The sequence below is a fragment of the Ancylobacter sp. Lp-2 genome (assembly GCF_020523795.1).
GTDB lineage: Bacteria > Pseudomonadota > Alphaproteobacteria > Rhizobiales > Xanthobacteraceae > Ancylobacter.
In genome coordinates, this window is the sequence record NZ_JAJALI010000007.1 from 56,905 (window position 1) to 285,301 (window position 228,397).

197 protein-coding genes, 1 tRNA gene, 1 other RNA gene and 1 pseudogene are annotated in these 228,397 nt (G+C 67.1%); 104 read left to right on the forward strand and 96 right to left on the reverse strand.

Features of this window, described 5'->3' with window-relative positions:
* Window positions 1–287: 287 nt before the first annotated feature.
* The 4 genes from LGR54_RS17470 to LGR54_RS17485 all read right to left on the reverse strand — a co-directional run bounded on the left by LGR54_RS17470 (window position 288) and on the right by LGR54_RS17485 (window position 5,205).
* Window positions 288–575, reverse strand: coding sequence for a hypothetical protein (locus tag LGR54_RS17470; protein ID WP_230363264.1), 288 nt, complete (start codon window positions 573–575; stop codon window positions 288–290).
* A gap of 65 nt (window positions 576–640) precedes the next feature.
* The gene (locus LGR54_RS17475) at window positions 641–2,323 is read right to left on the reverse strand and encodes a thiamine pyrophosphate-binding protein (protein ID WP_230363265.1); all 1,683 of its coding nucleotides are present in this window, start codon (window positions 2,321–2,323) and stop codon (window positions 641–643) included.
* A 66-nt stretch (window positions 2,324–2,389) separates the two neighbouring features.
* The gene (locus LGR54_RS17480) at window positions 2,390–3,430 is read right to left on the reverse strand and encodes a ketopantoate reductase family protein (RefSeq protein ID WP_230363266.1); all 1,041 of its coding nucleotides are present in this window, start codon (window positions 3,428–3,430) and stop codon (window positions 2,390–2,392) included.
* A 98-nt stretch (window positions 3,431–3,528) separates the two neighbouring features.
* Window positions 3,529–5,205, reverse strand: coding sequence for a thiamine pyrophosphate-binding protein (locus LGR54_RS17485; RefSeq protein ID WP_230363267.1), 1,677 nt, complete (start codon window positions 5,203–5,205; stop codon window positions 3,529–3,531).
* A 163-nt stretch (window positions 5,206–5,368) separates the two neighbouring features.
* Between LGR54_RS17485 and LGR54_RS17490 the strand changes: the two genes are divergently transcribed.
* The gene (locus LGR54_RS17490; protein WP_230363268.1) at window positions 5,369–6,439 is read left to right on the forward strand and encodes a Gfo/Idh/MocA family protein; all 1,071 of its coding nucleotides are present in this window, start codon (window positions 5,369–5,371) and stop codon (window positions 6,437–6,439) included.
* Between the two features lie 90 nt (window positions 6,440–6,529).
* Here LGR54_RS17490 and LGR54_RS17495 read toward each other — a convergent pair whose 3' ends face one another.
* The gene (locus LGR54_RS17495) at window positions 6,530–7,354 is read right to left on the reverse strand and encodes a TetR/AcrR family transcriptional regulator (protein ID WP_230363269.1); all 825 of its coding nucleotides are present in this window, start codon (window positions 7,352–7,354) and stop codon (window positions 6,530–6,532) included.
* Between the two features lie 321 nt (window positions 7,355–7,675).
* On the opposite strand from LGR54_RS17495, the gene LGR54_RS17500 reads away from it, so the two are divergent.
* Window positions 7,676–8,734: an ABC transporter substrate-binding protein gene (locus LGR54_RS17500; RefSeq protein WP_230363270.1), complete on the forward strand. Its 1,059-nt coding sequence runs from the start codon at window positions 7,676–7,678 to the stop codon at window positions 8,732–8,734.
* Here the strand turns inward: LGR54_RS17500 and LGR54_RS17505 are convergent.
* Both LGR54_RS17505 and LGR54_RS17510 read right to left on the reverse strand, forming a co-directional pair.
* Window positions 8,723–8,992, reverse strand: coding sequence for a hypothetical protein (locus LGR54_RS17505; RefSeq protein ID WP_230363271.1), 270 nt, complete (start codon window positions 8,990–8,992; stop codon window positions 8,723–8,725). The two genes, LGR54_RS17500 and LGR54_RS17505, sit on opposite strands and share 12 nt — an antisense overlap.
* A 369-nt stretch (window positions 8,993–9,361) precedes the next feature.
* Window positions 9,362–10,792: a DUF1254 domain-containing protein gene (locus tag LGR54_RS17510; protein WP_230363272.1), complete on the reverse strand. Its 1,431-nt coding sequence runs from the start codon at window positions 10,790–10,792 to the stop codon at window positions 9,362–9,364.
* A gap of 331 nt (window positions 10,793–11,123) precedes the next feature.
* Here LGR54_RS17510 and LGR54_RS17515 point away from each other — a divergent pair, with 331 nt between their 5' ends.
* Complete coding sequence (locus LGR54_RS17515; RefSeq protein WP_230363273.1) at window positions 11,124–12,170, forward strand: AraC family transcriptional regulator; 1,047 nt, start codon at window positions 11,124–11,126, stop codon at window positions 12,168–12,170.
* Between the two features lie 325 nt (window positions 12,171–12,495).
* Here LGR54_RS17515 and LGR54_RS17520 read toward each other — a convergent pair whose 3' ends face one another.
* From LGR54_RS17520 to LGR54_RS17540, 5 genes are all read right to left on the reverse strand, one after another.
* On the reverse strand, window positions 12,496–13,383 hold the full coding sequence (locus tag LGR54_RS17520) for a lytic transglycosylase domain-containing protein (protein WP_230363274.1): 888 nt from the start codon (window positions 13,381–13,383) through the stop codon (window positions 12,496–12,498).
* Between the two features lie 511 nt (window positions 13,384–13,894).
* The gene (locus LGR54_RS17525) at window positions 13,895–15,547 is read right to left on the reverse strand and encodes an OFA family MFS transporter (RefSeq protein ID WP_230363275.1); all 1,653 of its coding nucleotides are present in this window, start codon (window positions 15,545–15,547) and stop codon (window positions 13,895–13,897) included.
* A 192-nt stretch (window positions 15,548–15,739) separates the two neighbouring features.
* Window positions 15,740–17,761 carry a cache domain-containing protein gene (locus tag LGR54_RS17530; protein ID WP_230363276.1) on the reverse strand — a complete coding sequence of 674 codons (2,022 nt, stop codon included), beginning with the start codon at window positions 17,759–17,761 and terminating at the stop codon, window positions 15,740–15,742.
* The gene (locus LGR54_RS17535) at window positions 17,745–19,139 is read right to left on the reverse strand and encodes a sigma-54 dependent transcriptional regulator (protein ID WP_230363277.1); all 1,395 of its coding nucleotides are present in this window, start codon (window positions 19,137–19,139) and stop codon (window positions 17,745–17,747) included. The genes LGR54_RS17530 and LGR54_RS17535 overlap by 17 nt, the downstream gene beginning before the upstream one ends.
* A 393-nt stretch (window positions 19,140–19,532) precedes the next feature.
* Entirely contained in the window at window positions 19,533–19,844 is a 312-nt protein-coding gene (locus tag LGR54_RS17540) for a Hint domain-containing protein (protein WP_255607680.1), read from the reverse strand.
* Between the two features lie 1,369 nt (window positions 19,845–21,213).
* Between LGR54_RS17540 and LGR54_RS17545 the strand changes: the two genes are divergently transcribed.
* Window positions 21,214–21,651, forward strand: a complete 438-nt coding sequence (locus tag LGR54_RS17545) for a DUF1810 domain-containing protein (RefSeq protein WP_230363279.1) — start codon at window positions 21,214–21,216, stop codon at window positions 21,649–21,651.
* Window positions 21,652–21,823: 172 nt separating this feature from the next.
* Here the strand turns inward: LGR54_RS17545 and LGR54_RS17550 are convergent, their stop codons facing one another.
* The 3 genes from LGR54_RS17550 to LGR54_RS17560 all read right to left on the reverse strand — a co-directional run bounded on the left by LGR54_RS17550 (window position 21,824) and on the right by LGR54_RS17560 (window position 24,710).
* Window positions 21,824–23,050 carry a DUF2325 domain-containing protein gene (locus LGR54_RS17550; RefSeq protein WP_230363280.1) on the reverse strand — a complete coding sequence of 409 codons (1,227 nt, stop codon included), beginning with the start codon at window positions 23,048–23,050 and terminating at the stop codon, window positions 21,824–21,826.
* A 194-nt stretch (window positions 23,051–23,244) separates the two neighbouring features.
* A complete protein-coding gene (locus LGR54_RS17555) occupies window positions 23,245–23,727 on the reverse strand; it encodes a nucleoside deaminase (RefSeq protein WP_230363281.1) in 483 nt (160 codons plus the stop codon).
* Window positions 23,728–23,762: 35 nt separating this feature from the next.
* Window positions 23,763–24,710: an antibiotic biosynthesis monooxygenase gene (locus LGR54_RS17560; RefSeq protein ID WP_230363282.1), complete on the reverse strand. Its 948-nt coding sequence runs from the start codon at window positions 24,708–24,710 to the stop codon at window positions 23,763–23,765.
* A gap of 186 nt (window positions 24,711–24,896) precedes the next feature.
* Between LGR54_RS17560 and LGR54_RS17565 the strand changes: the two genes are divergently transcribed.
* From LGR54_RS17565 to LGR54_RS17595, 7 genes are all read left to right on the forward strand, one after another.
* A complete protein-coding gene (locus LGR54_RS17565; RefSeq protein WP_230363283.1) occupies window positions 24,897–25,397 on the forward strand; it encodes a DUF2478 domain-containing protein in 501 nt (166 codons plus the stop codon).
* Window positions 25,398–25,494: 97 nt separating this feature from the next.
* Entirely contained in the window at window positions 25,495–26,256 is a 762-nt protein-coding gene (locus tag LGR54_RS17570; RefSeq protein ID WP_230363284.1) for a glutamine amidotransferase, read from the forward strand.
* 82 nt (window positions 26,257–26,338) lie between these two features.
* A complete protein-coding gene (locus tag LGR54_RS17575; protein WP_230363285.1) occupies window positions 26,339–27,076 on the forward strand; it encodes a GntR family transcriptional regulator in 738 nt (245 codons plus the stop codon).
* Window positions 27,077–27,118: 42 nt separating this feature from the next.
* Window positions 27,119–28,429, forward strand: coding sequence for an LLM class flavin-dependent oxidoreductase (locus LGR54_RS17580; protein WP_230363286.1), 1,311 nt, complete (start codon window positions 27,119–27,121; stop codon window positions 28,427–28,429).
* 66 nt (window positions 28,430–28,495) lie between these two features.
* Complete coding sequence (locus LGR54_RS17585) at window positions 28,496–29,971, forward strand: aldehyde dehydrogenase family protein (protein ID WP_230363287.1); 1,476 nt, start codon at window positions 28,496–28,498, stop codon at window positions 29,969–29,971.
* Window positions 29,972–30,019: 48 nt separating this feature from the next.
* Entirely contained in the window at window positions 30,020–30,421 is a 402-nt protein-coding gene (locus tag LGR54_RS17590) for an NUDIX domain-containing protein (protein ID WP_230363288.1), read from the forward strand.
* Window positions 30,422–30,831: 410 nt separating this feature from the next.
* The gene (locus LGR54_RS17595) at window positions 30,832–33,816 is read left to right on the forward strand and encodes an outer membrane beta-barrel protein (protein ID WP_230363289.1); all 2,985 of its coding nucleotides are present in this window, start codon (window positions 30,832–30,834) and stop codon (window positions 33,814–33,816) included.
* Window positions 33,817–33,838: 22 nt separating this feature from the next.
* On the opposite strand, the gene LGR54_RS17600 is transcribed toward LGR54_RS17595, so the two are convergent.
* The 4 genes from LGR54_RS17600 to LGR54_RS17615 are packed head-to-tail and all read right to left on the reverse strand — an operon-like array spanning window position 33,839 to window position 39,006.
* Window positions 33,839–35,461, reverse strand: a complete 1,623-nt coding sequence (locus LGR54_RS17600) for an ABC transporter substrate-binding protein (protein ID WP_230363290.1) — start codon at window positions 35,459–35,461, stop codon at window positions 33,839–33,841.
* Window positions 35,462–35,480: 19 nt separating this feature from the next.
* Entirely contained in the window at window positions 35,481–37,133 is a 1,653-nt protein-coding gene (locus tag LGR54_RS17605; RefSeq protein ID WP_230363291.1) for an ABC transporter ATP-binding protein, read from the reverse strand.
* 1 nt (window position 37,134) lies between these two features.
* Window positions 37,135–37,995, reverse strand: coding sequence for an ABC transporter permease (locus tag LGR54_RS17610; protein ID WP_230363292.1), 861 nt, complete (start codon window positions 37,993–37,995; stop codon window positions 37,135–37,137).
* Between the two features lie 6 nt (window positions 37,996–38,001).
* A complete protein-coding gene (locus tag LGR54_RS17615) occupies window positions 38,002–39,006 on the reverse strand; it encodes an ABC transporter permease (RefSeq protein WP_230363293.1) in 1,005 nt (334 codons plus the stop codon).
* 181 nt (window positions 39,007–39,187) lie between these two features.
* Between LGR54_RS17615 and LGR54_RS26075 the strand changes: the two are divergent.
* Window positions 39,188–39,529, forward strand: a pseudogene (locus LGR54_RS26075) (ATP-binding cassette domain-containing protein); the annotation flags it as partial.
* A 222-nt stretch (window positions 39,530–39,751) separates the two neighbouring features.
* On the opposite strand, the gene LGR54_RS17620 reads toward LGR54_RS26075, so the two are convergent.
* Window positions 39,752–40,627: a phosphate/phosphite/phosphonate ABC transporter substrate-binding protein gene (locus LGR54_RS17620; RefSeq protein ID WP_230363294.1), complete on the reverse strand. Its 876-nt coding sequence runs from the start codon at window positions 40,625–40,627 to the stop codon at window positions 39,752–39,754.
* 35 nt (window positions 40,628–40,662) lie between these two features.
* A complete protein-coding gene (locus LGR54_RS17625; protein WP_230363295.1) occupies window positions 40,663–42,288 on the reverse strand; it encodes an ABC transporter substrate-binding protein in 1,626 nt (541 codons plus the stop codon).
* Window positions 42,289–42,427: 139 nt separating this feature from the next.
* On the opposite strand from LGR54_RS17625, the gene LGR54_RS17630 reads away from it, so the two are divergent.
* From LGR54_RS17630 to LGR54_RS17695, 14 genes are all read left to right on the forward strand, one after another.
* Window positions 42,428–43,390 carry an ABC transporter permease gene (locus tag LGR54_RS17630; protein WP_230363296.1) on the forward strand — a complete coding sequence of 321 codons (963 nt, stop codon included), beginning with the start codon at window positions 42,428–42,430 and terminating at the stop codon, window positions 43,388–43,390.
* Between the two features lie 3 nt (window positions 43,391–43,393).
* Window positions 43,394–44,290, forward strand: a complete 897-nt coding sequence (locus LGR54_RS17635; RefSeq protein WP_230363297.1) for an ABC transporter permease — start codon at window positions 43,394–43,396, stop codon at window positions 44,288–44,290.
* A gap of 10 nt (window positions 44,291–44,300) precedes the next feature.
* Complete coding sequence (locus tag LGR54_RS17640; protein WP_230363298.1) at window positions 44,301–45,962, forward strand: ABC transporter ATP-binding protein; 1,662 nt, start codon at window positions 44,301–44,303, stop codon at window positions 45,960–45,962.
* Window positions 45,959–46,840 (forward strand): hypothetical protein, encoded by an 882-nt coding sequence (locus tag LGR54_RS17645; RefSeq protein WP_230363299.1) that lies wholly within the window; start codon window positions 45,959–45,961, stop codon window positions 46,838–46,840. The genes LGR54_RS17640 and LGR54_RS17645 overlap by 4 nt, the downstream gene beginning before the upstream one ends.
* Window positions 46,837–48,168, forward strand: a complete 1,332-nt coding sequence (locus LGR54_RS17650; RefSeq protein WP_230363300.1) for an LLM class flavin-dependent oxidoreductase — start codon at window positions 46,837–46,839, stop codon at window positions 48,166–48,168. Before LGR54_RS17645 ends, LGR54_RS17650 begins: the two co-directional genes overlap by 4 nt.
* The gene (locus LGR54_RS17655; RefSeq protein WP_230363301.1) at window positions 48,168–49,394 is read left to right on the forward strand and encodes an acyl-CoA dehydrogenase family protein; all 1,227 of its coding nucleotides are present in this window, start codon (window positions 48,168–48,170) and stop codon (window positions 49,392–49,394) included. Before LGR54_RS17650 ends, LGR54_RS17655 begins: the two co-directional genes overlap by 1 nt.
* Window positions 49,391–50,368 (forward strand): amidohydrolase family protein, encoded by a 978-nt coding sequence (locus LGR54_RS17660; protein WP_230363302.1) that lies wholly within the window; start codon window positions 49,391–49,393, stop codon window positions 50,366–50,368. The genes LGR54_RS17655 and LGR54_RS17660 overlap by 4 nt, the downstream gene beginning before the upstream one ends.
* Before the next feature lie 5 nt (window positions 50,369–50,373).
* A complete protein-coding gene (locus LGR54_RS17665; protein ID WP_230363303.1) occupies window positions 50,374–51,612 on the forward strand; it encodes an acyl-CoA dehydrogenase family protein in 1,239 nt (412 codons plus the stop codon).
* Window positions 51,613–51,632: 20 nt separating this feature from the next.
* A complete protein-coding gene (locus LGR54_RS17670) occupies window positions 51,633–53,237 on the forward strand; it encodes an ABC transporter substrate-binding protein (protein ID WP_230363304.1) in 1,605 nt (534 codons plus the stop codon).
* A gap of 119 nt (window positions 53,238–53,356) precedes the next feature.
* Window positions 53,357–54,343, forward strand: a complete 987-nt coding sequence (epsC, locus tag LGR54_RS17675) for a serine O-acetyltransferase EpsC (protein WP_230363305.1) — start codon at window positions 53,357–53,359, stop codon at window positions 54,341–54,343.
* A 113-nt stretch (window positions 54,344–54,456) separates the two neighbouring features.
* Window positions 54,457–55,494 carry a PhnD/SsuA/transferrin family substrate-binding protein gene (locus LGR54_RS17680; protein ID WP_230363306.1) on the forward strand — a complete coding sequence of 346 codons (1,038 nt, stop codon included), beginning with the start codon at window positions 54,457–54,459 and terminating at the stop codon, window positions 55,492–55,494.
* 68 nt (window positions 55,495–55,562) lie between these two features.
* On the forward strand, window positions 55,563–56,435 hold the full coding sequence (locus LGR54_RS17685; RefSeq protein WP_230363307.1) for an ABC transporter permease: 873 nt from the start codon (window positions 55,563–55,565) through the stop codon (window positions 56,433–56,435).
* Window positions 56,432–57,184 carry an ABC transporter ATP-binding protein gene (locus LGR54_RS17690; protein ID WP_230363308.1) on the forward strand — a complete coding sequence of 251 codons (753 nt, stop codon included), beginning with the start codon at window positions 56,432–56,434 and terminating at the stop codon, window positions 57,182–57,184. The genes LGR54_RS17685 and LGR54_RS17690 overlap by 4 nt, the downstream gene beginning before the upstream one ends.
* 20 nt (window positions 57,185–57,204) lie before the next feature.
* On the forward strand, window positions 57,205–58,557 hold the full coding sequence (locus LGR54_RS17695; RefSeq protein WP_230363309.1) for an LLM class flavin-dependent oxidoreductase: 1,353 nt from the start codon (window positions 57,205–57,207) through the stop codon (window positions 58,555–58,557).
* A 669-nt stretch (window positions 58,558–59,226) separates the two neighbouring features.
* Here LGR54_RS17695 and LGR54_RS17700 read toward each other — a convergent pair.
* Window positions 59,227–60,213, reverse strand: coding sequence for an oxygenase MpaB family protein (locus LGR54_RS17700; RefSeq protein WP_230363310.1), 987 nt, complete (start codon window positions 60,211–60,213; stop codon window positions 59,227–59,229).
* A gap of 8 nt (window positions 60,214–60,221) precedes the next feature.
* Window positions 60,222–61,082: an AraC family transcriptional regulator gene (locus LGR54_RS17705; RefSeq protein ID WP_230363311.1), complete on the reverse strand. Its 861-nt coding sequence runs from the start codon at window positions 61,080–61,082 to the stop codon at window positions 60,222–60,224.
* 136 nt (window positions 61,083–61,218) lie between these two features.
* On the opposite strand from LGR54_RS17705, the gene LGR54_RS17710 reads away from it, so the two are divergent.
* Entirely contained in the window at window positions 61,219–62,784 is a 1,566-nt protein-coding gene (locus LGR54_RS17710; RefSeq protein ID WP_230363312.1) for a GMC oxidoreductase, read from the forward strand.
* Between the two features lie 22 nt (window positions 62,785–62,806).
* Window positions 62,807–63,655 carry a shikimate dehydrogenase gene (gene aroE / locus LGR54_RS17715; RefSeq protein WP_230363313.1) on the forward strand — a complete coding sequence of 283 codons (849 nt, stop codon included), beginning with the start codon at window positions 62,807–62,809 and terminating at the stop codon, window positions 63,653–63,655.
* 185 nt (window positions 63,656–63,840) lie between these two features.
* On the opposite strand, the gene LGR54_RS17720 is transcribed toward aroE, so the two are convergent.
* The 4 genes from LGR54_RS17720 to LGR54_RS17735 form a co-directional block, all read right to left on the reverse strand.
* A complete protein-coding gene (locus tag LGR54_RS17720) occupies window positions 63,841–64,068 on the reverse strand; it encodes a DUF1127 domain-containing protein (protein ID WP_230363314.1) in 228 nt (75 codons plus the stop codon).
* Window positions 64,069–64,360: 292 nt separating this feature from the next.
* Window positions 64,361–65,155, reverse strand: a complete 795-nt coding sequence (locus LGR54_RS17725; RefSeq protein WP_230363315.1) for an ATP-binding cassette domain-containing protein — start codon at window positions 65,153–65,155, stop codon at window positions 64,361–64,363.
* Window positions 65,156–65,187: 32 nt separating this feature from the next.
* The gene (locus tag LGR54_RS17730; RefSeq protein WP_230363316.1) at window positions 65,188–66,288 is read right to left on the reverse strand and encodes an ABC transporter permease; all 1,101 of its coding nucleotides are present in this window, start codon (window positions 66,286–66,288) and stop codon (window positions 65,188–65,190) included.
* A gap of 160 nt (window positions 66,289–66,448) precedes the next feature.
* On the reverse strand, window positions 66,449–67,498 hold the full coding sequence (locus LGR54_RS17735) for a sugar ABC transporter substrate-binding protein (protein WP_230363317.1): 1,050 nt from the start codon (window positions 67,496–67,498) through the stop codon (window positions 66,449–66,451).
* A 216-nt stretch (window positions 67,499–67,714) separates the two neighbouring features.
* Between LGR54_RS17735 and LGR54_RS17740 the strand changes: the two genes are divergently transcribed.
* The 3 genes from LGR54_RS17740 to LGR54_RS17750 are packed head-to-tail and all read left to right on the forward strand — an operon-like array spanning window position 67,715 to window position 70,392.
* Window positions 67,715–68,956: an ROK family transcriptional regulator gene (locus LGR54_RS17740; protein WP_230363318.1), complete on the forward strand. Its 1,242-nt coding sequence runs from the start codon at window positions 67,715–67,717 to the stop codon at window positions 68,954–68,956.
* A gap of 3 nt (window positions 68,957–68,959) precedes the next feature.
* Window positions 68,960–69,403, forward strand: coding sequence for an RbsD/FucU family protein (locus LGR54_RS17745; protein ID WP_230363319.1), 444 nt, complete (start codon window positions 68,960–68,962; stop codon window positions 69,401–69,403).
* Window positions 69,400–70,392, forward strand: a complete 993-nt coding sequence (locus LGR54_RS17750; RefSeq protein ID WP_230363320.1) for a PfkB family carbohydrate kinase — start codon at window positions 69,400–69,402, stop codon at window positions 70,390–70,392. Before LGR54_RS17745 ends, LGR54_RS17750 begins: the two co-directional genes overlap by 4 nt.
* Window positions 70,393–70,580: 188 nt before the next feature.
* Here LGR54_RS17750 and LGR54_RS17755 read toward each other — a convergent pair whose 3' ends face one another.
* The 8 genes from LGR54_RS17755 to LGR54_RS17785 form a co-directional block, all read right to left on the reverse strand.
* Window positions 70,581–71,840: an AGE family epimerase/isomerase gene (locus LGR54_RS17755; RefSeq protein ID WP_230363493.1), complete on the reverse strand. Its 1,260-nt coding sequence runs from the start codon at window positions 71,838–71,840 to the stop codon at window positions 70,581–70,583.
* A 320-nt stretch (window positions 71,841–72,160) separates the two neighbouring features.
* Window positions 72,161–73,663, reverse strand: coding sequence for an MFS transporter (locus LGR54_RS17760; RefSeq protein WP_230363321.1), 1,503 nt, complete (start codon window positions 73,661–73,663; stop codon window positions 72,161–72,163).
* A 187-nt stretch (window positions 73,664–73,850) separates the two neighbouring features.
* Complete coding sequence (locus tag LGR54_RS17765) at window positions 73,851–74,306, reverse strand: hypothetical protein (RefSeq protein ID WP_230363322.1); 456 nt, start codon at window positions 74,304–74,306, stop codon at window positions 73,851–73,853.
* 765 nt (window positions 74,307–75,071) lie between these two features.
* Window positions 75,072–83,621, reverse strand: coding sequence for a GH36-type glycosyl hydrolase domain-containing protein (locus LGR54_RS17770; protein ID WP_230363323.1), 8,550 nt, complete (start codon window positions 83,619–83,621; stop codon window positions 75,072–75,074).
* A 70-nt stretch (window positions 83,622–83,691) separates the two neighbouring features.
* Entirely contained in the window at window positions 83,692–84,060 is a 369-nt protein-coding gene (locus LGR54_RS17775; protein WP_230363324.1) for a hypothetical protein, read from the reverse strand.
* A 55-nt stretch (window positions 84,061–84,115) separates the two neighbouring features.
* Complete coding sequence (locus LGR54_RS17780) at window positions 84,116–84,340, reverse strand: hypothetical protein (RefSeq protein ID WP_230363325.1); 225 nt, start codon at window positions 84,338–84,340, stop codon at window positions 84,116–84,118.
* A gap of 9 nt (window positions 84,341–84,349) precedes the next feature.
* Entirely contained in the window at window positions 84,350–84,478 is a 129-nt protein-coding gene (locus LGR54_RS25790; protein ID WP_255607681.1) for a hypothetical protein, read from the reverse strand.
* Window positions 84,479–84,681: 203 nt separating this feature from the next.
* Window positions 84,682–84,894, reverse strand: a complete 213-nt coding sequence (locus tag LGR54_RS17785; RefSeq protein WP_214008484.1) for a cold-shock protein — start codon at window positions 84,892–84,894, stop codon at window positions 84,682–84,684.
* A gap of 338 nt (window positions 84,895–85,232) precedes the next feature.
* On the opposite strand from LGR54_RS17785, the gene LGR54_RS17790 reads away from it, so the two are divergent.
* Complete coding sequence (locus LGR54_RS17790) at window positions 85,233–86,096, forward strand: transglutaminase family protein (RefSeq protein ID WP_230363326.1); 864 nt, start codon at window positions 85,233–85,235, stop codon at window positions 86,094–86,096.
* A 23-nt stretch (window positions 86,097–86,119) separates the two neighbouring features.
* Here the strand turns inward: LGR54_RS17790 and LGR54_RS17795 are convergent, their stop codons facing one another.
* From LGR54_RS17795 to LGR54_RS17805, 3 genes are all read right to left on the reverse strand, one after another.
* Window positions 86,120–86,362: a BrnA antitoxin family protein gene (locus LGR54_RS17795; protein WP_230363327.1), complete on the reverse strand. Its 243-nt coding sequence runs from the start codon at window positions 86,360–86,362 to the stop codon at window positions 86,120–86,122.
* A gap of 63 nt (window positions 86,363–86,425) precedes the next feature.
* Entirely contained in the window at window positions 86,426–86,716 is a 291-nt protein-coding gene (locus LGR54_RS17800; RefSeq protein WP_230363328.1) for a DUF6481 family protein, read from the reverse strand.
* Between the two features lie 40 nt (window positions 86,717–86,756).
* Window positions 86,757–87,581: a transglutaminase family protein gene (locus LGR54_RS17805; protein ID WP_230363329.1), complete on the reverse strand. Its 825-nt coding sequence runs from the start codon at window positions 87,579–87,581 to the stop codon at window positions 86,757–86,759.
* Window positions 87,582–88,499: 918 nt separating this feature from the next.
* Here LGR54_RS17805 and LGR54_RS17815 point away from each other — a divergent pair.
* Genes LGR54_RS17815 through LGR54_RS17825 form a run of 3 tightly spaced genes read left to right on the forward strand, consistent with a single transcriptional unit; the run spans window position 88,500 to window position 92,328 of the window.
* The gene (locus tag LGR54_RS17815; protein WP_230363331.1) at window positions 88,500–88,889 is read left to right on the forward strand and encodes a hypothetical protein; all 390 of its coding nucleotides are present in this window, start codon (window positions 88,500–88,502) and stop codon (window positions 88,887–88,889) included.
* Complete coding sequence (locus LGR54_RS17820) at window positions 88,889–92,011, forward strand: hypothetical protein (RefSeq protein ID WP_230363332.1); 3,123 nt, start codon at window positions 88,889–88,891, stop codon at window positions 92,009–92,011. The genes LGR54_RS17815 and LGR54_RS17820 overlap by 1 nt, the downstream gene beginning before the upstream one ends.
* On the forward strand, window positions 92,008–92,328 hold the full coding sequence (locus tag LGR54_RS17825) for a hypothetical protein (protein WP_230363333.1): 321 nt from the start codon (window positions 92,008–92,010) through the stop codon (window positions 92,326–92,328). Before LGR54_RS17820 ends, LGR54_RS17825 begins: the two co-directional genes overlap by 4 nt.
* Window positions 92,329–92,603: 275 nt before the next feature.
* On the opposite strand, the gene LGR54_RS17830 is transcribed toward LGR54_RS17825, so the two are convergent.
* Complete coding sequence (locus tag LGR54_RS17830; RefSeq protein ID WP_214008995.1) at window positions 92,604–92,825, reverse strand: hypothetical protein; 222 nt, start codon at window positions 92,823–92,825, stop codon at window positions 92,604–92,606.
* 265 nt (window positions 92,826–93,090) lie between these two features.
* On the opposite strand from LGR54_RS17830, the gene LGR54_RS17835 reads away from it, so the two are divergent.
* On the forward strand, window positions 93,091–93,360 hold the full coding sequence (locus LGR54_RS17835) for a DUF982 domain-containing protein (protein ID WP_214008996.1): 270 nt from the start codon (window positions 93,091–93,093) through the stop codon (window positions 93,358–93,360).
* A 27-nt stretch (window positions 93,361–93,387) separates the two neighbouring features.
* On the opposite strand, the gene LGR54_RS17840 is transcribed toward LGR54_RS17835, so the two are convergent.
* Window positions 93,388–93,663, reverse strand: a complete 276-nt coding sequence (locus LGR54_RS17840) for a hypothetical protein (protein ID WP_214008997.1) — start codon at window positions 93,661–93,663, stop codon at window positions 93,388–93,390.
* 241 nt (window positions 93,664–93,904) lie between these two features.
* On the opposite strand from LGR54_RS17840, the gene LGR54_RS17845 reads away from it, so the two are divergent.
* A complete protein-coding gene (locus tag LGR54_RS17845) occupies window positions 93,905–94,201 on the forward strand; it encodes a hypothetical protein (RefSeq protein WP_214008998.1) in 297 nt (98 codons plus the stop codon).
* A gap of 55 nt (window positions 94,202–94,256) precedes the next feature.
* On the opposite strand, the gene LGR54_RS17850 is transcribed toward LGR54_RS17845, so the two are convergent.
* Window positions 94,257–94,412, reverse strand: a complete 156-nt coding sequence (locus tag LGR54_RS17850; protein WP_214008999.1) for a hypothetical protein — start codon at window positions 94,410–94,412, stop codon at window positions 94,257–94,259.
* Window positions 94,413–94,454: 42 nt separating this feature from the next.
* Window positions 94,455–94,670: a hypothetical protein gene (locus LGR54_RS17855; protein ID WP_214009000.1), complete on the reverse strand. Its 216-nt coding sequence runs from the start codon at window positions 94,668–94,670 to the stop codon at window positions 94,455–94,457.
* 814 nt (window positions 94,671–95,484) lie between these two features.
* Here LGR54_RS17855 and LGR54_RS17860 point away from each other — a divergent pair.
* Window positions 95,485–96,213, forward strand: a complete 729-nt coding sequence (locus LGR54_RS17860; protein WP_230363334.1) for a Crp/Fnr family transcriptional regulator — start codon at window positions 95,485–95,487, stop codon at window positions 96,211–96,213.
* 31 nt (window positions 96,214–96,244) lie between these two features.
* Here the strand turns inward: LGR54_RS17860 and LGR54_RS17865 are convergent, their stop codons facing one another.
* Window positions 96,245–96,430 carry a hypothetical protein gene (locus tag LGR54_RS17865; RefSeq protein WP_214009002.1) on the reverse strand — a complete coding sequence of 62 codons (186 nt, stop codon included), beginning with the start codon at window positions 96,428–96,430 and terminating at the stop codon, window positions 96,245–96,247.
* Window positions 96,431–96,538: 108 nt separating this feature from the next.
* Here LGR54_RS17865 and LGR54_RS17870 point away from each other — a divergent pair, with 108 nt between their 5' ends.
* The 3 genes from LGR54_RS17870 (at window position 96,539) to LGR54_RS17880 (ending at window position 99,430) form a co-directional block, all read left to right on the forward strand.
* Entirely contained in the window at window positions 96,539–97,033 is a 495-nt protein-coding gene (locus LGR54_RS17870) for a ferritin-like domain-containing protein (protein ID WP_214009003.1), read from the forward strand.
* A gap of 159 nt (window positions 97,034–97,192) precedes the next feature.
* Complete coding sequence (locus tag LGR54_RS17875) at window positions 97,193–98,116, forward strand: hypothetical protein (protein WP_230363335.1); 924 nt, start codon at window positions 97,193–97,195, stop codon at window positions 98,114–98,116.
* A gap of 150 nt (window positions 98,117–98,266) precedes the next feature.
* A complete protein-coding gene (locus LGR54_RS17880) occupies window positions 98,267–99,430 on the forward strand; it encodes a PHB depolymerase family esterase (protein ID WP_230363336.1) in 1,164 nt (387 codons plus the stop codon).
* 78 nt (window positions 99,431–99,508) lie between these two features.
* Here LGR54_RS17880 and LGR54_RS17885 read toward each other — a convergent pair whose 3' ends face one another.
* The 8 genes from LGR54_RS17885 to LGR54_RS17920 all read right to left on the reverse strand — a co-directional run bounded on the left by LGR54_RS17885 (window position 99,509) and on the right by LGR54_RS17920 (window position 106,713).
* On the reverse strand, window positions 99,509–100,336 hold the full coding sequence (locus tag LGR54_RS17885; protein WP_230363337.1) for a transglutaminase family protein: 828 nt from the start codon (window positions 100,334–100,336) through the stop codon (window positions 99,509–99,511).
* A gap of 564 nt (window positions 100,337–100,900) precedes the next feature.
* Window positions 100,901–101,794: an SDR family oxidoreductase gene (locus tag LGR54_RS17890; protein ID WP_230363338.1), complete on the reverse strand. Its 894-nt coding sequence runs from the start codon at window positions 101,792–101,794 to the stop codon at window positions 100,901–100,903.
* A gap of 43 nt (window positions 101,795–101,837) precedes the next feature.
* On the reverse strand, window positions 101,838–102,470 hold the full coding sequence (locus LGR54_RS17895; RefSeq protein ID WP_214006522.1) for a DUF6766 family protein: 633 nt from the start codon (window positions 102,468–102,470) through the stop codon (window positions 101,838–101,840).
* A gap of 108 nt (window positions 102,471–102,578) precedes the next feature.
* Window positions 102,579–104,690 (reverse strand): catalase, encoded by a 2,112-nt coding sequence (locus tag LGR54_RS17900; RefSeq protein ID WP_230363339.1) that lies wholly within the window; start codon window positions 104,688–104,690, stop codon window positions 102,579–102,581.
* A gap of 495 nt (window positions 104,691–105,185) precedes the next feature.
* Window positions 105,186–105,407 carry a hypothetical protein gene (locus LGR54_RS26080; protein ID WP_312893331.1) on the reverse strand — a complete coding sequence of 74 codons (222 nt, stop codon included), beginning with the start codon at window positions 105,405–105,407 and terminating at the stop codon, window positions 105,186–105,188.
* A 5-nt stretch (window positions 105,408–105,412) separates the two neighbouring features.
* Window positions 105,413–106,042: an arylesterase gene (locus LGR54_RS17910; protein WP_230363494.1), complete on the reverse strand. Its 630-nt coding sequence runs from the start codon at window positions 106,040–106,042 to the stop codon at window positions 105,413–105,415.
* A gap of 77 nt (window positions 106,043–106,119) precedes the next feature.
* Window positions 106,120–106,368, reverse strand: a complete 249-nt coding sequence (locus tag LGR54_RS17915) for a hypothetical protein (RefSeq protein WP_214010961.1) — start codon at window positions 106,366–106,368, stop codon at window positions 106,120–106,122.
* Window positions 106,369–106,446: 78 nt separating this feature from the next.
* Window positions 106,447–106,713: a hypothetical protein gene (locus LGR54_RS17920; RefSeq protein WP_214010962.1), complete on the reverse strand. Its 267-nt coding sequence runs from the start codon at window positions 106,711–106,713 to the stop codon at window positions 106,447–106,449.
* A 340-nt stretch (window positions 106,714–107,053) separates the two neighbouring features.
* Between LGR54_RS17920 and LGR54_RS17925 the strand changes: the two genes are divergently transcribed.
* On the forward strand, window positions 107,054–108,415 hold the full coding sequence (locus LGR54_RS17925; protein WP_214010963.1) for a GGDEF domain-containing protein: 1,362 nt from the start codon (window positions 107,054–107,056) through the stop codon (window positions 108,413–108,415).
* A 742-nt stretch (window positions 108,416–109,157) separates the two neighbouring features.
* On the opposite strand, the gene LGR54_RS17930 is transcribed toward LGR54_RS17925, so the two are convergent.
* From LGR54_RS17930 to LGR54_RS17940, 3 genes are all read right to left on the reverse strand, one after another.
* A complete protein-coding gene (locus LGR54_RS17930; RefSeq protein WP_214010964.1) occupies window positions 109,158–109,724 on the reverse strand; it encodes a hypothetical protein in 567 nt (188 codons plus the stop codon).
* Window positions 109,725–109,926: 202 nt separating this feature from the next.
* A tRNA-Ser gene (locus LGR54_RS17935) sits at window positions 109,927–110,016 on the reverse strand.
* Between the two features lie 114 nt (window positions 110,017–110,130).
* Window positions 110,131–110,523, reverse strand: coding sequence for a hypothetical protein (locus LGR54_RS17940; protein WP_230363340.1), 393 nt, complete (start codon window positions 110,521–110,523; stop codon window positions 110,131–110,133).
* A gap of 234 nt (window positions 110,524–110,757) precedes the next feature.
* Between LGR54_RS17940 and LGR54_RS17945 the strand changes: the two genes are divergently transcribed.
* The 6 genes from LGR54_RS17945 (at window position 110,758) to LGR54_RS17970 (ending at window position 123,875) form a co-directional block, all read left to right on the forward strand.
* A complete protein-coding gene (locus LGR54_RS17945) occupies window positions 110,758–111,981 on the forward strand; it encodes an efflux RND transporter periplasmic adaptor subunit (RefSeq protein ID WP_370638231.1) in 1,224 nt (407 codons plus the stop codon).
* A 79-nt stretch (window positions 111,982–112,060) separates the two neighbouring features.
* Window positions 112,061–115,255, forward strand: a complete 3,195-nt coding sequence (locus tag LGR54_RS17950; protein WP_230363342.1) for an efflux RND transporter permease subunit — start codon at window positions 112,061–112,063, stop codon at window positions 115,253–115,255.
* A 241-nt stretch (window positions 115,256–115,496) separates the two neighbouring features.
* On the forward strand, window positions 115,497–118,808 hold the full coding sequence (locus LGR54_RS17955) for a DUF2126 domain-containing protein (RefSeq protein ID WP_230363343.1): 3,312 nt from the start codon (window positions 115,497–115,499) through the stop codon (window positions 118,806–118,808).
* A 99-nt stretch (window positions 118,809–118,907) separates the two neighbouring features.
* Entirely contained in the window at window positions 118,908–121,421 is a 2,514-nt protein-coding gene (locus LGR54_RS17960; protein WP_230363344.1) for a circularly permuted type 2 ATP-grasp protein, read from the forward strand.
* A gap of 19 nt (window positions 121,422–121,440) precedes the next feature.
* Window positions 121,441–122,400 carry a transglutaminase family protein gene (locus LGR54_RS17965; RefSeq protein ID WP_230363345.1) on the forward strand — a complete coding sequence of 320 codons (960 nt, stop codon included), beginning with the start codon at window positions 121,441–121,443 and terminating at the stop codon, window positions 122,398–122,400.
* 119 nt (window positions 122,401–122,519) lie between these two features.
* A complete protein-coding gene (locus LGR54_RS17970; RefSeq protein ID WP_230363346.1) occupies window positions 122,520–123,875 on the forward strand; it encodes an MFS transporter in 1,356 nt (451 codons plus the stop codon).
* Between the two features lie 400 nt (window positions 123,876–124,275).
* Here the strand turns inward: LGR54_RS17970 and LGR54_RS17975 are convergent, their stop codons facing one another.
* Window positions 124,276–124,572: a hypothetical protein gene (locus LGR54_RS17975; RefSeq protein ID WP_230363347.1), complete on the reverse strand. Its 297-nt coding sequence runs from the start codon at window positions 124,570–124,572 to the stop codon at window positions 124,276–124,278.
* A 22-nt stretch (window positions 124,573–124,594) separates the two neighbouring features.
* On the opposite strand from LGR54_RS17975, the gene LGR54_RS17980 reads away from it, so the two are divergent.
* Window positions 124,595–125,326 carry a hypothetical protein gene (locus LGR54_RS17980; protein WP_230363348.1) on the forward strand — a complete coding sequence of 244 codons (732 nt, stop codon included), beginning with the start codon at window positions 124,595–124,597 and terminating at the stop codon, window positions 125,324–125,326.
* 142 nt (window positions 125,327–125,468) lie between these two features.
* Complete coding sequence (locus LGR54_RS17985) at window positions 125,469–126,539, forward strand: D-alanine--D-alanine ligase family protein (protein WP_230363349.1); 1,071 nt, start codon at window positions 125,469–125,471, stop codon at window positions 126,537–126,539.
* A gap of 102 nt (window positions 126,540–126,641) precedes the next feature.
* On the opposite strand, the gene recR is transcribed toward LGR54_RS17985, so the two are convergent.
* Complete coding sequence (gene recR / locus LGR54_RS17990; RefSeq protein WP_230363350.1) at window positions 126,642–127,256, reverse strand: recombination mediator RecR; 615 nt, start codon at window positions 127,254–127,256, stop codon at window positions 126,642–126,644.
* Window positions 127,257–127,455: 199 nt separating this feature from the next.
* Here recR and LGR54_RS17995 point away from each other — a divergent pair, with 199 nt between their 5' ends.
* Window positions 127,456–128,880: a sodium:proton antiporter gene (locus LGR54_RS17995; protein ID WP_230363351.1), complete on the forward strand. Its 1,425-nt coding sequence runs from the start codon at window positions 127,456–127,458 to the stop codon at window positions 128,878–128,880.
* A 6-nt stretch (window positions 128,881–128,886) separates the two neighbouring features.
* Here the strand turns inward: LGR54_RS17995 and LGR54_RS18000 are convergent, their stop codons facing one another.
* The 3 genes from LGR54_RS18000 to LGR54_RS18010 all read right to left on the reverse strand — a co-directional run bounded on the left by LGR54_RS18000 (window position 128,887) and on the right by LGR54_RS18010 (window position 131,997).
* On the reverse strand, window positions 128,887–129,435 hold the full coding sequence (locus tag LGR54_RS18000) for a DUF3016 domain-containing protein (RefSeq protein WP_230363352.1): 549 nt from the start codon (window positions 129,433–129,435) through the stop codon (window positions 128,887–128,889).
* 63 nt (window positions 129,436–129,498) lie between these two features.
* On the reverse strand, window positions 129,499–131,052 hold the full coding sequence (locus tag LGR54_RS18005) for a phosphoenolpyruvate carboxykinase (ATP) (protein ID WP_230363353.1): 1,554 nt from the start codon (window positions 131,050–131,052) through the stop codon (window positions 129,499–129,501).
* Between the two features lie 141 nt (window positions 131,053–131,193).
* Window positions 131,194–131,997, reverse strand: a complete 804-nt coding sequence (locus LGR54_RS18010) for a HugZ family protein (RefSeq protein WP_370638225.1) — start codon at window positions 131,995–131,997, stop codon at window positions 131,194–131,196.
* 278 nt (window positions 131,998–132,275) lie between these two features.
* Here LGR54_RS18010 and LGR54_RS18015 point away from each other — a divergent pair, with 278 nt between their 5' ends.
* From LGR54_RS18015 to ahcY, 6 genes are all read left to right on the forward strand, one after another.
* Window positions 132,276–132,974, forward strand: a complete 699-nt coding sequence (locus tag LGR54_RS18015; protein WP_213365125.1) for a response regulator transcription factor — start codon at window positions 132,276–132,278, stop codon at window positions 132,972–132,974.
* Between the two features lie 88 nt (window positions 132,975–133,062).
* Entirely contained in the window at window positions 133,063–134,889 is a 1,827-nt protein-coding gene (locus LGR54_RS18020; RefSeq protein ID WP_230363496.1) for a sensor histidine kinase, read from the forward strand.
* Window positions 134,890–134,909: 20 nt separating this feature from the next.
* Window positions 134,910–135,395, forward strand: coding sequence for an HPr kinase/phosphorylase (locus LGR54_RS18025; protein ID WP_230363354.1), 486 nt, complete (start codon window positions 134,910–134,912; stop codon window positions 135,393–135,395).
* 277 nt (window positions 135,396–135,672) lie between these two features.
* Window positions 135,673–136,074, forward strand: a complete 402-nt coding sequence (locus LGR54_RS18030) for a PTS sugar transporter subunit IIA (RefSeq protein ID WP_230363355.1) — start codon at window positions 135,673–135,675, stop codon at window positions 136,072–136,074.
* Between the two features lie 17 nt (window positions 136,075–136,091).
* Entirely contained in the window at window positions 136,092–136,379 is a 288-nt protein-coding gene (locus LGR54_RS18035) for an HPr family phosphocarrier protein (protein WP_370638226.1), read from the forward strand.
* 890 nt (window positions 136,380–137,269) lie between these two features.
* Window positions 137,270–138,676: an adenosylhomocysteinase gene (ahcY, locus tag LGR54_RS18040; protein WP_230363357.1), complete on the forward strand. Its 1,407-nt coding sequence runs from the start codon at window positions 137,270–137,272 to the stop codon at window positions 138,674–138,676.
* A gap of 97 nt (window positions 138,677–138,773) precedes the next feature.
* On the opposite strand, the gene LGR54_RS18045 is transcribed toward ahcY, so the two are convergent.
* On the reverse strand, window positions 138,774–139,271 hold the full coding sequence (locus tag LGR54_RS18045; RefSeq protein WP_230363358.1) for a GNAT family N-acetyltransferase: 498 nt from the start codon (window positions 139,269–139,271) through the stop codon (window positions 138,774–138,776).
* Between the two features lie 198 nt (window positions 139,272–139,469).
* Here LGR54_RS18045 and LGR54_RS18050 point away from each other — a divergent pair, with 198 nt between their 5' ends.
* Entirely contained in the window at window positions 139,470–139,796 is a 327-nt protein-coding gene (locus LGR54_RS18050; protein WP_230363359.1) for a hypothetical protein, read from the forward strand.
* Between the two features lie 51 nt (window positions 139,797–139,847).
* Here LGR54_RS18050 and LGR54_RS18055 read toward each other — a convergent pair whose 3' ends face one another.
* Window positions 139,848–140,621, reverse strand: a complete 774-nt coding sequence (locus tag LGR54_RS18055) for a ferredoxin--NADP reductase (RefSeq protein WP_214010983.1) — start codon at window positions 140,619–140,621, stop codon at window positions 139,848–139,850.
* A gap of 179 nt (window positions 140,622–140,800) precedes the next feature.
* Here LGR54_RS18055 and LGR54_RS18060 point away from each other — a divergent pair, with 179 nt between their 5' ends.
* The gene (locus LGR54_RS18060) at window positions 140,801–141,217 is read left to right on the forward strand and encodes a VOC family protein (protein WP_230363360.1); all 417 of its coding nucleotides are present in this window, start codon (window positions 140,801–140,803) and stop codon (window positions 141,215–141,217) included.
* Window positions 141,218–141,309: 92 nt separating this feature from the next.
* Here LGR54_RS18060 and LGR54_RS18065 read toward each other — a convergent pair whose 3' ends face one another.
* Complete coding sequence (locus LGR54_RS18065) at window positions 141,310–142,782, reverse strand: sensor domain-containing diguanylate cyclase (protein WP_230363361.1); 1,473 nt, start codon at window positions 142,780–142,782, stop codon at window positions 141,310–141,312.
* A 429-nt stretch (window positions 142,783–143,211) separates the two neighbouring features.
* Between LGR54_RS18065 and LGR54_RS18070 the strand changes: the two genes are divergently transcribed.
* Complete coding sequence (locus tag LGR54_RS18070; protein WP_230363362.1) at window positions 143,212–143,874, forward strand: exopolysaccharide biosynthesis protein; 663 nt, start codon at window positions 143,212–143,214, stop codon at window positions 143,872–143,874.
* Window positions 143,875–143,908: 34 nt separating this feature from the next.
* Here LGR54_RS18070 and LGR54_RS18075 read toward each other — a convergent pair whose 3' ends face one another.
* On the reverse strand, window positions 143,909–144,052 hold the full coding sequence (locus tag LGR54_RS18075) for a hypothetical protein (protein WP_230363363.1): 144 nt from the start codon (window positions 144,050–144,052) through the stop codon (window positions 143,909–143,911).
* Between the two features lie 696 nt (window positions 144,053–144,748).
* Here LGR54_RS18075 and LGR54_RS18080 point away from each other — a divergent pair.
* Window positions 144,749–145,039: a hypothetical protein gene (locus LGR54_RS18080; protein ID WP_230363364.1), complete on the forward strand. Its 291-nt coding sequence runs from the start codon at window positions 144,749–144,751 to the stop codon at window positions 145,037–145,039.
* A gap of 44 nt (window positions 145,040–145,083) precedes the next feature.
* Window positions 145,084–146,517 (forward strand): NADP-dependent phosphogluconate dehydrogenase, encoded by a 1,434-nt coding sequence (gene gndA, locus LGR54_RS18085; RefSeq protein WP_230363365.1) that lies wholly within the window; start codon window positions 145,084–145,086, stop codon window positions 146,515–146,517.
* 290 nt (window positions 146,518–146,807) lie between these two features.
* Here gndA and LGR54_RS18090 read toward each other — a convergent pair whose 3' ends face one another.
* The 4 genes from LGR54_RS18090 to LGR54_RS18105 form a co-directional block, all read right to left on the reverse strand.
* Window positions 146,808–147,503 (reverse strand): hypothetical protein, encoded by a 696-nt coding sequence (locus LGR54_RS18090; RefSeq protein WP_230363366.1) that lies wholly within the window; start codon window positions 147,501–147,503, stop codon window positions 146,808–146,810.
* A 53-nt stretch (window positions 147,504–147,556) separates the two neighbouring features.
* Entirely contained in the window at window positions 147,557–148,174 is a 618-nt protein-coding gene (locus LGR54_RS18095) for a hypothetical protein (RefSeq protein ID WP_230363367.1), read from the reverse strand.
* A 304-nt stretch (window positions 148,175–148,478) separates the two neighbouring features.
* Complete coding sequence (locus LGR54_RS18100; RefSeq protein ID WP_230363368.1) at window positions 148,479–149,813, reverse strand: NAD(P)H-dependent oxidoreductase; 1,335 nt, start codon at window positions 149,811–149,813, stop codon at window positions 148,479–148,481.
* A 96-nt stretch (window positions 149,814–149,909) separates the two neighbouring features.
* Complete coding sequence (locus LGR54_RS18105; RefSeq protein WP_230363369.1) at window positions 149,910–150,929, reverse strand: sugar-binding transcriptional regulator; 1,020 nt, start codon at window positions 150,927–150,929, stop codon at window positions 149,910–149,912.
* 197 nt (window positions 150,930–151,126) lie between these two features.
* Here LGR54_RS18105 and LGR54_RS18110 point away from each other — a divergent pair, with 197 nt between their 5' ends.
* Window positions 151,127–151,576, forward strand: coding sequence for a MarR family winged helix-turn-helix transcriptional regulator (locus tag LGR54_RS18110; RefSeq protein WP_230363370.1), 450 nt, complete (start codon window positions 151,127–151,129; stop codon window positions 151,574–151,576).
* Window positions 151,577–151,597: 21 nt separating this feature from the next.
* On the opposite strand, the gene LGR54_RS18115 is transcribed toward LGR54_RS18110, so the two are convergent.
* Window positions 151,598–152,557 carry a LysR family transcriptional regulator gene (locus LGR54_RS18115; RefSeq protein ID WP_230363371.1) on the reverse strand — a complete coding sequence of 320 codons (960 nt, stop codon included), beginning with the start codon at window positions 152,555–152,557 and terminating at the stop codon, window positions 151,598–151,600.
* A gap of 159 nt (window positions 152,558–152,716) precedes the next feature.
* Here LGR54_RS18115 and LGR54_RS18120 point away from each other — a divergent pair, with 159 nt between their 5' ends.
* From LGR54_RS18120 to moaB, 4 genes are all read left to right on the forward strand, one after another.
* Window positions 152,717–153,649, forward strand: a complete 933-nt coding sequence (locus LGR54_RS18120; protein ID WP_230363372.1) for a ring-cleaving dioxygenase — start codon at window positions 152,717–152,719, stop codon at window positions 153,647–153,649.
* Between the two features lie 77 nt (window positions 153,650–153,726).
* Window positions 153,727–154,392, forward strand: a complete 666-nt coding sequence (locus LGR54_RS18125) for an alpha/beta hydrolase (protein WP_255607682.1) — start codon at window positions 153,727–153,729, stop codon at window positions 154,390–154,392.
* A gap of 190 nt (window positions 154,393–154,582) precedes the next feature.
* Entirely contained in the window at window positions 154,583–155,485 is a 903-nt protein-coding gene (locus LGR54_RS18130) for a neutral zinc metallopeptidase (protein WP_230363373.1), read from the forward strand.
* Window positions 155,486–155,692: 207 nt separating this feature from the next.
* Window positions 155,693–156,253, forward strand: coding sequence for a molybdenum cofactor biosynthesis protein B (gene moaB / locus LGR54_RS18135; protein ID WP_230363374.1), 561 nt, complete (start codon window positions 155,693–155,695; stop codon window positions 156,251–156,253).
* A gap of 37 nt (window positions 156,254–156,290) precedes the next feature.
* Here the strand turns inward: moaB and LGR54_RS18140 are convergent, their stop codons facing one another.
* Window positions 156,291–156,881 (reverse strand): glycosyl transferase, encoded by a 591-nt coding sequence (locus LGR54_RS18140; protein ID WP_230363375.1) that lies wholly within the window; start codon window positions 156,879–156,881, stop codon window positions 156,291–156,293.
* A 198-nt stretch (window positions 156,882–157,079) separates the two neighbouring features.
* Here LGR54_RS18140 and LGR54_RS18145 point away from each other — a divergent pair, with 198 nt between their 5' ends.
* Together LGR54_RS18145 and LGR54_RS18150 are read left to right on the forward strand one after the other, a co-directional pair.
* Window positions 157,080–158,348 carry a PA0069 family radical SAM protein gene (locus LGR54_RS18145; RefSeq protein ID WP_230363376.1) on the forward strand — a complete coding sequence of 423 codons (1,269 nt, stop codon included), beginning with the start codon at window positions 157,080–157,082 and terminating at the stop codon, window positions 158,346–158,348.
* Window positions 158,349–158,933: 585 nt separating this feature from the next.
* Window positions 158,934–159,446, forward strand: a complete 513-nt coding sequence (locus LGR54_RS18150) for a VOC family protein (protein ID WP_230363377.1) — start codon at window positions 158,934–158,936, stop codon at window positions 159,444–159,446.
* A 742-nt stretch (window positions 159,447–160,188) separates the two neighbouring features.
* Here the strand turns inward: LGR54_RS18150 and LGR54_RS18155 are convergent.
* Together LGR54_RS18155 and LGR54_RS18160 are read right to left on the reverse strand one after the other, a co-directional pair.
* Window positions 160,189–160,875, reverse strand: a complete 687-nt coding sequence (locus LGR54_RS18155; protein WP_230363378.1) for a DsbA family protein — start codon at window positions 160,873–160,875, stop codon at window positions 160,189–160,191.
* Between the two features lie 139 nt (window positions 160,876–161,014).
* A complete protein-coding gene (locus LGR54_RS18160; protein WP_230363379.1) occupies window positions 161,015–161,506 on the reverse strand; it encodes a DUF721 domain-containing protein in 492 nt (163 codons plus the stop codon).
* A gap of 154 nt (window positions 161,507–161,660) precedes the next feature.
* On the opposite strand from LGR54_RS18160, the gene mutY reads away from it, so the two are divergent.
* A complete protein-coding gene (gene mutY, locus LGR54_RS18165) occupies window positions 161,661–162,785 on the forward strand; it encodes an A/G-specific adenine glycosylase (protein WP_230363380.1) in 1,125 nt (374 codons plus the stop codon).
* Window positions 162,786–162,870: 85 nt separating this feature from the next.
* Complete coding sequence (locus LGR54_RS18170; RefSeq protein ID WP_230363381.1) at window positions 162,871–163,059, forward strand: CsbD family protein; 189 nt, start codon at window positions 162,871–162,873, stop codon at window positions 163,057–163,059.
* A gap of 88 nt (window positions 163,060–163,147) precedes the next feature.
* Here the strand turns inward: LGR54_RS18170 and LGR54_RS18175 are convergent, their stop codons facing one another.
* Complete coding sequence (locus LGR54_RS18175) at window positions 163,148–163,753, reverse strand: glutathione S-transferase family protein (protein ID WP_230363382.1); 606 nt, start codon at window positions 163,751–163,753, stop codon at window positions 163,148–163,150.
* A 105-nt stretch (window positions 163,754–163,858) separates the two neighbouring features.
* On the reverse strand, window positions 163,859–165,052 hold the full coding sequence (locus LGR54_RS18180; protein ID WP_230363383.1) for a site-specific DNA-methyltransferase: 1,194 nt from the start codon (window positions 165,050–165,052) through the stop codon (window positions 163,859–163,861).
* A gap of 110 nt (window positions 165,053–165,162) precedes the next feature.
* Between LGR54_RS18180 and LGR54_RS18185 the strand changes: the two genes are divergently transcribed.
* A complete protein-coding gene (locus tag LGR54_RS18185) occupies window positions 165,163–166,212 on the forward strand; it encodes an FUSC family protein (protein ID WP_230363384.1) in 1,050 nt (349 codons plus the stop codon).
* A gap of 27 nt (window positions 166,213–166,239) precedes the next feature.
* On the opposite strand, the gene LGR54_RS18190 is transcribed toward LGR54_RS18185, so the two are convergent.
* The 3 genes from LGR54_RS18190 to LGR54_RS18200 form a co-directional block, all read right to left on the reverse strand.
* A complete protein-coding gene (locus tag LGR54_RS18190) occupies window positions 166,240–166,893 on the reverse strand; it encodes an isoprenylcysteine carboxylmethyltransferase family protein (RefSeq protein ID WP_230363385.1) in 654 nt (217 codons plus the stop codon).
* A gap of 56 nt (window positions 166,894–166,949) precedes the next feature.
* Complete coding sequence (locus tag LGR54_RS18195; RefSeq protein ID WP_230363386.1) at window positions 166,950–167,906, reverse strand: DMT family transporter; 957 nt, start codon at window positions 167,904–167,906, stop codon at window positions 166,950–166,952.
* Between the two features lie 144 nt (window positions 167,907–168,050).
* On the reverse strand, window positions 168,051–168,602 hold the full coding sequence (locus LGR54_RS18200; RefSeq protein ID WP_230363387.1) for an Lrp/AsnC family transcriptional regulator: 552 nt from the start codon (window positions 168,600–168,602) through the stop codon (window positions 168,051–168,053).
* Between the two features lie 256 nt (window positions 168,603–168,858).
* On the opposite strand from LGR54_RS18200, the gene smc reads away from it, so the two are divergent.
* The 6 genes from smc to LGR54_RS18230 all read left to right on the forward strand — a co-directional run bounded on the left by smc (window position 168,859) and on the right by LGR54_RS18230 (window position 175,505).
* Window positions 168,859–172,359: a chromosome segregation protein SMC gene (smc, locus tag LGR54_RS18205; RefSeq protein ID WP_230363388.1), complete on the forward strand. Its 3,501-nt coding sequence runs from the start codon at window positions 168,859–168,861 to the stop codon at window positions 172,357–172,359.
* Between the two features lie 271 nt (window positions 172,360–172,630).
* Window positions 172,631–173,011, forward strand: coding sequence for an AtpZ/AtpI family protein (locus tag LGR54_RS18210; RefSeq protein ID WP_230363389.1), 381 nt, complete (start codon window positions 172,631–172,633; stop codon window positions 173,009–173,011).
* Between the two features lie 255 nt (window positions 173,012–173,266).
* Window positions 173,267–174,025 carry a F0F1 ATP synthase subunit A gene (locus tag LGR54_RS18215; RefSeq protein WP_230363390.1) on the forward strand — a complete coding sequence of 253 codons (759 nt, stop codon included), beginning with the start codon at window positions 173,267–173,269 and terminating at the stop codon, window positions 174,023–174,025.
* A 65-nt stretch (window positions 174,026–174,090) separates the two neighbouring features.
* Complete coding sequence (locus tag LGR54_RS18220; RefSeq protein ID WP_029350478.1) at window positions 174,091–174,318, forward strand: F0F1 ATP synthase subunit C; 228 nt, start codon at window positions 174,091–174,093, stop codon at window positions 174,316–174,318.
* Window positions 174,319–174,392: 74 nt separating this feature from the next.
* Complete coding sequence (locus LGR54_RS18225) at window positions 174,393–175,016, forward strand: F0F1 ATP synthase subunit B (protein ID WP_230363391.1); 624 nt, start codon at window positions 174,393–174,395, stop codon at window positions 175,014–175,016.
* A gap of 6 nt (window positions 175,017–175,022) precedes the next feature.
* Window positions 175,023–175,505, forward strand: coding sequence for an ATP F0F1 synthase subunit B (locus LGR54_RS18230; RefSeq protein WP_230363392.1), 483 nt, complete (start codon window positions 175,023–175,025; stop codon window positions 175,503–175,505).
* 863 nt (window positions 175,506–176,368) lie between these two features.
* Here the strand turns inward: LGR54_RS18230 and LGR54_RS18235 are convergent.
* Both LGR54_RS18235 and LGR54_RS18240 read right to left on the reverse strand, forming a co-directional pair.
* The gene (locus LGR54_RS18235; RefSeq protein WP_230363393.1) at window positions 176,369–177,724 is read right to left on the reverse strand and encodes a cell wall hydrolase; all 1,356 of its coding nucleotides are present in this window, start codon (window positions 177,722–177,724) and stop codon (window positions 176,369–176,371) included.
* Window positions 177,725–177,848: 124 nt separating this feature from the next.
* Complete coding sequence (locus LGR54_RS18240) at window positions 177,849–178,832, reverse strand: L-threonylcarbamoyladenylate synthase (RefSeq protein ID WP_370638232.1); 984 nt, start codon at window positions 178,830–178,832, stop codon at window positions 177,849–177,851.
* Between the two features lie 306 nt (window positions 178,833–179,138).
* On the opposite strand from LGR54_RS18240, the gene LGR54_RS18245 reads away from it, so the two are divergent.
* The 3 genes from LGR54_RS18245 (at window position 179,139) to LGR54_RS18255 (ending at window position 180,911) form a co-directional block, all read left to right on the forward strand.
* Window positions 179,139–180,068, forward strand: coding sequence for a histone deacetylase family protein (locus tag LGR54_RS18245; RefSeq protein ID WP_230363394.1), 930 nt, complete (start codon window positions 179,139–179,141; stop codon window positions 180,066–180,068).
* A 61-nt stretch (window positions 180,069–180,129) separates the two neighbouring features.
* Entirely contained in the window at window positions 180,130–180,375 is a 246-nt protein-coding gene (locus tag LGR54_RS18250; RefSeq protein ID WP_230363395.1) for an exodeoxyribonuclease VII small subunit, read from the forward strand.
* Between the two features lie 23 nt (window positions 180,376–180,398).
* Complete coding sequence (locus tag LGR54_RS18255; protein ID WP_230363396.1) at window positions 180,399–180,911, forward strand: DUF1284 domain-containing protein; 513 nt, start codon at window positions 180,399–180,401, stop codon at window positions 180,909–180,911.
* Here LGR54_RS18255 and LGR54_RS18260 read toward each other — a convergent pair.
* Genes LGR54_RS18260 through LGR54_RS18270 form a run of 3 tightly spaced genes read right to left on the reverse strand, consistent with a single transcriptional unit; the run spans window position 180,877 to window position 183,068 of the window.
* A complete protein-coding gene (locus LGR54_RS18260; protein ID WP_230363397.1) occupies window positions 180,877–181,128 on the reverse strand; it encodes a DUF1272 domain-containing protein in 252 nt (83 codons plus the stop codon). The two genes, LGR54_RS18255 and LGR54_RS18260, sit on opposite strands and share 35 nt — an antisense overlap.
* Before the next feature lie 12 nt (window positions 181,129–181,140).
* Complete coding sequence (locus tag LGR54_RS18265) at window positions 181,141–181,728, reverse strand: protein-S-isoprenylcysteine O-methyltransferase (RefSeq protein WP_230363398.1); 588 nt, start codon at window positions 181,726–181,728, stop codon at window positions 181,141–181,143.
* Window positions 181,725–183,068: an alpha/beta fold hydrolase gene (locus LGR54_RS18270; protein WP_230363399.1), complete on the reverse strand. Its 1,344-nt coding sequence runs from the start codon at window positions 183,066–183,068 to the stop codon at window positions 181,725–181,727. The genes LGR54_RS18265 and LGR54_RS18270 overlap by 4 nt, the downstream gene beginning before the upstream one ends.
* A gap of 337 nt (window positions 183,069–183,405) precedes the next feature.
* Between LGR54_RS18270 and dxs the strand changes: the two genes are divergently transcribed.
* A complete protein-coding gene (gene dxs, locus LGR54_RS18275) occupies window positions 183,406–185,346 on the forward strand; it encodes a 1-deoxy-D-xylulose-5-phosphate synthase (protein ID WP_230363400.1) in 1,941 nt (646 codons plus the stop codon).
* Between the two features lie 78 nt (window positions 185,347–185,424).
* Window positions 185,425–186,177, forward strand: a complete 753-nt coding sequence (locus LGR54_RS18280) for a TlyA family RNA methyltransferase (protein ID WP_230363401.1) — start codon at window positions 185,425–185,427, stop codon at window positions 186,175–186,177.
* 35 nt (window positions 186,178–186,212) lie between these two features.
* Here LGR54_RS18280 and LGR54_RS18285 read toward each other — a convergent pair whose 3' ends face one another.
* Complete coding sequence (locus LGR54_RS18285; RefSeq protein WP_230363402.1) at window positions 186,213–186,749, reverse strand: DUF1097 domain-containing protein; 537 nt, start codon at window positions 186,747–186,749, stop codon at window positions 186,213–186,215.
* Window positions 186,750–186,952: 203 nt separating this feature from the next.
* Here LGR54_RS18285 and LGR54_RS18290 point away from each other — a divergent pair, with 203 nt between their 5' ends.
* The gene (locus tag LGR54_RS18290; protein ID WP_230363403.1) at window positions 186,953–188,212 is read left to right on the forward strand and encodes a class I SAM-dependent RNA methyltransferase; all 1,260 of its coding nucleotides are present in this window, start codon (window positions 186,953–186,955) and stop codon (window positions 188,210–188,212) included.
* Window positions 188,213–188,497: 285 nt separating this feature from the next.
* On the opposite strand, the gene LGR54_RS18295 is transcribed toward LGR54_RS18290, so the two are convergent.
* From LGR54_RS18295 to aroC, 3 genes are all read right to left on the reverse strand, one after another.
* Window positions 188,498–189,328 carry a DUF1194 domain-containing protein gene (locus LGR54_RS18295; protein WP_230363404.1) on the reverse strand — a complete coding sequence of 277 codons (831 nt, stop codon included), beginning with the start codon at window positions 189,326–189,328 and terminating at the stop codon, window positions 188,498–188,500.
* A 200-nt stretch (window positions 189,329–189,528) separates the two neighbouring features.
* Window positions 189,529–190,836, reverse strand: a complete 1,308-nt coding sequence (gene ribB / locus LGR54_RS18300) for a 3,4-dihydroxy-2-butanone-4-phosphate synthase (protein WP_230363405.1) — start codon at window positions 190,834–190,836, stop codon at window positions 189,529–189,531.
* 82 nt (window positions 190,837–190,918) lie between these two features.
* On the reverse strand, window positions 190,919–192,043 hold the full coding sequence (gene aroC / locus LGR54_RS18305) for a chorismate synthase (RefSeq protein WP_230363406.1): 1,125 nt from the start codon (window positions 192,041–192,043) through the stop codon (window positions 190,919–190,921).
* A gap of 167 nt (window positions 192,044–192,210) precedes the next feature.
* Between aroC and LGR54_RS18310 the strand changes: the two genes are divergently transcribed.
* Window positions 192,211–193,530, forward strand: a complete 1,320-nt coding sequence (locus tag LGR54_RS18310; RefSeq protein ID WP_230363407.1) for a hemolysin family protein — start codon at window positions 192,211–192,213, stop codon at window positions 193,528–193,530.
* Between the two features lie 170 nt (window positions 193,531–193,700).
* Here the strand turns inward: LGR54_RS18310 and LGR54_RS18315 are convergent, their stop codons facing one another.
* The 3 genes from LGR54_RS18315 to LGR54_RS18325 all read right to left on the reverse strand — a co-directional run bounded on the left by LGR54_RS18315 (window position 193,701) and on the right by LGR54_RS18325 (window position 196,904).
* Window positions 193,701–193,880: a hypothetical protein gene (locus LGR54_RS18315; RefSeq protein ID WP_230363408.1), complete on the reverse strand. Its 180-nt coding sequence runs from the start codon at window positions 193,878–193,880 to the stop codon at window positions 193,701–193,703.
* A gap of 293 nt (window positions 193,881–194,173) precedes the next feature.
* Complete coding sequence (gene hrpB / locus LGR54_RS18320) at window positions 194,174–196,654, reverse strand: ATP-dependent helicase HrpB (RefSeq protein WP_230363409.1); 2,481 nt, start codon at window positions 196,652–196,654, stop codon at window positions 194,174–194,176.
* A gap of 55 nt (window positions 196,655–196,709) precedes the next feature.
* On the reverse strand, window positions 196,710–196,904 hold the full coding sequence (locus tag LGR54_RS18325; protein ID WP_230363410.1) for a hypothetical protein: 195 nt from the start codon (window positions 196,902–196,904) through the stop codon (window positions 196,710–196,712).
* Window positions 196,905–196,951: 47 nt separating this feature from the next.
* On the opposite strand from LGR54_RS18325, the gene LGR54_RS18330 reads away from it, so the two are divergent.
* Complete coding sequence (locus tag LGR54_RS18330; protein WP_230363411.1) at window positions 196,952–197,164, forward strand: hypothetical protein; 213 nt, start codon at window positions 196,952–196,954, stop codon at window positions 197,162–197,164.
* Between the two features lie 129 nt (window positions 197,165–197,293).
* Here the strand turns inward: LGR54_RS18330 and LGR54_RS18335 are convergent, their stop codons facing one another.
* On the reverse strand, window positions 197,294–198,643 hold the full coding sequence (locus tag LGR54_RS18335) for an aspartate aminotransferase family protein (protein ID WP_230363412.1): 1,350 nt from the start codon (window positions 198,641–198,643) through the stop codon (window positions 197,294–197,296).
* Between the two features lie 258 nt (window positions 198,644–198,901).
* Here LGR54_RS18335 and LGR54_RS18340 point away from each other — a divergent pair, with 258 nt between their 5' ends.
* From LGR54_RS18340 to hisG, 7 genes are all read left to right on the forward strand, one after another.
* Window positions 198,902–200,875, forward strand: a complete 1,974-nt coding sequence (locus LGR54_RS18340) for a hypothetical protein (protein WP_230363413.1) — start codon at window positions 198,902–198,904, stop codon at window positions 200,873–200,875.
* An 88-nt stretch (window positions 200,876–200,963) separates the two neighbouring features.
* On the forward strand, window positions 200,964–202,085 hold the full coding sequence (locus LGR54_RS18345) for a TIGR03364 family FAD-dependent oxidoreductase (RefSeq protein ID WP_230363414.1): 1,122 nt from the start codon (window positions 200,964–200,966) through the stop codon (window positions 202,083–202,085).
* Between the two features lie 36 nt (window positions 202,086–202,121).
* The gene (gene phnX, locus LGR54_RS18350) at window positions 202,122–202,922 is read left to right on the forward strand and encodes a phosphonoacetaldehyde hydrolase (protein ID WP_230363415.1); all 801 of its coding nucleotides are present in this window, start codon (window positions 202,122–202,124) and stop codon (window positions 202,920–202,922) included.
* Between the two features lie 444 nt (window positions 202,923–203,366).
* Window positions 203,367–204,857 (forward strand): histidine--tRNA ligase, encoded by a 1,491-nt coding sequence (gene hisS / locus LGR54_RS18355; protein ID WP_230363416.1) that lies wholly within the window; start codon window positions 203,367–203,369, stop codon window positions 204,855–204,857.
* A gap of 13 nt (window positions 204,858–204,870) precedes the next feature.
* Complete coding sequence (locus LGR54_RS18360) at window positions 204,871–205,776, forward strand: NADP-dependent oxidoreductase (protein WP_230363417.1); 906 nt, start codon at window positions 204,871–204,873, stop codon at window positions 205,774–205,776.
* A gap of 652 nt (window positions 205,777–206,428) precedes the next feature.
* Window positions 206,429–207,547 (forward strand): ATP phosphoribosyltransferase regulatory subunit, encoded by a 1,119-nt coding sequence (locus LGR54_RS18365; protein WP_230363418.1) that lies wholly within the window; start codon window positions 206,429–206,431, stop codon window positions 207,545–207,547.
* Window positions 207,544–208,530: an ATP phosphoribosyltransferase gene (gene hisG / locus LGR54_RS18370; RefSeq protein WP_230363419.1), complete on the forward strand. Its 987-nt coding sequence runs from the start codon at window positions 207,544–207,546 to the stop codon at window positions 208,528–208,530. The genes LGR54_RS18365 and hisG overlap by 4 nt, the downstream gene beginning before the upstream one ends.
* A gap of 51 nt (window positions 208,531–208,581) precedes the next feature.
* On the opposite strand, the gene cysG is transcribed toward hisG, so the two are convergent.
* The 4 genes from cysG to LGR54_RS18390 form a co-directional block, all read right to left on the reverse strand.
* Complete coding sequence (gene cysG / locus LGR54_RS18375) at window positions 208,582–210,036, reverse strand: siroheme synthase CysG (protein WP_230363499.1); 1,455 nt, start codon at window positions 210,034–210,036, stop codon at window positions 208,582–208,584.
* Window positions 210,037–210,207: 171 nt separating this feature from the next.
* A complete protein-coding gene (locus LGR54_RS18380) occupies window positions 210,208–210,705 on the reverse strand; it encodes a TIGR00645 family protein (protein WP_230363420.1) in 498 nt (165 codons plus the stop codon).
* A gap of 252 nt (window positions 210,706–210,957) precedes the next feature.
* Window positions 210,958–211,611: a peptide-methionine (S)-S-oxide reductase MsrA gene (msrA, locus tag LGR54_RS18385; protein ID WP_230363421.1), complete on the reverse strand. Its 654-nt coding sequence runs from the start codon at window positions 211,609–211,611 to the stop codon at window positions 210,958–210,960.
* Between the two features lie 64 nt (window positions 211,612–211,675).
* Window positions 211,676–211,963, reverse strand: coding sequence for a hypothetical protein (locus LGR54_RS18390; RefSeq protein WP_230363422.1), 288 nt, complete (start codon window positions 211,961–211,963; stop codon window positions 211,676–211,678).
* 282 nt (window positions 211,964–212,245) lie between these two features.
* Here LGR54_RS18390 and ccoN point away from each other — a divergent pair, with 282 nt between their 5' ends.
* The 11 genes from ccoN (at window position 212,246) to LGR54_RS18445 (ending at window position 225,731) form a co-directional block, all read left to right on the forward strand.
* A complete protein-coding gene (gene ccoN, locus LGR54_RS18395; RefSeq protein WP_370638233.1) occupies window positions 212,246–213,931 on the forward strand; it encodes a cytochrome-c oxidase, cbb3-type subunit I in 1,686 nt (561 codons plus the stop codon).
* Window positions 213,932–213,943: 12 nt separating this feature from the next.
* Window positions 213,944–214,708 carry a cytochrome-c oxidase, cbb3-type subunit II gene (ccoO, locus tag LGR54_RS18400; protein WP_230363424.1) on the forward strand — a complete coding sequence of 255 codons (765 nt, stop codon included), beginning with the start codon at window positions 213,944–213,946 and terminating at the stop codon, window positions 214,706–214,708.
* Window positions 214,709–214,718: 10 nt separating this feature from the next.
* Window positions 214,719–214,874 carry a cbb3-type cytochrome c oxidase subunit 3 gene (locus LGR54_RS18405; protein WP_230363425.1) on the forward strand — a complete coding sequence of 52 codons (156 nt, stop codon included), beginning with the start codon at window positions 214,719–214,721 and terminating at the stop codon, window positions 214,872–214,874.
* A gap of 2 nt (window positions 214,875–214,876) precedes the next feature.
* Window positions 214,877–215,755 carry a cytochrome-c oxidase, cbb3-type subunit III gene (gene ccoP / locus LGR54_RS18410; protein ID WP_230363426.1) on the forward strand — a complete coding sequence of 293 codons (879 nt, stop codon included), beginning with the start codon at window positions 214,877–214,879 and terminating at the stop codon, window positions 215,753–215,755.
* Between the two features lie 337 nt (window positions 215,756–216,092).
* Complete coding sequence (gene ccoG / locus LGR54_RS18415; protein WP_230363427.1) at window positions 216,093–217,568, forward strand: cytochrome c oxidase accessory protein CcoG; 1,476 nt, start codon at window positions 216,093–216,095, stop codon at window positions 217,566–217,568.
* A 4-nt stretch (window positions 217,569–217,572) separates the two neighbouring features.
* Window positions 217,573–218,076, forward strand: a complete 504-nt coding sequence (locus LGR54_RS18420) for a FixH family protein (protein ID WP_230363428.1) — start codon at window positions 217,573–217,575, stop codon at window positions 218,074–218,076.
* Between the two features lie 10 nt (window positions 218,077–218,086).
* Window positions 218,087–220,336 carry a heavy metal translocating P-type ATPase gene (locus LGR54_RS18425; RefSeq protein ID WP_370638234.1) on the forward strand — a complete coding sequence of 750 codons (2,250 nt, stop codon included), beginning with the start codon at window positions 218,087–218,089 and terminating at the stop codon, window positions 220,334–220,336.
* Window positions 220,333–220,491, forward strand: coding sequence for a cbb3-type cytochrome oxidase assembly protein CcoS (gene ccoS / locus LGR54_RS18430; RefSeq protein ID WP_230363430.1), 159 nt, complete (start codon window positions 220,333–220,335; stop codon window positions 220,489–220,491). Before LGR54_RS18425 ends, ccoS begins: the two co-directional genes overlap by 4 nt.
* A gap of 74 nt (window positions 220,492–220,565) precedes the next feature.
* Window positions 220,566–221,630, forward strand: coding sequence for an MFS transporter (locus tag LGR54_RS18435; RefSeq protein ID WP_230363431.1), 1,065 nt, complete (start codon window positions 220,566–220,568; stop codon window positions 221,628–221,630).
* A gap of 82 nt (window positions 221,631–221,712) precedes the next feature.
* Window positions 221,713–225,126: an acyl-[ACP]--phospholipid O-acyltransferase gene (locus tag LGR54_RS18440; RefSeq protein ID WP_230363432.1), complete on the forward strand. Its 3,414-nt coding sequence runs from the start codon at window positions 221,713–221,715 to the stop codon at window positions 225,124–225,126.
* Window positions 225,127–225,128: 2 nt separating this feature from the next.
* Window positions 225,129–225,731 carry a TetR/AcrR family transcriptional regulator gene (locus tag LGR54_RS18445; RefSeq protein WP_230363433.1) on the forward strand — a complete coding sequence of 201 codons (603 nt, stop codon included), beginning with the start codon at window positions 225,129–225,131 and terminating at the stop codon, window positions 225,729–225,731.
* A 4-nt stretch (window positions 225,732–225,735) separates the two neighbouring features.
* Here the strand turns inward: LGR54_RS18445 and LGR54_RS18450 are convergent, their stop codons facing one another.
* From LGR54_RS18450 to ffs, 3 genes are all read right to left on the reverse strand, one after another.
* Window positions 225,736–226,056: a YbaB/EbfC family nucleoid-associated protein gene (locus LGR54_RS18450; protein WP_230363434.1), complete on the reverse strand. Its 321-nt coding sequence runs from the start codon at window positions 226,054–226,056 to the stop codon at window positions 225,736–225,738.
* A 54-nt stretch (window positions 226,057–226,110) separates the two neighbouring features.
* The gene (locus tag LGR54_RS18455) at window positions 226,111–228,102 is read right to left on the reverse strand and encodes a DNA polymerase III subunit gamma/tau (protein WP_370638227.1); all 1,992 of its coding nucleotides are present in this window, start codon (window positions 228,100–228,102) and stop codon (window positions 226,111–226,113) included.
* 194 nt (window positions 228,103–228,296) lie between these two features.
* Window positions 228,297–228,392, reverse strand: an RNA gene (gene ffs / locus LGR54_RS18460) — signal recognition particle sRNA small type.
* Window positions 228,393–228,397 lie beyond the last annotated feature (5 nt).

Genomic DNA, 228,397 nt, shown 5'->3' on the forward strand with positions numbered 1-228,397 from the left:
ACGTGCGAATGGCATCGTGGATGAAGGCTGCGCTCATCAGGTGTCCCCTCGGGTGACCCGTGCCGTTCCGGAGCGTGGAGAAGTCACCGCCGGGTTTGTCGTTCGGTGGCTCAATAAGTCCGGACAAATAGCGGCGTATCGCAGAAGAGGCGTAGGCGCTGGCGACGTCGCGCTCCGGCGAGGGGCCAGTGGAGGCGTCGATTGAAGGTCGGGATCGTGGAGTGGATGGACCCGGAGATGGGCAGCGAAGTCGATCGTGACGCCGCTGCTCATCGCCAAGTCCGGATTTATGAAGCGTGCGCTGGCGATGGCGATTGGGCGGCCCGGGGGGCACGCTGACGCATGGTGGTCAACAGGACGAGCGCGGCCTCGCGGCTGCGCTCCATCCGTTCGAAGCTCCGGCTGTCTATGCAGCCGCCCTTTCGACCGAAATAGACCGCCCAGGCGTCTTCCGAAACGGCGGGGCCGGGAAGCTCCGCCTCGACAAAACGAGCGGCATCGATGATGTCGTCCAGCGCAAATCCCGCGTGCGGGTCCTGGACGTCGTCATCGTAGTCGTCGCAATCCTCGCACATGGTTCCTCCCGTTCCTTTGCTTGTTGCAGAAAAGGTGGACACGGCTCGCCGCGACGTCAATACGCCTATCTCAGGCCGCGCGACACGAGCCTCTTCATGATCGGTGCGAGCACCTGATCGGATATGTGCACGTTCCACACCTCCGCCTGATCCTGATTTTCATAGGAAGCGAACAGTTCGGCGAGTTCGCCGGCGGAGGTGACGGTTCGTCCGCGCAGGCCGAATCCTTCTGCGATGGAGGCAAAATCGGTACGCCCGAAGACGGCCGAGCTTTCGTCGATGCCTTCGGCCCGGAGTTTATGGATCTCCGCGCCGTAGGCCCCGTCGTTCAGGACGCAGATCAGCAGCTTGATGCCCTGACGCTTGATGGTCTCGAGTTCCTGGATATGCATGATCAGGCTGCCGTCGCCTTCGATCAGGATCACGCGATCCGTCCCCTTCGCCACGGCTACGCCGATGGCGATCGAAAGGCCGTTGCCGATTGCACCGAACTCGCGAATGACGTGATAGTTTTCCGGCCGCCGGTTTTTCATCTGCGAATGAAAATAGGCGCAATGCCCGGTGCCGCTCACAATGTCCCAATCCTTGGGCAGGACGTCGTCGAGTTCCGAAATGAAGTCTCGCGGGTCCACCGTGCCGGCGACCTCGGGGTAGGCGTCGCGATGGGTTGAATACTCCTGGATGCGGGAGACGACATCGCCGGTGCGCGCGCGCGGCTCGTCGTCGGCGGCGTCGCCATCGCGATCTAGCTGCGCACAGATCGCCTCCGCCGCTTCGCGCGCGTCGGACCGGACATAGAGATCGGCCGAGGCCACGCCGTCTTTCAAGCCGACCGGATTTGCATCGATCTGGACGACAAAGGCATCGGGAAACAGGCTGCCCCCGTCCGCCGTGTAGGACGTCAGGCTCGCGCCGATGGCGATGACGAGATCCGCGCGGCCAAACTCCTCGCGTGCGGCCGGACCGGAGAAGCCGCCGGCGATGCCCAGATTGAAGGGATCGTCGTCGAACAGGCCGCGCGCCGGCAGTGTCGTGGACAGCAAGGCTCCGGAGCGCTGCGCAAGAGCGCGTACCGCATCGCCGGCATCCGAGGAAACGACGCCGCGTCCGGCAATGATGATGGGATGGCGGCTGGAGCGGATGCGCTCCACCACCTCCCCGACGGCCGCGGCGGCCGGGGGGAGGGGGTGAAGCCTTGGAAGGAAGTCCGTGGAGGGTCGATAGGCCTCCACCTGAACGCGCTGCTTCTGCAGGTCGAATGGTATTCCGAGGACGACGGGCTTGCGCTCGGTGCGCGCCTTGTAAAACGCTTCGCGCACGCTGGGGAGCAGGCGCCCGAGGCTGCGAGCCGAGATGTACTCGGCACCGGTGGCTAGAGCGAGCGGGGCCTGGTCCAGGCCCTGATTATACCATTTGGCGTTTTCGGGATTGACCGGCATTTCCCCGGTGAACAGCACCATCGGCACATGTGCGCGGGCGGCGGTCGTCAGGGCGGTCATCGTCTGGGTGAAGCCCGGCCCGAGCGTCACCGAGGCGACGCCGACCTCGCCGGTCGCGATGGCGTAGCCGATGGCCATGCCGCAGGCGCAATGTTCGTGGCGCGCATGGATGGTCTGCACGCCCTCCCGTTCCGAAAGGGCGATGGCCCAATGCATGTTGCCATCGCCCATGAGCGTGAAATGGGCGCGCACGCCTTCCGCATAATAGGCTCGGGCCAGTAGTTCATAGCCGGGAACATCGTTTCTCATTGCAGTCCATATCCTTGCGCGAGGGCGATACGGATGCCGGCCGCCGGCCGGCACGCAGGCGACAGGTCACGCGGACGCCAGCTCGACTCCTGCGAGTTCCAGAGCGAGGGCGAGATTCGACGGATCGGGTTTCAGCAGTCCGGCATGGATGCGGCGGGTCACCTCGACCATCGCCCTGTTGGCGGGGGTCGCGATTCCAAACCGCTCGCCCTGCTCGACGACGAGGCCGTTGATCATGTCCACTTCGCTGAGGCGCCCCTTCATGTGGTCCTGCAGCGTCGTGTTGGGGCCGCGTCCCGGCCCGATGTCGTGGTTGATCTTGTCGATCAGCTTGGTCAGCAGATTGTTGCTGCCTTCCATTTCCTGACGCGTGAGGCCGAAGATCGGCACGACGGCATGGCCGAGTTCGCTGCCGACGGCGAGCGCCTCCGAGCCCAGCTTCATCATCAACTCGTTCATGCCGGCGGGCTGGACGTCGTTCAGTTCTCCGCCGGTCATCGCCATCGTGCCCAAGGTCATCGAGTTGAGCACAAGCTTCATGTACTTGGCCGAGAGGATGTCCTCCACCATCTCGACCTTGCCCGCGTGGCGCAGCACCTCCGCCACGACCTGTTCGCGTCCGATGGTGGTGGGATGAAGGCTGCCCAGCCCGAACCATGTCCGGTCCGGCGCCGTGTTGCGCTTGATCTCTCCAGGCACGAAGCAGGCCGAGGAGAGCTCGACGGCACAGCCGAGCGTGCGTGACGGGCCCACAATGTCGGCGATCATCTGCGCCGTCATGCCGTTCTGGGCGCCGATCAGGAAGCCGTCATCGCTGAGATAGGGTTTGATCAGCTCGGCATGCCAGCGCGTGTCGTAGATCTTGGTGACCAGGAAGACGACGTCGAAACGCGTGCGCATCGACGCCAGATCGCACAGGTGATGCGCGGGCAATCGCGCCCGGAGCTCTCCCTGCCGCATCCTGATGTGGAGGCCGTTGGCGCGGATGGCCTCCACATGTGCCGGCCATTGATCGATCAGAACCACGTCGAGGCCGGCATTGGCCAGATCGGCGGCGAGACAGCTACCATTGGCGCCCGAGCCGAGCACCGCGATTTTCGTCGTCATCGCTTCCTCCCGCTAGTCGTCTGTTTTTGTTTTGCGTGCGAAGTTTTGTTTTGCGTGCGAAGTCATGACACAGCTTCGCCCGCCGATGCGACGGCTAATCAGATGATCGCCGCGGGAGCCACGGCCTCGAGGTCGGTCACGCAGTCGATGATGACCGGCCGGTTCGCCGCGAGCGCCTTCTCGAGGGCCGGGGCAAAATCAGCCGGTTTTTCCACCCGAAGGCCCAGTGCGCCCATGTTTTCCGCCAGCCGCGCGAAATTCACCTCGGTGAAGGTCCAGAGTTCGCGTGCCTTGTCGGTCTGCTTGCCGCCATAGGCCCGGTCGAAGCCCCGCATGGACTGGTTGCCCGAGCGATTATTATTGACCACGGTGACGCTGTTGATGCCCCAGCGCACCGCCGTCTCGATCTCGGCAATGTGGTACCAGAAGCCCGCATCGCCGGTGAAGGTCACCACCGGGCGGTCCGGATGCGCGCATTTGGCGCCGAGGCCGGCCGGGAAGGCCCATCCAAGGTGGCCGGCGCTGCGAATGTAGCTCTGCCGGGGGCTGCGCAGATCGAACATGCCGCCCATCCACATGCCGCCATGACCGGTGTCGACGACCACCACGGCGTCGTCCGGCATGTGCCGCGTGAGCTCGTCACAGATGCGTTCGGGACGAATCGGCATCGCATCGGAGCGCAACAGGCCATCATATTCGGCGCGCCACTCGCCCTTGGTCCGGGCGACATGCGCGATCCAGTCCTTGAGCCGTGCCGCGCTCCCCGCCTCGGCGAGGTCGAGCAGGGCCAGCAGCGCCATCTTCGCATCCGCCAGGACGGACGCCTGCAGCTTGTAGTTCCGGCCGAGGCTTTCCGGATTGATGTCGATCTGCACCGCCGGCGTGCCGAATTTCGGCACCTGCCAGAAGGCGGTGGTCATGCTGCCGGTCTCGCTGCCGATGTAACAGACGAGGTCCGCCTCCTTGACGACCCGGTTCGCCGCGCCGCGCGAATAGGTGCCGACCACGCCCACGGACAGCTCGTGCGTGCCGGGGATCGTGTCCTTGCCGTTCAGCGAGGTCGCCACGGGGATGCCGAGCTTCTCGGCGAGTGCGACGAGTTCGGCGGCGGCGCCTGAGGCGCACACGCCGCCGCCGGCCACGATCACCGGCCGCTCGGCGGCCTGCAGGGCCTGCAGGGCCTGCTTCACGGCTTGCGGATCGGGACGCGGGCGGAACGGCGGAACGGCCGCGAATTCCGGCTCCACATAGAGATCCGCGTCGAGTTCCTCCTGATCCACCTGGCCTTCATTGCCGCGAAATTGCAGATGAACCGGCCCCGGCGTGCCGCTGACTGCGGCGCGGAAAGCTTGCCGCAGCATATCGGGAATGCGCCGGGCATCGTCGATGGTGGCGTTGAGCTTGGTGACGGATTCGAAGGAGGGGATGTCGTCGACCTCCTGATACACCTTGCGAAACTTGGTCGCCGCATCCCGCCCGCCGGTCATCGCGATGACCGGGGCATGAGCGAGATAGGCATCGCGCAGCCCGGCAGCGAGGTTATGCGCACCGATGACCTGCGCCATGCAGATGGCGGGCCGGCGCGCCGCGCGCGCATAGCCATCCGCCATGTAGGCCGCCGAGGCCTCGCCATGAACGTGCAGCCGCTTGATGGAGGTACGGGATTCGAGCTCGGCCATGGTCCGGCGCAGGATGGCCGGCACCATGAAAATGTGGGTGATGCCGTATCCGTCCAGCATCTGCGCGAGGGCCTGTGCGCCTGTCAGCTTTGCCATTGGCCGGGCTTCTCCATGCGTTTCCGGGGTGGCGGTGCCCTTCCGATCTGATGCCGGATCTCAGCTTGCGGTCACCGCATGGGACGGATATAGATCGATCATTCGTTCGTTTGCAACGAATATTTCAAACGAATAACTCATTTTTGGTTCGGGAGGAGCCGCCATGCGTCGAAACCAACTGGGCGTGGCCATTGTCGGGGCGGGGCGCATGGGCGCGCTGCGGGCAGGAATGGCGGTGGCTCATCCGGCCGTCGGCTATGTCGCCGTGTCGGACATCAAGGAGGAGCGCGCCCGGGCCGTGTGCGACGGCACTGGCGCGGACCGGGCTTCGACGGACAATCACGACATCATCCGAGATGAGCGGGTGAACGCCGTGATCGTCTCGACCAGCGAACCGGAGCACGCCATCCCCGCCATCCAGGCGCTGGAACTCGGCAAGCCGGTTCTCGTCGAGAAGCCCATCGCGCTCACGGTGGCGGATGCCGACCGGATGATCGCCGCCTCGCGGCACAACGGAGCGAGCCTGCACGTCGCCTACAGCCTGCGGTTCAACCGCAGCTATCTCGTGGGCAAGCAGCATGTGCTGGACGGCAAGCTCGGGCAGATCGTCTCCGGTACCAGCCGGCTCTACAACACCAAGGCGCACGGCATCGAGATCATCAAGCGCTCGGCCGACGCGACCTTCGTCAAGGATGCGCTGACCTACCTGGTCGACCTGTTCGGCTGGTACATGGAAGATACCCAGCCGGTCGAGGTCATCGCGCGCGCGCATGGCGTCGCCTATCGCGCGCTCGGCTACGACGCCGACGAATCCACCTGGGCGATCGTCACCTACGCCAATGGGGCGATCATCAATTTCGGCGTCGGCTATGCGCTGCCGGCCAACTACCCCACCCATGGCCGGCTGGTTCGGGTCGAGATTCTCGGTGACAAGGGCGTGGCGTTCTTCGACCAGGATCACCAGGAGAACATCATCCATAGCGAGGAGGGCGTCACCCACGGCTATGTCGGCCACAAGATGGAGCATGGCCTGATGATTAGCAACGCCTCGGGCAACAAGGCGCTCGGAGGCTTCTGGGGGCCGCTGGGCGAGGAGACGCGCTCCTGGCTCGATCACCTGGCCACCGGTTCCCCGTGCCCGCATTCGACGGCGGAGCAGGCGCGCACGACGCTTCGGCTGACCGCCGCGATCGAGGAAGCCGCCCGGACGCGCGACGTGGTGTCTCTCGCCTGAAGGATGTCGCCGGGCAGGCGCCGGGCATGGATCCCGCCGGCGCCCCGCTTCGCGTCGGCGGGAAGGGGCGGTCCTGGCCGGGGAAGCGCGCTAGGAGGTGCGGGCCGGACGTCGGGTCTTGCTCGGCTTGGCAGCGCTCGACTTGGCTGCGCCCGATTTGGCCTCGTTCAACTTGGCCTTGCGCGGCTTGGCCGGGCTCGGCTCTCCCGCCGCGTTGGTTTCGACCGTGGGCTCCCGCAGCGGCGACGGCGCGGCAACCGGCGCCGCGTTGCACCCTTCGCGAAACACATTGGCGAAGATCGGCACGAGCCGGGCGAGCACTTCCTCGACATTACCCGGATCGCATTTGCCGCCGGACAGGGACTGGATGCGGCCGGAATCCGCCATCGTGTAGAACATCGAGCCGATCAAGAAATGGAACCGCCAGTAGAGTTCGAGTTCCGGCAAGTCGGGCAGGGCCTCGGCGATGGCCGCGATCACTTCCTGGCTGGACTCGTCGAACGTGTCGCGCAGTATCCGCCGTGTCGCCTCGTTCCGCTCCAGTGCGAGGCGGGCCCGCAGTCGCACGAAGGTGGCATTCTGCCGCCGTCCGGAGGAAAGCGCGGGGCGCAGAAAGGCCTCGAGCACGTCTTCCAGGACGGGGCGGCCGTCGGGCTCGCGGCGGACCTTGGCGAGGAGTTCCAGGCGCCACTGGACGATCGGCTGCGAGCTCCGGGAAAACAGCTCGGCGAGCAAGGCTTCCTTCGAGCCGAAATGATAGTGGATCGCCGCGAGATTGACCCCGGCATGGCTGGTCAGCTCGCGAAGGCTCACCGCCTGCACGCCGTGCTCGGCGAACAGGTCGCGCGCCGCATCGAGTATCCGTTCGCGTGTCGCCGCGCCGGGGGTGCTTGCCTGCTTGCGGACCGTTGCCATCCATCAATCTCTTGAAACAAACGTATGAATAATACTAACCCGCTCTCGCCACTCTGGTCAATGAGTTCGCGCTGCGGGGCCCGAGAGGTGCGCGGCTTCGCGCTCATGGCAGCGTCGAGGAAGCTGCTTGCTTCAAGGCGCTTCCGGTGAGGTCCAGACATTTCATGATTTACACGTTCGTTTAAATCATATACGAGAATATTATCAAGAAAAGGCCACCGGCTGCGCCAAATCCATCGCTTCTGAGCGAGCGCCGGTCAAGGCGGCATCGTGCCCATGTGTCTGTGGAAGCCGATGTCCGGACATCCTAGGGAGAAACCAATGGAAATTTCGTGTGCCGCGAAAACCGGTGCCTTGTCGTGCCTGGTGGCGCTTGTCGCGCTCGTGGGCTCTGTCTCGGGCAGTCAGGCGAAGATTGGCGAGACCGTCGAGGAAATCATCGCGCTGGCCAAGAAGGAGCCGCCGCTTCACATCGCGACGACCTGGCGCGGCGAGATCGTCGACGACACCAAGCGCGAGTTCAAGAAAAAGTATGGACTCGACTTCGAGCTCGAGTTCGTCAGCGGTCTCGACGATCGCGAGCGCATCCTCAACGAGGCCCTGTCTGGCCATGTCGCCACCGACCTCGTCAATGTCTCGGGTGAGCTTCGCGACAAGTTCATCAATTCCGGGACGATCGTGCCGGTGGAATGGGCCAAGCTCTTTCCCGAGATCGCTCCCACGGTGATCAGTCCGAAGGGCTATTTCCTCGGCACCGGCATGAACCAATTCGTCCTCGCCTATAATACGAAGCTGGTCCAGAAGGCCGATGCGCCGAAGGATTGGGAAGATTGCGCCGATCCCAAGTGGAAAGGAAAGGTTGGTGTCTATTCCCGTCCGCTCGCCTTTGTTCAGCAATATATCAAATGGGGTCCCGAAAAGGGCGACGCCTATCAAAAGGCCCTGAAGGCGAACGATCCCGTCTGGCTGTCGACCACAAATTCTGCCGTTTCATTGCTCGCCGCGGGCGAATATTCCATGCTCTGCGGTATCCAATACCATGCGATCAAGACCATCCTGCGAAGTGATCCCAATGCGCCGCTCGGCGTCGTCGTGCCCAAGCTGTTCCCCTTCCAGGTGGGAGAGGCGCTGGCGGTCATGAAGGGCGGTAAATCGCCGAATGCCGCCATCCTGCTCGCCGCCTACATGGCGACCGATGGGGCCAAGGCGTATGACGCTTTCGGCCAGAGCAATCCGTTGCAGCCGGGCACCGACGCGTATCAATATGTGAAGGCTGCGGGTGCCGAACCTTATTGGGCGGGCTGGGAATCGGACGGCGCTGCGCAAAGCAAGGCAAGCAAGGCCATCGTGACCGATTGGGGCTTCCCCTCAGGCCGCTAGCGGAAATCCGGACAGCACGCCTTCCGGCGATTCGTTCGGGCCGGCGTCGATTTCCTGATGCGGGACATAGGGCGGCACGACGAGGACGTCGCCCGGTTCCGCCTTGGTGAACATATCCAGCCGGTCGCGCCAGCGCATGCGGGCGCGGCCGCGCACCTCATAGATCCGGCTCTTCGGTTTGCCGTGGCGGTGCGTGCCGGCTCCGGCTCGGGTTGGATAGTCACCGTCCCGGTCCCTTCTCCGCGCCGGCGTGGGCATGGTTGAGGCACATGCCCAGCGCCTGGACGGTATCGTCGTCGAGCCGGGCGGTTCCTCGATGGCGCGGACGCCATCGTGCTTCCAGCGGTCCTCCGTGGGAGGGCTCGCCATGGCCGGATCCTGTGCTCATCCCAGCTTATGCCGCCGCTCTTCCACATGGGAGCCCGGGTGAGGCGTTATCGCCGACGGTATGTGTCGCGCCGGCCTCGATCGCGGCGCCGTTTGCCATTGGAAGAGCGTAGCTCAAGATAGGCGAGCGCGCGGGCGAGCACGAGAGTGCCGCTGCTCGCCCCCAGTGCCGCCGACCTCGCCAACGATGGCTTCTGTCGAGAGGACCGGCGCACCGAGATGCGCCGGGGAGCCGGTGGATCAGCCAGCCTTGGTGACGGCGGGAATGACCCAGGAACCGTCGAGGATCGAGGGCGTGTTCTCGTCCGGCCAGTACAGGCGCAGCATCAGGTTGAACCGATCCTTCGGCGCCGGCAGCCAATTGGCCTCCTTGCCGGCACCGGGGCTCTCGTTCTGGACGTAGATCACCAGCGAACCGTCCGCCTCGAGCTTGGGATTGGCCCGCATGCTCATCGAATAGCGGTCGATCGGGTTGGCGACGAAGAACATGCCGGCGTCGTACATGGTCAGCGACCAGAAGCCCTTCACCGGCGGCAGCTGGCCGGCCGCGAAGCGCAGTTCGTACTTGTTCGCGCCTCTATATTCGCGGCCGTCCTTGTCCTTCAGCGAGGTGGGGTAGACCGCGTCCTGCGGACGGTTGGCGCCGAGGCCGATGGCGGTGATCAGCGCGCGCTGGAGATAGTCGGTGCCATAGAGCCCGGTCTTGGTGGTGTAGCCCCAGCCATTGATGTGCTCGACGTCGCCGCCGCTGAACTTGAAGTGCAGCATGATGCGGTCGAAGGAGAGCTGCGGCAGCCGTTTCGCCCAGCGCGCATCGATCGCCTTGGCATCGAAGTCCTGGCCGGGCACGAGGCCGATCTGCTTGAACCGTTCAAGCGCCGGCGCATCCTTGGCCGAGGGCGGGTTGCTCTTGAGCAACTGCGCCAGCAGGGTGAAGTATTCCGCCGCGCTCAGCGCGTTCACCTGGTCGCGCACCGGGGTCTTCATGTCGATGTCGGCATCGACCTTGCCGGCGGGCGGCGTGTAGTCCTTGCCGAGCGCGCTCAGCGGGAACAGCTTGAACTGGTCCTGCAGGGCGTGGACGGCGGCGTAGTCCTCCGGCGTGCCGGTGCAGTAGATGCGGCCGAGCATCCAGACCATGCTGGTGGGCGACTTCAGCTGCACCATGCCGTCCGGCACCTTGCCGGACCAGCCGGGGCCGGTGACGAGATAGGTCTGCGCGCCGGTGCCGGTGGTGCGGGAGCCCGGCACCTGGAACACGTCGGTCCAGCCGTCCAGGAACGGCAGAAGGAAGTAGCGGCCCTTCATGTCGGGCACGCTGACCACCCAGGGCTCGTCGCCGACATCGAAGAAGGCGGTGGTGTAGAGCGTATCGGCGTTCGGGGCGGTCACGTCGCGGAACGAGGCGTCGGGATAGGCGCGCAGCTTGATCAGCGTGCCCATCGGCGCGCGGGTGCCTTCCGCCTGCGCGACATTGGTCATCACCCGGCGTGTCATCTCCATCGTGACCAGCGGGTAGCCGTAGACATAGGCATCCGACGCGACGTCGAAGCCTTCCGCTCCTTCGACGAGGTCAAGGATGGGGCCGTCCCAGGCAAGCGCACCACGCGCCGAGACGGCGGCGGCCAAGGCAGTCGTTCCCAGGAACAGGGCTCGGCGCGAAATACTCATGACATGCTTCCTTGATGGCATTTGGCGAAAGCCGGATTGTTCCGGTCGACCGGCGGCGCCCCGCGAGCCCGTCGATTGACCTTGCGTGATTTTGCTGGCGTCATCGACAGTGTTTCAACGGAGGGCGTTCAGCAGGCGGAGGGCAGAATTCGGGTCGGAAGGTCAGGCGTCGGCACTCGGCCCCCCGATGGATGACCTGGTGAGCTGGGGTGCAACTCGTGCATCGACTGTACTTTCACCGTCATGACGGACGAACGACCTTGCAGGATGGCGAAGGGATAACTTAAGGACATCGTCGTCGCTTGCCTTTTGGGGACAGGAACCATCAATTTTGAACAATATCCCGTCCCAACGCGTCGGCCCGGTAGCCGCGCTTCCCGGCCTGCTCTGCGAGCTGGGGGTCGAACCAGAAGAGGCCTTTGCCGGCTCGGGCATCGCTCCCGGCGAACTCGTCCCCGACGCCCGCTTTCCATTTCCCTCCATTGTCGGGCTGATCGAGCGTGCCGCCATGCTGGCGCGCTGTCCGCATCTGGGACTGCTGCTCGGGGCGCGAAACGATCACCGCGCCCTCGGCCCGATCGGCGAGATGATGGCCTGCGCGCCGACGCTGGGCGAGGCCTTCCGCGATTATGTCAGCCTGCAGATCGGCTATTCGCGCGGCGCGGTCGTCTATCTCCAGCGGGCTGGCGACGACTATTTCGTCGGCTACGGCCTTTATGACGCCGGTACCGACCCCAGCCGGCACGTGCATGATCTGGTCGTCGCCATCGGCTGCAACATGGCACGGGCGCTGACGAGCGGGCGCGCCCAGCCCTTGCGGGTGCTGGAATGCGTCGGCCCGCCGGCGAACCCGGCGCTCTACCGCAGCACGCTGAAGACGACGGTGGCGTTCGATCAGGAACAGACCGGCATCGTGCTGTCGGCGCGCGACATGGCGCTGCCCTTGCCCGGTGCCGATCCCGTTCGTCGGTTGCAGCTCCGGACCGCTATCCAGAAAGTGCTTCGCGGCGATCTCGACGATATCCCGGCCCAGGTGCGCCACACCCTGCGGCCTCGGCTGATGCTCGGGGAGGCCGATCGCGAGGCGGTGGCGGCGGAGATCGGTGTCGGGGCGCGCACGCTGGCCCGTCACCTCGCCCGCGCCGGCACCAGCTTCGAGGCCATCAAGGACGAGGTGCGCTTCACCGTGGCGCGCGAGCTTCTCGTCCTGACGCGGCTGCCTATCGGCCGCATCGCGGAAGTGCTCTCCTATTCTTCCCTCAGCTCTTTCGACCACGCCTTCCAGCGTTGGACGGGCGTCACGCCCTCGCAATGGCGCGCTGAGGATTGGTCGATGACCGGAAACGGCGCGGCCGGCGCGCCCAAGGGGCCGGCTTGATGGGGCGACCGGTACTGGCCGATATTGTCGTGTCGGCCCGGTTCATGCCCCCGTCCTGTGCACCCTTCTTCCGGTTTATCCTCGGCCCTCGCGGCCCGCAGCGACGAAGACGGCGTCAGCGGTCGCCATCGGACAGGCCGGACGCAGGTCGCAACGCGCCGCGCTCGGCTTCAGTCCGCGTGGACCATCGCGACGAAACGAGCCGCGACGTCGCGGCCGGTAGCGTTGTCGGAAATCAGCTTTTGGAAGGTCGCAAGCGATCACGGCGACAGTCATGGGACGCCGACGCGTTCCCCGTCGCTGGACGATGCGGCGCTCCGGCGGGCTATTGCTCGGCCGAAGCTGTCCGGATCAGCGAATTGAGCATGCCTTTGCGCTTGGCCTCGTAATAATAGCCACTGGCATAGAGCACCACCGCCCGTTTCTCGTCGCGGCCGGCGACCCGGTAAGCGTTGGCAAGATAGGCCACCGCGTAGGCCATGTTGACGTCGGCGTCGAGAAGGTCCCTCGGCGCGCCACGGAAGCCGAGAGCCCGCGCGGTATCGACGCGGATCTGCATCAAGCCCCAATAGGGGCCGTGGCGCTTGCTTTGGTCGAAATTGCTCTCACGCCAGGCCACGCGTCGCACCAGCCGCGCAGGGACATCGAAGCGCTCGGCATAGCGCACGATCAGCGCCTCGATGCGCGGAGGCGCGCGGTCAGAGGTGGCCCGGCCGGTGACGGGCTCGGGAGCGTCGTCGATGGGCCGCGCGGCATCCTCGGTGGGAGCGTTCGGGTCCTCGCTGGCGGCGTCGTCGCGCAACGACGTCGTCTCCGCCGGCGCGGTCTCCTCGGGCGCCGCTCCCGTCTGCGGAGCGTACGACATCGGTGCGCTGAGGCGCTTGGGCGGCAGGGGCACCAGCGACGCCATCACGATCCTGGGCATCTCGGCGAGGAGCTTCGGCGGCAGGGGGACGGCTGACGCGACCGAGGCGGGAGCCGACAGGGCGGAAGAGATCGCGGCGGAAGCGGTCGATGCGCCGGCTGGGGGCGCCGGTGGCGGGGCCGGGATCTCCCGCTGGAAGACCGCGACCTCGACGATCGCCTGCCCACGGGCAACGAACCTCCCGCCGAGCGGGGCCCCGTGCGGCGGATCGGTCAGCCATACGGCATAGGAGGGCGCAACAAGACCAGCGGAGTTGCGCGCGACAGGCGTCAGAAGCACGACCGGCATGGTCCCATTGAAAGACGGCCAGACGAGCTGAGACGGGGATGCGGATGGCTCCGCCGAGGGCGCATGAGGCGATGATGCCGGCTTGGGCTGGTCCGCAGCCCATACCCGCGAGACGCCGGAAAATGGGCTATAGACGACCGATCCCGCCAGCGCGATCGCCGCGACCGCAAGAGGCCTTCCGCCCATCCATCGCTGTATTGCTCGCCATTCCACGCCGCTGCGTAGCACAATTCGGCAAAGGTTGAAACGCGGCGCGCCCGCTTCCGGCCGGCGCGCGAGCGGCCGAGGGCAGGCCGCTTCGACATTTGCGACGTGAAAACCGGCACGCACACCCCGGTCGCCAATAATTTGCGGCCATCCGGATGCCCGTTTGGGCGCTTGTTTCGAGCCCCTGGGATGGCGGCATTGGGCGCCGCTCTGCGCGGGCTCTCTCGGCGGCGTGCTTCGCCGAACGCGCTCCCGACCTTGCAGGCGAGGCGGCGATCAAATGCCGCCGCCTCGCTCGCGTCGCTCAGAACAGCGCAGCGGTCTTCTGCAGTGTGATCCATACGCCGACCAGCAGCGGTACACCGACCGCCGTCCAGGCGAGAACCGCATTGAGGTCGAGGCCGCCGCGCCCGATGCCGAAGGATCCGCCGGCTGCCGCCTCCGATGTGGCGGACCTGGCTTGCAGCGCCTTCAACTCGGCGTCGCTCATATACCAGCGCGCCGCCACCGGCCGCACCAAGGTGTTGGCGACCAACCCGAGTGCGAGCATCCCGGCCAATATGTACATGGTGAAATCATAGACCTGATCGCGGGGCACGCCGGCGGCGATCTGGAACTCGCGAATGTAGTTGACCACCACAGGGCCGACGATGCCGGCCGTCGCCCAGGCGGTCAGCAGCCGTCCATGGATGGCACCGACGAACTGGGTGCCGAAGATATCGGCCAGATAGGCCGGCACTGTCGCGAAGCCACCGCCATACATGGAGATGATCACGCACAGAATGGCGACGAACAGCACCTGATTGCCGGAATGCGCCGCCGTCGGCGCGCTCAGATAGAGCAGGATGCCGACCAGGAAGAAGATATAGAAGGTGGTCTTGCGTCCGATCCGGTCGGAGGCCGATGCCCAGAAGAACCGGCCGCCGATATTGAACAGCGACAGCAGCCCGGCGAACCCTGCCGCGATCGCGGCGATGGAGGCCTTCTGGGCGGTGTCGAGATCGGCGAAGGAAAGCTCGGGGTGCCCGATGAGGCGGCCGCCGAAGATCTCCTGCAGCATCGGCGAGGCCATGCCGATGACACCGATGCCCGCCGAGACGTTGAGGCAGAGCACCAGCCAGATCAGCCAGAATTGCGGTGTCTTGTGAGCGTCGCGCAGATGCACGCTGTGCGCGGCGATCATCTTCGATTTTGCCGCGGGCGGCGTCCAGCCATCCGGGCGCCAGCCATTCGGCGGCACCCGGTAGCCGAAGGCTCCGGCCAGCATGAACACGATATAGATGGCGGCCATGACGAGGAATGTCTGCCAGACGCCGACCGAATGCGGGCCCTTGAAGGTGTTCATCAGCACATCGGCGATCGGCGCGCCCACCATGGCGCCGCCACCGAAACCCATGATCGCCATGCCGGTCGCCATGCCCCGGCGATCCGGAAACCACTTGATCAGCGTCGATACCGGGGAAATGTAGCCGAGCCCGAGGCCGATGCCTCCGATGACGCCGGCACCGAGCCACATCAGCCAGAGCTGATGGATGGCGACCCCCAGTGCGGCGATGGCGATGCCCCCGCTCCAACAGAAGGCCGCGACGACGCCCGCCTTGCGTGGCCCCGCCTTCTCCAGCCAGCCGCCCCACAAGGCCGCCGAGGATCCGAGCAGTACAAAGAACAGGGTGTAGATCCAGCCGAGATCCGAGACGCGCCAGTCGCAGCTCGTCGTGAAGAGTGCCGTGGCCAAGGACATGTCGGAACACGCCACCGGCTGGTCGATGCCGACCGCACGGGTCAGCGGCAGCCAGAAGACGCTGAAGCCATAGGCCATGCCGATGCACAGGTGGATCGCCAGGGCCGCCGGAGGTAGCAGCCAGCGATTGAAGCCGGCGCGGGCGACGATGCGTTCGCGCTCAAGCAGGCCTGGCCTCTCCGAGGCGTTTGGAAGGGTGTCGAATGTGGCCGTCATGGCGATTTCCTCTTCGGCGCAGCACATGTTTTTGGTTGGCGACAAAAGTTCAGCAACCAGCGTGCCAGAGGAAAAAGTCGTTATTTTTCAATGAATAAATAGTCGGAGCCGAGGTCGAGACGGACAATATGTCCCGGCCTCGGGACATATTGTCCGTCCCGGGTCGGCCTGCCTTCGTGGCAATCCGTCAGGCTAGCTCGCCTCTGGCAGGAACACCGTGAAGGTCGTTCCTTCGCCCGGAATGCTGCGGACGGCGATCTCGCCGCCCTGCCTGGTCACCAGCTTGCGGGTGATCGACAGCCCGAGGCCATTGCCCCGCCCGGCCTTGGTGGTGAAGAAGGGATCGAAGATCCGTGCCATGACCTCGGCCGTCATGCCGGTTCCGGTATCTTCGACATCGATACCGATCCCCTCGCGGTCCTCTCGCTCCATGTCGTAGGCGCGCAGCGTCAGCTCGCCACCATCGGGCATGGCGTGGATGGCGTTGACGATGAGATTGACCAGCACCTGCTGGAGTTCGGTGCGGTTCATCAGGACGAGGCGCGACGCCCGATCCTCGCACCTGACGGTGACGGCGCTGCGGTCGAGAAGATGGCGCACCAGCGGCAGGCAGTCGGCGATCACCTCGGCCGGGCCGTGGCGATCCGCCGCCCCGGCATATTCCTCCGGGCGAGCGAATTGCAGCAGGCGCCCGACGATCTCGCTGACCCGCATGATCTGTTCGTCGATCAGCCGGAATTCGGTGCGTCCCTCGCCACTGCGCCCGACCAGCTCCCGCAGAACATCGAGATTGCCCTGGATGACCGCAATGGGGTTGTTGATCTCGTGGGCGACACCGGCGGTGATTTCGCCGACCGCGGCCAGCTTCTCCGACATGATCAGCTGCCGGGTGGTCGCTTCGATCTCCCGATTGGCGAGTTCGAGCGCGCGGGTCCGCTCGTCGACCTTGCGGTTGAGGGTTTCGTTCCAGCCGACGAGCTCGCGCTCGCGTTCGGCCAGCTGGCCGAGCAACCGGTCGAGATTGCGCGCGACCCGGCCGAGTTCGTCATCGGTATAGGCAAGTGCCGTGCGAGCATCGCGTTCGCCGGCCTCGACACGCGCGATCGTCTCGTCCATGCGCTCCAAGGGCTTGAACACCGAGCCGGCCCAACGCAGGAAGATCGGCACGCTCGCCCCCGCGACGGCCAGGAAGGCCAAGGCGACGGCGATCAGCGTGATCTGCTTCGAGCGGGTGAAGGGCCGTTCGAGAAAGCCGACATAGAGCATGCCGACCCGCGCGCCATGGCTGTCGGAAATCGGCTCATAGGCCGACATGTACCAGTCGTCGACGACGAAGGCGCTGCCGAGCCAGACCTTGCCTTGGTCGAGCACCGCTTCGCGAACCGCCTTCGAGACCCGCGTGCCCAGCGCCCGCTTTCCCTCGAACAGGCGGACATTGGTGCTGATGCGCACATCGTCGAGGAACAGCGTCGCCGTGCCGACGCTGCCGTCCGGCAGGCTGTTCTCGCGGTAGACGAGATCGTTGATGGTGTCGATGAAGACCAGGTTCTGATTGAGGAGGATGCCGGCGACGAGGGCGCCGGTCCTCCCGTCGGGCCACGGCACGGCGGCGGCGGCGTGCACGACGAGGCCCTGTGTTTCTTCGCGGCGGTCGCTGGCTGCCGCGTTGGGCGTAGGTACCAGTTCGATGCGCGCCCGGGCCGCCAGTTCCGGCGAGATCGCCTCCAACTGCTGCGAGGTGAACAGGTCCACTGATGTGCGCGTGCCTCCGGCCAGCGCGGCATCGAGCACCGGGCCAGCCGTGCCGGTGTCGCCTGCGGCGATGGGGCGTGCCGACGCCACAAGGCGGCGGTCGGCATCGAGGAGATAGAGGAAATCGAATCCCAATGCCTCCCGTCGCTCTTCCAGCAGGGTGGTCAGTTCCGTCTTTTGCGCGTCGCCGAGCTGGCGCTGGAACAGGGCCGACAGGCCAAGGGACTGCAGATGATCGCCGGTCGTTTCGAGAATGCGCGCGAAATATTGGTGGGCGATGGTGAGGTCGCCATGCACCTTGGACTGCAGCAGGGCATCGAATTTTTCATTCCAGCGGACCATGGTCGCGGCGAGCAGCAGGGGCACGACGACGAGGGTCGGGAGCAGCGCAATCGCGAGCAGGCGGATCCTGACCGGAACGGCGCGTCGCGGCCGACCGGCGGAGTCAGCTTGCCTCGACATTCCACTGCGCGCATTTGCGGTCGATGGTCTTGCGCGACACGCCCAGCCGGCGGGCGGTCTCCGCGCGATCGAAGCCGGTCTGCTCCAGCACGGCGAGGATGTGGCGACGTTCCACGTCCTCCAGCAGTCCATCCTCGCGGTCGGACGATGGCTCCCCAAGCTGGGGCAGGTCGTTGGCGAAGCGACCGAGAATGAGCGAGCGCTCGATGACGTTGCGCAGCTCACGGATGTTCCCCGGCCAGCGGTAGCGCCGGAGCGCCTCGCGGGCTGCGGTGTCGAGCAGGATGGCGGGTACGCCGAGCTGGCGCGACAGGGTCTTCACGAACAGAACGGCGAGTTCCTCGATATCCTCGCGGCGCTCGCGCAGGGGCGGCAGCCGGACCTGCATGACGTTGATGCGGTAGTAGAGATCCGCGCGGAAGCGACCGGCCTGCACGTCCTGTTCAAGGTCGCGATTGGTTGCGAAGACGAGGCGCACGTCGACCGGAATTTCCCGCTCGGCTCCCACCGGCCGGACGCGGCGATCCTCCAGTACACGCAGCAGCTTGCTCTGCATCGCGGCGGGGAGCTCTCCGATTTCGTCGAGAAACAGGGTGCCGCCGCTTGCATGCGCGAACAGTCCGTCGCGGGCGGCGGCGGCTCCGGTGAACGACCCCTTCAGGTGGCCGAACAACTCGCTCTCGATCATCTCCGGCGGAATCGCCGCACAGTTCACCGGGACGAAAGCCTTGTCCGCCCGGTTGGACATGGCGTGAAGGACGCGAGCCGCCACCTCCTTGCCCGTCCCGGATTCGCCGACGAGCAGAACCGATGACGGGAGCGGGGCGACGCGGGAAATCGTTTCGCGCACGGCGGATATGGCGGCCGAGCCGCCAATGAGCTTGTGTTGGCCGACGCCCTCACCGTTGGCGCGCAGTTCCTGCCGCAGTACCGAATTCTCGCGCCGCAGCGACTGCCGGTCGAGACAGCGTGCGACGGCGTTAAGAATCTGGTTGGAGCGGAAAGGCTTGAGGACGAAGTCCGATGCACCGACACGCAGAGCCTCGATGGCCGTCTCGAGGTCGGCGTAGGCCGTAATCAGGATGGCATCGGAATAGAAACCGATCGCGCGTTGCTCGGCCAGCCACTGGATGCCGGTCTTGCCCGGCATCACATTGTCGACGATCACCACGTCGTAATGTCGCTCGTCCATCTTTCGCGAGGCCTGCTGGGCGTCACTGGCCTCGTCGACGAGATGGCTGCGCGGGCCGAGAATGCGCAGGAGGAAGTTGCGAATGCCCGGCTCGTCATCGACAACGAGGATCGAGGCCTGTCGCAAAGCCGAGCCAAACTCCGAGCTCGTTACTGCGGACTCCCGCAGTCGCTCAGCCGGTTCCACCGAGCTACCTCCCGTCGTGTTTCTGTTTGTCCGAACCTAGGGGGAGGGACGGTTCGCTGGCAAGTGAGATCCCCACTCCGCTTTCTGTCAGCGGTGGATGGCACTGTGGCTGGACATCCGGCAAGGCGAGGCGCCGCGGCCTGTCACGTGCCACCTTCGTCGCCACATCGCGAACCAGCCGGATTTCCGGGCGAGACGTCTTCCTTCTCGCGGAGATGATCCAAAATCTCATGGGTCTGGAGCTGATGGCGTGCGCGCTGCACGAAAACCTTCCGTCGGACTCTGGGAATGGCGCACGTTCTGTAAACGGCTGCGCGACCATCTCGGCATCAATGCCCGATGCCCTATCGGCCCATCTCCGCGCCGGGCTTTTCATTTCTGGGGCGGGTTGGTCTACGCCGCGGCGTTTCCAGCCAGCCGGGCACGAAGACCTGCCGGCAATTGCCGCGCGGATTTCACCCGTGGCAGGTCCATCTCGGCGACCGGTGCCTCGGAAGCTTCCTGCCAGTTGTCGAAGCGGCGGCGGGTGACGTTGTCGACAAAGGTCTCCGCCGCCACGCCTTCGGCGAGGATCAGCGAATGGTCTTCGAGCTCGACGTGATAATAGGTGAAGGTCTTCGGCATCTCGGTATGTCGAGTGATCGTCTTACCGTTCACGAGCCCACGACACGGCACGCTGACGCGGTACCGTTCGATCTGATGCAAGCAGGTTTCGGCCCCCTACCTGGCCTGGGCGATAGTTAGCCGCTTCGAGCGCGTCCGTGTCCGAAGCAGACGCTCCGAAGCGGGTGGGCTGGCAAATTCGGTTCTGAAGCGACAGAGGGGCCGACGCGGAGCCCCCTTCCGTGGCTTGTTTCCCTCATCCCTTACTGGAGGAACTGGCGCATAGTTCACGCGCGAGGTCCTAGGTTAGGGCGTGTTCGCGATGGCGCGGCAATGTGGGGTGGCTGCATCCTCCCTCGGCCATGCGGACGCGGCCCATGCGGAAGCGTCTAGTGCTTATGGCGGCGATCGTAGACGACCAAACTGACCACATAGCCGACGACCACGGCGGCCAGAAACCCTAATCCAAACGGCATAGCGGCTCTCCAATCCCCAACTTGCGTCATAATAACGCTGCTTATGGTTTTTTGGTGGCGGTATTCCTTTGGGCGGTCGGGTGCGCCGGCTACGAAGGCGCCCGATCTGGACCTGGGTCCGGGACCAGGGTTGTGGTGGGGGATGGACACAGGTTGTTCGTGAAATGAGAGGCCGGGCACTGCGCGGTGCTGGGTGAAACAGTGCCCGGCCATGATCTGACGAGGTTGCGCCGTCATCAGGTCGAACCCAACCTACCGCGCCACGGCCGGGCGTGGCGTTACGAGTTGTTTCGGGTAGGTTTCTCTTGGTGTTCGAGCGTTGCGCAGCGTGACGCCGGGCGCAGTGTGAGGCCGAATCTGCGCCATGTCGTTGATGCCGACCCCCTTGCCGCATCCACCCTTGATGGAGCCGGGGCACGGTGTCCGGGTCTGGCGTTCTCTCCAGCCCCAAAGCGCGGTAGCCTCGCCTCGTGATGCCATGGGAAGCATATGATGGATCGTCGTGGGTTTCTGTTTGGACTGCTTGGCCTCGCGGGCGCCGGGGCGGCGGCGGGCGTCGCCGTATCTTCGGCCGAAGCGTCGGTCTTGGGACTGCTGAAGAACGCCGTACCCGTCGATCCCGACACGGCGTCTGCGACCGTGGGAACGGCCCCGGATGGAACGGCCATAGAGTCCACGCAGGGGCGCCCGCCACCGCCTCGTCGCGCGCCGCCGCCTCGACGCCCTCCGCCTCGGCGCCGCAGGCGCGTCCGCGTCTGCCGTCGCGTTCGGGATCGCTGGGGCCATCGGCGCACTCGCTGCTGGTACGAATGGCGGTAGCGCCGGCCATCCGGTAGCGGGCTATGCGGAAGCGCCCCTGTTCGCGGGCGCGACAAGGCTGCGTCTACGCGGAGAAAAGCGGCTCGGGAAACCTTCCGAGCCCAACCCGTCGAATGTGAGATTCGATAAGCAGAACCCGCCGTGGATTGTCCCGTGCGATTGGGAGGGAGGACGCAGTGGAAGCCGTGGACCCTTTCAATCTGGTGCGCTTCTCCGAGGCTCAGCAATCTATTTTCGAGACGGCCGTCGCCGAGCTGCGTGCCGGCCGCAAGCGCTCGCACTGGATGTGGTTCGTCTTCCCGCAATTGCGCGGCCTCGGCCGCTCGCCGACTGCCAAATTCTACGGGATTTCATCGATCGAGGAGGCCCGAGCCTATCTTGCCGATCCCATCCTCGGCGAGCGATTGCGCCTCGCGACCACCGCGGCGCTCGAGACCCAGGAGCGCTCGGCACGCGCACTCTTCGGCTCCCCCGACGACATGAAATTTCGCTCGTCCATGACGTTGTTTGCGATAGTGGCCGCAGGCAAGGAAGGTTCGCCGTTTCAGTGGGCGCTGGATCGCTTTTTCGCAGGCGAAGCAGATGCGCAGACGCTCCGGTTGCTCGGTCGATGATTGCGACCGACGCAGCAACGGAGAGGTCCGCCTGGGATGAGCGGGATTATCGTGTTCCGCTCCCATATGCATGCTGGCGGGGCAACCTAAACGCCGGGAAGATATCGATTGGTACGAACAGTCAACCCTATCGAGACGCTGATTGCGGAGAGCTTCTTCGTCTTGTCACCGATTATACTGCGCCAAGCGCGCCCAGGAAGCTCGCAAGACTGGCGTTGCGCAATGCATAGAACGGCTTGCCGGTCTGCTGGCAGGTCCGTTTGACCTGTTCGACGGCACGGTGGCTCACGCAGTCGACGGGAAAATAGACGGCGTCGGCCTGGCTGACGAGGCCGGGGAGAAGGCTCGATTTGTCCTCGAGTCCTCCATCGTGAGCGAGGAAGCGACCGTCCCGGCGCTCAACCTGTTGCCGGAGTTGCTCGACAAGCTTCGGTCGTCCGCCGACATATAGGACGGTCCGGTCACGCAGGCTGGCAACATCGATGTCGGGCGAGGCATCCTCCGGGATCTCCACCAGTGCTTCCAGCGTCGCAATGGTTTCCGCCTGCGCACGGGTTTCTTGTTCCAGCGCAAGGGCATGTTGACGGGCCTCGTCGAGAGCCGCCGTCAGCTCCTCGACTCTCCTCTGCAGCGTCGCGGCGTGCGCATGTTCATCCCCGACATGCTCGCGCAACCGCTCGATCTCATTGGCCAGCTCGGGTGAAGGGGAGGGCGTGGCGCGGAGGGCGACGCGCCGCTCGGTCTCGCTCTCCTCCAGCCGTCGCGTCAGCTCGGCCTTCTCCTGCGCGGCTTCGTGAAGTCTCGCCTGTTGCCGGGCGATCTTTTCGTCGCGCTCGGCGAGACTGCGCTCGAGCAGCCGAAGGCGGGCAATGTCGGCCCGGTTCGACATGCCCACCAGATGCGACAGCATGTGGACGTCGCCGAAGACGTCTGACAGCAGCGGCTTGTCGGTGGCGGGATGGGTGAGCACCGCCCAATAGGCGCCGGGAATATCGCCGCGCTCAAGGCAATCCTTCCAGAGGGAGCGCACCTCGTCGGTGCCCTTCGCGCTGGCGAAGCGCTTGAGGGTGCTGTCGTTGCGCTTGTCGAGCGCCTTGTGCAGCATCTTGCCGGCGAACTCGCCTGTGCCGGAGCTGCTCACTGCCCGGCTGTGCAGGGAATGGTCGCTGGCCGATCGTGCATCCGCGACGCCGAGCTTGACGAAGAGCTGTCGCAACTCGGTGGTGGTCAGGCAGGTGCCGATGACCGAACAATGCAGCGCGGGAGCGAGATCCCATAGACGCCGGCGGCCGGGGGCGGCCGCCACATTGCCGGGCGCCTCGAATGTGGAGCGCGGCAGCAGATCCGCGACGCGCCGGGTTGGAGCGAGGGGATGTTGAAGGATCGCGGGCGCCGGCATGCTGCCTCCATGTCGATGTATCTATCTGAATATAACGCTTCTGCCGACTGCGAAAGATCGGAGGTTCGCCAGCAAGCTGAAATGGCACGGTTATCGAGAGACGGGTCGCCCGACACGGCCCTCGATGCGGCCTCGGGGGCAGGGGCACGGCCGGGGCGAGCCGGTCGTGCCGGTGAGGCCGGGTCTCGATGCCTTCAATAAGGGACGCGGTCGGACTTGTTCTTGTATTTCTTCCACACCTCGACCGCCTCCTCCTGGAGGATCTGCACGCAGGTGATCGAACGCTGGTCGATCGGCTTGCGCAGCTCGCCATAGATCATGCTGTCGTCGAAATCGCCGTATTCGAGCGCATCGGCATTGGTGGAAGCGTAGAAGACCCGCTCGATGCCCGCCCAGTAGCTGGCCGCCATGCACATCGGGCAGGGTTCGGCGCTGGTGTAGAGCGTGGCGCCCTTCAGCTTGAAGCTGCCAACCTTCTTGCAGGCGTTGCGGATCGCCTCGATCTCGCCGTGCCAGGTCGGATCGTTCTCGGCAACGACCCGGTTCGCGCCTTCGCCGATGATCTCGCCATCGCGCACAATCACGGTACCGAACACCCCGCCGGCGCTGTCGATCAGCGAGGTCTTCTCGGACAGTTCGATTGCCCGGCTCATGAATTTCTTGTCGTCGTCGGTCATCGCATTTCCCTTTGGAGCATGATTTCAGGCACGGACTAGAACAGCAGGGAAAGCAGCCCGATCTCGGCGGCGTAGAGAGCGATCAGCAGCAGCGCGCCGCCGATCTCCGCCTGTCTCCGATGCGCGGCGGAAGGGGTGAGCCACCATTTCAGCGCGGACCGGGCGATCCCGACTAGGGGCCACGACACCAGGCTCACGCTGATCGCGTTCCCGATGAAGACGGCGAGGGTGGTCGGCAGTCCGGTGAGGTGAGGGCTCAGGAAGATCATCTCGAGGATGACGACCGGGAACAGCACGAGCAGGACCAGCGCGGTCTGCTTCCAGGCAGGCGGCACCGTGCCGGTGCCGTCCGGGGCAAACCAGCTGCCGAAGCCGGGCGCCAGCCGCCTGGTCGACCAGTGCGAGACGGTCGGGTCGGCACCGTCGGTGAGGGCCTTGCGTTCCGCCGAGATGAGCCATGCGTCCAGCTGCGCCGGCGACTGGAAGCGCACCAGCGCTGTCCAGAAAGGCGGATCGCCGAAAATCGGCGCCTGCACGAAGGTGCCCATATAGCCGGGAAAGCGCGCCTGCGCGGTTTGCGCCGCCTCGGCCCAGGCGAGAAACTCGCCTTCGCGGCCGGGCTCCACTTCGGTGGTAATCACCTCCGTGACGGTGCCGAACGCATGGTAGTCCGGCGCGGCCTCTTCGAACGGCTCGCCTGCGTCTCGCGCGTCTGTGGCCGTGAAGTCGGCGAACAGCGCCCGACGCTCGGCATGGGCGAGCCAACTTGCCAGCGCCTCGTGGGAGGCAAAGCGCTGGACGACCTGCCATTCCGCGGATTCCGCATGAGCCGGCAATATCTCGACGCTGAGGAAGCCGGGCTGGCCGGCGATCAGCCGGGTCACGGCTGCATGCCAGGACGGAAACTGTCCGTGGCGATGGTCGTCCAGATGGACGCGGGACACGACGGCGCTCACCCGGGCGTCATCCGTTGCGGCGCTCATGATGCTTCCAGGCCTTCCCGCATCGGTACTGTCGTCTCGTCACTCTCGCGAGAAGGTCGTCATCGACCACATCGGAACCCCGGACAGGTTGTCCCGATCGCAGGAAAAAAGCTATATCTATTGATATATAGGAAGATGATACCCCCAAGGCGGCAGGGTGTCGCATCGGCAAGTCGACGAGATTCAATGAGCGCCATCCTTGCTCTCCAGGGAGCCTCGCGTGACGTGATCCAGAACGAACTCGGGGCGTTCGTCGCGCGGCGCCTGGGCGAGGGGCGGCGGGTCGTCGGCTGCGTCGAGGTGATCGGGCCGAGCGGCAGCCGTGCCGGCTATGTCCTGAAAGATGTCGTCAGCGGTCGCCAACACCACATCGAGCAGAATCTCGGTCCGCTGGCCGAGGCCTGCCATCTCGATCCCGCCGGAATCGTCGACGTCTGCCAGAGCATCATCGAGGCCCTGACGCGGGACTGCGAGGTGTTGGTGCTGGCTAAGTTCGGCAAGCTGGAGGCCTACAGGAGCGGTCTCATCTCGGCCTTCGCCCGCGCGGTCGAGCAGGACATTCCCGTCCTGACCTCGGTGGCCCCGACCTATGGGGCGGCCTGGCAGCGGTTCGCCGGCGAGATGGCCGCCGTGGCGCCTCCCGACCGCGCCGTCCTCGAAGCCTGGTGGCATCGCGTCCGAGGCTAAAGCATTGGCACCATAGGCGCATATTTGGGCAGTCGAGCGGCTTGCGCTCTGCGGAAACTCGAGTCGTTATATATATGAAGATATAACGAGAAACGAGATGGCGTCGAAGGTCTGGTCCTCCAAAACACGCTCGGCGGTCGCGCTGCGTCACGTCGCCTTCGAAGATCTCGGGCGCCTCGCCGGGCTCCTCGATGCGCGCGGATGGCAGGTCTCCTATTCCGAGGCGACGACGGAGCATTTGGCGCATTACTCCGTCCGTGAGGCCGATCTCGTGGTCGTGCTGGGCGGGCCGATCCATCTGTGCGATGCGCATGCCTATCCCTTTCTTGCGCGCGAGATGCGCCTGATCGAGCGACGCCTTGAACTGGGGTTGCCGACGCTCGGCATCGGCCTCGGCGCACGCCTGATGGCGCGCGTACTCGGCGCCGCGGTGCATCGCGCCGACGGGATCGGAATCGGGTGGGGCGATATCTCCCTGACGGCGGAGGGTCTTCGCTCGCCCCTGGCCGCCCTGTCGCAGCCCGGCGAGACGGTGCTCCACTGGCGCCGCGAGCGCTTCGACCTGCCGTCGGGTGCACGCCGCCTCGCTTTCAGCGGGCGCGACGACAACGAGGCCTTCTCCTACGGCCCCGCCGCGCTGGCCTTGCAGTTCCACATCGAAGCCGACGGGCGCGCGCTGGAGGAGTGGTATGTCGGCCACGCCGCCGAACTGCGCGGGCAGGGAATCGACGTGGCGCGGCTGCGCCGGCAAGGGCGGCTGCACACCTCCCGTCAGCGCCAGACCGCCGCCGCGGTGTTCGACGGCTGGCTCGACACCCAGTTCCCCGACGACGTCCCCGCCACGATGCCGGCCGCCTAGCCGCCGGCTGGGCTTTCCCACCACCGGCGCCGACAGCGCCGGCCATTGATCACGCTTCGTTCTGGATCCCGATGTGAATTCAATGCTGGATTTCTCCGTTTCCGATGGTCGATCCTCCGACGAGATGCAGGGCCTGTCGGCGCCGCGCACGCTGGCCGAGGATGTTCATCGCCGCCTCAAGCAGGCGATCTTCGACTTCCGCATGCCGCCCGGGCAGCGTTATTCCGAGCAGGAACTGTCGGGCGCCCTCGACGTGTCACGCACGCCGCTGCGTCTTGCGCTGCATATCCTTGAGCATGAAGGATATGTCGCCAATGTCGGCGGGCATTCAGCGTGGATGGTGCGCCCGCTGGACCTCGCCTATTACGAGGACCTCTACGATTTCCGCGTGGAACTCGAGGTGCTGGTCTGGCGACGGGCGGCATCGCAGCCTGCCGCCCCCGCGCTGGAGGGCCTCTCCGCCTTTTGGAACCTGCCGGCCGGACAGCGGCCGCCGGACGGCCGTGAGGTCGCCGAGCGCGACGAGGCGTTCCATCGCGCGGTGGTCGCGGCTTTCGGCAACCGGGCCATGCTGCGCAGCTTCGACGAGTTGACCGACCGCATCCGTATCATCCGCCGCCTCGATTTCGTCAGTCCTGAGCGGATCGCCGCGACGTTCGACGAGCATGCCGCCCTGTTGGCCGTGGTGCGTGCCAGCGATGTCGCCGGCGTGGAGGCGCGCATCCGCGAGCATATCGAAACCTCCCGCGTCGAGATCCGGCGCCTCACCTTCCATCACATGACCCTCGCCAGCTCCGCAGCCCGCCGCGATGTGGTCTGACGGCTTCCGTTTCCGAATTCCGGGTGTTCTATGAAGAACAAGATGATGCGCCTCGCCCTGTTCCTGTTTCCTGGACAGCATCTGGGGGCATGGCGCCTGCCCGATGCGATCCCCGAGCTGGATGTGGGCATCGAGCACTATGTTCGCGCCGCGAAACTGGCGGAGGAAGCCAGGCTCGACGCCATCTTCTTCGAGGACCAGGCCGCCATACCCCGCGCCAACGACCTCCTGCGCGGCGACACCTATGGCGCCGCGCATCCGCGCGCGATCCATTTCGATCCGATGATGCTGCTGCCGGCGCTTGCCATGCACACCACGCATCTCGGGCTCGCCGCGACCTCCACCGCGACCTTCAACGAGCCCTATAATGTGGCGCGGCGGTTCGCCTCGATCGATTTCATCAGCAACGGGCGCGCCGGCTGGAATCTCGTCACCTCGTTCAACGAGAACGAAGCACAGAACTTCGGCCTGGATGCGCATGTCGAGCACGGCGCGCGCTATGAGCGAGCCTCCGAATTCATCGATGTCGTGACCGGGCTATGGGATTCCTGGGAGGACGGCGCGGTCCTGCGTGACAAGGAGAAGGGCGTCTATTTCGACGTCGCGAAGATGCACTTCCTCCAGCATGAGGGGAAGTTCTTCAGGGTGCGCGGGCCGCTCACCATGGGCCGGAGCCCGCAGGGGCGGCCGGTGATCTTGCAGGCCGGCTCGTCCGAACCCGGGCGGGAGTTGGCGGCGCGCACCGCCGACGTGGTCTTCACGCTGCAAACGGAGATCTCCGAAAGCCGGGCGTTCCGAGAGGACCTTCGCAAGCGCGCCGTCCGGTTCGGGCGCGATCCCGACAAGATCAAGATCCTCGTGGGCGCCACGCCCATCGTCGGGACGACGGACGAAGAGGCGCAGGAGCTGCGCGCGAGGATGCGGGAGCTCATCCCCGAAGACCTCGCCATCAGCCACCTGATGCCGCATTCCGGTGGGCTCGATTTCAGGAAATACGACCTTAATGGGCCGCTGCCCGACCTGCCCGACACCAATGCCGGCAAGTCGCATCGCGGTGCCATCGTCGCGCTCGCCCGTCGCGACAATCTGTCGATCCTTCAGACCGCGCGTTTCTTCGCCGAGGGCAGCTACCTGAAGCTGGTCGGCGCCCCGGCGACGGTCGCCGACAGAATGCAGGAATGGCTGGACGCCGATGCCTGCGACGGCTTCCTCGCCGTACCCACGCATTTCCCCACCGGCGTGGAGGCGTTCACCCGGCTGGTCGTGCCGGAGCTCCAGCGCCGTGGGATTTTCCGTACCGAGTATTCCGGCAAGCACCTGCGCGATCACCTGGGCGTCACGACCTACACCTGAAGCGGCCGGCCGCTCCTCCCGCTCGCGCTCAATCCATTGAAAAACAAAACCTTCCACGAGGACATCATGAATCCGGCTTCCTTCGATCTGGTCGGCGGCATCCCGCACTACAAGTTGTTCATCGACGGCGGGTGGGTAAGCTCCTCCCGCAACCAGCTTGCCGACGATCTCAACCCGGCGACCGGCGAGGTGTTCGCCCGCACCCAGCAGGCCGGCGCCGCCGAGGTGACCCGCGCCATCGAGTCCGCGCATCGTGCGGCGCAGAGCTGGGGCAAGACGCTAGTGTCCGAGCGCGAGGTGCTGCTGCTGCGCACCGTCGAGGTCATCCAGCGCCGCACGCCGGAAATCCGCGACATGCTGATCGAGGAATGCGGCTCGGTGTTCTCCAAGGCGCTGTGGGAGATCGAATATGTCGTCGATGCCCTGCGCGCGGCGGCGGGCGACGCCCGCCACGTCATGGGCGAGACCATGCCGATGACCATGCCGGGGCAGCTGTCGATCTCGGTGCGCAAGCCGCTCGGCGTCGTCGCCGGCATCGCGCCGTTCAACTCGCCCTTCCTCTTGTCGATGAAGAAGATCGTCTACGCGCTGGCGACCGGCAACACCTTCATCCTGAAACCTTCCGAGGAGACGCCGGTGTCGGGCGCGCTCATCGCCGACATCTTCCAGGAGGCCGGCCTGCCGCCGGGCGTGCTCAACGTCGTGCCCGGCGTGCCGGCCGAGGTCGGCGATTTGCTTGTCGCCGATCCGCGGGTGAAGCTGATCACCTTCACCGGCTCGACCCGCACCGGCCGGCATCTCGCGGTGGAGGCGGCCAGGCACCTCAAGAAGTTCACGCTGGAAATGGGCGGCAAGAGCCCCCTCATCGTGCTGAAGGACGCCGATCTCGACTATGCGGTGGATGCGGCCGCCTTCGGCATCTTTCTGCACCAGGGGCAGGTCTGCATGGCCAATTCCAAGGTGATCGTCGAGGCGCCGCTGTTCGACGCCTTCGCCGAGAAGTTCAGGGCGAAGACCGCGACCATCAAGGTCGGCGACCCGCGCGACCCGGAGACGGTGATCGGTCCGCTGATCCGCGCCCGCCAGTGCGACTTCATCGACAGCCAGCTCGCTGATGCAACCGAGAAGGGCGCCTCGGTGCTGATGGGGGGCACCCATGAGGGGCAGTTCTACCAGCCGACCGTGCTGTCGGGTGTGACGCCGGAAATGCGCATCTATCACGAGGAAAGCTTCGGCCCCGTCGTCTCGCTGTTCCGCGCCGAGGACGAGGAGGACGCGCTACGCATCGCCAACGACACCGAATACGGCCTCGCCGCGGCGGTGATCACCAACGACCTGCAGAAGGCGATGGACCTGTCGCTGCGCCTCGAATCCGGCATGGTGCATGTCAACGACACCACCATCTCCGACGAGCCGCATGTCCCCTTCGGCGGCGTCAAGAACTCAGGCTTCGGCCGCGAGGGCGGGCGCTATTCGCTGGAGGAGCTCACCGAGGTGAAGTGGGTGACCATCCAGATGGGCAAGCGCGCCTTTCCGTTCTGAGCTTCAGACAATATCTGGATCGGGGCGATCCCGTTCGGGGAGAGGGAATTGGCGGAAGCATTGCGTTCGCGCGTACATATCGCGGCCGGCGTCCTTCGTCGCGCGGATGGTCATGTGGCACTCGTGCGCAAGAGGGGAACCTCGGCCTTCATCCAGCCTGGCGGTAAGATCGAGCCCGGCGAGACCGCTCTCGCCGCACTGAAGCGCGAGCTTCGCGAGGAACTCGGCCTGTCGCTCGGCGATGACGAGGCTGTGCCGCTGGGGCGCTTTTCCGCCCCGGCGGTGAATGAGCCCGGCGCCGTCGTCGTGGCTGACGTCTTCCTCGTCGACACCACGGCCGAGCTCTTGCCCGATGCCGAGATCGAGGAAGTCATCTGGATCGATCCCTCGGCCCCCGGGGATGTCCCGTTGGCGCCTCTGACCCGCGATTGGATACTGCCAGCTCTGTGAGCAATTTACTCCATACCGTTAGGGAGATCGCCTCGATAGCGGACGCCCGATCCGCTTCTCCATCCGGGATGGCCCCCGACGCGAGGTTTCGGAGACGTATGGTTGTTCGCGAACGTCGTGTCCGCCCTCCGCCGAGAGGAGCTAGCGATGCCCGGGAGGCGGGTGCGCCTGATCCGGCTCCGAGGCTGCCGCGCGGACCAATGACGTTGCCGCGCGTTTCGATCGTGTGCCATCCCAAGTTACCGTCGCCTGCGTCGCCACCCCGAGCGAGCGGAAGAGAGGGCGCCTATCGACTTTGCGGCAACACTCCCGGCCGATATGGTCATCATGTACAGATTGGCCGGGACACGAATTTATCGGTAACCCTATGCTCGGAAATACGAATCGCCGATGTGTAGGGGAAGTTTCGCGTGCCAGGGTGCCTCAAGTTCTGGTTGCCGGCTGCGGTCGCAACGCTCATCGCTTCCAGCGCCTGCGCATCCGATCTTCCAGCACCGGCGGCGGCCGTCCCGGCGCCTGCGGCCTCATGGACCGGCTTCTATCTCGGCGTCCATGGCGGCATGGGGCAAGCCTCCACCGAGTGGGAGCGTGGCGCCTTCGGTCCCTATGAGCGCATCTATCAGAATGCCGCCGTGGAGGGGAATGCCGGCGCCGCGCTGGTCGGCGGCCAGATCGGCTATAATAGGCAGTTCGGCAATGTCGTGCTCGGTGCCGAGCTCGACATCACCGCCGGGCAGCTCCATTCGGCGACAAGGTGTCTCGACTACTGGCTGCTGAAGTGCCAGGCCGACACCGACGTGATGGGGACGCTCACCGGCCGCCTCGGCTATGCCTTCGGCAATGTGCTCGCCTATGGTAAGGCGGGGCTCGCACTCGCTGATGTCGATCTGACTATCCCCTTTCCCGCCTTGCCAGGCGGGCTGACCCGTTCGTCCACCATGACCGGCTGGACGGTAGGGGCGGGGCTCGAATTTGCGCTGACACCCTCGCTCTCGGCCAAGGCCGAATACGACTACATGGACTTCGGCTCGCGGACCATGTCGTTCGAGACCGAATACGGGCCCGGCTATGCCGATCTCAACCAGACGGCGCAGGTGGTGAAGCTCGGTATCAACTGGCGCCCGGACGCGGCGCCGCTTCCCGGCACCGTCGCGCAGCCGTCCGCTCCGACGCGGGACTGGTCCGGTCTCTATGTCGGCGGGCATGGCGGCGGCGCCTGGGCCCGCGAGGACTGGACCTCCGCTACCGGCACGTTGGCAGCCTATTCGCAGGGCGGCATCTTCGAGGGTGACGCCAGCGCGCAGGGGCTGTTCGGCGGCGGACAGGTCGGCTTCAACGTGCAGGCGGGCAATTGGGTGGCTGGCGTGGAAGCCTCGATCAGCGCCGCCGACATCGAAGGCTCGGCGAAATGCGCCACCACCGCGGGTCGCACCAGCAGTTTCCGCTGCATCGACGACATCTCCTCCTTCGGGTTGCTGACGGGGCGTCTCGGCTACGGCACCGGTAATGTGCTCGTCTACGGCAAGGGCGGTGCCGCCTGGGCGGATGCCGACAGCACCGTGCAGCCGACCAGCTACACCGAGAGCAGCCACGGCTCGGAGACGCGCTGGGGCTGGATGCTCGGCGCCGGCGTCGAATACGCCCTCGACAACCGGCTGTCCGCCTTCGTCGAGTATAATCACATCGACTTCGGCACGAGCGAGCTGTCGTTCACCGGCTCCGCCGGTACCTCCACCGCCAGCTTCGACCAGAGCATCGACGCCATCCGGCTCGGCCTCAACTACCGGCTCGGCGGCGCTGATGGCGGCTCGTCCCGCTCTGCGGTGGCGGGCGGCGTGACGCTGCCGCCGGTCGGCTGGAGCGCCGAGATCGGCGCCCGCTACTTCCTCAGTACCGGCCGCATGCAGAAGGACCTCTATAACGAGGCACCGACCCCGGATCGGGTGGTCTCCCGCCTCATCTATGCCGACACCACCGGACAGGCGGGCGAGACCTTCTTCCGTTTCGACAATGACGGTGGGCTGTTCGTGAAGGGCTTCGCCGGCCTCGGCGCGCTATCCGGCGGGCAGCTGAACGACGAGGACTTCCCGGCCGGTCCGGTTTATTCCAACACCGTGTCGTCGCTCGACAACGGCAACCTGTCCTATGGCGCGGTCGATGTCGGCTACGATCTCTTGGACACCCGCCGGGGCAGCCTCGGCGCCTTTGTCGGCTATCGCGCATTGTACCAGGCGGTGAACGGCTATGGCTGCGCGCAGGTGGCGCAATCGACCGTCTGCAATGAGGAGGAGCTGGCTCAGACACCGGCGATTGCCGACAATCTCGTCCTCTCGGAGACCGAACTCTGGCAGGGCGTGGCGCTGGGCCTGAACAGCCGGCTGCGCCTCTCCGACCGCATGACACTGGAGGTCGATGCCGCCTATCTGCCTTATGTGACGCGCACCGGGCACGACAATCACTGGCTTCGCGCCGACATCAACCCGATGCCGGAGACCGGCGACGGCTGGGGCACCCAGATCGAGGCGGTGCTCACCTATGCGGTGAACGACCGTTTCGACATCGGCATCGGCGGCCGCTACTGGTATTTTGCCACCGACAACGGGCAGGCGCGTTTCCCCACCCAGATGGAACCGCAGTCGCTGACCTTCTACAGCGAGCGCTACGGCGCCTTCCTGCAGGCGGCCTACCGCTTCGGCGACGACCGCCCGCCACTGGAGCCGGCCGACCTGCCGGCCAAGGCGGCCGAGCCGAAGATGAACTGGACCGGTCTCTATCTCGGCGGCACCCTCGGCGCCGGCCGCGGCGAGACCAGCTACAATTCGCCCTTCGCCACGCCGGTCTCGGGCGACGCTGCCGATCTCGGCGGTGCGCTGGCGGGCGGCCAGATCGGCTTCGACTACCAGTTCGGCGATGTCGTGCTCGGCGCCGAATTTGCCGGCTCCTGGGCCGATATCCTCGGCACCGACACCTGCTACTCGACGGCGCCGGCCGGTTCGCTCGCAGGCTTCAACTGCGGCAGCCGCGTCACCGGGCTGATGAGCGCCACCGCCCGCCTCGGCTACGCGTTCGACCGCTCGCTGCTCTATCTGCGCGGGGGCTACGCCTGGGACCGGCAGACCGACAGCTTCAACAACGAGAATTTCGTCGGCGCCATACTGGAGAACGGCAGTACCAATGGCGGCTGGACGCTCGGCGGCGGCATCGAATACGCGCTGATGCCTAACCTGTCGGTCGGGCTCGACTACCGGCACTACGCCTTCGACGGTTCGTCGGCCTTCCACACCAGCGCGCCGGCGTCGCTGCAGGGTGTGAACCTGGCGCCGGACAGCACCAGGCTCGATACTGTCGCCATGACGCTAAACTGGCGTTTCGGCGCCGCGTCAGCCGCGCGCTAGACCGGCCCAACCCGGCTGCCGCTTAGGCATCCAGCCACGTGCTGTAGAACCAGGGATAGGAGCGCGTCTGTCCGAAACCCCTCACATTGGGGCGCAGGACGAACACCTGCGAATCCTCGAGCAGTGGGATCGCGTAGACATTGTCGATGAGATAGTCCTGAAGCTCACCCAGCAGTTCGGCGCGGCGTTCGGGGTCGACTGCCGTGACATGGTCGGCGAGAAGCTGCTCGAGCTTCTTGTCCTCGCCCTTGAGCCGGAAGCGGTCGCTGAGCGTGCTGAGATAGGAGACGGTCAGCGTATAGGGATCCTCCGACGGCCAGCCATTGCGGCGTAGTCCGACCGAGGGATCCGAGCTCACCGTCGGATAGCTGGAATAGTCGGTCTCCTTGATGTTCAGCTGGAGGCCGATGTTCTTCAGCTGCCACTGGATAAGCTGATAGAGCTGCTTCGACGTGTTGTCGTAGACGTCGACATAGATGTTGATCTCGAGCTTCTTGCCGTCTTTGCGCCGGATGCCATCGGTGCCACGCTCGGTCCAGCCGGCGGCGTCGAGGAAGCCGTTCGACTTCGCCGCATCGAAGGCAAATTTGGCCGACAAATCCTTGTAGCCCAGCGTGCCGGGCGCCAGCACGCTGGTCGCGACCTTCCAGTTGTCGGTGTAGAGCTTGGTGATGACCTCCTGCCGGTCGATGCCGTGCAATATGGCGCGCCGGACGTTGATGTCGTCGACGAAGGGGGCGCCGAAGCGGACCTCCAGGAAGTTGACGGTTCCGGGCGAGCGCACCCCGACGACCTGATAGCCGGCCTTGACGAGTGCCTTCTCCTCGCTGGGCTGGACATAGCGCAGCGCGTGGCCCTGCCCGGACTTCAGCGCGCCGAGGCGTACGCTATCCTCCTCCACCGGGATGATGGTGATGGAATCGACATAGGCCTCGCCCTGGTTCTTCGCGGTGGCCGGCGCCCAGGCATAGCCCTTGCGACGCACGAGGACGGTTTCCTTGCCGGGGATTTCGGATTTGGCGACGAAGGGGCCGCTGCCGATCAGATTGGTGACGATGGCCTGCGTCTCGCGCGAGGCATCGATGGTCGCGTTGGAGACCAGGCCCGCCTTGACCGACGTGAGCGTGTGCAGGAACGGCGCGTTCGGCTTGGTGAGCGTCACGGTCACGGCATGGCGCGCGTCGTCGGTGGTCACCGACGCGATCTGCGGGAACCAGGAATTGCGCGGAATGCCCTTTTCCTTTTCGCCATTCGCCTGCCATTCGAGGTTGCGCTTGACGCTGGCGAGATCGAGCGCCGTGCCGTCGCTGTAGGTGACGCCGCGCCGGATCACGAAGTCGTAGACCGTCCCCGTGGGGTCGATCGACCAGCTCGAGGCGATCCAGGGCTTCAGCTCCAGCGTGTCGGGATCCTTGAAGACCAGCCGGTCGAGCAGATGGTTGATGACCGCGCTGGTCTGCCAGAAGCTGGAGCCGGTGAGCTGGAACGAGGTCGTCCGCTCGGCATCGAGATAGATCAGGTCGCCGCCGCGCTTGGGTGTTGTGCCCGGGGCCTGCGTCTGCGCCGCCGCGCGGCCAATGGGGGTGAGCGGCAGGCCGGCGACGGCGACGGTGCCGAGGAGAAAGTCTCTGCGGTTGAAGCGCATGGCGTGGGTTCCGTTCAGGTCAGGCGGCCGAGCGAAAGCCGCCGCGTCCGGGAACGGCGGCGAGCAGGTCGGCGGTGTAGGGATGGGAGGGGCTGCTGAGGATCCGGTCGGCCGGCCCGGTCTCGACGACCTTCCCGGCGGAAAGGACGGTGATTTCATCGGCGATCTGCCGGACCAGGCTGAGATCGTGGGAGATGAAGAGATAAGTGAGGCCGTTGCGCTGCTTCAGTTCCATGAGAAGCTCGACCAGCCGGGCCTGCACCGTGACGTCCAGCGCCGAGGTCGGCTCGTCGAGCACAAGGAGTTCCGGCTGCAACAGCAGGGCGCGGGCAATGGCGACGCGCTGGCGCTGGCCGCCGGACAGGTCGCGCGGCCGCCGCTCGAGAATGCTGTCTGGCAGGCCGACCTGTTCGAGGATCGCGCGGATCGAGGCATGTCGTTGCGCCGCGCTTCCCAACCGATGGATGCGAAGCGGCTCGGCGAGGGCCTCGGCAATGGTGAACTTCGGATCGAGCGCTGCCAGCGCGTTCTGGTAGACGAGTTGCAGCGTTCGAGCGTGGTGGTTGGTGGCCGGCGGATGGAGCGGCAATGTCCGGTCGGCGACCGTCACGCTGCCGCTGTCGAAGCCCGAAAGTCCGGCGACGATCCGTGCAGCGGTGGTCTTTCCCGAGCCTGATTCTCCAACAAGCGCATGGACGGCACCACGCGTCACCGTGAAGCTCACCTTGTCGAGCGCTGGTGCGACGTGCGCGGTCGAGCGGTTGCGGAAGGTCTTGGTCAGGTCGCGTATCTCGATCGCCGGCACGGCGGCGAGCGGCCCGCGTGCATGGCGCAGCGTGTCGAACTTGTCGGGCGAGAGTGCTGGCGCGTCGGCGAGAAGCTGAACTGTGTAGCTGTCGCGTGGCGCGGTCATGATGGTGGCGGTGTCGCCCGTCTCGCGCACCGCGCCGTGATTGAGCACGACGAGCCGGTGGCTGCGTTCCTTGGCAAGGGCGAGATCGTGGGTGATCAGCAGCAGCGAGAGAGACAGCTCATCCTGCAGATCCTCGATCAGGTCGAGGATCCGTCTCTGCACGGTGACGTCGAGCGCCGAGGTCGGCTCATCGGCGACCAGCAGCGAGGGATGCGCCGCCACAGCGATGGCGATCAGCACGCGCTGGAGCTGTCCGCCGGATAATTCGTGCGGATAGGCGTCGAAGCGCAGCCGCGGCTCCCTGATGCCGACCCGGTCGAACAGCCCGATCGCCTGCTCGCGCGCCTCGGAACGACGGGCGATGCCGTGTAAAATGAGGCTTTGCGCCAGTTGATGGCCGACGCGTTGCAACGGGTCGAGCGAACCGAGCGGGTCCTGCGGGATGAAGCCGAGCACCTTGCCGCGCAGCTTCTGCCAGCGGCGGCGATCGTGATGGGTGACCCGCTCGCCGCGTAGATGCACCTCGCCATGCACGATCCGGCCATTGGCCGGCAGCAGCCCGGCTGCCGCCAGAGCCAGCGTGCTCTTGCCAGAGCCGGACTGGCCGACCAGCGCCAGCGTCTCGCCCGCCGCGATGTCGAAGGACACGCCATGGAGCGCCGTGGAGTCGAGACGATCCCGCCGGCCGCCATAGACGACGGCAAGGTCGCGGACAGAGAGTACCGGGAGCTTAAGGCGGGCGGATTCGTCGTTGTCCATGTCAGGCCACCCGCTCGCGCAGGAGGTGGCTGATATGGCTGATCGCCAGTACCGATGCGACGACGACCAGGCTGGGAAGGAATACCATCCATGGCGAGGAGACGACATATTCGCGCCCCTCGGCGACCAGCAGGCCCCATTCGGGATCGGGCGGCGCCGCGCCGTAGCCGAGGAAGCTCAGGGAGGCGATCCACAGGATGGCGGCGCCGAATTGAAGGGCGGTCAGCGCCAGCACCGAGCCATAGGCGTTCGGCAATATGTGCCGGCGCAGCACGCCCCAGCGGCTTTCGCCGAGATGGAAGCTCGCCTCGACAAAGCCGAGTTCCTTCACGGTGAGTACTTCGGAGCGCATCAGCCGGGTGAAGACCGCGACGGAAGCTATGCCGACGGCGATCGCCACGTTGAGCGCGCCGAAACCGAGGGAGACGACGATCACCATGGAAAGCAGCAGGCCGGGGATCGACAGCAGCACGTCGACGGCCCGCCCGATGATCGCATCGACGGTCTTGCCGAAATAGGCGGAGGCGATGCCGAGCACGATTCCACCGAACAGGCCGATCATCACAGCAACCAGCGATCCCGCGATGGTTCGCCAGGTTCCGTGGATCACCCGCGACAGCAGATCACGACCGAGATAATCGGTGCCGAAGGGATGGGCCAGCGACGGCGCTTGCAGCGTCGCGCCGGGATCGGGGACCAGCGGGTCATAGGGCGTGAGAAGCTGCGGCGCGATCACCGCGACGAGGAGAAGTCCGGCGAAGCCTAGGGCCAGCGCATCGGCGACGGAGAGACCGCGCAGAAGCGGCGGCAGGGTGGGCAGCCGGCGACGCGGGATGGCAGAGTATTCAAGCTGTTCGGTCATCTCGTTCTAATCCGATGCTTGGTCTGCGGTGGCGGGGATCGGGCGCGCGGCGATGCGGGGATCGATCAGCGGGTAGATCAAGTCAGTGATCAGCACGGTCAGTGCGAAGACGGTCGACACCAGCATCACGACAGCGAGGATCACCGGCGCGTCCTGTTCGCGTACCGCTTGCTGGGTGAGGAAGCCGATTCCGGTGCGCGAGAAGATGGTTTCCGTCACCACTGAGCCGGCCAGCAATTCGCCGAGCGTCAGTCCAAGCAGCGTGACGGTGGGGATCGCGGCGTTGCGCAGCACATGGCCAAGCACGATGCGCGCCTCGCCCAGACCCCGCGCGCGCAGCACGGTGACGAAGGGCTCGCCATAGGCCCGGTTCAGTCCCTGGATCAGCACCTGCGCGATCGGGCCGGAGACGGCGATCGCCAGCGCCAGCGCCGGCAGGATCACCGATTTGAAGCCCTCGTCGCGAATGGCCGAGACCCAGCCGAGCTGGAAGGAGAACAACTGCAGCAGCAGGAAGCCGACGAGGAAGCTGGGCGTTGCCAGAAACGCACCCGGCAGAGCGCGCGCGATCCCCCTGATCACCGAAGAGGGAGCGAAGGCCGCCGCCAGAGCGATGACGAAGGCGATCACTCCGGTGAAGACCAGGGCGGTGGAGGCGAGGGCGAGGGTCTGCGGGATCGCCTGCAATATGAGCGAGGCCACCGGCTTTCCGGTAGTGAGCGAGTAGCCGAGATCACCCTGCACGAGCCGTCGGAAGGCTATCCAGAATTGGTCGAGCCCGCTGCGGTCGACATGATAATATTGCAACAGGATCTTCGCATCGGCGGCCGGTATCGGATTCTGAGGGTTTTCGATCTGCTGCTGGATGGGATCGCCTGGCAGGATGAATAAAATAAAGAACACCAGAACATAAGTCAGAATGACGACTAATACGGTCTGAGCGATGCGTCGCGCGGTATAGGAGTGCAATGCAGCGGGCATTGATTTCGTTCGATGATGAGAGTGGATCAAGATAGCGGTTGGCCATCGCCTCGCGTTCTTGAATCGCGATGAAGCGAAGAGGGCTTTACTACGCCGGCAGGCGCAACGAGCTGAAAACGGTAACGTCTTTTGGTCGGGTGGGGCAATAGTCTATTATTTTTATATTCTATATCCTGGTGGAGGACTGTTCTCGTCCAAACCCTTGGCGTAGATGATTAAGCGGCATGGCAAGGCAGGGTGGTTCAACAGAGGACGAGGGGCGCGTGCACTCCAGGATAGTGGCTTCGATAAGCGCCGCCGACGGAGTTTGCATTTTGCTTGGTCTACGGCTGAACGAACGGCATCGCGCCCGTATCACCTCCGAAGGTTCGGCGACACGACAGTGCTACGCAACATCGACATCGCTGTCGGGGAGGGCGAGGTCGTCGCCTTGGTCGGTCCGAGCCGCAGCGGCAAGAGCGCGCTGTTGCGCATCATCGCTGGTCTCGACCGCAATCATGCCGAGGGAGCTTCGCTGGCAGCCCGTTGCATGGCCTGCGGGGAGGAGATCGGCTCCAATTTCCAAGAGCCGACCACGTTGTCACCGTGGGTGCTCGTCCCGGCATCTTCGTTCCATGGTCGGCGTCGGTCTGGCGTGGCGGCGGGACCAGCGAGATCCCGTTATAGAGAGCCTCCGCTCCGATGCGTTGACGGAGTTCGACGCTGCGCACTCCCTATGATGGGGGCCTTGAAGGGCCGCTCGCTCGGTCTCGATCCTGCAATCGGGAAGCCGACCCTATGGCAATACGCTCGGCCCGAAGAGTTCTTCTGTCTCGAGCCTTGTCTCGCCGATGCCTTGCGCGAACGCGTCATCGAGAAGTCGATCGAGCGCTGCCCTGTTCTCGTCGAGGCCGTAATTCCATTTCGCCTCCTGTGCCAGACTACTGGACGCCTTCGCCTGCTCGAACAACTGATGCAACGCGTCCAATGTCGGACGGCCGCTCAGGGACTTCCGGCGAATGGCGATCACATGCATGACGGGAAATATCCCGGTCCGCGAGAACCAGGCGGTCTCGGCTTCCGAGTGGTCGGCCAGAAGTTGCCTGCTGCCGCTTCCCCTCGGCCGATCGGCCGCGATGATCGCGTCGATCTTTCCCTGCTGCAGGAGGGTCGCCAGCGGCGTGTCGGACCGCTGCACCGCGAAGCCCCGCGGCTCGGGAACCGGCAGGGGATCAGGGCGCGGCGCGGCGTCAAGCCCGGCGGCAACCCAGTCGATGCGATCGAGCCGAACGCCGTACTCGTTGGCGAGAAGGCCGCGCGCGACGATGCCGGCGGTCTGGTGCCAGTCGGTGACGCCGACGCGGCGGCGCTCAAGGTCGGAGGGAGCGGAAACCGACCCATCGTCGCGCACATAGATCGCGCCGTGGCGAAAACTACGCCACGGAAAGACCGGAATAGCCGTCAGGTTCCTGTCGCCGGCCGCCTTCAGCGCGATGTAGCGCCCCAGCGGAAACTCAGCCGCATCCCATCGCCCCTCGTCGAGAAAGCCGCGACGGACCTCCTCGAACGAGGCAAACTCGACGTCAAGCTTGTAGCCATCCGTCTCTATCGCGCCGAGGGCGCGCGTATGCGGGCGATCGACGAGGGCAAGGTGAAAGGTCGGAACAGTCATGACTTTTCGCTCATCTTCGAGGAGAGGCTGCAACCTCAATCCGCCAGCCAAGCCTCGTAGAAGATCTGGTTGGGGCCTCCCGAGCCGCCGGGCCCATAGAGCACATTGCGCGCGCGCGGGCTTTGCGCCCACAAGGCCACGGCGTTGAACACCGGGATGGCGTACGCCTCGTCGAGAATGATCTTCTGAACCTCGTCAGTGAGCTTGCGCCGTTCGGCGACATCGGTCGTGGCCCGCTGCTTATCGAGGAGCGCATCGATCTTGTTGTCGGCCGGCAGGCGGAAGCGGTTCAGCGTCTTGGTGGAATAGACGCCACGCAGCACGTCGGCGTCGGCGAGATACCAGGTCCAGCGATGCAGATCGTAGTTGCCCGCCAGCAGTGCCTCGTCGAAGCCACCTGCGGTTAGCGGGCGCAGCTTGAGGTCGATGCCGATATCGCGCGCCTGCTGCTGCACCACTTCGAGGAAGGCCTGGTTGATGGCGCCGGCGCGATAGGAGGCGGTGATGACGAGCGGCTGGCCGTCCTTCACCCGGATGCCGTCGGCGCCTTCCTTCCAGCCGTCTTCCTCAAGTCGCTTGCGGGCGAGGTCCGGGTCGTAAGCGAGATCCTTGCTCTGATCGAGATGGTTCGGAGCCTGCGGCGTCAGCAGGCCGGTGGCGGCGGGCTGATGGCCGCTGAAGGCGATCTCCGAGACTTCCTGACGATTAATGCCCTGGCGGAGGGCGAGGCGCACCGCACGATCGGCAAGGATCGGGCGCGAGACGTTGATGACGAGATTGACCGCCATACCCAGCGAGTTGACGCCGGTCACCGGATATCCGCCCTTCTCCAGTGTGGCGGCGTCCTGATCCGACACGTTCTGGATGACATCGACCTGCTGGCTCTTCAGCGCGCCGGTGCGGACGCTGGCCTCCGGCACGATCTTGTAGACGACCTTGTCGAGATAGGCCGGCCCGCCATGGGTGCGGAGCTTCGAGGGCCAGTTGTAATCCGCGCGCTTGGCGAGGACCGCCTCCTGATTGTAAACGACCTTCTCCAGCACGAACGGCCCCGAGCCGATCACCCCGCCCGAGCAGCGCTCATTGGCCGTCTTGTCGAGCGTCGTCTGCGCCAGGAGGCCCAGTTCGGCTGTCGAGGTCGCCTGAAGGAACGGGACGTTGGGCTGGTCGAAGCTGATCTCGATGGTCAGCGGGTCGAGCACCTTGATGTCGGTGATGCCCTTCAGATAGGCCCCACCGGCGGCGCCGGGGATTTTCGCCAGCTTCTCGAAATTGTTCTTTACCAGCGTCGCGTCGAGCTTGCTCCCGTCGCTGAACGTGACGTCCGGCCGCAGACGGAAGGTGTAGCGCGTCGCATCCTTGTTGATGTCCCATGAGGTGGCGAGCCAGGGAACGATTTCGGTCGGGTTGGCGTAGCTCTGCTCGGTGAGCGAATCCACCAGCTGACGCCCGTCATTGGACCCGTAGCCGTAATTGCTCTGCTGCGGGTCGAGGCATTCATCCTGCCGGGCGAGAGCAACGACCAGAGTGCCGCCGCTCTGAGGCGCCGCCTGCGCCAGTGCCGCGCTCGACGATGTCGACACGACGAAGGCGAGAACGAACGCGGTGCGCGCGGAAAAGGCGCGGCGCGTGTTGGCGCCCGCTGCTCTGCCGAGGCTCATTGAAATCAACCCTTGTTGCGGCGGCCGGAATTGCCGCGCTGATATGATAGTTAATTGACATATTTTATAGACTAATTAGTGTCAATGCGTTAGACGAATGTGCCTTCTTACGGCGAGACAGATCGGCGTTGGCAAATCGATGATCTCCTACTTCCTCCGACGGATCTTGCACGCACTGATTGTGTTGTGGGCAACATTCACGGCGACGTTTTTCTTGCTCTACGTCCTTCCCGGCGATCGCGCGCTCAGCAAGCTGGGAGCCGACAGCGGCGGAGGTGCTGTAAATCTTGAGGAATTGGCAAAACTACGTGCGGAGATGGGGCTCGATCAGCCCGTTCTCGTGCAATATCTCCGCGCGCTCTGGCGGGCGCTGCATGGCGATTTCGGCGTTTCCGGGCAGACCGGTGGCGACGCGCTCGCGATGTTCGCGACCGGCGTACCCGAGACGCTGAAGCTCGCTGCCTGCGCGCTTGCCCTCGGCCTTGCCCTGGGGATCGGCTGGGCGTTGCTGGCGACCTATACCCGTTCGTCCACGATCCGTCAGATCCTTGCCGGAATGCCTGTGATCGGCGTGTCGGTGCCGCCTTTCTGGGTTGGGCTGGTCCTGCTCCAGTTCCTGTCCTTCCAGTGGAACCTGCTGCCGGCGATCGGCAATGCCGGCCTCGCGAGCCTGGTTCTCCCGGCGATCGTGCTCGCCATCCCGAAGGCGGCAGTCGTGGCGCAGATCCTGTCGCGAAGCCTCGAAACCTCGATGAAATCTCCGTACATCGAGACCGCCATCTCGCGCGGGGCCAGCCGGGCACGGGCGCTGCTCGGCCACGCCTTCCGCAATTCCATCATCCCGGTCATCACCGCTCTCGGCATGGCCGCCGGCCAGCTCATCGCCGGCTCGGTGGTGGTGGAGACCGTCTTTTCGCGCTCCGGCATCGGCCTCATCACCGTGAAGGCCGTCACCTATCAGGATACGCCGGTGGTGCTGGTCGCCGTGGTGTTCGCGGCGTCGGTGTTCGTCACGGTCAATCTCGTCGTCGATCTCTTCTACCCACTGATCGACCGCCGCATCGACATCGGCATGCGCCGTCCGACGATCCAGGGAGCCTGAGCCATGACCATGACCTATCCCCGCGGGGAAGGCAGCGCCGCCGCGGGCCGGCCGGTATCGCGCGCCCTTGGCGAATTGCGCATCGCCACGGCGTCCCTGCTGCGCCAGCCCGGGCTTTTGCTCGCCTCTATCGTGCTGGCGACCGTGCTGAGCGCGGCGCTGTTTCCGCAGATATTCACTCCGCTCAATCCGTTGCGTGGCTCCGGCGCGGCGCGGCTTCTGGCGCCGAGCGCGGCGCACTGGTTCGGCACTGACCAGCTCGGGCGCGACCTGTTGACACGCGTCGTCTACGGCACCGGCGAATCGGTGAAGGCGGTGGCGGTCGCGGTGATGGTCGGTCTCGTCCTTGGCTCGGTCATCGGTCTCCTCGCCGGCTATGTCGGCCGGTGGGTCGACGACATCCTGATGCGCGTCATGGATGTGCTGCTCGCGGTGCCGACGCTCCTGATATCGCTGGCGATCATCAATGCGCTCGGATTTGGCACCTTCAACATCGCCATCGCGGTCGGCATTGGCAGCGTGGCCAGCTTCGCCCGCGTCATGCGCTCCGAGGTGCTGAAGGTTCGGCAGATGCCCTATGTCGAAGCCGCTTCCTTCGCCGGCATCGGGCCCTTGCGTACGCTGATCCGCCATGTGCTGCCGAACGCGGCGGGACCGGTGCTGGTGCTGGCGACGCTGGAGCTCGGAATGGCCATCCTCAGCGTCTCGGCGTTGAGTTTCCTCGGCTTCGGCGCACCGCCGCCCGCGCCCGAATGGGGCCTGCTCGTTGCCGGCGGGCGCGACTATATGGCCACCGCCTGGTGGCTGACGACGCTGCCCGGCCTCGTCATCGCCATCACCGTCCTTTCCGCCAATCGTGTCGCCCGCGCGCTCGACCGGCGCCACGCCGCGACCTTCTAGAGGCGGTGCCATGACGGACACCTCTAATCTTCTCCTGGCGGTCAGGGGCCTGAAGGTCGCCTATCGCACCCGCGACCGTGTCATCGAGGCGGTGCGCGGCGTCGACATCGACGTCCGGCGGGGAGAGGTCGTTGCGCTGGTCGGCGAATCCGGCTCGGGGAAGAGCACCATCGCCCATGCGATCATGGGTATGTTGCCGCCCGCCGCCAGCATCACCGCCGGCACAGTCACATTCGACGGCGAGGACCTGACCCGCCTCTCCGAGCGGGCCTATCGCCGCCTGCGCGGCCAGCGGCTCGGCTGGGTTCCGCAGGACCCGATGGTGGCGCTGAATCCCTCGCACCGTGTCGGCCGGCAGGTCGCCGAACCTCTGCTGATCCACCGTCTGGCGTCGAAAGCCGAGGCAAAGACGCGGGCGATCGAGGCGCTTGGCCGTGTGGGTCTGGGCCAGCCCGAAATCCGCGCCGAGCAGTTTCCGCACGAGCTTTCCGGCGGCATGCGCCAGCGTGCCCTGATCGCCGGCGCGCTGATCTGCGGACCGGCGCTGATCGTCGCCGACGAGCCGACCACGGCGTTGGACGTGACCGTGCAGAAGCGGATCCTCGACGATATCGGCGCGCTCGCGGCCTCCTCTGGTACGGCGGTCCTAATCATCACCCACGACCTTGCCGTCGCTGCCGACCGGGCGGACCGCATCGTGGTGCTACGCCACGGAACGGTGATGGAGGAGGGAGACGCGCGAGATGTGCTCCGCAACCCCCAGGACGCCTATACCCGGCTTCTTCTGGCAAGTGCGCCCAGCCTTTCTTCCGGGCGCCGCCGGCATGCGACATCGCACCCGGCGGCGGGAGCCGTTCGGCCATTGCCCGACCCGCGTCCGCCGCTGGTCGCGGTGGAGAACGTGACGAAGGATTTCGCGGTCTCCGATGCCGGTGGCCACCGCGGCACATTCCGCGCCGTCGACGGCGTCAGTCTTGCGATCGCACCCGGCGAAACGCTTGGCCTGGTAGGGGAATCCGGATCGGGCAAGTCGACGCTCGCCCGTATCGTCCTCGGCCTGGTCCAGCCCACCAGCGGCGAAGCAAAGTTCGAGGGGCGCGCTCTCGCCGGCCTGAGCGCCGCCGAGGAGAGGGAACGCCGCCGACAGGTGCAGCCCGTCTATCAGAACCCGTTCTCGTCCTTGAATCCCCGCCTCACGGTCGCCGAGATCGTCGGCGAGCCGCTCGCCGGCTTCCGCCTCGGCGATCGGGAATGGCGCCGCCGCCGCACGTTGGAACTGCTCGATCAGGTCGGCCTGCCGCACGCCTTTGCGGAGCGGCTGCCCGCCGAACTCTCCGGTGGTCAGCGCCAGCGTGTCGCCATTGCGCGTGCCTTGGCGCCGGAGCCAGCCCTGGTGGTGTGCGACGAGCCGGTCTCGGCGCTCGACGTGTCGATCCAGGCGCAGGTGCTCGACCTGCTCGCCGAACTCCAGCACCGCCATGGGCTTGCCTATCTCTTCATCTCCCACGATCTCGCGGTGGTCCGTCAGGTTTCCGACCGGGTCGGCGTGATGAAGGATGGACGGATCGTCGAGCTGGACACCGCCGACGAAGTGTTCCGAGCCCCCAAGCATCCCTATACGCGGCTGCTTCTCGATTCCATTCCCGGCCGCAGACTGGCAGAAGCCTCATGAGCGAACCCTTCGACCTTGCGGCGGCCTCCCTGGCCGTGCGTGCATCCGCGCTCGACGATGCGGGCGCCGCCATCGTTCTCGCCGGACATTATGCGGCGAACGATCTGGCGCGACATCTGGGTGCGCCCACCGCGCGCTATGCCGTTTCCACCGACGGCGTGCGGGTGATCGGCGGATGGTCGCAAGCCGAGCGGATCCTGATCGTCCCGATCCGGACGGAAGGGAGCGAAGCCCGCCTCATCCTGCTGGATCGGCATGACCCCGACCTCCACCTCACACGCGCCGAGCCGGGCTTCGGCCTCTCCGGCGCGGAAGAAGGCCTGTTGCCGGCCAACGTACCACTGCCGGACGGGGACTCGCTGACAGTCCCCGCTGCCGTGCTCGAAAGCGCGCTGGCACGCCACCGCCTCATTGCCGCTTCGCTGCATCTCGCGGTCGTGCAGGGGACACTGGACGGCTTCCTCGACCGGGCGGTCGGCTTCCTGAAGGCGCGCTCAACTCCCTGGTACGGCGCGGGTCTGGCCCACGCGACCGACGATCCGCATGCGCTGCGCACGCTGGGCCTGCTGTTCGCGCGCCGGAATGCGCTCGATGCCCTCGCGGCCGAAGCCCTCGCCGCGGTCGGCGCGACACTGGACCAAGATCATCCGTCCGACGCCGTCTCCCGGCTGGATATCGCCCGCCACTACGCGAAGCTCCTCGCCCGCACCCTGGTCAATGAGGGGATCGGCCTGCTGGGCGCCAGCTCGGCCAGCGGCAAGCATGGCTTCGACCGCTTCTGGCGCGACATTGCCACCCATGAGCTCCATTACCCGCCGCACCGGGACGCCGAGGCGCTGGGGCGGGATTTCATCACCGAAACGAGGGCCGCTCCATGAGCGCAAGGCACATGCACCTGAACGTCAACGTGCTGCCTTCCGGCTCGCATCCGGCATCGTGGCGCGCGCCGGGCGGCAACCCCTCCGCCTTCATCGATGTCGGCCATTATCAGAATATCGCCCGCATCGCCGAGCGCGGCCTGCTCGACGCCGTGTTTCTGGCCGATGCGCTGAACTCCGCCCCCGATCCCAGTTTCGGGCCGGCCTGGGCGCTCGATCCCGTGGTGATCGTCGCCAGCATGGCGGTGGCGACGACCCATGTGGGCTTCATCGCCACCGCATCCACCACCTTCAGCCAGCCTTATAACGTCGCGCGGGCCTTCTCGTCGCTCGACCATGCGAGCGGCGGGCGGGTCGGCTGGAACGTCGTGACGACCTATGATCAGCGCGCCGCCGGCAATTTCGGCCTGCGGGGATTGCCGGACCATGGGGACCGCTACGCCCGCGCGGCCGAATTCGTCGATGTGGTGCTGGCGCTGTGGGAGAGCTGGGAGGATGGCGCCCTGCTCGCGGAACGCGACACCGGCCGTTTTGCCGATGCAAGCCGGATCCACCGCATCGATCATGCCGGCAAGCATTTCTCCGTCACCGGCCCGCTGCAACTGCCGCGCACGCCGCAGGGCCGGCCGCTGCTGGTGCAGGCCGGCAGCTCCGATCAGGGCCGCGATCTTGCCGCGCGCTATGCCGAGGCGGTGTTCAGCGTGCAGCAGGTCGTCGAGGAGGCGCGCGCCTACTATGCCGACGTGAAGGAGAGGGCGCGGCGGCTGAATCGCGACCCGTCATCCATCGCCATCCTGCCCGGCCTGTCATTGACCATCGGCGGCACCGAGGAGGAGGCGCTCGCCCGCAAGCGCGAACTCGACGCCATCGGCGAGGAAGGAGCGCTGAAGCGCTTCGCTGCCCGGCTCGGGGTCGATGTCGGCGAGCTCGATTACGACAAGCCGGTGCCGGATCACCTGATTGCCCGGATCGAGGCCGCCAAGGGATCGCGGGGCTTCATCGAGGCGACCGTCGCCGTCGCCAAGGACAGCAGCCTCACGGTCCGCCAGATCATTGCCCGCGGCGGCGGCGGCCACAGGCTCATCGCCGGCACGCCAGAGCAGATCGCCGATCACATGCAGGAGTGGTTCACCACCGGCGCGGCGGACGGCTTCAACATCATGTGCGACGTGTTCCCCGAAGGGCTCGCCGCCTTCGTCGATCAAGTTGTGCCGATCCTGCAACGGCGCGGCCTGTTCCGCACCGCCTATGGCGAGCGGACACTGCGCGCGCGGTATGGCTTGCCATGGCCGACGCCCGGCGCCCGTCACGAGCGGGCGGCAAGCTGATGACCGCGCATATCGGCATTCCCCAGAAGAGCGCGGCCTTCCTTTCTTCGCACGAAGAGGCGGTCGCCGCCGCGTGCGAGCTTGCAGCCGGCTGGAAGCAGGTCGCGGCTTCCATCGACGCCGAACGCCGCGTGCCGCAGGCCGAGCTTGATGCGTTGGGCCGTTCCGGGCTGCTCGCCATCACCATTCCCAGTCAGCATGGCGGGCCTGGACTGGGAGCGGAGACGCTGATCGAGGTATTCCTCATCCTCGGCGCCGCCGACACCGCGCTGGCCCAGGTGCCGCAGAACCACTTCGATTTCGTCGACACCCTCCTCGTCGCGGCACCGCAGACCCAGAAGCTGCTTTATGGCGACGTGCTGGCCGGCGCCCGCTTCGGCAACGCCATCGCCGAACCGAACCGGCGGTCGCGGGCCGATCTCAAGACCGCCATCGTGGAGGATGGCGACGGCTACCTCATCAACGGCGCGAAATACTTCTCCACCGGTGCGCTCACCGCGCAATGGGTGCCGGTGCATGCGCTTCACGCGGATGGGCGCGTGCGCACGGCCTATGTCGCCAACGGCACGCCCGGTCTCGAACTGCGCAAGGACTGGGACGCGTTCGGCCAGCGCGCCACCTTCAGCGGCACCACCCTGCTCACCAATGTGCGGGTTCCGGCGAGCCAGGTGGTGGACCGCTCGCTTGGCGATCCCGGCCTGCTGACCGCGCAATTCGCCGGGAACCAGCTCATCCATGCGGCGATCGAAGCGGGCTCCGCGATTGGAGCGCTCTCCACGGCGGCGCGATGGCTGGGAGAAGCCGAAACGCCGTCTGCCGTCCGGCTCGCCCGGCTGGGAGATCTCCGCGCCGAAGCCGAGGCCGCGACCGCGCTGGTTCGTCGGGCGGCTAGGCTGGTGGATGCCGCGTTGGAGCGGCCTTTGCCGCCGCAGGAGGCCCCCCTTGCAGCGGCGATCGCGGTCGATGAGGCGAAGAGCCTCGCCTATGAGCTCGGGCCGCAGGTCGCCAGCGAGCTGCTCGATTTCTCTCCCCCGGGGGCCGTGGCCGAACGGCTGCGGCTCGACCGCTTCTGGCGCAACACCCGAACCCATTCGATGCACGATCCGGTGCGCTGGCGGCAGGCGTTCGTCGGCGACTACCACCTCAATGGCCGCCTGTCGGCCGATCTGCAGGCGAAGCTGAAGCTCGCCGCCCCCATCATCCCGAACAAAGCGAGCGACGCATGAGCACCGAGACCGATTGGCAGATCATCGACGTTCACACCCACATCCGTCCCAAGGGCTGGACGCCCCAGCTGTCGGCCTCTGCCACGGCGCGGGACCGTGAGGTGGCCGCTGTCCGCGCGGCGAAGCTGACCGATGTCGATCTCCTCGTGCGGGAGAGCGAAGAAGGCGGGATCGATCTGCGCCTGCTCAGCGCCACGATCGAAGGGTTCTTCGGCATAGAAGGCCCCACCGACGCCGGCGAAATCGCACGGGTCAACGATTTCCTCGCGGAGACGGTCGCCGCCCACCCGAACCGGCTCGGCGCTCTCGCCACCGTCGATGCCTTCGCCGGCGAGAGCGCGGCGCGCGAAGCGGAACGGGCGGTGCGCGAACTCGGCCATGTCGGCATCGTCATCGATTCCGCCCGCGACGGGCTTTTCATCAACGATCCCCGCGTGCGCCCGACGCTCGAAGTCGCGGCGGCGCTGAAGGTGCCGGTGCTGGTCCATCCGGTCGCCGCGCCCATCGCGGAGGCGCTGACCCGCGCGGCCGGCGTGCCCGGCAATAGCTTCGGCCGCGGCCTCGTCAACGGCACGGCGTTCCTCTCGGTGCTGCATGCCGGCATCCTCGATGACCTGCCGGACCTGCACCTGATCTTCACCGCCATCGGCGCCGGCGCTCTCGTTCTCGCGGCGGCGGAATCCGAGCATTACGGCGCCAAGGCGCGCTCCAGCGGCAAGCCAAGGCCGAACATCTATTTCGACATCATGGGGCAGGAGCCCGCCGTCATCCGCTTCCTCATCGACCTCGCTGGTCCCGAGCGGGTGGTCGTCGGCAGTGACTGGCCGATATGGGCCCCGGTTTCGCGTCAGGGACTGGCGAAGGCACTGGATGCCGCCGGCCTTTCTGCCGAAGAACAGGCGCTCATCGCGGGCGGCAATGCCAGCCGGCTGCTGAATTTGCGCCCGGCCTCGCAGGCTCGCGCGGCCGAATGAGCCCGATGACCAGCGCGCCGAACCCTACGCGGGCGGAGCCCGTCTCCCTGCCGCTCCGGTTGCCGGACCGCACGAGCCTGCTCGGGCGCGTGCCGGCATTGGCGGAGTGCATCGCGGTGGGGGCGGCGCAGCGCGACATCGCGCGTGAATTGCCGTTCGATGCCTTCGTCCTGTTCCGCGAAAGCGGACTGGGGGCGCTGCGATTGCCCCGCGCCTGGGGCGGCCCCGGCGGCACGGTCGAGGACGCGATCGAGCTGATCGCCACCTTGGCGCAGGCGGATTCGAACGTCGCCCACGCCCTGCGCCCGCATTTCAACTTTGTCGAGCTCCTCGTCACCAACAACGCCGACGCCTGCCCTCCGCTCGCGCAAGCCGTTGCCCGTGGCGAGCTTTTCGGCAGCGCCAGCACGGAGATCGGCACGCCGCGGCCCGGCATCATCGCCACGCAACTGTCGCAGCGGGCCGGGGGCTTCCGGCTGAATGGGCGCAAGCACTACGCCACCGGCACGGCCTATGCCGATTGGGTGAGCCTCAGCGCCTTGGACGAAGCCGGCGCCGTGGTGCGGGTTCTGGTGCCGACGAACCGAGCCGGCGTCGAGATCCTGGACGACTGGGACGGGATGGGCCAGCGCTTGACCGCCAGCGGCGGTATCGTCTTCGAGGATGTCGAGGTCTTTGCCGATGAAATATCCGCCCGCCCGCCGGGCAGCCACCCGTCGCGTCATGCCTCGACCTTTCGGCAGCTTTTCCTCGCCGCCTGTATTGCGGGGATCGTGCGCAACATTGTGACCGACGCCACAGACTACGTGCGACGCCAGGCGAGGCCCATCGCGCACAGCCCCGCCGCCACGGCGCGGGACGATCTCTTTGTCCAGCAGGCGATCGGCGAGATCGCCGCGTTGTCCTATGCGGTCGACAGCCTGCTCGCCCGTGCCGCTCGCACCAGTGACCGTGCGCAGCAGGCGATTTTTGCCCACGCGCCGGACGTTGACGGGATCCTCGCCGACAACGCGGTGGAGACCGCCAAGGCGCAGGTCGTGATCGGCGAGCTTGCCCTGAAGGCAGCCCAGCGCATCTTCGATGCCGGCGGTGGTTCGGCCACCAGCCGCGCGCTCAATTTCGACCGCCATTGGCGGAACATCCGCACCCTGCTCAGCCACAACCCGTCCGCCTACAAGGCGCAGGTCGTGGGCGACCATCTCATCAACGGGACGGCGCCTCCGACGGACGGGGGATTTTTCTGATTCAAACCCCGGACCCAGCCATGCGCTTTCCTGCACCGTCCCGTCCGTCCTCCTTCTGGCTCGCCGCCGTGGCCCTCGGCCTCGTGGCCGGAGCCGCACAGGCACAGGACACGCCGAAATCAGGCGGCACTCTTGTCGTCGGCCTTCAGGTGCAGTCGCAATGCCTCGATCCGCAGCAACATCAGCACGGCTTCGGCTCACGCGAAGGGCGGCAGATCGTCGACTCCCTCACTGACCAGGGACTTGAGGACGCGTCGAAGATCGTGCCCTGGCTGGCGAAGTCGTGGGAGATCAACGCTGACGCCACCCGCTACGTCTTTCACCTGCGCGACGATGTCACCTTCAGCGACGGTGCCAAGCTCAATGCCAATGTGGTGAAGGACAATTTCGAGGCCCTGGCGAAGATTCCTGGCGCCGCCGGTGCGGAGTACCTGTCGGGCGTCGCCTCCATCGAGGTGCTCGATCCCGCAACGGTGGCGATCGCCTTCAGGGAGCCGAATCTCGCCTTTCTCGCCGCTACCGCCACCTCGGAACTTGGGCTCGTTTCGCCGGCGACGGCGAAGAAGGCGCCCGACGCGCGCTGCTATGAAGGCGTCATCGGATCGGGACCGTTCGTGATCGAGAGCGCGGTCTTCAACGAGCAGGTCGTGCTGGCGAAGCGCAAGGACTACAACTGGGCCTCCAGCCTCAAGAAGCATCAGGGCGAGGCCTATCTCGACAAGGTGGTGGCCAAGGTCATTCCCGAGGCGAGCGTCCGCACAGGGGCACTCACCAGCGGCCAGGTCGACCTCATCGCCTTCGCGTCCTATCAGGACGCCGCGAAGCTGAAGGAGGCCGGATTCAGCCTCGTCAACGCTCCCTATGTCGGCACGGCGGCAAGCCTGTTCGTGAACGTCTCGCGTCCGGTGGTCAGCGATGTCGAGGTTCGGCGGGCACTGCGCCAAGGCATCAACACGCAGGACGTGGTGGAACTGGTGCAGAACGGCTATGTCGACGCCGCCACCGGCCTGCTGACGCCGAAGACGCCGGGCTTTCTCGATCAGACCAGGCAGCTTCCCTACGACCTCGACGCCGCCAAGGCGCGCCTCGACAAGGCGGGCTGGAAGGAAGGCGCCGACGGCATCCGCGTCAAGGACGGCCAGAGGCTGAAGATCACCGGCGCGTTCTTCTCCAACGCCCTCAACCGTCAGCTGTTCGAGGTGCTCCAGCAGCAGCTGCGCGACCTTGGTGTGGACTTCATCGTAAAGCCGATCCCGAGCAGCGCCGAATATCTGCAGGGGCAGATCCGCGGGGATTACGACGTCTATCGCTGGCACTGGTCGCTGGCCGATCCCGACGTGCTGCGCAAGGACTATTCGAGCGCGGGCATCAATCGCCTGCGTCTGCCGCCGGAGAACGACATCGATGCGCTTCTCGTCAAGCAGGCCGGCACCACTGATCCGGTAGAACGACGCAAGCTGACGGACGAGGTGCAGACGATCATCCTCGATCGTGGCTATGGCATCCCGCTGTTCAATCCCGACAATCTCTGGGCGGCCAACGGGAAGGTGAAAGGCCTGGCGTTCGGGCCGAGCGGCACGGGCGGGCCGCATGTCATCTTCTTCGACACCTGGTTGGCGCAGTAGGTGTGAGAGTTCGGAAGGGCTGGTGTGGCCGGAATGCAAGCGACCGCCCGCGATGGCCAAGAGACCGGGAGCGGGCTCGCGCCATCCTCGCGGACGGTCGGCAACCTGGGGAGGGGGCGATGTCTTCACGTGAGCAGAGCATCGACGAGAAGGCCGGGCCCGATTGCGAAGGCCCGTCCGATCAAGACATCGCCGGGCGGCCTCCGCACTGGAATCTCAGTTCCGTCGTTGCCGGGCTGAAGCTTTCGCGGGACGTGAGCCACAATATCCGGCACCGAGGGCGGCTGCGGCCGCCGCCGTCGCGCGAAGCCGTGGTCAAGGCGGTGCAGGGCTTTGCCGCGGCACTGTTCCCGGCCCATTACGGCGATCCGGGCCTCACCTCCGAAACCATTGATTACTATGTCGGTGCGACGCTGAACGAGGCGCTCACCAACCTCTGCGAGCAGGTTGCGCGCAGCCTGCCGTTCTCGGTGCAGGAGGATCGCAGCGAACGGGCCTTCCGGACCGAGGCCGCGGATATCACCCGCAGCTTCGCGGCGGCGCTGCCGGAGATCCGGGGGTTGCTCGTCCATGATCTGCGCGCTGCCTATGACGGCGATCCCGCCGCGACCGGCTATTCGGAGATTCTGCTCGTCTATCCGGGAATGGCCGCGATCCTCCACCATCGGATCGCCCATGCGCTGCATCGGCTCGGCGCCACCTTTCTCGCGCGCTTCGTCTCAGACATCGCGCATTCGCGCACGGGCATCGATATCCATCCCGGGGCCGCGATAGGCGAGAGCTTCTTCATCGATCACGGCACGGGCGTGGTCATCGGCGAGACCGCAGTGATCGGCCGGCGCGTGCGCCTCTATCAGGCCGTGACCCTCGGCGCCAAGAGCTTCCCCGCGGATGAGCGCGGCGTGCTCGTCAAGGGCAATCCCCGGCATCCGATCATCGAGGACGATGTCGTGATCTATGCGGGCGCCACGGTGCTTGGCCGGATCACCATCGGACGTGGATCGAGCATCGGCGGAAATGTCTGGCTGACGCATTCGGTGCCGCCGGGGAGCCACATCACCCAGGCCCAGAACCGGTCGGGGGAACGGCCTGAAAGGGATCCCTGACGGCCGGTCGCCACCCATACATCACGATGCCATAAGTCGCGTCACCGGGGGCATGATGCGATTGACATGCTATTAATCTACTAGATATTTAGATTAATAGGAGAGCCCACATCGTGACCGCCATTTCCGTTTTCAATCTGCGCAGTCGCCTGCTGCCGATCGCCCTCGGGTTCCTCGGCGCCCTGACCGTGGCCGCGACGGCGCAGGAGGCCTTGCACGTCAATGTGCCGGCCGGCACGAAGCTCGTCGTGGCCGACCAGAACGAAGAACTCCAGACGCTGATGATCGCCTCCGGCGAGCAGGCGAAGCTGGCCTCGTCCGCGACCTATGCCAACTTCCTTGGCGGTCCCGCCATTCTGGAGGCGTTCCGCGCCGGTGCGCTCGATCTCGCGACGGTCGGCAACGTGCCGCCGATCCAGGCACAGGCCGCCGGAGAGGAGATCCGCATCGTCGCCGCCCGCGAAACCTCCGAGCCCGACTATCATTTCGCGCTGCGTCCTGGCCTGTCGGGCGTCAATACGCTTGCCGATCTGCGTGGCAAGCGTATCGCCTATGCCGAGGGCACCGGCCGCCAGGCTTTCGTGCTGACCGCGCTCAAGCTCGCCGGTCTCACCCGCAAGGACGTCACTTTCGTCCCGTTGCGCTCCAGCGACATGCCCGATGCCGTTCGCAGCGGACAGATCGATGTAGGGGTGCTGAACGAGCCGCATTACTCGCGCTATCTCGCGGACTATGCCGGCAAAGGGCAGCTCGCCGTGCCGGACAGCGCCTATGAGAAGATGCCTCGCGCGCTGACCTATCTCTATGCGTCCGGCGCCGCGCTACGCGATCCGGCGAAGGCCGCGGCTATCCGCAATTTCGTCATCGGCTGGGCGGCCGCGAACCGATGGTCCGACGCCAATCCCGATGCATGGGTGAAGGCCTATTACGTCGACCGCCAGCGGCTGAAGGAGGCCGATGGCCGGGCCATCGTGCAGTCGCAGGGCCGCGCGTCGTTCCTGCCATTGAAGTCTTTGCTGGGTTACCAGCAGGGGCTCGTCGACCTGATCCACGCCGCCGGCGACCTGCCAAAGCATCTCGACGCCACGCAGGAGTTCGACCTGCGTTTCGACACAGTCGCCAGCACCGCCTTCGGCAAGGCCGCCGACTAGATTCACCGGATGACGGGTGCCGCTGCAATGGCGCTCGTCATCCGAGGGCCGATCATGGGGACGTCACGATGACCCTTCACGCCAAGCCGTCCGACATCGCGCCGGTCTCGGTGGTCACCGCTCCGCTGCCCGCCCGGCGCGTGATTGCGCGACGCTCGATACGTTCGCGCCGCCTGACCCCGCGCACGCTCGGTCCGGCCGGGCTGTTGATCGGGCCGGCGGTGCTCGTGCTGGTCTGGGAGTTCGCCTCGCAGGTCGGTTGGCTGTCGCCGCGCCTGCTCGCCGCACCGTCCACGGCGGCGGTGACCGGTTTCGAGATGCTGCTGGACGGTGATCTCACCGCGCATTTCCTCGCTTCTGCCCAGCGCGCCTATGCCGGGCTCGGTCTCGGGCTGGTCATCGGTGTCGTGCTGGCGCTTCTCGCCGGTCTCACCCGCTCCGGTGAAGCGAGCATCGACGGCGCGGTGCAGATCAAGCGCGCCATTCCCACCCTTGCCCTCATCCCGCTCGCCATATTGTGGCTCGGCATCGGTGACGCGATGAAGGTGGCGCTCATCACCACCGCCGTCCTGGTGCCAATCTACATCAACACTCATGCGGCGCTGCGCAGCATCGACCTTCGCTATGTCGAACTCGCCCGCACCGTCGGGCTGACGCGGCTCGAATTCGTCCGCAAGGTGGCGTTGCCGGGAGCGCTGCCCGGCTTCTTCACCGGGCTGCGGCTGGCGGTCACCGCGTGCTGGACCTCGCTGGTGGTGCTGGAGCAGATCAACACCACCGAGGGCATCGGTTATCTCATGAACCGCGCCCGCGACTACGGCCAGACCGACATCATCGTGGTCGGGCTCGCGATCTACGCCATTCTCGGTCTCGCTTCCGATTTCGCGGTCCGTGCGCTCGAGCGCCGGGCGCTCGCCTATCGCAAGGTGCTCGGCTCATGAGTGCGGCTGCTACCCTGGTGCCCGATTTCGTCGATCCGCGGGAGAACGCGACGGTCCGCATCCGTGACGTCGTGCGTCGCTTCGACAGCCGCACGGCACTCGACGGCATCAGTCTCGACATTCCCGCCGGACAGTTCGTGGCGCTGATCGGCAAGAGCGGTTCCGGCAAAAGCACGCTTTTGCGCGCCATTGCCGATCTCGACGATGATGTGGAAGGTGGCGGCCGGATCGACGCGCCGGACAACCGTTCGGTGCTGTTCCAGGATTCGCGGCTGCTGCCCTGGCAGAGCGTCATCGAGAACATCCTGCTCGGGGTGCGGGATGCCGGCGCCCGCGCCCGGGCCGAAGCCGTGCTCGCCGATGTCGGCCTCGCAGGCCGGGCGGATGCCTGGCCGAACCAGCTTTCCGGCGGCGAGCAGCAGCGTGTCGCGCTCGCGCGCTCACTGGTGCGCCGGCCGGACCTGCTCTTGGCCGATGAGCCCTTCGGTGCCCTTGATGCGCTGACCCGGCTGAAGATGCAGCAATTGCTGTTCCGCCTCGTCGGCGTCCAGCGTCCGACCATCGTGCTGGTCACGCACGATGTGGACGAGGCGCTCATCCTGGCCGACCGCGTGCTGGTCATGGACGAGGGCCGTATCGTCCTCGACCGCCCGGTCGGCATCGCTCATCCGCGTCGCGCGTCCGATCCCGCTTTCGCGACGCTGCGCACCACCCTGCTCGGCGCGCTTGGCGTGACCGAGACCATCTGACGCTCCCGGAGCCTGCCCACATGTCGCGCAAGCTGCATCTCAACCTGTTCATCCACGGCCGAGGCCATCATGAGACGGCGTGGCGGCATCCGGCCTCCACGCCGCTGGCGCTGACCGATATCGCCTATTATCGCGGTCTCGCGCAGACGGCGGAGAAAGGGCTGTTCGATTCCGTTTTCCTCGCCGACGCGCTCGCCATCGGCGAGGAGGTGAGCCATGCCGCCAAGGGCGGGCTGGAGCCGATCACCACGCTGGCGGCGCTCGCCGGCGCCACCGAGCGGATCGGCCTCATCGGCACGGCGTCCACCACCTACACCGAGCCCTACAACCTCGCCCGGCAGTTCGCCTCGCTCGACCATATCAGCGCCGGCCGGGTCGGCTGGAACATCGTCACATCGTGGGTGCCGGGCGCCGGGCCGAACTACGGCCACGATAACCAGATCGAGCATGGCGAGCGCTACGACCGTGCCTTCGACTTCCTCGAGGCGGTCACCAAGCTGTGGGACAGCTGGGCCGACGACGCGGTACTCGACGACCGCGCCGGCGGGCACTTCGCCGACCCCGCCCGCATCACCCGGATCGATCACACGGGCCCTCACCACAAGGTTGCGGGTCCGTTGAACATTCCGCGCTCGCCGCAGGGGCGTCCTGTCTATGTGCAGGCGGGGTCGTCGACGGCCGGCCGGCGTTTCGCCGCCAGATATGCCGAAGCGGTGTTCACCGCCCATCTCGAAAAATCCACCGCTGTGGATTTCTATGCCGACATCAAGGGGCAGGCCGCCCGTCTCGGCCGCCGGCCCGACCAGATCCTCATCCTGCCGGGCATCAGCGCGGTGATCGGCTCGACCGAGGAGGAGGCGAAGCGCCTGTTGCGCGACCTCAACGAACTGTCCGATCCGAAGGTCGGGCTGGAGCGTCTGTCGGGCCGCTTCGGGGGGCATGACTTTTCGCGGCTTGATCTCGACAAGGTGCTGACCCGCGCCGATTTTCCCGATCCCGCGACCGTGCAGACGGCGCAGAGCCGCGCTTATGTCATCGTGGCGCTGGTGGAGCGCGAGAAGCCGACCTTGCGGCAACTGCTGCACAGTCTCGCCGGCGCGCGTGGCCATTTCTCCATGGCCGGTACGCCGGAGCAGGTCGCCGACCATATCGAGGACTGGTTCCGCTCCGGCGCTGCGGATGGGTTCAATGTCATGCCGCCGATCCTGCCGGCGCATCTCGAAACCTTCATCGACGAAGTGGTGCCGCTGCTTCAGAGGCGAGGACTGTTCCGCACCGCCTATGAGGCCGACACGCTACGCGGCCATTACGGGCTCGACCGTCCCGGCAGCCAGTTCTTCGACATTCCCGCCATTCAGGCCCCAGCCGCCTGAGGTCCGACCAGATGATTGTGTGACGGGATAGCCTGTGCGCAGAGGCGATTTCGCCGAGATCAACCTGGGCCGCGACTATCGGCCTGCCAGCCCGGTTACTTGTTCATCCTCTCCGCCGCCGGCCAAGCTGTCTCCGCGACCGGTAGCTGGTGCCGCGCGTGGCCACCGGCTGGCTGGCGTGGGATCTGACACAATCCTTGACCCGGGTTGGTGTGATCGCGCTGACCGAACGGGTGGCGGCGTTCCGGGCATTGTCCCACTCGCCTTCCCGCCAGGCCAGCTCGTTCGCGACATCCTCCACGGCACCCAGCCGCCCGAGATGACGCTGGTCGAGCTGTTGGTGGGAGGGGGCGGGTCTTAAGGGAGAAATATTGGCACACGGAACGGGGAGCGTGACCCGGTTGCTGACCTTAGGAAGACCTGCTTGTGGGAAGGTCGGCAACTGACCTGAGAGGAACTGCAACCGTCGGCGTTGGGGCCGATTGCCGGTGGCTAGGTTTGGGCTGGTAGCCGCAACACGCTGCCGTTCCGCTGCTGTGGCCTGTGCTGGACCAGGATCGCGTCCCTGCGATCGAACGTCTTGACCAGCCCCGCCAAATTGCGGGCGTACCGGTCCACGGTGTAGTTGGCTCAGACTTGGGTCGGAACGGCTTGCGACGCGGGCACGGACTATTTCGCCGCTGCGCGCCGCCGTGCCCTCGATGCGGCACCGTTTTGCAGCGCCCAGCGGCCCACGGGTGTCGCCAATGCCATCAGCCGGACCGCGCCGACCAGGCGATGCCGCTCGCCCGAGGGGATCAAGTCGCGCGCCGGAAGCGGCATCAGCTGGGCGCCGGCGCTCATCACGAAACGGCGAAACACGCCCAGCACAGGGGACTGGACCGGCGCGGTCGAGATCACCTCCAGCACGTCTCGCGTGCGCTGGTCGAAGCGCAGCTGCGGCAGCATCCCGCATAGGTAGTCGCCGACTGCCGCGAGGGTGACGGGCACGTCCCGCGCGCCCAGCATCTCGGCAATGACGGCCATCTCGCGAAGATATTGGTCCTGCTCCGCCTCGCTCATCTTCGGATCGACGAAGGTGCGGTAGGACGCCAGAAAACCCGATACCTCGGCAACATGGATCCAGGTCAGCAAGGCAGGATCGTCCGCCCGGTATTCCCGGCCAGAGGCGTCCTTGCCGGCCACGCTCATGTGCCGCAGCCGCACACGCTCGATGAGCGCTTCGGCCGTCGGCCGGGCGGCGTAGGTCGTGCCGGCGACAAATTGGGCGGTACGCGCCAGACGGCCCATGACGTCGGCGCGAAAGTTCGAATGGTCCCACACCCCGGCGATGGCGAGGGGGTGGAGCATCTGGGTCATCAGGGCGGATACCCCGCCGACGATCATCGGCACGAAATCCGCGTGCACTTTCCACGCAACGGATTCGGGGCCGAACAGGCCGGGATCGCCCGGCGGTTCATCGAAATTGACCACCCCGGCGCCGGTCATCTGGCGGATGTTGCGCTCTATCGCCTTGCGAACCTCGATCAACGCCTTCTCGCCAATAGGTCTGTGCTCAATCCGTGCCCGCCCGGTGATCGTGCCGCCCGTCGCATCGATGGCTTCGGGCGGTAATGGACAGGGTGTCGGCAACCGTCTGGGGTTTTCGACAGGCACGGAGGCTGTCACGCATTCTGAAACAGAGCTCTATAGGCACGCGGAGTCATGCCCTTGGCCGCGTGGAACTGGCGGGTCAGGTGCGCGCCGTCGGCATAGCCGACCTCGTCGGCAATGACACCGATCGGCCGGTCGCCCTGTGCCAGCATGGCACAGGCATGGCCGATGCGCAGCTGCGCGACATAGGCGGAGATGCTCATGCGGGTGCTGCGCTTGAACATGCGTTGCAGCTGGCTGGCGCTGAGATGCGCGATCTCCGCGAGCGGCGCCAGCTCGATCGGTCGGGTGTAGTGTTCGTGCAGCCAGTCGAGCACCCGCGCCATGCGGGTCTTGTCGCGCGCGACTTCGCCGAGCGAGACGGCACCGGAGGCGAGATGGCCACGGTGCGGATCGCGGCTGAGCTCGACGAGGATCGACAGCAGGTCGAGCACCCGCTGTTCGATGCGGGTTTCAACGAGGGCGGCGAGGCGCTCGCGTGCCGCCCGGGCCGTCGCCGGGCCGAACACGACGCCACGCCCCGATTCGGCGAGCAGCGGTCGCAGCAAGGCGAGCTCCGGCGACAGCGTGATCATCGCCTCGATCCAGTCCTGGGTGAACCAGCACACCAGGGCCCGGTGCGGTCCCTTGCCGTCGACGACCGCCTGCGATTGCCAGGCATGCGGCAGGTTCGGCCCGAGCAGGACGAGGTCGCCGTCGTCGTAGGTCTCCACATGGTCGCCGACAAAACGCATACCGCGGCTGTTGACGGTGAGCGTCAGCTCGAATTCGGGATGGTAGTGCCAGTTGAACGGGAATTCCGGCAAACGGCGGTCGAACAGCAGCCAGGACTGTCCCTGCGGAATAGTGACCCGTTCGAACCAGGGGCGCATCGTCTCCAGTCTCCAAGCCGCATCGGAGCGGCCAATGTTGCGGTGATCATACAAGAACATGCCGCGGTGATGAATATGGGGAGCCGCTGGGTTCGCTAGCCTGCGTCCTGCGAAGCGTGATGCCGAGGAGGGTACGATGGCCGGGAAGACGGGTGCGGCGATGCGGCCCGATGTGGTCGTCATCGGCTCGGGGGTCGGCGGCTCGGCGATCGCGCTGTCGCTCGCCGCGACCGGGGCACGCATCCTCATGCTGGAACGCGGGCCGCGCCTGCCGGTTGAGCCCGAGAACGCCGACGCCGAGGCGGTATTCGTCCGGCAGCACTACCGGGCCCGCGAGGATTGGCAGGATGCGAGCGGCCGGCGTTTCCGGCCGGGCCAGTACTATTTCGTCGGCGGCCATACCAAGTTCTACGGCACGGCGATGTTCCGCCTGCGCCAGCGCGACTTCGAGGCGGTGGAGCACGAGGAAGGCGTATCGCCGGCCTGGCCGATCTCCTACGCCGATCTCGAACCCCATTATGTCGAGGCGGAGCAGCTGTTCGGCGTTCATGGCGACGCCGGCACGGATCCCACCGAGCCTCCCCGCTCCGCGGCCTTTCCCTATCCGCCGGTGCCGCATGAGCCGGTGATCGGGCGGATCGCCGAGAAGCTGAGGGCGCGTGGCCTCCATCCCTTCCACATGCCTGCGGCCATCGATCTCCGGCCGGGCGGCGCGTGTCGGCGATGCGGCACCTGCGACGCGTTTCCCTGCCGTTTCGGCGCCAAGGGCGATGCCGAGACGCGGCTGCTCGCCCCGGCGCTGGCGCACCCGAACGTGACGCTGTGGAGCGAGGCGCGGGTGACGCGGCTGATCGCCGACGACCAGGGTGCGCGCATCGTCGCTGCCGAGATCGAGCATGAGGGCGAGACCCTCACCGTGCGCGCGCCGCTCTTCGTGCTGAGCGCGGGCGCCCTCAATTCAGCGCTGCTGCTGCTGCGCTCGGCAGACGGGCGCCATCCGCACGGGCTCGCAAATCGGTCGGGCGTGGTCGGGCGCCACTTCATGAACCATCATCTGACCGGGCTGATGGGGCTGATGCCGTTCGCCGCCAACGAAACCCGCTATGCCAAGACCCTGAGCCTCAACGACTTCTATTTCGGGGCGGCGGACGATCCGGTGCCGCTCGGCAACATCCAGATGCTCGGCAACATCCAGGAGCCGATGATCCGATCGGCCTATCCTCGCTTGCCACGGCCGATCGGCCGCTGGACGGCGCGTCATAGCGTCGATTTCCTAGCGATGTCGGAGGATCTGCCGCATTGGGACAGCACCATCCGTCCGCTGCCCGGCGACCGCGCGGAGTTGGTCTGGCAGCCGACCAACCGCGCGCCGCACCGCCGCTTCGTGGCACGCACGAAGAAGCTATTGCACGACATCGGTTTTCCCGTGGTGCTGACGCATGGGTTCGGCGCCGAGAGTCCGTCGCACCAATGCGGCACGGTGCGCATGGGCACGGATCCGGCAACGTCGGCGCTCGACGCTTTCTGCCGGGCGCATGATCATCCCAACCTCTACGTGGTGGATGCGGGCTTCTTCCCGTCCTCCGCCGCCGTCAATCCGGCGCTGACGGTAGCGGCCCAGGCGCTGCGGGTCGGGCGGCATCTGCGCGAGCACTGGTTCGGTGCCTCCGCCGCCGCGCCGGCTGCCATTCCCTTTGCGTGACCTTTCCCATCGGAGCTTTGCGATGTCCCACAACTTCCTGCAGCCGCTCACCGGATCCTTCGCCATGCCGGCGGCGGAGAATCCGACCGTCGCCATGGTGGAGGCGGCCTATCGCCATCATGGGCTCGACTGGCGCTACATCAATTGCGAGGTCGCCCCCGAGGCGCTGGGTAATGCGGTACGTGGCGCGCGGGCGATGGGCTGGCGCGGATTCAACTGCTCCATCCCGCACAAGGTGGCGGTGATCGAGCATCTCGACGGACTTGGCGAGTCGGCGAAGATCATCGGCGCGGTGAACACCATCGTGCGCCGGGGAGACGAACTGATCGGCGAGAACACCGACGGCAAGGGCTTCGTGAAGGCGCTTTCCGAAGTGGTCGACCCGGCCGGCAAGACGGTGGTGCTGTTCGGCGCCGGCGGCGCGGCGCGGGCGGTCGGCGTCGAGCTCGCACTGGCCGGCGCCGCCCGCATCCGCGTGGTCAATCGGGGCCGCGCGCGCGGCGAGGAGGTGGCGGGACTGCTGAATGCCCGCACCGGGGCGGCCGCCGACTACATCGCCTGGGAGGAGACGTTTCAGGTGCCGGGGGGCACCGACATCGTCATCAACGCCACCTCGATCGGGCTTTTCCCCAAGGTGGAGGAAACCCTCGACCTCGACACCGACACGCTGATGCCGAGCATGGTGGTCGCCGACGGCATTCACAACCCGCCGCTGACGCGGCTTCTGAAAGCCGCGCAGGCGCGCGGCTGCCGGACGGTGGACGGGCTCGGCATGCTGGTGGGACAGGGGGTGATCGGCATCAAATACTGGACCGGCATCGATGCCGATCCGGCCGTCATGCGCCAGGCGCTGCTCGACCTCAAGCTGTGACGGCTTGCGGGGAGTGACATTCCCGATCCAACCGTTGATGCGTTCAAGGACGGGATCACAGGCCAGAGGATGGTCTCACGTCCAGCCGACCCGGCGACCAATTATGGCCGTGATCGGCGGAAAGCCAGCTCTCGCGACGCTTCGATACTGCGGGGCAGCAGCACCTCTCTGCGCGCAGAACAGTGTCAGCCGGCGTGGACGACGTGCAAACGCGGCTGCCGCGTAAGCGCCGGAACGGCTTCGACCGCTTTGCCGGCCGCCTGCCGGGCGAAGGCCGGGATGTCGCAGCGGCGGAGGCCGAAATCGGCCAGCTGACGGTCGGTATGGGCCGCAAGCTCGGCCACGACCCGCTTATAGACGAGGTGCCGAGCGAAGGCTGTCCGCAGGGCGATGCCGATCTGAGCGATCTGCACGATAGTTCTCCTATTGCTTCATGCTGCATAGCAGCAAACAGCGGGGAACATAGTGTGCAGCGCAGCATCGCAGAAGCGCAAAATCCGCGCCGGAGCCATGCGTTCTGATCGGACTCGGAAAGCCGGAAAAAATCCGCCGACCCGCTTTGGCGCAAGCGGGTCGGCGGCACCACGCGGGTCCGGCGGGAGACGGCCCACGATCTCGGGGGGCGGGGAGGTTTCCGGCCCCCGGAGCTGTTACCGATCGGCTGGAACGGCGGATCGCGGGAAGGCGCTCCGTCTTCGTCCTGCCCTAGGCCGCCAATTCCTCCGCCGGGGCCTTGGCGCCGGTCATGAAGGCCACCGCATCGGACATGGTGTAGTCCTTCGGGTTGATGACGCAGAGCCGGCGGCCGAGCCGGTGGATGTGGATGCGGTCGGCGATCTCGAACACATGCGGCATGTTGTGGCTGATCAGCACGATCGGCAGGCCGCGCGAACGCACCTCGAGGATCAACTCCAGCACCCGGCGGGATTCCTTGACACCGAGCGCGGCGGTCGGCTCGTCCATGATGACGACGCGCGAGCCGAAGGCGGCGGCGCGCGCCACCGCCACGCCCTGCCGCTGGCCGCCCGAGAGCGTCTCCACCGGCTGGTTGATGCTCTGCACCGTCATCAGACCGAGCTCGTTGAGCTTGTCGCGGGCGATCTTCTGCATCGCCGGCCGGTCGAGCATGCGGAACACCGAACCGAGCATGCCGGGGCGGCGCATCTCGCGGCCGAGGAACATGTTGTCGGCGATCGACAGGCTGGGCGAGAGCGCCAGCGACTGGTGCACCGTCTCGATGCCGGCCCGCTGGGCGTCCATCGGCGAGCCGAACTTCGTCACCTCGCCATCGAGCCGGATCTCGCCTTCGTCGGGGATCAGGGCGCCGGACAGCGCCTTGATCAACGAGGACTTGCCGGCGCCGTTGTCGCCGATCACCGCCAGGATCTCGCCGGGATAGAGGTCGAAATCGGCGCGGTCCATGGCGGTGACACGGCCGTAGCGCTTCACGAGGCCACGGGCGGAGAGGACGGGGGTGATGGGGGCAGCGGGCTTGGACATGGTCTTCAGCTCCGTGAGAACCGTGTTGGTGATCATGCCGACACCTTGCGGATCCACTGGTCGAGGGCGACCGCGACGATGATGAGGATGCCGACGGTGAATTCCTGCCACAGCACGTCGACACCGGAGAGCGCGAGGCCGTTGCGGAACACGCCGACGATGAGCGCGCCGATGAGGGTTCCGATGATCGAGCCGCGTCCGCCGAACAGGCTGGCGCCGCCGATCACCACCGCGGTGATGCTGTCGAGATTGGCGGTCTGGCCGGCCTGCGGCGAGACCGAGCCGATGCGCCCGATCAGCGCCCAGGCGCCGAGCGCGCAGATGACGCCCGCCGCGACATAGACGGTGAACAGCACCTTGCGGGTACGGATGCCGGAGAGCTCGGCCGCCGCCGGGTCGTCGCCCACCGCGTAGAGATGCCGGCCGAAGGCGGTGCGGTTCAGCACGTACCAGACCAGCGCGATCAGCCCCAGCAGGAAGAAGGAGCCGTAGGTGAAGCGCGCGCCGAGCACGTCCACCGGCGTACCGAGGAACTGGAGGAACGGCGCCGCCTTGGCGACGTCCTGCGAGCGGATGGTCTCGGAGGCCGAGTACCAGAGGTTCAGCGCGAAGAAGATCGACCAGGTGCCGAGCGTGACGATGAAGGGCGGCAGCCTCAGCCGCGTCACCAGCACGCCGTTGATGGCGCCGCAGCCGCCGCCGACCATGATGCCCATCATGAAGGCGAGCGGCGCCGGAACCCCGAGCGTCACCGCCAGCTTGCCCATCACCACCGAGCACAGCACCATGATGGCGCCGACCGACAGATCGATGCCGGCGGTGATGACGATCAGCGTCTGGGCGATGCCGATGATGCCGATGATCGTCACCTGCTGGATGATCAGCGACAGGTTGAAGGACGACAGGAAGCGGCCGCCCACGATCAGGCTGAAGCCGAGGATGCCGAGCGCCAGCACGATGGCCGGCACCGCGGTCGGGTTGGCGTGCAGGAAATGCTGCACGCGCTGAAGCGGCGATTTGGGCGCGACGTCGAACTCGGCAACACGGCTCTCGCGCTTTTCGAGCACCTGCTCGAAAGCCTGCATCGCCGGGTGACCCGAAGGATTCGCGCCGGAACTGCTCACATCGGTCATCGCCATACCCTCCCGCAGACCGGCTTCGCGCTGGCGACGCACGGGGCCGGGAGAGGCTCCCGGCAGGAGCCTCTCGGTTGATTCACATGGACGATCCGTGCCGCCGGGGCGGCACAATGTCAGACCATCCGCGCCGTCCGGGGGACGGCGCGGAGAGCGATCAGCCCCAGCACTTCTTCAGTGCTTCCGAGGACGGGATCGACTTGATGCCGGGCACCGGCTTGTCGGTGACGAGCTCGACGCCGGTGTTCACGAAGTCGAGGCCGGGGGTAGCCTGCGGCTTGGCGCCGGTATCGGCAAAGGCCTTCACCGCCTCGATGCCCTTGGACGCCATCAGCAGCGGGAACTGCATGGAGGTGGCGCCGATGACGCCGTCGGCGACGTTACGCACGCCCGGGCAGCCGCCGTCGACCGAGACGATCAGCACGTCCTTGTCGCGGCCGACCGACTTCAGCGCTTCATAGGCGCCGGCCGCCGCCGGTTCGTTGATCGTGTAGACCACCGAAACCTCGGGGTCCTTCTGGAGCAGGTTCTCCATCGCCTTCCGGCCGCCTTCCTCGTTGCCGAGGGTGGTGTCGTGGCCGACGATGCGCTTGTCCTTCTCGTCGCCGATCAGCGCCGGATTGGCGAGATCGATGCCGAAGCCCTTCATGAAGCCCTGGTCGCGGGAGACGTCGACCGAGACCTGGTTCACGCTCAGGTCGAGTAGCGCGATCTTGGCGGAGCCGGCCTTCTCGCCCAGTGACTTGGCCGCCCATTGGCCGATCAGCTCGCCGGCGAGGAAATTATCGGTGGCGAAGGTGGCGTCGGCGGCGTTCGGCGGATCGAGCTGCGTATCGAGGGCGATGACCAGGATGCCGGCGGCGCGGGCCTTCTCGATGGAGGGCACGATGGCGCGCGAGTCGCTCGGCGTGATCAGAATGCCCTTGGCGCCGGCGGCGATGAGGTTCTCCACTGCCGCGACCTGCGAGTCGTTGTCGCCGTCGACCTTGCCGGCGAAGGAGCGCAATTCCATGCCGAGCTCGTCGGCCTTGGCCTGCGCGCCCTCCTTCATCTTCACGAAGAAGGGGTTGGTGTTGGTCTTGGTGATGATGCCGACGATCGGCTTGTCGGCAGCGGCGGCAAGCCCGGCGCCCGCAAGCGTGGCACTGGCGAGTGCGACGGCGGAAACCGCCGAGAAAACAAGGTGATGTCGGAACGAACGGCGCATTCTTCCCTCCCTTGGGACGATGTGAAATCGCGCAGGTTTGCCCCGCGACGTGCTCTTTGACGCTTTCATGAAGCCGCAGGGTCGAACCTCTGTCAATAAATAAATCACTCAGATTTAATAATTGACAGACCCAACTTGCCTGCCTCATCCTTTCGACGATAGACCTGCCCGATGAAGCGGCGGCGCGAGAACAAGACGGTGAGGAGCACAGGGAGCATGGACGAGACGGCGGCCTTTCCGATTCCGGACGAGTCCGTGCCGCTCTCCCCTGCCGGCCGCGGCACCAACCCGACCGGCGTGCGGCTCTACAATGAGCGGGTCATCCTCTCGTTGATCCGCCGGCACCGGGCGCTCGGCAAGGTCGATATCGCCCGCCTGACCGGCCTCTCCACCCAGACCACCACTGTGATCATGAACCGGCTGCACGCGGATGGCCTGCTGACGGCTGGCGAGCGCCAGCGCGGGCGCATCGGCCAGCCCTCGGTGCCGTTCTCGCTGAATCCGGACGGCGCCTTCGGCCTTGGGCTGATGATCGGCCGGCGCTCCTCCGATCTGGTGCTGATGGACTTCACCGCCGGCATCCGCGCCCGCGCCCGGCTCACCTACGCCTATCCGCTGCCGCAGACGCTGCTGGACTTCGCGGAACGGGAGATTCCCCGGCTGACCGCCGTGCTCACCGAGGAGCAGCGCGCCCGCGTCACCGGCATCGGCGTGGCCATGCCCTTCGAGCTGTGGAACTGGGAAGCCGACCTCGAAACCTCGCCCGGCGCGCTTGCCGGCTGGCGGACCTTCGACGTCACGCGGGAGCTTGGGCAGCTGTTCCCGGACTGGCCGGTGCGCATGTGCAACGACGCCACTTCCGCCTGCGCCGCCGAGCTGACCTTCGGCCGTGGGGCGGCGTTCCACGACTTCGCCTATCTCTATATCGGCACCTTCATCGGCGGCGGCATCGTGCTGAATGGCAGCCTGTTCCCCGGCCGCTCGGGCAATGCCGGCGCGCTCGGCTCGATGCCGATCCTGCGGCACGAGGCGGACGGCACGGCCAGCCTGCAACAGCTCATCCGCACCGCGTCCATCTACCGGCTGGAGCGACGGCTGATCGCCCGTGGCCTTCCCGGCACCGACATCTGGCTGTCCCCGGACGACTGGTCGAAATTCGCCGAACCGCTGGAAGACTGGATCGACGAGGCGGCCGACGGCCTGGCGCAGGCCATTGCCGCCATGCTGTCGGTGATCGATTTCGAGGCGATCGTGATCGACGGCGCCTTTCCCACCGATGTGCGGACCCGTCTTGTCGAGCGGACCCGCCAGCGGCTCGCCGCCATCGACCGCCAGGGCCTGACCGACGCCGTGGTGGTGGAAGGCTCGGTCGGGCGTGACGCCCGCGCCATCGGCGGCGCCGCGCTGCCGCTGCTCGCCACCTTCGCGCGCGATTTCGACGTTCTCTTCAAGGAATAGACCATGCTCAAGGGCATCGATCCGCTCATCGGCCCCGACCTGCTCAGGATATTGCGGGCCATGGGGCATGGCGACGAGATCGCCATCGTCGACGCCAATTATCCGGCCGACGCCCATGCTCGGCGCCTCGTCCGCATGGACGGACATTCCGCCCCGGCGATCCTCGATGCGGTGCTGTCGCTAATGCCGCTCGACGCGGCGGTCGAACACGCCGCCTTCCGCCCGTGCGCCCATGGCGACTGCGGGCGACTGGAGGAGGTGTTCGTCGAGTTCACGCGGATCATCGATCGCCGCGAGCCCGGCTTCCAGCTGGTGCCGATCTCCGGCGAGCCGTTCTACGACCGCATCCGCGCCGCCTATGCCATCGTCGCCTCGGGCGAGCGACGGCTCTACGGCAACATCATCCTGCGCAAGGGCGTCATCCGGCCGGAGGGAGCCGCGGCATGATACTGGTCTGCGGAGAGGCGCTCATCGACCTGTTCGTCGGCCCGCCGGAGGGCACCGAGATGCCGGCCCGCGCGGTCGCCGGCGGCTCGCCCTTCAACGTCGCCATCGGCCTCGCGCGGCAGGGCGCGCGCGCCGCCTTTCTCGGCGGCATCTCGCGCGACCGCTTCGGCGGGCTGCTCGCGGACATTCTCGAGTGCGAGGGGGTCGATACACGTTTCATCGTGCGCACCGACCGGCTGTCCACCCTCTCGGCCATCGCCACCGCCCCGGACGGACAGCCGAGCTATTCCTTCCATGGCGAGGCAGCGGCCGACCGCTCGCTGACGCCGGAAGATCTGCCGTCGCAGCTGCCGGACGAGGTGCGCGCGCTCACCTTCGGTTCCTACACCATAGTGGTGGAGCCGGTGGGTTCGACCTATGCCCTGCTCGCCGAACGCGAGAAGGGGCGCCGGGTGATCAGCGTCGACCCCAATGTGCGCCCGACCGTGGTGCGCGACATGAAGCGCTGGGGCGCCGCCGCCGAGCGCTTCTACCGCTGCGCCACCCTCGTCAAGGCGAGCGACGAGGATGTCCGCACCGCGCTGGGCGAAGACACCTCGCTTGCCGATGCTGCCGCCTACTGGCTCGGCCTCGGCGCCCGGCTGGTGGTGATCACCCGCGGTGCCGCTGGGGCGGTCGCCTTCGGCGCCGCCGGCACGGTGAGCGTGCCGGGTCGTGAGGTGAGCGTGCGCGACACGGTCGGCGCCGGCGACACGTTCCACGCCGCGCTGCTCGCCCGCCTCGCAGCCACCGGCCGGCTCGACGAAACCGCCATCGCTGCGCTGGATGCCGAGGCGATCGGCGACCTCCTCGCCTATGCGACAGCCGCGGCGGCGGTGACCATCACCCGCCGTGGCGCCGACCTGCCTCGCCGCGCGGATATCGAGGCGGTGCTGAGCGCGCCGGCCGCCTTGCCCGGCACGGTCGCTGCGGCCTTGTGCGGCATCTGAACCGACGGCTCATGACGATGTTCGCGACGGCGGATGTTGTTTCGCTTCTGGTGGCCGAAGCGGTCTGACGCTTTCGGGTTCCCGGCGGCGTCCCAGGTACAAAGGCCTGCAATTCCGGGCCTGATCCGAAGCCGATGGTACCGGTCCATTTCGTGCCCGGCGCCACGCGCGCATCCCCCGCACTCGTTTCAGATCTTGCCGTTAGCCTCGGCGATCACCTTCGTCAGGCTACCGGTTGCCGGGAAGAGCGGGATGAGGCAGGCCTGCAGGGCGTGATAGATGTCGCCCTTGCCCGGGAACAGCGTGTGCGAGGGCACGAGATCTTCCGTCAGTTCCTCATGCCAGCCGCCGTTCTTGTGGTCGATGAAGACGCGCTCGATCAGGTCCCAGATCTTGCGGTAGTATTCCTCGTGAAAATTGCTGGGAAGATGCTCGTTCAGGAAGTGCGCCGCGCCGGCGCCTTCGCAGGCGGGCCACCACAGCTTGTTGCGCTTGTCGGGCCTGTCGTTCCAGTCGAGCGTATAGAAGAACCCGCCCTTCTCTTCGTCCCAACCAAGCACGATGGATTGCGAGAACAGATTCTTGGCCGCAATCGGCATCCAGTCGTGCTTCCTGCCGCCAAGACCCCAAAGCTGCAGGATGAGCCGCGCCCATTCCAGCCAGTGGCCGGGTGTGGTGCCGGCGGGGCGGAACATCTCGTTCGGATGATAGTAATGCGCGTTGAGATCCCAGTCGGCACTGAAATGCTCGGCCACGCGCCAGCCGACACTGCCGGCGATGCGGCGGATGACGAGGTCGGCAATGCTTTCGGCCTTGGCGAGATAGCTGCGGTCGCCGGTCGCTTCGAAGGCGGCCATTAACGCCTCCGTCAAATGCATATTGGAATTCTGGCCACGGTAATCGTCGCTGCCGAGCGCCTGCCAGTCGGCGGTAAACTCCTCGGCGATGGCGTTGTGCTTGCCTTCCCAGAACCTGGTGTTCAGGACCTCCGTGATGTCGGCAAGCATGGCGTCGGCGAGCGGGTGGCCTATGGTCTTCGCAGAGGAGGCCGCAAGCAGAACGAAGGCATGACCATAGCCCTGCTTGCTGGTGTCAACAGGACCATTGTCGTCGAGCGACCAGAAATAGCCGCCATTCCTGGTGTCGCGATGATGATTCCAAATATACTGCATGCCGTGATCGACCACGGCCGCCGCGCCGGGGCGTCCCAGTAGAGTGCCGATGGCGAAGCAGTGCACGGCACGCGCGGCAATATGAATCGGACGAACCTGGCCGCCGGCATTGAGGGGCCGGCCGATGTCGTCGAGATCGTAGAAGCCGCCCTTTGGGTTGATCGAGTTGTGCTGGAAGAACTCGAACAGGCCGTTCGCCTGTGCCAGAAGCCAGTTGCGATGATAGGCGCTCGCCGTCCATTTCTGGAAAGAAGGAGATTTCATATCGTTTGTCATGGGATCCAGAAATGAGATCTTGGAGAGGCTGCGTATTATTGCTGAATCGCGGCTGTATTTTTGATCAGGCTGTTTCAATAAGCGTGGCTGCAGGGTGTACCCCATGCAGCGCATTTCCGTCAGTCAGCCAAGTTAGAGACGACACTATCTCGACTGTCGCCGTTTCGCACGAAGCGCTTGGCCGATGACCCTAAACTCCCTCTGGATTTAGGTGGTGTCCGTCGAATTTTGGAGCGCCCCCGCATTCGGTCCAGCGGGCGCTGGAAAACTCCGGGTTATCAAAGCGCCATTCGAACTCCCTAGATCCTTGCGTCGATCAATCAGGCAGCTTTGCTCGAGGCTGCCTTGGGGCTCTCACCTTGGCGCGCGAGCTTCCGTGCGGCATACCAAGCGGCGAGGCCCGCCAGCACACTGATCGCCCCAATCAGCGGCAAGCTGTGGCGCACCGCGGTCAACATGTCCGCGCCGCTGGAGGAAAGCCATGTTTGCGCGGCCCCATCGGGACTTTCCAGATTCAGCGCCAGCATGGCCGCGCCGCCGGCGACGCCGAGACTGGTTCCCAGCGCGCGCATCAGGTTCAGCAGCGAACCGGCAGGCCCCGACAGATCGGGCGGCACGGCCGCGATCGCCACCTGGTTATTGGGTGCGATGAAGAGGCCGAGACCGATGCCGAACAGCGCGTAGGCGATGCCGTCGAAAAGTCGGTGGTCCTCCACCCGCCCGAGGGTGGAAAACAGTAGGGCAACGGCAAGGAAGCTCAGCGCCATCGCCACCATGCCGACCCGGCGTTCGCCCAACCGCTCCTTCATCGTGCTGCTGAACGGTGCCGTGAGCCCGATAGCCACCGGAATGATGGCCAGGTGAAGCCCGGCCGTCCCGGGCGGCTCGCCGAAGCCGTGCCCCTGCGCGAAGGACATAAGAAAGAACATGCCGAACAGCTGCGCATAACCGAGAGCCACTCCGGCCGCCGCGCTGCAGAACGCAAGGTTCCGGAACAGCTCGGGATCGATCAGCGGCGCCCGGAAGATACGTTCGCGCCGCACCAGCAGTATCAGCAACAGAGCGGCCGTGGCGAGACTGCCGAGCGTTGCCGGGGAACTCAGCCCCCAGGTCGAGACATGGTTGAGCACCGCGACGATCAGCATGAGCGCCGGGCCGATCAGCAACGCTCCGCCCCAGTCGAAGACACGGTCCGGCCGCGTGCCGGCACTTCGCGGCAACGCCAGCCAGCCAATGACGACGGCCAAGGCGCCGAACGGAACGGTGAGCCAGAAGATCCATCGCCAGCCAAGCGTCGCGAGAACCACCCCGCCCAGCACCGGGCCCGCGCTCATGCCCACCGCCTGAGCGGCCGCGAACCAGCCAAGCGCCCGTCCTCGCTGCGCCGGCGAGACCGTCTTCACCAGGATCGAAATACTGTTGGCGCCGAGGAGCGAACCACCCACCCCCTGCAGGAAGCGGAAGATCACCAATTGCTCGAAACTGGACGCAAAGCCGCACAGGGCACTGGCGAGGATGAAAATGAGGTAGCCGGCAATATACAGCGTCTTGCGGCCGAACATTTCACACAGGCGGCCAAAGATCGGCAGGAACGACACGAAGGCTGCGAGATAGGACAGCGCGATCCAGCTCACATGTTGGAGCGGCGCGTCGAAATAGCGCCCGAGATCCGGCAGGGCGAGTTGAACGATGGTGGCGTCGAGCTGCCCGACAAACGCGCCCATCGAGACCAAGGCGACGACAAGCCAGGAATGCCAGGCCTGACGCTCCAGCCAGGCGAGAGGCGCTGGCTCATTCGTGAGCCGGTCGATGAGGGGCGACATTCAATCACCAAATGGCCGGGGGACTACATCTTCCCGGCGGGCGCATGTGCTCCTGCCGACAGTGTCGAGGCGTTCGGTGCGTATCGGCGTCGCTTCCGAGAGGGGGAGCACGCCTGCATGGCTTGAAGACGAATGGCCCCACTCTCACAAGGAAGAGAAGAGCAGGGCGACCGTCGTGTCGGAGCAATCAGCGTTTCGTCACGTCATTGCAGGTTGCGACGGCCGGCTTGTCATTGGCTTGCCGGGCGCCAGCCTGAAGATAGCAATAGGAAAGCGTGGTGCCGGACAGGTCCCCGACGAAATAGCCGTCGGTATCGGCCATCATCACCTTGTCGCCACCTTTCGAGACGGTTCCGATAAAAGGTTCTGTTGTGACCGTGCCGCCAGAGGATGCGTCGCCAGCAATGATGCTTTCGCCCCAGAAACGGCGGTCCTCCTGACCAATGATGCGCAGTGTGATGTCCCGCTGCGCCAGCAGCGGTTTTTCCCAGGTGCCCTTGCTGTCCGGCCAATGCGGTCCGCCGACGCCGGCAATGATCGTGTTGGTCTTGCCGACCCAATCCCCCTTCATGTCAGGGGTTTGCGCGGCGGCCGCAGAAATCGTCATCACATTGCAGAGCAGGAACCAACCCAGAGCCTTCATAGTTTCCTCATCGCATTGTTTGATTTTGAGTCGAAAACAATTTTATCTCATTCTCGAAGGTATCGGAATGACATAGAGCCGACCGCCTCGTCATAGATCGCGTGACGCGCATCCAAGACGAGGCGGCAAAGGCACCGAGGACCTCTGCGCTGGAGGCTTTTTGCCCGGAGCGCCGCCTGAACGGCTGCTCTTGGGTAGGGAGCCAAATTCCGCTTATGGCGCGCCGCAGATGTCAGCTCTTGGCGGGATGGCCTGCCGCCGGTTTCGTGGGCACCGAGATGAGATGTTCAGCGTCAACGCCGTTTGACAGTCGAGTGCCTCTACAATTGCAGGCACTCGACCCTCGGCTATCTGAGCCCCGTCAAGTTCGAGGAGCGGGTCAGACTAGCGTAACCTCGTGTCTACGGGCCCGGCAGGGGACCAGTTCGCGTCCGTGATCAACCAACGCGCGGCGCCGCCCAGCCTATCCCCGCTTATCCCACATGAGGAATGGGGCCTGAAGTGGGGCTAGAATCCCAGCGTCAGTAAAATATCAACGATTTCAATAAATTACACATAAGGCTGGCGGAGAGAGCGTCATCCATAAAAACGTCTTAACTAGATGATTTTACTATATCATTTATGTGATTAATTTCGTTGGTCCTAGTTGTGGCCCTAGAAGGGTCGTTGATGCGGCATCTGCGGGTCAACCGCAACAGCCGAATGGGGGAGGGGCTTTCAGGCCGCCTCCCATACCCGTCAGTGATCTGCGCGGTGAGCTCGAACTCATTGAATAAAAATCCGTAAGTCGTGACTTCTACCGTCGAGCGGTATGCGACCGATGCCGACGAAGTTCGGGCACTGCTCGTCGTCCAACACCGCATACGGCTCTTTGCTATCGTTGCCGAGGTGCAGAACTTCGATAGTGCAGGATGTTCCTCCCAGCGTCACCGTCGCTGCGTACCCCGGCCATGTCGAAGGCATGCGCGGATCGACAATAAGGAAGCTGCCCTCTCGCTTAATGCCGAGGATGCCTTCTACCCCAGCGCGGTGCATCCAGCCGGCGGAACCGGTGTACCAGGTCCAGCCGCCGCGGCCGATATGTGGAGCGACAGAGTAGATGTCGGCGGCGACGACGTAGGGCTCGACCTTATAGCGTTCGGTCTCCTCCGGCGTGCGGGCATGGTTGATCGGGTTGAGCAGTGCGAAGAGCTCATGCGCTTTGTCACCCGCGCCCAGTTTTGCGAAGGCGAGGACCGCCCACATGGCGGCGTGGCTGTATTGCCCGCCATTCTCGCGCAGGCCCGGCGGGTAGCCCTTGATGTAGCCGGGGTCGAGCGGCGTTCTGTCGAAGGGCGGGGTGAACAGCAGGGCCAGCCCCTCGTCGCGGCGGATCAGATGATGCTCGAGCGAGGTCATCGCGGTGCCGGCGCGCAGGGCATCAGCGGCGCCGGACAGCACGGCCCAGGACTGTGCGATCGAGTCGATGCGGCATTCCCCACTGTCCTTGGAACCGAGCCATGTGCCGTCGTCAAAAGTTGCCCGGCGATACCACTCGCCATCCCATGCCGAGCGCTCCAGCGCCCGGCGCACCGAGGCGGCATGCGCACGCCAGCGCCGGGCGCGTTCGGGATCGCGCGCTTCCGCCAGTGGTGTAAAGATGTCGATGGTGCGGATCAGCAGCCAGCCGAGCCAGACGCTCTCGCCTTTTCCGCCCTCGCCGACGCGGTTCATGCCGTCGTTCCAGTCGCCGATGCCGATCAGCGGTAGACCACGCGCGCCGGTGAGCGAAAGCGCGTGCTCGAGGCCACGGGCGCAGTGCTCGAACAATGAGGCTGTCTCGTCCGCCGGCATCGGCTGGAAGAAATGCTCGTGCTCCTCCGGCCGCAATTGCGGCCCGTCGAGATACGGCACCCTCTCGTCGAGGATCGCGGCATCGCCCGAGTTTTCGATATAGGTCGCCACGGCAAAGGCGAGCCATACATGATCATCGGAGATGCGGGTGCGCACGCCCTGGCCCGATTGCGGCAGCCACCAATGCTGGACGTCGCCCTCGACGAATTGCCGCCCGGCGGCGCGCAGGAGATGGCTGCGCGTTTCCGCCGGCAGCGCCAGCGTCAGCGCCATACCGTCCTGCAACTGGTCGCGGAAGCCGTAGGCGCCGCTTGCCTGGTAGAAGGCGGAGCGCGCGGTGATGCGGCAGGCCAGCGTCTGGTAGAGCAGCCAGCCATTCAGCATGATGTCCATCGCCCGGTCCGGCGTCTTCACCTGGACGGTGCCGAGCACCGCGGTCCAGTGATCGCGCACCGCGGCGAAGACGGCATCGAGGTCGGTCTGGCGATAACGCTCGATCAGCGCCCGCACCTCCTCCACCGACCCGCATTGGCCGATGAACGACACGACCTCGACGGTCTCGCCGATGCCGAGTTCCACCACCGTCTGCAAGGCTCCACACGGATCGAGGCCGGCGCCGGTCGCGCCGGACAGAGGTGCCGTGCCTGCAAGGCCGAGCGGTGATGCGGGTCCGCCATCGCGGCCGAGGAATTCGGTGCGGTCCGCGGTCCAGGCGGTCTGCCGTCCGGCGAGATCGGCGAAGGCGACGCGGGAGCCGAAGGCGGCGCTCCAGCGATTACGCGCCATCATCACGCCGTTCTGCGCATCGATCTCGGTGGTGACGAACGGGGCGGAGGCGCCGCGCGAGGTGCCGAGCACCCACTCCGCATAGGCGGTGACCGAGAGCCGGCGCGGCCGGCCGGACAGGTTGGTGAGCTTGAGGCGGGAAATCTTGATTGGGTCGTCTAGTGGCACGAAGTGCAACAGGTCGAGCGCGACGCCGTTCGCCTCGTGCTCGAAGCGGCTATAGCCGAAGCCGTGCCGCGCGACATAGATGCCATCGTCGCGGATCGGCCGTGCCGTCGGGCTCCACAGATCGCCGGTCGCCTCGTCCCGCACATAGATCGCCTCGCCGACCGGATCGGCGACGGCGTCGTTGGACCATTGGGTGATCTGGTTCTCGCGGCTGTTGGCCGACCATGTGTAGCCGCCGCCCTCGGCCGAAATCTGGAAGCCGAAGCCGGCATTGGCGACCACGTTGATCCAGGGTGCGGGCGTCGTTCGGTTTGGCCCGAGGACGGTCACATACTCCCGCCCCTCCTTGTCGAACCCGCCGAGACCGTTGAAGAATTCAAGGGCGGGCGGCGCGGGCGACGGCACGGGACCGTGCATTGAGGTCAAGTTGTGGTCGCGGCGTCGGACGGCCGGAGGATTCGGCGCCCGGTGCACGCGTGCGAGCTGGTCGACGATGGCGCCGCGCCGCGCCGGCAACACCACGCGGGCAACCGACTGCACCAGCGCCCGCGATTCCACGCTCATGAGGTCGGCACGCAGCACATAGACCGCCCCCTGCGCCGGTTCTTCCCCGAGCAGCGGGCGCGATGCGTTGGTCCGCACCGCCGTCTCGATGGCGATCTGCAGATCCTGCACATAGGAGGAGGAGCGCTCATTGACGATGACGAGATCGACGGCAAGGCGCTTCATCCGCCAATATTCATGGGCGCGCAGCAATTGGCGCACCTGGGCGATGTCCTCGATATCGTCGATCCGCAGCAGCACGATCGGCAGGTCGCCGGAGATGGAATGCTGCCAGAGCCCTGATTGCGGCCCGGCGCCGCGAAGGATCGTCTCGGATGGCGACCTGAAACGCCCATCGGCATAGAGCAGGGGAGCGGCGAGCCGCTGGAAGTCGGCCGCTTCCTCGACATTGACGTCGAGGTGCCGCAGTTGAACCTGCGCCTGTGTCCACGCCAAGGTCTTGGCGCGGTCGAACGCACTGCGATCATGATGCGTGTCGATGAGGTCGAGGAGTTCCGCCCGCGACGAGGCCACCACGGTCCAGAAGGCGACGCGTGCGACCTTGCCCGGCGCGATGCGCACGCTCTGGCGCAGCGAGAAGATCGGGTCCAGCACCGTCCCCACGGTGTTCGACAGCGACAGGCGGCGCGACATGGCGTCCGCCGACCCCACGTCGTGTCCGCGGCCGATGAAGCGGGCACGGTCAGTCTCGTATTGCGGGGCAGCCGCAACGTCGCCTTCCACCACCGCGAAATGTGCTGCCCATATTTGCGGCTCGCCCGGCGTCCGCAGCCGGCGCGTGGCGAGGAGGGCGCCGAATTCCGGCAGATGCTCGGTCTCGACGAACATCTTGGCAAAGGCCGGATGGGCATTATCGGTGGCTGGCGTGGTCAGGACGAGCTCGGCATAGGATGTCAGCTCGATCTTCCGGGTCTGCCGCCCGCTATTGGTCAGCGACACGCGCCGGACCTCGCCATTGTGCTCGCCAGAAACGATGACATCCATCGTCGTGGTCAGGCCGACATCGTGGCGGATGAACTCGGCGTGGTCCTCGCCGAACACCACGTCGCTTTCGCTGGCGCGGTCCGCCAGCGGCTGGGTGGTGGCGGACCAGACGCTGCCGCTCCTCATGTCGCGAAGGAAGATGAACGAACCCCAATCGTCGCGGGTGGCGTCCTCGCGCCAGCGCGTCACCGCGATATCGCGCCAGCGGCTGTAGCCGCCGCCGGATGCCGTCATCATGACGGCGTAGCCGCCATTGGAGAGCAGATGCGTGACCGGCGCGCCGGCCGTGGGGGCGATCAGGCGGCGCACCGTTGCTGCTTCGCTGCGGGCGTCGACGGCAGCGGCCCGGACCTCTTCGGCGCGCGGGCGGGCCACGACGACGTCGCGGGGCGAGCGCTCCTGCAGCAGCAGCTCGCTTGCCCGGATCATCGGCTCGCGATGGAATCGGGCGCGTATCTCGCCGCCCAGCAGCGTGTTGGCGATGGCGATGATGGTCATGCCCTGGTGATGGGCCATGAAGCTGCGGACGATGGCGACGTTTTCGCCTTCCGGAAGCCGCGAACGGGTGAAGTCGAGCGCCTCATAGAAGCCGTAGCGGCCCTGCGCGCCCAATTCGGCGAGGCGGGCATAATTCTGCCGCGCGCGCTCGGGATCCGCCATGGTGGCGAGGCCGGTCGCATAGGGCGCAACCACCACGCTCTCCGAGAGCCCGCGCTTGAGGCCGAGGCCCGGTACGCCGAAGTTGGCGTACTGGTAGGTGAATTCGATGTCGCGCGCATTATAGGCGGACTCCGACATGCCCCACGGAACGCCCAGCGACCGGGCATAGGATTGCTGCCGCTCGACCACCAGGCGGTTGGTCTGTTCGAGCACGCTGCCGGCCGGTGCACGCATCACCAGCGAGGGCATGAGATATTCGAACATTGATCCCGACCAGGAGATCAATGCCGAGCCGTTGCCGAGCGGCGTCGCGAGCCGACCGAGCCGGAACCAGTGGCGGGTCGGTACGTCGCCCTTGGCGATGGCGAACAAACTGGCGAGCCGCGCTTCGGACGCCAGCAAGTCGTAGCAGCTCGGGTCGAGGCCGTTGTCTGCCAGCGAATAGCCGATGGAAAGCAGCTTCCGCTCGGGATCGAGCAGAAATGCAAAGTCCATCTCCATCGCCATGGTCCGGGCCGTGTCCGCAAGCGCGGTCAGCCGCACCTTCGTGGCGGCCGGTGCCGCCGGGAGCTGGAGGCGGTCACGCTGGTATTCACTCACCGCCTTGCCGATCGTCTCGATCCAGTAGGCGATGTCCGTGGTGCCGCCCCCACCCGTCGCCGGGACGATATCCTGCGCAACCCTGTGGGCCCTGTCAGCGAGCCGCTTCAGAATGGGCGCCGTCGCTTCCAGTGTCTGCACGCCGTTCAACTGCGCGTCGATCTCGTCCAGTCCCGCCGCCAGCGCCTGTCCTTGTGCATTGCCAACCATCGGCAGGGCCGTCATCGCCTGGCGCGCCAACGCCAGAGCGTCGACGATGCCCGCGCGGGCGTTCACCCCGACGGGTGCATCCCTCCATTCCTCGCAGGCATTGGCGAGTGCGATCAGATGGCCAGCGAGATTGCCGCTGTCGACGGACGAGACATAGGCCGGCGGTAACGCGGCGAGGTCTTGCGTCCCGTACCAGTTGAAGAAGTGTCCGCGGAAACGGGGCAGCTGCTTCAAGCTGGCGAACGTCGCTTCGAGTCGCTCGATGATCTCGATCGTGCCGGTCCAGCCAAAGTCGCGGGCCGCGACCGCCGAGAGCAAGTAGAGACCGATATTGGTCGGCGAGGTCCGATGGGCGACGATCGGTTTCGGCTCTTCCTGGAAATTGTCCGGCGGCAGCATGTTCTCGGCCGGCGTGACGAAGGTCTCGAAATAGCGCCATGTGCGCCGGGCGATCAGGCGTAGGTCGCGGGCGTCGGCATCTGCAAGGTCGAGGTGTTGCTGCACCCTGGGTGAACGGCTCGCCCATTGCGCCATGAGGGGTGCGCCGAGCCAGAGCAGGGCAAATGGCAGGATGAGCGGCCAGGAGGCGGGCGCCAGGACAAGCGCGCCTGCGGTCATCGCAAGGGCCAGCAAGGTGCCGCTGGCCATCTGTCGATAGAAGCCGAGGACATCCAGCCGGGGGACTGCGGAGGACTTCGCGGCGGTCGTCCATTCCAACAGATGGCGTCGCGTCACCAGCAGCCGCACCAGCGTGCGCATTGCGGCATCGCCCGCCCGCCACGCCTGATCGGCGAGAAAGACGAGCGACAGCAATGTCTGGGCGGCGGCGAGCTGCAATTCAGCCACCAGTCTGGCGAGGTGGCTGCGCAGCCTTACGTCGGGGTGACGAGGAAATATCGAGGACGCGATCGGCAGGACGGCGGGAACCATGATCGTCATGATCATCAGCAAGGTGCCGACAAGCGCCGCCGGCATGGGAAACAGCCAGCACAGGCTAAGCCCCAGCAGGGTCAGCGGGGCCAGCGTGGAGCGGCGCAGATTGTCGAACATCTTCCAGCGGCCGACCGGCGTCAGCGCGCGCCGTCCCACTCCCACACTGGAAATCCACGGAAGCAGCTGCCAGTCACCGCGTATCCAGCGATGCTGCCGCTTGGCGACAACGTCGTAGCGCGAGGGGAACTCCTCCACGACCTCGACGTCCGAAGCGAGGCCGGCGCGGGCAAACACGCCTTCGAAGAGGTCGTGGCTGAGCAGCGTGTTCTCCGGGATACGGCCGGCGAGAGACGCCTCGAAGGCATCGATGTCGTAAATTCCCTTGCCGGTGTAGGAGCCTTCGCCGAACAGGTCCTGATAGACGTCGGAGACCGCCGCGGCATAAGGGTCCATGCCACCGCCGCCGGAGATGACCCGCTGATAGAACGAGCCCTCGCTGCCGATAGGAAGCGAGGGAGTAACGCGCGGCTGGAGTATGCCGTGGCCGCCGACCACTCGTTGCCCGACGGCATCGAATTTCGGGCGGTTCAGCGGATGCGCCATCTTGCCGACCAGCCGGAGCGCGGCGTCGCGCGGCAGCCGCGTGTCGGCATCGAGCGTGATGACGTAGCGCACATCCGGCGGGACATGCGGGACCCGGCCACCGACGGGCAGGAAGGAGGTGTCGTCCGCGCCGCGCAGCAGGCGGTTGAGTTCATGCAGCTTGCCGCGCTTGCGTTCCCATCCCATCCATTTGCCTTCGCCTTGGTCGAACCGGCGACGGCGGTGCAGCAGAAGAAAGCGGTCACCCGCAGGGCCTGGGCCATAGCGCAGATTTAGCTGCTCGATCCCCTGCTCTGCGAGCTCCAACAGCGCCGCATCGCCCGGCAAGATCTCGGAATCGGCGTCTATACCGTCCGACAGTAGGACGAAGGTGAGATCGCCGCCGATCCCGGAGAGAAAGTGGACCTCGAGCCTGTCGATCTGCTCCTGCAGGTCTGCCTCGCTGGTAAGCAGCGTCGGCACAGCGACGAGGGTGCGGAGGGACCCTGGAACGCCATCCGCGAGCTCGAGGCCGGGCAGAATGGTGGCGCCGAACATCCATGCCACGCCCCGGTTCACCAGCGCGGTCGCCACCTCGCTTGTCGGGACGAAGCCGACGAGGGCGAAGACGGCCAGCCAGCTCCCGGAGAGACCGGCCGCGGAGAGAACCCAAAGTGCCACCCCGATCAGACTGAGCGTGACGGCGAGGATGGCGCCGACATATCCGCCAATGCCGAGGCGAATGCTGACGCGGCTCAAGCGCAGCCGAGGTGGCGGGCGGAAGTGGATGGCCTGTTCGAACGCGCGCCGCCCTTCGGCGATGAGATGGTAGCCGGGATCCTCTATGGGGTCGGCGTCCGCATGCTTCTGTGCCGGAGACGCCGCCAGTGCCGCGACCTCCAGCGCGCGCTTGGCGATGTCAAGCTCTGACAGCTCGGAGCCGCGGGCGAGTTGCTCAATCGCGCTGCGGTAGAGATTGCGGGTGGGGAAATCCATCGAAGCGAAGGCACTGCCGGCTCGCAGTCGGTCGTCGACCAGGCTGACGCTCTCGAACAGGTCGGCCCAATCGATGTCGGAAATCAGCCGCATGCTGGTGATGACGTTTCGCACGCTAACATTGGAGGCGCCGAGCCGCTGTTGAGCATGCTGCACAACGCCGTCGACCGAAGCGCCCTGGGCTGCCAGCCGTGCCTCCAGCCATCCCAGTGCCGGCGTCGTTCGCGGGTCCTGGTCCCGGAGTCGCTTGACCAGTTGAGCGGCGAAGACCTCATCCAGAGGCCCCGGCGAGCGGGTGAGGATGTCCGCTTCGAGCGCTGAACGCGCTTCGCCAGAGATGAAAAGCCGGTCGGCCAGCAGGTCGGCCTCCCGGCGTGATCGGCGCCCGGTGGTGATCTGATCGGCGAGCCGGCGCAGGTTCTCGATGAGCACGATGCGCAGCGTGATCGCCACCGCCCACAGCTCGCCGATCGTCAGCGGCTGGACCTGCTGGTACGCCCCGATGAAGCGGCGCAGCACCTCGGGATCGAAATGGCTGTCCGTGTGCGCGACATAGGCCCAGGCGAGGCCCAGCACTCGCGGGTAACCGGCGAACGGCCCTTCGGCGAGCTTCGGCAATTGTCGGTAATAGCCGGGCGGCAGGTCGTCTCGAATCTCGCGTACCTGCTCTTCGACGAGATGATAATTGTCGAGCAGCCATTCGGCGGCGGGCACTACGCTCCGCCCGGCTTCGGCATCGGCCGCCGTCGCACGATAGGCGACGAGCAGAGCGCCGGCGTTGCTTTTTAAGCGGGCATGCAGGGAGGGGACGGATGGCGGCTGCGATGTGGTCGGTTGAGTCGCTGCTAGGCTCCGGGCATGCTGCTCCAGCCGCTCGGTGCCGAAGAGTTCCTCGCGGATCGGCGCGGGATCATTCCAAGCGGAACCTTGCCATGCGCGTTTCCGCCACAACGAGATGTATGAACCGCAGCGACGGCGAAGACTGGCGATTGGATTCATATATGCCTTCCGGTCAAGAGTACGCGAGAGGCATGGGCAGGCTGATGCCTATCTCCGTAGGATGTAATGGCTACAGGCGACGAATCGGGAATCGGGTCGGTTCGCGTGCCGGCCGCGGCGCGTGCCAGCCCGATCGTCGGCGCCAGTCGGCTGCCATCGGCAGTTCACCGTGGACATCGACATGAGCCGCACTGTCGTCCCGCGAAAGGTGCCTCTCGGAGAAGTGCAGGCTGAGCACCCGTCCCTCGGCGGTCCGCAAGCGCAAATCGACGCGCCCGAACACTTCCCTGAGCGTCGATGCCGACAAGCGAATCTCCCCGCAGCTTGTCACCCGGCCGGAGTTCGAGAGGTAGCCGTCGAAATCATATTGCACTGGTGCGACCGACGCGTTTCCGCACAGGAGAAGGCCGGTCCCGCGAAGTCCGCCGAGATAGTCCATGGTCGATATCCCTGGGTACGAGGCCAGGCGTCGAGGTCGACCTTCCGCGCCTTCGTCAATTCGTTGGCGATGACGTTAAAAACTCGGCCGAAATCGCCAGGCAGAGTGAGGCGGGCCGCTGTGTCGTGACGGGACAGCAATAGGCGGGGAAGGAAATGCCAGGAACTTCCTCCTCGTCGATCACCAGCCGGCAGATGCCGGCAGGCTTTTGCCGCTCAGCCTTGCTCGGCTTGAGCGGATGCCTGGAAGTGACCGTGGTTTCCTTGCCACGAATGGTCATGTCAGCATCTCAGCCCTTCTTCTTTGGCAACGCGATCGGCGCGGACGTTCCCTTCACGAGGACGGGGGCAGCCACAGGCTCCTTTTTCTTCTTCGGCTTCTTCGCTTCCCGATTACCGCGCAACTGACCCTTGGCCATGGCCGTCTTCCTTCATGCTGCATTGATCTGTATCCGAAGGCACGAAAAACCCCGCGACCTCGGGGAGGCGCGGGGCCAATAGACGCTGGGCGCCTCGGGTCGCTTCGGCATCGCTCGTTGAGGTCGCCGGTACATCCGTGGTCGACCGGAAGACGATGACCTTATCGGCGGGCCTGAAGTTCGGCGCCACCAATACCATGCAATCAGCTCAGCGACTGGAGCTTGTCGGCGGTCATCTTGCCGCTTTTCTTGTCGGGGATAAGCTCGAAGCCCACCTTCTGACCTTCTCGCAACTCGCTCAGACCGGCACGTTCTACGGCACTGATGTGAACGAACGCATCGCTGCCACCGCTATCCGGCGCGATGAATCCAAAGCCCTTCTGGGCATTGAACCATTTTACGGTTCCCGTGGTCATGGGACACCCTTTCGCAATCGTAATTCTGGCTTACCTGTAAAGATACAGGTCGTCGAAATCGCATTTTCAGGAAAAGAGAACATAACAGTGCGGAAATAAATTCCGCGAGACGGATGTTCATCTTGCCGTTTATCGACCCCGCCAATATGTATCTCGGACCGAAATATTGCAAGGACAATGAATTTTTAAATCAACGAAGTTAGAAATTTCCGACCAGGATTGAGAAAAACAAAGGGAATCAGCCGGAATCCTTTCCGTGACGTCGGTGGCCCCAAAGCACATAGGTGGACAGCGGCCAATGTGTCGATGCCGCCGAGGGATACCCAAGGGGAAATTCAATGATCACATTGCGAATTCGCCACCGGACCACCTACAGCTACAATCGGCCGGTGAGCCTGCGCCCACACCGCCTCATGCTTCGTCCTCGCGAAAGCCGGGAGCTTCGCCTGCGTTCGATGAAGCTCACGGTGGAGCCGCAGGCGATGGTGACATGGGCGCACGACGTCGCCGGCAACATGGTGGCAACCGCTACCTTCCAGGTTATGACGGACAAGCTGATCATTGAAAGCGTCACGGAGCTTGAACTCGATGCTGTGGAATGGCCGGTCTTCGACGTTGCCGCTTCGGCGATCTTTCATCCTTTCCAGTACAGTGCGGATGAGCGGACCGATCTCGGCGCGCTGTCCGTTCCCCAGCATCCCGATCCGGTAGGACGACTACAGGCATGGAGTGAAGCCTTCGTCCGCAGCACGCCGACAGACACGCTCGCGCTTCTGAAGGACATCAATGCCGGTATCCTGGAATGGATCTCCTATCAGGAGCGCGAGGATGAGGGCACCCAATCGCCGATCCAAACCTTGGACCGTGGATGGGGATCTTGTCGCGACATGGCCGTGCTTTTCATCGAGGCGGTCCGGACGCTGGGCTTTGCGGGTCGGATCGTGTCGGGTTATCTGCACAACCCCTCCCTTGAGATAACAGGGTCGGCAGGCATGGGAACGACCCATGCTTGGGCGGAGGTCTATGTACCTGGCGCCGGCTGGATCACATTCGACCCGACGAACCGTAGCGTTGGTGGGGCAAATTTAATACCCGTCGCGGTGGGGCGGGACATCCGGCAGGTGATGCCGGTGGTCGGCGAGTTCATTGGGATGAACGATGCCTTCGATTCGATGTCTGTCGACGTGTCCGTGCAGGCATAACAACGGAACTTGATATGCCTAGCCTACAAGCCAGCCGCCTTGCGGAGGGCCGCGTTGATCCGCTCCTGCCACCCCGGACCTTCCTCCTGATAGTGCGCGAGCAAGTCGTGATCGAGGCGAATGGAGACCAGTTCTTTCGCATTCGGAAGCGCAGGGACTTTCGGAGTAGTCGGTTTTGGAGTGGGTTTCGTCGTTGCGGTTTTGAACGCCGCCTCGGCGGTATCGCGGGCAGACCCACTTTGGCGGCGAGTGGTGGAATTGCGCATGGAAGACGCTCCTTTCCTGCTGAACACGAACATGATCGAGGCAGGCCGATCACTGCGTTGCGCTCAATTGCCCGAACGGCGCTTCCTCGCGGCATAGCGTTCGTCGCGCTTCGCCTTGGCTTCGGCCTTTGCTGTCGCCGCGGCGGCGTCACTGGCAAGCACGGCAGCGGCAGCAGCTTCCTGGCGGGCAACCTGCCGCGCGACCCGGGCCTTGTTGATAGTCTTGCGTTCGGTGGCCCGGGAGATCACTGCTGGGTCGTCTGCGCTCGGCCGGGTAGCTAGGTTGGCGAGAAGTCGAGCTTTGGCTGCGGCGGAAGTACGGCGGCGGTCTTCAAACGTGTCAGTGATTTTCATGGCGCTGTGTATCTTGTGCGCACGCCCACTTCAATCGGTCTCAGGCCATGCCTGCGGGATCCGTCAGTTCGTCCGTCCAGACCTTGAAACCGGCCAGCGTGTTCGGGCCGAACGACGTTACCAGGGCGACATCAGTCGCGTCGCGACCCCTCGCCATTAGTACGCGCCCGATGCGCGGCACATTGTTCCTCGCGTCGAACGTGTGCCATCGCCCGCCGAGATAAACCTCGAACCAGCCGGCGAAATCCATCGGGCCGTAAGGGGGCGGCACGCCGATATCGCCGAGGTATCCGGTGCAGTAGCGCGCCGGGATGTTGAGACAGCGACAGAAAGTGATGGCGAGATGAGCGTAGTCGCGGCATACGCCCCGCCGTTCCTGATAGGCTTGGAACGCCGTCTTGGTGGGGCAGGCGTGCTCATAGCTGAATTTGATGTGATCATGCACGAAGTCGCACACTGCCTGCACCCGCGACCATCCCTGAGCCAAATGGCCGAATAGGCTCCATGCGGCATCGGCGAGCAGTTCGGTTTCGCAATAGCGGCTGGCTAGCAGGAAGACGAGCGCCTCTTCAGGTAGGTCCTGGATGGGATGTTCGGCGGCCTCCGGGTGATATGGATCCGCGACGCCGGTGTCCCGCACCACGGCATTGCTCGTGATGACGGTCCGGCCGGCCGGCGCAGTCATGCGGCTGCACCAGTTGCCGAAACCATCGCGATACGCCGATATCGGCACGCTCGGACGTGTCACCACGAAGTCGGGAACAATGATATCGGACGCTCGGCTGTAGTGGATATTCAGCACGAGGAGCATCGGCGTCGGCTGCGGGCAGTCATAGACGAGTTCGTAGCCGAGCCTGATGTGCATGCGGATCCTCGCTTAGCGAACGATCAGCACAATGCTGCCTCGTCCTTGACCAACGGTACACCGTGGCGCGGCGTTAGGCAGAAATATTCGCGTGACGGCATGCCACCGAGCCCACCCTCCCATCAGTCCTGCTTGTCGTTCTAGTAGGAGGACCGCATGCCGCGCCGTGGATGTGATGAAGAACCGAGGGGGAGCTGCTTCACTGATCGCCAGTTGGCCGATCCTTCTTCAGCCGCACGCCCGATCCTCCTCAATTGCCTCGGGCTCGTCTGTTGAACGATCGAACTGCCTCGTTGAAGTCTGCCACGGCTTCTGCTTCTGCCGCTCTGAGGCACTCCTGGTACATCTCGAGATCGCTGGCGTAGTATTGCATCTCGCGCTTGCAGTGGTCGAAATCCCATTGATCATCAAACGCTCCCCAGCCCGTAGCGCACGCGGGAGCGTCAGGTTTTGAGCAATAGCTGGCAGCCGCGGGTGATGCGCACGACGCGATCAGGCCGAGAACTATGAATCTCATCATCGCGGGACCTACGAAGAAGCGGTCATTGTTAGGACTATTATGGGCTGTTGGTGGAGGGTTTTGCCAGCCGCACACCAGGCCGTCCGTGGTTTAGAAATTCGACGCCGGCAGCCTCGAGAGCACGCTGAATTGCTTGGACATTGCTCGCGCGGCCGGCGATGGGTCCATTGCCCGAACTTTCCATATTTCTAATCGTGTTCACATTCAGTCTCGCCATGTCGGCTAGGGCGGACTGATCCAGTCCGGCCAGTGCGCGTGCGGCCTTGAGTTGATTGCCTGTGGTGAGCATCGGCGATCCCATTACATGGCGGTCTGATCTGTCTATCTAGGTAAAATCAATAGGTACCTGTTGACAAGGTCGGCTGCGTCTATATGGTTAATTTCACTAGATAGATAGTTTGACGACACAGATTGGTCATTCAGGGCACCGAACATGCACGTTCCGGCCGACGTCACTGCTTTGCCTGCTGATCGGCGTGCGTCAGCGCCTCGCCGAAATCCAGGACATCAACCGCAAGGCCATCACCTTCAAATACGGGCTGATCGACAACCGCCGTTCCATGAACGGGCTGGACGCCCTCAATGTCGGCGGTGTCGTCACCTCGCCTTCGGGACAGCAGGGCGCGCCGCAGCAGCCTGGCATGGCTTCGCCGGGTAGCGCCGGAGCCGGCACCCAGTCCGCCGCCCCTCCGGCTGGCGCACCACAGGGTGCCCGGCAGGCTCCCGATGGCAACTGGTACGTTCCCGATCCGGCACGGCCGGGCAAATATCTGAAGGTTCAGCCCTGATGGTGCAGCTCGTCCCCGTCGATAACGATCCGTTCGCGGCCACTGCTGACGATACCGGCGGCCGGACGCTGCGGATCAGCGTGACACCGGCCAATTCTCCCAACTTGGTACCGGTGGATCACGACCCATTCGCCGAACAGCCTTCCGGCATCGGCATGAACCTCACCGCTGGCGCCAATGAAGCCATCTACAACACGCTGGGCGCCCCGGTGGACGTGGTGACATGGGCGCTCAACAAGGGCATTGGCGGCCTCAACAGCGTTGCGGGAACGGGCATCCAGCCGATCACCGATCCGTTCGGCGGCTCCCAATCCATATCGCGAGGCTTCGGCCTTGTCGGTGTCCCCGATCCTCAGTCAATCCAGGCGAACAGCTCAGGTGAGAAGATTGCCCGCGCCATGGGACAGGGAGCGGGCTACATGCTCGCCCCCGAACTCGCGGTGAGGGGTGCTGCCCAGGCGGCGGGAACCGGTGTCAATGCGCTGGTGAGCGCCCTTGCCGGCTCCTCCACTAGTGCCGCCGATGCGCTTGGCAATGCCACTGTAGGCGCTCTTGCCGGCGGGGGCGGGTCCATAGCGGGACAGCTCACCCCGGAACCGTATCGTCCGCTTGCCGAGCTCGGCGGTAATCTGCTGGGTGGAGGCCTCGGCGCCCTGGCGGTCAATACCCCTCGCATGGCAGCAGAAGCAGGCACGATCGGACGGGACTATGCCGCCCCGCTATCGACGACAGGACAGGAGCGGATTGCGGCGCAGTCGCTTCGTGATGCTGCCTCTGATCCTTCCGCCGTGCGCGGTGCCCTCGATGCTCCCCCCTCTCAGCTGGTTCCCGGTTCGCAGCCGACGACTTTCCAGCAGACGGGCGACATGGGGCTGGGCGGGTTGGAGCGGATCGCCATGACCCGCAATCCCGAAGCCTTCATGCAGCGCTCCGCCGAGCAGAATGCAGCTCGGCAGTCGGCTCTCGGATCCATTCAGCCGGATGGCAGCCCCGAGGCGGTGGTGAATGTGCTGCGCCAGCGCCTGGCTGATATCGACACCGTGACAGGCGACGCCCTGAACGCCGCACGAACCAGCGCCCGCGATCAGACGGCGGCACTCGGCGGTGTAGGCACCCCGGAGGGCTATGGCTCCACCCTGCGCCAGATGCTGACCGATGCGGAGAATGCGACGCGAGCGCGGGAACGCGGCTTGTGGGCCGCTGTCGATCCCGATGGCACCTTGGCGCTGGAAGCCACTGCGATCCGGGAGGAGGCTCGGAAGCTCAGTGCCGGTCTGCCGCGCTCGGCAAAGCCGATGGAAGGTGAGGAGGCCGGCATCATCGGTGCCGCGAGCAACTATCGCGATGTGATGCCCTTCAGTGAGGTGACGGCGCTGCGTTCCCGAGTTTCCACCGAGATGCGGCGCGAGCTCTCGCAGAACGGTCAGACTCCAGTATATGCTCGACTTGTGCGGCTTCGCGGTGCCATCGAGAACGCCCTTGAGGGTGTGGTGGCAGGCAAAGCAGCGCAGGAGGCGGAAGCCGTGGCAGCGGGCCAGATGCGGCCGGAAGACACGCTGATCGCCAAAATTCAGGGGTGGACGGAAAGCTGGCGTGCAGGACGAGTACAGGCTGAAATGGGGCTTGGCCTTGCGGAAGGCGCTGGAGGATATGGCGCCAGCGGACCGTCCGCTTTTTCTTCAGCATCTGGAACAGACTGGACGGGCGGAAGGCGACCTGGAAAAACTGCGCGCTCTCAAGGAGTACCGGGAGCTGATGAGCTCACCCCCAACTTCGACGCCGCCGCCCTCGGACGACTGAGGGAGGCGAACGACGCCACCAAGGCACGGGCGCAGACCTATGGCATCGGCGTAGTCGCAGAAGCCCTGCGTCGGTCCGGTCAGCAAGGCCCCTACAACATGCCGTCCGCCGCCGTGCCCTCCCGGTTCTTCCGACCTGGTGCACGCGGCTTCGAAGACATGCAGGCCCTGCGCACTGCCGCGAACAATCCCGAGGCCATGGTGTCGATCCGCGACTATGCGGTGTCGACCCTGCGACGGGCCGCGGAAGAAGCGGACGGTACGCTGAACCCGTCCAAGGTTGCCACATGGCGCCGGCAGCATGCCGATGCGCTGCGCGCCCTGCCCGAAATAGACCGCATGCTGGCCGGTCCGGTCGAAGCTGCGGAAACGGTCGCCCGTCTAGCCGCCGAGCGGAAACAGGCTCTCGACACCTATCAGGCGGGATTGGTCGGCAGGCTGATCGGGGTTTCGGATCCCGCCGACGTGTCCCGCGCCATCGGCAGCGTGTTCACCTCGCAGGCCCCGGTCGAAATCATGCGCCAGCTGGTGCAGGAGGCACGCCGCACACCCGAGGCCATGGCCGGATTGCGCAAGGCAGTCGCCGACCACCTGTCCCGCCGCGTCACGTCCTATGTGGAAGCCGCAACCTCCGGGCAGCGTCGCTTGCAGGCTGATGGCTTCCAGCGGTTCGTCGATCAGAACCAGACCACTCTTCGCGAGGTGTTCGGCCCGGAGGAGATGGACACCCTGCACGGCATCGCCGCCGACATCATGCGCTCGCAGCGGTCCCTGAGCGCGGTGCGCATCCCCGGCCAGTCGAACACCGCGCAGGACGTGGCGGCGATGGTGGCGAACGACCGCAACGCCACGTGGTTCACCCGCCTCCTTGCCTCTGCCGGCCCCGGTCTCGCAGGTGCGGCAGTTGTGGGCCCATGGACCGGCCTCGCTGCGGCCGTGGGTGGCAATGTGCTGATGAACGCCCGCAAGGCCGGCTTGCAGAAGGTGGACGACATTATCGCCGACGCCATGCTCAATCCCGAGCGGGCACGGCTATTGCTCATGCAGGCCGGCAATCCGCGCGACGCGGCGGCCATCGGCCGGGCTCTATCGGACAGTTACCGTCGTGCGACGACGTTCCCGGCATGGAACGAGCTCGAAAGGGATGACAGGCCTCCTCAGAACCTCACGCCTCTCGGGCCCCGTTCGGACGCTGACCCGTCGGGCAATCAGCTCACGCAGGCTCTTGCAGCGGCGGTGGCAAAGGCAGGAAGCCCCCAGCAGACCAATCCGGCGGTGCAGCAGCTGGTGAAAGCCCTCATGGATCGGAGGATGGTGGCATGACGCTATTGAGCGCATCCGAGGTCGCCCTGGATCTTATCGCCAGTGCGGAACGCGCCGTCCGCTATGACGGCCATGCCGGCACTGCTGAGGTCCTCGATCCGCAGATCCTGGCGCTTGTCTCTGCGCCGGTGAAAGCCTTCGACGACATCAAGGCTCTAGCCTGGATCGCCCATTGCCAGATGCAGCTGGCAATTGACGAGGCCGCCGACATGGGTGTCAGGCAGCGCGCCCTCTACATGTCGCGCAATGCCCTCTTCCGGGTGGCGGACGAACTCGGCGTGCTGAATGGCCCGCCTATGCCGGGGAATACCCAGTGACGGAGCTGGGCGAAATCATCTCCCGCCGCACCGCCGAGGCGGACTAGTTCGCCACGCCCTGCTCGTGCCCGGCGCCGATCACGCGGTGCTCGATCTTCCAACCGGGCTGGTGATCGTCGACCGCGTCCACAACACCATTCACGGCGATCCTGCGGAGTTGCGGCGGTACGCTCACGCAATCCTGGCCGCCTGCCGTCGGGCAGAAATCGTCGACCAGCCCGATTGGTGACCGGGGGTCGTTTTCTGGACGCCGTCGAATTGGAGCCGACCTGATCTCAAAAGTCAGTCTTCATCGGAGCCTGATAGTCCGGCTGAACGATCTCACCTCGTGGATTGAGCGAAGCGACCATTCGGTCCCCGTCCCAGATTTCAACCCGTCGACCGGCCCGCATCGCGCGGACTTGGGCAAGCACAGCCGTATCGTCGCTGCATTCCATGTCGCTCGCCATCTCCAATCCGCCTTGGTGGCCGAACATAAAGATCTTGTAGAAGGTCATGGACATCGCTCCTCACCTTCGACGTCGTATGCATTGTGAACGCGTGCGTTTGTCGGGTGTTCCGAGCCTGACGCGCCCTGCGCGATACTGATCTGCGGTCGTGCGCGTCCGTCGCCGGCCGCTTTCGCCTGAAAGGCCTCTCCCGTTCGATGGAACGAACAGCAGATGGGGATGTTGGGCTATGACCGACTGCGCCTGGTCGGTCGCCTGCACAACGACCTAGCCCCCGCCCCGCCTCGGCGGGGGCGTTTTTCCGGTGCTTCCAATGTCCATGCTCATTACGCCCATTTCCGTCTCGGAGGACGCCGCAACCCGGCGAACCTTTGGTGACGTCGAGGGCGCCGCACGGTTTTTGATGGAAAATTGGCCAGAAGCGTTCTCCAGCACCCCGCTGCACGTCTCGGCTCGGCGAGTGGCATTGGACGCTCTAGCGAGCCATGTCCCGGTCGAAGCCTTCAGGCTGGCATTTGCAGCCGCGGCAGAGGAGGCCGGCATTCTGGCGGATCCGCCGTCAATTGGCCTGACAATCGGCTAAACGCCAGATGTCTCACTCCTCACAAGGTCAGCGATCCGGCTTTGATTGATCCGCACCCATGAGTTGGAAGCTGCTGCCGGCAACACCGTTGTCCTGACGGCTGCACATGGCATCGTACTCACGCTGCCTCTCCGCCATGTCAGCGATGTGCGCAAAGACTGGATCGGTGTCGCCGCCCATAATCTCGCGCGCGACGACCGGCCAGAGCCGATCAATCTTCCCTTGCCTTTCGGTCGGCCAGCACCCGGCGGCCAACAGATCCTGCGCGCAGATCGCACGCGCGCGCTCCTCCAGCTTTTCCATGACAGCCACGCTGCCGCCAGTGCTGACGGCGTATGAGAGATGTGGCGGATGAAAGCGCGTCCTTGCGCGACGCCATTTCAACCGTTGGGGCCGATCACCCTAAGCATGGGCTCTCATTAGGAGCACCGTAACCATAGCACGAACGGCCGAAAACGTCGCGTTCAATAGATTGGCATAGCGGCGGAACCCTCTCTGCGACCAATGGTTGTCGCTAAGTAAGCAGAGTGGGACCTTCCCCAGAATGGAAGTGATTAGATCCTTCAGCGGTGAAGGGTGGCTGCGCGTCTCCGGGTTCGCAGCGACGACCGCTCGCTATGACATCAATGTGATGCGTCGAAAGACATCGATCCCCGTTGGGGGGCTCTATGCAACCGGCTTCATCGCGACTGAGATGCCATCCATGATGGGAGTGCCCCTGACTTCGGTGCTTGTCACGCTTGAGGACGGGAATGCTCACCGAGGCAAGATCACCGCAATATCGGCGCAAGGGGTGGAGGTGTTGTTTGACGCTCCTCTTGCCTTGCTCTCCACAGCGTAGATAAGGGCATCTGCTCCAGGTGTCCGGCGCTTGCAGGCGGTGATGACTATGTGGCCTAGGGAAGATCTAGGGGAAAATCCAGCGCGGTCACCAGGCGGTTGCCTTGCCAGATTTCCATTCTTAGGCGCTTCTGCAGAAACCGGGCACGCTGAACAGCAGCTAGGTCATCAGCACAATCGACCTCAAGGGTCGACGAGATCATGCCTTCCATTGAAAATTCCAAAATCCGATAACGCTGCATGGGTCTGGTCGCTCAGTCTGGTGCCAGGGTCCGGTATTCCGCTGAAAGTTTCTCGATCTCCTCTGCGGTAAATGGCCACTCACCAATGAGCACGATTCCTTGCCGAACTTCGTTGGCCACAGCGGGCCAGAAGCGGTCGACGTAAGTGGCGATCTGTTCGGGCAAAAACCCTTTTTGCAGGAGATCGAGGCCGCAGATGCGACGAGCGGTTTGCTCTAGCGATTTCACTGAAAAGCACCTTGGTCCGATCGAATATCCCCGAGCGCGGCCATTAGAATGAAGCCTGGAGGGGAGGCAACGCTGTTTCCGTAACGCCAGCTAGCCCCACGCATACGGTTTGCGTTCGCCCCGGAGGGAAGGGAAATTCGCGACAGCGAAGTCTCTCAATTGCGCAGGTTCCTGCAATCCGAATTCAAGCCCTTCCGACACTCGAGCTCGCACCATCATCCTCAAATTAGAGTTGACCGACAGCAAGGTAAGTGGCGGCGTCCGTTGCACTATGTCCGCCCAAACTCGTTCGAACATGACGTCGAGCCCTTCGGGTTTGGATTGCATCGATCGCCTCCTGAGGATCCGGAGGGAACACCATAGTGCGGCGCGTCGAGCGGGCCTCTAACATTTGTTAGTCGTGCCAAACCTTTGCCTGTTCATCGGTAGCTTATACCCGTGCTGGAACGCGACGTTCGTTCCGGCGTTGGCACCTAAGACGTGGCCGATCGCAGGGGATTACGGTGCCAATTTACTCCTTCAAATGGTCTGGCGAAGAACTGCCCACAGAGGTCGATCTCCCGGATGAACACGCCGCCTGGTCAGAGGCGGTCATGACGCTGGGTCAAATGCTTCGCGAGTTGGACGGCTCCTTTCCAACTGAAGGAGAGCTGGAAATGGAGGTCCAGAGCGGAACAGGGGCAACCGTCGGCTGGATTTTAGTGAAAACGGGAAAGGGACGACCGCCGAGGGGCCACCAAAATTAATGCGATCTCTCTTGCGGAATGCCTGTCGCCTCCGCTGAAACAGAGTCGTCACAACCATGAGGATTTCTGTGAACGGGTTTCACATTCACTCTCTGTTGCGCAAGCTTGATGCGGAGAGGCGGTTCGCCAAGGAGGAGATTGCGGCTCTTCGCGAACTGCCGATTCAGATCGCCAGCTTGCAGCCTGGGGAGCACATTGTGCGCGAGGGCGATCGTCCGACCAAGTCGTGCCTCATCATCGAGGGGCTCGTCTGCGCCTCGAAAACAACCGCTCGCGGCAGTCGGCAAATTGCCTCGCTGTATATTCCCGGTGACATTCCCGACCTTCAAAGTCTTCACCTTGAGGTGATGGACATTTCTTTCGAGGCGATTACGCCCGCCAGGATCGGCTTCATCTCTCATTCCGCGCTCCGGCGGGTCTGCGATGCATTTCCGCGGGTGGCTTCGGCACTTTGGCGCACGACCTTGGTAGATGCCGCGATCTATCGTGATTGGGTCACCAACGTAGGGCAACGCGACTCCGATTCACGGCTTGCCCATCTTTTCTGCGAATTGAGGATGCGTCTGGACACCGTCGGCCTTGTCCAGGAAGAAAGCTATGATCTGCCGCTCACCCAGACGGACCTCGCGGATGCGCTCGGCATCTCGGTGGTGCACGTCAACCGCACTTTGCAGAAGCTGCGTCGCCTCGGCCTGATATCATTCAGAAACAAGCGGTTGACGGTGCTGGATTGGCCTCAACTTGCCGAAATGGGTGATTTCGAGCCCAGCTATCTACATCTGTCCGAACGAGTATAGCGGTTATCGTCGTCGTGACAGCGAGCGCGGATCACGCGGCAAGCCACGCGACGGCAATCCCTCTCACCACGATAATGGCAGCCAGCCACGCAACCACTCGCACGGCGAAGGGCATGGCAGATGCGCCACCACGATTGTCGTCGAAGCCGCGGGAGGCTTCGTAGGTGACGGCGAGCGGATTGGGGACGTCGCCGAAATTCCCTCTTTCCGCGCCCACTCGACAGTATCCCTCGTCGGGGGAAGCCTCGCCGCCTCGATAAGCTTTCACGGAACGAACTGCTCGGCCTTTGGTTCTGCCTCTGCTTGGGGAACACAGGAGAGCACAATGCCTGAGAAGAATCTTGAAACCCTGTTCCACGACACGCTCAAGGACATCTACTACGCCGAACGGAAGATCCTCAAAACTCTTCCGAAAATGGCCCGCGCCGCCTCGTCCCCGGAGCTGAAAGCCGCTTTCGAAAAGCACAAGGATGAGACTGAAGTCCACGTCGAACGCCTTCAGCAGGTGTTCGAGCTGATGGGCAAGCGAGCTCAGGGCAAGACGTGCGACGCCATCGAAGGCATCGTCGCCGAAGGCGAGGAGATCGTCGAGACGTTCAAGGGCACGCCTGCGATCGATGCTGGCCTCATCTCTTCGGCGCAGGCAGTCGAGCACTATGAGATCACGCGCTACGGCACGCTGAAGCGCTGGGCGCAGGTACTCGGCCTGAAGGACGCGGTGACGCTGCTCGACGCCACGCTGAAGGAAGAATCCATGACCGATAAGGCGCTGACAAGCTTGGCGGACGCATCCGCCAACGCCATGGCGAAGGCCGCCTGATCCAAGCAGCCACCCGGTATCCCCGCGGTGGCTGCTTCAGTTCAGGATCCCGTCTATCGAGAGGAGACCATCATGGGCCGTGGCATTTTACTCTGGCTGCTTGGCATTCCGATTCCGATCATCATCCTCCTCGCGCTGTTCGTGCGATAGGAGGACGTCATGGCATCAACCTATCCGGCGACCGACGTCGCCGCCCCAATCGAATCTTCCTCCTCCGCTGTGAGTTGGGGGCCGGTCATCGCCGGCGCCTTCGCCGCCGCGACGCTCACCTTCGTGCTCATGCTGCTGGGCTCCGGCCTCGGACTCACCATGGTTTCTCCCTGGTCCAACGAGGGCGCCAGCGTCACCACCTTTGCCGTCTCTACGGCAATCTGGCTGGTCATTGTTCAATGGCTATCCTCGGGCGTTGGCGGCTATCTGACCGGGCGGCTTCGCACCAAATGGGTCGGCATCGCCACCGACGAGACTTTCTTCCGCGACACCGCACACGGTTTCATGGCCTGGGCGGTGGCAACGCTGCTGGTGGTTTCGGTGCTTGGTTCGGCCCTTTCCGGAGCAATCGGCACAGGTGTCCAGGCCGCCTCGACCGTGGCGTCCGGTGCGGCGCTCGGGGCTTCGGCAGGCGCAACCGCTAGCGCCGGATCCGGCAGCGGCAGCTCGGACGCGACGTCCTACTTTGTCGACGCCCTCTTCCGCCCCTCCGATCCCGCGCAGCTGGCAACGCCGGGTGCCGAGGGCAATGCCGCCGCGGCCGCGCAGGCTTCGCGCATCCTGATCGCCAGCGCCGCCGCCGGCGAAGTCTCCCCCGGCGACAAGACTTATCTCGGTCAGCTCGTTGCTGCCCGCACCGGCCTATCCCAGGCGGATGCGACGGCGCGGGTCGATGCCGTTCTCGCCCAGGTCAACGACGCCAAGGTCAAGGCGCAACAGGCCGCCGATGCGGCCCGCAAGGCCGGCGCCACCTTCGCGTTGCTCGGCGCGCTTTCCCTGATGATCGGGGCCTTCATCGCCTGCGTCGCCGCCGCCTTGGGCGGCCGGCAGCGCGACGACGAGGAAACCGTATACCTCAGCGATCGCCGCTGACCTAATGGGCGGCCGGCCCGCAAAGTCCGGCCGCTCTCCACATTCTCGGCAGCCCGCCCCTTGTTATTGTGCAATGCAGCAACGATTTCGCTGCGAGTGCGTTGAAGCACATGGTCGTCCACCCCGGGCGTCCCAACAAGGATGTCTCCATTGAAGACAATGTCGGATATGATTGCCCGTCTCGCTGCTTTTCGCGGGTCACAGGGTGCACATTTTCCCGGGGCCGGCGTACCCGACCGGCTCACCACGCTCACCGATTTCGGATCGAATCCGGGCAGGTTGAAGTCGCGTTTCTATCTTCCGGCGAACCTTACCAAGGGCGCGCCGCTCGTCGTGGTACTGCATGGCTGCACCCAGAGTGCCGCCGGATACGATCACCATGCCGGCTGGTCCCAACTGGCTGATCGGGCCGGTTTCGCGCTGCTCTTTCCGGAACAGCATCACGGCAACAATCCCAACCTGTGCTTCAACTGGTTTCGCCCCGGCGATACGAGGCGCGATGCTGGAGAGGCGCTCTCCATCCGCCAGATGATCGAAGCCATGATCGTTGCCAACGGTCTCGATCGGGACAGGATCTTCGTCACCGGCCTTTCGGCTGGCGGCGCGATGGCCTCGGTCATGCTCGCCACCTATCCCGAGGTCTTCGCCGGCGGCGCCATCATCGCCGGCCTCGCCTATGGCCGTGCGAGCACGGTCCCGGAAGCGTTCGACTGCATGCGCGGCCAGGGCGCGGCCTCCAAAGAGGAGCTGTGGGCGCTTCTGCGTGAGGCCTCCACGCATGCGGGTCCATGGCCGAGGATCGCCATCTGGCAGGGAACGGCCGATCACACGGTGGCGCCTTCCAATGCCGAGGATATCGCCGCGCAATGGCGTAGCGTCCACCAGCTCGACAAGGCGCCGACACGGTCGGAAGTTCTGGGCGTGCGCGCAAAGCACAGTTGGTGCAACGCTGCAGGCGAGGCGGTGATCGAACTGAACACAATCTCCGCCATGGGCCACGGCACACCGCTGGGCGATGGCCTCGGCGTTCCAGGTCCCTATATGCTGGAGGTTGGCATCTCTTCCACCCGGGAGATTGCGCAGTTCTGGGGAATAGCGCAGTCCCGCGAGGAGGCTGTCGCCTGCTCCGCTACGGCCGTTATACACGGCAAGCTAGTGACACTACCGTCGCCCGCGGAGCGTACGCCCGGCATAAAAAAGGTGGCGCCCGCGATCCATGCGACGGCTTCGCGACGGACGCCGCCGGCATCCGATGGATCCGGCGTAAAGAAAATCATCGAAGACGCGCTGCGCGCCGCAGGACTGATGCGCTGAGGCGGTACCAGCTGCGGGACAGCAGTGGGCATCCGCCTGTTCAGCTTCCACCACCAGGCCATGGCAGCGGAGCGGGCGTTACGTCGCGCGGACCTCCTCGGTGATCACCTCGAATTTCTGCAGGATGTGCGGTCCGAATGTATGCACCATCGGAACGTCGACCGCATCCCGGCCTCTTGCGACCAGGATGCGGCCGATGCGCGGCATGTTGTGGCGCGCGTCGAAGGTGAACCATTTCCCGCCGAGATAAGCCTCGAACCACGCATTGTAGTCCATTGGGGCGGGATCGCGCGGGACGCCGATATCCCCGAGGAAACCGTTGCAATAGCGCGCGGGAATGTTCATGCAACGGCACAGCGCGACCGCCAGATGCGTAAAGTCGCGGCAGACGCCCACACGCTCGTTCATCGCCTGGGCCGCCGTACGCGTATTCCGGGCGCACTGATAGTCGAAGCGGATTTGGGCGTTCACATAGTTGCAGATCTGCTGCACCCGGTTCCAGCCCGGGGGATATTTGCCAAACAGCTGCCACGCGGTCGCCGAGAGCTCGTCGACCTCGCAGTATCGACTGGACAACATATATTCGAACACTTCGGAGGGTAGCTCGCCGGGAAACACCTCCTGGGCATCGTAATCCGCGGCATCCGTCACGCCGGAATCCCGCACGATCATGTCGTTGGTGAAGGCTGCACCACCTGGCGGCACGACAAGACGACGGCAACGGTTGCCGAAGCCGTCGGCATATTCGACGCATGGCACGTCCCGGCCATCGGCGAGCGATGTCACCGCGCCATTCGGTCCGCTGACGATGTCGACATCGCGGCTGGGATGTGGATCCAGCAGGAGGATGGCGGGCGTCGGCTGGTGACAAACAACCTCGATCCTATAGCCGCAGCGAATTTCCATTGAGACGTCTCTCGCCTGTGGTGGGGGTCGTCAGCAAACCACGTTCGTTACCGCAATGTTCCATGTTGAAGGTCTGCATGTTCCGAATGCCAAAGGCGGCGCGATGCCTCGGCTTGGAACTTGAAGGCGGGCCTCCGTTCGGCGTCCTGATGCACGGGAGCCCGACATACCGCGTGGGCGACAACCTGAAATACATCGCCACGCAGGAAGCGGGGCCGATCCTATCGTCGCCTCCTCTTTGCCGCAGGAGACGACCGAGACTCGGGATCGCGCGGATAGACCTGCCGGGCCGGGTGCAAGTCATGCCATCGACGGTAATTGCGCGAAGCAGGTACGGCGAGGACACCGGACCCTGTCGGTGTGGTTCCGGCAGAGCGGGCGCCGCTACGACTACAGCGATGTCCCTCCGGAAGACGTATGCGGCCTATCGAGCCGCCATTTCGAAGGGAAGCTATTTCAACCAGTTTATCCGGGACCGATTCCCGTACCGCCGGACAGTGCAGCGCTAGTGGTCGACGTCCTCGTTCAGCGCGGCCAGCCTATTTGCGGTACTCACCGAGGTCGTCAGGCGATGCCTTTGCCGCCGGTGACGCCATAGACTTCGCCGTTGATGAAGCTCGCTTCCTGCGAGGCGAGAAGCACATAGACGGGCGCCAATTCCACAGGCTGCCCCGGACGGCCGAAATCGCTGTCCTTGCCGAAGTTCTCCACCTTCTCGTCGGGCTGGCCGCCGCTCGGCTGCAGCGCTGTCCAGAACGGGCCAGGCGCCACGGCATTGGCGCGGATGCCCTTCTCGATGAGCTGCTTGGCCAGCGCCTTGGTGTAGGCGACGATGCCCGCCTTGGTCGTCGCGTAGTCGAGCAGGATCGGCGAGGGCTGGTACGCCTGGATCGACGCGGTGGTGATGACGGAAGCGCCCGGCGGAAGATGCGGAACGGCTGCCTGTGCGATCCAATGCAGCGCATAGAGATTGGTCTTCATCGTCTTGTCGAAATCGGCCGTCGATAGCTCCTCGACCGCTTCGCGATATTGCTGCCGCGCCGCATTGATCGCCAGGATGTCGAGCCCACCGAGCTGAGCGACGGCCTTGTCGACCAGTTCCCGGCACCAGGCTTCGTCCGTAATATCCCCGGGAAGCGAGACGGCCTTGCGACCTGCAGCCTCGATCAAGGCAATGACCAGTCTCGCGTCGGCCTCTTCGTCCGGAAGATAGGAAATGGCGACATCCGCTCCCTCGCGTGCGAAGGCGATGGCGACCGCCCGCCCTATGCCGGAATCGCCGCCGGTAATGAGCGCCTTGCGCCCTTCCAGCTTGCCGGACCCACGATAGCTCTCCTCGCCATGGTCGGGCACTGGGTCCATCTTGCGAGCGAGGCCCGGCATGGGCTGCGGCTGCTCCGGAAACGGCGGCCCCGGATACTGCGTGCGTGGGTCCTGCAATTTCAGACGATCGGTCATGGTGGCTCTCCAATTTGATGGGTCGCCGGATGACGGCGCGGGATTAGTCGCCGGTCTGCGCGTTGGCGGAGGCGACGGGCTTGGATTCCGGCGAGCCCTGATGGCGCAGGAAGATTGACAGCACGACGAGCAAGGCGGTCGAGAGGAATTCCGACTGCCAGTTCTGGAAGGACTCAAACCACAACTGCGGATCGAGCAAATAGCTCCCGATCGTCTGGACCTCGCCACCATGGCGGAGCGCGTCGGCATTGGCGGCGACCATGCTGAACCACCAGTGGAACAGGAACGACGCGACGAATAGCAGTGCCAGGGTGAGGCCGAGCGAATGCGCGTAGAGCCACGCCGCCAGCGGATGGCGGGCGCGCCACGGCACCTCGTCGTCGGGCCTGTAAGGTTCATCGGGATCGCGCGATTCCGAGGAGCCGCGCTGGAACAGCATGGCGGTAAGCACGACATAGACCGCCATCTGCAGGAACTCGCTCTCCCAGTTCTCGAAGAGCGAGGACAGGAATTCGCCGCTGTGCACATAGGCCACGAGGCCGAGCGCGGCTTGCCCGTGGTCGACGAGCTCCTTGTTGAAGGAGGCCCGGCCGGTCAGCGCCATGCCGATGACCGAGAAGAGGAACATCGTCCCCAGCGCCAGGGTCAATCCGTTGTCGCGCAGGAATTGTCGCATCGATCGTCGGCCTCCGGGGCCTGATACAGGGGAGGCGGCGCCTTTCAACGCCACCTCGCTCTGTCCTCATTGAAGCGGGTCGAAACCCGCGCTGCCTCGCGCGACCGCTCAGAGTTTCACGGCGGCTTCCCGCGCCCAGAGGCGGAGCTTGCGGCAGCTCTCGATGAACTCTGCCACCGAACTTGCGTCGTCGAGGATCATGAGCCCTTCATCGGCATCGGGCGCGACACCAGCCTTCGCGATGAGCGGAAGGGCCGCCGGAGTGAAGCCGATGAACTTGCAATGCGCAAAGGCATCCGCCACGAAGTCGCGCGCGGCCGCCTCGCCGGTCAGCCGCTCGGCGCCCTCCTCGGAAAGCAGCAGCGCCACGGCGTCGAACAGCACCGAGGGCCCGCCGTCGATCATATGCTTGGCCACGACCTTGGTGCCGTCCGCGGTCTCGACGCCGCCGACCTTGGGCGCGATGACTTCCATCACCGCCCCTTCCTTCTCGATGGCGGCCTGGAGCGCCTTCAGCAGCTCGCCGTCGCAGCCATTGCTCACCAGCACGCCGACCTTGCGGCCTTTGAAGCTCGCCGGGCCGTTTTGGATGATGCTGAGCGCGGGCGAGGCCGGCAGGTTGTCACGTGGCGTGACCGCCGCATCGGCGGGCTTCGGCAGTTCCTCTATGCCGAGCTTGTCGGCCACCGCGGCGCCGAGCGCCTCGTCGATGTTGAGCAGATGCGCGACCATCCGCTCGCGGATGACTGCCGCCTCGACCTTGCTCAACTCGAAGGTCAGCGCCATGGCGATGTGCTTCTGCTCGGGGACCGTCTGGCTGTTGAAGAACTGCCGCGCCTGGCTGTAGTGGTCGGCGAAGCTCTCGGACCGCAGCCGCACCTTCGGCGCGTCGATCTCCTCAGCGAACGAGCGGAAGCCGCGCACGGGATCCTCGCGCGGACCCTCGCCATGTGAATTAGGCTGGTAGTTCGTGCGCCCGACCGGGTTGCGCATCGCCATGTGCCCGTCCTGCTGGAAATGCGCGAACGGGCATTTCGGCGCGTTGATCGGGATATGGGTGAAGTTCGGACTGCCGAGCCGCTTCAGCTGGGTATCGAGATAAGAGAAGTTGCGTCCCTGCAGCAGCGGATCGTTGGAGAAGTCGATGCCGGGCGGCACGTTTTGCGTCATGAACGCGACTTGCTCGGTCTCGGCAAAGAAATTGTCCGGCATGCGGTCCAGCACCAGGCGGCCGACCGGAATGGGCTTGAGGACCTCTTCGGGGATCAGCTTGGTCGGATCGAGTACGTCGAAATCGAAGCTGTCAGCGAATTCCTGGTCGAACAGTTGCACGCACAATTCCCATTCCGGGAAATTACCGGACTGGATGGCGTCCCACAGGTCGCGGCGATGAAAGTCCGGATCGGCGCCGTTGATCTTCACCGCCTCGTTCCAGACGACTGACTGCAGGCCAAGCTTCGGCTTCCAGATGAACTTGACGAAGGTGGACTCATCCCTCGCATTGAGGAGCCGGAAGGTGTGGACGCCGAAGCCCTCCATAAACCGGAACGAGCGCGGGATCGCCCGGTCGGACATCACCCACATGATCATGTGCATGGCTTCAGGGGTCAGTGAGATGAAGTCCCAAAAATTATCATGGGCCGAGGCCGCCTGCGGGAAGCCACGATCAGGCTCCGGCTTCACCGAATGGATGATGTCGGGAAACTTGATGGCGTCCTGGATGAAGAACACCGGGATGTTGTTGCCGACGAGGTCCCAATTACCTTCCTTCGTGTAGATCTTCACCGCGAAGCCGCGCACGTCGCGAGCAAGGTCTGCTGAGCCCTCGGAGCCTGCGACGGTGGAGAACCGCACAAAGGCCGGCGTCTTCTCCCCGGCGCGCTGGAACAGATCGGCGCGGGTATATTTGGCGAGTGAGTCATAGGTCTCAAAATAGCCGTGCGCGCCGTAGCCGCGCGCATGGACGACGCGCTCGGGAATGCGCTCATGGTCGAAGTGGAAGATCTTCTCGCGGAAGTGGAAATCCTCGATCAGGCTAGGACCGCGCGGACCGACCTTCAGCGTGTTCTGGTCGTCGGCGACCGGCCCGCCCTGGGCGGTGGTCATGACCGGCGTGTCGCCCTCCGCCACTTGGTGCAATTCGCCGCCGTTCCCTCGAAGAAGCGTCTGATCGTGAATCGCCGCCGCTGATCTTTGCGTTGCCGTAGCTTTCCGTGCCATGCGCGTGCGCTCCCTAAGCGTGCGGGGACGTCCGGCCGACCCCGCATCGTCCCACTAACCCTCGGGACCGGCTTTCGTTGCGCGGGGGGTGCCAACGCCATCGGGATGTGGGCGGGCGCCAGAAAACTCGCCGCGTCAGCTCGAGAGCACTTCGCTCACATAGGGCGGGCCAGGAGATCGGCGCGACGAAAGCCATGCTCAGACGAGCCTCGTAACCCAGGCGTCAGGCTCGGAGCGGCTTGTTGGAGATGCGGATACGCGATCAGCCGGCGACGTCTGCGCGAAGCGGACACGGGCTTTGTGATGCAAGACAATGGTACGAGATGCGATAGAAACCATCAGGAGGCCATGGCAGGTAACACTCTTTTCCGATCATCATTCTGATTACCGCCGCGGCGGCCCCCTCGGGTTTTATCAATGCCGACGAGCAACCCTCTGGCATGGGACGCCGACAGTCTGCGAAGGGCAATCCGCGCGGCCGGCGTGGCGCTCTGGTCATGGAACGTAGACAACGACCAGTTCGCAATGGACGAACAAGCGTTTCTGCTGTGGAGCGTACCGCAAAGCGACGAGGTGAAATTTGAGGACCTGTCGACCCATATTCACCCGGCCGATCGCGACCGTGTGTGGCGCCAGGTTGCCGACGCCGTTGCCGAGCGTCCCGACGAGATCAGTGATCGCGGCGAGGTTCGATTTATGGCCGTAGAGGTTGCACATGGGCCCTACGGTGACGCGCGCTCTCTGACACTACGGCTCGCGCGCATGCCGTCCAGCCATATCTCCACGGTGGGCATTATGCGCGAGACGATAACGTCTACCCCAGCAGCATTTGGGTGTATGCCGTCGCGAAGGTTCAATGAAGGGTTTGCCGCTACTCCGGCAAGGAAGAAGGGATAGAGCGCGACAGCGTGTTTTTCCGCCAAGCGTGGGTAGATGGCATGGAAATCGGCCATGAACAGCACCCCTCTGCTGGACGGTGCCCACATGCCCGCCAGCAGAACGGGAATTCCTCTCGCCTTCAATCGCGCAATGATCGCGTCAAGCGCACGTTCGGTCAGATGGACGTCAATCCCACGAAGTGCGTCGTTAGCACCAAACTCAACAATCACGCCGTCTGTGCCCTGGGGCACCGATCGGTCTAGCCGTTCGAGGCCAGAGGTCGCGGTATTGCCGGGCGCGCCAGCATTGGCCACGGTGACGTCGTATCCACGCGCCTTCAATGCCGCCTGCAATTTCGCAGGGAAGGAAGCCTCCGGCGGCAGGCGATATCCGGAAGTGAGGCTGTCGCCGAAAGCGACAATGCGAAGCGGCTCGGCCTCGGCGGTCGCAAGGGACAGAATGGCGATTATCATCAAGGCCGCGAAATGTCGGCAACAGAGCGCAGTCTTCAGCGCGCTGGATTGGTAGCCATAGGGACCGCACATGCGGATCAGCCGGGAGGCGCGCCGACGCTGTCCTTGACGCACTTGGTCGTGAAGCTGGTCTTGGCTGCGCCGGCCAGTTTCTTGGTTGTGGCCTGCGCATCGCATGCGGTCTGAGCATCGCGCTCGCACTTGCCAAGGAAGCTGGTGCGGGCCGCGCCCGCGAGCTTCTTGGCATCGGCATTCGCAACGCAGCTATCGGCGAGGGCGGGGCCGGCGAAGGCAACCAGAACGGCGAGAGTGATGAGCGACTTCATCGAACCGTCTCCTCTTCAGGTGCCGGGAGCTAAACATGGCTGAGGAGCGGCGTCGAGGTGGGCCCAGTATGAGTTTTCTCAGCAGCGAACCGGACCCGCCACGATGTTGTTGGCTTCCGCCCACCAGAGGAATGCGTTGCCCGCTTCAATGACATCGTCGTCATTTGCAGCGCTTTCCAGACGACGGATCAACCCGTCGTAGTCGCCTCCGGGATGCGGATTGGCCAGGGCGAAGGACAGTGCCTCATCGAGGGTGGCGATATCGAAGGTGGCGGAGCCGGCATGAACTCTGACGACCGGGATCGTCGCGGACTCGGCTGTGTACACATGATCGAGGATCGGCATGGTTATTCCTCCATTGCTCCGATTCCAACGCTCCGCACAGGCTCACGTTCCAAGCGTCTGCCCCTTACCCTCCGCCTCCCCGAGAGCGACGCGGCCGGCGGGGGTGATGCTGAAACGAGAACACACTGCCCACCACGTGCTCGACGTCACCTTCTCGATCCGGGCAACGACGGCATCGAGGCGCCCCCCTGGCCTGAGCTTGGCCCAGCCTCGCTGTAAATGGTTAAGCCACCAACAACCTGTAGACGCGCCGAGCATCCAATGCCACGTTAGTTGCGAGTGCAAGCCGCGAGAACGTAATGCTATGGCGAGAGGCTTCGGGAGCGGGCGTCTTCCGATCTTGAACGTATCGATTGTTTTTTCGGTTGTTCTCGTTGCCTGCCTTTTTGGCATTCTGACACGGCCCTATGGTTCACTCGCTGCCTTCTGGCCGGCCAATGCGGTACTCCTCGGGCTCTTCGTTCGGCATCCTCCATTGGTATCCCCGGCCGGCTGGTTCGCCGCAATCGCGGGCTATTTTACTGCTGACATCCTTACGGGCGGCTCTCTCCTGCTCACCATCTGGTTGACAGCAGGGAACCTGGCGGGCGTCGGCGTCGGGGTTTTGCTCTATGCTCGTATCAATGATGCTCATCGCACCTTGGGCCAACCGTCCTCCGTCCTTTACTTATTGGGGGTGCTCAGTTGTGCCGCCGCTGGGTCGGCCGTTGTTGGCGCGGGAGTCGCGCCCGTTTTCTTCGGTCGGGATTGGGTTTCCGGACTGGCATTCTGGTTCACGACCGAGTTGGTAAACGGCATCATCGTCCTGCCCGTCATCCTGACGGCGCCTGCCGGGCCATTCATCTCGGCGTTGGATCTACGACGCGGTGGGAAGGACAAGGCGGCTTTTCTCACAGGAGCTCCGATTGTTGCCCTCGCGCTCTCACTTGTCGTCGGGCACCTCGTAGGAGGAATGGGGGCACTTGCGTTCCCCTCGCCAGCACTCCTTTGGTGTGCCCTTGTTTACCCGCTGTTCCCCACCGTTCTGCTCACGATGCTGGTGAGCATATCCCATCTGATTGCCGTATCGCTCGGCGTGGTCGGCGAGCCCGCTGGGCATATCGATGCGATGACGATGACAGATCGCCTCAGCATCATGTTACTGGCCTTGGGTCCATTGACCGTCGCCAGCATCAACGCGGCGAGAGTGGAGCTGACGAGCACGCTTACTCGGCTCGCAACCTACGACGCATTGACGGGTGCCCTTACGCGAGCAGCATTCTCGGCACAGGCGAGCTCCGTGCTCTCGGCGCGGCCCGGTCCTCTTGCCGTCATGACCATCGACATCGATCACTTCAAGCGCATCAATGATACCCACGGCCATGCGGCAGGTGACAGGGCGCTCGCAGCCTTTGCAGACGTTGTGGGCAGGGCTCTCCGCAAAGACGATCTTTTCGGTCGCATCGGTGGGGAAGAGTTCGCGATCCTCACGCCAGCCGTAAGCGATCAGGGAGCGAAGGGTATTGCAGACCGCTTGCGAGCGGAGATCGAGGACCTGTCGTGTGCGCTTCCCAGCGGGGACATGCTGCGCTTCACTGTCAGTGTTGGCTTTGTACACGTGCAGGGCAATACGCAGCTATCTCTCGAGAACCTTCTCGCTGCAGCGGATGACGCTCTCTATCGGGCCAAAGGGGCGGGTAGAAACCAGGTCGTTGCCGCTTAGTGGCCAATATGCGCCAACCCTGTTCCCCCTGTTCCCCACCGTTCCCCTCGAAATGAATGTAGGCGAGAATGAAATGAGGGCGGTCGTGGGTGCGTGATGCGTCTAAAGTAGGTGAAAATAGACGCCGAGAGCAGCTCGAGACCAATGCGCACGAGCGCGGCGCTGGAAGCGACGGGATGGCGCCAAGGCTCATCCGCATAGCATTCTGTCCGCGGCAATACATGTTGGGCCGCGTAGGTCGTGTACTGGAGCAAATGGCTTGCGAGATCAGCGCGACAAATGAGGAGCCGGCCGAACTCTTCGGTGTCAACATCCACATCATTGCAAGATGGAAATCCGTTCATGACGAGTTTTGTCAGGCCCTAAAAGCCGGTAAGGGCGCTTTGATCAGCAATCAACCGAATCGAAGCCGATAGATCGAACCGCGGCCATCTTGAATAACAATCAAGAATTCAAGTCTGTGGCTAGGCGAGCGACGGATGGACGGGCATGCCCTGCATCGGTTGAAAACAATCATAGGAAATCAAAGGCTGGGCCGTTCTCGCCCAAACTTGAAAACAATCAAGATATTCAAGATGGGGTATCCTGGTCGCATTGGGCTCGTCAGCCCGGGTTCTGCTGCCGATGAAGACAGCACTCTCCTAGCGAGGCGGGGTAAAATACGAAACCGCAACGCCGCCAAGCGCCTACCGCACGAATGTTGACCTTCAAGTAGACGATCAACTCCTTTCCGAGTCCTTCTCTAGGCCGGCTTCTTTGGCTTGGTGGCAGGCTTCCGCTTCTTGGCTCGGCGAACCCGGGCGAGCGAAGGCGATGGCCGCAAGGGTGGGAGGCGCTCCAGCAATCGCACCAGATAGCTCCCACCACCCTCGCGCGACCGCTCCTCCCTCTGAAGGATGTACTGCTCGACTGCATGATCGAAGTCGCTTCGGCGCTGAGAGGCGCGGCCGCGAGCGAACCCATCCGTCGCGATGGTCTCCGCCGCTAGTCGTAGAGCGCTCTTCAACAGCCAGGGGAGTTCGTCGTCCCAATTATTGGGAGTGTCCGGCAGTAGCCGGCTGTTCGCACTTCGAAGGCCGGAATCCATGGTGGCATAGAGGCGCACTTTTATCGCTTCGGGCGTGAGGTGCTCATATAGATCCCGAACCGCGGTGCCCACGCGGTACGAGTTCTCGGGCCCACGAGCGACGCCGCGAAGAATCTCCACTGCAAGACGCTCCAACGCTTGAGCGGCCATTTCCTCTGCCCATTGCGCCTGCTTGTCGCCTCGTTCGCCACCGCCGCCGTCGATCACTCGTAAGTCAACCATGAAGGCCTCCTGCACGAGGGGAGCCTACATCAGTGCGCGAGCGACGGTCTAGTTAAACGGAGGGGTTGTATTGCAAGGGAGAGCGCTGCGTAGAAGGCGCCGCCATCGGCCCTACCGGCGTCAGCTGTTGGGGTGATTGTTGGGGTGAAGCTTCGATGGTTGATTTTTTCTTGAATAAAATCAACGATTTAGGCTAAAGATTTGGCGGAGAGAGCGGGATTCGAACCCGCGATACGGTTTCCCGCATACACACTTTCCAGGCGTGCGCCTTCAACCACTCGGCCACCTCTCCCCGGCATCGATCGCTGACGATCAATGCACGTCGTCCCATGGGGACGGAGGCGCGGAATATAGTGAAGCTGGCCGCTTGGCAAGCCGTTCCGTGGAAACCGCGGCGCCCGCCCGCTCAGTTTGACGCCGGGGCTGTGGACGAGATGGCGCAGCGGGCGGCGTCGGCCGTGCCGCCCATGAGATGGACCTGGTCCTTGCCGGTGCCGCCGCCGACGATGTTGTAGATCGTGGTGCTCGCCGTCCCCACGGATTTGCCTGCGGCGGTGAACTCGCAGGTCACCACCGCGGCGCCGATCGTCGCGGATCCCTCATTCGCCACCGACACGTCCATCACCGAGCCGACGGGATCGGAGAAGATGTCGCCCTGCTTCACCTTGAGCGCCGGATTGGCGGCGGCGCACACCATGCCGGCGCCAAGGGCGACGAGGGCGAGCAACTCCCGGACCCGCCGGAGCCGAATCGGAAGGGGGGGGGCGGGCAGCTCGCGGGTGGAGGTCGTCGTCGTCATGCTGGGTCTCATGGTTCGGATGCCGTCCGGAGGATGCCGCAGCGTCGGCGGAAATCAATAAGGTCTGCGCGCCGACGAAGCCAGAGAATAGCACGCGCCGCGCGGTCGCACGCACTCCGGCCCGTGGCGGAGGTTCACGAAAAATTTCAATAACTTCGGTAATCTAGACAAGCCCCATGTCCTCAATATAGTCCAACGGGTGGGGATAGTTTGCGGGGGTGGCCAATGAGGCCGATGAGGTGGCGCGTGACGGGGCCGGCGTTGATCGGCGTCGTGGGACTCGCTCTGGCAGTGTCGGGCTGCACGGAGAAGAACGAGTACGTGCCGCCGCCGCCGCCCAAGGTCTCGGTGGCCGCACCGTTCGAGCAGCCGGTCATCCGCTATCTCGAACTGACCGGCAATACGGCGTCCATCAATTCCGTCGACCTCGTCGCGCGCGTCGAGGGCTTCCTGATGTCGATCGACTACAAGGACGGCGCGACGGTGAAGAAGGGCGACCGGCTCTTCCTCATCCAGCAGGACACCTACCAGGCCGATCTCGACCAGGCCAAGGCGTCGCTTGCTTCCGCCAACGCCCAGCTCACCAACGCCCAGGCGGAGTATCAGCGCCAAGCGACGCTCGGCCAGCAGGACTTCTCCTCGCAGGCGGTGGTCGACAAGGCACGCGCCGCGCGCGACCAGGCGCAAGCGGCGGTCGATTCGGCCAAGGCGAATGTCGAGGTCGCCACCATCAATTACGGCTACACCACGGTGGTGGCGCCGTTCGACGGCATCGTCACCCGCCATCTCGCCGATGTCGGGCAGCTGGTTGGCCAGGGGCAGCCGACCAAGCTGGCGACCATCGTGCAGATGGACCCGATCTATGCCTATTTCAGCCTGAGCGAAAACCAGGTGCTGCGCATCAAGCAGGCGTTGGCCGAATCGGGCCGCACCATCGAGCAGGTCAAGGAGATCGAGATCGACATCGGCCTGCAGAACGAGGACGGCTACCCGCACCAGGGTCGGCTGGACTACGTCTCGCCGGAGGTCGATCCCTCGACCGGCACGCTGCTGGTGCGGGGCCTGTTCGAGAACAAGACGCTCTCCTTGCTGCCGGGCCTGTTCACCCGTGTGCGGGTGCCGGTGCAGCGGCTGCCCAACGCGCTGCTGGTGCCCGACACCGCCATCGGATCGGCGCAGCAGGGCAGCTACGTGCTGGTGGTCGGCAAAGACAACGTGGTCGAGCAGAAGGTGGTCACCACCGGGCAGCTCGTCGGCTCCTACCGGGTGATCGAGAGCGGGCTCTCCGCCGGCGACAAGGTCGTGGTGGGCGGCATCCAGCGCGCGGTGCCCGGTTCGAAGGTGGAGCCGGAGCCGGCGCCGCCTTCCGCGCCTCCGCCGGCAGCGCCCGCGCCGGCAGCGCCCGCCGCGGCGAAGCCGGCCGCGCCTGCCGCCGCGCCGCCCGCCGCCAAGCCCTGACACATACCGGCACGTTCGCCGCCCGGCGTCGGGTGGTACCTGACATCGCTACCGGCAGACCCGCAACAAGGCACGAGCCATGATCTCCCGCTTCTTCATCGAACGGCCGGTTCTGTCGAACGTCCTGGCGCTGGTCTTCGTGCTGATCGGCGCGGTGGCGCTGTTCAAGCTGCCGGTCTCGCAATATCCCAACGTCGTGCCGCCGACCGTGCAGGTGACGACGCTCTATCCCGGCGCCAGCGCCCGCACCCTGGTCGACACCGTGGCGCTGCCGATCGAGCAGCAGGTCAACGGCGTGCAGGGCATGCTCTACATGCAGTCGACCAGCGCGTCGGACGGCACCTACACGCTCACCGTGACCTTCGCCATCGGCACCGATCCCGATCTGGCGCAGGTGCTGGTGCAGAACCGCGTCGCCATCGCCATGGCCTCGCTGCCGCAGGCGGTGCAGGTGCAGGGCGTGACGACGCAGAAGAAATCCACCGCCATCCTGCAATTCGTCGCGCTGTACTCGCCGGACGGGCGCTATGACAGCCTGTTCCTCGCCAATTACGGCATCATCAACCTGCAGGACGAGATCGCCCGCCTGCCGGGCGTCGGCAATGTCAACGTGTTCGGCTCCGGCCAGTATGCGATGCGCATCTGGCTCAATCCCGACGAGATGCAGGCGCGCGGGCTGACCCCGAGCGACGTCATCTCCATCGTCCAGCAGCAGAGCCAGGAGGTCGCCTCGGGCGTCGTCGGCATGCCGCCGGTGCCGAAGGGGCAGAACTTCCAGTACACGCTGAACATCGCCGGGCGGCTCAACGATGCCGCCGACTACGAGAACATCATCGTCAAGGTCGACAACGCCAATGGCGGGCGGATCACCCGCCTGCGCGACGTGGCGCGGGTGGAGATCGGGGCGCAGACCTACAGCCAGGTCTTCACCTTCAACGGCCGGCAGTCCGCCTCGCTCGGCATCTACCAGCTGCCCGAGGCGAACTCGCTGCAGGTGGCGCAGGAAGTCCGCGACAAGATGGCGGAACTCTCCAAGGACTTCCCGCCCGGCCTGGCCTACGCAGTGCCCTTCGATACCACGGTGTTCGTCAACGCCTCGATCACCGAGGTGTACAAGACGCTGTTCGAGGCCGGCATCCTGGTGCTGATCGTCATTCTGGTGTTCCTGCAGGACTGGCGGGCGACGCTGGTGCCGGCCACCACCGTGCCGGTCACCATCATCGGCACCTTCGCGGCGATGGCGGCGATGGGCTTCACGGTGAACCTGTCGACGCTGTTCGCCATCGTGCTCGCCATCGGCATCGTGGTCGACGACGCCATCGTCATCGTCGAGGGCGTGGCGCGGCACATCGAGCGCGGCCTGCCGGGGCGGCAGGCGGCCGAGAAGGCGATGGACGAGCTGTTCGGCCCGATCATCGGCATCACGCTGGTGCTGATGTCGGTGTTCATTCCGGCCGCCTTCATGCCGGGCCTCACCGGCCAGCTCTACCAGCAATTCGCCCTCGTCATCGCCGCCACCGCCTTCATCTCGGCGATCAACGCGATGACGCTGAAGCCGACGCAATGTGCGCTGTGGCTGCGCCCGCCGGTGCCGCCGGAGAAGCGCAACTTCTTCTATCGCGGCTTCAATGCCGTCTACGAACGTGCCGAGCGCGGCTATGCCGGCCTCATCCGCCGCATGGTGAAGGTGAGCTACTTTACCGCCCTTGTCGGGCTCATCCTGATCGGCGTCTCGATCTGGGGCATCACCCGGGTGCCCACCGGCTTCCTGCCGACCGAGGACCAGGGCTATGTGCTGATCGGCGCGCAACTGCCCGATGCCGCCTCGCTCGAGCGCACCCAGGCGGTGATGGAGAAGGTCTCCAAGATCGCCCAGGACACGCCCGGCGTGGAGAACGTCATCACCATTTCCGGCGTCTCGGTGCTCGACAATAATGCCACCCTGCCCAATGGCGGCGTCGCCTATGTGATGCTCAAGGACTGGGATGTGCGGGACAAGGCCGGGCAGGGGCTGCTGGAGATCTACACCTCGCTGAACCGCGAGCTGCAGCAGATCCAGGAGGCGGCGACCTTCGTGCTGGTGCCGCCACCGATCCAGGGCATCGGCAACGCCTCGGGCTTCACCATGATGGTGGAATCGCGCGACGGCAGCTTCGACTTCCCCAAGCTGCAGAGCGTCACCCAGCAGATCAGCGCGAACGCTGAATCGCAATCGGCAATCCAGCACCTGAGCACCTCGTTCCGTGCCAGCGTGCCGCAGCTGTTCATGACCATCGACCGGGTGAAGGCCGAGACGCTGGGCGTCACCGTCGGCCAGGTGTTCTCCACCATCCAGGGCTATGTCGGATCGAGCTACGTCACCCAGTTCAACCAGTTCGGCCAGACGTTCCAGGCCTATGTGCAGTCGGACAGCGAGTTCCGCCGCACGCCGGAACAGATCCTCGGCATGAAGATCAAGACGCCGTCCGGCGAGATGGTGCCGATCGGCACGCTGGCGACCATCAAGCCGGTGTTGGGGCCGCCGCTGATCACGCTGTACAACCTGTACCCGGCCTCCACCATCGTCGGCGTGCAGTCCACCGGCTTCTCGTCCGGCCAGGCGCTCGACATCATGAAGCAGGTGGCCGACGACACGCTGCCGCCCGGCATGGGCTTCAACTGGAGCGCCATGTCCTATCAGGAGGTGGTGGTCGGCAACGAGATCTACTTCGTGTTCGGCCTCGCCATCCTGCTGGTCTATTTCGTGCTGGCCGGCCAGTATGAGAGCTGGATCCAGCCGCTGTCGGTGCTCCTCGCCGTGCCGCTGGCGCTGCTCGGTACCGTGGCGGCGCTGACCGGCCTCGGGGTCGCCAACAACCTCTACACCCAGATCGGCCTGATCCTCCTCATCGCGCTGTCGGCGAAGAACGCCATTCTGATCGTCGAATTCGCGCGCGAGAAACGCGCGGAGGGGATGGAGATCGCCGAGGCGGCGGTGGAGGCGGCGCGGCTGCGCTTCCGGCCGATCCTGATGACCTCCTTCGCCTTCATTCTCGGCGTGCTACCGCTGGTGCTCGCTACCGGCGCCGGTGCCAATTCGCGTAAGTCGATCGGCATCGCGGTGTTCTCCGGCATGCTGGCCTCGACCTGCCTCGCCGTGCTGTTCGTGCCGTCCTTCTACGCGGTACTGCAGCGCTTCGAGGAGCGCGGCAAGCGCAAGGCCAAGCCGGGTGCCGCGCCGGAGGCGTCGGCCGGTCCGGAGCCGGGCGAGGGCGAGGCGAAGCCGGTCGCCTGATCGGCACCGCAGTAGGGCAGGGCGCGGTATTGTTCGCCTGCCTCGATAACAGGCATGAGGCTGGCGCTTCCCTGGGCGTCCGTCGCCGCCGAGCGCGCGATTGCCTGCCGTTGGGCCATGCCGGGCACGGCACGATTCCTGCGTTGATGGTGCGACGGAAGCCGCTCGCCCCTTCCGGGCGGGCGGATCGTCGGCGTAGTCTGGCGTCCCGTGTCCGCGTTGGTAAAGTTCAGTTGGTGCCATGACAATTTTCGCCAGCCTGCATCACGTCACGGCTTACAAATATGACCGCCCGGTCGTGCTGGGCCCCCAGATCATCAGGCTGCGTCCAGCGCCGCATTGCCGCACGCCGGTGAAGAGCTATTCGCTCAAGGTCACGCCCTCGAACCATTTCGTGAACTGGCAGCAGGACCCGTTCGGCAACTGGATGGCCCGCTTCGTCTTCCCGGAGCCGGCGACGGAATTCCGCGTCGAGGTCGACCTCATCGCCGACATGACCGTCTACAATCCCTTCGACTTCTTCGTCGAGGAATATGCCGAGACGCTGCCCTTCGCTTACACGCCCGAACTCGCCAAGGAACTGATCCCCTATCTCGAGCCCGAGGAGGGCGGTCCGCTGCTCGACGCCTATGTCGAGAAGGTGCGGCCCAAGGATGGCGAGAAAACCGTCGACTATCTGGTGCAGCTCAACCAGCAACTCCAGTCGGACGTGAACTATCTCATCCGCATGGAGCCCGGCGTGCAGGCGCCGGACGAGACGCTGAGCCTCAAGGCGGGTTCCTGCCGCGATTCCGGCTGGCTGCTGGTGCAGATCCTGCGCCGGCTCGGCCTCGCCGCCCGTTTCGTCTCCGGCTATCTCATCCAGCTGAAGCCCGACGTGAAGGCGCTGGACGGGCCGGTGGGCACCGAGGTCGACTTCACCGATCTGCATGCCTGGTGCGAAGTGTACCTGCCCGGCGCCGGCTGGATCGGCTTCGATCCGACTTCCGGCCTGCTCTGCGGCGAGAGCCATTTGCCGCTCTGCGCCACGCCGAGCTACCGCTCGGCGGCGCCGATCTCCGGCGGCTTCAGTGCCGAGGAGAACACCAAGACCGAGTTCGACTTCGAGATGAAGGTGACGCGCGTCGCCGAGAAGCCGCGCGTCACGCTACCGTTTTCCGACACGGCCTGGACCGCGCTCGACGCGCTGGGCGACAAGGTGGATGCCGACCTCGCCGCGCAGGATGTGCGGCTCACCATGGGCGGCGAGCCGACCTTCATCTCCATCGATGACTATCAGAGCGCCGAATGGAACACCGCGGCGGTGGGGCCCACCAAGCGCATGCGGGCGGACGACCTGGTCCGGCGCCTGCGCAAGCGCTTCGCGCCCGGCGGCATGCTGCATTACGGGCAGGGCAAATGGTACCCCGGCGAGAGTTTGCCGCGCTGGACCTTCTCGCTGTACTGGCGCAAGGACGGCAAGCCGATCTGGCGCGACCCGGCGCTGATTGCCGCCGAAACGCAGACCGGTGCGGTGATCGATGAGGCCAAGGCTTTCACCGAGAATCTCGCCGACCGGCTCGGGCTCGCCAAGGTCTATGCCCAGCCGGCATTCGAGGACGCCGCGCACTGGATCCTCAAGGAAGGCGACCTGCCTGAGAATGTCGACGCGCTCGATTCCAAGCTGGAGAACCCGGAGGAGCGCGCCCGCCTCGCCCGCGTCTTCTCCCGCGGCCTCGGCCGGCCGAGCGGCTATGTGCTGCCGGTGCAGCGCTGGCAGGCGCGTGGCCATCTTGGCTGGATCAGCGAGCTCTGGCAGTTCCGGCGCGGCAAGCTGCTGCTGGTGCCGGGCGACAGCCCGGTCGGCTATCGCCTGCCGCTCGCCAGCCTGCCCTGGGTGCCGCCGGCCCTCTATCCCTATGTGAACCCCGCCGACCCCATGACCATCACCGGCGACCTGCCGGATGCCGAGGCGCTGCACCAGCGCTACCGGCGGGTGGACAATGAGGAGGGGCATCAGGAGAAGGTCGACCAGATCCTCACCGGTACCGGTTCGGTGCGTACGGCGCTTTCCGTCGAGCCGCGCGACGGCCGCCTCTGCATCTTCATGCCGCCGACCGAGCGGCTGGAAGACTATCTGGAGCTTCTGGCCGCCATCGAGGTGAGCGCCGCCGAGCTGAAGCTGCCGGTGCATATCGAGGGCTATGCGCCGCCGGTCGATCCGCGGCTGAACGTCATCCGCGTCGCCCCCGATCCCGGCGTCATCGAGGTCAACGTCCATCCGGCGGTGAACTGGAAGACCTGCGTCGAGATCACCCGCGATCTCTATGAGGATGCCCGCCAGACCCGGCTCGGCACCGAGAAGTTCATGGTCGATGGCCGCCACACCGGCACCGGCGGCGGCAATCACGTCGTGGTCGGCGGCGCCACCCCGGCCGACAGCCCGTTCCTGCGCCGGCCGGACCTGTTGAAGAGCCTGGTGCTCTACTGGCAGCGCCACCCCTCGCTGTCCTACCTGTTCTCCGGCCTGTTCATCGGCCCGACCAGCCAAGCGCCGCGCATCGACGAGGCCCGGCACGACAGCCTGTACGAGCTGGAGATCGCGCTTGCCAACGTGCCGGCGCCGGGCAAGGGCTATGCGCCGCCGCCCTGGCTGGTCGACCGGCTGTTCCGCAACCTGCTCACCGACGTCACCGGCAACACCCACCGCTCCGAGATATGCATCGACAAGCTGTTCTCGCCGGACGGGCCGACCGGCCGGCTCGGCCTCGTCGAGTTCCGCTCCTTCGAGATGCCGCCAGACTGGCGCATGAGCCTCGCGCAGCAATTGCTACTGCGGGCGCTGATCGCCTGGTTCTGGCGCGAGCCGCAGGAAGGGGAGCTGACCCGCTGGGGTACCGCGCTCGCCGACCGCTTCATGCTGCCGCACTTCGTCTGGGCCGACTTTCAGGACGTTCTCGGCGACCTCGACCGGGCCGGCTACCACGTCGATCCCGCCTGGTTCGAGGCGCAGCGTGAGTTCCGCTTCCCCTATTTCGGCCAGGTCGAGCATGGCGGCGTGCAGTTGGAGATCCGCCAGGCGCTGGAACCCTGGCATGTGCTGGGCGAGGAGGGGGCGATCGGCGGCACGGTGCGCTTCGTCGATTCCTCGGTGGAGCGCCTGCAGGTGCGGGTGGAGGGCTTCAACCCGACCCGCCATGTCGTCGCCTGCAATGGGCGCCGCATGCCGCTGATCCCGACCGGCCGCTTCGGCGAATATGTGGCGGGCGTGCGCTTCAAGGCGTGGCAGCCGGCCTCCGGCCTGCACCCGACGATTCCCGTGCACGCGCCGCTGACCTTCGACATCGTCGATCAGTGGTCGAACCGCTCGCTCGGCGGCTGCGTCTATCATGTCGCACATCCCGGCGGCCGCAATTACGAGACTTTTCCGGTGAATTCCTACGAGGCGCAGGCCCGGCGACTGGCGCGCTTCCAGGATTACGGCCACACTCCCGGCTATCTGTTCGTGCCGTCCGAGGAGCCGACGCCGGAATTCCCCGCCACCCTCGATCTCAGGAGACCGGCGCGGATCTGATGCCTCGCCGGTGGACGGGATGTGGCGCATCGGCGTGGTGGCTCGCCGCGCGCCGCTAGGCCGTGTAGGACGTGCCGGAGTTCCTGAATCGGGGAGGCCATGGCGGGAGGGAGCGAGCTGCAGGCGTTGACGCGCCGCTTCGAAACCGAAGCGGCGGAATCGCTGCTGTCCGGTTATCGGCCGCTGCCCGGCGTGCATGACGAACTCGTCGATGCCGACGGCAAGCTGCGCCCGCATTGGGGACCGCTGCTCGCCGCGCTGGCCGAAATGGGGGTGGAGGAGGTCAACCGCCTCTTCACCGCCGCCGACCGCTATCTCTACCGTTCCGGCGTGTTCTATCGCGTCTATGACGATGCCGGCGGCGGCGAGCGGCCCTGGCCGCTGGCGCATCTGCCGCTGCTCATCGACGAAGGCGAATGGCAGGCGCTGTCGCGCGGCCTGATCCAGCGGGCGCAGATGCTGGAATCGGTGCTGGCCGATATCTATGGCGACGGCGAACTGGTGCGCTCCGGCGCGCTGCCGGCGGCGGCGGTGGCCGGCAGCCCGGAATTCCTGCGCCCGCTCGTCGGCGTCGATCCGCATGGCGGCAGCTTCCTGCGCCTCTACGCCGCCGATCTCGGCCGCGGGCCGGACGGGCGCTGGTGGGTGCTGCAGGACCGCACGCAGTCGCCGTCCGGCGCCGGCTACGCGCTGGAGAACCGCATCGCCATCTCGCGTTCGCTGCCGGATCTGTCGCGCTCGATGAACGTCGTGCGGCTGGCCGGCTATTTCCAGGGCCTGCGCGCCGGCCTGACCCGGCTCGACCTGTCCGGCGAGGGCCGGGTGGGGCTGCTGACCCCCGGTCAGCTCAACGAAACCTATTTCGAGCATGCCTATCTCGCCCGCTATCTCGGCTTCGTGCTGCTGGAGGGCGAGGACCTGACGGTGCGCGACAACGCCGTCTATGTGCGCACCGTCGCCGGGCTGAAGCGCGTCGACGTGCTGATGCGCCGCCTCGACGCCGATTTCGCCGATCCGCTGGAGCTCAACCCGCGCTCGCATCTCGGCGTTCCCGGCCTGGTGCAGGCGATCCGCTCCGGCGGGGTGGCGCTCGCCAACGCGCTCGGCGCCGGGCTGATCGAAGCGCCGCTGATGATGAGCTTCCTGCCGAAGATCGGCCCGCGCGTGCTTGGCGAGGACCTCGCCCTGCCGAATGTCGCCACCTGGTGGTGTGGCCAGAAAGCCGAACGCGAGCGGGTGCTGGACGAGTTCGACGACCTCGTCATCGCTCCCGCCTTCGCCCGTACCCTGCCGGGGCTGCTCGACGACGGGCCGGTGATCGGCGCCGACCTCAAGCCGGCCCGCCGCGAGGCGATCATCAAGGCCATCCGCACCCGCGGGGTGGATTTCATCGGCCAGGAGACCGTGCGCCTCTCCACCATGCCGTTGTGGCGCGACGGCCAGCTGGAGCCGCGGCCCTTCATCCTGCGCCTGTTCGTCGCCGCCACCGAGAAGGGCTGGCAGGTGATGCCCGGTGGCTTCTGCCGGGTTTCCGACAGCGTCGATTCCCGCGCCGTCACCATGCAGCGCGGCGGGCGCTCGGCCGATGTCTGGGTGCTCGGCAGCGGTCCGGTCGACCAGACGACGCTGCTGCCGGCGCCAGGCGCCGCCGAGGTGCGGCGGCAGATCGGCCCGCTGCCGAGCCGCGCCGCCGACAATTTCTTCTGGCTCGGCCGCTATGTGGAGCGCGCCGAACTCACCTTGCGGCTGCTGCGCACGCTGGTCGGGCGGCTGTCCTCCACCATCGAGGGCGACACCGCCTCGGTGGCCAAGCTCACCCAGCTCCTGCAGTCCTGGGGCGCGGTGCCGGCCGATCTCGCCTACACACACACCACCCGCCACGCCTTCGCCGCGCTGTCGCGCCGCGACCTCGCCGGCGCCCTGCCGAGCATCGTCGAGGCGGCACGCCAGACCGCCTCGGTGATCCGCGACCGCCTGTCGCCCGACGCCTGGCGCACCCTGGCCGACATGGCGCTGATGCTGGCGGAGCCGGTGCCCGCCAAGGGGGCGGAGGCCGAGGCGCATGAGCGGCTGGAGCGCTCGCTGCGGGCGCTCTCGGCGTTTTCCGGCCTCGCCTCGGAGAACATGAACCGCCAGGCCGGCTGGCGCTTCCTCGACCTCGGCCGGCGCATCGAACGCGGCATCTCCACCGCCCGGCTGGCGCGGACGCTGGTGGGCGAGACGGTGAGCGCCGCGACGCTCGACGTGCTGCTAGAGCTCTGCGACAGCCAGATCACCTACCGCTCGCGCTATGTGATGACCGAGAGCCGGGCGCCGGTGCTCGACCTCGTGCTGCTCGACCCGGTCAATCCGCGCTCGCTCGCCTATCAGATCGACGCCATCGCCGAGCATCTCGACGAACTGCCCGGCCATCACGGCGACGAGCCGCCGCTGCCCGAGGAGCGTCTCGCCGCCCGCCTGCTCGCCTCGATGAAGGCCTTCAGTGCCAACGAGTTCGACGATGCCCGGCTCACCGAGGTGGAGGGGCAGCTGATGGAGTTGTCAAACGACATCGCCGAGCACTATTTCATCCATCGCTCGCCGGTCGAGACGCCGTGGGACCTGCTGGCGTGAGTAAGAGCCCGTGGCAGTGATGAAATACGACATTCACCAGACCACCGCCTATATCTATGCCTCGCCGGTGCCGGTGGCCCGACATATCGTGCGCATGGTGCCGGTGAGCCGCCCCGGTCAGCGGGTGACCGACAGCCATATCTCCGTCGATCCCGAGCCGGCGGAATGGGTGGAAACCCGCGATTTCTTCGGCAACCAGGTGGCGCATATCCGCCTCGAGACCGCCCATACCCGCTTCACCGTGCGCACCTCGGCGCGGGTCGAGGTCGACCCTTCGCCGGAGTGCGACCCGGCCTCTGGGCCGAGCTGGGAAGAGGTGCGCGAGGCGGTGGGTGACAGCGAGGATCTCTCGCCGCTCTCGCCGGTGCATCACATCTACCCCAGCCCGGCGGTGGTGCTGAAGACGCCGATAACCGATTGGACACGCAAGAGTTTTCCGGCCGGGCGCCCGATGCTCGCGGCCTCGATCGAGCTGATGCGCCGCATCTATGCCGACTTCGCCTATGACAGCCGCGCCACCGACGTCTCGACCCCGGCTATCGAGGCCTTCGAGATGCGGCGCGGCGTCTGCCAGGATTTCGCGCATATCATGATCACCGGCCTGCGCGGGCTCGGCCTGCCGGCGGCCTATGTCTCCGGCTTCCTGCGTACCGAGCCGCCGCCGGGCAAGGAGCGGCTGCAAGGCGCGGATGCTACCCATGCCTGGGTAAGTGTCTGGTGTGGCGAGGAAATCGGCTGGGTCGGGCTCGACCCCACCAATGCGCTGGTGGTCTCGACCGACCATGTGGTGCTGGCGGTCGGGCGCGACTACACCGATGTGGCGCCGATCGGTGGGGTGCTGGTGGGCTCCGGGCGGCAGAAGCTCTCGGTCGCCGTCGACGTCATCCCGATGCCGGAGGAGGGCGCTCCGGCGAAGCTGCGTCCCGCGCCGGCCGATGAGGCCGATGCGGTGGACGATGCGACCGAAAATCCCGGCTGACGCACCGATATGTGAGGCGGCGCCGGGCTGGCGCGACAGCACGGCGGCGTCGGGTTAGACATTGCCTGCGGCGGCGCGAATCGCCGCCACCCTGTTCGCCGCCGACCGAGGCCTCGCCCATGACCGAGACCGCCAGCCGCGCCGCCCCCGCCGACGGGACCGACGGCTTCCTCGCCAGCCTCGCGGTGTATCTGCGGCCGCGGGTGCTGATCGTCATCCTGCTCGGCTTCTCCTCCGGCCTGCCGCTGGCGCTCTCCGGCGCGACGCTGACCATCTGGATGGCCGAGGCGAAGGTGAACCTCGCCACCATCGGCCTGTTCGCCCTGGTGGGGGTGCCCTACAACTTCAAATTCGTCTGGGCGCCGCTGGTCGACGCGCTCGACGTGCCCATCCTGTCGCGCCTGCTCGGGCGGCGGCGCGGCTGGCTGGTGTTCACCCAGCTGCTGCTGGTGGTCGCCATCCTCTGGCTCGGCCTGCAGGACCCTATCTCCGCGCCCTGGCAGGTCGCGCTCGGGGCCTTCCTCGTCGCCTGCGCCTCGGCGACGCAGGACATCGTCGTCGACGCCTTCCGCGTCGAGAGCCTGGAGACCCGCGAGCAGGCCGCCGGCATGGCCGGCTATGTCGCCGCCTACCGGGTCGGCATGCTGGCCTCCGGCGCCGGGGTGATCCTGCTGGTCGCCTGGTTCGAGGCGATCGGCGTCGCCCGCGCCGATGTCTGGGCCTGGGGCTATGCGGCGGCGGCGGCGATGGTGGGCGTCGGCCTCCTCGCGTCGCTGTTCGCCCGCGAGCCCGGGGAGGGGGAGACTCGCGGGGAGCCGGTGCCGCGCGAGGCGAATGTGGCGCGGCGCATCTGGGACACCGCCATCGGCGCCTTCTCCGACATGCTGCTGCGCCGCGACGCCATCGCCATCCTTTTGTTCGTGGTGTTCTTCAAGTTCTGCGACGCCTTCGCCGGGGTGCTGACCGGCGCCTTCGTCATCGATATCGGCTTCGACAAGGCGGCCTATGCCGGCATCGTCAAGGGCGTCGGCTTCGCGGCGGCGCTGCTCGGCGGCTTCGCCGGCGGGCTGATCGCCCGGGCTTTGCCGCTGGGGCGGGCGCTGTGGATCGCCGGCATCCTGCAGATGGCCTCCAATTTGGTGTTCTCTTGGCAGGCTTGGGTGGGCGTCGACCTCGCGGCGCTGACGCTGACCATCGTGGTCGAGAATTTCACCGGCGCCATCGGCACGGTGATCTTCGTCGCCTATATCTCGGCGCTGTGCGGCGCGCGGGCGCACACGGCGACGCAATATGCGCTGCTTACCGCGCTGGCGGCGGTGGGGCGCACCTTCCTCGCCTCCGGGGCGGGGTTCATCGCGCAGAGCACGGGTTGGGTGTGGTTCTTCGCGCTCACCGCGTTCGCCGCGCTGCCGGGGCTCGCCTTGCTGGCCTTCCTGCAGGCGCGCGGGCATTTCCGGGCGCTGGCTCGTGTCTAGATATGAGATACTTTAACCTTCTATGACACTGAAGGTATGGTGCTCTAATGAGCTCACAGAATGCCACAATATGGATACCATCTGTACTGGGTATTGTGTTTCTCATTTTCGGGCTCGCCACGCCCGATCTTTGGAGTGGGCTGCCCAGTTGGGTTAAACTGATCTTGATAGGTGTTTCCGTACCGTTTTGGTTCTTGGCAGTATTTCTGGCGTATCGACGAAATCGGAGCGACGTTCCCTTTAATGGAGGTCTCGGTGGCCGAGCCGTCGCAGATGGTGAGGATAGCGAAGCCACCGGAGGTCGCGGTGGCGACGCTGGCAAGGGCAGAGGAGGAGATGGGGGAGGGGCAATAGCAAAAGGGCGCCGATCTTTCGCTCGAGGTGGGGACGGAGGCCGAGGTTAAAGTTCAGCGCTTGTCATGTGTTGTTGATCTTTCGGTTCAGCATAGAACTTTAAAAGTAATCCAGCCAAGTTAACGGCAGTCTCAGGCGTAAGAGTTACCGCGTGAGTAAAAACGGGCTCTCGATTGCCGTCTGCGGTCTTGTATGGTCCATGATTTCCAAGGGCGATGCGTACTAAATTTTGTCCTTCATTGGTGAAAGCAAAGGTTGTTGCAGAGAACTCCGTTATTCCTGGTCGAAAGGCAGCTTCCCATTGTTGAAGGGAGAGTCCATTGACGATCTGATCCTGATTCATCTGCTAATCCAAGGGAGATTGAATGACGATAGGGAGTGTCGGTGGACGTGGCGGGGATGCGCACGTTGATGGAGAGAACAGTAGCGCTGAAGGAGGAAAAGGTGGAGATGCCGCCGAAGAAAACGGGGGCAGAGGAGGCGATGCGTGTGTAGAAGGTGATAACATTAGAGCAATTGGTGGACTTGGCGGCCGCGGAGGCATCACCCCCGGAGCGCCGGGTGGCGATGCTTATGCTGCTCGCAATGCGACCGAATTTGAGTGTTTGCTAACGATCAGAGGGCAGGAGGACACCAAAGAGGGCGGTGGTGGAGGTAGCGGATATGTCGCTGCCGATAGTGTGCTCGAGGCTCTCATCGTTGGGGGGCAGGGTGGGGAGGCGGGGCAACGTGATGGTCGAGGAGGTAGAGGGGGGCGAGTATTCATTTCGCCAGAATTACGAGAATTCCTAGGGCTTCCTGACCGAGGAAACAAGAAGTGGCCGTACTTTGAGCCGGTCACAGAGCCAGGGCGTGGTGGGGACGGGGAAGATACTCCACAGTACAAGGCTCGCCGTATCATCGTTGAGCAATTGAAGCGACGATATTTCAGGAATAAAAATCTAGATCTCGCTGAGGCTTGGTGGGATCGTACGGTTGTTCCGATGGGCTGGCTCAATGAGCAACTTTGTCATGAGGGACATCGTTGGCAGGCGTCGATCGTGGATGACGAATATGAATTCGTTGATCATCCGAATGGCGCATCAGCCGCGCTATAGATTTGAAGCAGTTGGAAAAAATGAACAATATTGTCGTCGTTAGAGAGAGCTGCTGACAGTCATTTTTAACCCCCTGTTAACCCAGCCGGATTGAACGTTCCCATTCAGTTACGCGCGTTTTAAATTCCATCGGAGCTACCCCGTGACCACCTCCTCGACCCGCCTGCGCATCGCGGTGCTTTTCGGCGGACGTTCCGCCGAGCACGACGTCTCGGTGATGTCGGGCACCAATGTCATGCGGGCGCTGGACCCGGAGAAATATGACGCGGTGCCGGTGTTCATCACCCGCGACGGCCGCTGGCTCGCCAGCCGCTTCGAGGATGGCGAGCTGGAGCGGCCCGCCGTCGGCACCGAGATCTGCCTGGTGCCGGGTGGCCAGGGGCGCCTCGTCGCGCTGCCGGCCGGCGGCACGCCGCACGAGCTGCCCGCCATCGACCTGATCTTCCCGGTGCTGCACGGCCTGCCCGGCGAGGACGGCTCGGTGCAGGGGCTCGCCGAGGTGGCGGGAGTGGCGCTGGTGGGCTGCGGCATCCTCGGCTCGGCCACCGCGCTCGACAAGGACATCGCCAAGAAGCTCTATATCGGCGCGGGCCTGGCCACCGCCCGCTCCGTCACCATCCATCCCGGTGCCGAGCCGAGCTTCGCCGAGCTGTCGGCGACGCTCGGGCTGCCGATCTTCATCAAGCCGGCGCGGCAGGGTTCCTCGGTCGGCGTGAGCAAGGTGACGAGCGAGGCGGACTACGCCGCGGCGCTGGTCGAGGGCTTCCGCCACGACCGCAAGCTGCTCGCCGAGGAGTTCATCGCCGGCCGCGAGATCGAGCTCAGCGTGCTGGAGCAGCCTGACGGCGAACTGTTCGTCTCGCGCCCCGGCGAGATACGCCCGGCCGAGAGCCACGGCTTCTACAGCTACGACGCCAAATATATCGACGCCGACGGCGCGGCGATCATCGTGCCCGCCCAGCTGCCGGCCGAGGTCGAGGCGCAGCTTCAGGAAATGGCCGCCGGCGCCTTCCGCGCGCTCGGCTGCGACGGCATGGCGCGCGCCGATTTCTTCGTGACGCAGGACATGCGGATCCTCGTCAACGAGCTCAACACCATCCCCGGCTTCACCAATATCAGCATGTACCCCAAGGCGATGGCGGCGAGCGGGGTGGGCTATCCCGAGCTGATCGACCGGCTGGTAGCGCACGGGCTGGCGCGGGCGGGGAAGTAGAGGCTTTCCGGCCGCGCGTGGAGCGGCTCCCGCCCGCCTGGAGCCTGTTGGGTTAGAGCACTTTCCTATCGATCAGGTGGCATCACCTGATCGGAAAGGGCTCTAGAGCGCGGTGCGGGCGCGGATCGCCGCGGTGAGCGTGCCCTCGTCGAGATAGTCGAGCTCGCCGCCCACCGGCACGCCATGGGCGAGGCGGGTGACCTTCACCCCGGTCTCGCGCAAGAGCTCGGTGACGTAATGGGCGGTGGTCTGGCCGTCCACCGTGGCGGGCAGGGCGAGCAATACCTCGCCGACCGCGCCGCCATTCCCCTCGCGCACCCGGCCGATCAGGCCGGCGATGTTGAGCTCGTCCGGGCCGATGCCGTCGAGCGGCGAGAGCGTGCCGCCGAGCACGTGATAGCGCGCATTCATCGCCCCGGAACGCTCCAGCGCCCACAGGTCCGATACGTCGGCGACGACGATGATCAGCGTCGGGTCGCGGGTGGGATCGGAGCAGATCAGGCAGGGGCTCTTCACGTCGAGATTGCCGCAGACCGGGCAGGTCTCGATCTTCGCCAGCACCTCCTCCATGGCGCCGGCGAGCGGGGCCATCAGCGCCTCGCGCTTCTTGATCAACTGCAGGGCAGCGCGGCGCGCCGAACGCGGCCCGAGCCCGGGCACGCGGGCGAGCAACTGGACCAGGCGTTCGATCTCGGGGCCGGCGACGGCGCGAGCCATGATTCATCCTTCCGATGGCCGGGCATGATTAGGCCGGCGGGAGCCGGACGCGCAAGTTCTTCGCCGTGCGACGATCCCGATTGACGCTGGGTAAATCGGCGGGCGCGGTCCCGGATTTCCTCGACAGCGCAAAGGCGGGTTGCTAACCGGGGTGCCACGTCCTGCAGCCTCCCAGAAGCCGATTCCAGCGAGGAAACTGATGACGAAGCCGTTCGGGTTGCTGGCGGCGCTGTGCGCCCTGATGACGGCCAGTCCGGCGCTGGCCGCCGAGGGCGCCGGCCTCGACGGGGCCAGCCTGTCGCTGGCCTGGGGCATCCCCTTCGCCGGCATGCTGCTCTCCATCGCCATCATGCCGCTGGTCGCCGCGCATTTCTGGCATCACCACTATGGCAAGGTGGCGCTGTTCTGGGCGCTGGCGGTGCTGGTGCCCTTCGTGGCGTTCGCCGGCACCGGCGTCACCGTCTTCGAGGTGATGCACGCGGCGCTGCTGGAATACATTCCGTTCATCATCCTCCTGTTCACGCTGTTCACCATTTCCGGCGGCATCCTCGTCACCGGCAACCTGCATGGCAGCCCGGCGGTGAACACCGCGCTGCTGGCGATCGGCACCGTGCTGGCCAGCCTGATCGGCACCACCGGCGCCTCCATGGTGCTGATCCGCCCGCTGCTGCGCGCCAATGACGGGCGGCGGCACAATGTCCACACCGTGGTGTTCTTCATCTTCCTCGTCTCGAATATCGGCGGCTCGCTGACCCCGCTCGGCGATCCCCCGCTATTCCTTGGCTTCCTGAAGGGCGTCGACTTCTTCTGGACGACCAGCCACCTGTTCCACGACACCGTGCTGGTGGTGGTGCTGCTGCTCGCCGCCTATTACCTGCTCGACCGCTGGTTCCACGCCCGCGAGGAGGGCCGGCCGCCCAAGCACGACCCGACCCCCACCACCGAGCGCATCGGCCTGCGCGGGCTTGCCAACCTGCCGCTGCTCGCCGGGGTGATCGGCGCCATCCTGATGAGCGCGCTGTGGAAGCCGGACATCGAGTTCAACGTCGCCGGCACGCCGCTGCCGCTGCCCTCGGTGCTGCGCGACCTCGTCCTGCTGGCGCTGGCGGGCGTCTCGATCTGGATCACCCCGGCCTTCATCCGCGAGCGCAACGGCTTCGACTGGGAGCCGATCCGCGAGGTGGCCAAGCTGTTCGCGGCGATCTTCCTCACCATCATCCCCGTGATCGCCATCTTGAAGGCGGGGGCGAACGGCGCGCTCGCCCCGCTGGTCGCGCTGGTGACGGACGCCAATGGCGGGCCGGTGAACGCCGGCTATTTCTGGATGACCGGCCTGTTGTCCGGCTTCCTCGACAACGCCCCGACCTATCTGGTGTTCTTCAACCTCGCCGGCGGCGACGCCGAGGCGCTGATGACCACCCATGCGGTGACGCTGGAGGCGATCTCGGCCGGCGCGGTGTTCATGGGCGCGCTGACCTATATCGGCAACGCGCCGAACTTCATGGTGCTGGCCATCGCCCGCAGCCGTGGGGTGAAGATGCCGAGCTTCTTCGGCTACATGGCGTGGTCGGGCATCTTCCTGCTGCCATGCTTCGCGCTGCTCACCTTCCTGTATTTCCGCTGAGCGGCCTCAGCCTTCCGCGCCGGCAAAGCGGGCGCGGAACCAGTCGGCGATCATCGCCCGTTCATAGCGCAGCGGCTCGCCGGAACGCGCGGCGCGCGGGTTCATCAGGTAGTTCATCGAGCGCAGCGTCTCTTCGCCGCGCCCGACCACCCGGCCGTCGCGGAGGAGCCGGTAGCGCAGGGTGAGCGAGGGCCAGGTGTTGGCGCGCATCACCCGCAGTTCGCCGGTGCGCGAGGCGAGGGGATCGATCTTGCCGGCGAGGTCGAGGGCGAGGATGTCGACCTCGATCACGGTGCCCGCCGGCAGGGCGCGGCGGGCCTCGCGGTCGAAGAGGCGCGACAGCCCCTCGAAGGTGAGGCGCTGGTCGACGCTCGACCATTCGAGATTGCCGTCGACATAGCCTTGCGGGGCGAGGAAGTTCACCCGCGCCGTGGCGGGCGAAGGCGGGGCGCCGGCCGGGGTGGCGCTCGCGGGACTGGAGGCGGCGAGCGCCGCCAGCAGCGTCAGGATGGAAAGGCGAGGCGCGCGCATCGGGGCGAGCATCGACGGGTGCATCGGCTGTCCTCCGGCCGCGTGCCCAGCGCTTTCACGCCGGGCAGGGCAGGGGACAGCCTGCCATTATTCGGCGGCGATGGCCATGCGCGGCTGGGCCTCGCGCACCTCCGGGTCGACCTCGGCCTCGAAGCGGGCGAAGTTCTCCGCGAACATGCCGACGAGGCGCTTGGCGGCCACCGCGTGGTCGCGGCGATTGGCCCAGGCCCCGACGGGATCGAGCAGCTTCGCCTCGACGCCTTCCACCTCCACCGGCACCTCGAAGCCGAAATGCGGATCGGGGCGGAACGCGCCCGCCGCCAGCGAGCCGTCGAGCGCGGCGGCGACGAGGATATGCGAGGCTTCCGACGGGATGCGGACACCGCGTCCGGCCTGGCCGCCGCTCCAGCCGGTATTGACCAGCCAGCAGACGGTGTCGCCGCCGGCGATCAGCTCGCGCAGCAGATGCGCGCCGGCCGCCGGGTGGCGGTCGGGGGCGAAACGCGCGCGCGGCGCGCCGTCTTCCGCCGGCGCGGTGTAGCCGGACAGCAGGTGATAGACCGCCTGTTCCGGGCTGAGCCGGGCGATGGCCGGCAGCACGCCGAAGCCGTCGCAGCTCACCAGGAACAGCGTGCGCGCCGCGCCGGCATGGCCGGCCTCGCTGCCGGGCAGCACCGCCCGCGCGGCGGGCGCGGCGGACAGGTCCGGCTCGCGGCTGTCGGCATCCAGCGGCACGTTCTCCAATATGGTGCCGAAACCGCCCTTGCCGTCGAGCGCATGCACCCGCCGGCGGCGGCCGGTGAACAAGCCGAACACGCCGTCCCGGCTCCAACCCAGCGGGCCGTCGGCGATCAGGACGAAGCGCGGATCGGCAGTGAGGGCGCCGGCCAGCGCGCTCTTGCCGCTGTCGGCCGGGCCGAGGAACAGGGTGAGCCCGCCCTCGGCGTCGAGCGAGGCGGCACCGCTCAGCGTCAGCGCGCCGGCACCGGCCAGCACGTCGCCGACATGGGCGACCAGAGCCTGCTCGACATGGCCGAGATCGAGCGTGCCGCTGACCAGCAGCAGGCCGGCTTCGGCGTCCTCGGCGATCAGGCCGGGGCCGGCGATGCCGTGGCGGTCGGCATCCGGCCGGAACGCCGGCAGGCAGAACAGCGTGATGTCCGGCACGAAGCCACCGATGCTGTCGCGCTCGGGCGCCTGCATCAGGTTGCGAATGGCGAGCGCGTGCCAGGCATGCTCGGTGAACACCCGCAGCCGGCGGATCTGGCCGGGGGCGATCGCCACATGCAGGTCCTGCGCGAACAGGGTGCGGCCGGAGGCGTGGGCGAGCATGTCGTCGCGCAGCACGTCGAAGGCCGCGCGGCCGAGCAAGGCGGTGGCTTCCGACGTCGTGCCTTCCGGCGTGGTGCCTTCCGATGCCTCGGCTGGCTCGCCGACCCGGTACCGCGTCAGCGGCGCCGCGCCGGACGCGATGCCGCTCTCGACCACCAGCGCGCCGGTGGCGGACAGACGGGCCTCGCCGCGGGCGATGGCGCGTTCGTAAAGCGTGGGGCCGGCAAGGTTCCAAAACACCTTGCCCGAACCGGAGAGACCCGCAGCGGCTGCCGCGTTCTCCTGGTTGCGCATGCCGGTTTCCAGCATGTGTTACTCCTTCTCGTCATATCCGCCGGGCGGCAAACTGACGGAGCACTCAGGCCATTTGTCTGTCATACAGGGTCGAAACCATGGCGAAACCGGGTCGCCGCGATGGCGACCCGTCCATATTTAGGTACCGTTTCGCGCTCAGTGGGGGTCGTGCCGGTGCTCGTCGGCGGGCGTGTCGCCGTCGCGGCGCCGGGCCGGCACGCCGGCGATTTCGCGAGCCTTCACCGCGAGTTCGACCAGGACGCGGTGGACATCATGCGCACCCGTGATGCGCCGGCCGAAGGGCAGGCGGCGGGCTTCGTGGCCGCAGAGCAGATCGCAGCCTTCCGGGTCGATGCCGGTCATGCGCCAGTCGCCGGCAGCCGCGCCGAGCAGGGCGGTGGCGTAGAGGCCGATGGCGTCGGCATGGTCCTCGTTCATATGCGCGATGGCGCCTTCCTCGCTCGCCAGCGCCTCCTCGGCGCCGGACAGGTCGGTGAGGAAATCGGCGGCCGGCACCTCGGCGATGCGGCCGAAGCCGGCGACCAGATGCGCGCTCTCCAGCTCGACGCGGTAGAAGGCGAAGTCCTTGAAGTCGGCGAAGCCGGCCGAATCGGCGTGACGGGCGAGGAAGCGGCGCCGGGCGGTGGCGATCTCCGCCTCGCCATCGACGCGGAAGATGTGCCCCTTGAGGCTGGCGCGCGAGCCCTGCAGCTCGTCGCCCTCGCGGCGCTCGTCGACCAAGAGGCTGACACGGCGGTCGCCGGCGATGTTGCGGGTGTGGCGGGCGAGCTGCGACAGCAGCAGCACCGGGGCGCCGTCATGCAGGCTCGCCACCTGCACCAGCGAGGCATAGGGCCAGCCGTCGCGATCCAGGCTGGCCAGCGCGCCGGTGCGGGCCTCGCGCAGCAGGCGCTTCACGGTGGCGGCGGCGTCGAAAGCGGAGGCGTTCATGTCGTTCATGGGAAGGTCTCCCGCGTGGCTTTCCCGGCCAGCCGTCTCAGTGACGAAGCCCGGCCGCAGCGTCAAGTGCGAGCCGATGCCACACGGGACCGGCGGGCATTTTCGTACGCCCGACACGGAAGTTTGCGCCCGTCATCCCCACCCATGCGGGCCGGCGCATTGGCTAACCGCTTCGAAACGCGCTATTTCTATCTGAGTCTGCTTGCGTGTCACATTCTGGCCACGCCAGCACGGTTCACCGCCGGTTGCGACATCCGCCGCCGAACAGGAACATGTAGATGCCGACCATCGCTCTCGTCGACGACGACCGCAATATCCTGACTTCCGTCTCGATCGCCCTCGAATCCGAAGGTTACCGCATCCAGACCTATACGGACGGCGCGACCGCGCTGGACGGCTTCAAGAGCAATCCGCCCGACCTCGCCATCTTCGACATCAAGATGCCGCGCATGGACGGCATGGAGCTGCTGCGCCGCCTGCGCCAGAAGAGCGACATGCCGGTGATCTTCCTCACCTCCAAGGATGACGAGATCGACGAGCTGTTCGGCCTGAAGATGGGCGCCGACGACTTCATCAAGAAGCCGTTCTCGCAGCGCCTGCTGGTCGAGCGGGTGAAGGCAGTGCTGCGCCGCGTCGCCCCCAAGGACGGCACCGCGCCGCGCGAGACCGACAGCGCCAAGGTGCTGGAGCGCGGCCTGCTGCGCATGGATCCCGAGCGCCACACCTGCACCTGGAAGGGCGAGAACGTGACGCTGACCGTCACGGAGTTCCTCATCCTGCAGGCGCTCGCCACCCGCCCCGGCGTGGTGAAGAGCCGCAACGCGCTGATGGACGCCGCCTATGACGACCAGGTCTATGTCGACGACCGCACCATCGACAGCCACATCAAGCGGCTTCGCAAGAAGTTCAAGGTGACGGACGACAATTTCGAGATGATCGAGACCCTGTACGGCGTCGGCTATCGCTTCAAGGAGTAGGCGGCTCGTGCTCGACCCGGAGCAGACGCGCAACCTGCCGCCCGGCGAGGACCCGGAGGAGCAGGACGAGGGCGCGCCCGAGACGTCGATGCCGGACGAGACGCGCCGGCGCGGCGGCGTGGCGGGCGCGCTCGGCGCCGGCCTGCTCAGCGGCCTGCGCCGGCTGAAGCATTTCGTCGAGCAGAAGAGCTCGTCGAGCCTCACCCGCCGCATCGTGCTGCTCAACCTCGCCGGCATGGGCGCGCTGGTGGCGGGCATCCTCTATCTGTCGGAGTTCCGCGCCGGGCTGATCGACGCGCGGGTGCAGAGCCTGCTGGTGCAGGGCGAGATCATCGCCGGCGCCATCGCCGCCTCGGCGCAGGTCGATTCCAACGCCATCACCATCGATCCCGAGCGGCTGCTGGAGTTGCAGGCCGGCGAGAGCTACGGGCCGGGCGAGGAAGGCTTCGCGCCGCTGGAATTCCCGATCAATCCGGAGCGGGTCGCCCCGGTGCTGAAGCGGCTCGTCGAGCCGACCGGCACCCGCGCCCGCATCTATGACCGCGACGGCATCCTCTTGCTCGATTCGCGCTCGCTCTATTCGCGCGGCGAGATCCTGCGCTTCGAATTGCCCGAGCCGACCGCGCGCCAGCCGAACTGGATGGAGCACGGCTGGAACAGCATGAAGATGTGGTTCGAGCGCGGCGACCTGCCGATCTATCACGAGCTCGGGCCGAACAACGGCAAGGGCTACCCGCAAGTGGTGGACGCCCTGCTCGGCCAGAAGGCCAGCGCGGTGCAGGTGAATGAGCGCGGCCAGATCATCGTCTCGGTGGCAGTGCCGGTGCAGCGCTTCCGCGCCATTCTCGGCGCGCTGCTGCTCTCCACCCAGGGCGGCGAGATCGACGAGGCGGTGGCGGCCGAGCGGCTGGTCATCGTGCGGGTGTTCCTCGTCGCCATGGTGGTGATGGTGGTGCTGTCGCTGCTGCTGGCCGGCACCATCGCCGGCCCGGTGCGCCGGCTCGCCGATGCCGCCGAGCGCGTGCGCCGCCGTACCCGCCAGCGGGTCGAGATCCCCGATTTCACCGGCCGCTCCGATGAGATCGGCCACCTTTCGGGGGCGCTACGCGATATGACCGACGCGCTCTATTCGCGCATCGAGGCCATCGAGAGCTTCGCCGCCGACGTGTCGCACGAATTGAAGAACCCGCTGACCTCGCTGCGCTCCGCCGTGGAGACGCTGCCGCTCGCCAGGAACGACAATTCGCGCGGGCGGCTGATGGAGGTGATCCAGCACGACGTGAAGCGGCTCGACCGGCTGATCACCGACATCTCCGACGCCTCGCGCCTCGACGCCGAACTGCAGCGGCAGGAGGCCGAGCCGGTCGACCTGCGCCGGCTGCTGGGCACGGTGTGCGGGGTGCAGAACGACGTGGTGCGCGGCGACGACGTGAAGGTGACGCTCAGCTTCGATCCGGAGGCCGAGGGCGGCAAGCCGGTGCCCTTCGTGGTGCAGGGCCACGATTCCCGCCTCGGCCAGGTGATCAACAACCTGATCGACAATGCCCGCTCCTTCTCGCCCAAGGGCGGCGAGGTGCGGGTGGCCTGCCACAAGGTGAAGGGCGGGGTCGAGGTCATCGTCGACGACGACGGGCCCGGCATTCCCGAGCATGCGCTCGCCCGCATCTTCGAGCGCTTCTACACCGATCGGCCGGAGGAGCAGGGCTTCGGGCAGAATTCCGGCCTCGGCCTGTCGATCTCCAAGCAGATCGTCGAGGCGCATGGCGGGCGGATCTGGGCCGAGAATCGCGCCCCCGCCCCGCCGCCGCCGGAGCCCGAGCCGGCCGAGGGCGCGCCGCCGCGCAAGCGCCGCCGCCCGGCGAAGAAGGGGGCGAGCGGTGGAGCGCGCTTCATCGTGCGGCTGCCCTGCACATGAGGACATAAGGGGGGACCTGGATGACCGAGGACGGACCGATCGCCGGTGCCCATCGCAGTTCCACCCACCATGCCTCCTGCGTGCGGGTGGGCGAGGCCGGGGTGTTGATCCGCGGCCCGTCCGGCGCCGGCAAGTCGCATCTCGCCTTCGCGCTGATCCTCGCCGGGCGCACCGGCCTCATCCCCGAGACGGTGCTGGTCGGCGACGACCGCCTGGTGCTGGAGCGGCGCGGGGACGGGCTGTTCGCCGCCCCGGTGCCGGCGCTGGCCGGCCTCCTCGAGGTGCGCGGCGCCGGGCTGCGCCGGGTGCCCTATATCGCGGAAGTCGAGGTGGCGCTGGTGGTCGACCTTCACACGCCCGACGGCGCGCGGATGCCGCGACCGGAGGATTGCCGCCTCGCGATCGGCGGCGTCACGCTCACCCGGCTACCGGTCTATGACCGCGGCGATGCGGTGCACCAAGTGCTGGCGATGCTCTCCACCGAGGCCGCGCTTCAGGAAACTTAAAGCATATCCGGTGGAAATTGCCGGCGCTTTTCGGGGGCTGGCAGCGTCGCACTGGAAAAATTCCAGTTATTTCCGGTGCTTAGTCCATGTTCGCGCGCGGCGGCGCCCATCCCCCGTCATCCCCAGGCTTTCGCGCGGCGTACTTGCCAATTATGTGCAGCGCAACGATGATGCTTCCCCCACGGGAGCGGGGGTCGGCCCGCTTGTCTCGGAAATCCTGGCAGCGTCGGACGGACGCGCCGGGGGATCGTGCCGGTCAGCCGCACGGCGGAGCAGAATGATAGGGCTTGTACTCGTCACCCACGGACGCCTTGCCAGCGAGTTCCGTGCGGCGTTGGAACATGTGATGGGACCGCAGTCCCAGATCGAGGCCGTCACCATTGGGCCCGATGACGACATCGAGCAGCGCCGTCTCGACATCGTCGCCTCGGTGAAGGCGGTGAACACCGGCCATGGCGTGGTGATCCTCACCGACATGTTCGGCGGCACGCCGTCCAACCTCGCCATCTCGGTGATGACCGAGCCGGACATCGAGGTGGTCGCCGGCATCAACCTGCCGATGCTGGTCAAGCTCGCCACCGTGCGCGGCGAGGTGCCGATGGACGTCGCCGTGGCGCAGGCGCAGGAAGCCGGGCGCAAATACATCAACATCGCCAGCCGCGTGCTCGCGGGGAAATGACGGGCGGGGACATCAGCTTGGCCACCGCCTCCGCCGCCCTGCAGCGCGAACTGCCCATCCTCAACAAGCGCGGCCTGCACGCGCGCGCCTCCGCCAAATTCGTGCAGACGGTGGAGCGCTTCGACGCCGTGGTGCGGGTGACGCGCTGCGGCGAGACGGTGAGCGGCACCTCGATCATGGGGCTGATGATGCTCGCCGCCGCGCCGGGCACCTCCATCCTGGTGGAGGCCGAGGGCCGCGAGGCCGAGGCGGCGATCACCGCGCTGGCCGATCTGGTGGGCGACCGCTTCGGCGAGGGCGAGTAGCGGCTCGGGCGGCGGCTCGGGCGGCGGACGCCGCCTTCTTCCTTGTCGTTCTCAACGATCATCCCCTCGGGAGCCGGCGGGCTTGGACCCTTCCGGGACAGCGCCCCATGGCCGGGCGCGACTGCTTCTCCCTCTCCCCGTGGGGAAAGGGTTGGGGTGAGGGGGCTCTACGCTTCCCGATGTCGTCCCCCCGACCCGCCGAGCGGGCCACCTCTCCGCCGAAACCGGCTGTTACCGTCTTCGGCCTTGCCGGAGCCGAACCCGGCAACAGCCGGGTTCGGACGGGGAGAGGGAAGTTAAGGGAAGGCTCGGGGATCGACCGGGGCCGCCGCTGCCTTCTCGGCTGCCGGCTTGTCCTGCTCTTTCCGAGTAGCCTTTCGAGACGTGAGGCCGGGTCGAACCCCTGCGGGACCGGCGACCCTTGGCCGTGTGCGGCTCCTCCCCCCTCCTCGTGGCGGAGAGGGGTGAGGGGGGCCTACGCTTCCCGATGTCGTTCCCCTCATCGTCCCGCCGAGCGGGCCACTTCTCTGTCGAACCCGGCTGTTGCCGTTTTCGGCCTTGCCGGAACGGAACCCGCCAACAGGCGGCTTCGGACGGGGAGAGGGAAGGTAGGGGGCAGCTCGGAGGTGGCCCGGCATCGGTTGAGCGGGCGACAGCCTGTCGAGCGCGGACGGCGGCATTTCGGAGGCGGTCGCCGGGGTGCGGCGGGCGGCATTTCAGGCTTCGCTGTCATCCTGTCATATAAAGACATCTTTATATCGTTATTGAAACCTTTGGGCGGGACTGCTATCAACCCGACCGAGCTTCGATCCATCGGGCCGGAGCCGCTTCGTCCATGCCGTCGGCATGGCGGCGGCGCGCGGCTCGTCAGGCACAAGGAAATCCCGATCATGGCCACCGCCAGCGACTACATCGTCAAGGACATCAGCCTCGCCGGCTTCGGCCGCAAGGAGATCGATCTCGCCGAGACCGAGATGCCGGGCCTGATGGCGATCCGCGCCGAATACGGCCCGTCGCAGCCGCTGAAGGGCGCGCGCATCGCCGGCTCGCTGCACATGACCATCCAGACCGCCGTGCTGATCGAGACGCTGGTCGCGCTCGGCGCCGACGTGCGCTGGGTCTCCTGCAACATCTTCTCGACCCAGGACCATGCCGCCGCCGCCATCGCGCAGGCCGGCATCCCGGTGTTCGCCTATAAGGGCGAGACGCTGACCGAGTACTGGGACTACACCGCCAAGCTGTTCGACTGGCACGGTGGTGGCGTTCCCAATCTCATCCTCGACGATGGCGGCGACGCCACCATGCTGGTGCATTACGGCCTGAAGGCCGAGGGCGGCGATACCGCCTTCCTCGATGCGCCCGGCTCGGAAGAGGAAGAGATCTTCTTCGCGCTGATCAAGCGCCTGCTCGCCGAGAAGCCGCAGGGCTGGTTCGCCGACGTCGCCAAGTCGATCAAGGGCGTGTCGGAAGAGACCACCACGGGCGTGCACCGGCTCTACAAGCTCGCCGAGCAGGGCAAGCTGCTGTTCCCGGCGATCAACGTCAACGACTCGGTGACCAAGTCGAAGTTCGACAACCTCTATGGCTGCCGTGAATCGCTGGTGGACGCCATCCGCCGCGGCACCGACGTGATGCTGGCCGGCAAGGTCGCCTTCGTCGCCGGCTTCGGCGATGTCGGCAAGGGCTCGGCCGCCTCGCTGCGCCAGGCCGGCGCCCGCGTCATCGTCTCCGAGGTCGATCCGATCTGCGCGCTTCAGGCGTCGATGGAGGGCTATGAGGTGGCGACCATCGAGGACGCCTTCACCCGCGCCGACATCTACGTCACCTGCACCGGCAACAAGGACATCATCACCGTCGACCACATGCGGCAGATGAAGGACCGGGCCATCGTCTGCAACATCGGCCACTTCGACAACGAGATCCAGGTCGCCGGCCTGCGCAACTTCAAGTGGACCAACATCAAGCCGCAGGTCGACGAGATCGAGTTCCCGTCGGGCAACCGCATCATCCTGCTCTCCGAGGGCCGGCTGGTGAACCTCGGCAACGCCATGGGCCACCCGTCCTTCGTGATGTCGTCCTCGTTCTCCAACCAGACGCTGGCGCAGATCGACCTGTGGGTGAACCCCGGCAAGTACGACAAGAAGGTCTACACCCTGCCGAAGGTGCTCGACGAGAAGGTGGCGGCGCTGCACCTCGAGAAGCTCGGCGTGAAGCTGACCAAGCTCTCCCCCGAGCAGGCTGACTATATCGGCGTGACCGTCGATGGCCCGTTCAAGGCGGACCACTACCGCTACTGAGAGCGAGCGCCGAGGCGTAACCGATGAATAAAGGAAGGCCGGGTTCGTCCCGGCCTTCGTCGTTTCACGCGGGTTGTCGGGCGGCTGGGCGCGCCGCTCAGAGCTCCTTCTGCATCAGCACCAGGTCGAGCCGCTGGCCGAACTTGATGCCGATGCCGCGCATATAGCCGCACTCGTCGAAGCCGAGCCGGCGGTGCAGGGCGATGGAGGCGTCGTTGCCGGCGGTGATACCGCCGATCATCACCTTCTTGCCGATGGTGCGCGCCGGCTCGAACAGCGACCCGACCAGCTGCGCGCCGATGCCGCGGCCACGGGCGCCCTCCGCCACATAGACCGAGTGCTCGACGCTGATGCGGTAGCCGTCGAAGGGGCGGAAATCGCCGAAGCTGGCATAGCCGAGCACGGAGCCGTCCTCGCTCTCCTCCACCGCCACCATCACCGGGTAGCGCTTGGAGACGCGGTCGATCAGCCAGGCGCGGCGGTTGGCGAGATCGACGAGGCTGTCGTTCCAGATGGCGGTCGAGGTGAGGACGGCGCGATTATAGATGTCGAGGATGCCGACGAGGTCGCGCTCCTCCGCATGGCGAAGCAGCATGATGGTTCTTTCGCTCCGGCGGTCCCCGGAGCCGTCCCGGCCGCCGGCGGCGTCGCCCTGGCAACGGTCTAACGCGGCTTCGCCTGCGTGCGCAATGTCGCGCCCACGGGAATTTCAACCGCGATCGTCTGGAACACCGCCGCATTCTTCCCATATCACCCGGGCACGGGGCGACCGTGAGTGAGGGAAGGAACCGGAATGAACGCGAACGATCCGTTCGGCCAGATGCGATTTACCGTGCAGCGGGTGAGCTGGTGGCAGGTGGCGATCGTCGTCGCCGTGGCCCTGGCCGTCGGCACGGCTCTGGCGCTGGTGGCGGCAAGCGTGTTCATCGTGGTGGCACCGGTGCTGCTGATCGCCGGCCTCGCCTACAAGCTGTTCGGCAGCAAGCCGCGCCGCGCCGAGGGCGGCCCCACGGTGATCGACGCCGAATACCGCGTGCTGTCGCCCGAGGAAGCCGCGCGCGACCGCGATGGCCGGAATGGCGGCTACGATCCGCGCGGCCCGTCCGGCCGGCTGCGCTAGGGCGCGCTGGGGCCGGGTGAGGCGCTGCGGCGCCTCACTTCTGCAAGCGGCTCACTTCTCGACGAAGGCCTTCTCGATCACGAAATCGCCGGGCTCGGTAGTCGAGCCCTCCTCGAAGGCGAGATCCTTGAGGATGACGCGCATGTCGTCGAGCAACTGCGGGCTGCCGCACAGCATGACGCGGTCGTCTTCCTTGTCGAGCGGCGGTAGGCCGAGATCGGCGAACAGCTTGCCCGAGGTGATCAGGTCGGTGATGCGGCCCTGGTTGCGATAGGGCTCGCGCGTCACGGTCGGGTAGTAGACCAGCTTCTCGCGCACCAGCTCGCCGAAATACTCGTTATCCGGCAGCTCCTTCTCGATGAAGTCCTGATAGGCGAGCTCGCCCACCGTGCGCACGCCGTGCACCAGGATGACCTTCTCGTAGTTCTCGTAGGTCTCCGGGTCCTTGATCAGGCTCATGAACGGCGCGAGGCCGGTGCCGGTGGACAGGAGATAGAGCCGGCGGCCGGGGACGAGATAGTCGACCAGCAGCGTGCCGGTCGGCTTCCTGCCCACGATGACCTCGTCGCCGACCTTCAGATCCTTCAGCCGCGAGGTGAGCGGGCCGTTTGGCACCTTGATCGAGAAGAACTCCAGCGTCTCCTCGTAATTGGCGCTGGCGATGGAATAGGCGCGCAGCAGCGGCTTGCCGTTCACGGGCAGGCCGATCATCACGAACTGGCCGTTCTTGAACCGCAGCGCCGGATCGCGCGTGGTGGTGAAGGTGAACAGGTTGTCGGTCCAGTGGTGCACCGACAGGACCCGCTCGTGATGCATATTGCTCATTTACGAACCGTTCTTGTGAAAACTTCCAAACTGGTCGGAAGCCATGTAATTCTCTGCGGCGGGGTTTACTGCGCAACGGCGCCGCTGTCGAGAAGTCCGTGACATTTCCGCGTTGCGCCTTGCGCAGGGCGTCCGCCTCGGCCTCAATGGCGCGCGATCCGCAGCGGCGAGGGCGCGTCATGTTCACCCACATCATTCTCGGCGCGCGCGACCTGCCGCGCCTGACGGCGTTCTACGACGCGGTGCTGGCGCCGCTCGGCCTCGTGCGGGTCGAGGTCGCCGAGGATGGCGGGCCGCCGGGCGCGATGTGGACGATGCCCGGGCGTCGCTGGCCGCAATTCTTCGTGCAACTGCCGTTCAATGGCCTGCCCGCCACCTGGGGCAATGGCACGCAGGTGAGCTTCGCCGCGCCGTCGCCGACGGCGGTAGACACCGCCTGGCGAGCTCTGGTCGCCAATGGCGGCATCGACGAGGGCGCGCCGGGCCTGCGCCCGCGTTACGACTCCGACTATTATGGCGCCTATGGCCGCGACCCGGAAGGCAACAAGTTGTGCTTCGTGCATGCTGGCGGGCTGGAGGGGCTCACGGCCGGTTGAGGCCTGCGGCCAAGCGGGGCTCGCGACCGGTTGAGGCCGATGGCCGGACGACGCGGGCGGCTGGATGAGGCCCGCGGGACAGGAGGCCGGGTTCAGCCCTGCTCTCCCGCCTCCTGGTTGCGCTTGTTCTCGTACATGTGCAGGTCGGCGCGCCGGACCGCCGCCTCGAGGCGCTCGCCGGGCGTGCTGGTCGCCATGCCCATGGAGACGCTGAGCGCCTGCGCCGAATAGAACTGGTTGTTCACCGCGATCAGCTCGGTGATCGCCGCCATGATGGCGACGCCGCCCTCGGTGTCGACGCCCGGCAGCAGCACCGCGAACTCGTCGCCGCCGATGCGCGCCGCGACATTGGGCTTGTCGACCGCCTTGCCCAGCACCTCGCCGGCCCGGCGCAGCAGCGCGTCGCCGGCGGCGTGGCCGAGCTGGTCGTTGACCAGCTTCAGGTCGTTGAGGTCGAGCATGAGGATGGTGACCGGGAACGGCCCGCGCCGCTCCAGCCGGTTGAGCTCGTCGACATAGAAGGAGCGGTTGTAAAGCTTGGTCAGCACGTCGTGATTGCCGAGATATTCGAGATAGGCCTCGGCCTTCTTGCGGGCGGTGATGTCGGTGAGTGCCACCTGCACCAGCGACCAGTCGTGCTCGCGGCCCGGCAGCACCGAGAATTGCAGCAGCACGTTGATCTCGTCGCCACCGAGCGAATAGTTCACCACCTCGCGCTGATGGAACAGCTTGCCGTTCCACAGGTCGATGAGCTGTTCGCGGAAATGCCGGTGCATGTCCTCGCGGAACACCCGGTCCATATTGGCGAACAGTGTCTTCTTGTCGGCGGCCTGGAACATGTCGAGCGTGTGCTGGTTCACGTCGACCACCCGCACCTCGCTGACGCAGCGCTGCACGAAATCCGGGTGCACATCGGTGAACACCCTGAGATCCTCGATGCCGCGATGGCGCAGGTCGTCGATCAGCTGCTTGATGGTGGAGAAATCCTCCACCCACAGCGACACCGGCGAATGCTCGAACAGACCGCGGGCATATTCCTCCGCCTTGCCGGCGGCGCGGCGGGCGTTCTCGCGGTCGGTGACGTCCTCGGTCGACAGGAGCACGCGGTCGAGCCGCTCCTCGTGGCCGGGCAGCACATGGCCCTTGAGCTGCACGTCGAGCCGGCGGCCACTGAGCGTGTAGTTGCTGGTGTGGCTGGCGAACTGGGTCTTGCCGTCCCAAAGCTGCGCCAGCTCCTCGACATGGGTGCGCAGCATGTCGCCGCGGAACACCTTGTCGAGATTGGCGACGAGATGCGGCAGGCTCTCGGCCTCGAACAGGTCGAGCGTCGCCTGGTTGACCTTCAGCACCCGGATGCGGCTGGCGCAGGCCACCACCCGGCTCTCATCCTCCCACAAATGGTCGCGCAGCGAGGTGACGCCGGCGGCGCGCCAGCCGTCGAACAGCGCCTTGACCTCGCTGAAATCCTCCAGCCACATCGGGATCGGCGCCAGCTGGAACATCTGGCTGTCGTCGAGCCCGGAGGTATGGTCGGTCGTCTGCGGGAGGGTTTGCTGGTGCAGCATCCGCGCTTCACTCGTCTGTACGGCTGGGTCGCATCGCAGAGGACGTCCCGATGCCGGCGGTATCATGTCCGGTTGCGACAGACCGCAACGAGCATTTACCACGTTTGCCACCCAAACGAACATATTCGGATGGCGTGGCGGTTATTGGCAGCAAATTTCGATATTATGCCGGTAATCGAGGTATCATGATCGGGCGACCGACAATGGGGGAACGGCAATGACCATGCATGACTTCACCGCCAGGCACTGGATCACCGTCGCGGTGATTCTCCTGCTGGCTGTAGGGGCATTCCTGTTCAGCTGGACGTGATCCAGCGCCGGCTTTTGGCCGGGCTTCTGGTCCGGGGTTCTGGTCTTTGTCACGATCGCTGCCTATCTGTGGACGGTCGCGGCATCCGCCGACGGCGAGCCGAGGGAGCGTTTCAGGTCGTGCAGGGCGATGAATCGACGGGTGGCGCCACCGCCGATGAGGCGGTCGATCTCGACAACGAGGCCACGCGGCTGTCGGACGTCCTCGTCAGAATCGCCTCCGACGAGACCCGCGAGCGCATCGCCATCGGCGATCTGCTGACGGCGATGCAGGAACGCGCCTTCGGGCCGCTGATGCTGGTCTTCGCGCTGCCCAACGTGCTGCCCACCCCGCCGGGCACCTCCACCGTGCTGGGCGCGCCACTGATCTTCCTCACCGCCCAGCTGGCCTTCGGCCTCAGCCCCTGGCTGCCGCCGCTGATCTCCCGCCGCTCGATCGCCCGCAAGGATTTCGCCGCCTTCGTCGGCAAGGCGGTGCCGTGGCTCGCCAAGGCGGAGAACCTGCTGCGCCCGCGCTTCGGCTTCCTCGCCCATCCGCCGGCGGAATATATCGTCGGGGTGGTGAGCCTGATCCTCGCCGTGGTGCTGGTGCTGCCGATCCCGCTCGGCAACATGCTGCCGGCACTGGCCATCTGCGTCATGGCACTCGGCATATTGGAGCGCGACGGCGTCTGGGTGATGGCCGGCATCGCCATCGCCATCGCCTCGCTCGGCGTGGTGTCCGGCGTGGTGTGGGGCTTCGTCGAGGCCGGGCTCTATTTGCTGAAGAGCTTCTTCGGCTGAGCGCAGGGGCGCCGCCAGAAGGCGGCGCGCTGCCTCAGCCGGCGACCGCCTGCGCGTTGGCCAGCGCCCGCGCCAGCATTTCCAGGCACTCCTCGGCCTGTTCCTGCCCGACCGTGTCGCCGCGCAGCCGGTGCGCGAGGTCGCGCAGGTCGCGTATGGCGACGTCGACGGCAGTCATCAGGTCGATTTCCGGCTCCGCGTCGGCAGACGGCACCCGGACGGGGAAGGGTATCACATTACTCATCACGGCACTCGGCTGGGCGAATCACGCTTGGGCGCGTTTCCCGAACCTTGCCGGCAATTGGTTAACGCCATCCTCCACTTACCGCTCCACCCGCCGCCGGCCGCGCAATGAAATGGGCGGGCACGGAAGGAGGAAACTCCGTGCCCGCCCGCTACCAGCCGGGGAGGGGGCGGCCCCCGGCGGGATGGTTAACCGCCGTCAGGCGTCGCAGCGCACCGGCCGGCGGGCCGGCTTGTCGTCGCGGGCGATATGCCCGGCCGAGAAGGTGGCGAGCGCGATGAAGGCGGCGAAGACGGTGATGATCGTGGCGTTCAGCATGACGCGGGGCTCCTCGATGGCGGCGATCGGCCGGCGCGGGGCCGTTCCAATCCGGTGTTGGCGGTATGTATCGCACGCGATATGATCCATGGCGATATGTTTTTTTGCGCGGGTCGCCATGCGTCACGCACGAGCGTGTGATCGGGCAAGATCGGACCGGTGTCTCAGGGCCCGCTCTGCGCGAACGCGGCGAAGCCCTGCGGCGGGCGCGGATCACAAGCGCCGTGTTTGGTGCTACTCGTCGGGCCAACACGGTGCCGGCCGGCTGATCCCCTGCGTCAGTCGCACCCAGAAGCCCCCAAGGAGACCGACATGAGCAACGCCCCCGCGCCTTCCTCCATCGCCGCCTTCGCCAGCTGGGACAAGGACGACCAGGGCCGGCTGAAGATGTGGCCGCTGCAGGCATTCACCACCGCGCTGATGAACAATGAGACGGTGGGGCTGCGGCTCGAGATCGGCACCAGCCAGCCCAAGCCGGGCGAGCCGGTGCCGGCGTTGCAACTGGTGCTGCGCCCCGAGCAGGTGCGCGAACTCGCCAATGCGCTGGCCGAGGCGGAGGCGCGTCTGGCCGACGCGCATTTCTCCACCGTCGGCAGTGCGTGATCCTTCCTTCCCTTCAGCCTTCCTTTCAGCAGAACGGTAGCTTCATGACCAAGCTCGCGGATATCGGCGTCTATGGCCTTGCCACCATGGGCGCGAATCTCGCCCGCAACGCCGCCGGCAAAGGCTTCACGGTGGCCGTTGCCAACCGCAATCACGAGCGGACCGACGAACTCATCGCCGAGCACGGCGCGGAAGGCAGCTTCGTGCCCTCCCAGTCGATCGCCGATTTCGTCGCCTCCATCGCCACGCCGCGGCCGATCCTGATCATGGTGAAGGCCGGCGCGCCGGTGGACGCGGTGATCGAGGAACTGCTGCCGCATCTCGATCCCGGTGACATCATCATCGACGGCGGCAATTCGCTGTTCACCGACACCGCGCGTCGCAACGCCTATCTGAAGGACAAGGGCTTCCGCTTCGTCGGCATGGGCGTGTCCGGCGGCGAGGAGGGGGCGCTGATCGGCCCCTCCATGATGCCGGGCGGCGAGGTCGAGGCCTATGAGCGCGTCGCGCCGATGTTCACCCGCATGGCGGCGCAGGTCGACGGCGAGCCCTGCTGCACCCATATCGGCCCGGACGGCGCCGGCCATTATGTGAAGATGGTGCATAACGGCATCGAATATGCCGATATGCAGCTGATCGCCGAGGCCTATGACCTCCTGAAGACCCTGCACGGCCTGGAGGCCCCCGCCATCGGCGAGATCTTCGCCGAGTGGAACAAGGGCGAGCTCGATTCCTACCTGATCGAGATCACCGCCGAGGTGCTGAAGAAGACCGATGCCGCCACCGGCAAGCCGCTGGTCGACCTCATCACCGACGAGGCCGAGCAGAAGGGCACCGGCCTGTGGACCTCGAAGTCGGCGCTCGATCTCGGCGTGCCGCTGACCGCCATCACCGAGGCGGTGTTCGCCCGCGTGCTGTCGAGCCGCCGTGGCCAGCGCATCGAGGCGGAGGGGCTGCTCACCCACGCCAAGCCGGCGGTGACCCCGGCCACCGCTGAAGCCATCGAGGCGATCCGTGCCGGGCTCTATGCCTCGAAGATCGTCGCCTATGCCCAGGGCTTCCAGCAGCTGCAGGTGGCGTCCGAGGAATATGGCTGGAAGCTGAAGCTCGGCGACCTCGCCACCATCTGGCGCGGCGGCTGCATCATCCGGGCGCGCTTCCTCAACCGCATCCGCGAGGCCTATGGCGATGGCGCCGAGGTGTCGAGCCTGCTGTTCGAGCCGTATTTCCGCGAGGCGGTGCTCGCCGCCGAGCCGAAGTGGCGCAAGCTGGTGGGCGAGGCGGTCGCGGCGGGCGTGCCGACCCCGGCCTTCTCGTCGGCGCTCGCCTATTATGACGGGCTGCGCCGCGCCCGTGGCCCGGCCAACCTCCTGCAGGGTCTGCGCGACTATTTCGGCGCCCACACCTATGGGCGGCTCGACAAGCCGGGCAAGTACCACACGCGTTGGGCGCAGGACGGCAGCGAAGTGAAGGCGTGAGGGCATTTTGAGTCGGGACCTTGGCCTCTCCCCATCGGGGAGAGGCGCTCCGGACCGGCGAGGGGGGGCTTGTGAACCAGTAACCCGCAGGCTCTCTGCGATCGGAGGGAGTGTCGCTGCGGATGTCCGTGATGCGAGCGTCGATCTGCCGCTGGCCGGAGCAGTGATGCTCTCTAGTTCACGCAGCCAGGAGGTTATTGCGTCCGGAGAGGGCTTTGGCTGGGATGTGCGGTTACTGCCCCTTTGCTGCTTTTGGCTATGGATTTTTTCAGGCGCGCCACTTAAAGCAGTTAGGTCAACTTGAGGATGACGTTAGCTACCAAGTCGGTGATCATCTCGTCTGCTGAGTGTTGAGTGATCGATACTCTAGAAGGGTGAGCGGCCATGTTTCGCCGCCCCAGTTTCTCGCGAAGGATTTGCGACATGTTCTTATCTAACAGGCTCGCCGCCCGGGCGGACTCAATGAATTCCGACTCCTTAAGATCGCTCACGTCTTCCATCTTAAAGAGGGTGAGATTTTTTTTCGGATACTTAGTCGAAATTCCAGTATTCATCGATGCTAGTCGCGTTGGATTTGCAAATACCCAACTGACGAGGTGATCGTATGCAAGATTCCACACCATAACGATGGCGGCGCGATAAGCCTTGACGCGGTAACAGTTTAAAGCTTCGGCTAAAAACTCCCGTTCCGCCATACTGGGCATTTTTGCAGGTAAATCAGTGAGTGATTTAGCTACTGCGGTTATGGTGGGGTCGGCTCCCAGCCGTGTATCCAAGGTGCGTTTCACCGCAGCTGCGAGTCTGTATCCGTTTTTTTCTCTAACCAGTTGTGGTGGCTTCTTGGACGTGAGCCGCGGCAGATAGACACTCATGTCAGGAGGATCAAGGCCAGCGTCTCTGAAACACTGGCGCATAAATGCGCCGTCAAAAATCGTCCGTTGCTGACGTGCTTCCGCGAACCAAGCTAAGGCGAGAAGCTGATCCACCGCCGAGCTCCGATAAAAGCCCGGCACCGATCCCGCAAAATCGGCAACGCTACTCAAGTTGCGGGGCCCATTTTCTCAACACGATCAATACCAAGATGATTGATCTCGTACTGGCCCCGACCCACGCTGTTCACTACCTGCTGGGCTTTCAATGAGCGCAGCACCGAAGGAAAATCTTCAATACCAGAAGGCCACTTCAGTGCTCGATAGCAGGTGTAGACATGATTTGCAGTAACCACTTCATTTGAACGGTGCTCTTTGAACCAAGCCAACGCCACCAGATTCCGCTCGGCGTCGTTCTTGGGAGCGTGAATATTCGCAAAACTTTCAAATGATGGATCGCTCTTCAGGTCAATGTCGAGCACTTTCATAGAAGTTGGTTTGCGCGGCTTTGCCTCCTTCGGCTGCCGCGTCAAGGGCGGGGCAGCAAGCGTCTCTTCGGGATCGACGACCTCGCCTTCGATGTCTGAATCGACATCTTTAAAGCCGTTTGGCAGAGCTGACGGGGCAGAGGCGGGCGAAAGTCGTTGCTGTATCGCGGCCGTTGTTGGCTTGAGGGCGTTTTGAATGGCCGACGCGAGTTGGCCTAGGTCTCCCTCTGGAATCTCGGCTTCCAGCATTATGAATCGGATCCGGGAGGTGCCGCCTTTCGACGTCGGTTGCTTTGCCACGAACTGCTCCGCTCAAGTTGAGATGCGAACGTTACAAGAACGAAGAGGCTGTGACAACGTCACGTTTCCGGCCCCATAATTCCTTTTTGTTTGTCAGGCGATTTCGCTGTTGTGTGCCACTAGTGCAGTCGGAAGACAGGCCTCCGCTGGTGTGAAAGGAGAGATGTCACAGCCCATTGTCTGTACTAGAGTATTTTGTCTATCGGCCTGCTAGGCGGGGCTTAGGCCAGCATCCGTTCCTAGCGCAAGGCCGAGCGCTTGCGCTAAAAGTGCAGTCCCGAGTCGGCCCAGAACTTCCGCCCCCTCACGCCGCGATATATTGCGCGTCGGACTGGTCGAGGCGGCGGCGCATCTGGGTGACCACCAGCGCCTCGTCGGGGGCGCAGTTCTCATAGGTCAGCCGCTCGCCGGCGCGGATCGGCTTCAGCACCCGCGCCTTCTCCGCGAGGCCGAGCGGCAGGGCGAAGTTGTCGCGCGCCTCGCGCCATTCCATCGCGAAGCCGCGATAATCGTATTCGCCGATCTTGCCCAGCACCTGCCCCACCGCGAGGTCGCGCTTGGCGACCGCCGTGCACTCGGCCACCGGATGGTCGAGCACCTCCATGTCCGGCCGGCCGTGCAGCACGGCGCGCACCGCGGAGAGCGGCACTTCGAGGCTGGTGAGGTGATAGGGGCGCAGCAGCGCGAAGCACGGGCCCGGCCCGACCTTGAGGTCGGCCATGCGCTCCAGCACGCGCGGGTGGCGCGGCTTCACCACGCAGAACACGCCCGGCGCCACGCCCTTGCCGATGGAATAGTCGACCACGCCGGAGCGCGAGAGGATGCCGCCATCCTCCTTCGTGCACAGCACCTGGGCGAGGTCGTCGCGGGTGGCCGCCGGGCCGTGCATGCCCGGCACGTCCGGCACGAGGCCGGTGGCATTGGCCAGCGCGGTCATCTCCACCATGGTCTTGGAGCCGTCGACGAACTCGACGAGCATGCGCGGGTTCATGTTGCGCGCCCGCGCCTCGGCCTCGAACTCATCGGGGATGGCGTCGAACTTCAGCGGGTTGTTCTTGCCCTTGCCGGCGGCGACGATCTCGAAGCCGAGCGACTGGGCGAAGCCGATCAACTCGATGGTGGCGGCCGGCTCGTCGCCGGCGGCGCCGGTGAGCACCACGCCGGCCTTGCGGGCCTCCTGCTTCAGCCAGCGGCCGATGGTGATGTCGGCCTCGACATTCAGCATCACCACGTGCTTTCCGTGGCGCATGGCGTCGAGCGCCACCTCGGTGCCGACATTGGGATTGCCGGTGGCGTCGATGACGACGTCGATGCGGCCGGCGGCGCAGAAGGCGCGGAAATCGTCGGTGATGGCGATCTGGCCGGCCTCGATGGCGCGGTCGACGGCGGAGGGGGTGGAGGCGGAGACGAGATCGCCGCGCGCATGGCCGGCCATCAGCGCCGCGTCGATAGCGGCCTGGCCGTCGATCTCCGAGATCGCGCCGATGCGCACGCCCGGCATCAGCGCCACCTGCACCACGAGATCGGTGCCCATCTGCCCGGCGCCGGCGAGGCCGATGGTGACGGGGCCGTGCGCCTGCGTCCACCTATCCAGTTCGGCGGCGAGACCCGACCGCGCGATCCTGTTATCGACGTACATGGCAAACTCCCGGAGCGGCGCGGCTTGAGCCGCACATCAGCGCCCTTCGGTTACCCGACATTTGTTCCGTGTCAAATGCGGATGTGACTTTCGCGCTCAGAAATGCGCGCCCGCTGCCGTCAGGACACGTGCCGCCGTGGCTTCGTCGGTGATGAACACGGTGGGGCGCAGCAGCCGCAGGGCGCCGAGAATGGCGTCCGTCTTGCCCGGTCCGCCGGAGGTGAGGATGCGCTGCGGCGTGGCGCACAGCGTCTCCAGCGGGATCGACATCACCCGCGAATTGATCGGGTGGTCGACCGGGCGGCCCTCTATGTCGATGAAGTTGTAGGCGATATCGCCGACCGCACCGGCCGCCACCAGCGATTCCCAGTCGGCCGGCGAGAAGAAGCCGAATCGCAGCGAGGTGCTGGTCTCCTCCATCTCGCCGACGCTGAGCACCACCGCGTCCATTTCGCGCGCCCGGCTGTAGACGTTGGACAGGCCGCAGCGCTCGATCAGCGCCCGCTTGGTCTCGATGCTATCGACGATGGCCGGGGCGGCGATCAGGTGGCAGTCGGCCTGGAACAGCCGCGACAGCTGCCAGGCGAATTCGGAGGGGTTGTACTGCTTGGCCTTGGTGATGCCGCCGAGTAGCGACACCACGGAGAGGTTGCTGACTGGCTTCTCGTCGATGAAGCCGAGGGCGCGCATCAGCGTGCGGCCCCAGCCGAAGCCGATGGTCATGTCCGAGCCGATCAGCTCGGAGATGAACTGGCCGGTGGCGGCGCCGATGGCGTGGGTGGCGTCGGCGTCCGGGCTGGAGACCGGGGCCACGATGGCCTCCTTGAGGCCGAAGGTCTTCTGCAGCCCCATTTCGAGGCGCGGCAGCTCGGCGATCTCGCGCGACAGCGAGATCTTCACTTCGTTGAGGCTGCGGGCGTCGGCGAGCAGGCGCACCACGGTGACGCGGCCGATGTCCAGCGCCTCGGCGATGGCGCTCTGCGTCATGCCCTCGACGTAATACATCCAGGCGGCGCGCAGCCGCAGCCGCGCCGAGCGCCGGCCGGTGGCGCTGAGGCCGGCATAGGCGTCAATGGAGGAGGGGGCGGTGCTCGCTTTCGCCTCGCCTTCTGACATATGCCGTTATTCTCCTTCGCGCTGCCCCGGATGCTATAGAGGAGAGGCCCGGCATCTTCAAATCTCGTCCGCAGGGTGGGTGCGATTTCCGTCGGGCGGGAAAAACGGGGACGGGTGCCGACAATCGGCGCCACGGCGCGTGGAATAAGCGAAATCCCGCTTGAGATGGCCCCGGATCGGAGGCAGAGTCCGGCCTCATGCCCGACACCTCAGAAAAGCTGAAGCTCGACGATTTCCTGTGTTTCGCCGTCTATTCGGCGAACCACGCGTTCAACCGCGTCTACAAGCCGCTGCTGGACCGGCTGGGCCTCACCTACCCGCAATATCTCGCCATGGTGACACTCTGGGCGCAGGATGGGCTCACCGTCGGGCAGATCGGCGACCGCGTGCTCCTGGAGACCAACACCCTGACTCCGCTGTTGAAGCGGCTGGAGACCGCCGGGCTGGTGCGCCGGGTGCGCGACGCGCAGGACGAGCGGCAGGTGCGCATCCATCTCACCGAGAAGGGGCGCTCGCTGAAGGCCGAGGCGTTGGCGGTGCCGAAGGAGATGGGCCTCTGCCTCGCCCGCGACCGCCAGGCGGTGGAGCGGCTCACCGGCGAGCTCGCAGCGCTGCGCGACACGCTGCTCGCCAAGGTGAAGAGCTGAGCCTCGGTGAAGAGCTGAGTCTCACGCGGCGGTGTCGGCGGGTGCGGGAACCGGCGTCTCCAGCGACAGGCCGCTGCCACCCTCGATGAAGCGGCGGTGTCGGCCGATCTGCTCGGCGAGGAAATCGAGAAAGGCGCGCACCCGCGGCGAATGGCGCAGATCGGGATGGGTCAGCAGCCACAGATCGGCGGCGAATTCCGGCACCGGCGGGGTGAGCCGCACCAGCGAGGGGCGGGCATCGCCGATCATGCAGGGGATGTGGCCGATGCCGAGCCCGGCCTCCACCGCCTCGGCGAGGCCGAGCACGGTGTTGACGCGGTAGCCGAGATTTTCCGGCGGCACGTGCTTCTCGACATATTTGACCGCCTTGAGCGCTCCCATGGTCTCGCCGAGCGCCACCCAGTTGCAGCGGTGCAGGCTCGCCTCGTCCACCGCCGCCGGGTCGGGGAAATCCTCCGCCCGCCCATACAGCGCCCAGGCGATGCGGGCGAGGCGGCGGCCGACCAGGTTTTCCGGCGGGTTGTCGGTGGCGCGGATGGCGACGTCGGCGTCGCGCCGCGACAGGTTCAGCGCCTGGTTGGACAGCACGATGTCGAGCTGCACCTGCGGGTAGCGGGCGCGGAAATCCGCCATCATCGGGATCAGGAGGTGGATCAGCAGCGAATCCGGCGTGGTGATGCGCAACTCGCCGCAGGGCGCCGGCTCGCGCCCGGCGATGCGCCGGCCGGTGGAGGTGATCTCGTCGTCGAGCCGCTGCGCCAGTGCCACCAGTTCCTCGCCGGCGGGGGTGAGCGCGTAGCCGGTGCGGTGGCGCTCGAACAAAGTGGTGCCGAGCGCTTCCTCGATCTGCTTCAGCCGCCGGAACACGGTGGAGTGGTTGACGCCAATCTGCGCCGCCGCAGCCGGCAGTCCCTTGGCATCCGCTACCGCCTTGATCAGGCGAAAATCGTCCCAGGCGAGATTCTTGAACGGATCGGCCATGGCGGGTGCCCTCATTGCAACGCACCCTACATATCAGCAGAGCGTAGATTGCGTCAATGCAATTGAAATGACGTGGCAAGCCGGAGTTGCGGGCATATTTGTAGTGCCACGAGAGGGCGCCGGCATAAACCCCAGCGGCGCACCGAAGAGGGCAAGACCATGATCCGCAACGGCATCCACCACGTCACCGCGATCGCCGGCAACGCGCGTCGCAACGTCGAGTTCTACACCCGCACCGTCGGGCTGCGGCTGGTGAAGAAGACCGTCAATTTCGACGATCCCGGCACCTATCACTTCTATTATGGCGACGAGGTCGGCTCGCCCGGCACCATTCTCACCTTCTTCCCGTGGGACCATGTGGCGCCCGGACGGCTCGGCATCGGCGAGACGCAGGAGACCGCGTTCCGCGTGCCGGAGGCCTCGATCGGCTACTGGACGCACCGCTTCACCGACAAGGGCGTCGCCTACCAGGCGCCGGTGAAGCGCTTCGGCCAGACCGTGCTGAGCTTCAAGGACCCGCACGGCATGCGCCTCGCGCTGATCGGCGTGCCCGGCAGCGAGAACGAGCCGGCCTGGCTCGGCACCGACGTGCCGGCCGAGCATGCGATCCGCGGCTTCCACTCGGTGAACCTGCTGCTCGCCGAGGCGGCGCCCACCGGCGCCATCCTCACCGACGTGCTCGGCTTCAAGGAAGTCGGCCGCGAGGGCTCGCTGGTGCGCTTCCAGGCCGAGGGTACCGAGATCGGCGGCATCGTCGACATCCATGAGGCCGGTGGCTTTCTGCCGGCCCGCATGGGCGGCGGCTCGGTGCACCACATCGCCTTCCGTGCCGCCGACGACGCGGCCGAGTTCGAGATGGTGAAGAAGCTCCAGGAGAACCACGGCATCCGCACCACCGAGCAGAAGGACCGCAACTACTTCCGGTCCGTCTACTTCCGCGAGCCCGGCCACGTGCTGTTCGAGATCGCCACCGATGTTCCCGGCTTCGCCGCCGACGAGCCCGTGGCCCATCTCGGCGAGGCGCTGAAGCTGCCGGACTTCCTGGAGAGTCGCCGCGCCAATATCGAGGCGGTCCTGCCGGACGTCGCCTGAGCTCGTCTCTCCCTGCCTTGCCCCGCCTCCCCATCGGAGGCGGGGCTTCTTTCCAATTCGCACGACAGGAGGCTCACATGAACGCCGATCCCCGCGTCGCCGCCTCTCACGCGGCCATTTCCGCCCCGAGCTTCATTCACCGCTACGTGCCGGCCTCCGCACCGGGCCGGCCGCCGATCCTACTGCTGCACGGCACCGGCGGCAGCGAGGACGATCTGCTCGGCCTCGGCGAGCGGGTGGCGCCGGGTTCGGCGCTGATCTCGCCGCGCGGCAAGGTCCGCGAGGGCGGGGCCAACCGCTTCTTCCGCCGCTTCGCCGAAGGGCTGTTCGACGAGGAGGATCTTGTCGCACGTACTCACGAGCTGGCCGATTTCGTCTCGGCGATCCGCGCGCAGGAAGGATTGCCGGCGCCGGTGGCGGTCGGCTTCTCCAATGGCGCCAACATCGCGGCGTCCATGCTGCTGCTGCGCCCGGAGGCGCTGGCCGGCGCGGTGCTGCTGCGGGCGATGTCGCCGTTCCGCAACCCGCCGGCGGCGACGATTCCCGGCACGCCGGTGCTGCTGCTCTCCGGCGATGCCGATCCGATCGTGCCGGCGGAGAACGCCGCCCGCCTCGCTGCCACGCTGAAGCAGGCTGGCGCCGAGGTGGCGCATCAGGTGCTGCCGACCGGCCACGGCCTGTCCTCGCCGGATCTCAGCCTGACGCATCGTTTCCTCGTCGGGCTTTCCGCCCCGGCGGCGTGACCGGATTCCCTCTCCCCGTGCGGGAGAGGGAACATCCGCGTGTGCGGGCCTCTGCGGCCTCCTCGCCATGGAACCGGCGGCGCCTCGTGTGAATTGCCGGCATGCCGCGGCTTTATCCCCGGCGCTGCCCCTATTATGGTCCGGGTGACGGACCGTGATGGCCGATGGGTGACGGGTTCAGGAGGCGACCATGCGGTGGGAAGATTTCCGGCGCAGCGACAATGTCGAGGACCGCAGGGGCCAGGGTGGCGGCGGCTTCGGTGGCGGCCGCCTGCCCGGCGGGCGCGGCGGGCTCGGCATTGGCGGGCTGATCATCGTCGGGCTCATCGCCTGGGCGACCGGCATCAATCCGGCGCTGCTGATCGGCGGCGCCGAGATCCTGATGGGCGGCGGCAGCGGCCAGAGCCAGCAACAGCAGCAGACCCAGACCACCAGTCGCAGCGCGCCACAGGACCAGCTCGGCCAGTTCGCCGCCACCGTGCTCGCGCAGACCGAGGATGTGTGGACCGAGATTTTCAAGCAGCAGGGGCGCACCTATAAGGACCCCGGCATGGTGCTGTTCTCCGGCTCCACCCGCTCCGGCTGCGGTGCCGCGCAATCGGCGATGGGGCCGTTCTATTGCCCGCTCGACCAGAAGGTCTATCTCGACCTCTCCTTCTTCCAGGAGATGAAGACCCGCTTCCGCGCCTCCGGCGACTTCGCCGCCGCCTATGTCATCGCGCATGAGGTCGGCCACCACGTCGAGAACCAGATCGGCCTTCTCTCCAAGGTGCAGGAGCGCCAGCGCCAGGTATCGCGCGCCGAGGCCAACCAGCTCTCCGTGCGCGTCGAGCTGATGGCCGACTGCCTGGCCGGCGTGTGGGCCAATCACGCCGATGCCCGCTTCAAGATCCTCGAGGACGGCGACATCCAGGAAGCGCTGAACGCCGCCTCCGCCATCGGCGACGACCGGTTGCAGAAGCAGTCGCAGGGCTATGCGGTGCCGGACAGCTTCACCCATGGCACGTCCGAGCAGCGCGTCACCTGGTTCAAGCGCGGACTGCAATCCGGCTCGCTGCAGCAGTGCAACACCTTCGGCAACGGCAACATCTGAGAAGGGGCGGGCCGGATTGACGGTCCGCTGCCGCTGGTTGCGGCGATATCTGAGGAAAGGCGGGCCGGACTGCCGGTCCGCCGCCGCTGGTAGCGGCGATATCTGGGGGAAGGCGGGCCGGACTGCCGGTCCGCCGTATGTCCGGGCCTCGCAAGATCGCGCCGGCGTCCACATATGGGTGGACCGGACGCTTCTGAGGTCGTTTCCATGTCCCTGCCGACGCCTGCCGCCGAGCGGCCCTTCGTGCCGCTCGCCATCGCGGTGCTGACCGTCTCCGATACCCGTACCCCGGCTGACGACCGCTCCGGCGACACGCTGGCGGCCCGCATCGAGGCGGCCGGCCATCGTCTCGCCGACCGCGCCATCGTGCCTGACGATGTCGAGGCGATCCGCGCCCGCGTCGGCGCCTGGATCGCCGATGCCGGTATCGATGTCGTCATCACCACTGGCGGCACCGGCTTCACCGGCCGCGACGTGACGCCCGAAGCGCTGGAACCACTGTTCGAGAAGCGGATGGAGGGATTCTCCACCGTGTTCCACATGGTGTCCTTCGCCAAGATCGGCACCTCGACGCTGCAGAGCCGGGCGACGGCGGGGGTGGCCAACGCCACCTACATCTTCTGCCTGCCGGGTTCGCCGGGCGCCTGCCGCGACGGCTGGGACGAGATTCTCGTCAAGCAGCTCGACATCCGCCACCGGCCCTGCAATTTCGTCGAGATCCTGCCCCGGCTCGACGAGCACCTGAAGCGCGACAAGGCGAAGAGCTGACGTAAGGCCGGGGGCCGAGGAGGCAGGTCGCGCCCGCCTATTCCATCGGCAGCAGCATCTGCGAGCGCAGCATGACGAGGCGCCGCCGCCCGATGCGGCCGAGCAGCCGCGCCGCCGCCCTGGTGCCGTCCTCGTGGCGGCCGAGCCGCTCATAGAGGCGCTGGTGGATGAGCAGGCCCTGTTCGGGCCGCGGGCGCCCGGTCACCATCTGCCGGAGCGCCGCCGCGCTCTCCTGAAGCCGCGGGCCGAAGCCGAAGCCGTCGAGCGCCAGGCGGAAGCTGGCGGCGTGCCGGTCGGCGGCGCCCGAGCGCTCGGCCTGGTCGATGAAGCTGCGCACCTCGCGCGTCCAGCCTTCCTGCAGCAGCCCGACCGGCTCGATGAACATCAGCCACGGCCCGCGCGCCGCCTGCGCGCCCATGCGCAGCCGGGCGCCGGGATCGGCCGGTCCGGCGAGATATTCGCAGCCCGCCGCATCGGCGACCTCGGCGGTCTCGCCGGTTTCCCCGGAGGCCTGCGCGCTGCCATCGACCAGTAGCACCTCGCGCACCAACCCGACCGCCGCGCCGGGCACCAGCGCCGCCAGGGTCGGTATCAGCAGGCCGCCCGACTCGCGCGTCGGAATCACCACGGAGATCACGCGGCCGGCCCATCCCTCTTGTCGCGCCGGCATTGGCCCGGTCGCTGTTCCCCACCGCCGGCGCCCGGAGGCGACATGCGGCAAACCCTTGACGTGCCTACAGCACAAGGGCGGAGAGGTGAAGTCGGCGCCTCGATGTTTTTGCATGATGTTCTTGATATGTTCCTATGTCCGCGCTAGCTTCAGGACATGGAACGCCGCATCGTCGCCCCGACCGATCCCTCAGCCGCCCTCCGGCCGCCGGCCGACCCGAAGCATCTCGGGCGGCTGGCAGAGGAGCGGCGCGCCCGCCGCGCGGCGGAAGACAAGGCGGCGCGTCGCGATCTCGACGCCGTCTCCGACATCGACCTTCCGGTGGCGGGCGACGATGGCACTGTGGCGGTGGAGGCCGAGCGTCGGCGCGGGCGCGGCGCGTCCTCCAACGCCGCCGGCCGTTTCGAGCCGCATGCGCGCGAGTTTTTCGACGATGGCTGGCAGAGCCTCGACGAGCTGCCGGCCTTCAAGACCACGGTGACGCCGGAACGGGCGCGTACCATCATCACCCGCAACACGTCCCCCGATGTCGGCTTCGACCGTTCGATCAATCCCTATCGCGGCTGCGAGCATGGCTGCGTCTACTGCTTCGCCCGGCCGACCCACGCCTATCAGGGCTATTCCGCCGGGCTCGACTTCGAGACCAAGCTGTTCGCCAAGCCGGACGCGCCGGAACTGCTCGCCAAGGAACTGTCGAAGCCCGGCTACGAGCCGCGCACCATCGCGCTCGGCATCAATACCGACAGCTACCAGCCGATCGAGAAGGAATGGCGGCTGACCCGACGCCTCCTCGAAGTGCTCAGCGATTTCGGCCATCCGGTCGGCATCGTCACCAAGTCGGCGCTGATCCTGCGCGACCTCGACATCCTCGCGCCGATGGCCGAGCGCGGGCTGGTGAAGGTGGCGCTGTCGGTGACCACGCTCGACCACAAGCTGGCGCGGGTGATGGAGCCTCGTGCGGCGACGCCGATGCGGCGCATCGAGACGATCCGCCGGCTGTCCGAGGCGGGGGTGCCGACCGCGGTGCTGGCGGCGCCGATGATCCCGGCGATCAACGATTCCGAACTGGAGCGCATTCTCGACGCCGCCGTCGCCGCCGGGGCGGGGGAGGCCGGCTATGTGATGCTGCGCCTGCCGCTGGAGATCCGCGACCTGTTCAAGGAATGGCTGCTGGCGAATTTCCCCGACCGCTACCGCCATGTGCTGTCGCTGGTGAAGGAACTGCATGGGGGCAAGGAATATGACGCCCAGTTCGGCCAGCGCATGAGCGGCTCCGGCCCCTATGCCTGGACGGTGGCGCGACGCTTCGAGATCGCCACCCAGCGGCTGGGGCTGAACCAGCGCAGCGTGCGGCTCACCACCCGCCATTTCCGCCGCCCGCCACGCCGGGGGGAGCAATTGTCGCTGTTCGGCGAGGCGGGGTGAGCGGCGGCCGGCGCCCTCGGTGAGGATGGGTGGCTGTACGACCGGGGTGGGGCGGTGTCATGGAGGAGGGGTTGGCTTCGTCCTCGGCGGCCGGCCGGTGAGTGTTGTTGGAGTAGGTCGGCAACTGTCCAAGCCATCGGTCGCCATGCTGCCGATGGGCATGCCGTGCGGTGTCGTCGGGCGAGCCGTTGTCGGGGTCATCCTCGGCAGGAAGCCCGCGGGCGGGTGTCGATGGAGGCCGCTGGCAGTTGCCCATGTCATTGGTCGCCATTGCCCTCGCGAGCTCTTGCCCTCGCGGGCCTAGACAATCGCGGGCCCATGTCGCCGGCCGATCCGTCGCTACCCGGCCGGGCACTCGCCAGTCATGCGCCCGGGTGCCGGCGGCCAGCCGGAGCCGGGTGATGGGCCGGACATTGGAAACGGCAAAGCGGAGAACATACTGCCAATAGCTGACAGGATCGTGGGGCAGTCTGCCGTGCGGGCCGTTCCCTCGGCGAAGGGGGGCGGTCCGGCAGCTGCAAGCGTCGCGGCGGGGAACGCCGTGGTTGAGAACGCGGCGGCGGGATGCGGGAGGAGGAGAAGACGATGGGTGTGGTGGATCGAATTGCAGGGGCTGATTGCCGGACGGAAGCCGGGGACGGCGTGCCGCCGCTGGCGCTCTCGCTGGTGACGCTCGGCGTCGCGGATCTCGCAAGGGCGGCGGTGTTCTACGAGGCGATGGGCATGGTGCGGCGCGACCGGGCGACGACCGGCGTGGCGTTCTACCAGGCCGACGGGCGTCGGCAGCCCGGCGCCGGCGGCGTGGTGCTGGCGCTCTATCCGCGCCACGAGCTGGCCGCCGATGCCGGGGTGATCCCCGGCCGCGCCGGCAGCTTCGGCGGCATCGCGCTTGCCTGCAACCGGCCGAGCCGGGCGGAGGTCGACGCGACGCTGTCCAAGGCGGTGGCGGCAGGCGGCAGGGCGTTGCGTCCGGCACAGGAAACCTTCTGGGGCGGCTATTCCGGCTATGTGGCCGATCCCGACGGCTATCCGTGGGAGGTCGCCCACAATCCCGGCTTCGCGCTGGATGCCGAGGGGCGGGTGGTGCTGCCCGAGTGAGGCCGGGGCGACAGATCCCGTCGTGCGGCGACGACGGTCGCCGGTCTGGCGGCGCGAGGATGTGCGGCACATCGGCTGGATCGGGGGCGAGGGTGGCGCAGGCTTCGGCGATCGCCCCGCTGCGGGGCGGCGCTTCACGGGCGCGCCCCGTGGGGCCGATCTCGTGCCGATACACCGGGCGTCATGATGGTCGGCCGCTACGTCGGCGGTGCCACGACGCTATCGGTGGAGGGGCAGGTCGGAGGCGGCGCCCGTGGGTCTGACGGCGCGAGGACGTGCGGCACATCGAGCCGGATTGGGGCGAAGGCGGCAGGCTTCGGCGATCGTCACACTGCGGGGCAGGGCGGCTCTCCACAGGACGGCGCTCCACGAGGCTGATCGCGTGCCGATACGCCGTGTGTCTTGATGGCAGGCCATCACGTCGGCGGCGCCACGACACTGAAGGCCGAGGAGCCGGGATGTGCCGGAGGTGGCGATGCGCCGGCCTGACGGCGCGAGGACGTGCGGCACGTCGAGCCGGATCGGGGCGAGGGAGACAACGGCACCGCCACGCCGCTGCCGGTCCGCCTGCACGACGCCTGTCGCTACCACTGCTGGAAGGGCGATCGGGTGTGTCCGCGATCTCGCGTAGGGACGCGTATGCCCGCACCCGCGCAGCGAAACCCGCGGGACCGGGCGCCGGCGGGAGACGCAGCATCGGCGCCGGGTTCCGGCGCCCGCCGGCACTCTCCCGCGCGTAGTGTCAGTTGGCGCCGAGCAGCGGCGCCAGTTCCTTGTCCAAGTCTTCCGGGCTGATGGCGCCGGGCACCTTCTTACCGTTGATGTAGAAGGTCGGGGTCGAATCGACGCCGAAATCGTCGGCGCCGCGCTTGGCGGTCTGGTCGATCTCGCCGGCGAGCTTGGCATCCGAGAGGCAGGTGTTGAACTGCTGCTCGGTCATGCCGCTCTGCTTGGCGATGCCGAGCAGCGCCTGCGCCGGGTTGTTGGTGAAGGCCCAGTTCTTCTGGTTGTCGAACAGTGTGTCGACCATCGGGTAGTACTTCCCCTCGCCGGAGCAGCGCGCCAGCATGAAGGCAGCCTTGGCGACGATATCGAGCGGGAATTCGCGCAACACGAAGCGCACCTTGCCGGTCTCGATGTACTTCTCTTTCAGCACCGGCCAGGTGGTGGCGTGGAAATGCGCGCAGTGGCCGCAGGTCATCGAGGCGTATTCGACGATGGTGACCGGCGCGTCCGCCTTGCCGAGCCACTGGTCCGGCAGCGGGCCGGCCTCGAGCAGCTTGGCGGCGTCGACCGTCTGCGCGTCGGCCTGGCCGATGAAGCCGAGTTCGCCAAGGCCGAGCCCGCGCGGGCCGGAGAGCGCCAGCAGCGCCGCCGCGGTGAGAAGGGCGGTGCCCGTGCCTTCGAGGAAGCGGCGGCGGTCGATCATGAGTCTCTCCAGATCGGAGGCGGCCGCTGTGGCCGCCCGAACAAAGCATGCGCGTACAGCGAGCCTGCGATCATGGCAACGGTACGGCAGCCGGGCATTTGGTCACTGCTGCGTGAAGCTTTTGCGCGTTTTCCTCAGGTCAGCGCCGGCCGCGATCCCGTGCCACCAGCGCGCCGAGCCGGGCGAGCGCGGCGGCCAGCGCCGGATCCTCGAAGCCGCCGAACCGGCCGATGCGGGCGCCGATGCGGGCGCATTCCTCGGCGCCGGGCTCCTCGGGCCGCCGGCGGGGACGGGCGAGCGAGGGCACCGGCCCCTGCTTCAGGCTGAGCCGGCCGATGCAGCGCCAGCCGAAATAGCGGTTCACCCGCTCGATCACCACCGGCGCCAGATGCTGCAATTCGATGGCGTAGCCGCCCTCCACCCGCACATGCAGCACGCCGGGCTCCTCGCTCTCCGGCCGCGAGGGCCAGGCGAGCTTGATCGGCTGCGCGCGGCGCGCGAGGTCGTCGCCGATGATGTCGGCCCAGCGGGTGACGATCTCCACCGAGGCGAGGCCGCGCTGCTTGCAGCTCGCCGCGATGGTCGCGTCGATGAGGTCGGCGAGCGGTTTGGGATGGGAGCGGGGCGGCATTGGCGTTCAATTGGCGGGCTCGAAGGGAGCCGGAGGACGATGGCCGGCTCATGCGAGCCGGATAGGCTGTGGGCGGCGTCGCGGGCGGGCTTGCCGGGGAGGACGCCGGCGCCCACCTTGGGCGGACATCCGAGGGAGCTTCCGCACCGCATCCATGCCCGCACGCGCGAGCCTAGCATCCGTTTCGCCGCCGACAAAGTCGGCCGGCCCCGGCCGGGGCGTCGTCGCCCTTGCCGCGCCGGATCCGCGCGCGCTGCTGCGCTGGTACGACCGGCATCGCCGCGAGCTGCCATGGCGCGCCCCGCCCGGCGTGCGGCAGGATCCCTACAAGGTGTTCCTGTCCGAGATCATGCTGCAGCAGACCACCGTGGTGACGGTGCAGCCCTATTACGCCGCCTTCCTCGCCCGCTGGCCTTCGGTGACAGCGCTGGCGGCGGCGAAGCTGGAGGAGGTGCTCTCCGCCTGGGCCGGGCTCGGCTACTATGCTCGCGCCCGCAACCTCCACGCCTGCGCCCGCGCGGTGGCCGGCGAGCATGGCGGACGCTTCCCGGACAGCGTCGAGGGACTGCTCGCCTTGCCGGGTGTCGGTCCCTATACCGCCGCCGCCATCGCCTCCATCGCCCATGAGCGCCGGGCGGCGGCGGTGGACGGCAATTGGGAGCGGGTGGTCGCCCGGCTGTTCGCGGTGGAGGAGGCGCTGCCGAAGGCGAGGAAGCAGCTGCGCGCGCTCGCCGAGACGCTGCTGCCCGCCGCCCGCTTCGGCGATTTCGCGCAGGCGATGATGGATCTCGGCGCCACGGTGTGCACGCCGAGGAAGCCGGCCTGCATCCTCTGTCCGTGGCGGGAGAATTGCGCGGCGCAGGCGGCCGGCAACCCGGAGGCCCACCCTGTCAAGGCGGCCAAGGCCGCGCGGCCGACGCGGCGCGGCGTCGCCTTCCTCGCGGTGCGGGCGGATGGCGCGGTGCTGGTACGCACCCGGCCGGAAAAGGGCCTGCTCGGCGGCATGACCGAGGTGCCCTCGACGCCGTGGCAGGAGGATGGGCAGAAGGGTGAAACCGCCGATCCCGCGCGTCATGCGCCGCTGAAGGCGCAATGGCAGGCGCTCAATGCCGGGGTGAGCCACGTGTTCAGCCATTTCGCGCTGGAGCTCGCGGTATGGCGGGCCCGGCTGCCGGCCGGCACCCCGGCCCCCGCAGGCCATCGCTGGGTGAAGCCGGTGGGCTTTCCGGCGGAAGCCTTTCCCAGCGTGATGGTCAAGGTATTGGAGTATATCGAATAATTTGTCTGTGGATTCGAACCTCTGCGCCGCTTGCGCGTTATCGCCTCGGCCCGCGCGGGTTGCGGGCGATCAGGAGACCATGACCATGGGTAGCTCAATGGACAAGGGCAGAGGCCACGCTCGCGAATCGTCGGGCCAGGCCAAGCATGCCGCCGGCAAGATGGCGGGGGCGAAGAACATGGAAGCCGAGGGCCGGACCCAGGAGATGAAGGGCGAGGGCCACAAGGCCATGGGCAAGGAGAAGGACGCGGCGAAAAAGCCCGGCCATCACTGAGCCGGACAACATGACGAATGAAGGGGCCGCCGGAAGGCGGCCTTTTCATTTTGCGGGTCGGAGTTCGGTCGCGCGGGAGCGGAGCGGCTCAGTCGGACAGCCCGATATGGGCGGGCAGGGCGGCGATCCGCGCCATCCAGCCGACGATGCCGGGATAGGCGGCGAGGTCGTAGCCGCCTTCCTCCGCCGTGTGGGTGTAGGCGTAGAGCGCGATGTCGGCGAGGCTGAAGGCGTCGCCCGCCAACCAGTCATGCCCGGCGAGCCGGGTCTCCATCACGGTGAGCGCCCGGTTGCCGGCGTCGAGCAGCTGGGCGAGCCGCTCGGGCGTCGCCAGGTGCCGGCGCTCCTCATAGACGAACAGCGCCCGGCGCACCGCGATGGCCGGCTCGTGGCTGTACTGCTCGAAGAACAGCCACTCATACATCTTGGCGCGGTCATAGGAATCGGCCGGCACCAGCGCCGAGCCTTCCGCCAGATACAGCGTGATGGCGTTGGATTCGGCGAGGAAGCGGCCATCGGCAAGTTCGATGGTCGGCAGCTTGCCGATCGGGTTCTTGGCGAGGAAGCCCGGGCTGCGGGTCGAGCCGTCGCGCGAGGACATGGTGACGCGCCGGAGCGGCCGGCCGAGATGGGCGGCGGCCAGCCGGACCTTGTAGCTGTTGCCGGAGTCCGGCATGTCGTAGAGCGTGATCATCGGCGGCTCCCCGGTTGCGGCGGGAAGCTTAGAGACCTTTCCGATCGGGCGGAACGCCGGATCGACGAGAAGGTGCTCTCAACTCAATGGGCTGGAAGCGGAACGCTATTCCGCCGCCATCGCCATTTCCGAGCGCACCACCGCGCGCAGGCTGTCGATAGGCTTCAGCCCCTCGCGGGTCTCGATGTGCCAGTAGGTCCAGCCATTGCAGGCCCCCGCGCCCTGCGCCACCGCGCCAGCGCGGTGGATCGAGCCGACCGTGCCGAGCCCCGGCGCGGTCTCCACCGATAGCGTGCCGTCGGCGCGCACCATCGCCTTCACCTGCGCGCGCGCATCGGTGAGCAGCGTGCCGGGCGTCACCAGCCCGCGCTCCACCAGCGAGGCGAAGGCCACGCGCGGCGCCTCGCGGGCGGAGGGAGCCGGGGCGAGCGCCGCCTCGGGCAGCGGCTCGGTGGCATCGACCCGCGCCTGCGCCACCTCGGCATAGCCGGGATCGCGCTCGATGCCGATGAAATGGCGGCGCAGCTTCTTGGCCACTGCCGCCGTGGTGCCGGAGCCCAGGAACGGGTCGAGCACCACGTCGCCGGGCTTGGACGCGGCGAGCAGCAGCCGGGCGATCAGTGCCTCCGGCTTCTGGGTCGGGTGCAGCTTGTGGCCGTCGGCGTCCTTCAGCCGCTCGCCGCCCGAGCAGATCGGGAACAGCCAGTCGGAGCGCATCTGCACATCCTCGTTGGCCGCCTTCATCGCCTCGTAATTGAAGGTGTAGCCGCGCGCATTGGGCTCCCGCGCCGCCCAGATCAGCGTCTCGTGCGCGTTGGTGAAGCGCCGGCCGCGGAAATTCGGCATCGGGTTGGTCTTGCGCCAGACGATGTCGTTGAGGATCCAGAAGTCGAGGTCCTGCAGCATCGAACCGACGCGGAAAATGTTGTGGTAGGAGCCGATTACCCACAGCGTGCCGGTCGGCTTCAGCACCCGGCGCACGGCGAGCAGCCAGGCGCGGGTGAAGGCGTCATAGGCTTGGAAGCTCTCGAACTGGTCCCAGGCGTCGTCGACCGCGTCGACCCGGCTCTCGTCGGGGCGCTTCAATTCACCCTGGAGCTGGAGATTATAGGGCGGATCGGCGAAGACGAGGTCGACCGACTTGGCCGGCAGCCGCGACAATTCGGCGATGCAGTCGCCGTTGAGGATGGTGTTGAGCGGCAGGGCGTCGGCCGACGCCGCCCGGGAGGCGCGGGGGACGGAGCGGGAGGCGAGGCGGGGAAGGGCCTCGACGGCCTCGGCCTTCGGCACGACTTTCATGAAACGGCACCCGACGCTTGAACGCAGACTGGAACGCAACAGCACGCGTCCACAATCTCCGCTGTTCAGGGTAAAGAGCGGGTAAAGGGTTCCGATTGGATTTTACGCAAATGGGTGCGATCCCCTCCCATTGGCATGGCGACGGCCTCGGCGCCCGCTCCATGCGCTTTGCGCTGACGGTGATGGCGCCGATCTCGGTCGCCCTGACCTTCGGCGTCGATGTGTGGCTGGTCTATGCGATGATCACCGGCATCCTCGCCTTCACCCTCGACACCGGCGGGCCGGCGCTGCCGCGACTAGGCTGGATGGCGGCGGCCGGCGTCATCGTGCTCGCCGGCACCGGGCTCGGCACGCTGGCGGCCGGACAGCCGGCGGCGATCATGGCCGGCTTCGCGCTGGCCGGCGTCTCCTATGCGCTGGTGGAGAGCCTCGACGACACTCTGGCGGCCGGCGCCCGCTTCCTGTGCCTCACCTTCGCGGTCGGCGCGCTCTACACGCCGCTGGAGGGGCGCGACGTCGGCGTGGTGGCGGGCTTCGTCGTCTATGCCTGGCTGGTGTCGCTGTTCTGGGACGCGCTCGGCGGCGGGCTGCGCGTCTCCACCGCGCCGGCGCTGCGCGAGATCTATGCGCGGCTGCGGGCGACCGAGCGGGAGCGCTGGATGTTCGCCGTGGCCGTCGCCATCACCATTCCGCTCGCCTATCTCGCGAGCCAGGCGCTGGGGCTGCGCCATCCTTATTGGGCGCTGATCGCCGTGGTCATCGTGCTGCGGGCGGATGCATTGTCGAGCCGCCGGCTGATCGGGCAGATGCTGCTGGGTACCGCGCTCGGCGTCGCCGCGGCGGTGCTCTACGGCCTCGGCGCCACGGAACTGCGCCGGCACGGCCTCGACCTGCCGTCGCACTCGCTGCTGCTGATCGGCATGGCGGTGGCGGCGCTGCTGCGCTGGCCGTTCCAGCAGCTCAGCGGCATGCTCGGCACCGCCGCGCTCACCGCCTTCATCATGCTGTTCCTGGAGGTGATCGCCGGCACGGTGGGCGGCGCCGCCATGGCCATGGCGGAGCGGCTGGTCGACGCCGCCGTCGGCTGCGGCTTCGCGCTGCTGGCCCTCGGCATCGACCGGCTGGGCCAGCGGGGGCTGGCGAGGCTGCGCCCGCGATAAGTGTCGGCGCCGCTCAGGGCACCAAGCTCACGGCACCAGCCACAGCACCGGCAGCCAGCCGGCGGCCTGCGCCATCTCGATGCCTTCCGCCAGCGGGATGGCGGCGAGGAACACGCAGGCATCGATGAAGGTCTGCATCACCATGCGCGGGCGGATTTCCAGCGTGTCGACGTTCTGCCACAGCCGGAAATTCGGCCAGAAGCGCGGCACCCGCGCCTTGTAGGCGAGATAGGTCTCGCCGAAGCGCTCGGCGAGGAAGCGCTCTTCCTTGCGCACCACGATGGAGAATACCACCCAGGTGAGCAGCGCGGCGGCAACGGCCGCGGTGAACGACCCGAATTGCGCGCCGGCGCCGGCGGCGCCGATGAAGGAGAACACGTAGAGCGGGTTGCGGCTGATCGAATAGGGTCCGAGCGCCACGATCTCCGACTTCTTGCGGCCGCTGATATAGAGCGAGCACCAGGTGCGCCCCGCGATCGCCAGCGCCAGCAGCGCCACGCCCACCGTCTCGATGATCTCGTGCGGGCTGTCCTCGCTGTCCGGCCACAGCGAATGGCCGGTGAGCAGGATCAGCACCGCGAGGCCGCCAAGGGCGAACAGCGCGATTTTGCGCAGGCTCTGGACGGCGCCGAGGTCGATGCTCGGCGTCGGCTGGCCCACCGGCGGGGACTTGTCGTTCATGGCTGGCTGATTCCCGGAGAATGTAGCCGGCCATTAATTCACGCTTGCGGCAAATTTCAGGCTGCCGTCACCCGCCTGTCACGCAGGGCGAGGCCGGCGGCGACCAGAGCGAGGCCGGCGACGTGATAGAGGTGCAGGCTCTCGCCGAGCAGGCCGACCGCGAGCGCCGCGCCGAACACCGGCATCAATTGCAGGAACTGGCCGGCGCGGGTCGGGCCGAGCACCGCGACGCCGCGCGCCCACAGCACGAAGCCGATGGTCGGGAAGATCGCGGTATAGGCGATCAGCAGGGCCGCCTCGCCGGCATGGGCGGTGCCGAAACCGCCCTGCGCCATCTCCAGGACGGCGAAGGGGGCGAGCGCGACGAGGCCGAACGGGATCGACACCGCCAGCGCGGCGGCGGCGGACAGCCCGCCGGGGAAGCGCTTCAGCAGCACCGCATAGAGCGCGAAGGCGCTGATACCGCCGAACAGCACGAGGTCGCCGGGATTGAGCGCAAGGCTGGCGAGGTTGGCGATGTTCCCCCGCGTGACGATCAGCGCCACGCCGAGGGTGGAGACCCCGAGTGCCAGACGTGCCCGGCGGCTGGTGCGCTCGCGCAGGATCAGCCAGCCGAGCAGGCCGACCAGGATCGGCGCCGCCGAGCCGATGATCGAGCCGTTGACGAGGGTGGTATGGGCGAGGCCGGCATAGATCATCACGGTGAACACCGCGATGTTCAGCACTCCGGCGGCCAGCCATAGCGGCCAGCGGCGCTTCAGCTCGTCGGCCTTGGCGCGGATCTCGCGGAAGGTGAAGGGCAGCAGCAGCAGGAGCGCGAAGGCCCAGCGGGCGGCGGAGAAGGTGGCCGGCGGCAGCACCTCGGCGGCCATGCGCCCGGCGAGGAAGTTGCCGGACCACAGCAGCGCCGCGCCGGTGAGCGCCAGCGCGGCGAAGGTGGCCGGCGGCATCTGCGGGCGGCGGAGTGCTGCGCCGGAGATGAACGGATTCAACGTGTCTGCCACGAATGCCATGACGCTGCCTCCTCGCTTTCAAGAAACGCCGGGGCGGTGGATGTCACCGCGGGATTGCCGATATAGGTCAGTGTAGTTGACCTATGACCGGCATGTCCTTGCGTTCTGCGGGAGGGCGGCGGCGTTGAGCGGCAGATTCTGCCGTCAGCGCCGTATTTTTGGCTCGCGGCTGTCGCTGCCTATCTTTTCGGCAACGGAATCGGGCGCGGCGGGCGTGGGGCGCAGATGGCCGAGCGGCAGCGTGCCGCTCTCCTTCACCCGCTTGAGCGCCAGCGAGGAGCGCACGCCGCGCACGCCGGGCAGGCCCATCAGCACGTCATGGGCGAAGTGGGCGAAGCCGTCGAGATCCTCGCACACCACATGCAAGAGGTAGTCGCTGTCGCCGGTGACGCTGTAGCAGGCGATCACCTCCGGCCGGTCCAGCACCGCCGCCTCGAAATCCCGCGCGGCTTCCTCGACCTGCCGCTCCAGGTGCACCTGGATGAAGGCGAGCACGCCGAGCCCGAGCCGGGGCGCGTCGAGCCGCGCCTGGTAGCCGGCGATCAGCCCGTCCTCCTCCAGCCGCCTTGTGCGCCGCAGGCACGGCGAGGGCGACAGGCCGATGCGCTCGGACAGTTCGGCATTGGTCAGCCGCCCGTCCTGCTGCAATTCCCTGAGGATGCGCATATCGAAGAGATCGACCACGGGGAGGCGCATGCTCTGTCTCCATGGAAAGGAAATGCGGCAGGATCAGCTATCGGAGACGAGTTTGCCGGCAGAAGTCGCCACCCGGCAATTGGCCTTTTGGTCAGGATAGCTGACATTCCGGTCCCGCCGCCCGCGCCGACGGGTCGCCAAGCTTGCCGTCAACTGGGTGTCATAGGGCGGACAACCGTGCAAAATCCCCAACATGTCGTGGATCGCCGCCCGCCGGACACTTGAACTTGTGCCCGGTCGGCCGCACCCTAAGGGCATGAAATTCACCCGGCTGCGCCTTCTCGGCTTCAAGACCTTCGTCGAGCCGACCGAGATGCTGATCGAGCCCGGCCTTACCGGCGTCGTGGGCCCGAATGGCTGCGGCAAGTCGAATCTCGTCGAAGCGCTGCGCTGGGTGATGGGCGAGAACTCCTACAAGGCGATGCGTGCCGAGGGGATGGACGACGTCATCTTCGGCGGTACCACCACCCGCCCGGCGCGCAACACCGCCGAGGTGATGCTGGTCATCGAGAACGAGGACCGCACCGCGCCGGCGATCTTCAACGATGCCGACCGGCTGGAGGTCTCCCGCCGCATCGAGCGCGAGGCCGGCTCCTCCTACCGTATCAATGGCCGCGAGGTGCGCGCCCGCGACGTGCAGATCCTGTTCGCCGACGCCTCCTCCGGCTCGCGCTCGCCCTCCATGGTGCGGCAGGGGCAGATCGGCGAGCTGGTCGGCTCCAAGCCCACCGCCCGCCGCCGCATCCTCGAGGAAGCCGCCGGCGTCGCCGGCCTGCACGCCCGCCGCCACGAGGCGGAGATGCGGCTGCGAGCGGCGGAGGCGAACCTCGGCCGACTGGAAGACGTGATCGGCCAGATCGGCACCCAGCTCGACGCGCTGCGCCGCCAGTCGCGGCAGGCCGGCCGCTACCGCGCCGTCTCCGGCGACATCCGCAAGGCGGAGGCGGCGCTGCTGTGGCTGCGCTGGTCGGAGGCCGCCGCTACCCTCGCCGAAGCCAGCCGCACCCTCGACCTCGCGGTGCGCGAGGTGGCGGCCTGCACGCTGGCGCAGGGCGAGACCGCCCGCACCACCGCCGTCGCCGCCCATGGCCTGCCGGCGCTGCGCGAGATCGATGCCGCCGCCGCCGCCGGCTTGCAGCGCCTCACCCTGGCGCGCGGCGAGCTCGACGGCGAGGAGGCGCGCGCCAGCGCCCGCGTCGCCGAGCTGGATCGCCGGCTCGCCCAGCTGGCCGGTGACCTGCAACGCGAGGCGGCGCTGGCCGCCGATGCCGGGGCGATGCTGGCGCGCTTCGCCGAGGAGGCCGCGACGCTGCAGGAGGCGGAGGAGGGGTCCGCCGAGGCGCTGGAGGCGGCGCAGGAAACGCGGGTGATCGTCGAGGAGGGTCTCGCCGCCGCCGAGGCCGCCTTCGCCGAGGCGACCGCGCTGGCCGCCGAGGGCACCGCCCGCCGCGCCGGCGCCGAGCGCGCGCTGCGCGAGGAGACCGACCGGCTAGCGAAGCTCGAGCGCGAGCTCGTGCAACTGTCCGAGCAGGCGCGCACCGTGGCCGCCGCCGCCGGTGCCGACCGGCTGGAGGAGCGCCGGGCCGCCGCCGAGACGGCGCAGGAGGCCTTCGCCGAGGCCGAGGTGCTGGCCAACGACATCGAGGCGGCGCATGTCGAGGCGCGCGCCGCGCTCGACCGGGCCCGCCGTCCGCTCGCCGAGGCCGAGCGTACCGCCCAGCGGCTCGACACCGAGCAGCGCACGCTGATGAAGCTGCTCGATATCGGCACGCCCCGACGCTTCCCGCCGGTGCTCGACCAGATCACGGTGGCGCGCGGCTTCGAGACGGCGCTCGGCGCCGCGCTCGGTGACGATCTCGACGCCCCGGCGGTCGATTTCGCCGCCGCCGGCGAGGCGCCGGTGCGCTGGTCGCCGACCGGGCAGGGCGAATTGCCGCTGGAGCCGCCGCGCCCGGACGACCCGGCGCTGCCGCCGGGCGCCGAGCCGCTGGCCGATCATGTGACGGCCCCGGCCGTGCTGGGGCGTAGGCTCGCCCAGATCGGCGTGGTCACGCGGGCGGACGGGCCATATCTGCTCGCCCGTCTCGCCCCCGGCCAGCGCCTCGTTTCCCGCGAAGGCGATCTGTGGCGTTGGGACGGCTTCGCCGCCGCCGCCGATGCCCCCACCGCCGCCGCCCGCCGGCTCGCCGAGCGCAACCGGCTCGCCGACATTGCCGACCAGCTCGCGAGCGCCCGTGCCGAGGTGACGACCCATCGGGCGGCGCTGACCGCCGCCGAGCAGGCGCTGCGTGCCGCCGGCTCGAAGGAGGCCCACGCCCGCGAGGCCCGGCGCGCCGCGCTGCGCGCCATGGAGACGACCCGCGAGGATTATGCTCGCGCCGAGCGGGCCGGTGCCGAGCGGGCCGCCCGCAAGGCGGCGCTCGACGCGAGTCTGGAGCGCGCCGAGGCCGAGCGCGAGCAGCACGCCATCGCGCTGGAGGAGGCGCGTGAGGCGCTGGCGGTGCTTCCCGCGCCCGGCGCCGCCGAGGCGCTGCTCGCCGAGGCTCGCCTCGCACTCGCTCAGCACCGCGCCGAGCTCGCCGAGGCGCGTTCCGCCGCTGAGGGGCTGGTGCGCGAGCGCGACCAGCGCCAGCGCCGGCTCGCCGCCCTCACCCATGAGGAGCAGTCGTGGAAGGCCCGCGCCGCCGGCACCGGCGAGCGGGTCGCCGCCATCGAGGATCGCCGCGAGGAGGCCGCCATCGAGCGCGCCGAGCTTGACGACGCCCCCGCGGTCTTCGCCTTCCGCCGCCGCGAGCTGCTCTCCGCCATCGAGCGCGCCGAGGCGGCCCGCCGCGACGCGTCCGATTCGCTGGCCGCCGCCGAGGCCGCCAGCCGCCAGGCCGAGCAGGACGCCCGCGCGGCGCTCGATGCGCTGGCCACGGCGCGCGAGGCCTCGGCCCGCGCCGAGACCCGGCTGGAGGGAGCCCGCCAGCGGCGCGAAGACCTCATCCGCGAGATCGCCGATACGCTCGACGCCCCGCCGGAGACCGCGCGCGAGATCGCCGGCTTGCCTACCGATTCGGCGGAGGCCCTGCCGGACCCGCAGGCGGTGGAGGCCGAGCTCGACCGGCTGAAGCGCGAGCGCGAGCGGCTCGGCGCCGTCAATCTGCGCGCCGAGGAGGAACTGGCCGAGGTCGAGACCCAGCAGCAGGGCCTCGCCGCCGAGCGCGACGACCTCACCGAGGCGATCAAACGGCTGCGCCAGGGCATCGCCAGCCTCAACCGCGAGGCGCGCGAGCGGCTCAACGCCTCCTTCGCGGTGGTGGACGGGCATTTCCGCCAGCTGTTCGGCACGCTGTTCGGCGGCGGCGAGGCGCAGCTGATTCTCACCGATTCGGAAGACCCGCTGGAGGCCGGCCTCGACATCGTCGCCAAGCCGCCGGGCAAGAAGCCGCAATCGCTGTCGCTGCTGTCGGGCGGCGAACAGGCGCTGACCGCGATGGCGCTGATCTTCGCGGTGTTCCTCACCAATCCGTCGCCGATCTGCGTGCTCGACGAGGTGGATGCACCACTCGACGACGCGAATGTCGAGCGCTTCTGCAATCTGCTCGACGAGATGCGGCGCCTGACGCAGACCCGATTCGTCACCATCACCCACAACCCGATCACCATGAGTCGGATGAATCGGCTGTTCGGCGTCACCATGGCCGAGCGCGGCGTTTCCCGGCTGGTTTCGGTCGATCTCACCACCGCCGAGAGCTTTCGCGAGGCCAGCTGACCCTCCGGCAGGCGGCGCGCGCGGGGCGTACGACGATCCCTGGCATGCCAAAATCGGCTTCTGGCATGCCAAAAACACAGCGAAGAGCTTCCCTTGGTGCCGCGAGCCGTGCAAAACACCTGCGACAAGGCGTCCGTCTGCGGGTTTTGTCTATTATCTTCAATAGCTTAAAAGATGTGAGCGTCGCCTTGACACCCCTTGGGGCGATCACTATGGTGCGCCCGGTTTCGGGGGTAGGGAAACCTTCTCCGGTCAAGGCTGGGCACGGATCATGGACGACCGCGAAAAAACGGACGGCCAGGGCAGCGCAGGCAAGCCGGAGCTCTCCGATTCCGAACTCTCCGGCCGGCTTCGCGGCCTCGGTTCGGCACTCCAGCGGGTGCAGGCCGAACGCAAGGCGGAGGAGGCGGATCCGAAGGCGGACCCGACCTCCACGGCTTCCGGCATGGCGCTTGCCTTCCGGTTGGGGGCCGAGTTCGTGGCGGGGGTTCTGGTCGGTGCCGGCCTCGGCTGGGGTATCGACTATGTCCTCGGCATCGCGCCGTGGGGAATGATCGTGTTCCTGCTGCTCGGCTTCGGGGCCAGCGTGGTGAACATGATGCGGGCGGCCGGCGAGTTCGGCCGCAAGACGCCGCCAAAGGGCGGTGCGTAGGGATTGGGCGTTCGCCGCGAGGCAGCGCCGGAGCCGGGATCCCGCCGCAGCAGCGGCGCGAGGGTCGCGGCCGCCGCTGGAAGGCGGTTCGAGGACGATGCCGCCGCTCCATGCGGCGCCCGAAGCGGAAGGCGGTCTTGATCGTCAGGGTCGCTTCGGAACGAGAAATTCATGCGTGCCGCCCGTCCGGGCGGTGCGGTCGGGTAGGGCGGGCGTCCCATGATGGGGCGGTCCGGATGAGGGCAGCGACCGGCGATGGCAGTCGAGATCGATCCGATCCATCAGTTCCAGATTCATAACATCGTGGATCTGGGAGCGCCGGGCGGCGTTCATCTCGGCTTCACCAACTCTGCCGCCTTCATGGTCGGCATCGTCGCCGCGATCTTCTTCTTCCTGACCTACGCCACCCGCGGGCGCACTTTGGTGCCCGGGCGGCTGCAGTCGATGGCCGAACTCTCCTACGAGTTCGTCGCCTCAACGGTGCGCTCGACGGCCGGCAATGAGGGGATGAAGTTCTTCCCCCTCGTCTTCTCGCTGTTCATGTTCGTGCTGTTCGCGAACTTCGTCGGCATGATCCCGTATTCCTTCACGGTCACCAGCCACATCGTCGTCACCGCCGCGCTGGCGCTGGTGGTGATCGGCACCGTGATCATCTACGGCTTCGCCCGCCACGGCACGCATTTCCTGCACCTCTTCGTTCCGTCGGGTGTGCCTGCTTTCCTGCTGCCCTTCATGGTGGTGATCGAGCTCATCTCCTTCCTGTCGCGCCCGATCAGCCTGTCGCTGCGTCTGTTCGCCAACATGCTGGCCGGCCATATCGCCATGAAGGTGTTCGCCGGCTTCATCGTGATGATGACCGCGGGCGGCGTCGCCGGCTTCTTCGGCGCGGTGCTGCCGCTGGCCATGGTGGTGGCGCTCACCGCCCTCGAATTCCTGGTCGCCGCCCTGCAGGCCTATGTGTTTGCGGTGCTGACCTGCATCTATCTCAACGACGCGCTGCATCCGGGCCACTGATCGGCGCGCTCGCGGGACCTCTCATACCCTTCAACTCAATCTTGCGAATTCAATAGGAGAAGATCATGGAAGCGGAAGCCGCCAAGTTCCTCGGCGCCGGTCTCGCCTGCCTCGGCATGGGCCTCGCTGGTATCGGCGTCGGTAACATCTTCGGCAACTTCCTCTCGGGCGCCCTGCGCAACCCGTCGGCGGCCGACGGCCAGTTCGCTCGCGCCTTCATCGGTGCGGCGCTCGCGGAAGGTCTCGGCATCTTCTCGCTCGTCGTCGCCCTCGTCCTGCTGTTCGTGGTCTGACGTCCTGACTTGAGGTGGCGGGCGTGCCTTGATGGTGCGCCCGTTTTGCCCTATCGATCGAGGAAGCCCGCACCATGTCCGAGACCCACGGTCCGGCCGGTACCTTCATTCTAGCCCAGACCAGCCCGGTGCCCGAGGCGCCTGCGCCTGGCACGGGCACCCATAGTGGCGTGGAGATCGGCGTGCCCCCCGCGGAAGCCCATGGCAGCGGATTCCCGCCTTTCGATGCAACGACATTCCCGTCGCAGCTGATCTGGCTGGCGATCACTTTCGTTGCGCTCTACCTGCTGATGAGCCGGATCGCGCTGCCGCGCATCGCCACCATTCTCGAAGAACGTCACGATCGCATCGCCGACGATATCGAGGAAGCCGGCAAGCTGAAGGCGGAGAGCGAGGCGGCGGCCATGGCCTATGAGCAGGCGCTGACCGGCGCCCGCGGCAAGGCGACCACCATCGCCAGCGAGACCCGCGACAAGCTGGCGGGAGAGGCCGAGACGAGCCGCAAGGCGCTCGAGGCCGAACTCGCCGCCAAGCTCGCCGATGCCGAGGCGAAGATCGCCACGACCAAGACGAGCGCCATGGCCAATGTCCGCGGCATCGCCGTCGACGCCGCCGGCGCCATCGTCAACCAGCTGACCGGTACCGAACCCGCCCCGCAGGCGGTCGAGGCGGCGGTCGACAAGGCCATTGGGAACTGACGCGCCATGGGTAGCGATACTTTCTGGGTTGCCGTCTCCTTCATCATCTTCATGCTGATCCTGGCCAAGTACGGCGCGTTCTCCGGCATCATCGCCAAGCTTGACTCCCGTGGCGAGCGCATCCGCGCCGAGCTGGAGGAAGCCCGCCGGCTGAAGGAAGAAGCGCAGAAGCTGGTGGCGGAATATCGCCGCAAGCAGCATGAGGCGGAAGCCGAGGCCGAGGCGATCATCACCACCGCCAAGGCAGAGGCCGAGCGCCTCGCCGGCGAAGCCAAGGCGAAGCTGGAAGATCTGATTGCCCGCCGTACCAAGATGGCGGAACAGAAGATCGCCCAGGCCGAGGCGCAGGCGCTGGCCGATGTGCGCGCCGCCGCCGCCGATGCGGCGGTGAAGGCGGCCGAGGTGGTGCTCGCGGCGAACGTCGCCGGCGAGACGGCCGACCGCCTGCTCGATTCGGCGGTTGCCGAGGTGAAGGCCCGGTTGAACTGAGCGGTTCTTCTCCGATCGACGATCTTTCGAAAGCCCGGCCTCGCGCCGGGCTTTCTGTTTTTGGCAGGCAATGCCAGGCCGGCGTCTTGGGCCGTCTGCATGCGGTCGTCGATGTGCGGCGTGTCGTCAGCGTCGGCACCATTCCTGCGGGTGGCGGGACAAGACGAGCGGTCCTGCACACAATACGCCCAGCGGGGAGTTGGAGCATCTCCCGTTCTCCGCCAAGCCGCGATGTTGCAGCCATATTGCCGGTGGACGGACGATGCCGCAGTCGATTCCGGCCGTGTGGCACAGGACCGGCGATCATCATCTTCCGCGCGCGGAAGATCGGACTTCCGCCTGGGAGGCGCCGAGGCCACGATGGTTCAAGATGTCGCTGCCCCGCACGGGTAACACTGAGCAGGCACTCATTCGGCCCTTTGGAGGATAGGGGTCCTTACCGGTAGGTCCATTCGGTACGGAATGTCCGTTGGCGGCTTGAACCAGCACTTGTGCGTCGTGCCCGTTGCGACCGTCAGCGTGGGCCGCATCGACGGCGGCGCGGCTGGCTGCCTTTTGGCGGCAAGACCGGCACGGAGACTTCGCCCGTCCAAGCTGACCTTCCAGAACGCCCCATCCGAGGAGACGACATAGGTTTCCGCATCATTTGAGTGCTTCTTGGCAATGCAACCAAAGGGTGTATCTGAGCGATCGGCGGTGCAAGGCTGCCGCCGTGGATATACCCAGCGGGCACCGGCCGGAGCGCAAGGGGCGGTTTCGGGCTGCCGCGCATTCTTCCGAAGTTGTAAGCCGTCGCGGATTTGATGCTGTTACGATGTCGCTTGGCTCTGAGGCGGTGACAGGTCGTGCGCCGTCCCGCCGCCTCAGCTGGTCCAGCGGCGCGGGCGGTAGAAGGTGTGCTCGCCGATACGGTCGAGCTTGCGCATCTCGCTGATCCAGAACGGCCGCACCGATTGCGCGTGGTAGTGCGTCGCCCGCCCGACCCTCGAGTCCCAAAGCTTGCCGTCCAGCATGTCGGCGGCGATGCGCTGCGCCTGCTTCCACAGTCGCGGCTCGGTGACGACGTCGCGGATATTGTCGCAGGCGAAGGTGAACTGGCAGGCGAATTTGCGCTTGGCGTTCTGGTAGACCGCGCGGCAGACATCGGCGGGGTAGTAGCCGGAGAACACCCGGTTCATCACCACCTGCGCCACCGCGATCTGTCCGCGCTCCGGCTCGCCACGGCTCTCGAAATATACGGCGTCGGCGAGGCACTTCTCCGCCCGCTCGCGCCGGCGACCATCGAGGCCGAGCCGTTCGGCCGGCGCGGCGCCGGCCATGCGGCCGAGCGTCGGCGTCTCCGCGCCGTCGATGGCGTCGACATCGTCGCTGCCCTCGCCATCCTCGCCCTTGGCGGCGACGGAAGTGCCGGCCTCGCCGCCCGCCTCGCCGCCGAGGAAACGCTGCGCCGGCGTGCCGTCCAGCCCGAAGATCAGGCTGGCTTGGCGATAGATGGGTAGCGCACCTTCCGGCGTGCCCATCAGTTGGCCGCCGGTCTCGGCGAAGGGATCGGCATAGGCCGGCCCGGCGGCGGGTCCGCCCGCTCCGATGACGAGGACGGGGTCGGCGGCGGCGCTTTCCAGCTCGGCGGGGTCGCCGGTCGGGTCGCCGGCGTCGCTGGAATAGGCGGCGAGATCGTTGGCGTCGGCGAGGTCGTCGCCCGCCTCGAACGGATCGGTACCCATGCCCAAGGCGATTGCGCGACCGGTCCCAGTCCCGGTTCCGGCGCCCGCCGTGGCGGCGCCGGTTGCTGAGCCCGCCCGGGTGGTGGCGCTGGCGATGCCGGCATCGGCGAGCGCTTCCGGCAGGCCCGGCTCGGACGGCTGGTCGGTGGCGGCGAGGCGGTCGCCCCTGTCCGCGCGATCGCCCTTGTCGGTCCGGTCGACATGGATGGCGAGCGGCGGCAGTCGCGGCGGCGCGGGTATCGCCGAGCCCGGCGGCAGCGAAGAGGCCGTCGGCCAGGCGAAGGTCGCCGCCTTCAGCGTGCGGAAGGTGCCGGGCAGCACGTCGAGGCGGGCTTTTGCCACCACCTCCGGGCTGTGGGTGAACAGGGCGGCGATGTCCTGGTGGCCGATGCCGCTGGCGAAGAACGGGGTGACCATGCCGGCCAGCGCCAGCCCGGCGACGACGCAGCGGGCTTGCCACCGCGAGGATCGGATCGGCCGATGCGAGAAGCTCATGACGCGACGCCTACGCAACCTGGCCGCTGGCGGCCCCCAACTCCGCCCGGCGTGGCGGGCGCGCATCAGGCAAGCCGCCACGCGCCGGGCCTTATGGTTGTCGCGTATTAACCTTGCTGCGCGGTTAACGCGGCGCCGCCGCCCGCCGCAGCCGGTCGGCGATGGCCTCGCCCAGCCCGTGGGCGGGCAGCCCGACCACGGCGATGCCGGACACGCCGGGCGCGTCGAGCTCGCGCAGATAGGCGTAGAGATTGGCCGCCGCCTCGACGAGGTCGCCCTCCGGGCTGAGGTCGCGGGTGCGCACCGGCGGCGCCCCGTGCAGCGCCTGCCCGCCGAAGGTCAGCAGCGCCTCGCCGGCGCGCAGCTGCTCGGCCATCAGCCGCACCGGCACCGAGGGCGCGTAGTGCGAGGCGAGCATGCCGGGTGCCTGCGGGGTCTCGTCGTCGGTGACGCGCTCGGGCACCGCGAGCGCATGGCCGAGCACCGCCTCGATCTCCTCGCGCGCCAGCCCGCCTGGGCGCAGCATCGCCGGGATGTCGCCGGTGCAGTCGAGAATGGTGGATTCCACCCCCACCGCCGCCGGTCCGGCGTCGAGCACCAGGTCGATGGCGCCGAGCAGGTCGGCCATCACATGGCCGGCGGTGGTCGGCGAGACATGGCCGGAACGGTTGGCGCTCGGCGCGGCGATCGGCCGGTCGGCGGCGCGCAGCACCGCCTGCGCCACCGGATGCGCCGGCACCCGGATCGCGACGCTCGACAGCCCGGCGCGGGCGAGGGGAGAGGTGGCCTCCTCGATCGCCGGCACCACCAGCGTCAGCGGTCCCGGCCAGAAGGCGTGGGCGAGCGCGGAAGCCGTCGGCGAGAAGCGTCCCACCCGCTGCGCCGCCTCGACATCCGGCACATGGGCGATCAGCGGGTTGAAGCTCGGCCGCCCCTTGGCGGCGTAGAGCTTGGCCACCGCATGCGGGTCGGTCGCGTCGCAGGCGAGGCCGTAGACCGTCTCGGTGGGAATGGCGGCCAGCCCGCCGGAACGCAGCACCCGCGCGGTCTCCGCGATGCCCTCCTCGTCCGCCGGGACCAGGCGGGTCGCAATGATCGGGGTGGCCAGGCTCACGGGTTCGTCCTCGGGGAAAGGGTGCTCCCGGCTTAAGAGCCGGGCCGGCGCCGGTCAACCTCCGGCCGGTTGGGGCGCCCGGCGCGGCGAAAAAAGCCGTTCGCGCCGAGCGCCGCCGCTGGCCTGTCGCACGGGCGTGGCATATCGTCCACCATCGGATGGTTCAAGAAGACCGATAATGGCCGTCCGTATGGCTGCATCTTCGAGCGGTGCCGGTTCGCTTGCGGAAGATGCGGAGAGCAACGAACCCGAAGGCTTCGCGTTTCCCGAGACGACGAAGCGCCCGTCCCAAGGATGCCCATGAACACGCTGCTGATCGCGCACGACGCCTGCCTCGACCATGTCACGCCGCCCGGCCATCCGGAGCGCCCGGACCGGGTGCGGGTGCTGAACCGCCTGTTCGAGAAGGAGGAGTTCGCCACGCTGGTGCGCGAGCCGGCGCCGCTCGCCAGCCGCGAGGACATCGTCCGCGTGCATCCGGCCGACTATGTCGATGCGCTGGCCGAGGCCAACCCCACCGAGGGCCTGGTGCGCATCGACGGCGACACCGTGCTGTCCCCCGGCACCGGCGAGGCGATCTCGCGCGGCGTCGGCGGCTCGGTGCTGGCGGTGGACGAGGTGCTGGGCGGCAAGGTGGCCAACGCCTTCGTCTCCATGCGCCCGCCCGGCCACCATGCCGAGACACGCACGCCGATGGGCTTCTGCCTGTTCAACAATGTCGCCATCGCCGCCCGCCACGCACAGAAGGTGCACGGCATCGGCCGCGTCGCCATCGTCGATTTCGACGTGCACCACGGCAATGGCACGCAGGAGATCTTCTGGTCGGACCCGAGCGTGATGTACGCCTCGACGCACGAAATGCCGCTGTTCCCCGGCACGGGATCGGTGGGCGAGCGCGGCACTTCGGACAACATCGTGAATGCACCGCTGCGCGCGGGCGACAATGGCGAGCGCTTCCGCGAGGCCTTCGAGAGCCGCATCCTGCCGCGCCTCAATGCGTTCGGGCCGCAGCTTTTGATCATCTCCGCCGGCTTCGACGCCCATGTGCGCGACCCGTTGGCGAATATCTGCCTGCTGGAGGACGATTACCGCTGGGTGACGCTGAAGCTGATGGAACTCGCCGAGAAGCACAGCGGCGGGCGCATCGTCTCGGTGCTGGAGGGCGGCTACGACCTCGACGGTCTCACCCGCTCGGCCGAGCAGCACGTGCTGACCCTGATGCGTGGCTGATCCTGTATAAGGCGGGACGCGAGGGCGGCGATTCGCCTCTCTCGCGCAAGCGGAGGATGCCATGGCCGATTTTGCGGATGTCGGGACGCTGAGCTTCGAGAAGGCGCTGGCGGAGCTCGAGACCATCGTCGGCAAGCTCGAGGGCGGCAACGTCCCGCTAGAAGAGTCGATCACCCTCTATGCGCGCGGCGAGGCGCTCAAGGCCCGTTGCGACGCGCTGCTGAAGGACGCCGAGGCGCGGGTGGAGAAGATCACGCTCAGTGCCGATGGCCGCCCGGCCGGCACCGTGCCGCTCGACGGCGAATGAGCGGCCACGGGCGCCCCGCGCGGATGAGCGTCCGGTTGCGCGGCCACCATTTGCTCTGCCTGATGACCTATGTCGGCCGGGGCTACAGCCCGGCCTTCACCGCCAATTACGATGCCCTCGTCATCCGCCTCGACGCCGGCGAGCCCGCCGAACTCGTCGAGGGGCCGGATGACATCTGCGCGCCGATGCTCGGCGAGGCCGGCCATCATTGCCTGAACGACAGCGTCGTCGAGCGCGACCGGCAGGCCCGCGCCGCGCTGGGCGGGCTGTTCGGCGACGGCTTCGCGCCGGGCGATCGCCTCGACTTGTCGGCGCCGCGCCTTGCCGCGATGCGCGCGGCCTTCGCCAGCGGTGCCAGCCGCGCCGCCTGTGCCGGCTGCCAGTGGACGCGATTGTGCGACGACATCGCCGCCGGCGGATTCCGCCGGGTGCGCCTGAAGGGTGCGGCGGCAGAAAGCGGTGCGCAGGACCTCAGCCCGCCGGAAGTCAGCCTGCCGTCACTCAGCCAGCCTTGCGCGCCGCGCAATCGGGATTGAACACCCGCGCCGTCGAGGCCGGGTGACGGGCCAGCGCCGCGGCCGGCCTAACCGGCCGGCGCACCAGCTCGCCGGAGCAGTTCGGGCAGATGCCGCCCAGCACGTCGCTCGCGCACTCGGCGCAGAAGGTGCACTCGAAGGTGCAGATCATCACCTCGCGCGAGGCCGGCGGCAGGTCGCGGTCGCAGCACTCGCAGTTCGGGCGCAGTTCCAGCATGCGGGGCTCCTGTCAGAGCACGCCCGGCACGATACGGGCGGTGCGGGTCATGTAGGCGCGGTATTCGTCGCCGAAGGTGTCGAGCATCATCGCCTCTTCCCGGCCGACGCGGAAGAGGTAGAGGATGCCGAAGCCGATCACCCCGGCCGGGCCGGCGATCCAGTTGGGGATGAGGATCAGCTGCGCCACCGCCCACAGGAAGAAGGCGGAATACATCGGGTGGCGCACATAGCGGTAGACGCCGCCGGTGATCAGCTTGTGGCTGTCCTTGATCTCCAGCGTCACCGACCAGTTCTTGCCGAGGTCCTCATGGGTACGGCGGAACAGCCACAGCGAGAAGGCGAAGGTGAGCGCGCCGAGCACCAGCTGCACCGCCGAATAGGGATAATCGGCGAAGTCGAACAGCTCCGAAGTCGCCCACAGCAGCGGGATGATGCCGAGCCCGCAGGTCGAGCAGGACAAGAGGATCAGCTCGCGGACCTTGTGGCGGGCGTCGACCACCTTCTCGCGCTTCACCTTCCGCTCGAAGGGGATGCGGATGACGTACCAGCCGACGACGCCGATGGCCCAGATGATCTTGGCGGCGATGATGAGGTTCATGAGGCGTCCTCTCGGGCGTCGTGCGGCGCAGGGGCGGGGGCGGGAATGTCCGTCGCGGTATCGGGGGGGAGCAGCGAGCCGTCGTCGGCGAACCGGCTGATCGGTCCGTTGCGCGAGGCGCACAGCTCGGCAAGGGGCAGGGGCCCCAGCGCGATCATGAAGAAGTCGTAGGGCGCCTTCATCTCGTTCGCCAGCAGGAACTGGTAGTGCAGGCGCATGATATGCCAGCGCAGCGCCCGCAGCTTCTCGCGCGAGATCATCTGCTTGAGATTGGCGTTCTTCAGGATCGGCTGGCCGTATTCCGCCGTGTCGAACTCCGCCCGGCATAGCTTCACCGGGTGGTACTTGTAGAAATTGATGGCGTCGTGCCGCGCCTGATATTCCGCCCAGAACACATCGGGATGCGCCGAGATCCGCGCGGCGTCGGCGCGCACGGCGCCGGCATCCGGGTGCAGCGAGAATTTCGGGATGGTGGCGCCGCAGGTCAAAAGGTTGAGCCGGGTGCCGCGCCGTCCCAGCTCGGGATCGCGCGCGAAGGCCTGCACCAGCACCCGCAAAGCGAGGCTGGCACCAAGGCTGTGGCCGACCAGCACCACCTCGTCATAGCCGCCGCTCTGGATCTTTTGCACGAGATAGTCGGTGAAACGCTCCAGCCGCTCGTCCATCACCGGGCTGCGCCCGTGCAGATAGTCGCGGGCGAGATCCCAGTCGTCGAGCGCCTGGTGCAGCCGCCATCGCCGTCCGGGCTGGATGAACAGGCCGAGGAACACCAGCAGCGCGGTGGCCAGCCCGATCAGGGTGGCCGCGTGCCCGCTGGTCTCCGGCGGCAGCAGCCAGCCGACGACGAAATTGGCGGCCAGCCCGCCCAGCAGGCCGGCGAGCAGGAACAGCACGAGGATGCCGACCGGAAACAGGCAGAAGATGCCGTAGCGCAGCGTCGCCTTGAAATAGCGGCGGCTGGTACCGTTGCGGGCGAATTCGAGCAGCGCCGCCAGCCCGCGCCACAGCCGTACCACGGAGGGCCGCTCGTCGAGCGCCACCACGATGTCATCCCAGCGCAGCAGGGCGAAATCGGTCGATTGCCGCCAGTTCGGCCCCTCGCTGCGGGTGGTCCACAGGCTCACCGGCAAGCCGGGCTCGTCGCGGCGCGCCGAGACCTCGGCGCCGCAGGACCACAGTTTGGCGAAGCGCCCGGCCTGGTTGGCGAAGCGGCCGTGATGGTAGTCCATGTCGGTGGGGTCGTGGCCGGGCAGGAACAGCACAAGCCGCCGACCGGCGTCGACGTCGGTGGGGCGCGAGGCGTCGTGGCCCGGCGAGTCGGGAGCATCCCCTGCTGTCATGGCGTGGTTCTAATGTATGCAGGCGGGCGTTTCCATGTCCGTGGTGTGCTCAACCGGCGGTCTCCACATGGTTTGGCGTCGAGGCCGAACCAAAACCAAGCGGAAGCGGTACCGGCGGCCGTTCCGGTGCCGGCAGCCGGTACCGCTTCCGGCTTGAAATCCGCAGACGGGAGGCCAATTAACCCAGTATGGGCCGGGGCGAACGGCGCGGCGAGGCTGCCATCGCCGGGTGTGGGGAGTGCGCGTTGCACGCCTGCGCGCCAGCGTGTATGCCCTAGAACTTCGTCCGGCGGGCGGGAGCCTCCCGCGCTGGCGGACGTGAGCACCGAGGTAGTTCTTGACCCGTTCTTCCACGCCGCTTCTCGACAGCATCCGGGAGCCGGTCGATCTGCGCCGGCTGACGGACGAGCAGCTGCCCCAGCTCGCCGCCGAGCTCAGGGAAGAGACGATCTCCGCTGTCTCGGTGACCGGCGGCCATCTCGGCGCCGGGCTCGGCGTGGTCGAGCTCACCGTCGCGCTGCATCACGTTTTCGATACACCGAACGACCGGCTGATCTGGGACGTCGGTCACCAGTGCTATCCGCACAAGATCCTCACCGGCCGGCGCGAGCGTATCCGCACGTTGCGCCAGGGCGCCGGCCTGTCCGGTTTCACCAATCGCGCCGAGAGCCCCTACGACCCGTTCGGCGCCGGCCATTCCTCGACCTCGATCTCCGCCGGCCTCGGCATGGCGGTGGCGCGCGATCTGGCGGCCGAGACCGATCCGGCGGTGGCCAAGCGCAACGTGGTCTGCGTCATCGGCGATGGCGCCATGTCGGCCGGCATGGCCTATGAGGCGATGAACAATGCCGGGGCGATGGACAGTCGCCTCATCGTCATCCTCAACGACAACGATATGTCGATCGCCCCGCCGGTGGGCGCCATGTCGGCCTATCTGGCGCGCCTGCTCTCCGGGCGCACCTATCGTTCGCTGCGCGAGACCGCCAAGCAGCTTGCCGGCAACCTGCCGAAATTCTTCGAGCGCCACGCCGCCCGTGCAGAGGAGTTCGCCCGCGGCTTCCTCGCCGGTGGCACGATGTTCGAGGAGCTAGGCTTCTATTATGTCGGCCCGATCGACGGTCACAATCTCGACCACCTGCTGCCGGTGCTGCGCAATGCCCGCGACAGCGACACCGGGCCGATCCTCGTCCATGTCGTCACCCAGAAGGGCAAGGGCTACGCGCCCGCCGAGGCCTCGGCCGACAAATATCATGGCGTACAGCGCTTCGACGTCGCCACCGGCGCGCAGGCCAAGGCGATCTCCAACGCGCCGTCCTATACACGCGTCTTCGCCGACAGCCTGATCGACGAGGCGCGGCGTGACCCGAAGATCGTCGCGGTGACCGCCGCCATGCCGGCCGGCACCGGGCTCGACCGGTTCGAGCAGGCGTTCCCCGAGCGGACCTTCGACGTCGGCATCGCCGAGCAGCACGCGGTGACCTTCGCCGCCGGCCTCGCCACCGAGGGCTACAAGCCGTTCTGCGCCATCTATTCCACCTTTCTGCAGCGTGCCTATGACCAGCTGGTGCACGACGTCGCCATCCAGCGACTGCCGGTGCGCTTCGCCATCGACCGCGCCGGGCTGGTGGGAGCGGACGGCGCCACCCATGTCGGCGCCTTCGACGTGCCGATGCTCGCCTGCTTGCCGGGCATGGTGGTGATGGCGGCGGCCGACGAGGCCGAGCTGGTCCACATGGTGGCGACGGCGGCGGCTTATGACGAAGGCCCCATCGCCTTCCGCTACCCGCGCGGCGAGGGTGTCGGCGTCGAGCGCCCCGAGCATGGTGTTCCGCTGGAGATCGGTCGGGGCCGCCTCGTGCGCGAGGGCTCCAAGGTGGCGTTGCTGTCGCTCGGCACGCGGCTGGCGCCCTGCCTCGTCGCCGCCGACCAGCTGGCGGCGTTCGGCCTGTCCACCACGGTCGCCGATGCCCGCTTCGCCAAGCCGCTCGACCGCGACCTCATCCTGCGCCTCGCGCGCGAGCATGAGGTGCTGGTGACGGTGGAGGAGGGCGCGGTGGGCGGCTTTGGCGGCCATGTGCTGACCCTGCTCGCCGAGGCCGGGGCGCTGGAGCGCGGGCTGAAGATCCGCACGCTGCAGCTGCCGGACCGTTTCCTTGACCACGACACGCCGGCGGCCCAATTGCGTGAGGCCGGGCTCGACGCCGAAGGCATCGTGCGCGGCGTGTTCGGTGCGCTCGGCCGAGCCGAGGACGCGCCGTCCGCCCTGCTGCGGGGCTGAGCGCCGGGGACGGCCGGCCGAAAGACCGGCCTTTTGAGAATCTTGGTCTGAACGAGCTGGGTCTGGAGGAGGCTTGCCATGGCGGATGCCGCACCGGTTCCCAAGCGCCAGCGTGCCGATCGGGTTCTGGTCGAGCGTGGCCTGTTCGACAGCCGCGCCCGCGCGCAGGCCGCCATCGAGGCCGGCCTCGTCACCGCCGACGGCAAGGTGCTGGCGAAGTCCTCCGAGACCGTTGCTCCCGACGCCGTCATCGAGGCGCGCGAGGCCTATGAATGGGTGTCGCGCGCCGGGCTGAAGCTGGAGGCGGCGCTCGACGCCGCGGCGCTCGACATCACCGGCTTCGAGGCGCTGGATGTCGGCGCCTCCACCGGCGGCTTCTCGCAGGTGCTGCTGGCGCGTGGCGCCGCCCGCGTGCATGCGGTGGATGTCGGCCACGACCAGCTGGCGGAGAAGCTGCGTATCCATCCGCGCCTCGTCTCGCTGGAAGGCACCGATATCCGCAAGCTCGCCCCGGGCGAGGTGCCGCCGGCGGAGATCATCACCATCGACGTCAGCTTCATCGCGCTCACGCAGGTGCTGCCGGCCGCGCTCGCCCATGCGGCGCCGAATGCCTGGCTGGTGGCGTTGGTGAAGCCGCAATTCGAGGTCGGCCGCGAGCACCTGTCCAAGGGCGGCATCGTGCGCGACCGCACGCTGGGCCTGATGGCGGTGGACCGGGTGGTCGCCCGGCTCGGCGAGCTCGGCTATCTGGTGACGCGCCGCTTGGCCTCGCCGATCCTCGGCGGCGACGGCAATGAGGAGCATCTGGTCGTGGCGGCGCGGACGGCATGAGCCGCCCGCGCGCCGTGTCGGCCGACCGGTCGCGCTCAGGCGCGCCGGGTCTGGCCGCTGCCGGCGACCAGAGCGCCGGCGAGCTTCTCGGAGACGTAGCCGAAGGCGGCGCCGACGATCATCGACAGGATGATGGTCACCAGCGGGTTGCCAAGGCTCGCCGCGGTAAGGTTGACGAGGCCGTCGGCCGAGAGCAGGGCGAAGGCGGCGGTGGCGGCAAACCCGTAGACCAGCGCCGGAATGGCGGCGAAGGCCGGGATGTTGGCGAGCAGGATCATCACCAGCACGCCGACGCCGACGCAGATACCGGCCCACAGCGGCAGGCCGAGGCTCGCGCCGAGGCCGCCCTTGGTGACCGCCAGCAGCGTGAGCCAGGCCATGACGGCACCGGCGATGTTGGCGAGCACCACCGCCTTGAAGCCGCCTTCCTTGCCGCCGCAGTGGAAGAAGGCAGCCCAGGCGATGAAGGCGGCCCAGATCTGCAGGCCGCCGGCGAGAGGTCCGAGGAACAGCCAGGTGGCGACGCCTCCAAGAACACCGATACTGATGGCGAGTGCGGAGATAAGCGACATTGTTTTCCCCCTATGCCTATGTTTCGTGACTTATTATTATGGGATTTGCTGAGTAAGCGATGCTGTCCATTCGAAGACTTGGAATCAGCCGGATGACAATACAGTGATTCGATGCAAGTGGCATGTCGTCGCGGATATCACGTCAAAATGACGCACGTCATTACTTGTAGAATACATAATATTTAATGGATGATGGCGAGTACATGCCGAAATTGAACTGGACGGAACTGCGTATCGACCGTATCGGCCATCGCGGCGACGGCATCGCCGACACGCCGGACGGCCCGGTCTTCGTGCCGCTGGCGCTGCCCGGCGAGCGGGTCGAGGTGGAGCGGCAGGGCGAGCGCGCCCGCCTCGTCTCGGTCCTCGAGGCGAGCCCGGAACGCATCGATCCGTTCTGCCGCCATGTCGGCGTCTGCGGCGGCTGCGCCTTCCAGCATTGGCAGGCCGAGCCCTACCGGGCGTGGAAGCGCGGCCTCGTCGTCGAGGCGCTCGCCCGCGTCGGCATCGAGACCGAGGTCGCCGCGCTGGTCGATGCCCATGGCGAGGGCCGCCGCCGCGCCACCTTCCACGCTCGCGGCACCGGCGGCTCGGCGCCGAAGGGGCTGGACACGCTGGCGGTGGGCTTCGCCGGCTGGCGCAGCCACGCCGTGGTCGCCATCGATGCCTGCCCGATCCTCGCCCCGGCGCTCGCCGGCGCGCTGCCGGCCGCCTGGGCGCTGGCGCAGGCCCTGGCCCCGGTCGCCAAGCCCCTGGACATCCAGGTCACCGCCACCGAGACCGGCCTCGATGTCGACGTGCGCGGCTCCGGCCCGCTGAAGCCGAGGAGCGTCGCGGCGCTGGCGGAACTCGCGGGAGCGCACAAGCTCGCCCGGCTGACCCGTCATGGCGAACTGGTGCTGCAGCGCGAGCCGCCGCTGCTCACCATGGGCCGCGCCCGCGTGCCGCTGCCGCCCGGCTCGTTCCTGCAGGCGACCGCCGCCGGCGAGGCGACGCTGGCGGCGCTGGTCGGCGAGGCGGTCGGCCGTGCGAAATCCATCGCCGACCTGTTCTCCGGCGTCGGCACCTTCGGCCTGCGCCTCGCCGAGCGCGCCCGGGTCGCCGCCTATGAATCCTCCGCGCCGGCGATCGAGGCGCTGGGCAAGGCGGTGCGCGGCACTTCCGGCCTCAAGCCGGTGACGGGGGAGGCGCGCGACCTGTTCCGCCGGCCGCTGCTGCCGCTGGAGTTGAAGGCCTTCGACGCCGTGGTGTTCGATCCGCCGCGTCAGGGCGCCGAGGCGCAGTCGGCGCAGCTGGCGGCGAGCAAGGTGCCGCTGGTGGTGGGGGTGTCCTGCGATCCCGTTACCTTCGCCCGCGACGCCGCGCTGCTGGTGAAGGGCGGCTACCGGCTCGAGCATGTCACGCCGGTCGATCAGTTCCGCTATTCCGCCCATGTCGAGCTGGTCGGGGTGTTCCGCCGCTGAGGCGAGGGGGTCCGGCGCAGTTCTTTTGGCGCGCGCCTAGTAGCCAACAGGGCCGTCCTCTCCCCGTGGGGAAGCAAGGTAGGGCCGCCCTCTCCCCGCGAGCCCGGCAGAATACGGTTGTCCCCCTCTCCCTGTGGGGGAGAGGGCTGGGATGAGTGGCCTTCCTGGCTTCCCGATCTTGTCCCCCTCACCGGCCTGCTGTGGGGGGCACCTCTCCCCAATGGGGGAGGATTAGAACGAGGGGCGTTCAAGGGCGCGGTTGGAGTTGGCCTGCGCCGCCGCCGCTCAGTTTCCCCAGCGCTCCATCCACATGCGCTCGCCGATCGAGCAGGAGACGCGCTTCTCCGCGGCCACCTTGTGAACCTCCGGCGTCGTGCCGATGCGCGGCGCCGGCGGCATCAGCCCGGCGATCTCCAGCACCAGCTTGGTCTTGATGGCGGTGGCGAATTCATGCATGCCGCGCACCGGCACCACGAAGGCGCCCGGCCCGCCGATCACGCAATCCTCGTAGTAGACGTCGAGCTGGCCGATATCGAGCATGGAGCCGGCCGGCTCCTTCAGCATCAGCGGTAGGCCGTTGATGGTGATGCCCTGCTTGACCACCTCGTCGCGAGTGACATCGGCCAGCGGCCCCTGGTTGTTGGTGCCGTCGCCGGAAATGTCGATCACCCGCTTCAGCCCCTTGAAGCCGTTGCTGCGGATCTGCTCGGCGCTGAAGGTCATCGCGCCCGAGATCGAGGTCCGGTAGACGCGACGCAGCGGCGCGGCGCGGATGGCGGCGGCGAAGGCCTTGGCGTCCTCCTCGCTGCCGATCTCGGTCCAGTCGACCACCAGCTTCTGGTCCTCGACGCCGGCCCATTCCACATAGGCCAGCGCCACCTTGCCATTGGGGCCGAGCTTGAGGGCGTTGAGGAATTCCGGCGAGGTCACCGCGCCGATATAGCCGTCGCGCTGTAGCGCGAGCTCGTCGAGATCCATCGAATAGGAGACGTCGACCGCCAGCACCAGCTCGACATCGACGATCTCGTCGGCGACGGCGGGCGAAACCGCCGGACCCGCTGCCAGCACCGCCAGGAACGCGGCGACGGCCGACAGCACCACACGCACACCCGGCATTGCGACCTCCGTCCGAGAGGCACCACGACGATGGCACTATGGGGTCTCAGGAACAGAGGCAGCGATCCGCGACCCATGACGGCATGGTGACACGCGCCCGGCGCCGCCAGAAGCCGAAATTGCGGGCAGGCATGGGGCGCCGGATGCCGTTCGCGTGAGCGGACGTTACCAGGGTATGGAATTGCTGCGGCGGGTTACCGTCAGACGTCCAGCACCTCGGTGTCGACGATCTCGATGCCGAAGCCTGCGACGCCGACATAGGTGCGGGCGCGCGAGGCGATCAGCCGAATCGAGGTGATGCCGAGATCCTTGAGGATCTGCGCCCCGAGCCCGACCTCACGCCAGGCCTCGTCGCGCAGCCGCGTCGATTCGGTCTTGCCTTCCTCCTGGCCGACCGAGGTGGTCGGCACGCCGGCGGTGCCGTCGCGCAGATAGACCAGCACGCCGCGCCCTTCCGCCTTGATGCGCTCCAGCGAGGTCTGGATCGCCTTGCCGCCGGTGAACACGTCGCCGATCGGGTCGGCGCGGTGCAGTCGCACCAGCACGTTGCGCCCGTCGCCGATCTTGCCGTGCACCAGCGCGAGGTGGTTCACCGGCTCGAACGGGGTGACATAGGAGATGCCGTGCATGTCGCCGACCACGGTGGGGGCGGTGAATTCGGCGGCGCGCGTCACCAGCTTCTCGCGCGACTGGCGGTAGGCGATCAGGTCGGCCACCGAGACGCGGGTCAGCTTGTGGGCATTGGCGAAGTCGCTCACCTGCGGGCCGCGCATCACCGTGCCGTCGTCGTTCACCAGTTCGCAGATGACGCCGACCGGCTCGACGCCGGCGAGCTTGCACAGGTCGACCGCCGCCTCGGTATGACCGGAGCGCATCAGCACTCCGCCCTCGCGGGCGATCAGCGGGAAGATGTGGCCCGGCCGGACGAAGTCGGCGGCCCCGGCATTGGGGTTGGCGAGGCCGCGCACCGTGGCGGTGCGGTCCTCGGCCGAGATGCCGGTGGTGGTGCCGTGCTTGTAATCGACCGAGATGGTGAAGGCGGTGGAGTGCGGTGCGTCGTTGTCGCTCACCATCGGATTGAGCCGCAGCTTGCGCGCATGCTCGGCGGTGATCGGCGTGCAGACGATGCCGGAGGTGTGGCGGACGATGAAGGCGAGCTTTTCCGGCGTGGCGTGGATCGCGGCGACGATGATGTCGCCCTCGTTCTCGCGGTCGTCGTCGTCGGTCACCACCAGCATGTCGCCGCGGGCGAAGGCCTCGATGGCCGCCTGGACGCGGGCCTGGAGATTGTCGGTCATGATCTTCACCTCGCTGATGGTGAGCCCGAGGAAGTCGTTCGGCGTCACCGCGCCGCCCGTCGCCGCGGCGATACGCGCCGCCGCCTCCCGCGAGACCCAGGCCGGGTCGTCCTTGCACAGGGCGGTGATGCTGGCCGGCGACAGGCCGCAGGCGCGGGCGAACGCGCTGCGGGTGGTTCCTGTCGCTGTCAGCCAGTCCGCCAGTTTCATGGGGGGAGTATAGGCGCGCGAAAATTCATCCGCAATGAAATCTCATTGCGCTTTCAGCGATACTGAAATTTCTGACCTAACGTCAGCGCTGGAACGGCCAGGCGGGCGGCGTCGCCACCTGTGCCCGCGCGCGCAGAAGATGGTCGGCCAGCACGCAGGCCATCATCGCCTCGCCTACCGGCACGGCGCGGATGCCGACGCAGGGGTCGTGCCGGCCCTTGGTGAGGATCTCGGCATCCTCGCCGAAGCGCGTCACCGTCTTGCGCGGGGTGAGGATGGAGGAGGTCGGCTTCACCGCGAAGCGCGCCACCACCGGCTGGCCGGTGGAGATGCCGCCGAGGATGCCGCCGGCATGGTTGGCGAGGAAGATCGGCTTGCCGTCATTGCCCATGCGCATCTCGTCGGCATTGTCCTCGCCGGTGAGTGTCGCCGCCGCGAAGCCCTCGCCGATCTCGACGCCCTTCACCGCGTTGATGCTCATGAAGGCGCTGGCGAGGTCGGCGTCGAGCTTGCCGTAGATGGGTGCGCCGAGGCCGGGCGGCACGCCGTCCGCCACCACCTCGATCACCGCGCCCACCGAGGAGCCGTTCTTGCGGATGCCGTCGAGATAGTCGACCATCTTGGCCGCCGCCTCGGCATCCGGGCAGAAGAACGGGTTGTTGCCGATCTCGTCCCAGTTCCAGCTGGCGCGGTCGACGCTGATCTCGCCCATCTGCACCAGTGCCCCGCGCACGGCGATGCTGGGCAGCGCGTGCTCCAGCACCTTCATGGCGAGCGCGCCGGCGGCGACCCGCACGGCGGTCTCGCGCGCCGAGGAGCGCCCACCGCCGCGATGGTCGCGAATGCCGTATTTCACGTCATAGGCGTAGTCGGCATGGCCCGGCCGGTAGCTGGCGGCGATCTCCGAATAGTCCTTGGAGCGCTGGTCGACATTCTCGATCAGGAACGCCACCGGCGTGCCGGTGGTGGTCAGCACGCCATCTTCGCCTTCCAGCGTGCCGGACAGCACCTTCACCTGGTCGGGCTCGCGCCGCTGGGTGGTGAAGCGCGACTGGCCGGGCCGGCGCTTGTCCAGCGCCGCCTGGATCTCCTCCAGCTTGAAGGCGACGCCGGGCGGGCAGCCGTCGACGACGCCGCCAATGGCGAGGCCGTGGCTCTCGCCGAAGGTGGTCACCCGGAAGGACTGGCCGAACGTGTTGAAGGACATCGCGGGAAATCACGCTGAACGGGGCGGGAGCAAGGGTTCAGCACCGGCTTCTAGGCGCCGCGCCGGCCGGCGTCAAACCGCCGGTGGTGGCCCTGTACGCCTGCCGCATCGCAATTCGCCGGCTTTGTGCTATAGGGTCGACGTGGCTTCTCCCCAACCTGGAACCGATGCCCCTATTTGAAATCGCTGTCGTCGTTCTCCTCGTCCTGTTGAACGGCGTCCTCGCCATGGCCGAACTGTCGGTCGTGTCGTCCCGTCCGGCCCGGCTGCGTTCGCGCGCCGAGCAAGGTTCCGCCGGCGCCCGCGCCGCCCTCCAGCTCGCGGCCGATCCCGGCCGCTTCCTCTCCACCGTGCAGATCGGCATCACGCTGATCGGCATCCTGGCCGGTGCCTTCTCGGGCGCCACGCTGGGCGAATCCCTCGGCTCCTGGCTGGAGGCGCAGGGCGTCTCGCCCAATTTCGCCGAGGGCCTCGGCTACACCATCGTCGTCGCCGCCATCACCTATGTCTCGTTGATCATCGGCGAGCTGATCCCCAAGCGCCTCGCGCTGCAGAACCCGGAGTCGCTGGCGAGCCTGGTCGCCCCGGCGATGGTGCTGCTGTCGCGGGTCGCCGCGCCGGCGGTGTGGCTGCTCGATTTGTCCTCGCGGCTGGTGCTGCGGCTAATCGGCGACCGCGCCGGCGGCGGCAACAACAACGTCACCGACGAGGAAATCCGCGCCATCGTCGCCGAGGCCGAGACCGCCGGCGTCATCGATCCGGAGGAGCGCCGGATGATCGCCGGCGTCATGCGCCTCGCCGACCGCCCGGTGCGGGCGGTGATGACGCCGCGCCACGACATCGACTGGATCGACCTCAACGACGATCCGGAGGTGGTGCGCCAGACCATCCGCGAGACCCGGCACACCCGCATGCCGGCCTGCGAGGGTTCACCGGACGAGCCGGTCGGCGTCATCGACATCCGCGACCTGCTCGAGGCCTATCTGCAGGGCATCACCCCGGACCCGCGCCAGCTGGTCAAGCAGGGCGCGGTGCTGGTGGAGACCGCCGGCGCGCTCGACGCCATGAAGCAGCTGCGCCATGCCGAGACGCCGCTGGCGCTGGTGGTCGACGAATACGGCACCATGGTCGGCATCCTCACCCCGGCCGACCTGCTCGACGCCATCGCCGGCACGGTGATGGTGGACGAGGACGGCGTGTCCAGCCCGCACGCGGTCGAGCGCGAGGACGGCTCCTATCTCGTCGCCGGCGCCACGCCCACCGACGAGCTGGCCGACCTGCTCGGCATCAGCATCCCGCAGGATTCCGGCTTCCACACCGCGGCGGGCTACGCGCTGCATGAATTGAAGGCGATCCCGCAGGAGGGTGTCGCCTTCACCGCCAAGGGCTGGCGCTTCGAGGTGGTGGACATGGACGGCAGGCGCATCGACAAGCTGTTGGTGTCGCGCGCCGTCACGCCCCGTCGCCGGGCACCGCTGGGCGCCTGACGCCGTCCGGCGCCGGCCCCGCGTGCGGCGGCGGCGAATTCCGGCTGTCGATGTCGGGATTTGGGAGGCTGGCGCCTGCGGGCGGCCTCGCTTGTATGGGCGCTCGCGCGGCCCTCTTTGGTATCGCCCCCCGGCGTGCCAGGAGGCCCGCTCTAACGTTTCGAGCGCGCTCAGCGCACCGTCTGCACCATCTCCGAGGCGTTGGCGGCCGACGCCCGCTCGCCATACCGCGCGCCGAGGCCCGCCACCACCGTGACGATGGCCACCGCCAGCGCGGCGGCGATCAGCCCGTATTCGAGCCCGGTGCCTTGCGGCCGGCGGGCTGCCACCGCGCGCCGACGCTGGGACATGTCCCGCATCGCCGGCTCTCTCACCGCTGCCTCTCTCATCGCCGTCTCTCTGCTTGCGCTCATCTCGCCGATATCTGCCTTGGGACAGATTTTATTGTGGGAGCACCTTGGCGCCGCAGGTGTTGACCGCTCCTTAAGGCGGCTCCCCGGGGGAAGACCAGCCGATTCCGTGGTTAATGCTTTGCGTCCGCGACCTCGCGGGTCCGTGAGCCGCCGCCGGCGCCGGCCGTCTCCGGCGGGCGCGACAATCCCTGGGATGTCCCAACGGCGCGGCGCCTCCGCCGCGCGCTGTCTCAGCTGCGCGGTTTCGCCCGCCGCGTCGCCTCGGCACTGGCGGGGTCCTCCGGCCAGGGGTGGCGCGGATAGCGCCCGCGCATCTCGGCGCGCACGTCCTTCCACGATCCCGCCCAGAAGGCGGGCAGGTCGCGCGTCACCTGTATCGGCCGGTGCGCCGGGGAGAGCAGCGCGAGCACCAGCGGCACCCGCCCGCCGGCGAGCGCGGGATGCTCGCCCAGCCCGAACAGCTCCTGCACCCGGACCGAGATGGTCGGCCCGCCCTCGGCGGCGTAGTCGACGGCAAGGCGCGAGCCGGTCGGCGCCTCGAAATGCGTCGGCGCCTCGGCGTCGAGCCGGCGCGCCAGCTCCCAGTCGATCAGGCCCGGTAAGGCGCGGCCGAGCAGCTCGGCGCCGAGCGCGTTGAGGCTGGTCGCCTCGGTCAGCAGCGGCGCCAGCCAGTCGTCGGCGGCAGCGGCGAGCGCGGTGTCGGAGAGATCGGGCCAGAGGTCCGGCGCGGCGGCGTGGAGGAAGCGCACCCGGTCAAGCCATTGCCGCTGCGCCGCCGACCAGGGCAGCCGTGCCATGCCCCGCGCCACCACCGCCCGCGCCAGCGCCCGGCCGGTGGCCTCGCCGGCGGTGACCCTGGCCGGCTTCTCCGACAGCACTAGCGCCCCGAGCCGCCGCACCCGGCGCGCCCGCAGTGCCCCGGCGGCGGCGTCGAAGCTGGTTTCCTCAGCCTCGGTGATGTCCTCGCCGAACTCGGCCTCGATCTCCGCCTCGTCGAGTTCGGCGGCGAGCAGGATGCGCGCCTCCTCGGCGCTGCCGCTCATCTCCGCCACCGCGAGTAATTTCGCGCGGGCGAGCGCCGAGGCCGGGTCCATCGCCCCGCCGCGCCCATTGGCCAGCACGAAGCGTCGGCCGTCGCCACGAGAACGGGCGAGCCGGTCGGGGAAGGCATGGGCGAGCAGCGCGGCGGGGGAGGGCGTCACCGCCGCTTCCCGCGTCACCAGTCGTCCGGCTTCCTCCGCCCAACGTGCCGCCATGCGCCGCGCCTCCTCGCCGCGCCGCGAGCGGTCGGCGGTGAGCAGATCGAGACGGTGGGCGAGGTCGACATCGACGCCGCCGAGCCCGCGCTCGGACAGCACGGCGGCGATGCGCGCCGCCCGTTCGCCGGCGCCGCGCCGCGCGCCTTCCAGCACCAGCCGCGACAGCCGCGGCTCCAGCGGCAGTCGCGCCATCGCCCGGCCATGCGCCGTGACCTGTCCGTCGGAGTCGAGCGCGCCGAGCGCCCGCAGCAGGCTGCGCGCCTCGTTGAGCGCGGCGGCGGGCGGCGGGTCGAGGAAGCCGAGCGTCGTGGGATCGCTTACCCCCCACAAAGCGAGGTCGAGCACCAGCCCGGCGAGATCGGCGGCGAGGATTTCCGGCGTCGCATAGGCCGGCAGGCTTGTCGTTTCCGCCTCGTTCCACAGCCGGACGCAGATTCCCGGCTCGGTGCGCCCGGCGCGGCCGCGCCGCTGGTCGGCCGCCGCGCGCGACACCCGCACGGTCTCCAGCCGGGTCATGCCGACGCCGGGCTCGTAGCGCGGCACCCGCGCCAGCCCGCTATCGACGACGATCCGCACCCCCTCGATGGTCAGGCTGGTCTCGGCGATGGAGGTAGCGAGCACCACCTTGCGCGTGCCCGCCGGCGCCGGCGAGATCGCCCGGTCCTGCGCCCGGGCATCGAGGGCGCCATAGAGCGGGGCGATCTCGACGGCCGGGTCGGAAACCGCCTCGCGCAGCAGGTTCTCGGTGCGCCGGATCTCCGCCGCGCCGGGCAGGAAGGCCAGTACCGAGCCGGTCTCCTGCGCCAGCGCGCGCCGCACCGCCTCCGCCATCTGCCGCTCGATGGGCGTGCGCGGATCGCGCCCCGCATAGACCGTCTCGACCGGAAAGGCGCGCCCGAGGCTCTCGATGACCGGGGCCGGCGTCTGCGCATCACCGAGCAGCCTTGCCACTCGCGCCCCGTCCAGCGTCGCCGACATCACGACGAGCCGCAAATCCTCGCGCAGCGCCGATTGCGCATCGAGGGCGAGGGCGAGGCCGAGATCGGCGTCGAGCGAGCGCTCGTGGAACTCGTCGAACAGCACCGCCGCGACGCCGGAAAGCTCGGGATCGTCGAGCATCATGCGGGTGAAGATGCCCTCGGTGATCACCTCGATCCGCGTCGTCCGGCCGATCTTCGAGCCGAAGCGGGCCCGGTAGCCCACCGTTTGCCCGGCCTGTTCGCCGAGGGTGGCGGCCATGCGCTCGGCGGCGGCGCGGGCGGCGAGCCGGCGCGGCTCCAGCACGAGGATCTTGCGGCCGGACGTCCAGGCTTCGTCGAGCAGGGCGAGCGGCACCCGCGTGGTCTTGCCCGCGCCGGGCGGGGCGACCAGCACCGCGCGCGTACCGGCGGCAAGCGCCGCCGTCAGCGCCGGCAGGGCGTCGTCGATGGGCAGGGGGACATCACGCATCATGCGGCAGGCTTAGCGACAGATCGCCGGACAGACCAGATGGGGGCGCCATCCATGTTTACGCGACATCCGAGCCGGCCTCGACAGAAGCGCGCGATCGCAAGTTCCACTTCTCGCGCCTTGGCCCGAAGGGGCGCGTGCTGCCGCCGTCGCTGCTGAAGAAGCTGGCGCTGGCCATGGTGACGGGCGCGCAGCAGAACTCGCCGAGCGTATCCCGGCCGGGTTCACCTATCTCGGCCAGTTCGTCGACCATGATCTGACGTTCGACCGGACGAGCGCCAGGCTGGGGATCAGGTTCGGGTGTCCGATCTACAGCAGGGGCGCTCGCCGTCGCGGGATCTGGATTCGCTTTATGGCGGCGGCCCGGACGATGCCGGCAGCGCCGACTTCCTGGTCGACGGCGTCCGCTTCAAGATGGGCAGGACCGCGGTGACCACGTCCGGCACGCCAATTTCGAGCGCGACGGCTTCGATCTGCCGCGCGCGATCTCCGGCACGAAATCCGATCTCCTGATGTTCGCCTTCGAAGGCCGCGGCGATCTGCTCAATCCGCTTGGCGACGACCCGCCGGCTGCTGCGGTGGTCGCGGCCGGCGAATAGCGGGACGCGCGGGGCGGCGGGTTCGCGCCGCCGCCCCCGTTCCTCACATCACGGCGTCGATGGTCTTGCCGATCTTCTCGACCAGCTCGCCGACCTGCGCTTCATTGATGATGAGCGGCGGGCTCACCGCGATGGTGTCGCCGGTCACGCGGAACATCACGCCCTCGTCGTGGAAGCCGTGCTCCATCGCCTGGTAGCCGCGCTTGCCCGGCCCCTCGGCGGAGGGCGCCATGTCGAAGGCGGCGACCAGGCCGACGGTGCGGATGTCGAGAACGCCCGGCTTGCCCTTCAGGCTCATCACCGCGTCGGCGAAGATCGGCTCCATCGCCCGGGCGCGCTCGAACAGCGCCTCGTCGCGGTAGAGGTCGAGCGTCGCCAGCGAGGCGGCGCAGGCCAGCGGATGGCCGGAATAGGTGTAGCCGTGGAACAGCTCGATGACGTGTTCCGGGCCGCTCATGAAGGTGTCGTGGATGTGCTTGCGCACGATCACGCCACCCATCGGCACCGCGCCGGAGGTCACGCCCTTGGCGAAGGTGATCATGTCCGGCACCACGCCGTAGCGCTCGGCGGCGAAGGGGAAGCCGAGGCGGCCGAAGCCGGTGATGACCTCGTCGAAGATCAACAGGATGCCGTATTTGTCGCAGATCTCGCGCAGGCGCTTGAGATAGCCCTTCGGCGCCGGCAGGCCGCCGGTGGAGCCGGCCATCGGCTCGACGATGACGGCGGCGATGGTCTGGGCGTCGTGCAGGGCGACGAGGCCCTCCAGCGCGTCGGCCTTCTCGGCGCCCCACTCCGGCTCGCCCTTGGAGAAGGCCTGCTTGTCGCGGTCATAGGTGTGCGGCAGGTGGTCGACGCCGGTGAGCATGCCGCCGAAGAAGCGGCGGTTCGGCGAGATGCCGCCGACCGAGATGCCGCCGAAGCCGACGCCGTGATAGCCGCGCTCGCGGCCTATCAGCCTCGTGCGGGTGCCCTTGCCGGTCACCGCGTGATAGGCGAGGGCGATCTTCAGCGCGGTGTCGCCGGCCTCCGAGCCGGAATTGCAGAAGAACACGTGGTCGAGGTCGCCCGGCGCCAGCTCGGCGATGCGCGACGCCGCCTTGAAGGCCAGCGGGTGGCCGAACTGGAAGGTGGGGGCGAAGTCCATCTCCGCCGCCTGCTTCTGGATGGCGGCGACGATGGAATCCCGGTTATGGCCGGCATTGGAGCACCACAGCCCGGCGGAGCCGTCGAGGATCGCCCGCCCCTCGGGGGTGAAGTAGTGCATGTCCTTGGCGCGCGAGACCATGCGCGGGCGCGCCTTGAAGGCGCGGTTGGCGGTGAAGCCCATCCAGAAGGCTTCGAGGTCGTTGGGCGCCGCGTTGCCGACGGCATCGAGATCATAGGCGAGGGACATGAACCGCTCCGGAAGCTGGCCTGCGATCGGCCGTGATTTTGGTCATGTATAATGCGTGGGCACCGTCCCGCTCACGAGAAAATTCGATGATGTGATCGCCGGCGCTTCTGGCCGGCCGGGATATCCACCCCCGCGTGCTTGACCCGAGGGAGTGCGGCGTCCATCAACTTGTCTCCGTGACATTATCACGTAACGTCATATATTCCGCCCGCCGGGGGTTGATCGCGAAGGGAATGATTCCCGCTTAAAGGAACCTCCGTGTCCGATACGCTGTCCCTATCGACCACGACGGATGTGCCCGAGGGCGAGGACCAGGCTCCCGGCCCCGGTGGCGCATCGCCCGAGGCGGCGGCCGAGCAGGCCGAGATCGGCCCGGCGGCGGCACGCGAGGCGTTGGCCCGCGTGCTGGAGGCGGAAGAGCTGCGCGCCTCGCCGCAATTGTCCACCATATTGCGCTTCGTGGTCGAGGCGACGCTGGACGGGCGTCGCGAGGCGATCAAGGGCTACACCATCGCGGTGGAGGCGCTGGGGCGCGACCCGTCCTTCGACCCGCAGGTCGACCCCATCGTGCGGGTGGAAGCGACGCGCCTGCGCCGCGCGCTGCAACGCTATTATGCGGGGGCCGGCGCCAGCGACGATATCGAGATCGTCATTCCGCGCGGCTCCTATGTGCCGCTCTTCGTGCCGCGTCGCGCCGGCGGATCGGCCGGTTTGCCGGCCGGCGAACCGCTGGAGGCGCCCGTCGGCGATGCCGCCGTCCCGGCCGTCGATCCCGCCATTCCGGCCATTATTCCCGCCGCCCTGCCGCCTCGCGCTGGCGGCCTGCGTCCCTGGCGCTGGGTGGGCGGTCTGGTGGTGCTTCTCCTTCTCGCCACCGCCATCATGATGGCGGTGGACGTGGTGGAGACCTCGAATCTGCGGGCGCTGTTCCCCGGCTTCGCCCTGCGTTCGATCGAGCGCTCGAACCGGCTCGGCATTCCGATGGTCGAGGTGCGAGCCTTCGACATGACCGGCTCCACCCCGGTGGCCGCCGCCGCCGGCGGCACGCCGGCGACCGGGTCGTCGGCCGCCCGCCCGCCGGGCGGCGAGTTTCCGGCGCGGGCGCTGGAGATGCGCATCCGCGATGCGCTGGCCCGCTTCGACCTGCTCGACGTGCTGGCGAGCCCGGATGCCCGGCCGCGCCTCGAATGCGGCGTCGGCGGCGCCGCGCCGCATTCGGCCTTCGCGCTGGGCGGGCTGGTGGAAAGCCACGAGGACGGCTCGATCTCGCTGCTGCTGCGGCTGTCGGACCTGTGCGACGGCACCATCGTCTGGTCGCGCGAATTCGATGCGCTGCGCCCCTCCGAGGACCCGACCGCGGTCGAGAACGAGCTGGTGCGCGAGATCATGGCCTCGCTGGCCGAGCCCTATGGCGTCATCCAGGCCCGCGCCCGCGCCCGCGTCATGTCGTCGGGCGGCGTCGCCAAGGCCGGCCCCTATGGCTGCGTGCTGCTGACCTATGATTACTGGCGCAGCTACCTGCCGGCCGACCACGCCGCCGCGCGCGCCTGCCTGGAAAAGGCGGTGGCGGCGGACAACACCTTCGCGCTCGGCTACGCGCTGCTCGCCGAGCTCTATCTCGACGAGGTCCGCAACGGCGCCAATCCGCGCCCGGACCCGCCGGCGGTCAACCGGGCACTGGCGAGCGCCGAGCAGGCGATCGAATTGTCGCCGACCAGCGGCTTCTTCCGCCGTGTCGCGCTGGACGTGCACGCCTATCGCGGCGAGCGCGGCTCGGCGCTGGCGCAGGGCGACATTGCGCTGCAGCTCAATCCCTATGACGTCGACACGCTGGCCACCTATGGCGGCCGGCTGGTCACTTTCGGTGAGCTCGATCGCGGCGAGGCGATGCTGGCGGGCGCGCTCAAGGCGGCGCCGGCCATGCCGCCCTCGGTGGATTATTTCCGGGTGATCGCCGCCTATCTGCGCGGCGATGCCGCCGGTGCCGCCGCCGCCGCCGACCGGCTGATGGGCGAGGTCTATGCGCCGGGCCTGCTCGCCCGCGCCCTCGCCACTCATCTCGCCGGCGACACCGCCGCCGCCCGCGCCGACCTCGACCGGCTGGTGGCGCTGGTGCCGGCCTGGAAGACCGATACGGCCGGCATGCTGGCGCGCTTCTTCCCCGCCCCGCATGTGGCCAAGCAGGTCGGCGCCGATCTCGCCGCCATCGGGCTGGGGACATCGGCGCCCTGACGTGGCGTCACGGGCCAAACGTCGCGTGGCGTCGGGGCCGTCGACAGGCTAAGCAAGGCGACGTCGTTCAACGCGCCGGAATCCATTCATGTCGCAGGCTTTCGATCTTGCCGTCGTCGGCGCGGGTGTCGTCGGCCTCGGCCATGCGCTCGCCGCCGTCCGCCGCGGCCTCAAGGTGGTGGTGATCGACCGCGACGCCCAGGCCAACGGCGCCTCCATCCGCAATTTCGGCTTCGTCACCGTCACCGGCCAGCAGCGCGGCGAATGCTGGCGCCGCGCCATGCGCTCGCGCGACATTTGGGCCGAGGTGGCGCCGCAGGCCGGCATCGAGGTGGTGCATCGCGGCCTGCTGGTCAGTGTGCGCCGGCCGGAGGCGGAGGCGGTGCTGGAAGCCTTCCTCGCCACCGAGATGGGCGAGGGCTGTGCGCTGCTCTCCGGCGACGAGGCCCGCGCGAGGCTGCCGGCGCTCGACGCGCAGCAACTCGCGGCGCTGTGGAGCCCGCACGACATGCGGGTGGAATCGCGCCAGGCGATCCCGAAGCTCGCCCGCTGGCTCGAGGAGGCCAAGGGCGTCACCTTCCACCGCTCCACCGCCGTCACCGGCGTCGAGCCCGGCCGGGTGCACACCGCCACCGGAACCATTGAGGCCGCCCGCATTGTCGTCGCTCCCGGCGACGATTTCCGAACCCTGCTGCCGGAGCGCTTCGAGGCCTATGGCCTCACCCGCTGCAAGCTGCACATGCTGCGCGTCGCCGATCCGGCGCTGGGCACGCTGCCGGGCTCCGTCATGAGCGACCTCTCGCTCGGCCGCTACCTCGGCTATTCCGAGCTGCCCGAGGCCGAACCGCTGAAGGCCCGGCTGCGGGCCGAGCAGGGCGAACTCCTCGACAATGGCATCCACCTCATCGTGGTGCAGTCGGCCGATGGCTCGCTGGTGGTCGGCGACAGCCACCATTACGCGGCGACGCCGGATCCCTTCGCGCCCGAGCATGTCGACGATCTCATCCTCGACGAATATGAGGCGGTGTTCGGCCGCCGCCCGTCCGGCATCGTCGAGCGCTGGACCGGCACCTACGCCTCGGCGCCCGACCGTCTCGCCTTCATCGACCGGCCGGATCCGGCGATCCGCCTGGTGGTGGTGACCAGCGGCACCGGCGCCTCCACCGGCTTTGCCATCGCCGAGGAGGCGGTGGCCGAGCTGTTCGACTGAGATTTTTCGCAGCGGTTCTTTCAACGGGGGGATTTCATGGCGCTGAAGGCACTCATTCTCGACTGGGCCGGCACGGCGGTGGATTTCGGCTCGCGCGCGCCGATGGGCGCCTTCGTCGAGGCGTTCGCGCAGGTGGGCATCCCGCTCACCATCGAGGAGGCGCGCGGCCCGATGGGCCTGCCCAAGCGCGACCATGTGGCAACGCTGATCTATTCCCCGGCGGTGTCGCAGCGCTGGCACGCGCTCTACGGCGCCGCGCCGACCGAGGCCGATGTCGACCGCGTGCTCGCCATCTTCGAGCCGCTGAACGTCGAGGTGATCCCGCGCCATGCCGACCTTATCCCCGGCCTGCTCGACGTGGTGGCGAGCGCCCGCGCCCGCGGCCTCAAGATCGGCTCCACCACCGGCTACACAAGGCCGATCATGGAAAAGCTGATGCCGCTCGCCGCCGAGGCCGGCTACGCACCGGACAATGTGGTGTGCGCCGGCGACCTCGCCGCCGGGCGGCCGAGCCCGTTGATGATGTACCGCACCTTCGCCGATCTCGGCGTGTGGCCGCCGCAGGACTGCGTGAAGATCGACGACACCGAGCCCGGCATCGCCGAGGGCCTCGCCGCCGGCACCTGGACGGTCGGCCTCGCTCTGTCCGGCAACGCCGCCGGCCTGTCGAAGGACGAACTGGCCAATCTCGCGCCCGACGAACGGGCCGCCCTGCGCACCCGCGCCTCGGCGAAGCTGTTCGGCGCCGGCGCGCATTTCGTCGTCGACACCATCGCCGAGCTGCCGCCGGTGCTGGAGGCCATAGAAGCCCGTCTCGCGGCGGGGCTTCGTCCGTAAACGAGAGCGACCCGCCTCGCGGCGGGGCTTCGCCCCTGAGCGAGACGAAGCCGCTCGCCTCGCGGCGGATGCGTTCCTGAGCGTGAGCGCGGCGCGCCTGGCGGCCGCGCCGTATCCCCGAGGAGGATGCCCCCTTTCTTACCCTCTCCCCGTTGGGGGGAGGTGGCCCGCGCAGCGGGTCGGTGAGGGTCTCTCGCGATTGGGAAGCGTCGAAGGCCGCTCACCGCGGTCCTCTCCCGAATGGGGCGAGGGGGCATCCTTCTCCTGCAGCCGTCATCCAATGGGGAGGGGAAGCGGCACGGCTCCACCGGCGTCGCCCAATGGAGCGCGGGACCCGCACAGCCCTACGCCAGACCCGTGCCGTGGCGCACCCCACCATTGCCGCCGCGCCGCCCATCCTCTAAACCGCGCGCAAGCACAGTTTCAGGAAGACGGCGCCCCATCATGGCCAAGGACAAACCCACCAAGCTCAAGGCGCGCATGCCGCGCGGCCTCGCCGATCGCGGCCCGGCCGAGCTCGGCTCCACCCGCGCCATGCTCGAGACCATCCGCAAGGTCTACGAGCTCTACGGCTTCGAGGCGCTGGAGACGCCGTTCATCGAGTACACCGACGCGCTCGGCAAGTTCCTGCCCGACCAGGACCGCCCGAACGAGGGCGTGTTCTCCTTCCAGGACGACGACGAGCAGTGGCTGAGCCTGCGCTACGACCTCACCGCGCCGCTCGCCCGCCATGTCGCGGAGAATTTCGACCGCCTCGCCAAGCCGTTCCGCAGCTACCGCGCCGGCTGGGTGTTCCGCAACGAGAAGCCCGGCCCCGGCCGCTTCCGCCAGTTCATGCAGTTCGACGCCGACACGGTGGGCGCCCCCACGGTGGCCGCCGATGCCGAGATCTGCATGATGGCCGCCGACACCCTTGAGGCGCTGGGCATCGCGCGCGGCGACTATGTGATCAAGGTCAACAATCGCAAGGTGCTCGACGGCGTGCTGGAAGCCATCGGCCTCGGCGGCGAGGACAATGCCGGCCGCCGGCTCACCGTGCTGCGCGCCATCGACAAGTTCGACAAGGTCGGCATCGAGGGCGTGCGCGACCTGCTCGGCGAGGGCCGCTGGGAAAACCCGGCCGCCAAGAGCGGCGATTTCACCAAGGGCGCAGGGCTGGACGCGGCGCAGGCCTCCGTCGTGCTGTCGCTGCTCGACAAGCAGGCCGCCTATGAGAAGCCGGCTAACGAGACCTATGCCGCCGGCCTCGCCGAGCTCGCCGAGATCGATGCGCTGGTGAAGGCTGCCGGCTATGAGGGCCGCGTGAAGATCGACCCGTCCGTCGTACGCGGCCTCGAATATTACACCGGCCCGGTCTTCGAGGCCGAGCTGACCTTCGAGGTGAAGGACGAGAAGGGCCGCCCGGTGCGCTTCGGCTCGGTGGGCGGCGGCGGGCGCTATGACGGCCTCGTCGGCCGCTTCCGCTCCGAGCCGGTGCCGGCCACCGGCTTCTCCATCGGTGTCTCCCGCCTCGCATCGGCGCTGAGCTACCTCAAGACCGCCGACGCCGCGCCGGAGTACGGCCCGGTGGTCGTGGTGGTGATGGATCGCGACCAGACTGCGCATTACATGGGCCTCGTCGCCACGCTGCGGAGCGCCGGCATCCGCGCCGAAATGTATCTCGGCAACCCGAAGAACCTCGGCAACCAGTTCAAATATGCCGATCGCCGCAACGCGCCCTGCGTGGTCATCCAGGGCTCGGACGAGCGGGCAAATGGTCAGGTACAGATCAAGGACCTGATCGAGGGCGCCAAGGCGGCGGCCGCGATCACCGACAATGCCGAGTGGCGCTCCTCCCGCCCGGCGCAGTTCGCCTGCGACGAGGCCGAGCTGGTCGCCAAGGTGCGCGAGCTACTCGACCATCACGGCGTGCCGCACGGCGCCGCGCTGGGCTGAGGGCGCTTCGCCCATGAAGGCGGTCCAGTTCACGGAATATGGCGGCCCGGAGGTGCTTCGGGTCGTTGATATCGAGCCGCCGCGTCCCGGTCCGGGCGAGGTGCGGATCGCCGTCCGCGCCACCGGCGTCAATCCGTCCGACTGGAAGCGTCGCGTCGGCCTCTACCGTGATGTCGACCCGGTGGCGTTTCCCGCCGGCGTCGGCGTCGAGGCGTCCGGCATCGTCGACGATGTCGGCCCCGGCGTGTCGAATGTCGCGGTCGGCGAGGCCGTGTTCGGCATGGGCCGGGGCACCGTCGCCGAGCAGGCCATCCTCACCAACTGGGTCCGCAAGCCGGACGCGATGTCCTTCGCGGTCGCCGGCGGTCTGTCGGTGATCGTCGAGACGGCGCTGCGCAGCCTCGGCGATCTCGGGGTGGAGCGCGGGCAGACGCTGCTGGTCAGCGGCGCGTCCGGCGGCATCGGTTCGGCAGTCGTGCAGATCGCCCGCTCGCGCGGCATCGCGGTGGTCGGCACCGCCGGGGAGCGCAATCAGGACTATCTGCGCGACCTCGGCGCGACCCCGACGACCTATGGGCCCGGCCTGAAGGAGCGGGTGCACGTCCTTGCCCCGCAGGGCATCGATGCGGCGCTGGATGTCGCCGGATCGGGTATCCTTCCCGAGCTGATCGACATCGTCGGCGCGGCGTCCCGCGTCGTCTCCGTCGCGGATTTCTCAGCCTCCCACTACGGCGCGCGGTTTTCCGCCGGGCCGCCGCGTGAGCCGGACCGCGTGCTCACTGAAGCGGTGCGGCTGTGGGCCGGCGGCCATCTGCGCGTGAATATCGACCGGCTGTTCCCGTTCGCACGCACGGCGGAGGCTCATGAGGTCAGCGCCCGCGGCCATGTCGCCGGCAAGCTGGTGATCACCGTTCCCTGAGCGCCGGCTCGGCCGGTCGTCGTCCCGCGCAAAAACTTATCCGCACCCTCCACCGCCGGCCGTATCCTTCCCCCACCTCGCTCGATGAAGGGGCGCAACCGGAGCGACCGATCGCGCGGGCGGGGTGCGGTGGTTCTGCGCGCGGAATAACGCACCGCGTGCCGGACGGCCCAAGCTCTGTGTTCCCGGCCGGCCGTTCCGCCGGTCACGCGGAGAAGCGTCTTTCGGGGCGCGACGCACCGCACAGCGGAGGATAGCAAGGCCCAAGTCCTCCGGGGGCCATGGAGAGCAAGCCACAAAACACCGCGTGCGGGACGCCGGGTTCGGGGTTTCGGTTGGTTGACTAAAGGCTTGCACCACCTTTCAAACCTCGGTGCAGGCGACCGCCGGAGGGATCCGGCCCGGCGTCCCGCGCGCCCTTCGGGCGCAAGGGAAAACACGGTCCCGCATGCCCCTGGGGTGCGGGGTGAGGCGCCCGCCCAGACCTCCGGCCGCTCGCGGCGCGGAGCCTTCGGCGTATCCGCCGCACCCTTCCGGCAACCATGTCACGCGCCGTGCATGGACCCGGCGGGCCCGCTTTGCTAGAAGCCGCGGACCCGATGCCGGCCGGGGAGCCTCCTTCCGGGCCGGCGCGCATGCCAGAGACGAGATCATGACCGCCGCCCCGATCCATGCCGAGGAGCTGCTCGCGCTCTATGACCGCGCCGGCTATGGGCGTGTCGACCCGCCGGTGCTGCAGCCGGCCGACGCCTTCCTCGACCTCTCCGGCGAGGCGATGCGCCGCACCATGTTCGTCACCGTCGCCGAGGATGGCAGCGAGCTCTGCCTGCGCCCGGACATCACCCTGCCGGTGTGCCGGCTCTATATCGCCGACGGCGCCTCGCAGCCGCGCGACTTCTCCTATCTCGGCCCGGTGTTCCGCTCGGATGCGGATAATGGCGAGTTCCTGCAGGCCGGCGTCGAATCCTTCGGCCGGCCGGACCGCGAGGCGGCGGATGCCGAATTGCTGGCGCTCGGCCTCGAGACCGCCGCGCTGTGGGGCGTCACCGAGCCGAATGTCCGCCTCGGCGACGCCGGCCTGTTCGCCGCCCTGCTCGACGCGCTCGACCTGCCGCCCGGCTGGCGGCGGCGCCTGGTGAAAGACTTCGCCCGCTCCGGCGACCTCGGCGCCGATCTCGCCATGCTGCGCGAGCGCCCGGCCGGCGGCGGGGTCGCCGCCCATGCCGGAGTGCTCAAGGCGCTGGCCGGTTCGGACAAGGCGGCCGCGCACGCCCTCGTCACCGACCTCATCTCGATCGCCGGCATCTCGACGGTCGCCGGCCGCTCGGTGTCGGAGATCGCCGAGCGCTTCCTCGAGCAGGCCGCCTCCGGCGATGCCGAGGGCCTGCCGCCAGAGAAGGTGGCGGTGCTGGAACGCTATCTCGCCGTTGCCGGCGAGCCGGATGCCGCCGCCCGTGCACTCAGGGCGCTGGCCGCCGACGCCGGGCTCGACCTCGCCGCGCCGCTCGACGCCTTCGAGACCCGCACCAATTTCCTCGCCGCCCAGGGCGTGGAGATCGAGCGGCTGCATTTCGCCGCCGCCTTCGGCCGTCCGCTCGACTATTACACCGGCATGGTGTTCGAGCTGCACGAGAATGGCGGCGACACCCCGCTGGTCGCCGGCGGCCGCTATGACGGTCTGCTGTCCCGGCTCGGCGCACCCACCCCGGTGCCGGCGGTCGGCTTCGCCGTCTGGCTCGGCCGGCTCGATGCGCTGGAGGCGCGGTCATGAGCGCTTTGCAACATTCCTCGCTCATCGTCGCCGTCCCCTCCAAGGGCCGCCTGCAGGAGAACGCCTCGGCCTTCTTCGGCCGCGCCGGCATGACGCTCGCACAGTCGCGTGGCGCCCGCGACTATCGCGGCACTCTCACCGGCGTCGAGGGCGTGGAAGTCGCCTTCCTCTCGGCCTCGGAGATCGCCGCGCAGCTCGCCGCCGGTGCGGTGCATCTCGGCGTCACCGGCGAGGATCTGGTGCGGGAGAACATCCCCGACGCCGATTCCAAGGTGCTGCTGGTCGAGGGCCTCGGCTTCGGTCACGCCAATGTCGTTGTGGCGGTGCCGCAGGCCTGGATCGACGTGCGCACCATGCGCGACCTCGACGACGTCGCGACGCATTTCCATGCCTCGCGCGGCCGCCGCATGCGGGTGGCGACCAAATATCTCAATCTCACCCGTGGCTTCTTCGCCCGCCACGGCATCGTCGACTACCGCATCGTCGAGAGCTTGGGCGCCACCGAGGGCACCCCGGCGGCCGGTACGGCGGAGCTGATCGTCGACATCACCACCACCGGCGGCACGCTGGCGGCCAATGCGCTGAAGGTGATTGACGACGGCGTGATGCTGCGCTCGGAGGCCAATCTCGTCGCCTCGCTGAACGCGCCGTGGACGGCGGGAGCCCGCGCGGCGGCCCGCGCGCTGTTCGATCGGGTGACGGCAGCCAAGCGTGCCGCCACCATGCGCGAGGTGAAGACCCGGTTTTCCGCCTGCGACACCGCCATCGTCACTGAAGCGGTCGAGCGCTTCCGGGCGGTGGCGCCGTTCGGTGCGCCGACCTCGTCGGGCATGGTGACGCTGCACTGCCCGCCGGACACGCTGCATGGCCTTGCGGTGTTCCTGCGCGAGAAGGGGGCGTCGAGCGTCTCGGTCGGCCCGCTCGACTATGTGTTCGCCGCCGAGAACCCGCTGTTCGAGAAGCTGGAGGCGCGGCTGGGCTAGAGCCTTTCCGATCGGGTGGAATCGCCTGATCGACAAGAAAGTGCTCGAGATTCAGCCTCGCGCCGCCCGGTCGGTGCCGAGTTCCGCCATTCGTGCAGCGGCGAAATCCTCCGCCTCGCCGATGGCGAAGCCGAACAGGATCAGGCAGGGTCCCGGCGAGGCGGCGCCGAACTTATCCGCCAGTGCCATCGCGAGCTTATCCTTGAGCGTCGAGACGGTCGCCGCCACCCGGAATTCCTCCGGACGGGTGGCGGAGAACACGGCGAGGGCGGGGGTATGCGGATCGAGGCCGGCGGCCATCGCCTTTCCGGCGAGCTCGCCCCAGGTGCGCTGGGGCATGTAGACCACCGTGGTCGCCGCCTTGTCGGCGAGCGCCGTCCAGTCGAGGTCAACAGGCAGCTTGCCGTCGCGGGCATGGGCGGTGATGAATTGCAGCCGGCGCGCATGGTCGCGATGGGTCAGCGACACCGCCACCCGGCTGGCGGCGCCCTGCGCGGCGGAGATGCCCGGCACCACCTCGATCGGCAGGCCGGCGGCGCGGGCGGCGGAGATCTCCTCGCCGGCGCGGCCGAACACCATCGGGTCGCCGCCCTTCAGCCGCACCACCCGCTTGCCCTGTTTCGCCAGCGACACCATCAGCGCGTTGATGTCGTCCTGCTTGCAGGAGGGCCGGTAGCCGGACTTGCCGACCAGCGTCTTCTTCGCCTCACGCCGGGCGACGTCGAGCACCGCCGGCGCGACGAGATCGTCATAGAGCACCACGTCGGCGGCCTGCAGCACCCGCACCGCCTTCAGCGTCAGCAGCTCCGGGTCGCCCGGCCCGGCGCCGACCAGCGCGATGGAGCCGCGTCCCTCCTCGTCGCGCTCGGCGCGCGAGCGCGCCAGCAGCACGTCGCGTAGCGCATCGTCCGGGGCGGCGTCGGGGGTTTCCAGCGCGTGGCGGGTGAAGCGTTCCCAGAAGCGCCGCCGCCCGTGATGGCCGAGCCCGAGCGCGGCGACGAAGGGCCTCCAGACCCGTGCCGCCTCGGCCCAGTGGCGGAAGCCTTGCGGGATCACCGATTCGATTTTCGCCCGCACCGCCTGGCCGAACACCGGGGCGGCGCCGTCGGTGGAAATGCCGACCACCAGCGGCGAGCGGTTGACGATGGCGCCGAAGGCGAAGTCGCAGAAGGCCGGCTTGTCCACCACGTTCACCGGCACGCCGGCGGCCCGCGCCGCCTGCGCGAAGCGCTCGCCCTCGCTGTCGTCCTCGATGGCGCCGATGGCGAGGGCGGCGCCGGCGAGATCCGCCGGGGCCCAGTCGCGCGGGTGCAGCGCGATGCGCCCGCCGGCCTCGTCGGCGAGGGCGGCGAGGGCGGGGGAGGTGTCAGCGGCGTAGATGTCGAGCTGCGCCCCGGTGGCGACGATCAGCTCGGCCTTCCAGGCGGCGGCATCGGAGCCGCCGGCCAGCACCACCCGCCGGCCTTCCAGCGCGAAGAACACCGGCAGCCGGGCGAGCGGCGCCATGCGCCCGCCGCTCTGCTCGGCGGGGCGGCGCGGGGAGGGGGAATCGCCCGTGGGGTCGGCCATAGGATGTCTCGTATCGGCGTCGGGGCGCAGCGTGGCTGCGCGGTAAACCGTCATTATACCACGGCGCCGCCGGCGGTGAACGCCGGACGCGGCGCGGATGGACGACGTTCAGTGGTTCTTTTCGGACAGCCTGTCGGTCCAGGCCAGCACCACGCCGGAGACCACGAACACCACATGGATGATGACTAGCCAGGTCAGCTGCTTCTCGTCGACGCCCCGGTCGAGATTCATGAACGCCTTCAAGAGCGCGATCGCCGAAATGGCGACGATGGAGGCGAGCAGCTTCTGCTTCAGCCCGGCGAAGTCGACCTTGGTCATCCATTCCGGCCAGTCGGCATGGCCCTCGGCGTCGATCTTGGAGACGAAGTTCTCATAGCCGGAGAAGATGACGATGATCACCAGGCTGCCGGTGAAGGTGAGGTCGATCAGCGCGAGGATGCCGAGAATGGTGTCGTTCTCGTCGAAGCCGTTGGCATGGCTGACGAAGTGCCAGAGCTCGATGCCGAACTTGTACAGCAGCACCGCCAGCGCGATGACGAGGCCGATATAGAACGGCGCCATGATCCAGCGGCTGACGAAGATGAAGCGTTCGATCAGTTTTTCCATGTCCGGCTCGTTCTCCGTCTGGCCCGTGTCCGGCGCCGCTCGCCGGCGCCGCCTTCTCGCAGATGCGAAGAGGGGTGGCATGACGCGGCGGGAGGTTCAAGGGGGCAGCGGCGGATCGGGGACGGTGTCGCACGTTGCGGCGGGCGGAAGCCCCCGCGCCGGCAGGTGTCCAGGTCATGAGCGGGGCCGCCGAAACGACAACGGCCGAGAACTCTCCCGGCCGTCGCGTTCATTCACAGGAAAGGAGCGATCTCAGGCGCCGACGCCGGTGCCGATCGGGCAGGAGACACCGGTGCCTCCAAGGCCGCAATAGCCGCTCGGGTTCTTGGCGAGGTATTGCTGGTGATAGGTCTCGGCGAAGTAGAATTCCGGCGCCGGCACGATCTCGGTGGTGATGGGATCGTAGCCCTGCGCCTTCAACGCGGCGTCATAGGTGGCCCGGCTTGCCTCCGCCGCCTGCTGCTGCGCGGGCGACAGCGTGTAGATGCCGGAGCGGTACTGCGTGCCGATATCGTTGCCCTGCTGCATGCCCTGGGTGGGGTTGTGCGATTCCCAGAACAGCTTGAGCAGTTCCTCGTAGCTCACCACCTTGGGGTCGAAGACCACCAGAACCGCCTCGGTGTGGCCGGTGCGGCCCGAGCAGACCTCGTCATAGGTAGGATTGAGCGTCGGCCCGTTGATGTAGCCGACCGCGCTCACCCACACGCCCGGCGTCTGCCAGAACTTGCGCTCGGCGCCCCAGAAGCAGCCCAGCGCGAAGATGGCGGTCTCCAGCCCTTCCGGATAGGGGCCCTTGAGCGCATGGCCGTTGACGAAATGCGTCGCGGCCGTCGGCAGCGGGCTCGCCCGTCCCGGCAGCGCCTCGGACGGGGTGGGCAGTTCCAGCGATTTCTTGAAGAAGAACATGTTGTCGTCCCTCGCTTTTCCGCTCGCCAATATGGGGATTGGCCGGCGCGATTGCGAGGGGGCTTCAGGCGCGTTTGCGCCCGATGAAGATCAGCACAAGGCCGATCGCCACCAGCACCGCCGCCAGCGGCGCCTGCATCAGCGGCGTCGCCAGGCTCTGCCAGCCGGCGGCCGGCAGTTCGGCGTCGAGCGCTCGCCCCAGCCCGGTCGCGCTCACCGCCGCCCAGGCGTCGCCGAGCGGCGTGAACAGCACGCGCGAGGAGGCGATGGAGCGGGTGCCGTCCAGCACCAGCGCCACGAAGCCGCCGGCGAGCAGCCACAGGCCGAGGAAGCGCAGCAGGAAGCGGATCATGCTCAGTCCTTTTCCACCTCGTGCCCGGCGGAGGGAGCCCGTCCGGGAGCGGGTCCCCGCGCTTCTCGCCCGCCCGGCAAGACGTGGCCTGTCTAAGCGCCGGGGGGCGGCGAGGCAATACCGCGTCATTCCGCCGCCCGGCGCACGGGTCCGTGATGTTCCTTAGAGTTGATGTGAATCAAGGCTGCCTTGCGCCTCCGCCCCGATGGTCCGGCCGGACTGTGGAAGACGCCTGCGCCGCTTCGGCGCCGGGCGGTGGAGGGTTTCATGCCACAAGCGGCAATGGGCGCGGCGCCGGATCCCGTCGGGGTGCCCCGGCAAATTCAGAAGAGCCTCACCTTCGGCGAGGGCGGGCTGGCGGCGACCTTCGTGCTGCTGGCCCTGTCCTCGCTCACGGTGGCCTCGGGAGCGGAAACGGCAGCCTATGCCTTTCATGCCTATCTGACCGCACTGGCCAGCATCGCCGCCGTCTTCGTGATCATCAACCATCATGTCGAGCGGCCGGCGGCACTGCCGGCGCGCGAGATCGACGGCCGGCCCAACTACAATGTCGGCCCGGTGAAGTTCGCCACGGTGGCGGCGGTGTTCTGGGGCATCGCCGGCTTCCTGGTCGGGGTGATCATCGCCTTCCAGCTCGCCTTCCCGGCGCTGAATTTCGACCTGCCCTGGACCGCCTTCGGCCGGCTGCGGCCGCTGCACACCTCGGCGGTGATCTTCGCCTTCGGCGGCAACGTGCTGATCGGCACCTCGTTCTACGTGGTGCAGCGCACCTGCCATGCCCGGCTGGTCGGCTATCTCGCGCCGTGGTTCGTCGTGCTCGGCTACAATTTCTTCATCGTGGTGGCCGGCACGGGCTACCTGCTCGGCATCACCCAGGGCAAGGAATACGCCGAGCCGGAATGGTATGCCGACCTGTGGCTGACCGTGGTGTGGGTGACCTATCTCCTGGTCTTCCTCGGCACCATCTGGCGCCGGCGCGAGCCGCACATCTATGTGGCGAACTGGTTCTACCTCGCCTTCATCGTCACCATCGCGGTGCTGCATCTCGGCAACAACGCCGCCGTGCCGGTGTCGATCTATTCGCCGAAGTCCTACATCGTCTGGTCGGGCGTGCAGGATGCGATGGTGCAGTGGTGGTACGGCCACAACGCGGTGGGCTTCTTCCTCACCGCCGGCTTCCTCGCCATCATGTACTACTTCATCCCCAAGCGGGCGGAGCGGCCGGTCTATTCCTACCGGCTGTCGATCGTGCATTTCTGGGCGCTGATCTTCATCTACATCTGGGCCGGCCCGCATCACCTGCACTACACCGCGCTGCCCGACTGGGCGCAGACGCTGGGCATGACCTTCTCGATCATCCTGTGGATGCCGAGCTGGGGCGGCATGATCAACGGGCTGATGACGCTGTCCGGCGCCTGGGACAAGCTGCGCACCGACCCGGTGCTGCGCATGCTGGTCGTCTCGGTGGCCTTCTACGGCATGTCGACCTTCGAAGGGCCGATGATGTCGGTGAAGTCGGTCAACTCGCTCAGCCACTACACTGACTGGACCATCGGTCACGTGCATTCCGGCGCGCTGGGCTGGGTCGCCTACGTCTCCTTCGGCGCCATCTACTGCCTGGTGCCGTGGCTGTGGAACCGGCGCCAGCTCTATTCTCTGAAGCTGGTCAACTGGCACTTCTGGATCTCGACGCTCGGCATCGTCTTCTACATCTCGGCGATGTGGGTGGCGGGCATCCTGCAGGGCCTGATGTGGCGCGCCTACACCTCGCTCGGCTTCCTCGAATATTCCTTCATCGAGACCGTCGAGGCGATGCACCCCTTCTATGTGATCCGGGCGATCGGCGGCGTGCTATTCCTGCTCGGCGCTCTGATCATGGCCTTCAACCTGTGGATGACCGTGCGCTCGCCGGACGTCGAGGCCGCGGTCTCTCCCGCCCAGAATCCCGCCCTGCTGCCGGCCGAGTGAGGAGCGCGCATCATGACAACCGCAACCACGCCCGCCCCCCGCAAGTCGCTCTGGCAGAAGCATGCCTTCTTCGAGAAGAACTCGATCTGGCTGGTTATCGGCATCCTCTTGGTGATCTCCGTCGGCGGCCTCGTCGAGATCGTGCCGCTGTTCTACCTGAAGAGCACCATCGAGAAGGTCTCCGGCGTGCGTCCCTGGACGCCGCTAGAGCTTGCCGGCCGCAACATCTATGTCCGCGAGGGCTGCTACAACTGCCACTCGCAGATGATCCGCCCGCTGCGCGACGAGGTGGAGCGCTACGGCCACTACTCGCTGGCGGCCGAGAGCATGTATGATCGCCCATTCCAGTGGGGCTCCAAGCGCACCGGACCGGACCTCGCCCGCGTCGGCGGCAAGTATTCGGACGAGTGGCAGCGCCAGCACCTCGCCGACCCGCGCTCGGTGGTGCCCGGCTCGATCATGCCCGGCTATCCGTTCCTGGCGCAGGACCGGCTGGAAGCCGCCGACATCGGCCAGGACATGAAGGTCAACGCCCTCTATGGCGTGCCCTACACCGAGGAGATGATCGCCGCGGCGCAGGCCGACCTGCGCACCCAGGCGACCACCGATGCCGCGGACGCCGACGCCCTTCAGGCCCGCTATCCCGGCGCGCAGATCCGCGACTTCGACGGCAACCCCGCCTTCGTCTCCGAGGCCGACGCGCTGATCGCCTATCTGCAGGCGCTCGGCACCATGGTCGACTTCCGGCTGTACGACGACAAGGCCAACATCAGGTGAGGCCCCGCACATGAACGAGACCTATAGCGCGCTCGCCGCCTTCGCCCAGACCTGGGGTCTTCTCTACTTCGTCGCGCTGTTCGCCTGCGTGCTCGCCTATGCGCTGTCGCCCCGGCGCGGGCAGGAGTTCGACGCGGCCGCCCGCCTGCCTCTCAGCGAGGACTGATCATGGCCGATACGCATCGCCACGAGATAGACGCCCATAGCGGCGTCTCCACCACCGGCCATGAATGGGACGGGATCCGCGAGCTCAACAACCCGCTGCCGCGCTGGTGGCTGTGGACCTTCTACGCCTGCATCCTGTGGGCGGTGGTCTACTGGCTGCTGTTCCCGGCCTGGCCGCTGGTGACCGGCTACACCTATGGCGTGCTGGGGTGGAAGTCGCGCGACGCCATCCAGACCGACCTCGCCCAGCTGCGGGCGCAGCGCGCGGTGTTCGCCGACAAGCTGGCCGCCGCCAGCCTGCCGGAGATCGAGCAGAATCCCGAGCTGCTCGCCTTCGCCCGCGCCCAGGGCCGCGCCGCCTTCGGCGACAATTGCGCGCCCTGCCATGGTAGTGGTGCCGCCGGGACGAAGGGCTATCCGAACCTGAACGATGACGACTGGCTGTGGGGCGGCACGCTGGAGCAGATCCACGCCACCATCCAGCACGGCGCCCGCTCGGCCGATCCCGACGCGCATGTCGGCGACATGCCGGCCTTCGGTCGCGACGGCATGCTTCCGCGCGCCGACATCGTCGCCGCCGCCGATTATGTGCGCCACCTCGCCGGCCTGCCGCCGGCGGCGGACGCGCAGGTCGATAAGGGGCAGGCGGTGTTCGCCGCCAATTGCGCCGCCTGCCATGGTCCCGAGGGCAAGGGCAATCCGGAACTCGGCGCGCCCAACCTCGCCGACCCGATCTGGCTCTACGGTTCCGACCGCGCCACCCTCATCCAGACCATCAGCAACGGCCGCGCCGGCCTGATGCCGGCCTGGAAGGGGCGCCTCGACGACGGCACGCTCAAGGCGCTCACCGTCTACGTCCACACGCTGGGCGGCGGGCAATAGGGGGGCTTCCTTCACGCGTCCTCTCCCTCCTCTTTCCTTATCCTCTCCTCGTCGGGGAGAGGTGGCCCGCGCAGCGGGTCGGTGAGGGGCTACGCGGTTGGAAAGCCGGGAGGCCCCCTCACCCCATCCCTCTCCCCAATGGGAGAGGGAGCCTCGTCGCCCGTCAGCGGCAGTTCTGGCGGGCTTCCTCGCGCTCCGCGAACGCGATGGGACGTCCCGGCGACATCCCGCCGCATAAGCATTTTCCCGCCCGTCATCGCCCGGATCAAAAGCGAGGACGGGGCCGGTACAAGAGGAGCGGCGGCGCGCCAGCGTCGCTGCCTGCCGGGAAACGAACATGGCTACCGTCAATCTCATTCGCGCCGCCGCGCCGCAGGCTGTCCCGCCGGCGGACGACGACGCCCCGCTCTACGAGGCGCGGCGCAAGATCTACCCGATTGCGGTTCGCGGCACCTTCCGGCGCATCAAGTGGACGCTGCTCGTCGTCACGCTCGGCATTTACTACCTGCTGCCCTTCGTGCGCTGGCATCGCGGGCCGGACGCGCCCTCGCAGGCGGTGCTGGTCGACTTTCCCAATAGCCGCTTCTACTTCTTCTTCATCGAGATCTGGCCGCAGGAGATCTACTACCTCACCGGGCTCCTGATCCTCGCCGCGCTGGTGCTGTTCCTGATGAACGCGGTGGCCGGCCGGGTGTGGTGCGGCTATCTCTGCCCGCAGACGGTGTGGACCGACCTGTTCCAGACCATCGAGCGGCTGGTCGAGGGCGATCCGCGCCAGCGCCGCGAGAAGCTGAAGACCGCCTCGCGCAGCCGGCGCGCCTTCGAGGCCGCGGCCAAGCATGTGCTCTGGCTGATGGTCGCCTGGTGGACCGGCGGCGCCTGGGTGCTCTATTTTGCCGACGCGCCGACGTTGGTGATGCAACTGATCAAGGGCGAGGCGCCGGCGCTCGCCTATGTCTGGATCGGCATCCTCACCGCCACCACCTATGTGCTCGCCGGCCACATGCGCGAGCAGGTCTGCACCTATATGTGCCCGTGGCCGCGCATCCAGGCGGCGCTCACCGACGAATACGCCCTCAACGTCACCTATCGCTACGACCGCGGCGAGCCACGCGGCTCGTTCAAGAAGACTGAGGCGCTGAGGCTGAAGGGCCTGCCCGGCGGCGATTGCGTCGATTGCCGGCAATGCGTCGCGGCCTGCCCGACCGGCGTCGACATCCGTCAGGGGCTGCAGCTCTCCTGCGTGCAGTGCGGCCTGTGCATCGACGCCTGCGACACGGTGATGAAGAAGATCGGCCGCCCCACCGGCCTCATCGCCTACGACACCGAGATGAACGTGCAGCGCCGCCAGCACGGCGAGGCGCCAGTCTACCGGTGGCTGCGCGCCCGCACCGTGCTCTATGCGGCGCTGATCGTGCTGATCAGCGGGCTGATGGCGCTCGTGCTGGCGACGCGCGGCTCGGAAGGGCTGTCGGTCATCCACGACCGCAACCCGCTCTTCGTCCAGCTGTCGGACGGGTCGATCCGCAACGGCTATACGCTGCGGCTGGTCAACAAGCTCTTGGTGCCGCGCCGCTTCGCCCTGTCGGTCGAGGGCGTGCCCGAGGCGCGGCTGGAGGTGATCGGCGAGGCCGCTTCCCCCGGCGCCGATCCCGTGGTCTCGGTCGGTCCCGACCAGACCTACGAACTGCGCGTGCTGGTCTCGACCGCGGCCCGGCTGCCGGCGAATGCCTCGCTGCCGGTCACCTTCCACCTCACCGATGTCGCCGGCGGCGAGACCGTCTCGGTCGCCGATCATTTCAAGGGACCCTAGAGCCATGGCCGTGCATCCGCTGCCGTCCGCCCCTGTGCCCGCAAGTGGTCGTCCGCTTACCGGACGCACAGTGCTGTTCTGCTTCCTTGGCTTCTTCGGCGTGGTGTTCCTGGCCAATGGCCTGCTGGTGCGGGCGGCGCTGTCGAGCTTCGGCGGGGTGGAGACGGAAAGCTCCTACAAGGCCGGACTGCTCTTCGCGCAGGAAGCGGATGCCGCCGCGCGACAGGCGGCGCGGCACTGGCAGGTGGCTGCCCATATCGCCGACGGCATCTTCGAGGTCAGCGCCCGCGATGCCGACGGCCAGCCCCTTCCCGGGCTGCAGCTGGCGGCGGTGCTGCATCATCCGACCGATCGCCGGCTCGATCTCGTCATCGAAGCCGACCCGGCCGGCACGGGCCGGTGGACGGCGCATCCCGTCGTTCCCGCCGGCCAGTGGGAGCTGATGATCGACCTGTCGCGCGACGGCGAGCGGCTGTTCCGTTCGCAGAACCGCGTGATCACGAGGTAACGCCATGAGCATGGATGGGGTGCTCGACCTGCCCGCCGGGGGCCCAATCTCTCGACAGGCTCCGCCCGCACCGGACCTCTCGCTCTATCTGCGCGAGGAGGCCGACGGGCGGCCGGCGATGGACTTCGCGGTCGAGGGGATCGACTGCGCCGCCTGTATCGATGAGATCGAGGATGCGGTGGAGGCGCTGCCCGGTGTCGCCGCCGCCCGGCTGAACTACACCAGCCACCGTCTCGCCGTCGCGTGGAGCAAGGCCGCCGATCCCGCCGCCGTGTTCTCCACGCTCGCCGGCATCGGCTACAAGGCCTATCCCTTCGGCACCGACAAGGCGGAGGAGATCGAGCGCAACATCTCCCGCCATCTGCTGCGCTGCCTCGCGGTGGCCGGCTTCGCGGCGATGAACATCATGCTGCTGTCGGTGTCGGTATGGTCGGGCAACATCGCCGACATCGATCCCGAGACGCGCGACCTGTTCCACTGGCTCTCGGCGCTCATCGCGCTGCCGGCCTGCGCCTATGCCGGCCAGCCCTTCTTCCAGAGCGCGCTGAGGGCGCTGCGCAACCGCGCACTCAACATGGACGTGCCGATCACGCTGGGCGTCATGCTGGCGCTCGGCGTGTCCGTCTACGAGACGCTGCATCACGCCGAGCACGCCTATTTCGACTCGGCGGTGATGCTGCTGTTCTTCCTGCTCACCGGCCGCTATCTCGACCACGCGATGCGCCGCAAGACCCGCGTCGAGGCCTCGAACCTGGCGGCGCTGAAGGCCGAGACGGCGAACCGGCTCGACGAGGCCGGGGCGGTGACGCTGGTGCCGGCCGCCGCCGTGAAGCCCGGTGACAGGGTGCTGGTGCGGGCGGGCGAGCGAGTGCCGGTCGACGGCGTCGTCGTCTCCGGCCGCGCCGCCATCGACGAAAGCCTCGTCACCGGCGAGACGCTGCCGCGCGATGTCGTCGCTGGCGGGATGGTGCATGCCGGCGCGCTGATCCATGACGGGGTACTGCAACTGCGCACCACCGCCGCCGGCGAGGATACCTTCCTCGTCGAAGTCGAGCGGCTGCTGGAGCGCGCCTCCACCGCACGCAGCGGTTATGTCCGCCTCGCCGATCGCGCGGCCCGGCTCTATGCGCCAATGGTGCACACGACGGCGGCGCTGTCGCTGGTGGGTTGGCTTATCGCGGGTGCCTCGCTGCATCAGGCCATGCTGATCGCGGTGGCGGTGCTGATCATTACCTGCCCCTGCGCGTTGGCGCTCGCCGTGCCGGCGGTGCAGGTGGTGGCCTCCGGCGCGCTGATGCGCGCGGGCGTGCTGATCCATGCCGGCGACGCCTTCGAGCGATTGGCTGATATCGATACCATTGTCTTCGACAAGACAGGCACGCTCACCGCTCCCGAGCCGCATCTCGCCCATGCAGGCCGGCTCTCCCCGGATCTGTTGGCCATTGCCGGCCGGCTCGCCGTCGGTTCGACCCATCCGCTGGCTCGCGCGGTGGCCGCCGCGGTGCCCGGGGCGACGCCTTATCCGGAGATGCGCGAAGTCGCCGGTTGCGGTGTCGAGGCGGAGGTGGAAGGTGTGCTCGCCCGGCTCGGTAGCCCGGAATTCTGCGGGTGTTGGGACTTGCTGGTCGCCACCGAGGATATCGATGCCTCCTTCGTCGCCTTGCGGGTAGGGGAGTGCAAGGCGCTGTTGACGATCCGCCAGACCCTGCGCTCCGATGCGGTCGAGGTGGTCAGGCGATTGCGCGAGATGGGCAAGTCGCTGGTCATCGTCTCCGGCGACCGGCCAGTGGCGGTGGCCCCCGTGGCCCGGGCGCTCGGCATCGACGCGTGGCAGGGCGGGGCGACGCCGGCCGACAAGATGGCGGCGCTGCAACGCCTCGCCGCCGAGGGCCGGCGGGTGCTGATGGTCGGCGACGGCATCAACGATGCGCCGTCTCTCGCCGCCGCTCCGGTGTCGATGTCGCCCATCGCCGCTGCCGACGTCACCCGCGCCCAGGCCGATCTCGTCTTCCTCGGGGAGCGGCTGGTGCCGGTCGCCGCGGCCATCGCCGTGGCAACCAAGGCGCGGCAGCTGATGCGCGAGAACCTGATCATCGCGGTGATCTACAATCTCTTCGCCGTGCCGCTCGCCATTGCCGGCTTCGTTACCCCGCTGGTGGCCGCGGCGGCGATGTCGGGTTCCTCGGTCATCGTCACGCTGAACGCCCTGCGTGCCCGGGGGGCGCCGGGGATCGGCGCCGGAGAGGGGGCCGGATCATGAACGTGCTGGTCTATCTGCTGCCCATGGCGCTCGGCCTCGGCCTCACCGGGCTCGCCGCCTTCATGTGGACGCTGCGCTCCGGGCAGTATGACGATCTCGACGGGGCTGCCGTCCGGGTGCTTGGCGACGACGATCTCGGAAGCCCCGCTCCATGAGCGCCGAGAGCTTTCGCGTCGGTATGTCCGAGGCTCGCGCCGGCCGGCTGGGGTGCGCCTGCCCGGAAGACGGCGTGAGGCCGCTGCGCCGAGCGCCGGGAGAAGCGAGGCTGGCCGTCGGCTTCGCGCTGGTGGTGCTGGCACAGGCGCTCACCATCGGCGTGCTACCGCTCGCCGGGGCGATGCTGGCCCCCGATCCGCGCCTTGCCGCGCTGCCGCTGGCGGCGCTTCTGCTGGGCGCGGCGGCGGCGAGCGTGCCGGCGAGCTTCCTGCTCGATGCCTTCGGTCGCCGCGCGGGCTTCGCGCTCGGTGCCGGCCTCGGCGTCGCGGGCGGTCTGATCGGCGCCCACGGCCTCTACACCGCGTCCTTCCGGGAACTCGTCATCGGCTGCGCCTGGCTCGGCGCGGCGCAGGGCTTCGGCATGTTCTACCGCCATGCCGCCGCCTTCGGGGCAGGCGCCGGCGGGCGCAGTGCGGCGGTCGGCAAGCTCATGGGCGCCGGCGTGCTGGCGGGCCTGATCGGTCCGGCTCTGGCGGGCTGGGCCGAGGGGCTGTTCACGCCTTTTGCCTTCGTCGGCACGCTGCTGGCCGCCGCGCTCGCCCAACTCGGCGTGCTGCTGTTTGCCGTTCTGTTGCCGGAGGCACGTGTGTCGCACGCCGTCGATCCGGTCGAGGCGGTACGCCGTCCGGTGGCCGGCTGGCGTGCATGGGGGCCCCCGACATTGATTGCCGCGCTCGCCTGGGCCGCGATGAGCGCCGCCATGTCCGGCGTGCCGCTCGGCCTCGTGGCCTGCGGCGTGGCGGGGCCGGCGGTCACCGGTTTCGTGGCCTGGCACGTGGTGGCGATGTACGCGCCGGCGCTGGCGGGCGGTGTCTTGGCCGAACGTTTCGGCGCCTTCCGCGTCGCGGTCGCCGGACTGGCGCTCGCGGTCGCCGGCCTGGCGGCCACCCGTCTGACGGGCGATGTCGGCGGGCTTGCCCTTGCGTTCCTGGGCGTCGGGGCCGGCTGGTCGCTGGCCACCTTCGGCACGACGCTCGCTTTGCATGCGCAGGGGCCGAGTTCCCGTGCCCGGCTCGCCCTTCACGACGGCGCGATTCTCCTCGCTGCCCTTGCCGGCGTTCTCCTCGGCGCGATGTGACCTGACGGCACGGTACCGATTGACGGCGCGCAGCCGATTTTGTAAGTGATCGTTCACTAACAAAAGTGAGAGGATGCGCCGGATGTTCACGCGGCTGATGACGGCACGGCGTTTCGCACCGTTATTCTGGGCCCAGTTCTTCAGCGCGTTCAACGACAATTTCGTGAAGAACGCACTCGCCCTGCTCATTCTCTACGGGCTTGGCGAGACGCATGGCGGGGCTCTCGTCACCGCCGCCGGCGGCGTGTTCATCCTGCCCTTCTTCCTGCTCTCGGCGCTCGGCGGCCAACTGGCCGACCGCTACGACAAGGCGCTGGTGGCGCGCCGGCTGAAATTTGCCGAGATCTGGATCATCCTCGTCGCGGTGATCGGCTTCGTGCTGCAGTCGCTGCCCTTGCTGTTCGTCGGCCTGTTCTTCATGGGCGCGCTCAGCGCGCTGTTCGGCCCGGTGAAATACGGCATCCTGCCGGATCATCTCGCCAAGCAGGAACTGGTCTCCGGCAATGCGCTGATCGAGATGGCAACCTTCATCGCCATCCTCGCGGGCACGCTGGGCGGTGCCATCGCCATCACCCATACCGGCGAGTGGTCGGTCGCCATCTTCACCTTCGCGGTGACGGTGCTGACCTGGCTGGCGGCGCGTTTCATCCCGCCGACCGGCCCCGCGGCGCCGGACCTGCGCATCGACGCGAACATCTTCCGTGCTACGGCACGGCTGCTCGGAGAGCTTAGGACCCGCCGCCCGGTGTGGATCGGCGCGCTGATCGTCAGCTGGTTCTGGCTGGTCGGAGCGGTGGTGCTGTCGCTGCTGCCGACCATGGTGCGGGAGAATATCGGCGGCGACCAGAGCGTCGTCACCCTGTTCCTGCTGCTGTTCACCGTCGGCGTCGCCATTGGGTCGACGCTGGCGGCCAAGCTGTCGGAAGGCCACATATTGCTGGCGCTGGTGCCGCTTTCCGGTCTCACGCTCGGCATCTTCGCGCTGCTCATCGCCTGGGGCGTCGCCGGGGAGCCGGCGCCGGCGGCGTTGATCGGCTGGCGCGAGTTCCTGACCACCGATGGCGGTCCCTGGATCGCCCTTACGCTCACCGGCCTTGCCGCCTCGGGCGGTGCCTTCGTGGTGCCGACCTTCGCCTATGTGCAGAGCGAGGCGCCGGAGGATCAGCGGGCGCGCGTGATCGCCGCCAACAACGTCCTCAATGCCGCCTTCATGACAGCAGCGGCGGTCCTCGTGGCGCTGCTGCAATTCGCCGGCGCCGGCGTGCCGCTGCTGATGATATTGATCGGCCTCTCCACACTGCTGGTCGCCATCGCCGTCGGGCGCGCCTTCCAGGGGCATGTGCTGCGCGACCTGATCCGCGTCATCTTCCGGGTGGCGTTCCGTGTCGAGGTGACCGGCGCCGAGCATCTGCGTGCCTCCGGCGAGCGCACCGTGGTGGCCATCAACCATGTGAGCTTCCTCGACGCGCCGCTGATCATGGCGCTGCTCGACAACGATCCGATCTTCGCGGTGGATGCCGGCATCGCCCAGCGCTGGTGGATCAAGCCGTTCCTGAAAATGGTGCGCGCCTTCCCGCTTGACCCGACCCGGCCGCTGGCCACCCGCGATCTCATCCGCCTGGTGCAGCAGGGCGAGACGCTGGTGATCTTCCCCGAGGGGCGCATCACCGTCACCGGCTCGATCATGAAGATCTATGACGGCTCGGCGCTGATCGCCGACAAGTCGGAGGCGCAGATCGTCCCGGTGCGCATCGAGGGGCTGGAGCAGACCCCGTTCTCGCGCCTGACCACGGACCAGACCCGCAAGCGCTGGTTCCCCAAGGTGCGCGTCACCATCCTGCCGCCGCGTCGGCTGAAGGTCGATCCCGAGCTGTTCGGCCGCAAGCGGCGCCGGGCGGCGGGCGCCGGCCTCTACGACGTGATGAGCGATCTCGTCTTCGAGACCAGCCATACCGGCATCACGCTTTACGAGGCGGTGGAGGCGACCGCCGATCGGCTCGGCCGCAAGCGCATGATTGTCGAGGATCCGCTCGGCACCCAGCTCACTTACAGCAAGCTGTTCCTCGGCGCGAAGATCCTCGGTGCCAAGCTCGCCGCCCTCACCGGGCCGGGCGAGACGGTCGGCGTGCTGCTGCCCAACGCCGCCGGCATCGCCGTGGTGTTGCTCGGCCTGCATCGGCACGGCCGGGTGCCGGCGATGCTCAACTACACGGCGGGCGCTGCCAACCTTGTTTCCGCCTGCAAGACGGCGAAGCTCACCACCGTCGTGACCTCGCGCGCCTTCATCGAGAAGGCGCGGCTGGAGGCGGAACTCGCCGAGCTCGAAAAGCACGTGCGGATCGTGATGACCGAGGATGTCCGCGCCAGCATCACCACGCCTGACAAGCTGAAGGGTTTGCTGCCGGCGCGGCTGCCGGTGAAGATGGACCCGGACGGACCGGCTTTCATCCTGTTCACCTCCGGCTCCGAGGGCGTGCCGAAAGGCGTGGTGCTGAGCCATCGCAACGTGCTGTCCAACGTGGCGCAGGTGGCGGCGCGCATCGATTTCTCTCCGGCGGACATCATCTTCAACGTGCTGCCGGTGTTCCACTCCTTCGGCCTGCTGGGCGGGCTGATCCTGCCCATCGTCTCCGGTACCAAGACGTTCCTCTATCCCTCGCCGCTGCACTACCGGATCATTCCGGAACTGGTCTACGCCACCAATGCCACGGCGATCTTCGGCACCGACACCTTCCTCGCCGGCTATGCCCGCACCGCCAATCCCTATGATTTCCGCTCGCTGCGCTTCGTGGTCGCCGGCGCCGAGCCGGTGAAGGCGGAGACGCGGCGGGTGTGGATGGAGCGCTTCGGCCACCGCATCCTGGAGGGTTACGGTGTCACCGAATGCTCGCCGGTGGTGGCGGTGAACACGCCGATGTTCAACAAGGCGGGCACGGTCGGGCGCATCCTGCCAGGCATCCGCCATCGCCTCGACCCGGTTCCGGGTATCGAGGAGGGCGGCCGGCTGCACGTGAAGGGGCCGAACATCATGATCGGCTATCTGCGCGCCGAAGCGCCGGGCGTGCTGGAGCCGCCGGAGGCGGGCTGGCACGACACCGGCGATATCGTCGCGCTCGACGAGGAGGGCTTCGTCGCCATTCGCGGCCGCGCCAAGCGCTTCGCCAAGGTCGCCGGCGAGATGGTCTCGCTGGCCGCCGTCGACGCCATGGTGGCGGCGTTGCGGCCGGACGCCGAGCATGTCGCCGTCGCCGTTCCCGATGCGAGGAAGGGCGAACGCATCCTCCTGCTCACCACCGCTACCGACCTGACCCGCGGGGCACTGCAGGCGCATGGCCGCGAGATCGGCGCGACCGAGCTGATGATGCCGGCCGAGATTTTGCCGATGGACAGCTTGCCGTTGCTGGGTTCGGGCAAGGTCGACTTCATGGCGGCGCGGCGCACGGCGCTCGAGGCGATCGCGGCCCGCACCGTCGCGCCGCGCAGCGGCGAGGCGTGAGCGTGGCGGGCGCTCCCGAGAGACGTGGGCGCGACGGCGCGCGCACGCGGCTGCGCATCGAAGAGGCCGCGCTACGGCTCTTCGCGGCGCGTGGCGTCGCCGGCACCTCGGTACGGGACATCGCCGAGGCGGTCGGGGTGTCGGAGGGCGCTCTCTATCGCCATTTCGCCTCCAAGGAGGAGCTGGCGCGGGCGCTGTTCCTCGATCGCTATGCCGTGCTGGCGCAGTCGATTCGCGAGATCGGCCAGATACATAGGGATCTGCCGTCGCGGCTGGCGGCGATGGTTCGCCTCGGCTGCACGCTGTTCGACGAGGAGCCGGCGCTGTTCGCCTATCTCCTGATCAACCAGCACGACCACCTCTCCCATGTGCCGGACGATCCGGCATGCAACGCAGTGGCGGCGCTGGCGGAACTGCTCTCAGACAGCGCCGCCGACCTGCCGCAGCCGCCGGCATTGGCGGCGGCGATGATGCTGGGGTTGCTGGTGCAGCCGGCAGCGTTCGCGCTCTATGGCCGGCTGGAGGGGCCGCTGTCGCGGCACGCCCCGGTCATCACCGAGGGCGTGCTGCGCCTCTGCATGCCCACAGGCATAGCGGAAAGATAAGCGATCAGAACAGCTTGAGGCCGGGCGGGATCGGCAGGCCGGCGGTGAGCGTCTGGGTGCGCTCCTGGATCAGCCGCTCACCCTTGCCGCGGGCGTCGCTGTGGGCGGCGACGATCAAATCCTCAAGGATTTCAGCCTCTTCCGGCTTGAAGAGGCTGGGGTCGATGGTGACGCCCTTCAGCGCGCCCTTGGCGCTCATGACGACCTTGACCATGCCGCCGCCGGAGACGCCGTCGACCTCGATGGCGTCGAGCTCGGCCTGCATCTGCTCCATGCGGGCCTGCATCTCCTTCACCTTGGACATCATGCCGAGAAGGTCTTTCATAGCGGACTCCTTAATCAGTAAGCGTATCGTGCAAAAGCACGCAGAAACAAGGGGTTAGAATTCGATCTCGTCGTCGGCGCCGGGGCCGTCGTCGCGGGCGGCCATGAGGTCGTCGTCGCTCGCATAGTCGTCGAGCGCGGGAGGAAGCTCCGCCGTGGTGCGCACATCGACGATCTTGGCGCCGGGAAAACGCGAGAGCACCGCCTCCACCAGCGGGTTCGCCTGCACGTCGCTGAGCAGGGTCTCGCGGGCGGATTTCGCTTGTTCCGCAACGGTTTGCTCGCCTTCTTCACGCGAGAGCGCCACCAGCCAGCGCCGGCCGGTCCAGTCGCTGAGCTTGTTCTGCAGCTCGGTGAGAAGGCCGGGGCCGGCTCCCGCAGTGAGGGCGATTTCCAGCTTGCCATCCTCGAAGGCGACCGGCCGGACGTGATTCTCCAATGAAAACTTGAGCTTGAGGTCACGACGGGTGGAGGCGAGGGCCACCAGATCCGCCATGGTCTCGATGCGGATGCCCGGCATTGCCTCCGCCGGCCGCTCGGCCGGGCGGGGCGTCTCGGTGCGGCTGGCCAGCGCCAGATGCGAGGCCGGTGCGGTGTACGATGCGGCCGACGGCGCCATCGCGGTGGCCGGTGAGGCCAGTTGCCTCGACATCGGGGCCGATTGCAGTGCGGCGGCCGTCGCCGGCCCGGATGAGCGCGCTTGCGGTGCCGAAGTGGGAGCGCCGGAGGAGGGAGTACCGGAGCGGGGCGAGGGGGCCTCGCCGCCGCCGGGAGCGCCTTCCATGTCGCGCAGCTTGCGCAGCGCCTCGTCCGGGGTCGGCAGGTCGCTGGCATAGGCGAGGCGGACGAGCGCCATCTCGGCCGCTTGCATCGGCTTGGCCGCCTGCTGCACCTCGGCGAGGCCCTTGACGAGCATCTGCCAGGCGCGGGCCAGCACCCGCATCGACAGCCCCTCGGCGAGCGCGCGGCCGCGCACCCGCTCGGCCTCGACCAGCGCCGCGTCCTCGGCCGTCTGCGGCAGGATCTTCAGCCGCGTCACCAGATGGGTGAACTCGGCAAGGTCGGCGATCACCACCGCCGGATCGGCGCCGGTGTCGTACTGCTCGCGCAGCTCGACCAGGGCGTTGCCGATGTCGCCCTTCATCAGCGATTCGAACAGGTCGATGACCCGGCCGCGATCGGCGAGGCCCAATAGCGAGCGCACCTGCTCGGCATGCACCGTGCCGCTTCCATGCGCGATGGCCTGGTCGAGCAGGGAGAGCGAATCGCGCACCGAGCCTTCCGCCGCGCGGGCCACCAGGCTGAGCGCCTCGGCATCGATGGTGACGCCCTCCGCCTCGCAGATACCGCGCAGGTGATGGGCGAGCACGCCGGAATCGATGCGCCGCAGGTCGAAGCGCTGGCAGCGGGAGAGCACCGTCACCGGCACCTTGCGGATCTCGGTGGTGGCGAAGACGAACTTCACATGCTCCGGCGGCTCCTCCAGCGTCTTCAACAGTCCGTTGAAGGCCGCCGTGGAGAGCATGTGCACTTCGTCGATGATGAAGACCTTGTAGCGCGCCAGCACCGGCTTGTAGCGGGCCGCCTCGATGATCTCGCGCACGTCGCCGATGCCGGTGTTGGAGGCGGCGTCCATCTCCTGCACGTCGACATGGCGCGATTCGATGATATCGCGGCAGTGGCGGCCGAGCTCGGGCATGTCGAGCGTGGGGGCGCCGCCACCCGCCGGACCGTCCATCGGCTCGTAATTGAGCGCGCGGGCGAGAATGCGGGCGGTGGTGGTCTTGCCGACCCCGCGCACCCCGGTGAGGATATAGGCCTGCGCGATGCGGCCCGAGGCGAAGGCGTTGCGCAGCGTGCGCACCATCGCCTCCTGCCCGATCAGATCCGCGAAGGTCTGCGGCCGGTACTTGCGGGCGAGCACCCGATAGGGCGTCGCCGCGCCGGCAGCCGTTACGCCGCCCGCCGGGGCGAGGCCGAGGCCGGGCATCGCGTCGTCGTCTGGCATCGCGTCGTCGTCGGGTAGGTCGGGGCGATCCGCGCTCATGGAGCCTTCATAGCATCGCGGGGGGACGGGAATGCAACGCCGCCGGATCGGGGGACGGAAAAAACCGGGGAAGGCGGCCGGCCGAGGGGCGGCGAGGGAGGACCGACGTGCGCCTACGGTGGACCACGGCGGTGGCCCGCAGGCGACGGTTCTCGATGTGCGGGGAGCGCCCGGCAGCGACGGGCGAAAGCAGGGTGGGAGGCTGACATGCGACCCGAGACGGGCTCGTTGGGGCTGCTTCCTTCCGGATCTGACCCGGTTGGCGAGTGGCTCGTCCACCGCCAACCTCCCGGCG

Bases quoted from the DNA above. Each gene is read 5' to 3' on its own strand.
- LGR54_RS17470 (WP_230363264.1), bottom strand. From the start codon at position 575: ATGTGCGAGGATTGCGACGACTACGATGACGACGTCCAGGACCCGCAC.
- LGR54_RS17475 (WP_230363265.1), bottom strand. From the start codon at position 2,323: ATGAGAAACGATGTTCCCGGCTATGAACTACTGGCCCGAGCCTATTAT.
- LGR54_RS17480 (WP_230363266.1), bottom strand. From the start codon at position 3,430: ATGACGACGAAAATCGCGGTGCTCGGCTCGGGCGCCAATGGTAGCTGT.
- LGR54_RS17485 (WP_230363267.1), bottom strand. From the start codon at position 5,205: ATGGCAAAGCTGACAGGCGCACAGGCCCTCGCGCAGATGCTGGACGGA.
- LGR54_RS17490 (WP_230363268.1), top strand. From the start codon at position 5,369: ATGCGTCGAAACCAACTGGGCGTGGCCATTGTCGGGGCGGGGCGCATG.
- LGR54_RS17495 (WP_230363269.1), bottom strand. From the start codon at position 7,354: ATGGCAACGGTCCGCAAGCAGGCAAGCACCCCCGGCGCGGCGACACGC.
- LGR54_RS17500 (WP_230363270.1), top strand. From the start codon at position 7,676: ATGGAAATTTCGTGTGCCGCGAAAACCGGTGCCTTGTCGTGCCTGGTG.
- LGR54_RS17505 (WP_230363271.1), bottom strand. From the start codon at position 8,992: ATGCCCACGCCGGCGCGGAGAAGGGACCGGGACGGTGACTATCCAACC.
- LGR54_RS17510 (WP_230363272.1), bottom strand. From the start codon at position 10,792: ATGAGTATTTCGCGCCGAGCCCTGTTCCTGGGAACGACTGCCTTGGCC.
- LGR54_RS17520 (WP_230363274.1), bottom strand. From the start codon at position 13,383: ATGCCGGTCGTGCTTCTGACGCCTGTCGCGCGCAACTCCGCTGGTCTT.
- LGR54_RS17525 (WP_230363275.1), bottom strand. From the start codon at position 15,547: ATGACGGCCACATTCGACACCCTTCCAAACGCCTCGGAGAGGCCAGGC.
- LGR54_RS17530 (WP_230363276.1), bottom strand. From the start codon at position 17,761: ATGTCGAGGCAAGCTGACTCCGCCGGTCGGCCGCGACGCGCCGTTCCG.
- LGR54_RS17550 (WP_230363280.1), bottom strand. From the start codon at position 23,050: ATGCCGGCGCCCGCGATCCTTCAACATCCCCTCGCTCCAACCCGGCGC.
- LGR54_RS17555 (WP_230363281.1), bottom strand. From the start codon at position 23,727: ATGACCGACGACGACAAGAAATTCATGAGCCGGGCAATCGAACTGTCC.
- LGR54_RS17560 (WP_230363282.1), bottom strand. From the start codon at position 24,710: ATGAGCGCCGCAACGGATGACGCCCGGGTGAGCGCCGTCGTGTCCCGC.
- LGR54_RS17565 (WP_230363283.1), top strand. From the start codon at position 24,897: ATGAGCGCCATCCTTGCTCTCCAGGGAGCCTCGCGTGACGTGATCCAG.
- LGR54_RS17570 (WP_230363284.1), top strand. From the start codon at position 25,495: ATGGCGTCGAAGGTCTGGTCCTCCAAAACACGCTCGGCGGTCGCGCTG.
- LGR54_RS17575 (WP_230363285.1), top strand. From the start codon at position 26,339: ATGCTGGATTTCTCCGTTTCCGATGGTCGATCCTCCGACGAGATGCAG.
- LGR54_RS17580 (WP_230363286.1), top strand. From the start codon at position 27,119: ATGATGCGCCTCGCCCTGTTCCTGTTTCCTGGACAGCATCTGGGGGCA.
- LGR54_RS17585 (WP_230363287.1), top strand. From the start codon at position 28,496: ATGAATCCGGCTTCCTTCGATCTGGTCGGCGGCATCCCGCACTACAAG.
- LGR54_RS17600 (WP_230363290.1), bottom strand. From the start codon at position 35,461: ATGCGCTTCAACCGCAGAGACTTTCTCCTCGGCACCGTCGCCGTCGCC.
- LGR54_RS17605 (WP_230363291.1), bottom strand. From the start codon at position 37,133: ATGGACAACGACGAATCCGCCCGCCTTAAGCTCCCGGTACTCTCTGTC.
- LGR54_RS17610 (WP_230363292.1), bottom strand. From the start codon at position 37,995: ATGACCGAACAGCTTGAATACTCTGCCATCCCGCGTCGCCGGCTGCCC.
- LGR54_RS17620 (WP_230363294.1), bottom strand. From the start codon at position 40,627: ATGACTGTTCCGACCTTTCACCTTGCCCTCGTCGATCGCCCGCATACG.
- LGR54_RS17625 (WP_230363295.1), bottom strand. From the start codon at position 42,288: ATGAGCCTCGGCAGAGCAGCGGGCGCCAACACGCGCCGCGCCTTTTCC.
- LGR54_RS17630 (WP_230363296.1), top strand. From the start codon at position 42,428: ATGATCTCCTACTTCCTCCGACGGATCTTGCACGCACTGATTGTGTTG.
- LGR54_RS17635 (WP_230363297.1), top strand. From the start codon at position 43,394: ATGACCATGACCTATCCCCGCGGGGAAGGCAGCGCCGCCGCGGGCCGG.
- LGR54_RS17640 (WP_230363298.1), top strand. From the start codon at position 44,301: ATGACGGACACCTCTAATCTTCTCCTGGCGGTCAGGGGCCTGAAGGTC.
- LGR54_RS17645 (WP_230363299.1), top strand. From the start codon at position 45,959: ATGAGCGAACCCTTCGACCTTGCGGCGGCCTCCCTGGCCGTGCGTGCA.
- LGR54_RS17650 (WP_230363300.1), top strand. From the start codon at position 46,837: ATGAGCGCAAGGCACATGCACCTGAACGTCAACGTGCTGCCTTCCGGC.
- LGR54_RS17655 (WP_230363301.1), top strand. From the start codon at position 48,168: ATGACCGCGCATATCGGCATTCCCCAGAAGAGCGCGGCCTTCCTTTCT.
- LGR54_RS17660 (WP_230363302.1), top strand. From the start codon at position 49,391: ATGAGCACCGAGACCGATTGGCAGATCATCGACGTTCACACCCACATC.
- LGR54_RS17665 (WP_230363303.1), top strand. From the start codon at position 50,374: ATGACCAGCGCGCCGAACCCTACGCGGGCGGAGCCCGTCTCCCTGCCG.
- LGR54_RS17670 (WP_230363304.1), top strand. From the start codon at position 51,633: ATGCGCTTTCCTGCACCGTCCCGTCCGTCCTCCTTCTGGCTCGCCGCC.
- epsC (WP_230363305.1), top strand. From the start codon at position 53,357: ATGTCTTCACGTGAGCAGAGCATCGACGAGAAGGCCGGGCCCGATTGC.
- LGR54_RS17685 (WP_230363307.1), top strand. From the start codon at position 55,563: ATGACCCTTCACGCCAAGCCGTCCGACATCGCGCCGGTCTCGGTGGTC.
- LGR54_RS17690 (WP_230363308.1), top strand. From the start codon at position 56,432: ATGAGTGCGGCTGCTACCCTGGTGCCCGATTTCGTCGATCCGCGGGAG.
- LGR54_RS17695 (WP_230363309.1), top strand. From the start codon at position 57,205: ATGTCGCGCAAGCTGCATCTCAACCTGTTCATCCACGGCCGAGGCCAT.
- LGR54_RS17705 (WP_230363311.1), bottom strand. From the start codon at position 61,082: ATGCGCCCCTGGTTCGAACGGGTCACTATTCCGCAGGGACAGTCCTGG.
- LGR54_RS17710 (WP_230363312.1), top strand. From the start codon at position 61,219: ATGGCCGGGAAGACGGGTGCGGCGATGCGGCCCGATGTGGTCGTCATC.
- aroE (WP_230363313.1), top strand. From the start codon at position 62,807: ATGTCCCACAACTTCCTGCAGCCGCTCACCGGATCCTTCGCCATGCCG.
- LGR54_RS17725 (WP_230363315.1), bottom strand. From the start codon at position 65,155: ATGTCCAAGCCCGCTGCCCCCATCACCCCCGTCCTCTCCGCCCGTGGC.
- LGR54_RS17730 (WP_230363316.1), bottom strand. From the start codon at position 66,288: ATGACCGATGTGAGCAGTTCCGGCGCGAATCCTTCGGGTCACCCGGCG.
- LGR54_RS17735 (WP_230363317.1), bottom strand. From the start codon at position 67,498: ATGCGCCGTTCGTTCCGACATCACCTTGTTTTCTCGGCGGTTTCCGCC.
- LGR54_RS17740 (WP_230363318.1), top strand. From the start codon at position 67,715: ATGGACGAGACGGCGGCCTTTCCGATTCCGGACGAGTCCGTGCCGCTC.
- LGR54_RS17745 (WP_230363319.1), top strand. From the start codon at position 68,960: ATGCTCAAGGGCATCGATCCGCTCATCGGCCCCGACCTGCTCAGGATA.
- LGR54_RS17750 (WP_230363320.1), top strand. From the start codon at position 69,400: ATGATACTGGTCTGCGGAGAGGCGCTCATCGACCTGTTCGTCGGCCCG.
- LGR54_RS17755 (WP_230363493.1), bottom strand. From the start codon at position 71,840: ATGACAAACGATATGAAATCTCCTTCTTTCCAGAAATGGACGGCGAGC.
- LGR54_RS17760 (WP_230363321.1), bottom strand. From the start codon at position 73,663: ATGTCGCCCCTCATCGACCGGCTCACGAATGAGCCAGCGCCTCTCGCC.
- LGR54_RS17765 (WP_230363322.1), bottom strand. From the start codon at position 74,306: ATGAAGGCTCTGGGTTGGTTCCTGCTCTGCAATGTGATGACGATTTCT.
- LGR54_RS17770 (WP_230363323.1), bottom strand. From the start codon at position 83,621: ATGAATCCAATCGCCAGTCTTCGCCGTCGCTGCGGTTCATACATCTCG.
- LGR54_RS17775 (WP_230363324.1), bottom strand. From the start codon at position 84,060: ATGGACTATCTCGGCGGACTTCGCGGGACCGGCCTTCTCCTGTGCGGA.
- LGR54_RS17780 (WP_230363325.1), bottom strand. From the start codon at position 84,340: ATGACCATTCGTGGCAAGGAAACCACGGTCACTTCCAGGCATCCGCTC.
- LGR54_RS25790 (WP_255607681.1), bottom strand. From the start codon at position 84,478: ATGGCCAAGGGTCAGTTGCGCGGTAATCGGGAAGCGAAGAAGCCGAAG.
- LGR54_RS17785 (WP_214008484.1), bottom strand. From the start codon at position 84,894: ATGACCACGGGAACCGTAAAATGGTTCAATGCCCAGAAGGGCTTTGGA.
- LGR54_RS17790 (WP_230363326.1), top strand. From the start codon at position 85,233: ATGATCACATTGCGAATTCGCCACCGGACCACCTACAGCTACAATCGG.
- LGR54_RS17795 (WP_230363327.1), bottom strand. From the start codon at position 86,362: ATGCGCAATTCCACCACTCGCCGCCAAAGTGGGTCTGCCCGCGATACC.
- LGR54_RS17800 (WP_230363328.1), bottom strand. From the start codon at position 86,716: ATGAAAATCACTGACACGTTTGAAGACCGCCGCCGTACTTCCGCCGCA.
- LGR54_RS17805 (WP_230363329.1), bottom strand. From the start codon at position 87,581: ATGCACATCAGGCTCGGCTACGAACTCGTCTATGACTGCCCGCAGCCG.
- LGR54_RS17820 (WP_230363332.1), top strand. From the start codon at position 88,889: ATGGTGCAGCTCGTCCCCGTCGATAACGATCCGTTCGCGGCCACTGCT.
- LGR54_RS17825 (WP_230363333.1), top strand. From the start codon at position 92,008: ATGACGCTATTGAGCGCATCCGAGGTCGCCCTGGATCTTATCGCCAGT.
- LGR54_RS17830 (WP_214008995.1), bottom strand. From the start codon at position 92,825: ATGACCTTCTACAAGATCTTTATGTTCGGCCACCAAGGCGGATTGGAG.
- LGR54_RS17835 (WP_214008996.1), top strand. From the start codon at position 93,091: ATGTCCATGCTCATTACGCCCATTTCCGTCTCGGAGGACGCCGCAACC.
- LGR54_RS17840 (WP_214008997.1), bottom strand. From the start codon at position 93,663: ATGGAAAAGCTGGAGGAGCGCGCGCGTGCGATCTGCGCGCAGGATCTG.
- LGR54_RS17845 (WP_214008998.1), top strand. From the start codon at position 93,905: ATGGAAGTGATTAGATCCTTCAGCGGTGAAGGGTGGCTGCGCGTCTCC.
- LGR54_RS17850 (WP_214008999.1), bottom strand. From the start codon at position 94,412: ATGGAAGGCATGATCTCGTCGACCCTTGAGGTCGATTGTGCTGATGAC.
- LGR54_RS17870 (WP_214009003.1), top strand. From the start codon at position 96,539: ATGCCTGAGAAGAATCTTGAAACCCTGTTCCACGACACGCTCAAGGAC.
- LGR54_RS17875 (WP_230363335.1), top strand. From the start codon at position 97,193: ATGGCATCAACCTATCCGGCGACCGACGTCGCCGCCCCAATCGAATCT.
- LGR54_RS17885 (WP_230363337.1), bottom strand. From the start codon at position 100,336: ATGGAAATTCGCTGCGGCTATAGGATCGAGGTTGTTTGTCACCAGCCG.
- LGR54_RS17890 (WP_230363338.1), bottom strand. From the start codon at position 101,794: ATGACCGATCGTCTGAAATTGCAGGACCCACGCACGCAGTATCCGGGG.
- LGR54_RS17895 (WP_214006522.1), bottom strand. From the start codon at position 102,470: ATGCGACAATTCCTGCGCGACAACGGATTGACCCTGGCGCTGGGGACG.
- LGR54_RS17900 (WP_230363339.1), bottom strand. From the start codon at position 104,690: ATGGCACGGAAAGCTACGGCAACGCAAAGATCAGCGGCGGCGATTCAC.
- LGR54_RS26080 (WP_312893331.1), bottom strand. From the start codon at position 105,407: ATGTGCAACCTCTACGGCCATAAATCGAACCTCGCCGCGATCACTGAT.
- LGR54_RS17910 (WP_230363494.1), bottom strand. From the start codon at position 106,042: ATGATAATCGCCATTCTGTCCCTTGCGACCGCCGAGGCCGAGCCGCTT.
- LGR54_RS17915 (WP_214010961.1), bottom strand. From the start codon at position 106,368: ATGAAGTCGCTCATCACTCTCGCCGTTCTGGTTGCCTTCGCCGGCCCC.
- LGR54_RS17920 (WP_214010962.1), bottom strand. From the start codon at position 106,713: ATGCCGATCCTCGATCATGTGTACACAGCCGAGTCCGCGACGATCCCG.
- LGR54_RS17930 (WP_214010964.1), bottom strand. From the start codon at position 109,724: ATGGTTGACTTACGAGTGATCGACGGCGGCGGTGGCGAACGAGGCGAC.
- LGR54_RS17940 (WP_230363340.1), bottom strand. From the start codon at position 110,523: ATGACGACGACGACCTCCACCCGCGAGCTGCCCGCCCCCCCCCTTCCG.
- LGR54_RS17945 (WP_370638231.1), top strand. From the start codon at position 110,758: ATGAGGTGGCGCGTGACGGGGCCGGCGTTGATCGGCGTCGTGGGACTC.
- LGR54_RS17950 (WP_230363342.1), top strand. From the start codon at position 112,061: ATGATCTCCCGCTTCTTCATCGAACGGCCGGTTCTGTCGAACGTCCTG.
- LGR54_RS17955 (WP_230363343.1), top strand. From the start codon at position 115,497: ATGACAATTTTCGCCAGCCTGCATCACGTCACGGCTTACAAATATGAC.
- LGR54_RS17960 (WP_230363344.1), top strand. From the start codon at position 118,908: ATGGCGGGAGGGAGCGAGCTGCAGGCGTTGACGCGCCGCTTCGAAACC.
- LGR54_RS17965 (WP_230363345.1), top strand. From the start codon at position 121,441: ATGAAATACGACATTCACCAGACCACCGCCTATATCTATGCCTCGCCG.
- LGR54_RS17970 (WP_230363346.1), top strand. From the start codon at position 122,520: ATGACCGAGACCGCCAGCCGCGCCGCCCCCGCCGACGGGACCGACGGC.
- LGR54_RS17975 (WP_230363347.1), bottom strand. From the start codon at position 124,572: ATGAATCAGGATCAGATCGTCAATGGACTCTCCCTTCAACAATGGGAA.
- LGR54_RS17980 (WP_230363348.1), top strand. From the start codon at position 124,595: ATGACGATAGGGAGTGTCGGTGGACGTGGCGGGGATGCGCACGTTGAT.
- recR (WP_230363350.1), bottom strand. From the start codon at position 127,256: ATGGCTCGCGCCGTCGCCGGCCCCGAGATCGAACGCCTGGTCCAGTTG.
- LGR54_RS17995 (WP_230363351.1), top strand. From the start codon at position 127,456: ATGACGAAGCCGTTCGGGTTGCTGGCGGCGCTGTGCGCCCTGATGACG.
- LGR54_RS18000 (WP_230363352.1), bottom strand. From the start codon at position 129,435: ATGCACCCGTCGATGCTCGCCCCGATGCGCGCGCCTCGCCTTTCCATC.
- LGR54_RS18005 (WP_230363353.1), bottom strand. From the start codon at position 131,052: ATGCTGGAAACCGGCATGCGCAACCAGGAGAACGCGGCAGCCGCTGCG.
- LGR54_RS18010 (WP_370638225.1), bottom strand. From the start codon at position 131,997: ATGAACGACATGAACGCCTCCGCTTTCGACGCCGCCGCCACCGTGAAG.
- LGR54_RS18015 (WP_213365125.1), top strand. From the start codon at position 132,276: ATGCCGACCATCGCTCTCGTCGACGACGACCGCAATATCCTGACTTCC.
- LGR54_RS18020 (WP_230363496.1), top strand. From the start codon at position 133,063: ATGCCGGACGAGACGCGCCGGCGCGGCGGCGTGGCGGGCGCGCTCGGC.
- LGR54_RS18025 (WP_230363354.1), top strand. From the start codon at position 134,910: ATGACCGAGGACGGACCGATCGCCGGTGCCCATCGCAGTTCCACCCAC.
- LGR54_RS18030 (WP_230363355.1), top strand. From the start codon at position 135,673: ATGATAGGGCTTGTACTCGTCACCCACGGACGCCTTGCCAGCGAGTTC.
- ahcY (WP_230363357.1), top strand. From the start codon at position 137,270: ATGGCCACCGCCAGCGACTACATCGTCAAGGACATCAGCCTCGCCGGC.
- LGR54_RS18045 (WP_230363358.1), bottom strand. From the start codon at position 139,271: ATGCTGCTTCGCCATGCGGAGGAGCGCGACCTCGTCGGCATCCTCGAC.
- LGR54_RS18050 (WP_230363359.1), top strand. From the start codon at position 139,470: ATGAACGCGAACGATCCGTTCGGCCAGATGCGATTTACCGTGCAGCGG.
- LGR54_RS18055 (WP_214010983.1), bottom strand. From the start codon at position 140,621: ATGAGCAATATGCATCACGAGCGGGTCCTGTCGGTGCACCACTGGACC.
- LGR54_RS18060 (WP_230363360.1), top strand. From the start codon at position 140,801: ATGTTCACCCACATCATTCTCGGCGCGCGCGACCTGCCGCGCCTGACG.
- LGR54_RS18065 (WP_230363361.1), bottom strand. From the start codon at position 142,782: ATGCTGCACCAGCAAACCCTCCCGCAGACGACCGACCATACCTCCGGG.
- LGR54_RS18075 (WP_230363363.1), bottom strand. From the start codon at position 144,052: ATGACTGCCGTCGACGTCGCCATACGCGACCTGCGCGACCTCGCGCAC.
- LGR54_RS18080 (WP_230363364.1), top strand. From the start codon at position 144,749: ATGAGCAACGCCCCCGCGCCTTCCTCCATCGCCGCCTTCGCCAGCTGG.
- gndA (WP_230363365.1), top strand. From the start codon at position 145,084: ATGACCAAGCTCGCGGATATCGGCGTCTATGGCCTTGCCACCATGGGC.
- LGR54_RS18100 (WP_230363368.1), bottom strand. From the start codon at position 149,813: ATGTACGTCGATAACAGGATCGCGCGGTCGGGTCTCGCCGCCGAACTG.
- LGR54_RS18105 (WP_230363369.1), bottom strand. From the start codon at position 150,929: ATGTCAGAAGGCGAGGCGAAAGCGAGCACCGCCCCCTCCTCCATTGAC.
- LGR54_RS18110 (WP_230363370.1), top strand. From the start codon at position 151,127: ATGCCCGACACCTCAGAAAAGCTGAAGCTCGACGATTTCCTGTGTTTC.
- LGR54_RS18115 (WP_230363371.1), bottom strand. From the start codon at position 152,557: ATGGCCGATCCGTTCAAGAATCTCGCCTGGGACGATTTTCGCCTGATC.
- LGR54_RS18120 (WP_230363372.1), top strand. From the start codon at position 152,717: ATGATCCGCAACGGCATCCACCACGTCACCGCGATCGCCGGCAACGCG.
- LGR54_RS18125 (WP_255607682.1), top strand. From the start codon at position 153,727: ATGAACGCCGATCCCCGCGTCGCCGCCTCTCACGCGGCCATTTCCGCC.
- LGR54_RS18130 (WP_230363373.1), top strand. From the start codon at position 154,583: ATGCGGTGGGAAGATTTCCGGCGCAGCGACAATGTCGAGGACCGCAGG.
- moaB (WP_230363374.1), top strand. From the start codon at position 155,693: ATGTCCCTGCCGACGCCTGCCGCCGAGCGGCCCTTCGTGCCGCTCGCC.
- LGR54_RS18145 (WP_230363376.1), top strand. From the start codon at position 157,080: ATGGAACGCCGCATCGTCGCCCCGACCGATCCCTCAGCCGCCCTCCGG.
- LGR54_RS18150 (WP_230363377.1), top strand. From the start codon at position 158,934: ATGGGTGTGGTGGATCGAATTGCAGGGGCTGATTGCCGGACGGAAGCC.
- LGR54_RS18155 (WP_230363378.1), bottom strand. From the start codon at position 160,875: ATGATCGACCGCCGCCGCTTCCTCGAAGGCACGGGCACCGCCCTTCTC.
- LGR54_RS18160 (WP_230363379.1), bottom strand. From the start codon at position 161,506: ATGCCGCCCCGCTCCCATCCCAAACCGCTCGCCGACCTCATCGACGCG.
- mutY (WP_230363380.1), top strand. From the start codon at position 161,661: ATGCCCGCACGCGCGAGCCTAGCATCCGTTTCGCCGCCGACAAAGTCG.
- LGR54_RS18170 (WP_230363381.1), top strand. From the start codon at position 162,871: ATGGGTAGCTCAATGGACAAGGGCAGAGGCCACGCTCGCGAATCGTCG.
- LGR54_RS18175 (WP_230363382.1), bottom strand. From the start codon at position 163,753: ATGATCACGCTCTACGACATGCCGGACTCCGGCAACAGCTACAAGGTC.
- LGR54_RS18180 (WP_230363383.1), bottom strand. From the start codon at position 165,052: ATGAAAGTCGTGCCGAAGGCCGAGGCCGTCGAGGCCCTTCCCCGCCTC.
- LGR54_RS18185 (WP_230363384.1), top strand. From the start codon at position 165,163: ATGGGTGCGATCCCCTCCCATTGGCATGGCGACGGCCTCGGCGCCCGC.
- LGR54_RS18190 (WP_230363385.1), bottom strand. From the start codon at position 166,893: ATGAACGACAAGTCCCCGCCGGTGGGCCAGCCGACGCCGAGCATCGAC.
- LGR54_RS18195 (WP_230363386.1), bottom strand. From the start codon at position 167,906: ATGGCATTCGTGGCAGACACGTTGAATCCGTTCATCTCCGGCGCAGCA.
- LGR54_RS18200 (WP_230363387.1), bottom strand. From the start codon at position 168,602: ATGCGCCTCCCCGTGGTCGATCTCTTCGATATGCGCATCCTCAGGGAA.
- smc (WP_230363388.1), top strand. From the start codon at position 168,859: ATGAAATTCACCCGGCTGCGCCTTCTCGGCTTCAAGACCTTCGTCGAG.
- LGR54_RS18210 (WP_230363389.1), top strand. From the start codon at position 172,631: ATGGACGACCGCGAAAAAACGGACGGCCAGGGCAGCGCAGGCAAGCCG.
- LGR54_RS18215 (WP_230363390.1), top strand. From the start codon at position 173,267: ATGGCAGTCGAGATCGATCCGATCCATCAGTTCCAGATTCATAACATC.
- LGR54_RS18220 (WP_029350478.1), top strand. From the start codon at position 174,091: ATGGAAGCGGAAGCCGCCAAGTTCCTCGGCGCCGGTCTCGCCTGCCTC.
- LGR54_RS18225 (WP_230363391.1), top strand. From the start codon at position 174,393: ATGTCCGAGACCCACGGTCCGGCCGGTACCTTCATTCTAGCCCAGACC.
- LGR54_RS18230 (WP_230363392.1), top strand. From the start codon at position 175,023: ATGGGTAGCGATACTTTCTGGGTTGCCGTCTCCTTCATCATCTTCATG.
- LGR54_RS18235 (WP_230363393.1), bottom strand. From the start codon at position 177,724: ATGAGCTTCTCGCATCGGCCGATCCGATCCTCGCGGTGGCAAGCCCGC.
- LGR54_RS18245 (WP_230363394.1), top strand. From the start codon at position 179,139: ATGAACACGCTGCTGATCGCGCACGACGCCTGCCTCGACCATGTCACG.
- LGR54_RS18250 (WP_230363395.1), top strand. From the start codon at position 180,130: ATGGCCGATTTTGCGGATGTCGGGACGCTGAGCTTCGAGAAGGCGCTG.
- LGR54_RS18255 (WP_230363396.1), top strand. From the start codon at position 180,399: ATGAGCGTCCGGTTGCGCGGCCACCATTTGCTCTGCCTGATGACCTAT.
- LGR54_RS18260 (WP_230363397.1), bottom strand. From the start codon at position 181,128: ATGCTGGAACTGCGCCCGAACTGCGAGTGCTGCGACCGCGACCTGCCG.
- LGR54_RS18265 (WP_230363398.1), bottom strand. From the start codon at position 181,728: ATGAACCTCATCATCGCCGCCAAGATCATCTGGGCCATCGGCGTCGTC.
- LGR54_RS18270 (WP_230363399.1), bottom strand. From the start codon at position 183,068: ATGACAGCAGGGGATGCTCCCGACTCGCCGGGCCACGACGCCTCGCGC.
- LGR54_RS18280 (WP_230363401.1), top strand. From the start codon at position 185,425: ATGGCGGATGCCGCACCGGTTCCCAAGCGCCAGCGTGCCGATCGGGTT.
- LGR54_RS18285 (WP_230363402.1), bottom strand. From the start codon at position 186,749: ATGTCGCTTATCTCCGCACTCGCCATCAGTATCGGTGTTCTTGGAGGC.
- LGR54_RS18290 (WP_230363403.1), top strand. From the start codon at position 186,953: ATGCCGAAATTGAACTGGACGGAACTGCGTATCGACCGTATCGGCCAT.
- LGR54_RS18295 (WP_230363404.1), bottom strand. From the start codon at position 189,328: ATGCCGGGTGTGCGTGTGGTGCTGTCGGCCGTCGCCGCGTTCCTGGCG.
- ribB (WP_230363405.1), bottom strand. From the start codon at position 190,836: ATGAAACTGGCGGACTGGCTGACAGCGACAGGAACCACCCGCAGCGCG.
- aroC (WP_230363406.1), bottom strand. From the start codon at position 192,043: ATGTCCTTCAACACGTTCGGCCAGTCCTTCCGGGTGACCACCTTCGGC.
- LGR54_RS18310 (WP_230363407.1), top strand. From the start codon at position 192,211: ATGCCCCTATTTGAAATCGCTGTCGTCGTTCTCCTCGTCCTGTTGAAC.
- LGR54_RS18315 (WP_230363408.1), bottom strand. From the start codon at position 193,880: ATGTCCCAGCGTCGGCGCGCGGTGGCAGCCCGCCGGCCGCAAGGCACC.
- hrpB (WP_230363409.1), bottom strand. From the start codon at position 196,654: ATGATGCGTGATGTCCCCCTGCCCATCGACGACGCCCTGCCGGCGCTG.
- LGR54_RS18325 (WP_230363410.1), bottom strand. From the start codon at position 196,904: ATGGTCGACGAACTGGCCGAGATAGGTGAACCCGGCCGGGATACGCTC.
- LGR54_RS18335 (WP_230363412.1), bottom strand. From the start codon at position 198,643: ATGTCCCTCGCCTATGATCTCGATGCCGTCGGCAACGCGGCGCCCAAC.
- LGR54_RS18345 (WP_230363414.1), top strand. From the start codon at position 200,964: ATGTCGCAGGCTTTCGATCTTGCCGTCGTCGGCGCGGGTGTCGTCGGC.
- phnX (WP_230363415.1), top strand. From the start codon at position 202,122: ATGGCGCTGAAGGCACTCATTCTCGACTGGGCCGGCACGGCGGTGGAT.
- hisS (WP_230363416.1), top strand. From the start codon at position 203,367: ATGGCCAAGGACAAACCCACCAAGCTCAAGGCGCGCATGCCGCGCGGC.
- LGR54_RS18360 (WP_230363417.1), top strand. From the start codon at position 204,871: ATGAAGGCGGTCCAGTTCACGGAATATGGCGGCCCGGAGGTGCTTCGG.
- LGR54_RS18365 (WP_230363418.1), top strand. From the start codon at position 206,429: ATGACCGCCGCCCCGATCCATGCCGAGGAGCTGCTCGCGCTCTATGAC.
- hisG (WP_230363419.1), top strand. From the start codon at position 207,544: ATGAGCGCTTTGCAACATTCCTCGCTCATCGTCGCCGTCCCCTCCAAG.
- cysG (WP_230363499.1), bottom strand. From the start codon at position 210,036: ATGGCGCCGCTCGCCCGGCTGCCGGTGTTCTTCGCGCTGGAAGGCCGG.
- LGR54_RS18380 (WP_230363420.1), bottom strand. From the start codon at position 210,705: ATGGAAAAACTGATCGAACGCTTCATCTTCGTCAGCCGCTGGATCATG.
- msrA (WP_230363421.1), bottom strand. From the start codon at position 211,611: ATGTTCTTCTTCAAGAAATCGCTGGAACTGCCCACCCCGTCCGAGGCG.
- LGR54_RS18390 (WP_230363422.1), bottom strand. From the start codon at position 211,963: ATGATCCGCTTCCTGCTGCGCTTCCTCGGCCTGTGGCTGCTCGCCGGC.
- ccoN (WP_370638233.1), top strand. From the start codon at position 212,246: ATGGGCGCGGCGCCGGATCCCGTCGGGGTGCCCCGGCAAATTCAGAAG.
- ccoO (WP_230363424.1), top strand. From the start codon at position 213,944: ATGACAACCGCAACCACGCCCGCCCCCCGCAAGTCGCTCTGGCAGAAG.
- LGR54_RS18405 (WP_230363425.1), top strand. From the start codon at position 214,719: ATGAACGAGACCTATAGCGCGCTCGCCGCCTTCGCCCAGACCTGGGGT.
- ccoP (WP_230363426.1), top strand. From the start codon at position 214,877: ATGGCCGATACGCATCGCCACGAGATAGACGCCCATAGCGGCGTCTCC.
- ccoG (WP_230363427.1), top strand. From the start codon at position 216,093: ATGGCTACCGTCAATCTCATTCGCGCCGCCGCGCCGCAGGCTGTCCCG.
- LGR54_RS18420 (WP_230363428.1), top strand. From the start codon at position 217,573: ATGGCCGTGCATCCGCTGCCGTCCGCCCCTGTGCCCGCAAGTGGTCGT.
- LGR54_RS18425 (WP_370638234.1), top strand. From the start codon at position 218,087: ATGGATGGGGTGCTCGACCTGCCCGCCGGGGGCCCAATCTCTCGACAG.
- ccoS (WP_230363430.1), top strand. From the start codon at position 220,333: ATGAACGTGCTGGTCTATCTGCTGCCCATGGCGCTCGGCCTCGGCCTC.
- LGR54_RS18440 (WP_230363432.1), top strand. From the start codon at position 221,713: ATGTTCACGCGGCTGATGACGGCACGGCGTTTCGCACCGTTATTCTGG.
- LGR54_RS18450 (WP_230363434.1), bottom strand. From the start codon at position 226,056: ATGAAAGACCTTCTCGGCATGATGTCCAAGGTGAAGGAGATGCAGGCC.
- LGR54_RS18455 (WP_370638227.1), bottom strand. From the start codon at position 228,102: ATGAGCGCGGATCGCCCCGACCTACCCGACGACGACGCGATGCCAGAC.